Below are 230,686 nucleotides of genomic sequence, written 5' to 3' on the forward strand. Positions count from 1 at the left end.
CGCTCCGTTCCCGCGCGCCGGCTAGCGCGCGGTCGTGGTTGGTTCTGACGGCGCGGGCGAGCGCCACCGCGGCGCGCGCCGCCTGCGCCTCCGCCTGGAGCCGCGCGGCCTCCGCCGCTGCGGCCCGGCCGTCCGGCAGCGCGTCCAGCGCCGCGCGCGTCGCGGCGACCTCGCCCGCCGCCTCGGCCAGGTCGGCCTCGGCGCGGTCGGTGCGGCGGGCGATGTCGGCGCGCTGCGTCGCCAGTCGCTCGATCCGCGCGGCGACGCGGTCCTCGTCGCGTTGCGCGGTGCGCATGTCGGTTTCGCCCTGCGCCAGCAGCGCGCGCGCGCCCTGTGCCGCGGTACGCGCACGGGAAATCCGATCGTCGATCGCGGCGCGGCGCTGCGTGGCAACCTCCACCGCGGCCTCGGCGGCCGGGCGCTCCGCCTCCAGCGCGGCCAGCCGGTTGCGTCGTTCCAGCCGCTCCGCCGCCGCGGCGCCGCCGCCCTGCGTGGCATAGCCGTCCCACCGGCGCACCGCGCCCTCGCGCGTCACCAGCCGCTGGCCGGGCGCGAGCGGCTGGTCCGAATCGACCTCGACCAGGAAGATCTGCGCCAGCCGCCGCGCCAGTGCCGCGGGCGCGGCGACGCGGGCCGCCAGCGGAAGCGTGCCGACGGGAGCGGGCGGGTCGCCCGGCGCCGCGGCCGATCCGTGCCAGTCGGCGATCGAGGTCTCGAGCTCGTCGCCCAGCGCTGCCGCCAGCGCCCGCTCGAAGCCGGGATCGGCGCTGACCGCGTCGAGCAGCCGATCGCCCGCCTGCGCGGTGGCGCGGCGTAGCGCCGCGGCCTCGCCGTCCAGCGCCGCCAGCGCGGCGATGGCGGCGGCACGCGCGCTCTCGGCCGGGTCGCGGTCGGCGGCGGCTTCCGTCTCGCTCGCCTCCGCCCAGTCGAGTGCGGCGCGCGCCTTCGCCGCGGCGCCTCGCGCCGCCTCCTGCCGCGCCGCCGCCGCCTCGCGCTCCGCCTCCAGCGCTGCGGCGTCGTCCAGCGCGGCGAGCGCCTGCGCCGCCGCCGCCGCCTCGCGAAGCGCGCGGTCGCGGCGGGCGGCGGCGGCGGCGTGCGCGGCCTCGGCGACGCGGCGCTCAGCCGCCTCCGCGGCCTGCGCCGACAGCGCCTGCGACAGCGCGACTTCCATGTCGCGCGCGTGCCGCTCCGCCCCTGCCAGCGCCGCGTCGAGTGCGGGCACCTGCGCCGTCGCCGCGGCGATGTCGCGGTCGAGCGCGCGCGCTTCCTCGGCCAGCCGCGCGAGCGCGTCCGCGGCGTCCTGCGCCAGCGCATCCTCGCGCGCGCGATCCTCGGCCAGCCGGCGCGCGGTCGCCTCCATCTCCGTCAGCCGGCGCTGGAGGCCGTGGCGCTGCTCGCGCGTGCGGGTCAGCTGGTGGCCGGCGTCGGTCGCCGCGTCGCGGGCGGCGAGGGCGGCGGCGCGCGCGGTGGCGAGCTGCCCCGCGGCGGCGCGCTGCGCGGCCAGCGTGTCCGCCTCGGCTGCGCCGGCCGCCGCGACCGCCGCCTCCGCCGCGGCGGCCTCCGCCTTGGCCGCCTCCGCCGCCTGCGCCGCGTCGCGCCAGCGGGCGAAGATCATTCGCGCCTCCGCCACGCGGATCTGGTCGGACAGCGCGCGGTAGCGCTCGGCCTGCCGCGCCTGCCGCCGCAGCGCCGATGCGCGCTGTTCGGCGTCGGCCATCACCTCGTCCAGCCGCGCCAGATTCGCCTCCGTCGCGCGCAGCCGCGTCTCCGCCTCCTTGCGGCGGACGTGGAGGCCGGCGATCCCCGCCGCTTCCTCCAGCATCTGCCGTCGTTCGGCGGGTTTCGCCGCGATGACCGCGCCGATGCGGTTCTGCGAGACGAGTGCGGGGGAATGCGCGCCGGTGGCGGCGTCGGCGAACAGCAATTGCACGTCGCGCGCGCGCACGTCGCGGCCGTCGATGCGATAGGCGGAGCCCGCGCCGCGCTCGATCCGGCGGACGACCTCCACCTCCTGCGCCTCGGCATCCTCGGCCAGGATCGACACTTCGGCGAAATCGCGCGGGGGGCGTGTCGCGGTGCCGGCGAAGATCACGTCCTCCATGCCGGCGCCGCGCATCGACTTCGGGCTGTTCTCGCCCATTGTCCAGCGCAGCGCCTCCAGCAGGTTGGACTTGCCGCAGCCGTTGGGGCCGACGACGCCCGTCAGCCCCGCCTCGATGCGCAGGTCCGACGGGTCGACGAAGCTCTTGAACCCCGTCAGCCGGAGCCGCTTGATCCGCATCGCCCCCCGCCCGGCCGATGGGGGATCAGGCGCCGGCGTTCTTCAGCGCCTGCTCCACCTGCTGCCACGACACCGCGTCGAGCTTCTTGCCGTTCAGGAAGAAGCTGGGCGTGCCGGTGACGCCGGCCTTCGCGCCGTCGTCCATGTACTTCACCAGCGCGTCGATCGCCTTCTGGTCGGTCAGGCAGGCGCGCACCTGCGCCTCGGGCAGGCCGCGCTGCTTGGCGAAGTCGATGAAGCCCAGCTTCTCGGCCCAGGCGGTGAACTGCCGGCCGGGGGGCTGGTCCTGGATCGTCTGCTGGAACTGGCCGGCATCCTCCATCTTCGGCAGGACGGTCGGCTGCGCCGCGAACATCTCCTCCAGCATGGGGAAGAAGGGCTGGGTGCCGGCGCAGCGGCCGATCAGCGCGGGCGCGAAATCGGGTGCGCCGTGGACCAGGAACTCGCGGAACTCGTACGACACCTTGCCCGACTTCACGTAATTGTCGATCAGCGGGCGCATGCCGGCGTTGGCGAAGGCGCCGCACGTCGGGCACAGCCGCGATCCCCATTCCAGCAGCTTCAGCGGCGCGTCCGGATTGCCCATCACATAGCCGCCGCCCTCCGTCGTGCTGACGGTCTGCGACCAGTCCTGCCCGGCGGGCGCGGCCACGGCGGCGACCGAGTTGGCGGGCGCGGTCGGCGCCTCGTTCCCGCCCCCGCCGCAGCCGGCGAGCAGCACGAGGGGAAGGAGGGCGGCGGCGAGTGTCTTCACGATCATATCCTCACTTGGCGCCGGCGGCGCGGAGCATCGGCTGGAGCGCGGCCCAGTCGACATTCTCCACCAGCCGGCCGTTGATCTCGAACGCGGGCGTGCCGCGCACCTTGGACGTGGCGTTGGACACCGCCAGCGTCTTCGCGGCGAACACGTCCTTGGCGAAGCAGGCGTCGATCGCGGCGGCGTTGACCCCGGCTGCGCGGGCGATGTCGGTCAGCCCGGCGCCGTCCGCCACCGCGCGCAGCTTGGCCAGTTCGGGATAAAGCGCGAGACGGGAGGCGTTCGCCTGGTCCCAGTACATCGCACGTTGCAGCCACGCCTCCTGCTGCGCGAACAGCGCGTCGTGCACCGCGGGGAAGGCGGCGGGACCGGCACAGCGCGCGAGCGTGGCGGCGGCGAGATCGACGCGGTCGTGCACCTGGTTGCGCACCTCGATGCTGAGCGAGCCCGACCGAACCATCGCCTTCAGCGTCGCGCCGCCCTCGGAGAGGAAGTGCGCGCAATGCGGGCAGGTGTAGCTGAGGTACTCGACCAGCCGCACCTTCGCCGCGGGATTGCCGATCAGGTAGCTGCCCGACGCCACCGGCCGCGCGACCGCGGTCCACGGCCGCGCCGCGGGCTGGGAGGCGGCAGGAACGGCGAGCAGGAGCGCGAGAAGGGACAGGAGACGGATCATCGGACCTTCGGCAGGACGGGTGGCGGCGCGGGCGGGGCGGCGACGCCGGAGGCCAGCGCCTCCAGCACCGCCTTCAGTTCGGGATCGGCGATCGTCTTCAGGCTGCGGCCCAGATCCACCGGCGCGGGCGCCAGCGAGGGGGGCGCGCGACGCGGCGCGCGCGGCGTCACCTCGCCCTGGCGGATCGCCACCTTCGCCACCGCGGCATAGCCGAAGAAGCGGTTCACCCGCTCCATGATCTCCGGCGTCACGTGGCTCATCATCGCGGCGTGCGCGCCGCGCACGGTGAGCGACAGCGTGCCGCCCTCCTTCTTGCCCGCGGGAAAGCGGATCGATTCGGGTATACTGACCGCCGCCAGCCGCTCGCCGACGATCTCCGGCCAGCGCGTCACCACGGCGGACTGCACGAAACCGAAGCGCCGGAACGCCGCGCCGCCGACCGCCGGCAGGAGATCGGCGACCGCGCGCGAGCGATTCTGCCGCTCCGGCTCTTCCTTGGGGGCGCGCACGCGCTTGCTCATCGCCGCGCTCATGCCATAGCCGGGGCATGGACGCCAAGCGCCGGATCGCGCCTCTTCTGCTCGACTGGTACGATCGCCATCGCCGCGACCTGCCGTGGCGGGCGCGGCCGGGGGAAGCGCCGGACCCGTACCGCGTGTGGCTGTCCGAGGTGATGCTGCAGCAGACGACCGTCGCCACGGTCCGGCCGCGGTTCGAGGCGTGGGTGGCGCGCTGGCCCACCTTCGACGCGCTGGCCGCCGCGGACGAGGCGGACGTGATGGGGCAGTGGGCCGGGCTCGGCTATTACGCCCGCGCGCGCAACCTGTTGAAGGCCGCGCGGGTGATCGCGGCGGATCACGGCGGGCGGCTGCCCGATACGGAGGCCGTGCTGCGCGCGCTGCCCGGCTTCGGCGACTATACCGCCGCGGCGGTGGCGGCGATCGCGTTCGGCCGGCGCGCGGTGGTGGTCGACGCCAATGTGGAGCGCGTCGTGGCGCGGCTGTTCGCGACATCGGGCAAGGCCGCCATCCGCGCCGCCACCGGCGCGATCACGCCGGACGCGAGGGCCGGCGACTTCGCGCAGGCGATGATGGACCTCGGCTCGGCGATCTGCCGGCCCAGGCGCCCGCAATGCCTGCTCTGCCCGATCGCGAGCGGGTGCGAGGCGCGCGCGACCGGCGCGCCGGAGGCGTTCCCGGCGAAGAAGCCGAAGGCGGCGCGTCCGCACCGGTACGGCACGCTGTTCTGGCTGGAGCGCGGCGGCGAGGTGCTGCTGGTGAGACGGCCGGAGGAGGGTCTGCTGGGCGGAATGCGCGCGCTGCCCACCGGGCCCTGGGCAGACGCTCCGCCGGGGCTGGCGGGCGCGCCGGCGGCGGCCGACTGGCTGCTGCTGAACACACGGGTCGAGCACGGCTTCACCCATTTCACGATCGACCTTGCGCTCGCCGTCGCGCGCGATCATCACGCCGTGGACGTCGACGGGGGCGAGTGGTGGCCGGTGGCGCGGCTGGACGCGGCCGGGCTGCCCACCCTGTTCCTGAAGGCGGTCCGGATGATGAGGGAGAGAGCGGGATGAAGCGGTTGCTTGCCTTCGGTATCGCCGGCGCGCTGGTTGCGTCGCCCATGGCGGCGGGGATGGCGCAGCAGGCCGCGCCCGCTCCCCGGCCCGCGCCGGCCGCGGCCCAGCCGCTCGCCGCCACGCAGGCGCTGTTCGACGGCTATGTCGCGCAGAAGAAGATGCCGGGGATCGTCGGGGCCTTCGGCGTGGCCGACGCGCCGACCGTCTTCGTGTCCGCGGGCACGATCGCCGACGGCGGCGCGCGCGCCGATGCGAACTCGCTGTGGCGCGTCTACTCGATGACGAAGCCCGTCACCGGCATCGCCGCGATGCTGCTGGTGGAGGACGGGAAGATCGCGCTCGATGATCCGCTGTCCAAATACTTCCCCGCCTTCAAGACGATGCGCGTGCTCACGCAGCCCGACACGTCGCTCGACAGCGTGCCGGCGACGCGCGAGATCACGATCCGCCAGCTGCTGACGCACACCTCGGGCCTGGGCTACAACATCAGCGCAAAGGGGCCGCTGCTGCAGGAATACGAGCGGCTCGGCCTGCTGCCCGGGCAGGTGAACGTCGCGATGGAGGGGCCGGCCAGCCGCACGCGGCCGACTTCGCTGGCCGCCTTCGCCGAGGCGGTGGCGAAGGCGCCGCTGGTGAACCAGCCGGGCACGAAATGGCATTATTCGATCGGGCTCGACGTGATGGGCGCGGTGATCGAGAAGGCGAGCGGGATGCCGTTCGACGCCTTCGTGAAGGCGCGGATCCTCGATCCGCTGGGCATGACCTCCACCTTCTGGCAGGTGCCCGCCGCCGACGTCGGCCGGTTCGCGACCAACTACGCCATCGCGGGCGCGACGCGGGTGCCGCTCGATCCGGCCGCGACCTCGGTCTACCTGCGCAAGCCCGCCTTCCCCTACGGCGGGGCGGGCCTCGTCTCCTCCGCGCGCGACTACGACCGGTTCCTGCACATGCTGCAGAACCGCGGCGCGCTGGGGCAGGCGCGCTTGATGAGGCCGGAGACGGCGGCGCTGGCGATGTCGAACCTGCTTCCCGCGGGCGTGACGTTCAAACTGGACCAGCTGCCCGCCGCCCCGATGGGGTTCGGCGCGGGCGGCTTCGTGACGCTCACCGATTCGCCCGCGGCCGGACGCGGCACCTACGGCTGGGACGGGGCGGCGAACACCTTCGCCTTCGTCGATCCCAACCGCCGGGTGCGCGGCGTGGTGATGGTCAACTTCTTCCCGTACGGCGTCTATCCGCTGCGCGCGGAGGTCGCACAGGCGCTGGCCGCCGACGCGGCGCGGCTGCACGGGAAGTGACGGCGCCGGGCTTCACCGGCGGGCTGCTCGACCGCGCCGACCGGCTGCGCCACGACGAGGAGGCGCTGGCCGCGGCGATGGGCAATTGGCAGTCGCGACTGCTCCGGCTGCACGAGTTCGAGCCGGAAGTGACCGACGACGGCCGCCTCGGCTGGACGATGCTGACCGAGGCGCCCGACGAGGCCGAGTTCGTCCTGCTGGGCCTCGACGAGGGCAAGGCGCGGTTCGCCGCCTTCGTTCCCGGTGCCGCCGCACCGCCCGCGTTCCGGTCGCCCAACCTGTTCCGCGTGCTGGACCAGCTGCGCCCCGGCGAGGCCGCGACCTTCGCCACCGCGCGCGCGCTGCTCGACTGGCACGCGCGGCACGGCTTCTGCGCCAACTGCGGCACCGCCACGGCGATGTTCCGCGCCGGCTGGGGGCGCCGCTGCCCGTCGTGCCGAGCCGAGCATTTCCCGCGCGTCGACCCCGTCGTCATCATGATCGCCGAGCACGACGGGCGCGCGCTGCTCGGGCGCCAGCCGTCGTGGCCGGCGGGGCGCTATTCCGCGCTGGCGGGCTTCGTCGAGCCGGGGGAATCGATCGAGGAGGCGGTGGCGCGCGAGATCGGCGAGGAGGCGGGCGTGGCGGTCACGGACGTGCGCTACGTCGCTAGCCAGCCCTGGCCCTTCCCCTCGCAGCTGATGGTCGCCTGCGTCGCGACCGCCACGCACGACGCGATCACGCTGGACGAGCACGAGTTGGAGGACGCGATCTGGGTAACGCGCGACGATGTCCGCGCGGTGCTGGCCGGCGGCGACGGCCCGTTCATCGCGCCGCCGCCCTACGCCATCGCGCACACGCTGCTGACGTGGTGGGCGGAGCGACACTGAATCTTCTTCAGTGCTCGCGCCTGCGCGGGAGCACGGGTATGGAGGCGGCCGGAGCCTATTCCGCCACTTTCAACTGCTGCAGCATGAACGCCTGCCATTCCGCATTCTGGCGGTAGCGCTCGTACCGGCCCGACTTGCCGCCATGCCCGGCCTCCATGTTGACGCGGAAGACGAGCGGATTCTTGTCCGTCTTCATCTCGCGCAGGCGGGCGACCCACTTGGCCGGCTCGAAGTATTGCACCTGGCTGTCGAACAGCCCGGTGCCGACGTACATCGCCGGATAGCGCTTCGCCGCGACGTTGTCGTAGGGCGAGTAGCTGAGCATATAGTCGTAATAGGCCTTTTGTGCCGGGTTGCCCCATTCGTCATATTCGTTGGTGGTCAGCGGGATCGACGCGTCGAGCATGGTGGTGACCACATCGACGAACGGCACCTGCGCGACGATCAGCGCGTAATCCTGCGGCGCCATGTTCGCGACGCCGCCCATCAGCAGCCCGCCGGCGCTGCCGCCCATCGCCGCCACCCGGCCAGGCGCGGCGTACTTCTGCGCGACGAGATAACGGGTTACATCGACGAAATCGGTGAAGCTGTTCTTCTTCTTCAGCAGGTGGCCGTCGTCATACCATTGCCGGCCCATTTCCTGCCCGCCGCGGATGTGCGCGATGGCGTACACCATTCCGCGGTCCAGCAGCGGCAGCAGCCCCGCCTGGAACTGCGGGTCGCTGGAGACGCCGTAACTGCCATAGGCATATTGGAACAGCGGTGCGGTGCCGTCGCGCGCCACGTCCTTGCGATGGACCAGCGACACCGGCACCTTTGTCCCGTCGCGCGCGGTCGCCCACACCCGCTCGGTGACGTAATCCGCCTTGGTGTAGCCGGGCACCGGCGCGACCTTCAGCGTGCGGTGCTGGCCGGTCTGCGCGTTCACCTCGAACGTAGTGGTCGGCGTCACCAGCGAGGAATAGGTGTAGCGCACCCAGGGCGTGTTCGCTTCCTCGTTGGTCGACAGCGCCATGGTGAAGGCGGGCTCCTCGCCCGTCACCGGCACCCACTTGCCCTTGTCGGTCAGCAGGCGGATACGCTTGTTGCCGCCGCTGCGCTGCTCCACCGCGGTGAAGCCGGCGAAGGGCTGGAAGTTCTCGATGAAGGTCGTCGCGCTCGCCGGCACCAGGTCGCGCCACGCCGCGGGGCCGCGCGCCGCCTGCGCATCGGCGACGGTGACCAGCTTGTAGTTCGTCGCGCCGCCGCGGTTGGTGCGGATGATCCAGCGCCCGCCCATGTGGTCGGCATTGTAGCGGAACTCGCGCGCGCGAGGCGCCACGACGGCGAAGCGGGTGGGCTGGAGCGCAGGGGCGCAGCGCTGCTCGTCGCTGACGGTGCTCTGCGCGACGACGCAGACGTAGCGGCGGTCGCTGGTGCGCGCGACGCCGAGATAGAAGCTGTCGTCCTTCTCCTCGTAGACCAGCCGGTCGGCGGCGGCAGGGGTGCCGAGCACGTGCGCCTTCACCCGCTTCGACAGCAGCGTCACCGGGTCCTTTTCGACGTACAGGACCGTGCGGTTGTCGCCCGCCCAGACGATGTCGCCCTCCACGTTCCCGACCCGGTCGGCGAGGAGGCGGCCGGTGGAAAGGTCCTTCACCTTCAGCACGAACTGGCGCCGGCCGACCAGATCCTCGGTCCAGGCGACCAGGCGGTTGTCCGGGCTGACCGACCAATCGCCGATGGCGAAGAAATTGTGACCGTTCGCCATCCTCGGCTGGTCGAAGATCACCTGCTCGGGCGCGGTCTGCGTGCCCTTGCGGCGCACCACCACGGGGTAATCGGCGCCGGTCGCGAACCTGGTCTGGTACCAATAGCCGTTGTCGCGGTACGGAACGGTGCTGTCGTCCTGTTTCAGATGGCCCAGCGCCTCGTCGTACAGGCGCTTTTCCAGCGGCTGCAGCGGCTTCAGCACGGCGTCGGCATAGGCGTTCTCCGCCTTCAGATAGGCCAGCATGTCCGCGTTCTTACGCGTGTCGTCGCGCAGCCAGTAATAGGCGTCCTCGCGCGCGCCGTTGGGGCTGGTCACCTGGAACGGCCGCTTGGGCGCACGAGGCGCCTCCTGTGCGATGGCGGTGGTGGCCAGCAGCGCGACGAGGAACGTTCCAACCAGCTTCTTCATCATTTCCCCCTCCGTTCGTGGTGAGGAGGGGCTGAGCTCCGTCGACGCCCCGTCTCGAACCACCTGCCCTTCGGGACGCCGCTGCGCGGCCCCCGGGGGCGAACGGCCGCGAGCTTAGCCGCGTTTGCGCGCCTGGCGATAGGTGCCGAGCACGCGCACCCACTTCGAGTGGAAGCCCAGCTCCTCCAGCGCGCGGTCCAGCCCCGCGTCGCCGGGCTTCCCCTCCACGTCGGCGAAGAACTCGGTCGCGGCGAAGCTGCCGTTGCGCTGGTAGCTTTCCAGCTTGGTCATGTTGACGCCGTTGGTCGCGAAGCCGCCCATCGCCTTGTAGAGCGCGGCGGGCACGTTCCTCACCTCGAACGTCAGCGTCGTCATCCACGGGCCGTCGCCCGCCGCCGGCTTTCCGCCACGCGCCAGCACGACAAAGCGTGTCGTGTTGTGGTCCGCGTCGGCGATGTCGGTAGCCAGCAGGTGCAGGCCGTAGATCGCGGCGGCGCCCGGGGGGGCCAGCGCCGCGATCGCCGGGTCGCGCAGCTCCGCCACCATCGCCGCGGCGCCCGCGGTGTCGGGGTAGGCGACGGGGGCGATGCCGTGCGCCTTCAGCCAGTGGCGGCACTGGCCCAGCGCCTGCGGATGGCTCATCGCCCGGCGAACGGCCTCGCGCGGGCCGGTGGCCATCAGCGCGTGGCGGATGGCGAGGAAATGCTCGCCGGTGATGACGAGCCCCGATTCGGGCAACAGGAAATGGATGTCGGCGACGCGGCCGTGGAGCGAGTTCTCGATCGGGATAATCGCGCAATCGGCGCGGCCGTCCTTCACCGCGTCGATCGCGTCCTCGAAGCTGAAGCACGGGAGCGCCAGCGCGTCGGGAAACGCCTCGGTCACCGCGACGTGGCTGTTGGCGCCGGGCGCGCCCTGGAAGGCGACAGCGCGGGCGGGATCGGCGGCGGCGGCAGCGACCATGCGGTCGACGATCGGGCGGGCGGGGGCGGCGAAGTTCTCCATCGGCGCGCCCGCGGTTAGGCGAGTGCTTGCGGAGCCGGAAGCGCTTTTCTATGGACCATGCGACAAATCAGGGGCGGTTGCGCGACATGGACGATCGGAACAACACGATTGCTGGCTGGGTGCTGGCCGGCTGCGGTGCCGCGCTGGGGCTGTCGATCGTGGGCGGGATGCTCTTCCACGGCGAGGCGCCGGAGAAGCCGGGCTACGCGATCGAGGCGGCGGAGGAGGCCGGTGGCGGCGAGGCGGCGGCGGTGCCGATCGCGGCGCTGCTGCCCACCGCGGACGCGGCGAAGGGCGCCGAGGTGTTCAAGAAGTGCGCCGCCTGTCACACGATCAACCAGGGCGGGGCCAACGGCGTCGGCCCGAACCTGTACGGCACCATGGGCGAGGCGATCGCACAGGGGAAGGGCGGCTTCGCCTTCTCCGACGCGCTGAAGGCGGTGGGCGGCACCTGGACCTGGGACGCGATGAACGCCTGGCTGACCAGCCCGCGCAAGTTCGCCAACGGCACGAAGATGACCTTCGCCGGCCTCTCCAACCCGCAGGACCGCGCCAACGTGATCCTGTACCTGAACCAGCAGGGATCGAACCTGCCGCTGCCGCCGCCCCCCGCCGCCGGCGCGGCGCCCGGTGCGGACGCGGGCGGCAACGTGGCGGAGGCGACCGCCAACGTCGCCAGCGGATCGGATGCCAACACCGGCGACATCGGCAACCTGGGCACCCCCGCCAGCGGCGCGCCCTCGGTCGATCCCGCGGCGAAGGACGACAAGGCACTGGCCGTCACCCCGCCCGCCAAGCCGTAACCGACGGAAGGGGGCGGCATGGACGACGGCGCCCGCCATGCCACGCGTGAGCGGCTGAAGGCGATCGTCGGCGGATCGACGGGCAATCTGGTCGAATGGTACGACTGGTACGCCTACGCCGCCTTCACGCTCTATTTCGCGCCGCATTTCTTCCCCTCCGACGATCCGACCGCCCGACTGCTGGGCGCGGCGGCGGTGTTCGCCGTGGGGTTCTTCATGCGCCCGCTCGGCGCGTGGATCATGGGCGTCTATGCCGACCGCAAGGGGCGCAAGAGCGGGCTCGCGCTCTCCGTCACGCTGATGTGCGCGGGATCGCTGCTGATCGCCATCGCACCGACCTACGAGAGCGTGGGGCTGCTCGCGCCTGCGCTTCTCGTCCTCGCGCGGCTGATGCAGGGGCTGTCGGTCGGCGGCGAATACGGCGCCAGCGCGACCTATCTGTCGGAAATGGCCGGCCGGAACCGGCGCGGCTTCTTCTCCTCCTTCCAGTACGTCACGCTGATCGGCGGGCAGCTCGTCGCGATCGGCGTGCTGCTGGCGCTCCAGGCGTCGATGAGCGAGGCGGCGCTGGAGGCGTGGGGATGGCGCATCCCCTTCGCGATCGGCGCCGCGCTGGCGATCGTCGTCTTCTTTATCCGCCGGGGCCTGGCCGAGACGAAGAGCTTCGAGAACGCGCGGGCCGCCGACGCGCCGAAATCGGGCGCGCTGGCGCTGTTCCGCCACCACCCGCGCGAGGCGGCGGTGGTGATGCTGCTGACCGCGGGGGGCACGCTCGCCTTCTACGCCTACTCGATCTACATGCAGAAATTCCTGGTCAACACCGCCGGCTTCGGGCGCGAGGTGGCGTCGCGGATCAACGGCGCGACGCTGTTCGTCTTCATGCTGCTCCAGCCGATCGCGGGTGCGCTCAGCGATCGGATCGGCAGGAAGCCGCTGCTGATCGGCTTCGGCGTGCTGGGCGTCCTCTTCACCTATCCGCTGTTCGCCACGCTGGAGACGACGCGCGATCCGGTGACGGCGTTCCTGCTCGTGATGGGCGGGCTGGTGATCGTCACCGGCTACACGTCGATCAACGCGGTGGTGAAGGCGGAGCTGTTCCCGGCGCACATCCGGGCGCTGGGAGTCGCGCTGCCCTATGCGCTGGCCAACACGCTATTCGGCGGGACAGCGGAATATGTGGCGCTCAGCTTCAAGAAGGCGGGGTGGGAGCGCGGCTTCTACTGGTACGTGACGGCGATGATCGCCGTGTCGCTGGTCGTCTACCTGCGCATGCGCGACACCCGCGCCGACAGCCGCATCGTGGAGGATTGAGCCTCAGCCCGTCGCCGCGGGGTCGGCCAGCATCGCGCGGATGCGCGTCGCCAGCGCCTCCATCGCGAAGGGCTTGGTAATCATCTCCATGCCCGGTTCGAGGAAGCCGGAGGCCATGGCCGCATTCTCCGCATATCCCGTCATGAACAGGACGCGCAGCGCCGGGCGCAGTTCGCGCGCGGCGTCGGCGAGTTGCCGGCCGTTGAGGCCGGGCAGGCCGATGTCGGTGATGAGCAGGTCGATCCGCCGCGTCGATCGCAGCATCTCGAGCCCCGCCGGCCCGTCCGACGCCTCGATCGCGGAATAGCCCAGCTCGTGCAGCTCTTCGAGGATCAACCCGCGCACGACCGCCTCGTCCTCGACCACCAGCACCACCTCGCCTTCCTCGGCGAGGTGCGCCGGGCCGATCTGCGGCAGCGGCTCCTCCTCGTCCGCGGCGCCGCGGTGGCGCGGCAGGTACAGCTTCACCGTCGTGCCCTGGCCCGGCTCGCTGTAGATCTTCGCATAGCCCTCGGACTGCTGCGCGAAGCCGTAGATCATCGACAGGCCCAGTCCCGTCCCCTGGCCAATCGGCTTGGTGGTGAAGAACGGCTCGAACGCCTTGGCGATGGTGTCCGCGTCCATGCCGATGCCGGTGTCGCTGACGGCGATGCAGATATACTGGCCCGGCTTGATTCCCCGCTGCCGCGCGACATAGGCACGGTCGAGGTGCGCGTTGCACGTCTCGATCGTCAGCTTGCCGCCGTCCGGCATCGCGTCGCGCGCGTTGATGGCGAGGTTGAGGATCGCGCTTTCCAGCTGGTTGGGATCGCAGCGCGTGATCCACAACCCGCCCGCCAGCACCAGCTCCAGCTCGATCCGCTCGCCGATGGAGCGGCGGATCAGGTCCTCCATCGACGCGACCAGCGCGTTGCCGCGCACCGGCCGGGGATCGAGCGGCTGGCGGCGCGAGAAGGCGAGCAGGCGGTGCGTGAGCGCCGCGGCGCGGCTCGCCGCAGTGGAGGCGCCGGTGATGAAGCGGTCGAGATCGTCGACCCGCCCCTGCGCCACGCGCCGCTGGACGATCTCCAGGCTGCCGGTGATACCTTGCAGCAGGTTGTTGAAATCGTGCGCGATGCCGCCGGTCAGCTGGCCGACCGCCTCCATCTTCTGCGACTGGCGCAGCGCCGCCTCGGTCTCCGCCAGCGCGTCCGCGGCCTCGATCTCCGCGGTCACGTCGCGGCCGAAGCCGTAGAAGGTGTCGCTCTCCGGCACTGTCGTCCATTGCACGACGACGTGGTGGCCGTCCCGGGCGACCAGCGTGGTGCGATAGTCGAGCAGGGGCCGGCCGGAGCGCAGCGTGGCGACGCGGCCGCTCCACTGCTGCTCGTCGTCCAGCATGAAGTCGGTGGTGCGGCGGCCCAGCGTCTCCTCGCGCGTCCAGCCCAGCCGGCGCGTCCACGACGGGTTGATGTCGGTGATGTGGCCGCTGGTGTCCGTCACCACCTTCAGGACCGGCGACAGGTTCCAGATGCGGTCGCGGTCGCGCGCGATCCGCCGCTCCTCCGTGATGTCGCGGCCGACGGCGTGGACCCGCCCCGCCTCCGGCACCGCCGTCCAGGCGAGCAGGCGATAGTCGCCCGCGCGGGTGCGATAGCGGTTCTCGAACGCCAGGGTCGTCTCGCCCTGGTCGAGCCGGTCGAGCTCCGCGGCGGTGGCGGCGAGGTCGTCGGGGTGGAGGAACTCGATGAGGTTGCGGCCGACCATCTCGCTCTCGGCCCACCCCAGCATCCGCGTGGCGGACGGGTTCACCGCGGTGATCGTCCCCTCCGTCGTGCACACCAGCAGGAGATCGCGCGAAATGGTCCACAGCCGGTTGCGGTCGTCCTGCAGCCGGCGGCTGGCGAGCACCTTCTGCGTCGTCTCGATCACCACGGCGACCACGCCCAGCGGCGTGCCCCTTTCGTCGAAGGCGGGGGAATATTCGAGATCGGTCCACAGCACGCGCGGCGTGCCGTCGCGCACCAGCGTCAACTCCTGGTCCTGGTAGGACAGGGTGCCGCCCTCGCGGTACACCTTCTGCATGACGTTGGCGTTGAAGTCGGCGACCTCGTGCCAGCCCTCCAGCACGTTGGTGCCCAGGATCGACGGGTGCCGCCCGCCCGCGAAGGCGCGATAGGCGTCGTTGTAGATCATCACGCCGCTGTCCCCCCACAGCGTGACGATCGGCACGGGGGAGCGCAGGACGAAGGCCAGCATCGTCTTCATCGCGACCGGCCAGCCCTCGATGGGGCCGATCGCGGTGCGTGCCCAGTCGTGACGCGCGATCAGGTCGCCCAGCTCGCCGCCGCCCAGGAGAAAGGACGATCGGCCGGCGTCGCCCCTTCGCTCCAACTCAGTCACTGATGTCCACCCGCCCTTCGTTCCGGCCCGGTTCGCTACAAACGATCGGCCCGGCCGTAGAGGGCGGGCGAACGTCGCGCTACCGGCGACCATTCCCGTCCTTACCTATGTGAAGGATTTCATTCCCGAAGGGCGCCTTCCTTGATGCGGATCAGCGGGCCCAGGATGTAGGAGAGGATGGTCTGCCGCCCCGCCTTGATGTTGACCTCCGCGGTCATGCCCGGGATCACCGGCCTGCCCTCGCCGAAATGGGTCGAATCGGCCTTCAGCCGGACGCGATAGTAGCTCTCGCCCTTCGGATCCTGGATCACGTCGGCGGACACGTCGACCACCTTGCCGTCCAGCCCGCCGTAGATCGCCGAATCGTAGGCGGACACCTTGATCGTCGCCGGCAGGCCCGGCCACACGTCTCCGCGGTCGCGCGGGGCGACGCGCGCCTCCACCATCACCGTCTTGTCGATCGGCACGATCTCCGCGACCGGTTCGCCCGCGCGGATGACGCCGCCGACCGTCTGGAAGAACAGCTTGTTGACGATGCCGTCCATCGGCGCGCGAACCTCCTCGCGCGACTGCTTGTCGCTGTAGGCCGTCAGGTTCTCGTTCGCCTTGGCGAGCTCCAGCCGCAGCTTGGCGGCCTGTTCCTTCGTTTCCTCCATCGTGCGCGTCCATACTTCGCGCTGGCGGGCGGAGGATTCGCCGAGTTCCGCGTAGGTCGTCGGGATGGAGTTCTGCACGTCGTCCATCTTCGTGCGCAGCGACAGCAGCGCGGCGCGCTTGTCCAGCACCTCGCGCTCGGAGATCGCCTCCTCGGCATACGCCTTCTCCAGCTTGGCGAGCTGGCTCATCATCAGCGTCTCCTCGGCGCGCAGGTTGCGCAGCCGCGCGGCGGACGCGGCGATCTCCGCGCGATGGCCGCGGCCCTGCTCGGCCATGATGCTGGACGACTGGCCCATCTGCGCGCGGCGGGAATGGAACAGCGCCTCCTCCGATGCGGCGATGGCGGGGGCGAGCGTCGCCAGCGCCGCGGGCGCGCGAAAATCGCCGGCACCGGCGACCTCGGCGTCCATCCGCGCCAGCGCGATCTTCTTCGCTACCACGTCGGTCTGCGCGTTCTGCGCGTCCGCGGCGGTGAACTCGTTCGACAGCTGGAGCAGCACCTGCCCCTTTCGGACGCGCTGCCCCTCCTCGATCAGGATGCGCTTCACGATGCCACCTTCCAGGTGCTGGACGACCTGGTTCTGCACGGACGGGAGGACGCGGCCTTGCCCGCGCGTCACCTTGTCGACGGAGAAGAGCGCCGCCCAGCCGAGGAAGATCGCCAGCACCGCGCCGGTCACGATCAGGATGTTCGTCGGCCGGTCGGTGCGGATGCGCGCGCTCCATGGCGCGATGCCGCCGATCGGCGCGCTCGCGACGCCCGCGCGCCCGCCCAGCGCGGCGGCGAGCTCTCGCTCGTCCACGTTCTCGAACAGGCTGGCCCCGCCCATCCGGCGGATCAGGCGGTCGCGCATCGCGGCAAGGATCATCGTCACGTCCGTTCCATCGTTCGCGACGGCGTTTACCGATCATTATCCTTAAGAATGTTTAATCGGCACCGGACCAACCGACCGGAAGCCGACACGACATGGACAGCGGTGACAGCGTCAGGGGCATCAGCCTCGCCCAGCGGATCGCCGGGCGCATGGGCCGGCGCGCGGCGGCGAACGACGCCATCGCGGTGACGCCGCTGCCCGTCGTCGACGCGCTGGTGGCGCTGGCGGCGCTGTGCGGGCGCGAGAGCTCGGCGGAGATGCTGGTCGCGGCCCTGCCCGCCGCCGACGGCGCGCTGGACCCGCGACACGCCCCCTTCGCGCTCGCTCGCGCGGGGCTGGAGGCGAACTGGAGCGCGCGCCGCGCCGCCGCCGTGGCGATCGCCGACGTACCGCTGCTGGCGCCGCTGGCCCACGGCGGCTGCGTGGTGATCGAGGCGGTGGAGCCCGCGGGGGGCCTGCGCGTCCGCGACGCCGGCGGGACACGCAGCGTCGCCGCGCGCGACCTCGATCCGCTGCTGGCAGGCGAGATGCTGTCGTGCGGGCACGTCGATCCCGCCAATGGCGACGCCGCGGCGGAAGCGGGCGAACTGGCGCAGCGCAATCCGCGGCTGTGGCTGCTCGGCAGCTTCCTCGGCGAGCGACGCATGCTGGCGCAGCTGGTCATGGCGGCGGTGCTGCTGAACCTGTGCGCGCTCGCGATCCCGCTCTACATGCGCGCGATCTACGACCGCGTCGTGCCCAATCTGGCGATCGAGTCGCTGTGGGCGTTGTCCGCCGGGGTCGTGCTCGTCCTGCTGTTCGAATTCGGCTTCAAGCACGTGCGGCAGAGCTACGTCGACGCCGTCGGCGTGCGCGTGGGCCACGCGGTGCAGCACCGCGCGATGGCCAGCTTCCTGCGCGCCCGCAACGCGCGGACGCAGTCGTCGGGCGGGCTGATGACCGCGCTGCGCGACGTGGAGGGGCTGTCGCTGCTGGTGCCGCAGGCGGTAGTGACGTTCCTCGTCGACCTGCCCTTCTTCGCGCTCTACCTCGCGCTGATCGCGCTGATCGGCGGCTGGGCGGTGGCCGCTCCGGTCGTCGGCGCCGCGGCGCTGGCGATCGTCGGCATCGTCTGCAATTATGCGGTGAAGCTGTCGGGCCGACGCTCCTCGAAGCTGATGCAGGCGCGGCAGGACCTGGCCGTGGACGTCGCGGACGGCATCGCCACGATCAAGGCGAACCAGGCCGAGGGGCATTTCCTGCAGCGGTGGGACGTCGTCTCCGACCACCTGGCGATGAGCGGCAAGGCCACGCGCAAGTGGAACGAGCTGCCGGGCAGCATGGCCGGGCTGCTGGTGCAGATGGTGACGGTCCTCGTGATCGTGATCGGCGTCTTCCAGATCAAGGCTGGCGTCATGACCACCGGCGCTCTGGTGGCGGCGACGATGCTGACGGGGCGCGCGATGGTGCCCGTTTCCGCCGCGATCGGCCTCGCCAGCAAGGCGTACCAGAGCCTGGCGCAATTCGCCGGGCTGGCCGCGATCATCGCGCTGCCGGCGGAGCGTCAGGTGTCCGATCCCGCGGTGCGGCGCGCCCGCGTGCGCGGCGACTTCCGTCTGGCCGACGTGGGTGTCGTCCACCCCGGCGCGGCGGCGCCCAGCCTTTCCGGGATCACGCTGTCGATCGCCCCGGGGGAGAAGGTGGCGCTGATCGGCAAGTCGGGTTCGGGCAAGACGACGCTGCTGCACCTGCTGGCCGGCTTGGCCGAGGCGCAGTCGGGCCTGTTGACGATCGACGGCCATGCCGCCGCGCACTACGCCACGGCGCAGCTGCGTCGCGGCCTCGTCTACTCGGCGCAGGACGCCACGCTGTTCGACGCCACCATCTGGGAGAACATCCTGCTGGGCATGGACGAGCCGGACGAGGAGGTGGTGGAGGCCGCGATCCGCGCCTCCGGCCTCGACGGCTTCGTCAGCCGCACCGTGGAGGGCTATTGCCGCCGCGTCGGCCCGCGCGGCAGCCGCCTGTCGGGCGGCCAGCGCCAGTCGGTGCTGCTGGCGCGCGCGCTGGTGCGCGATCCGCAGGTGCTGCTGCTGGACGAGCCGACCGCGTCGATGGACGTGGGCAGCGAGCAGGCGGTGATCCGCGGCCTGCGCGAGGCGACGCGCGACCGCACGCTGATCGTCGCGACGCACCGGCTGGCGCTGCTCGACATGGTCGACCGCGTGATCTGGCTGGACGACGGCCGGGTGACGGCCGACCGCCCGCGCGACGAGGTGGTGGCGATGCTGAAGGCTCCCCGCGCGAAGGTGGCGTGATCCGCCGCAGCGCGCGGGAGGATCAGCGCGCCGTCACCGAGGCGATCACCTGGTCGCGCAGCGCCGGGTCGTCGAGATAGCGCGCATTCTCCAGCCGCACCTGCGCCGCCGCCTCGTCGTAGAGGAACGGCAGGATGCAGTGGCGCACCCCGGCCGTCACCGGCGTCGCCTCGTGCAGCAGCGAGCAGGAGAAGACCACCGCGCCCCCCGTCGGCGGACGATACGTGCGCCGGCCGAACTCGGGAAAGCGCAGGTCTCCGCCCTCGTGCGCGTCGGCGTCCAGGTTGATCGACACGGCGAAGCGGCGGTGCGCGGTGCCGCGCGTGGTATTGTCCTTGTGCGGGCGGAAATGTCCGCCGGTCGCACTGTCGTAGCGGCCGATCAGGTAGCGTTCCATGCGCGACACGCGGAACTGGAACGCGCGCTGGATCGCCGGCACCAGCCGCCGCATCACGCGGTGGCGCAACGCGGCGCGCAGCTCCTCGTCCTCGATCAGGCAGTCGCTGCGCCGCTTGTGGTGGTGATCGACCACCAGCACGGTGCGACCGGTCGCCGGATCGGTCTTCATGTAGCCGCTGTCCTCCGCCCCCTGCGACTCGCAATAGTCGATGAAGCGGCGGCACAGCGCCGGCTCCAGCAGGTGCGGCACGACCAGCACGGGGGCGAGGCCGTCCGCCGGCGCGGCGCCGAGCAGCGCGCGCATCGCGGCGTGGACGTCGGCCGCGTGGCGATCCGCGTCCTCCACCGGCAGGACCGCCACGACTCGCAGGCCGGGGTCGAGCAGGAACGTGGCGAGCCGCAGGTCGTCGCCGGTGCGGCAGCCGAAGGCGTCGGCCGCCGCGAACCCGTCGTCAGCCAGCGTGCGGACGCCCGGATAGCGGTCGGGCAGCGTGTCGAGGTCGGCAGGATCGGCGGTGACGACGAAATGGCTCGCGCGCTCGTCGTCGAACAGCCCGTCGTCCTCGCGCAGCGCGCGCACCATCGCGGCGACGCCGGGCACCGCCAGCCGTCCGATCAGCGTGACGGCGACGTGCCGCCCCGCCACGCTGTCGAAGGCGTAGGCGGGATTGCCGCGGGTGCGCGCCCTGAAGGGCGGGACGGGGTCGCCGGGACCAAGCACGTCAGTCACTTAGCAAAGCTGTCGAAGCGGCTCCATGGTTATCCGTCTCTTAACCATCGCTCGACTATCGCAGGCGCCGGGCACCGCAACTTGTGCGGCGCGAGAGGGGTGGAACGTGGCAGGCGGATCGGCCGAGGGCGAAGTCAATCACTGGCCGGCGTTCGTCGACGTGCTGACGACCGTCATCATGGTCGTCACCTTCCTGCTCGTCATCATGAGCGCGGCGGTGATGGTGCTGTCGCAGCGCGCGGTGGAGCGGTTCAAGGCGAATTACGACGCGCAGCACCAGAAGGTCGGCGAGGCGCCCAAGGTGCCCGCGGGCGCCACCGCCGCCGACGCGAATCGCCACGCGCGCCTGCGCTCGCCCGCCGATGCGCCGGACGGATCGTCGATCGCCGAACTGGGCGACGTGCTGAAGAGCGACACCGCGGTCGACGGGCAGGACCGGCTGTCGATCCGCACGCGCGAGACCCCGGAGACGCTGCGGCTGGCGGTAAAGGCGGACGAGCAGCCCGACGATACCAAGGGCGTGAAGGTGGAGACCGCGGACGTGCTGCTGCGGCTCGATTTCGATCCGATGGCGGTCAGGCTCGACGCCGACACCGAGGGCAAGGTGAAGACCTTCGTCGCGGGCAAGGCCGACGGCGGTGCCACCTACGAGATCTGGTCCAGCGCGCCCCAGAGCATGTCGGTGACCGAGGCGCAGCGCCTCGCCTTCTATCGCGCGGCCATGGTCCGCAACGTCCTGATCCGCGCGGGCATCGCCGGCGCGAAGATCAGGACGCAGGTCCGCGTGACCGATCCCACGTCGAAGGACGGGCACAACGTGCGCGTCGTCGTGAAGCCCTGAGCGAGCGAGAGCGCCCATGGAAAAGAAGATCCGTTCCGAACTGATGAAGATGACGGCCATCATGGTCGTCCTTCTCGGCCTGGGCGTCTACGCGCACGAATTCGTCATCGCCGGCATCCAGGCGAAGGCAGCGCTGAACCTGTCGATCTTCGCCACCTTCGGCCTCGCCGCGTGGCTGGCCTTCCGCCACGTGCTGAAGCTGAAGAACGAGGTGCTGGCGCTGAACGCGCTGAAGGTCGATTATGGCGTCCGCTCGCGTCGACCGCTCGATCCGTACAAGCAGCCCGCCATCGTCTTCCACGAGCCCGAGCTGCTCGGACAGGGCTATCGCATGATTACGGAGGAGCTGGGCAAGCAGGATTCGCTGCATCTCAGCAACTCCACGGTGCAGCTGCTGCTGCACGACGTCGACCAGCGCATCAACGATCGCAAGTCGACGATCATGTACTTCTCCGGCCTTATGGTGTTCCTCGGCCTGCTCGGCGCCTTCATGGGGCTGATGAAGACCGTGCACTCGGTCGGCGACCTGATCGGCAGCATGGACGTGTCGGGCGCGGGCGGATCGGACAGCTTCGGCAAGCTGATCGAGGGGATGAAGGGCCCGCTGAACGGCATGTCGGTGGGCTTCAGCTCGTCGCTGTTCGGCCTGATGACGTCGATGGTCCTGGGCGCGCTGGAGCGGTTCATGACCAGCGCGATGAAAACGCTGCGCAACGAATTCGAGCACTGGCTGTCGAACATCGCCGAGCTGGAGGGCGGCACCGAGCAGGCGGCCGCCAGCAGCAACAAGGTGGAGCTGGCCGGCGTCACCAAGGCGCTGGTGCAGGGGTCGAAGCAGCTGGACGAGATGCGCCGCGCGATCGAGAGCGACGCGCGCGCCGGCGACGAGACGCATCGCGCCGTCGCCAGCATGGCGACGCAGATCGAGGCGCTGGGCAGCCACGTCGGCAAGATGGCCGATCCGTCGCCGGTGCTGACGCCGCTGGTCACCACGGTCGCCGAGCTGGCGCACAGCCAGGCCGCGATCCTGACCCGCGTGGAGGCGATGTTCCGCACCGCGGAGCGCGATCGGCTGGCCATGGCGGCGATGATGGAGACGATGCTGGAGCAGGCCGGGCGGCAGCCGCCGGTCGACGCCGCGACGCTGCACGCGCAGCTGGAGCGGCTGATCGCGATGCAGGCGGAACTTGCGGAGCGCGGACCGAGCGTGGTGGGCGTGCCCGTGGAGACCGAGGCGCCTGCGCGCGGCTGGCGCGATCGTGCGGGAGCGCTGCTGCGCTGGCGGCGCGAGCGGGTGGAGGCGGCGCTGCGGCAGGATGTGCGCGCGCTGTCGACGCAGCAGGAGCAACTGGTTCAGGACGTGCGCGCCTCGTTCGAGGGCACCGTGGGCTGGCTCGCCGCGCAGCGCGAGACCGATCGCGCCCTGCTGCGCAAGCTGGCGGAGGAGCAGGCCAGCGCCGACGCGCGGCTGGGCCGGCTGATCGACCGGATCGAGGATCGCGATACCGCCACGTCCGGCGGCGCGCGCGCGGACCTCGACAAGCTGAGTCGCGAGCTGGGCGTGCCGGTCGAGGACCAGGCGCCCGCGCGACCGGAACCCGCCGCGCCCGCGTCGCGCGCCGCGGCTGGCGAATGAGAGGATTGCCAACATGAAGCTTCCCTCGATCTTCCCCTTCGCGCGCCGCCACCGGCGCGATTTCTCCCGCGCCAGCGCGCGGCACGCCTGCGCCATCGAGGGGTCGGTGATGATGATGGACCGGGTGGTCACCTTCCCCGGCCGCACCATCGACCTGTCGGCGGGCGGCGCGCTGTTCCGGCCGCGGCTCAGCTATCTGCTGTATCGCCGCGACGTGCCCGTGTGTCTGACGATCGGCAGCGAGGAAGTGTTCGGCCGCATCGTCGGCACGACGCCCAAGGGCTTCGGCATCCACTTCGACGAGCCGCTGGACGACGAGACGCTGGCGGCGATCCTGGCCGAGGCGGGCGCCGCCCCGGCTGCGGCGGCCTCGGCGGCCTGAGCGGAGCGGATCATGCGTCACGCGTTCTCCTCGCGCACCCTGGCAGGCGCGCTCGCCGGCTCGATGCTGACGGCCGCCGTGCCCGCGGGCGCGCTGCCCGTCGCCGCGCTGCTGCCCGCCGCGATGCCGGCGCTCCCCGCGCTGGCCGCGATCGTGCCCTCCGCGCTGCGCGCGCCGGCCCCTTCCGTCCTGCCGCGGCTCGGCGATCCCGACGCGCGTGCGCTCGACCGGGCGCAACCCGACGAGGTGACCTGGGCACGGATCAGCTTCGTCACGCCGGGCCGCCGGCCGACCTACGGCCCCGTGCTGCCCGCCGCCGAGGCGCTGCTGCCGGTGGAGGATCCCCATCGCATCACGTCCTTCGTGATGCCGGTGGCGCCGTCGCGCCCGCTGGTCCTGCCGGGCGCCGCGCTTGCCGTGAAGTCGACGGCGCAGGTTCCGGCGCCCGCGTCACCGCCCGCCCCGGCCGACCGGCCCGAGGATCTGCGCGCTGCCATCGTCGAGGCGCTGAAGAGCAATCCCGACATCCAGATCGCGCTCGCGCGGCAGGACGACGCGAAGTACGGCGTGGACGAGGCGGTGGCCGGCTACCTGCCGCACATGGACATCGCCGTTGCGATCGGGAACGAGTTCAACGATCCGCAGCTCGGCGCCGCCACCAACCTGCGCCGCGGCGAGGGGCTGCTGTCGGTGCGGCAGAACCTGTTCGACTTCGGCACCACGATCAACGACATCAAGCGCGCGCGCGCCAGCTATCGCGCGGCGCAATGGGGCACGCGCGAGAAGATCGAGGCGGTGTCCTACGACATCTCGACCGCGTACCTTTCCGTGCTGGAGCGGCAGAAGCTGCTGGCGCTGGGCGAGGAGGAGCTGGCCGCCGCGCAGAAGATCCTGAAGATGGTGACGACGCAGAACGAGCTGGGCCTTACCACGCCCGCCGACGTCAGCCGCGCCAAGGCGCGCAGCGAGAACGTGCAGGCGCAGATCCAGGATCGCCGCAGCGCCCTGGAGCAGGCACGCGAGAGCTATCGCCGGCTGACCGATCGGCTGCCGGCGCGCGCCGCGGACGTGCCGAGCGCCGCCGCGGCGCTGCCGCCCAGCGCCGACGCCGCGGTGGCGATGATCGCCGACCACAGCCCGCGCATGGCGCAGGCGGTGCAGGACCGCCGCTCGATCGAGCGGCAGCGCGCGAGCCAGACCGGCACCTTCTTTCCCAAGGTCGGCCTGCTGGCGCAGGCCAATTGGCGCGACGACGTGCAGGGCCGCACCGGCCAGAACCGCGACGCACGCGGCATGGTGACCGTCACCTATGGCTTCCTGAACGGCGGGGCGGACGTGGCGGTGCGCAACCGCCTGTCGGCGCGGCTGCGCGAGGCCGATTACGAGCTGGAGCGTCGCCGCCGCGAGGTGGAGCAGGACCTGCGGATCGACTTCAACGCGCTGGAGGCGGCGCGGGCGAAGACCGCCACGATCGACAGCGAGATCGCCTCGTCGCAGAAGGTGGTGCAGCTCTACACGCAGCAGTTCCGTGAGGGGAAGCGCACCGTCTTCGACCTGCTCGACAGCCAGCAGATCCTGTTCAACGCGCGCGCCAGCCAGGTGACGAACGGCACCGCGATGCAGCTCGCTGAGTTCCGCGTGCTGCAGAAGCTGGGCGGATTGTTCGACCTGCTCAGCCAGGGCGAGAAGCTGCCCAAGCTGGTGGTGCCGGCAAAGGACCAGCCGCGGCGGTAGAAGTCACTGCGTCCACGCGCCTTTCGTGGTAAACAATCCTTTACGACTTCGCGTGCATGATCCCCCGCAAAGGGGGACTGCCGCACATGGCGAAGTCGATGAAGCCTGGTAGGTCTGGTTCCGGCAAGACGCCGCTCGCGCCCAAGGCGGCGCTGGTGGCCGATCCGGCGGAAGTGACGGTCGGCAAGGCGTCGCTGGCGCTGCCGGCGGGCGTCTCCAAGGTCGTGCAGCTGGGCGCCGACGACAAGGCGCTGCTGCACATGCGCTACGCCCCGTTCAAGGTGGAGATCGTCGACATCGACGTCGTGCTCGTCTTCGAGGACGGCACGAAGATCGTCATTCCCGGCATGGCGCTGGCGGTGTTCTCCGGCCGCAAGGCGCAGTTCGTCTTCGACGACAAGCAGGTGGATGCCGAGGGCACCTTCTCGCAGGTGGGCGAGATCAAGGAGCAGCCGCTGCCGATGAAGCTGGCGCTGTCCTCCGCCGCGTCGGACACGCAGACCGACGCCAAGTCGCAGGGCGAGAAGCAGACCGACGCCGGATCGATCCAGCCGAAGGACGCACAGGCGCAGCAGCAGGCGGCGCAGGCGAAGGAGGAGAACCAGCACAAGTCCGACGGCGAGGCGCAGCGGCTGACGGAGAAGATCAGCAACACGCAGTCGTCCGCCAGTGCCCCATCGAACCCGCCGTCGGCGCGCGCGATCGAGCCGGCGCCCGACGATGCGATCGGCGCGGCGGGGATCGGCAAGCTGGTGCCTACGCTGAAGTTCCAGCTGTTCAACCAGGAAGGCGTGAAGACCGGCACGGAAGCCGGCGTCACGACGGTGAAGGGCGCGACGGGCGCGACCGGATCGTCCAAGGACGCCAGCTACGCCGCGCAGTCGGCGAAGGAGACCGTCACCGGCACCGATTCGTCGGAGACGATCTACGCCGACGATCCCAAGGCGGCGCCCCCGGGCGCGTCGCTGCGCGTGCTGCACGTCGAGGCGATGGTGCCGGCCAAGGGGCTGACGCTCACCTCCGTCCTGATCCCGTCGCTGCCCGACGGCTTCGCCATCGCCAACGCGACGCGCACCGACAAGGGGTGGCTGGTCGACATCGACCAGGGTTCGATCGCGAAGCTGACGCAGGTCGCCGACGCCACCGGCGTGATGAAGGCGGTGCCGGCGTCGCAGTCCGCGTTCGCGTTCGACCTGCAGCTGATCTACGCGGTGCCGGAAGTCGGCACGAAGGCCAATGCCAGCGGCTTCCAGGACGAGTTCTTCCTGCCGGTGCAGCTGGGCCTGTCGAGCGACGGCAAGAACAGCTCGAACAGCGTGGAGGTGTCGACCCACTTCGGCGTGAAGCTGGTGGCATCGCAGGCCGACATGACCGTGACCGATCCGGTCAGCGGCAATCCCGTCTACGTGCTGTTCTCCAACCCCCCGGGCAACGTCATCAACGCCGGCGGCGGCGACGACCGGATCGTCGCGGGGATCGGCGAGGACCAGATCGACGGCGGCACCGGCGCGGACTGGGTCAGCTACGAGCGGTCCAACGTCGCGGTGAAGGTGGACCTGGCCGCGGGCAAGGGCGAGGGCGGCTACGCCCACGGCGACACCTACGCCAATGTCGAGAACATCGCCGGTTCCGCACACGACGACGTGCTGAAGGGCAGCGACGGCGACAACGTGATCGACGGCGGCAAGGGCGCCGACGCGATCGACGGCGCCGGCGGAACCGACACGGTGGACTATTCGCGCGCGCTGGCCGGCGCGGCGGAAGGCAAGGACGGGATCGAGATCTTCCTCGACGGCACGGCGTCCAAGGGCGGCGAGGCGGAGGGGGATCACCTCGCCAACGTGGAGGTCGTGATCGCGACCGACCGCAACGACGTGCTGCACGGCGGCGCGGCGGCGGAGACGCTGAAGGGTGCGGCGGGCGACGACCGGCTGACGGGCAGCGCCGGTGCGGACCGGCTGGACGGCGGCGCGGGCTACGACGTGGCCGATTATTCCGCCTCCGCCGGCGGGATCACCGCCTATCTCGACGGGCGTGCAGGCGTCGGCGGGGATGCCGAGGGCGACACGCTGGTCGCGATCGAGGCGGTGGTCGGCTCCGCGCACGACGACGTGCTGGTCGGCGACGCAGGCGACAATCTGCTGACCGGCGGCGCCGGGGCGGACCGGATCGACGGCGGCGCGGGCGTCGACAGCGTCGATTTCTCCGCCAGCGCGGTGGGCGTGACCGTCTACCTCGACGGGCGCGCCGGCAGCGGCGGCGACGCCGAGGGCGACACCTATGCCGGCATCGAGAAGCTGACCGGATCGGCCCACGCCGACCGCCTGGTCGGCGGCGCGGCGGCCGAGGTGCTGGCCGGCGGCGCGGGCGACGACGTGATCGAGGGCGGGCTGGGTGCCGACACGATCGACGGCGGTGCGGGCTTCGACATCGCCAGCTACGACGGCGCGGCGGCGGGCGTGCGCGTGTCGCTGGACGGCGCCACGCTGGACGGCGCCGATGCGCTGGGCGACCGCTTCGTCGGTATCGAGGGGCTGGAGGGATCGCGCCACGACGACGTGCTGATCGGCACGGCGGGGGACGACGTGCTGCGCGGCAATGCCGGGAACGACGTGCTGCTGGGGCTGGGCGGCGCGGACCGGATCGACGGCGGCGCGGGCGTGGACGCGGTCGATTACTCGCTGTCGCGCTTCGGCGTGACGGTGCGGCTGGACGGTGGACTGTCCGAGGGCGGCGACGCCGACGGCGACCGGCTGACCAGCATCGAACACGCGATCGGCTCGGCGCTGGACGATCGCCTGATCGGCGGCACGGCGGACGACCGGCTGGAGGGCCGCGCCGGCGACGACGTGCTCCAGGGCGGCGCCGGGGCCGACGTGCTGCAGGGCGGCGAGGGAGAGGACACCGCCGATTATTCCACCTCCGCCAGCGGCGTGACGGTGGCGCTGGACGGCAGCACCGGGAGCGGCGGCGATGCGCAGGGCGACCAGCTGTCGGGCGTCGAGCGGCTGGTCGGATCGGCGCACGACGATCGCCTGGGCGGCAGCGCGGGCGACGACGTGCTGGCGGGCGGCGCGGGCGACGACCTGCTGACCGGCGGCGCGGGCGCGGACCTGTTGCACGGCGGCGAGGGCTTCGACACCGCGGACTATTCCGCCGCGGGCGGCAGCGTGACGGTGCGGCTGGACGGCAACGCCTCCGCCGGCGACGTCGCGGAGGGCGACCGGCTGACCGGCGTGGAGCGCGTGCTCGGCAGCCGCTACGCCGACGACCTGCGTGGCGACAGCGGCGACAACGTGCTGGAAGGCGGCGCGGGCGACGACCTGCTGCGCGGCGGGCTGGGCGCGGACCGGCTGCTGGGCGGCGCGGGATCGGACACGGCGAGCTACGGCGATTCGAGCGACGCGGTGACGGTGGACCTGGCGCGCGGCACCGGCGCGGGCGGCACCGCCGAGGGCGACGTGCTGGACGGCATCGAGGATGTCGCCGGCTCCAATTACGGCGACCGACTGCTCGGCGACGCGGCGGCCAACCGCCTGTCGGGCGGGGCTGGCGACGACGTGCTGGACGGCGGCGCGGGCGCGGACCTGCTGGACGGCGGCACCGGTTTCGACGTGGCCGACTACTCCCGCTCGGGCGAGCGCGTGGTCGTCTCGCTGGACGGCAGCGCGGGCATCGGGGGCGATGCCGCGGGCGACCGGCTGGTCGACATCGAGGGGCTGACGGGATCGGCGAACGACGACGTGCTGTCGGGCAACGAATTGGCCAACCGCCTGTCGGGCGGTGCGGGCGACGACGTGCTGCGCGGCGGGCTGGGCAGCGACGAGCTGGACGGCGGCGCGGGCTTCGACACTGCCGACTACTCACAGTCGGCATCGAACGTGGTGGTCGCCAACGACGGCTCGCTGGGCGCGGGCGGCGATGCGCAGGGCGACCGGCTGAGCGGGATCGAGCGGATCGTCGGCTCCGCCTTCGACGACCGGCTGACCGGCGGGGCCGGTGCCGACACGCTGGAGGGCGGCGCGGGCGACGACCTGCTGGCAGGCCGCGGCGGCGCCGACCTGCTGGTGGGCGGCGCGGGGGTCGACATCGCCGATTACTCGCAGAGCGCGGCCGGCGTGGACGCGACGCTGGACGGCGGCGCGAATACCGGCGGCGACGCCGCGGGCGATCGGTACGACGGGATCGAGGGGATCGCCGGCTCCGCCTTCGCCGACCGTCTGCGCGGCTCGGCCGAGGCCGACGTGCTCCAGGGCGGGGGCGGCGACGACCGGCTGGCCGGCATGGCGGGCGCGGACCGGCTGGAGGGCGGCGCGGGCTTCGACACCGCGGACTATGCCGCGTCGGACGCGGCGGTCTCGATCGACCTGGCCGCCGGGTCGGCGACGGGCGGGCATGCGCAGGGCGACACGCTGGCGGGGATCGAGGCGATCGTCGGGTCATCGTTCGGCGACCTGATCCGCGGCGGGGACGGCGACGAGGCGCTGTCGGGCGGCGCGGGCGACGACGTGCTGGCGGGGCGCGGCGGGGCCGATCTTCTCGACGGTGGCGCGGGCTTCGACACCGCCGACTATTCCGCCAGCAACGCCGGCATCCGCCTGACGCTGGACGGCAGCGTGGCGACGGGCGGCGACGCCGCGGGCGACCGCGTGCTGGGGGTCGAGCGCATCGTCGGCTCGGGCTACGGCGACGTCGTCGCCGGCGTCGCGGCGGACGAGGTGATCGAGGGCGGCGGCGGTGCCGACGTGCTGTCCGGTGCCGGGGGCGACGACCGGCTGGACGGCGGGATCGGCGACGACCGCATCGACGGCGGCAGCGGCGACGACACGATCGACGGCGGCGATGGCGACGATGTGCTGACCGGCGGGGCCGGGGCCGACGACATCCGCGGCGGGGCGGGCGTGGACGTGGCGGATTATGCCGCGTCGGCCGCGGGCGTGACGATCGCGCTGGACGGCAGCGCGGGCGTGGGCGGCGACGCGGCGGGCGACCGGTTGAGCGCGGTCGAGGGAATTCTCGGCTCCGCCTTCGCCGACCGGCTGACCGGCGGCGACGGTGACGACCGGCTGGAGGGCGCGGCGGGCGACGACGTTCTGGCCGGCGGACGCGGCAACGACCGGCTGGCCGGCGGCGACGGCGACGACGTGATCGAGGGCGGATCGGGCGCGGACGCGATCGACGGCGGGGCGGGCTTCGACACGGCGGACTATTCCGCCGCCACCGCGGGCGTGCAGGTGGCGCTGGACGGCGCGACGGGCCTCGGCAGCGACGCGACCGGCGACACGCTCGCCTCGATCGAGCGCGTGATCGGCAGCGGCCATGCCGACGTGCTGCGCGGCGCGGGCGCGGACGAGGACCTGATCGGCGGCGGCGGCGACGACGTGCTCCAGGGCCGCGGCGGCGCCGACCTGCTGGACGGCGGCGCGGGCGTGGACACGGCGGACTATTCCGCCTCCGCCGCCGCGGTCGACGTGGACCTGGCGGCGGGCACCGGCCGCGGCGGCGACGCCGAGGGCGACCGGCTGGTCGGGATCGAGAACCTGACCGGATCGTCGGGCGACGACGTGCTGCGCGGCACCGCCGCGGCGGACGTGCTGGACGGCGGCGCGGGCGACGACGTGCTGCAGGGACGCGGCGGGGCGGACACGCTGATCGGCGGCGCGGGCCGCGACACCGCTGACTATTCCGGCTCGGCCGCGGCCGTGTCGGTGGGCCTGGACGGCACGATCGGCGCCGGGGGCGACGCGCAGGGCGACGTGCTGTCCGGCATCGAGCGGCTGGTCGGCACCGCGTTCGACGACCGCCTGTCGGGCGGCGTGCTGGACGACGAGCTGGTCGGCGGCGCGGGCGACGATCTGCTGGCGGGTGGACTGGGCAACGATCGCCTGATCGGCGGCGACGGAGACGACCACCTGACGGGCGGCGCGGGCGCGGACCGGCTGGAGGGCGGCGCAGGCCGCGACACGGTGGATTATTCCGCCAGCACCGCCGGAATAGACCTCCGACTGGACGGCACGGTGGGCAGCGGCGGCGACGCGCAGGGCGACCAGCTGTCCGGCATCGAATCGGTGATCGGCTCCAGCTCGGACGATCGGCTCGTGGGTGATGCGGCGGACGAGACGCTGTCGGGCGGCGCGGGCGACGACGTTCTGGCGGGCGGCGCGGGGGCGGACCGCCTGCTGGGCGGCAGCGGTGACGACGTGTTGCAGGGCGGCGCGGGCGCGGACGTGCTGGAAGGCGGCAGCGGCATCGACACGGCGAGCTACGCCGATGCCGCCGCGGGCGTGGCGGTGTCGCTGGACGGCAGCGCGGGCACGGGCGGCGACGGCCTGGGCGACCGGTTGAGCGACATCGAGCGGCTGGTCGGTTCCGCGCACGACGATGTGCTGGGTGGCGGCACCGGCGCCGACGCGATCCTGGGCGGCGCGGGCGACGACCGCATCGTGGGCAGCATCGGCGCGGACGTGATCGACGGCGGCGCGGGCTTCGACATGGTCGATTACTCGCAGTCCGCGGGCGCGGTGCGCGTGGTGCTGGACGGTTCGCTGGGCATCGGCGGCGACGCGGCCGGGGACCAGCTGATCGCGATCGAGGGCGTGATCGGCTCGACGCTGGACGACGAGCTGACCGGCAGCGGAGCGCGCGAGCGGCTGGATGGCGGTGCGGGCAACGACCGGCTGGCGGGTGGCGGCGGCGACGACGATCTGCTCGGCGGCGCGGGCGACGACGTGCTGGACGGCGGCGCCGGGGCGGACCTGCTGGACGGCGGCGCCGGGATCGACACGGTCGATTATTCCAGCTCCACGTCGGGCGTGAACGTCTCCGTCGACGGCAGCATCTCCACCGGCGGCGCGGCCGAGGGCGACCGGCTGCTCCGGGTCGAGAACCTGATCGGCTCCTCGCACGACGACGTGCTGCGCGGCACCGCCGCGGCCGACACGCTGACGGGCGGCGCGGGCGACGACGTGCTGGCCGGGCGCGCGGGTGCGGACCTGATCGACGGCGGCATCGGCACCGACACCGCCGACTATTCGGACGCGGGCGCGGGCATCGCCGTGTCGCTGGCGACCGGTACGGGCACGCAGGGCGATGCGGCCGGCGACCGGCTGGTTTCGATCGAGCGCGTGACCGGCTCCGCCTTTGACGACGCGATCGACGGATCGGGGGCGGCCGACGTGCTGGACGGCGGCGCGGGCGACGACCGCATCGCGGGCGGCGCGGGCGACGATCGGCTCGACGGCGGCGACGGCGACGACACCATCGACGGCGGCACCGGCGCCGACGCGATCCTGGGCGGCGCGGGAACGGACACAGCCGATTACTCGCGGTCCGACAATGACGTGCGCGTCGACCTGTCCACCGGCACCGGCCGCGGCGGCTGGGCCGAGGGCGATACGCTGTCGGGCATCGAGCGCGTGGTCGGCTCGGCTTTCGGCGACCGGCTGACCGGCGGCGCGGCGGACGAGACGCTGGTCGGCGGCGCGGGCGACGACGTACTGGCGGGCGGCGTGGGCGCCGACGTGCTTGACGGCGGCGCGGGGATCGACGTCGCTGACTATTCCGGCGCGGGCGCGGGCGTGGCGCTGGACCTCGCCACCGGCGGCACGCTGGGCGACGCGGCGGGCGACAGCTTCGCCGGGATCGAGATCGTGCGCGGCTCCGCCTTCGCCGACGCGATCGCGGGCGGTGCGGGCGCGGACACGCTGGAGGGGCGCGACGGCGACGACCGGCTGACCGGCGGCGCGGGCGACGACCTGCTCGACGGCGGGATCGGCGACGACGTGCTGGCGGGCGGCGCGGGGGCGGACGTGCTGGCTGGGGGCGCCGGGCGCGACACGGTCGACTATTCGACCAGCGCGGGCGCGGTGACGGTGTCGCTCGACGGGCAGACCGCCGCGGGCGGCGACGCGCAGGGCGACGTCCTGTCCGGCATCGAGCGCGTGATCGGCTCGGCGCTGGACGACCGGTTGACCGGCGACGCGGGCGCCAACGAGCTGTCGGGCGGCGCGGGCGACGACCGGCTGTTCGGCGCGGGCGGCAGCGACACGCTGGACGGCGGCGCGGGCGACGACACGATCGAGGGCGGCGCGGGAGCGGACGCGATCCTGGGCGGCACGGGCTTCGACACGGCGGACTATTCCACCTCCGTCGGCGGCGTGGACGTGCGGCTGGACGGCGGGCTGAACACCGGCGGCGACGCCGAGGGCGACACGCTGTCGGGCGTGGAGCGGGTGATCGGATCGGGGCTGAACGACGTCCTGACCGGCGCGGCGAGCGACGACGTGCTGGTCGGCAACGGCGGCGACGACCTGCTGGTCGGCGGGCTGGGCGCCGACGTGCTGGACGGCGGCGCGGGGCAGGATACCGCCAGCTACGCCGCGGCGGCTTCGGGCGTGGCGGTGTCGCTGGACGGCGGCGCGGGGACCGGCGGCGAGGCGGCGGGTGACCGGCTGAGCGGGATCGAGACGCTGGTTGGCTCCGCGCACGCGGACGCGCTGGGCGGCGGCGCGGGAGCGGAGACGATCCGCGGCGGCGCGGGCGACGACGTGCTGCTGGGCAGCGCGGGCGGCGACCTGCTGGACGGCGGCGCGGGGCAGGACACGGTCAGCTACGCCGCGTCGGGCGCGGGCGTCACCGCCTATCTCGACGGGCGTGCGGGCAGCGGCGGAGACGCCGCGGGCGACGTGTTGGTCGATGTCGAGCGGCTGGTCGGGTCGGCGCACGCCGACGGGCTGACCGGCTCCACCGCGGCCGACCTGATCGAGGGCGGCGCGGGCGAGGACGTGATCGAGGGCGCAGGCGGCGACGACCAGCTGCTCGGCGGCGCGGGCGACGACGCCATCACCGGCGGTGCCGGCGCGGACGCGATCGACGGCGGTGCCGGCTTCGACACGGTCAGCTACGCCGATTCGTCGGCGGCGGTGCAGGTGGGGCTGGACGGCCTCGCCGGCACGGGCGGCACCGCGGCGGGCGACACGATCGTCAATGCCGAGCGGCTGATCGGCTCCGCCTTCGACGACCTGTTGCGCGGCAGCGCGGGGGCGGACGTGATCCGCGGCGCGGACGGGGACGACATTCTGCGCGGCGGCGCGGGCGCGGACGCGCTGGACGGCGGCGACGGGGTCGACACGGCGGATTATTCCACCTCCGCGCTGGGCGTCACGGTGGGGCTGGACGGCAGCACCGGCAGCGGCGGCGACGCGCAGGGCGACACGCTGACGGGCATCGAGCGGATCACCGGATCGGCGCAGGCCGACACGCTGTCGGGCGGCATCGACGGCGAGACGCTGGACGGCGGCGCGGGCGACGACGTGCTGAAGGGCAGCCTGGGCAGCGACCGGCTGGAAGGCGGCGCGGGCTTCGACACCGCCGATTATTCCGCGTCGGCGGCGGGCGTGACGGTGGCGCTGGACGGATCGTTCGGCTCCAGCGGGGACGCCTCGGGCGACCGGCTGACAGGAATCGAGCGGCTGCTCGGCTCTGCGCACGACGACGCGCTGTCGGGCGGCGGCGGCGGCGACGTGCTGGAGGGCGGCGCGGGCGCGGATCGCCTGACCGGCGCGGCGGGCGACGACGTGCTGCTGGGCGGCACCGGCGACGACGTGTTGGACGGCGGCGCGGGCGCGGACCGCTTCGACGGCGGCACGGGGATCGACACGGTCACCTTCGCGCTGTCGGGCGCGGCGGTGACGGTGGACCTGGGCAGCGGCACCGGCAGCGGCGGCGACGCGCAGGGCGACACCTTCGCCGGCATCGAGCACCTGATTGGATCCGACCACGCCGACCGGCTGACCGGCACGGCGGCGGACGAGCAGTTCGACGGCGGCCTGGGCGACGATACCCTCTCCGGCGGCGCGGGCGCGGACCTGATCGACGGCGGCGTCGGCGACGACGTGCTGGCGGGCGGTGCGGGTGCGGACGCGATCGACGGCGGCGCGGGATTCGACACCGCCGACTATTCGGCGAGCGCGGGCGCGATCGACGTCGTGCTCGATGGGTCGAGCGCGTCGGGCGGCGACGCGCAGGGCGACACGCTGGTGCGGATCGAGCGCGTGGTCGGCTCCGCGCACGACGACGTCATTACCGGCATCTCCGCCGGCGAGACGTTCGAGGGCGGGGCAGGCAACGACACGCTGATCGGCAACGGCGGCGGCGACACGCTGCGCGGCGGAGCGGGCGACGACCTGCTGCGCGGCGGCACCGGCGCGGACGTGCTGGACGGCGGCAGCGGCATCGACACCGCGGACTATAGCGGGTCCGACCTGGGCGTCACCGTGGGCCTGGACGGCCGTGTGGGCGCCGGCGGCGACGCGCAGGGCGACACGCTGACCGGGATCGAGCGCATCATCGGGTCGGGCAACGGCGACGTGCTGACCGGCGGTGCCGGCAACGACGCGCTGCTCGGCATGGCCGGCGACGACGAGCTGAGCGGCGGCGCGGGCGACGACCAGCTGGCGGGCGGGTCGGGCGACGACCTGCTGTCGGGCGGCGCGGGCGCCGACGTCATCGACGGCGGCACCGGCGCGGACCTCGTCACCTATGCCGCGTCGAGCGCGGGCGTCAGCGCGTACCTGGACGGCACGATCGGCAGCGGCGGCGACGCCGCGGGCGACACGATCGCCAACGTCGAGGCGCTCGAGGGCTCGGCCTTCGCCGACCGGCTGGGCGGGCGGGCGGGTGCCGAGACGCTGATGGGCGGCGCGGGCGACGACGTGCTGCTGGGCAGCGCCGGCGCGGACGCGCTGGACGGCGGCAGCGGCTTCGACACCGTTGACTACGGCGCCAGCGTGGCGGCGGTGACGGTCAACCTGGACGGTTCCGTGTCGATCGGCGGCGACGCCGCCGGCGACACGCTGACCGGGATCGAGCGCGCCATCGGCTCGGCCGGCAACGACGTGCTGAACGGTTCGGCGGGGGCGGACACGCTGGAGGGCGGCGCGGGCGACGACCTGCTGTCCGGCAACGCCGGCGCGGACACGCTGCGCGGCGGCGCAGGCGACGACGTGCTGGCGGGCGGCCTGGGCGCCGACGCGATGGACGGCGGCGCGGGCACCGACACGATCAGCTACGCCGCCTCGGCCGCGGCGGTGAACGCGGGCCTCGATGGCGGCGCGCAGACCGGCGGCGACGCCGCGGGCGACACGATCGCGAACGTCGAGCGGCTGATCGGCACCGATTTCGACGACACGCTGCGCGGCGGCGCGATGGCGGAGACGCTGGAGGGCGGCGACGGCGACGACGTGCTGACCGGGTCGGCCGGGGCGGATACCTTGCGCGGCGGCGGGGGCTTCGACAGCGTCGATTATTCCGCGTCGGCGCTGGGCGTGACGGTGGGGCTGAACGGCGTGGCGGGCAGCGGCGGCGACGCCGCGGGTGACGTGCTGACCGGGATCGAGCGGCTGGTCGGCTCCGCGCAAGCGGACCGGCTGACCGGATCGGCGGGCGACGACGTGCTGGTAGGCATGGCCGGTGACGACGTGCTGCTGGGCGGCATGGGCAGCGACCAGATCCAGGGCGGCGCGGGCGACGACACGATCGCGGGCGGCCTGGGATCGGACACGATCGATGGCGGCGCGGGCGTGGACACCGCCGACTACACCGCCTCCGTCGGTGCGGTGACGGTGAACCTCGACGGGCTCGCCTCCAGCGGCGGGGACGCCGACGGCGACCTGCTGAGCGGCATCGAGCGGGTGCTCGGCTCCGCGCAGGGCGACACGCTGCGCGGCGGTGCGGCGGACGAGGAACTGTTCGGCAACGACGGTGCCGACGTGCTGGTCGGCGGGATCGGCGCGGACCGGCTGCACGGCGGCGCGGGCCAGGACACCGCGGACTATTCGGCCGCCACGGCCGGCGTCGCCGTGGCGCTGGACGGCAGCGCGGGGACCGGCGGCGAGGCCACCGGCGACATGCTCGACACGATCGAGCGGCTGGTCGGCTCCGACTTCGCCGACACGCTGGGCGGTTCGGCGGGCGACGACACGATCCTGGGCGGCATCGGCAACGACGCGATCGACGGCGGTGCGGGCAACGACGCGCTGGCGGGCGGCGCGGGCGACGACACGATCACCGGCGGCGCGGGTGCCGACGCGATCGACGGCGGCGCGGGGATCGACACGGCGAGCTACGCCGGCGCGGGCGCGGCGGTGACCGTCTACCTCGACGGCACCAGCGGCAGCCGCGGCGACGCGCAGGGCGACGTGCTGACCTCGATCGAGCGGCTGGTCGGCTCCGCCTTCGACGATCGCCTGAACGGCGGCAACGGCAGCGAGACGCTGCTGGGCGGCGCGGGCAACGACACGATCCTGGGCGGCGGCGGCGACGACGCGCTGGCGGGCGAGGCGGGCGACGACACGATCGCGGGGGGCGTCGGCGCCGACGCGATCGACGGCGGCGCGGGCTACGACATCGCCAGCTACGCCACCTCGCTCTCCGGCGTGAACGTGCGGCTGGACGGCGTCGCCTCCACCGGCGGCGATGCCGAGGGCGACGTGCTGACCGGGATCGAGCACGTCATCGGGTCGAGCCAGGCCGACACCTTCGTCGGCTCGGCCGGGGCCGACCGGGTCGAGGCGGGCGCGGGCGACGACACGATCTTCGGCTCGGCCGGCGCGGACACGCTGGCCGGCGGCGGCGGGATCGACACCGTCGATTATTCCGCCGGCGCGGCGCCGGTCACCGTCCACATGGACGGCGCGGTCTCGTCGGGCGGCGAGGCGCAGGGCGACGTGCTGAGCGAGATCGAGCGCGTCATCGCCACGGGCGGCGACGACGTCGTCACCGGCACCGCCACCGCCGACACGATGCTGGGCCTGGCCGGCAACGACCGGCTGTCCGGCGGCGACGGCAACGACCAATTGTCCGGCGGCGACGGCGACGACGTGCTGGTCGGCGGGCTCGGCCAGGACGTGCTGGACGGCGGTGCGGGCATCGACACCGCCGACTATTCCGCCGCCGCCGCGGGCGTGGCGGTGCGGATGGACGGGGTGGCGAGTTCGGGCGGCGAGGCGCTGGGCGACGTGCTGACCGGCATCGAGCGCGTGGTCGGCTCCGCCTTCGCCGATACGCTGGCGGGCAGCGGCGGCACGGACCGGATCGAGGGCGGCGGCGGTGCCGACCGCATCGACGGCGGCGATGGCGGCGACGTGCTGGACGGTGGCGCGGGCGACGACACGATCGCGGGCGGCGCGGGCGACGACGCGATCGACGGCGGGGCAGGCATCGACACGGCGGACTATTCCGCATCCGCCTCGGGCGTGACGGCGTGGCTGGACGGCACCGCCGGCAGCGGCGGCGACGCGCAAGGCGACGTGCTGACCCGCGTGGAGGTGCTGCGCGGCTCCGCCCACGACGACGTGCTGCACGGCGCGGGCGGGGCGGAGACGCTGATCGGCGGGTCGGGCGACGACGTGCTGGTCGGCGCGGCGGGCGCGGACGTGCTGTCGGGCGGCGACGGCGTGGACACCGCGGACTATTCCACCAGCGCGGGCGCGGTGACGGTGAACCTGGCCGCGGGCAGCGGCAGCGCGGGCGACGCGGCCGGCGACACGCTGTCGGGTATCGAGCGCGTGGTCGGTTCGGCGCAGGGCGACCAGCTGACCGGATCGAATGCGGCGGACGTGCTGGTCGGCGGCGCGGGCGACGACCTGCTGGTCGGCGGGCTGGGCGGCGACGTGCTGGACGGCGGCGCGGGCATGGACACGGCCGACTATTCGGCCAGCACCGCGGGGGTCGCCGTCTTCACCAACGGCATCGACCTGGGCGTCGGCGGCAGCGCCGCGGGCGACACGCTGATCGGCGTGGAGCGGGTGATCGGATCGGCGTTCGCCGACAATCTGACCGGCGCGGCGGCGGCGGAGAGCTTCGCCGGCGGCATCGGCGACGACGTGATCGAGGGCGGCGGGGGCGCCGACGCGATCGACGGCGGCGCAGGCTTCGATACCGCCAGCTACGCGCACGCCGCGAGCGGTATCGTCGCCAGTCTGGCCACCGGCACGGGCACGCTCGGCGATGCCGCGGGGGACACCTTCACCGCGATCGAGCGGCTGCTCGGCTCCGACCACGCGGACACGCTGGCGGGCGGCGCGGGTGCCGAGACGCTGGACGGCGGCGCGGGCGACGACCTGCTGATCGCCAGCCTGGGCGCGGACACCCTGGTCGGCGGTGCGGGCTTCGACACGGTCGACTATGCCGCGGCCGCGTCGGCGATCGCGGTGGCGCTGGACGGATCGGCCAGCAGCGGCGACCTCGCGGCGGGCGACCGGCTGACCGGCGTGGAGGCGGTGATCGGCTCCGCTTACGCCGACACCGTGACCGGCAGCTTCGGCGACGAGACGCTGCTCGGCGGCGGCGGCGACGACGTGCTGTCGGGCGGCAGCGGCAGCGACACGCTGCTGGGCGAGGCCGGCGACGACACGCTGCGCGGCGACGCGGGTGCGGACGTGCTGGACGGCGGCGCCGGCGTCGATACGGTCAGCTACTCCAATTCCGGCGCGGGCGTGACCATCGACCTGGTCGCGGGCACCGCCACCGGCGGGGACGCGCAGGGCGACACCTTCGTGGCGGTGGAGCGGTTCCAGGGTTCGCGCCTGTCCGACCTGATGATCGGCGGCGCCGGCGACGACGTGTTCGACGGCTTCGACGGCGACGACACGCTGCGCGGCGGTGCCGGCGCGGACCGGCTATCCGGCGGGATCGGCGACGACGTGCTGGTCGGCGGCGCGGGGGCCGACGTGCTGGCGGGCGGCAGCGGAATCGACACCGCGGACTATGCCGATTCCGTGGGAGCCGTCTCCATCCGCACCGCGGGCACGTCCGCCGGCGGCGACGCGCAGGGCGACACGATGACGGGCATCGAGCGTGTCGTCGGATCGGCCTTCGCCGACACGTTCGAAGGGTCCGCCGCGGACGAGGAGTTCCTCGGCAACGCGGGCGACGACGGCTTCGTGGCGAGCGGCGGCGCGGACGTCTACCGCGGCGGCAACGGCGTCGACACGGTCGACTACTCCGCGTCCACGGGCTCGGGGATGCGCATCTACATGGACGGCAGCTTCGGCGTGGGCGGCGATGCCGCAGGCGACCGGCTGTTCGACGTGGAGATCGTGATCGGCTCCGCACAGGGCGACGAGATCACGACCAGCGGCACGGGTGCGACGATCCTGGCGGGCGGCGGCAACGACCTCCTGTTCGGCGGTGCCGGCGTGGACGTGCTCGACGGCGGGGCGGGGGACGATCGCATCGCCAGCGGCGCGGGCGCGGACCAGGTGATCGGCGGCGCGGGCATCGACACCGCGGACTATCGCAACTCCGACGCGGCCGTCACCATCGGCAACAACGGCGCGGCGGGCGCGGGCGGCTGGGCTGCGGGCGACATCCTGTCCGGCATCGAGCGGATCGAGGGATCGATCAACTACGGCGACACGCTGCGCGGCGGCACGCTGTCCTCCACCGAGCTGCTCGGCTGGGGCGGCGACGACACGATCGTCAGCGTCGGCCAGGCGGACGCGATCGACGGCGGCGCGGGCATCGACACGGTCGACTATTCCGCCAGCGGCGCCGGCGTCACCGTCCGGCTGGACGGTACCGCGTCGAGCGGCGGCGATGCGGCCGGCGACACGATCGTCGGCGTGGAGCGGGTAATCGGATCGGGCAGTGCCGACACGCTGATCGGCACCGCCGCGGTGGAGACGCTGCTGGGCGGCGCCGGCGACGACGTGCTGGCGGGCGGCGCGGGCGCCGACACGCTGGACGGTGGCGCGGGCTTCGACACGGCGGACTATTCGGCGTCCGCCGGCATCGCGGTGCGCATGGACGGCAGCACCACGGGCAGCTTCGGCGACGCGGCCGGCGACGTGCTGACCAGCATCGAGCGCGTGGTCGGTTCGTCGCAGAACGACATCATCACCGGGTCGGCCAACGCCGACACGATCGAGGGCGGCGCGGGCGACGACATCCTGCGGCCCGGCCTGGGCGCGGACACGCTGGACGGCGGTGCGGGCAACGACACGGTCGACTACAGCTCGTCCTCCTCCGGACTGACCGTCAACATCGGCAACGCCGCGCTGTCCACCGGGCTGGCGCAAGGCGACACGTACACGGCGATCGAGATCTGGCAGCTGTCCGGATTCGCCGACACGTTCGTCGGCGCCGCGGCGGGTGAGTGGGTGATGGCGGGCGCCGGGGACGACACGATCAACACCGGCGCGGGCGACGACCGGCTGGAGGGCGGCGCCGGTAACGATATCCTGATCGGCGGTACGGGCGCGGACCTGTTCGACGGCGGCACGGGCATCGACACGGTTGACTACAGCGCCAGCAGCGCGGGCGTGACGCTGGACCTGTTCAACGGCCTGTCGAATCTGGGCGGCGATGCGCAGGGCGACGTGTTCGTCGTCAACACGATCGAGAATGCGATCGGCTCGGCCCAAGCCGACGCGATCACCGGCTCGAACGCTGCCAACGTGCTGACCGGCGGCGCCGGAGACGACGTGCTGCAGGGCCGCGGCGGCGCGGATGTGCTGGACGGCGGTGCCGGACAGGACACGGCCAGCTACGCGAGTTCCTCGGCCGGCGTCACCGTCTCGCTCGCCACGGGCGTGGCGACGGGCGGCGACGCGGCGGGCGACACGTTCGTCGGCATCGAGCGGCTGGTCGGATCGGGCCTGAACGACACGCTGACCGGCGATGTCAACGCGAACATGATCTGGGGCGGCAACGGCGCGGACACGATCGCGGGGGGCGCCGGTGACGATTCGCTGTACGGCGAGGACGGGAACGACACGATCGAGGGCGGCGCTGGCGCCGACACGATGGACGGCGGCCTGGCCGTCAACACGCTGAGCTACGCCGGCGCCGCCGCGGCGGTGGCCGTGTCGCTGGCGAACGGGACGGGGACGCTCGGCGATGCGGCGGGCGATACCTTCTCCAACTTCAGCAACCTGCGCGGCTCCGCGCATGCCGACACGCTGACGGGCGACGCCGGGCAGAACACCATCGCCGGCAACGACGGCAACGACACTCTGGACGCGGGCGCGGGCAACGACACGCTGCAGGGCGGCAACGGCGACGACCTGCTGCTGGGCGGCACGGGCACCGACGTCAACGACGGCGGCGCCGGCATCGACACGGTCGACTATTCCGCCAGCGTCGGGGGCATCATCGTCGATCTGAACCTCAACTACGGCACCGGCTTCGACGCGCACGGCGACACCTTCGTCGCGATCGAGAACCTGGTCGGCAGCAATTTCGACGACACGCTGGTGGGAACGATCGGCGCCAACGTGCTGTCGGGCGGGGCGGGCAACGACGCCCTGCTGGGCTTGGATGGCAACGACACGATCAACGGCGGTGCGGGCGACGATCGCATCAGCGGCGGCGCCGGGGCGGACGCGCTGGACGGCGGCGCAGGATCGAACATCCTGTTCTTCGGTACCAGCGCCGGCTCGCCGTGGAATTCGACCAGCGCGGCGGTCTCGATCAACCTGGACGGCGTGACGCTGGGCGTCGGCGGCGATGCCGCGGGCGACACCTATCGCAACTTCACCACCATCTTCCTCACCGCCGGCAACGACAGCGCGGTGGGGACGGCCGCGAACGAGTGGTTCCGCGGCCTGGGCGGCGCCGATACGATCGACGGCGGCGGGGGCACGGACACCATCTCCTACGACGGCGGCGGCGCCGTGGTCGTCGGCCTCGACGGCACCGTCGGCGCGGGCGGCGAAGCGGCGGGGGACCGGCTGACCAACGTCGAGATCCTGGCGGCGACCGGGTTCGACGACGTGATCTGGGGCAATGCGCAGGCCAACGTCCTGTACGGCGGCGACGGCGCGGACACGATCCGCGGCGACGCGGGCGCGGACCGGCTGGACGGCGGCATTGGCCGCGACACGGCGGATTACAGCGCGTCCTCGGGCGGCGTCACCGTCAGCCTGGCGACGGGCAGCGGCTCGGGCGGGGACGCGGCGGGCGACACGCTCGTCTCGATCGAGAACCTGACCGGCAGCGCGCAGGCCGACACGCTGACCGGCGACGCGGGCGACAACGTGCTGGTCGGCAACGCCGGCAACGACCTGCTGGTCGGCGGCGCAGGCGCCGACACGCTGAACGGCGGCATCGGCATCGACGCCGCCGACTATACCGGATCGGCCGCGGCGGTGACGCTGTACCTCGACGGTCGCGCCTCCAGCGGCGGCGATGCGGAAGGCGACGTGCTGCTGTCGATCGAGATCGCGACCGGCTCCGCCGGGAACGACACGATCATCGGCTCCAATGCGGATGAGACGATCAACGGCGCCGGGGGCGACGACACGATCGACGGCGGCGTGGGCGCGGACACGATCAACGGCGGGGCCGGCGACGACATACTGACCGGCGGCGCCGGCGCGGACACCATCGACGGTGGTGCGGGCACCGATACGGCGAGCTACGCCACCGCCGGTGCCGGCGTGACCGTCTACACCGACGGCGTCACCCTGGGGTCCGGCGGCGAGGCGGCGGGCGACCGCCTCAGCAACATCGAGACGGTGATCGGCTCCGCCTACGCCGACACGCTGTACGGCACGGCGGGGACGCAGACGCTGCGCGGCGGCGACGGCGACGACGTGCTGGTAGGCGGCGCAGGCGCGGACGTGCTGGACGGCGGCATCGGCATCGACTCGGCCTCCTACGCTACCTCCTCGGCCGCCATCACCGCCAGCTTCGCCAGCGGGACGCTGGTGGTCAGCGGCGCCGACGCGAGCGGCGACACCTTCGTCTCCGTCGAGGGCGTGGTGGGAAGCGGGTACGCCGACACGCTGACCGGTGGCGCGGGGGCGGAGCGGCTGGACGGCGGCGGCGGCGACGACCTGGTGAACGGCAGCGCGGGCGCCGACACGCTGATCGGCGGCGCGGGCTACGACACGCTCTCCTACGCGGCCTCGGCCGCGGCGGTGACGGTGCGGCTCGACGGCAGCGCGGGCGTCGGCGGGGACGCGGCGGGCGACGTGCTGAGCGGGTTCGAGGCGATCGTCGGCTCGGGCGGCGCGGACTTCCTCTACGGCGCCAGTGCGGACGACAACCTGTCCGGCGGCGCGGGGGCGGACACGATCGACGGCGGTGCGGGCGCGGACACGATCGACGGCGGCGACGGCGACGACCTGCTGTCCGGCGGCGCTGGCGCGGACACGATCGCGGGCGGCAACGGCGTCGACACCATCACCTATGCCGCCTCCACCGCGGGCGTGACGGTGACGATCAACGGCGCCGCCAACGCGGGTGGCGACGCGCAGGGCGACAGCCTGTCGGGCATCGAGAACCTGATCGGGTCGAACCATGCCGACACGCTGACCGGGGACGGCGTCGCGAACGCCATCTTCGGCGGCACCGGCAACGATGCGATCGAGGGCGGCGGCGGGGCCGACGCGATCGACGGTGGCGGCGGCACGGATACGGTCAGTTACGCCGGATCCTCCGGTGCGGTCACCGTGTCGCTCGCCTCGGGAAGCGGCAGCGGCGGCGACGCCCAGGGCGACACGCTGACCAATGTCGAGAACGTCACCGGCTCCGCCAACGCGGACACGCTGACCGGCGACGGCGCGGCGAACGTGCTGAACGGCGCGGGCGGCGACGACCTGCTGGTCGGCGGCGGGGGGGCGGACACGCTGATCGGCGGCGCCGGCATCGACACGGCCAGCTACGCGGCCTCGTCGCTGGGCGTGACGGTGCGGCTGGACGGCAGCGCCGCCAGCGGCGGCGACGCCGCTGGCGATACGCTGACGCAGATCGAGAACCTGATCGGCTCCGCCCAGGCGGACGCGCTGTACGGCGACGGGCTGGCGAATGCCCTGTCCGCGGGCGCGGGCAACGACACGGTCGAGGGCGGCGGCGGGGCCGACGCGCTGGACGGCGGCGCGGGGACGGACACGGCCAGCTACGCCGGATCGTCGGCGGCGGTGGTCGTCTCGCTCGCCTCGGGCACGGGCAGCGGCGGCGACGCGCAGGGCGACACGCTGACGGGGTTCGAGAACCTGACCGGTTCCAACCATGACGACGTGCTGACCGGTGACGGGGGCGCCAACGTCATCGCCGGCGGCACGGGCAATGACACGATCGTCGGCGGGGCGGGCGCGGACACGATCGACGGCGGCGCGGGCACCGACACGGTCAGCTATGCCGCGTCCTCGCTGGGCGTGACGGTGACGCTGAACACCGCCGGCAACAGCGGCGGCGACGCGGCGGGCGACGTGCTGTCCAACCTCGAAAACCTGATCGGCTCGGCCATGGCGGACACGCTGACGGGCGACGGCGGCGCGAACCTGATCCAGGGCGGCGGCGGCGACGACACCATCGTCGGCGGCGCGGGCGCGGACACGCTGGACGGCGGCGCGGGCACCGATACGGTCAGCTACGCCGCGTCCTCAATGGGGGTGACGGTGACGCTGAACGCGGCGGGCAACACGGGCGGCGATGCCGCAGGCGACGCGCTGTCCAACTTCGAGAACCTGATCGGATCCGGCCAGGCGGATACACTGGCCGGTGACGGCGGCGCGAACGCGATCGACGGCGGCGCGGGCGACGACGTGCTCGCCGGGCTCGGCGGGGCGGACACGCTGACCGGCGGCGCGGGCCAGGACACGGCCAGCTATGCCGCGTCGTCGGCGGGTGTCACCGTGCGGCTGGACGGCGGCGCGAACAGCGGCGGCGACGCAGCGGGCGACGTGCTGAGCGGGATCGAGCACCTGATCGGCTCGGGTTCGGCCGACCTGCTGTTCGGCGACGGCGGCGCCAACCGGCTGGCGGGCGGCGGCGGCGACGACGTGCTGACCGGCGGCGCGGGCGCGGACACGCTGGACGGCGGCGCGGGCATCGACACCGCGAGCTACGCCACGGCGGCCGGCGGCGTGGTCGCCAGCCTGGCCGCGGGCGGTAGCGGCGGCGACGCGTCGGGCGACAGCTACACGGGGATCGAGAACCTGACCGGCAGCGACCATGCTGACACGCTGACCGGCAACGCGGGCGCCAACGTGCTGACCGGCGGCCTCGGCAACGACACGTTGCAGGGCGGGGCGGGCGCGGACGTGCTGGCGGGCGGCGGCGGCTACGACACGGCGAGCTACGCCGGCGCCTCCTCCGGCATCGCGCTGAACCTCGCCAGCGGCACGGGGTCGCTGGGCGACGCCAATGGCGACACGCTGTCAGGGATCGAGCACGTGCTGGGCAGCGGCTACGACGACGCCTTCGTTCTCGGCCTCGCCGGCGGGTTCAGCATCGACGGCGGCGCGGGTCGCGACAGCGTGGCGATCGCCGCCAATTCCGGCAGCGTCGACCGCACCGCGCTGGAAGGCGTGCTGACCCGCACGGAGGAGATCGACTTCACCGCCGCGGGCGTCGACGCGAACTTCACCGTGGACGCGGGCTTCGTCCAGTCGATCGCGGGCGCGGGCAACGCCTCTCACCTGACGCTGAAGGCGGGGGCGGGCGACAACATCGTCGTCGACACCACCAACGCCACGCACACCGGTGGCGAGTACGTCTTCTACAGCGACGCGTCGATGACGACGGAGGTGGCGCGCCTGTCGATCACCGGCTGACGCGCGCCCCTCCGCCTCAATACGTCAGCCGTGCGCCGGCGTAGAGGTAGCGTCCGCGCGAGGACACGGGGAAGTCGTAGCTGTCCTCGTCCGGCCGCTGATTGGAAAGGTTGATGACCCCGCCGTAGAGCGAGAACGCCTCCGCCACCTGCAGGGACGCCTGCAGGTCGTGCTGCCACAGCTCCTTGTAGCGCAGCAGCTCGGGTGCGGCGATGTCCGGATTGGCGTCGGTCGTGTTCTTCGGAAAGCGGCGGGTGCGGTCGAACCAGCGCAGGTTGTAGCTGACGGTCAGCGCGTCCTTCGTCCACGTCGGCGAGAAGACGAAGTTGAATTTCGGCCGCCCCTGCTGGTCGACCTGGTCCTCCACCTGCGCACCCGGCGTGGCGACGATGTCGAGCCGGTGGAGGTAGCCGCCGACGAAGCGCACGTCGAAGCTGCCCGCCGTCCCCGCGTCCACCCGCCAGCTGACGTTGACGTCGAGGCCCGCGGTGCTGAACTGCGCCACGTTCTGCGGCTGGACGGCGTAGCCGTTGATGTAGCCCGTGCCCTGCCGCCGCCGGATCGCGGCGCAGAAGGCGTTGTCGAGCGAGGGCTGGTCCACGCACAGGTTCGCGATCGTGGAGGCGTCGGCGACGTTGATCGCGTCCTTCAGCCGGATGTCGTACCAGTCCGCCGCGATCGACAGGCCGGGAATGAAGCCCGGACGCAGCACCGTGCCCGCGGTCCAGGTGCGCGCGGTCTCCTCCTTCAGCGCGCGGTTGCCGCTGCGCTGGCCGTTGATGAGGCTGGCGGCGTCGGGATTGTTGGCGCCGGTGAAGGTCGCCGGATTGCCGCCGAGCGAGGTGATGAGCGCGACGCAGTTCGCCGCGCGCGATGCGGTGCCGCTGTTGCGGTTCTCCAGATAGCAGGGATCGACGAAGAAGTTGGTGGCCGGACCCACCGGGGCGAACAGCTCCCCAATATTGGGCGCGCGCACCGCCTGGCTGTAGCTGCCGCGGAAGGTGAGATCGCGGACCGGCGCCCAAAGCGCGTTGAACTGGTACGCCTCCGTCTTGCCCACGGTGGAATAGTCGGACAGGCGGCCCGCCGCGCCGACGGACAGCAGGTGCGCGAAGGGCTGGTCCTTCAAGAGCGGCACGTTCAGCTCGCCGAACGCCTCGTACACGTCGAAGGCGCCGCGCGAAGGCGAGATGAGATATTCCGGATTGAACTTGTCGCCCTCGTCATACTGGTACCATTGCTTGCCCGTCAGGAATGCGTTGGGCGAGAAGCGGCTGGTTTCGCGCCGGTACTCGCCGCCCAGCGCGAACTGCACGGGGCCGCCCGGCAGATCGAACAGCGCGCCGAAGTCCCCGGTCAGCGACAGGTTCGCCACCGACTGCGTCAGCCGTGCGGCGCTGACGTTGTCGCCGTTGATGGTCCAGGCGAGCGCCGCGGGATCGTAGACGTTGCGGCCGAAGGTGTTGAGCGGCAGGCACCCGCTGCTCGCCCCCGGCGTGAAGCTGGTCGCGCCCGCGGCGGCGGCGGGCGTCAGGTTCGAGCGGCACGTCGGCCGCCCGGTGGCGGGATCGGTGACGACGTCCAGCGCGGCGAGGTAGCGGTCCTCCCACCGGCTGTTCAGCTTCTCGATCCTGACATCGGTCTGTCCGTAGGTATAGGACAGGTCGTAGCGCGCGTGATCGCTGATCTCCCCCGTCGCGCCCACCACGCCGCGCCACGTGCGCCGCCGGTTGCTCTCTCCCAGCCGCGGGAAGTCCAGGTTGTTGCGGTTGGACGCGATCGTCGCCTGGCCCGCCGCCAGCGCGGCGTCGCGGATGGTCTGCGGCAGGAACGGATTGTCGAGCGTGAACGTGCCCGGATAATTGCCGGAATAGCCGCCGAACGTGGTGGCGAGCGTCTGCACGAACTTGCCCTCGAAGCTGAGCGTCAGCGCGTCCGACACGTCGTAGTGGGTCAACAGGTTCGCCGCGTGCCGCTCGATCTTCGGCAGGAGGTCGCCGACATAGCCCGCCACGGGCGTCGCGTCGCCGCCGCTGGCGTAGTAGCTGACGGGGGTGCCGGGATCGTACAGGCGCCCGTTGCCCTGGTAGAGCACGCCGCCGATGTCGATCACGCCCTCGGGCGATCCGCCGGGATAGCGCAGGTCGCCCGCCAGCACCTGCTGGTAGGTGCCCGATCCCGGCCCGGCATAGGCGTCGTTGGGCACCAGATACTGCCGCCGCTCGCGCCGCAGGTAGTCGCGGTCGTCGTTCGCCAGCGGATCCTCGGCATTGTACTCGTAGTACAAGGTGACGTTGCCGCGTCCCCCGGCGAAGTTGCGCCCCGCCGCGATCGAGGCGAAGCGGTTGCCCGCGTCGCCCTGCTCGGAAATGCCGAACTGCGTGCGCGCCGTCACGCCGTCCAGGTCGCGGCGCAGGATGAAGTTGACCACGCCCGACACGCCATCGGCGCCGTAGACCGCCGAGGCGCCGCCGGTCAGCACGTCGACCCGCTCGATCAGGTCGGTGGGAATGGCGTTCACGTCCACCGCCGCGCTGTCGATCTGGCTGGCGACGTGGCGGCGGCCGTTGACCAGCACCAGCGTGCGCGACGGCCCGAGCCCGCGCAGGTCGAGCAGGTTGAGCCCCGCGGCGCCGAACAGCTGCCCGCCCGGCCGGTCCGACCCGGCGGACTGCGCGCTGTCGACCGAATTCGTCAGCGCCGGTACGCGCTGGAGGAAGGTGGTGACGTTCGTGTTGCCCGATTGCTGGATGTTCTCCGCATCCAGCGACACGATGGGGTTCGGCGCGGCAAAATCCGGCCGGGCGATGCGCGATCCCGTCACGACGATGGCGGTGTCGTCCGGCGCGGCAGTCGCCTCCGCCACGGGTGCGGGCTCGGTCGGCGTGGTCTGCGCGTGCGCGGTGGCGATGGCGAGCGGCATCGCCGCTCCGCTCAGCAGCAGGCGGCGCACCTTCTGGTTCTTCGGCATCTCTTCCCCTTCTTCCCGGTCCCGCCGTGTCCGTCGCCGCGCGGCGTGGCTTTTCTTTCGGTCGGTTCCGGCCGATGAAACGTCCGAGCATCAAATACGTTGCTGATCTGTAATAAGAAGCAGGGGGCGGAGATCGACCGGTGGAGCGGCTTTTCGGCGGTTGATCGGCGCGGCGTGCTGGCGGGAGCGGCGGCCACGATGATGGCCGGGTGCGGCGTGCGGCGCGATCCGTCTGCGCTGCGGCTGTGGGCGATGAGCTACGAGGGCGATTATTCGCCACACCTGATGCCCGCCTTCACCGCGCGCACGGGTATCCCGGTGGAGGTGCAGTCGCTGCCCTGGACGGCCGCGCATGAGAAACTGCTGACCGCCTTTGCCGGCGACGCGCTGCCCGACGTGATGATGTTGCCCAACGGCTGGGTCGGCGAGTTCGCGATGGCCGGTGCGATCGCGCCGGTGGCCGAACGCGAGGTGGCGGACCTGTTCCCCGGCACGGCCGACACGGTGCGCTGGCGCGGCACGCCCTATGCCGTGCCCTGGTCGGTGGCGCCGCAGGCGCAGTTCTTTCGCCGCGACCGGCTGGACGGGCCGCCGGCGGAGGACTGGGACGGCTGGCGCGCGATGGGGCTGCGGCTGAAGCGGCGCTTTCCGGACAGCTACGCCTTCCTGATCCTGTTGAACTGGTGGGACACGCTGTTCACCTTCGCCGGACAGGCCGGCGCCGCGCTGCTGCGCGAGCGCGACACGCGCGGCAATTTCGCCACGCCGGAATTCCGCGCCGCGCTCGACTTCTACGTCTCGCTGTTCCGTGACCGCCTGGCGCCGGCGGTGCTGTCGACCGAGGTGCAGGATCCGGTCGCCGCCTTCGCGCAAGGATGGTTCCTGGTCTATCCGAGCGGACCGTCGCTGCTGCTGGACTTCAAGCGCCGCGCGGCGGAGATTCCGGCGGCGCGATGGGGCGTCGCGCGGATGCCGGGGCCGACGGGGCCAGGCGCGGTGTCGGGCGTCAGTGGCGCATTGGCGGTGGCGCGCGGCACTCGCCGGCCGGAGGCGGCGCGCGCGCTGGTGCGGCACCTCACCTCCGCGCGCAGCGAACTGCGCTTCCAGCAGCTGATCGGCAACCTGCCCGCGCGCGCCAGCGCGTGGGCGGATGCGCAGATGGCCGCGCCCGTCCTTGCCCCCTTCGCCGCGCAGCTGCGCCAGCCCGCGCGCGATCCCGCGGTAGTGGAGTGGGAGCGGATCCGCATCGAGGTGCAGCTGATCGCCGAGCGCGTGGTGCGCGGGCTGCTGACGGTCGGCGTCGCGGTGCAGGAGATGGACCGGCGCGCCGACCTGATCCTCGCCAAGCGGCGCGCACTGGTGCAGGCGGGGCGGCTGGCGTGACGCGGGGCGAGCGCACCGCCTGGCTGTTCACCGCGCCGGTGCTGGCGATCATCCTGCTGGTCTTCGTGCTGCCGACGCTGGTGGCGCTTGGCCTCAGCGTCACCGACTACAGCATCTACGCGCTGGCCGACTGGTCGAACCTCGGCTTCGTCGGCCTGGGCAATTTCGCCGACCTGCTCGCGACGCCGCTGTTCTGGCGCGCGCTGGGCAACACCGCGCTGTTCGCCGCGCTGGGCGTGCCGATGGCGATCGGCGCCTCGCTCGCCGCGGCGCTGCTGCTCCACGACGCGACCGTTCGGTGGAAGCCGGCGTGGCGCGTGCTGCTGTTCGCGCCCTACGTCACCAGCGTGGTCGCCACCGCGGTGGTCTGGCGCTTCGTGCTGAACACGCGCTTCGGCCTCCTCAACTACGTGCTCGGCGGCTTGGGCATTGCGCCGGTCGACTGGCTGGGCGATCCGCGCGCGTCGATCCCGGCGATCCTGCTGTTCGTCACGTGGAAGATCTTTGGCTACAACATGATCGTGTTCACCGCCGCGCTGTCGGCGGTGCCGCAGGACCTGATGGAGGCGGCGCGGCTGGACGGGGCGGGGCGGTGGGCGCGCTTCCGCCACGTGACGCTGCCCGCGATCGGCCCCACGCTGCTGCTGGCCGCGGTGATGAGCGTGGCGGGTTTCCTGCAACTCTTCGCCGAACCCTATGTCATGACGATGGGCGGCCCGGCGCAGAGCACGGTCACCGTCCTCTACTTCATGTTCGACGAGGGGTTCCGCTGGTGGAACCTGGGTCAGGCAAGCGCGGTGGCCTTCGTGCTGTTCGTGCTGATCCTGGCCGTCACGATCGTGCAGACCCGCATTGGGAGGCGCTACGAATGGTTGTGAGGCCAGCCCGCGCCCTGGTGATGAACGCCGTCGCCGTGCTGCTGACGGTGGCCACGGTGGCGCCGCTGCTATGGATGGTGCTGGTCTCGTTCATGCCGCGCGGCGCCTCCAGCGCCTTTCCGCCGCCGCTGTGGCCGGTGCGCTGGACATGGGAGAATTATCACGAGTTGCTCGCGCGACGCGAGTATGACGGCGTCTTCTTCGACTATCGCATCGTGCCCGCGCTGCTGAACAGCCTGTTCGTGGCGGGTGTCTCCACGCTGCTCGGCCTGCTGCTGACGGTGCCGGCGGGCTACGCCTTCGCCAAGCTGCGCTTTCGCGGGCGCGAGCGGCTGCTCCAGCTGTTGATCGCATCGCTCGTCGTGCCGGGGCAGGTGGCGATGCTGCCCTTGTTCCTGATCTTCAAGGAACTGGGCCTCGTCAACAGCTACGCCGGCGTGATCCTGCCGAGCCTCGCCGGCATCTTCGCGATCCTGTTCGTGCGACAGGCGACGCTGTCCATTCCCGACGAGATGCTGGACGCCGCCCGGCTGGATGGGGCGAGCGAAGGGCGCATCTTCGTGTCGATCGTGCTGCCGCTGCTGGCGCCGGTCACGGTCACGCTGGCGCTCTTCATGTTCCTGGGCAGCTGGAACGACTTCCTGTGGCCGCTGATCGTGCTGGCGGACCAGCACCTCTACACGCTGCCCGTCGCCGTCGCGGCCATCAGCCGGGAACACGCCGCGGACGGCGAGCTGATGATGGCCGCCGCGGTGGTGACGACGATGCCGGTGCTGCTGCTCTTCCTCGCGCTCCAGCGCTATTACATGACGGGGCTGCTGGGCGGCAGCGTGAAGGGATAGGCGCGGCCGTCGGCGGCGAAGACATGCGCGTCGCCCGGCGCGACGCCGACGCGCAGCGTCTCGCCCAGCCGCCCCGTGCTGTCGCCCGGCAGCTGCGCCACCACGGCGCCGTCGCCGCGCCCGTTCAGGTGCGCGAAGGAGAGGGGCCCCAGTCGCTCGAACAATTCGATCCGCCCGGCCAGCGGGCCGTCGTCGGCGGGGGCGAGATGCTCCGGCCGGATGCCCAGCGTCACTGCCTGGCCCAGCGTGCCGTCGGGCAGGTGCGCGCCGGTCGCCACCTCCACCCCGTCCGACAGCCGGACCCGCGCCGCGCCGCCGGTGGCGACCACGGTGGCGGGCAGCAGGTTCATCGTCGGCGACCCGATCGCGCTCGCCACCGCCAGCGTGGCCGGTGCGCGATACAGGTCCATCGGCGTGCCGACCTGCTCGACATGGCCGGCGGACATCACGACGATGCGGTTGGCCAGCGTCATCGCCTCCAGCTGGTCGTGCGTGACGTAGATCATCGTCGCGCCGAGCTGCTGGTGCAGCCGCGCGAATTCGTGCCGCATCCTGACGCGCAAGGCGGCGTCCAGGTTCGACAGCGGCTCGTCCAGCAGCAGCACCTTGGGCTCGCGCACCACCGCGCGCGCGATCGACACGCGCTGCCGCTGCCCGCCGGACAGCGCGCGGGGGCGACGGTCGAGCAGGGCGTCAAGGTCGAGCGCGGCCGCCACCGCGCGCACCCGCGCGTCCACCTCCGCCTTGGGCCGGCGCGCCACGCGCAGCGGAAAGGCGATGTTCTCCGCCACGGTCAGGTGCGGGTAGAGTGCGTAGGACTGGAACACCATCGCCAGCTCGCGCTCCGCCGGGGGCGCGGCGGTGACGTCGCGGCCGTCGATCATCAGGCGGCCGGTGTCGGGCGTCTCCAGGCCGGCGATCAACCGCAGCAGCGTCGACTTGCCGCAGCCCGACGGGCCGACGATGACGACGAACTCACCCGCCTCGATCGACAGGTCGGTGGGGTGGAGGACGGTGGTGGCGCCGAAGCGCTTGCTGAGGCCCTGGATCTCGACGCTTGCCACGCGTCGACCATCGGCGCGAAATCAGGCCGTTGCAAGCCGCGATGCGGCCTCGCGCAAGGTCGCGCGGATCGCGGCGGGCACTGCGGGGCTGGTGCAGACATAGGTGGGGGAGGGGTGCGGCATCTCGCCGATCCACGCACCCGGCCGCGCCGCCGCCACGATCGGGCGAGCCTCCCGCGCGACTCGCCCCGCGAGGACGACCGCCCGCAGCTGCGGCAGATGCGAGAGGAAGCCGGGAAGCAGCGCCAGCCCCTCGGCGATCTCGCCCCGTCGCAGCGCGCGGTTGCGCGCGCCGGGGGCGTGGACGACCCACGGCACCGCGTTCCACAGGATCGTGTCGCCCCGCGCGATCCCGGCCTCGGCGAGGAAGCGGGAGAGGTTGCGCGCGGTGCCCGTGGCGTTGTCGCGCGACACGAGCCGCGGCCCGTCGCCGCCCGGTCCCGGCGTCTCCAGCAGGATCAGCAGCCGCGCGTCCGCGCCTCCGTCCGCCGGGTCGAAACCGGGCACGCGCCGCCCGCCCGCGGCGAGGTCGCGACGCCAGGCTTCAAGCCGCGTCGGTGCGGCGTCCGTCATCGTTCGCGGCGGCGGTGGCAAGGCCGCCCTCGCGTGCCAGCTGTGCGAACACGCCGCCCTGCGCCACCAGCTCGTCGAAGCCTCCCTGCTCGACGATGCGGCCCTGGTCGAGCACGATGATGCGGTCGGCGGCGCGGATGGTCGACAGGCGGTGCGCGATGACGAAGGTGGTGCGCCCGGCGCGCAGCCGGTCCAGGCTTTCCTGCAATCGCGCCTCGGTGGCGACGTCCAGCGCGCTGGTCGCCTCGTCCAGCAGCAGGATCGGTGCGTCCTTCAGCAACGCTCGTGCGATCGCGATCCGCTGCCGCTCGCCGCCCGACAGCCCCTGGCCGCGGTCGCCCACCGGCGTCGCGAAGCCGGCCGGCTTGCGCGCGACGAAATCGTAGGCGCCGGCCAGCTTCGCCGCGTCCTCGATCTCCTCCATGGTCGCGTCGGGATTGCCCATCGCGATGTTCTCCGCGATCGAACGGTTGAAGAGGCCCGCTTCCTGGAACACCACGCCGGTCGCCGCCCGCAGGGACGCGAGCGTGGCGGTGCGGATGTCCTGCCCGTCCACCAGGATGCGCCCCTTCTCCGGATCGTAGGCACGCTGGAACAGGCCGAGCGCGGTGGACTTGCCCGACCCCGTCGGTCCGACGATCGCCACCGTCTCGCCCGGCTGCACCTCGAACGACAGGTCGTGGACCGCGCCCGAGCCCTTGGGATAGCGGAAGGACACGTTCTCGAACGTCACCCGCCCCTCGCGCACCGCCAGCGGCACCGCGTCGGCGGCCTCGGCGACGTGGCTGCGCTGGTCCAGCACGTCGAAGAACTGCGCCAGCGCCGGGCCACGCTGCGCCGCGTCGACGACGAAGGCGGTGACCAGCTCCAGGCGCGCGATCAGCAGCGTGGCGAAGCCGACGAACGACACGACGTCGCCGATCGTCGCCTGCCCCTTCGACACCAGCGACGCGCCGAAGCCGAAGATCGCGACGATCGCGATCGAGGAGGCGCCGCGCGTCAGCACCGACGACAAGGCCCACCAGTTCAGCACCGGATATTGGGCATGGAGCAGGTCGTGCAGCGAGGTCTTCACCGTCCGCAGCTCGCCCGGGACCGCGAGGAAGCTCTGCAGCACGGAGACGTTGCCGATCAGGTCGCCCAGATTGCCGGAGATGTCGGTGAAGCGGTTCTCCACCTGTGCCTGGCCACTGGCGGTCTGCCGCATGACGACAAGGTTCACCGCGCTATAGGCCAGCATCAGCGCGACCAGCACCATCGCCAGTCGCCAGTTGGTCAGCATCGCGACCGGCAGCAGCGTCAGCACGATGGCGACGTTGGTGATCTGGTCGCGCAGCAGCGGCAGCCACAGGTTGAACAGCCCGTCGCACCCCGCGATCATGATCCGCATCAGCCGGCCCGATCGCGCCTCGGTGTGGAAGGCGGGGGGCAGGGCGAGCAGGTGCTCGACGAAGCTGGCCATCGCGGCGAGGCGGCGGCGGTGGGTCATGCGGTCGGCGCCCAGCGAGATGACCATGCTCGCGAGGAACACGCAGACGCTGAGCCCGCACCACAAGGCGATATAGCCGATCGGGTCCGCACCCGAGGTGAGGCCGTTCACCGCCTTGCCGAACAGCAGCGGCTCGCCCACCTGGAGCAGCGCGACCAGCGCACCCGCGCCGAGCAGCGCCGCGGCCTTGGATCGTTCCGGACGGAGCAGGTGGAGCGCGCGCGCGAAGGCGTGCAGGTGCGGCAAGCGGCGGGACACGGCAGTGGCCATGGCGTCTCTCGAGATATCAATGTTGTCATGAATGCCGCCGACACGCGTCGCCCGGGCGAGAACCGGATAGTCGCGGCATGGTTAACGAGGAACTACCGGCAGCCTCTTGGATGTCGAACGTGCGACGAACCGTTCATTATCATCGGCGAGGCGATGGAACTTTCCTAATCGAAGACGATCGTCTGCTGACCGTTCAGCAGGACGCGATGGTCGACGTGCCACTGCACGGCTCGGGCGAGCACCGCGCATTCCACCTCCTGACCCAGCGTGACGAGGTCGTCGGCCGAGCGCGCGTGGTTCACGCGGCGCACGTCCTGCTCGATGATCGGGCCTTCGTCGAGGTCGGTGGTGACGTAATGTGCCGTCGCGCCGATGATCTTCACGCCGCGGCGATGCGCCTGGTGATAGGGCTTCGCGCCCTTGAAGCTGGGCAGGAAGCTGTGGTGGATGTTGATGCACCGCCCTGCCAGCGCGGCGCACAGCGCCGGCGACAGGATCTGCATGTAGCGCGCGAGCACGACGAGGTCCGCCTGACCGTCCTCCACCAGCCGCAGGATCGCCGCTTCCTGCGTCGCTTTCGTCTCCGCCGTCACGGGCAGGTGGTGGAAGGGGAGGCCGTTCCACTCGACGAAGGAGCGCATGTCGTCATGGTTGGAGAGCACGCCGACGACGTCGACCGCGAGCTGGCCGTTGCGCCAGCGATGGAGGAGGTCGAACAGGCAGTGGCCGAACCGCGAGACGAGGATCAGCACGCGTGGCCGCCGCGCCGCGTCGTGCACCCGCGCCGTCATCGCGAACTCGCGTGCGACCGGCGCGAACGCCGCCTCCAGCGCGGCGGCGGTGATCGCCGCGTCCTCGGCGCGGAAGGCCAGGCGCATGAAGAAGCCGTCGCCCTCGTGGTGCTGGTGCGCCTCGGTAATCGAGCAGCGGTGCGTGGCGAGGAATCCCGCGGTCACCGCGACGATGCCGATGCGGTCGGGACAGGTGACGGTCAGGACGAAGCGGCGGTGCATGGCGGATCCTCGCGCGGCCTAAGGGCGCCGCCGGGCGTACCGCGCGCCGCGCGCGACAAACAGGGCCGCGATCCTGACCCAGTTGAATTACACCGCGGCACCGCATCGGCATGGTGACCGTCTGACAGCGAGAGAGGCAGCGAGATGCGCAACGACCGATCCCGGGGAGCACCGCTGGCATGGGGTCTCGCCGCCGCCGCCGCGGCGGCGACGATCGCCTGGTTCGCCTCGCGCGGGCGGCAGGAGGGGGTGGACGCCCGCACCCGCGATCGCCTGGCCCCACCGGCCGCGGCACCGCGGGTGCCCAGCGCCGCCGACATCCACGTGGCCTGACCGGCGATGCGCATCCATCACCTCAACTGCGGCACCTGCTGTCCCGCGGGCGGTCGCCTGTTCGACGGCACCAGCGACGCACCGCTGGCGCACCTCGTCTGCCACTGCCTGCTTGTGGAGACCAACCAGGGCCTCGTGCTGGTCGATACCGGTTACGGCACGCGCGAGGTCGATCACCCGCGACCGCGACTGTCCCCCTTCTTCCTCGGCCTCAACAACCCGCAGCTGCGCGCCGCGGAGACCGCCGTGGCGCAGGTGCGGCGGCTGGGCTTCGACCCGGCGGACGTGCGCCACATCGTCATCACGCACCTCGATTTCGACCACGCCGGCGGGCTGGAGGACTTCCCGCACGCGACGGTCCACTTGACGGCGCGGGAGAAGGAAGTGGCGGACGCCGGGCGGGGCGGCGCCTTCGTCGGCACGCGCCGCTACCGCCCGTGCCAGTGGGACGAGGTGGAGAACTGGCGGCTCTACCCGTTCGGCGGGGGCGAGCGCTGGTTCGGCTTCGACGCGGTGCGCGACCTGGAGGGGCTGCCGCCCGAGATCCTGCTGGTACCGCTCGCCGGGCACACCTGGGGCCACGCCGGCGTCGCGATCAAGGCGGCGGACGGCGGCTGGCTGCTCCACGCCGGCGACGCCTATTTCTATCGCGGAGAGGTGGGCGGCGAGGATTATTCCTGCCCGCCGGGCCTGCGCGGCTACCAGCGGCTGATGGAGGTGGACCGCAAGGCGCGGCTGGAGAACCAGCGCCGCCTGCGCGCGCTGTCGATCGACCATGGCGACCAGGTGCGCCTGTTCTGCGCGCACGACGTGGTGGAGTGGGAGCTGCTGGCGGGAGCGGCGTGAACGAACCGTTCGCGAAGAGCCTCAGATCTCCAGCGCGACGAAGATCGCGCCGGTGCGCTCCTTGTCCTGCGCCACGTCGAACGCCTCGTTGATCCGCTCCAGCGGGAAGCGGTGGGTGATGAGCGGCTGTGTCTGCAGCGTGCCGTCCGCGATCAGCGACAGCACCTGTCCCTGCTCGGGATAGATGTCGTGCAGCGCGAAGCTGGCGCTGGGCAGGATGCGGATCTCCGACATCTGTATGCGCTGCCATTCCAGCGGGATCGCGGTTTCGCCGGCGTCGAATCCGCCGACGATCACCACCGCGCCGCCGCGCCGCGCCATCCGCGTCGCCTGCGGCAGCGTGGTCGGCATCGCGTCGCCGCCGGCGCATTCGAACGCCACGTCGGCACCGCGCCCGCCGGTGAAGGCCGTCACCGCCGCGATCGGATCGTCGCGCGCCGCGTTCACGACCGCATCGGCACCGACCGCGCGCGCGACCTCCAGTGAATGGTCGACCGTGTCGGCGACGATCACCCGCGCGCCGCTCGCCTTCGCCAGCATCGCCTGTCCCAGCCCGATCGGCCCCGCGCCGATGATCGCCACATGGTCGCCGATCGACAGCTTCGACAGGTGCTGGGCGTGGAGGCAGACCGAGTAGGTGTCGATCAGCGCGGCGTCGTCGAAGCCGACATGGTCGGGCAGGCGGTAGAATTTGTGCTGCGGCCCGACGACGTACTCGGCATAGGCGCGCGAGACGCTCTGCGTGCGCGTGGGGTAAAGCTGGGGACAGCGGTTGTACTGGCGGGCGTGGCACCATTCGCAATGGCCGCAGCCCAGCACCGTCTCGATCACCACGCGGTCTCCCACCGCCACGCGGGTCACGTCCGGCCCTGTCTCCACCACCTCGCCCGCCAGTTCGTGCCCGACGACGTGGCAGGCGAGATGCGCGTCCGGCTTCTTCCAGTGGCGCAGGTCCGTGCCGCAGATGCCGGCGACGCGCACCCGCGCCCGTACCCAGTCGCGCGCGGGCAGTTCGGGCGGATCGATCTCCTCCACGCGGAAGCGGCCGTCCTCGGTCTTCAGCGCGGCGCGCATCTCATTCCTCCATCAGGAAGGCGGCGCCGGGCACGTCGATCATGACGGGCGCGCCGACCGGGCGCCCGTCCGCGCCGCGGCGGACTGCGGCCACCCCGCCGCCTTCCTCGTGCGCGACCAGCACGTGGTCGGCAAGCGGCAGCAGGAAGCGCGGCGAGCGCCCGCCGCTCGGCACGTGGCCGAGGGGCCGCGGCATGCCCTCGCCGTCCAGCGCGAAGGACGCGATGCTGTCGTGGCCCCGGTTGGTGACGTGGAGCAGCCGCGCGCCGGCGTCGATCGCGATGGCTCCGCCAAGGCTGTCCGCGTCCACGCCGTGCGGAAGCGTGGAGAGGATCGCCGCCGCCTCCAGCACCGGGCCGGCGACGCGCAGCACCGTCAGCGTCGAGGCGAGTTCGCTGACCAGATAGGCGAGCGGGAGCGCCGGGTGGAAGGCGAGATGGCGCGGTCCGCTGCCCGGCGGGGCGGCATAAACCGTGCGGGGCACGTCCGGTCCGGTGGCCGGGTGCGCCAGGATGCGATCGGTGCCGAGGTCGACGCACAGAAGGTCGTCGCCCCGGAAGCCCACCCAATGCGCGTGCGGGCCTTCCTGCCGCTCGGCATCGAGCCCGCGGCCACGGTTGCGCCACGTCTCGCCCGCGGTCGGCAGGCCGCGCTCGTCGAGCGGAAACAGCGTCACGCTACCCTCGGCGTAATTGGCCGCGGCCAGCCGCCGCTCGTCGGCGGACAGCGCCAGGTGGCAGGGCGCGGCACCGCTCTCCACCTCGGCCAGCCGCGCGCCGTCGCGATCGTAGGCGGCGACCGTCCCGGCCTCCTCGTCCACCAGATAGCGGTGGCCGAAGCGCGCGGAGGCGACGCCGAAGGAGGCGTTCGGCGCGCGCGCCACCGCGTCGCTCGCGCTCCAGCGACCGGTGCCCGGATCGTGTGCCAGCGGCACCAGCCCTGCGCCGCCCTTCGCCGCATAGGTGCCGACGAGGACGCGCGTCACGGCAGTTCCTGCAACCGCGGCTCCAGCCGCAGCGTCACCACGTCGACGCGGGGTGGACGCGAGAGGATGAAGTCGACCGCCTCGGCCACATCCTCCGCGCGCAGCATCCGCGCCTTCGCGATCTCCTCGCGCTGTTCGTCGTCGGACGCCTCCTGCATGTCGCTGCCGGTGGTGCCCGGCTCCACCAGGGCGACGCGCAGCCCGCGTTCCTCCACCTCCTTGCGCAGCGTCTCGGCAAAGCCTTGCAGGCCCGCCTTGGTGGCGGAATAGACGCTCTCGCCCGGTGCGTGGATCTCCGCGCTGATCGACCCGACGATCACGATCTGCCCGCCCTTGCCCAGTCGCGCCAGCGCCGCGCGGGTGGCGGCCATGGCGGCGACCAGGTTCACCTCGACCACGTAGCGCCAGTCGTCGTCCGCCATCTCGTCGATCGGCTCGGCGCCGAGGGCGGCGTTGGAGACGAGGGCGTCAACCCCGCCCAGCCGCACGTCGGCCTCCGCGAACAGGCGCTCCACGCCTTCGCGCGTGGCGAGGTCCGCGGCGATGCCGTGCACCTCGCCGGGAAGGTCCGCCATCGCGTCCAGTGCGTCCTTCAACGCATTCTCGTCCCGGCCGAGCGTCACGACGCGCGCGCCCTGCGACGCGAGCGAGCGGACGATCGCGCGACCGATCCCGGTGGTGCCGCCGGTGACGACGACGCGCTTTCCCTGCATCCTAGGCGCTCCAGGTCAGAATGAGGCGGCCGCTGGCGGGCACGCGGAAATCGATGCGGTCCTTGTCCGTCGCGTGCGGACGCAGCACGTCGCCGTTCGCCGACGTCAGCGTCACCTTCTGCGGCATCCGCCGGCGCTTCAGCCGGACGAGCGAGAGGTCCGCCTGGCACGTCTCCCCGCCGTCGAGCATGAGGGACAGGGCACGCTCCCCGGTGCGCTCGATCGTGCGCACGAACAGGTTGCAGAACAGGCGGAACGGCGCGCCTTCCACGGAATGGTGCGAGCGGCTGGCGAAGACGAGCGCCGCGCCGGAGCCGTAGATCTCCTGCCCCACCCGTCCGGCAGGTTCGCCGTTGCCGTAGAGGTCCTCGAGCGGGAAGGCGAGCTTGCGGTTGATGACGCCGCTCTGGTGCGGCGGGCCGGCGATCGCCTCGTCCGGCAGCGCGGACGGATAGTAGAACCAGGCGCGGTCGAGCGCGTATTTGCAATATTCGCCGATCAGCATGCGCGCGGCGGGTTCCAGATCAGGTCCGCTGTCGGCGAGATATGCCTCGAACGCAGTGAAGGCGTCGAAGCATTCGTAGATCGCCATGTACGGGGCGTCGTGCAGGCAGGTCGCGCCCAGGAACGTGCGGTAATGCTTCGCCAATCGCACGTCGGATTCCCAGATCATGCAATTGTGAAAGAAGCTGGCGAGATAGACGTAGCTCTGCGCCAGGTACGTGCCCTCGTTGGTGATGCGCCACAGCCGCATGCAGGCCGCCGCGCCCCAGGCGGTGAGGTTGGCCTGATATTCCAGGTTGAAGCGCATCCCCACCGCGGCATCGATCGCGGCGCGCGCCTCGTGCAGGAAGCGCTCCTCGTCGGTCAGCTGGTAGCATTGCAGCATCAGATAGGCGTAGATGCCGCCGACGTCCGTCTGCCCGAAGCGATCGTCGTTGCGCGCCCGCGTCTTCACCGTGAAGTCGCGGATGTCGTACATGATCGGCCAGCGGTACTTGAAATGGTGGGCCGCCTTGATGCCATAGTCGACCGACCGCATCAGCAGCGCGCGCGCGTCCGCGTCGCCGTCCAGCGCCAGCCGCGCGAGGTTCAGCATCGGATGGTAGAGATACCAGCTGTCGACCGCATCGGCGTCCTTGTCGTCGCCGACGTTGGGCAGGTATCGCCGCAGCGTCTTCAGCTTCTCGTCGTAGAAGCGCGGCAGGCCGCGCCGCAACTCGTCCTCCAGCGGCAGCGGCTCGCCGCGCCAGCGACCGTAATCGTGGATCGCCGCCAGGACCGACACCTGCACCATCACGTCGGGATATTCCCCGTCGGGATAGGGCATGACGTAGCGATGGCCGTAGTGGCGCACGCTGGCCTGCGGCGCGGTCTCGAGGTCGGTCAGCGTCCGCTCCGCCAGCCCCGCCCAGTCGCGATAGTCGGTGCGCGGCAGGCTGAGCGCCTTGTAGGCGATGCCGAGCAGTTGGAGGAACTGGCGCGACAGCTCCTGCTCGTCGTCGTCGGCCTCGTCGCGGAAGACGAGGATCGCGTCGGACAGCATCACCCGCTCGCCCGCCGCCAGCGGATTCGTCGGCGGGGTGCCGCTCTGCGGCGGGGTGGGCAGGAGGTAGCCGAGTTCCGGCCACTCGCCGCCGACCGCCCCGTCCGGCACCGTGTCGGTGGCGGCGTAATAGTCGTTCAGCGCACTCAGGTTCTGAAAGTACAGGACGCTGCCGAACGCGGGCTCGCGGAAGCGGAAATAGAGGAGCCCGCTGTTCACCCCGCGCTGTGCCGCCTCCACCTGCCCGGTGGCGCCGAGCGGGTCGTCGTTCGCGTCCAGCGGATACAGGTCGCGCGGGTGGAAGGGGACCAGCAGCGGCGCGCGCGGCGTCAGCCACACGCAGACTCGCAAGCGGTGCAGGTCGGCCTCGCTGGCGGCGATCGCCACCTCGTGCCGGCCGAGCGCGCTGTTCGCCTCCAGCCGCAGCGCCTCGCCCGGCTCCGAAGCCACGACGCGGACCGTCAACGTTCCCGCCGGGGCGTGGATCGCGCGCAGCGCCAGGCCGCCGTTGCCGGGGCGCCGGACGACGACGAGCACGGAGTCGCGGCCGCGGCATACCGTCACGGTCAGGTCGCCGAGGGTCAGGTCCGCCACGCGCTCGCCGTCGCGCAGGTCGTCGCGCACGGCGAGCGCATAGGCACTGGCGCCGGGGGCATCGCTGGCGGGCCGTTCCAGTACGGCGTGTTTCGACGGTGCCATCAGGTCCTTCCCGAACCGTCCGGCGCGTGCGCAAGGATCATCGCGCCGCCGCGATGCCCCCGATGCGGTCGGATGCGATCAGGCGCGATCACTTCGATCCGCCGCTCGATCCACCACCGCTGTTGCCGCCGCCTCCGCTCTTGCTGCCGCCCGAACGACCGCCGCTGCCCTTGCCGCCGGTCGATTTGCTGGACGTGCCCGATCCGGCGTCGCCGCCCTTGGACGTGATCGCCCCGGGATTGCCGCCCGCACCCTTCTGCGCCATTGCCTATTCCTCTTTTCACCAAGAAAAAGAGAAACTTGGCCGCTCAGACAGGGTTCCGGCGGCTAACCTGGATGATGCACTCTCCTACCAGCTGAGGCCGGCGCGGACATACAGGTAGCGCCCGTTGAAGCCGAACGGCGAGTAATAGGGAAAGCCGATAACGCCGGTCGAATTGTTCGCCGGCACCGTCGCGTCGGGATAGACGTCGAACAGGTTGCTGACGCCCAGCGCGATCTGCCCACCCGGCGTCGCCTGATAGCGCAGTTCCAGGTCGGTGATCGCGTGGCGCCCGCTGCGCACGTCGGCCGCGGGCGTGGTGCCCGGCTGGTTGGTGTCGCCGTAATAGGTGACGCGGGCGAGCGCGCCGACGCGGTCCAGCGACCAGTCGATCGTGCCCGACACCTTCTCGCCGGGCGTGCCCTGCTCGATCGTCAGCACGCGGCTGCGCGCGAACAGCGTCGGCGCGGGGTTCAGCGTCGCCGTGGACGTCGGTACGCTCGTCACGTCCACCGTGTTGACGTTGCCCGCCACGGTGAAGTCGAACGCGCCCGCACTCTCCGTGCGCCAGCGATAATGCGCCACCGCATCGATGCCCTTCGTCGTCGAGCGCACGCCGTTGATGAAGAAGCGCGCCGCGGTGACGCCGTAGGGCGACAGCAGCGCCGCCACCGATGGGCTGAACGAGGCGTTGATGTTCTCCGACAGGGCGATCTGGTCGCGCAGCTTGATGTAATAGCCGTCGATCGTCAGATCGAAGCCGCCGAAGCGGATGACGGTGCCCGCGGAGAAGTTGGTCGACTTCTCCGGTTCAAGCTGCAACCCGCCGAGCGCGGTGCCGAGCGGGCTGGTCGACGGTGTGGTGATCGTCAGGAAGGGCACGCCGTTCTGCACCACCGACGCGGTGGAGGTGAAGAACTGCTGCTGAAGCGACGGCGCGCGGAAGCCGGTCGACACCGTGCCGCGCAGCGCCAGCCAGTCGGTCAGGTCGAAGCGCAGCGACGCCTTGCCGTTGGCGGTCGATCCGAAGTCCGAGTAATCCTCGTACCGGCCGGCGAGGCCGAGGAGGATGGCGTCGGTCAGCTGCGCCTCGACGTCGACATAGGCGCTGCCGTTGCGCCGCGAGCGCTCCAGCTCGTTGGCGGTGCTGAGCCCGGGGAAGCCCTGGGCACCGGCCGAGATGCCCGACACGGGCTGCGACGCCGCCTCCCCGGCCTCGATCTTGTAGCCCTCGCGCCGCCCTTCCAGGCCGAAGGCGACGTTCAGCGAGCGGAACACGTCGAAGCGGCGCGACACGTCCAGCCCGGCGACCCACTGGTCGTAGGTGAGGCGCCCGGAGTAGAAGTCGGTCTGCGACGCATTGCCCGCGGCGAAATTCGCGCTCTCCAGCGTGCGGAACGTGGCGCGATTACGACCGTAGCTGAGGCTGAGGTCCACGTTCCACCCCGCCACGTCGCCGCGCACGCCGACCGCGGAATTGAGGTCGATCGACTTGGTGTTGATGACCGGCAGGAAGCCGTCGGGATACAGCGTGCCGACGTTGTAGCCCGCGGTGACGCCGGGAAGCCGCGGGAAGGCGGTCCCGCGGGTGTCGCGGTCCTGATAGCCGGCATAGCCGTACAGGCTCCAATCGTCGGTCAGCGATGTGCCGGCGTTGGCGAAGATCGTATATTGCTCGACCTGCGGATCGCCGAAGCGGCCGGTGATGCGCGTCGGCGTGACGCGCGGATCGAAATCGGCGCGGTTGGTCGGCTCGCGCTTCGTATATTCGCCCGACACGGTGAGGAAGCCGTCCGTGCCGAAGCCGATGCCCTGCCACGCCGACGCGGTGACCGTGTTCTCGCCGGTGCGGTGGCGGCTGCCGCGGGCGGTATCGATCTGCGTGTCGTAGAAGCCGTAGGTGACGGTCGCGCCGCCGCCCTCGCGCGCCTCGCGCAGCCGCAGGTTGACGACTCCCGCGATCGCGTCCGACCCATATTGCGCCGAGGCGCCGTCGCGCAGCACCTCGATCCGGTCCAGCGCGGTAACGGGGATGGTGTTGAGATCGACCGCGGAGGAGCCGCGCCCGACCGAGCCGTTGACGTTCAGCACCGCGGAGGCGTGGCCGCGGATGCCGTTGACCAGCACCAGCGTCTGATCGGGCGAGAGGCCGCGCAGCGTCGCCGGGCGCACCGCGTCGGTGGCGTCGGTGGCGGCGGCGCGCGGGAAGTCGATTGAGGGCGCGATCGCCTGCAGCGCGGCGGCGACCTCGGTCGTGCCCTGCCGCTGAAGGCTGGCGGCACTCAACACGTCGACGGGCGACGCGCTGTCGAGGCGCGTGCGCCCTTGCGCTCGGGTGCCCGTGACGACGATCGCGTCGCTCTCCTCCGCCGGGGCGGCGGCGTCGCCGGTCGGTGCGGCTTGCGCCTCGGTAGCGGGCTGCTCCTGCGCGCCGGCGGGGGCGGCCAGCGCCAGCAGCGAGGCGGAGAGGAGGAGTGCGGCGTGGTGGCGGGTCATGCGGAACGTTCCCTGCGAGTATCAGTGGCGCCGTCGAATTACGCGGGCCTTTCCCGTCGCTTATCGCGCCGTGACGATCGCGCTGCCGCAATCTGTGTTGCAGGCGGGCAAGCAAATCTACGCAATCCCTACTTGTTCGGAGGGGGATGGATGCTCATGCCTTCAGGATGACGCGTTCCTCTCTTCGCCTGCCCTCTTTCGGCATTCAGGTAGCGGTCGGCATGGCCGCCGGGCTGCTCCTCGGCCTCGCCGCGCAGCGGGTCGGCGGCGATGGCGGCGGATTGGCCGCGACGCTGCGCACGGTCGGTCAGCTGTTCGTCCAGTTGCTGAAGGCGCTGGTGCCGCCGCTGGTGTTCACCGCCATCGTGGGTTCGGTGGCGGCGCTGCGCGACCTTTCCAACGCCGCGCGGCTGGTGGGGCAGACGCTGCTGTGGTTCGCCGTCACGGCGCTGATCGCGGTGGCGATCGGCATCGCGCTGGGCGTCACCTTGCAACCCGGGCTGCACGCGGGAGTCGATGCCAGCGCCGCGACGGCCCCCTCGACGCGCGGGTCGTGGATCGACTTCCTGAAGGGGCTGGTGCCCGCCAACGTGCTGGGCATTGGCGCCACGACGACGCTGGCGGACGGCGCGGCGACGACGGCGGTGTCGTTCAACGTCCTGCAGATCATCGTCGCGGCGGTGGCGATCGGCGCGGCGGCGGTACGCGTGGGCGAGGCCGGGGCGGCTGCCCTCGCCTTCAACGCCTCCGCGCTCGCGATCTTCCGCCGGCTGCTGCGCTGGGTAATCGCGTTGACGCCGATCGGCTCGGCCGCGCTCGTCGGCGATGCGGTGGTGCGTTACGGCTGGCACACCCTGTCCTCGCTGGGCGCGTTCGCGGGCGCGGTGTACCTGGGCCTCGCGCTCGTGCTGCTGGTCGTCTACCCCGCGCTGCTCGCCGCCAACGGCCTGAGCCCCGCCGCCTTCTTCCGGCGCGCCTGGCCCGCGATCCAGCTCGGCTTCGTCTCGCGCTCGTCGGTCGGCACGCTGCCGCTGACGGAGGAGATCACCGAGCGCGCATTGGGCGTGCCGCGCAGCTATTCCGCCTTCGCCGTGCCGCTGGGCGCGACGACGAAGATGGACGGATGCGCCGCCATCTACCCGGCGGTGTCGGCGATCTTCGTCGCGCAGTTCTTCGGCGTGGCGCTGGCACCGTCCGACTATGCGCTGATCGTGATCGTTTCCGTGCTCGGCTCCGCGGCGACCGCGGGGCTGACCGGGGCGACGGTGATGCTGACGCTGACGCTTTCCACGCTCGGCCTGCCGCTGGAGGGCGCCGGGCTGCTGCTGGCGATCGATCCGATCCTCGACATGGGGCGCACCGCGGTGAACGTGGCGGGGCAGATGCTGGTGCCCGCCATCGTCGCCGAGCGGGAGGGTCTGATCGCGGGCTTTCCGGCGGAGGACGACGCGCGCGCCGTCCCCGCCTGAGGCGTCAGCTGCGCCCCAGCTCCTCCTTCAGCGCGTCGATCCGCTGCGACGCCTCGGCCTTGGTCAGCCCCTCGGGCGGGGGCTCCTTACCGGCTTCCTCGCTCAGCGTCGTCAGGTAGCTGGCCTGCGCGCCGGTGATCGGTTCATCGCCCGTCGTCCACGTCGACGGGTCCTTCTCCGCGTTGGAGCCGGGGTGCTCGTCAAGCTTGGGATTGTGCATGGTCTCGGTCATCGTCGTTCCCTCTATGTTCGTGAAAGAACGGCCGATCCGCCGCGCGGTTCCGCCCGTTGCGGGTTCATGCGAAGAGGGGCCATGAGTTCGCCCGCCCAAATCCTGGTCGACGCCGACGCCTGCCCGGTGAAGGAGGAGATCTATCGCGTCGCCTACCGCCGCGAGGTGCCGGTGACGATCGTCAGCAACGCCCACCTGCGCATCCCCGCGCACCCGCTGATCGCACGGGCGGTGGTCAGCGAGGGTTTCGACGCGGCGGACGACTGGATCGCGGAGCGCGCGGACGCGGCCGCCATCGTCGTCACCGCGGACATCCTGCTGGCCGAGCGCTGTCTGAAGGCGGGGGCGACGGTGATCGCGCCCAACGGCCGCCCGTTCACCACCGCCTCGATCGGCAACGCGGTCGCCGTGCGCGCGATCATGAGCGACCTGCGCGCCGGCGGCGACCAGATCGGCGGCGCGAAGCCGTTCGCGAAGGAGGACCGCTCGCGGTTCCTGTCCGCGCTGGACGAGGCGCTCGTGCGGCTGGCGCGACGATCCTAGTCAACCCGAAGTACGAAGCGGGACTTGCGCAGCATCGACGCGCCCTGGCGCCGGTAGAAGCGGGCGGCGTCCTCGTTCCAGTCCGGCGTCTGCCACTGCACTTCCGACAGGCTTCGCGCCGCCGCGTAAGCGCGTACGGCATACAGGAGCGCCGCGCCGATCCCGCTGCCGCGGCAGTCCTGCCGGACGAACAGGCAGTCGAGGTGGAGGAAGCGGCGACCCGTCCACGTCGAGAAATCCACCGTCGCCGTCGCGTAGCCGACCGGTCCGCCGCGCTGGGTGGCGATCCAGGCGGCGAGCCAGGACGGCTTCCGCTCGAAGGCGGATCGTAGCGCGGCGACGTCGATGCCCGCCTCTGCCCGCTCGAACGCGGCATGGCTGCGAATCAGCGGTAGCATCGCGTCCGCATCCTTCCGGCCCGCGCGCCGGACGCGGACGTCCGGTGCGCGGGCCACGCCCGCCTGCGCCGGCTCAGTCACCCGGCTGCCCGCGCTCCAGCGCGAACCCCTCGTCGATCCAGCCTGTCAGGCCACCGACCATGATCTTCACGGGCCGGGAGAGACGGGCCAGTCGCACCGCGCCACGTGCCGCACCGTTGCAGTGCGGCCCGGCGCAATAGGTCACGAAGATCGTCTCGTCGGGCCACCCCGCCAGCTTCGACGCGACGATCTTGCCATGGGGAAGATTGACCGCACCCGGCACGTGACCGGCGGCGAACAGATCGGGTCCGCGCACGTCCAGCAGAACGAAGCCGGGGTCGGGACGGGACAGCGCGTCGTGCACGTCCCAGCAATCCGTCTCGAAGCGGAAGCTGTCGGAGAAACGGGCCTCGGCCTCGCGGGCGGAGGCCGGGGGAACGGCGATCACGGCATTGGGCATGAAGCGTCTCCTGCTGACGCCGCCGTGTGGCCGACCGGCTGCGTAGCTGGCCATCGGCACGATTGCCCTTTATCGAAAGGATCGTGCCAAACCGCCCCGCCTCAGCCAATCGCCGCGTCGTCGCGCTGGTCTACGACGGGCTGTGCACGTTCGAGTTCGGGATCGCGGCGGAAGTGTTCGGCCTCGCGCGGCCGGAGATGGGCGAGGATTGGTATCGGTTCGCGGCGTGCGCGGAGAACCCCGGCCGGCTCGCGACCAATGCCGGTCTGTCGGTACAGGTGGAGCACGGCCTGGAAGCCTTGTCGACCGCCGGGACCATCGTCATCCCAGGCTGGCCGGGAAACGGCGCACCGCCGTCGGACCGCCTGCGCACGGCATTGCTCGCCGCGCACGCGGGGGGCGCGCGGCTGGTATCGATCTGTTCGGGCGCATTCCTGCTGGCGGCGACCGGATTGCTGGACGGCCGGCGTGCGACGACGCACTGGCGCTACGCCGATCGCCTAAGGGCGGCCTATCCGGCCGTCAGCGTCGATGCCGACAATTTATACGCGGGTGACGATCGCGTGTTCACCTCCGCCGGATCGGCCGCCGGGATCGATCTCCTGCTCCATCTGGTCCGGCTGGACTTCGGTGCGGAGGCGGCGAACAGCGTCGCGCGCCGCATGGTGGTCGCGGCGCATCGCAGCGGCGGTCAGGCGCAGTTCACCGCGCAGCCGGTGCTGGCGCGACCGGACAGTCCCCTCGCCGCGCTGCTCAGCCGGTTGCGGAGCGATCCGGCGCGACCGTGGACGATCGCGCAGATGGCGCGCTCCGCCGCCATGAGCGAGCGAACGCTGGCTCGACGCTTTCGCGACGACACGGGCGCGAGCCCGCTGGCGTGGCTGACGACGCAGCGGATCGCGCTGGCGCGCGAACTTCTCGAAACGACGAACCTGCCGGTGGAGCACGTCGCCGACCGGGCCGGGATAGGAAGCGCCGCCAATTTGCGGATCCACTTTCTCGCGAACGTCGGCATCCCGCCCGGCCTCTATCGCCAGCAGTTTCGCCGCACTGGCGCCGCCCTGCCGGCATCGTGACGGGGCAGGGTTTGTTACCCTATCCGCTCCCGCGCCACCTGTTCCAGCACGGTCAGCGGCATCGCGCCCAAAGTCAGGATGCGGTGGAACGCCTTGGGATCGTAAGCCGCGCCGGCCTTCGCCTTCGCCTCGTCGCGCAGCTTCGTCCAGACGGTGTGGCCGATCTTGTAGCTGCACGCCTGCCCCGGCCAGACGGTGTAGCGGTCGATCTCGCCCTGGCTGCGCCCGCGCGCGATGCCGGTGGTGGCGATGAGGTAATCGGTCGCCTGCTCCCGGCTCCAGCGCTTGGCGTGCATCCCCGAGTCGACCACCAGCCGCGTTGCGCGGAACAGCAGCGACTGGAGGTACCCGACCTGACCGAGCGGATCGCCGTCGTACATCCCCATCTCGTCCGCCAGCTGCTCGGAATAGAGCGCCCACCCTTCCGAATAGCCGGAGTAGAAGCCGCGGCGGCGGATCAGCGGAATGTCCTCGCTTTCCAGCGCGCTCATCACCTGGAGGTGGTGACCCGGCACGCCCTCGTGATAGCTCAAGGTCGCGAGGCCGAACTTGGGACGGTCGAACGTGTCGCGCAGGTTGATGAAGTAAATCGCCGGCCGCGTGCCGTCGAGCGAGGCGGACTGGTAATAGCCACCGGGCGAGCCCGCCTGGATCGCTTCGGGCACGCGGCGGACCTCGACCGGCGCGCGGGGCAGGATCGCGAACTGCTCGGGCAGGCGCTTCGTCATCGCCGCCACCTGCGCGCGCAATTGCTCCAGCAGCGCCTCGCGACCGGGATCGGTGTTCGGATAGAGCTGGTCGGGCCGCTTGTTCAGCGCCACCAGCCGCTCGCCGACCGTTCCCTGCGTCATGCCCTGCTTCTTCAGGATGCCGTCAATCCGGGCGCCGATCTCCGCCACCTGGTCGAGGCCCAGGCGGTGGATCTCCTCGCCGGTCAGCTCGGTGGTGGTCGCCGCGCTTGCCGCCGCGGCGTAATACGCGGCGCCATCGGGCAGGCGCCACACGCCGGCGTCGTGGGTCGCCTTCGCGCGCAGCTCCGTAACCAAGGCGCGCTGCCGGTCCAGCGCCGGGAAGACGCGCTCCGCCATCAGCCGCGCGGCGGCCTGCGCCTGCGCGGGCGGCAGGTTGGCGGCCTTCAGCTTGGCGGCGAGATCGGTGACGGGGCCGGTCGCGTCCGGCGCCTTGTCGCGCACCGCGGCCAGCTGCTTCAGCGTGGTGTCGAGAATATAGTCGGGCGCGAACACGCCCTTCGCCGCATCCTCCTTCTGCCGCACCGTTTCCGCGTCGATCGCCGCGGCGAACGCCTCCACCCGCGCGACATAGGCGTCTGCGTCCGCCGCCGTCTTCACGCGGTGCTGGTTCGCCAGGAAATCGGGCACGTCGCGATAGGCGCCGGTCAATTGCGTGAGGACGTAGGGAGTGTAGCGCCCGGCGTTCGAGCCATAGGCGAAGCGCTCGCCGGCGATTACGCGGTCCAGGCTGTAGCGCACGATATCGTAGTCGAGTCTCGCCGCATCGCCGAGCGCGTCGCGCGGGATCGCCGCCAGCGCGGCGAGCTCCCGCTTCGCCCGCGCGTAGTCGCGCGCTTCGCCGGCGCGGGAGGCGTCACCCAGCTTCGATCGCAGCGCCGCCCGCGCGCCGGTGTCGAGGCCCAGCGACGTCGCCTGTTCCGGGCTGTCGTCCAGCCGCGCGTAGAAGAAACGGTCGAGCAGCGCGCGCAGCTCCGCGTCGCGGCTGCCCGCGGCGGCGAGCGCGACGCGGGGGAGGGCGGCGGCGGTGCCGGCGAGGGCGGCGGAGGCGAGGAAGTGGCGGCGGCGCATGGAGGCTCCCGGTGATGATCTTGTTCAAAGACTGACGGGGGTTAGCGCGATTGTCGAGGCCGGCGAGGTCCTTGGGGCGGAACGGGGCGGCGCGGCATCCGTTCGCCACTACCCTTGCCCCGGAGTGATCGCCCCATGACGGCCCTTGCCGACCCCGCCGTTCGCGCGATCTCCTCCACGCGTCTGGCGACGCCCCCCGGCGTCGGCGAGATCGCCGCGCGGCTGGCCGAGGCGCTGGAGCGCGACGATATCCTGTTCGCAACGCTGGACGAGGCGCGCGCCATCGCCGTCGCGACCGCGCTGGAGCGGATGAGCGCGGCGGTGGTTGTCTTCTGCCCCGGCAGCGATGCGCTGCCCGGCGACGAGGCTCCCGCCTCCCCCGCCAACGTCGGCCAGCGTGTCGCCGCGCTGCGCCGCGTGCGGCTGGCGCTGGCCGGGGGGAAGTCGCGCCGGCGCGTCGCCTGCATCACCACGGGCGAGGCGCTGGCCCGGCGCTACGCCACGCCCGACGCGTTCGAGGCCGCGCCGCCGCGCGTGGCGGTGGGCGAGCCGGTGGTGCTGGCCGACCTGTTCGCGACGCTCGAAGAGGCGGGCTATGCCGTCGACGAGCGTGTCGACGAGCCGGGCGAAGTGGCGCTGCGCGGTCAGGTGCTGGACGTCTATCCCGCCGACGCCGCCGAGCCGCTGCGGATCGAGGAGGCGGACGGCCGCGTCGCCTCGCTGCGCCACTACGACCCGGGCACGCAGCGTACCACCGGGGAGCGCGACGCCCAGGAACTCGGACGCGTGTCCGAGCCGCCGGTGGACGCGGACGGCGGCGTCACGCTCGCCGCCCACTTGCCGGGCGCGCTGCTGGCGGTGGAGGCCGGGGCGGAGGACCGCCGCATCCGTTTTCTGGCGCTGGCGGCCGATGCGGCGAAGCGGCGGCCCGGCCGGGCGATCCGCGTCATCGCCGACGATGCCGCGTGGAAGGAGGCGACGAAGGATCGCGGCACGCTGTCGCTCGATGCCGTCGAAGCGCCGCCGCCCCGCTTCGTCGAAGGCAAGGCGCCGCTGCGTGCGCTGGCCAAGGCCGCCCGCGCGGCGTGGGCGGACGGCGAGCGCGTCGTCCTGATCGGCGGCGCGCGCGACCTGCGCTTCCTGCGCCCGCGCGTAGCCAAGGCACTGAAGGCGGAGGTGGCCGACGTCGCCGACTGGCGCGCGGTGCGAAAGGCGAAGCGCGGCAGCCTGCTGGCGCTGGAGGCACCGGTTGATCGCGGCTTCCGCTTGGAGGGCGTGCTGGCCGTGGCGGCGGGCGACCTGCTGGGCAGCCGCGCGGAGCGCGAGGAGGCACAGACCGGCGCGGCGGACACCGCGTTGTTCTCCTTCGGCGAGATCCGCGTCGGCGACGTGGTGGTGCACGAGGATCACGGCATCGGCATCGTCGCCGGGCTGGAGGCGATGCCGGGCGAGGAGGGCGGCGACGCGGTCGCGCTGACCTACGCGGACGAGGGCGTGCGGCTGGTGCCGGTGGCGGAGGCCGACCGGCTGTGGCGCTACGGCGCGGACGCGGACGCGGTGAAGCTCGACAAGCTGGACGGATCGACCTGGGCGAAGCGGCGCGGCGCGATCGACGTCGCGATCGCGGAGAGCGCGCGCGCGATGACCGCGCTGGCGGCGGAGCGCGCCGGGCGCACCGCGCCCGTGCTCGATCCCGATCCCGCCGCCTACGAGCGATTCGCCGCGGGCTTCCCCTTCGGCGAGACGCGCGACCAGGCGCGCGCCATCGCCGCGGTGCGCGCGGACCTCGCCTCGGGCGCGCCGATGGACCGGCTGGTGATCGGCGACGTCGGCTTCGGGAAGACCGAGGTGGCGCTGCGCGCCGCCGCGATCGCCGCACTGGCTGGAAAGCAGGTTGCCATCGCGGCCCCGACGACGGTGCTGGCGCGCCAGCACCTTGAGACGTTCGCGTCGCGGTTCGAGGAGGCGGGCGTCGCCGTCGCCGGCCTGTCGCGGTTGTCGAGCGCGGCGGAGAAGAAGCGCGTGAAGGCAGCGCTGGCGGACGGATCGGTGCAGGTGGTGATCGGCACCGGCGCGATCGCGGGCAAGGGCGTGTCGTACAAGGACCTGGCGCTCGTCATCGTCGACGAGGAGCAGCGCTTCGGCACGGCGGACAAGGAGCGGCTGCGCGGCCTGGGAGCGGGTCACGTCCTGACGCTGAGCGCCACACCGATCCCGCGGACACTGCAATCCGCGCTGGTCGGCATCCAGCAATTGTCCGTCATCGCGACCCCGCCCTCGCGGCGACAACCGATCCGCACCGCGGTGGGCGCGTTCGACAAGCAAACCGTGCGCAGCGCACTGCTGCGCGAGCGCAGCCGCGGCGGACAGAGCTTCGTCGTGGTGCCGCGGATCGAGGACATGGCGGCGATCGGCGCGATGCTGTCGACGCTGGTGCCCGAGCTGGAGGTGCTAGAAGCGCACGGCAAGATGCCCGCTGAGGAGATCGACGAGGCGATGGTGCGGTTCGGCCGCGGCGACGGCGACGTGCTGCTGGCGACGAACATCATCGAGGCGGGGCTGGACGTCCCGCGCGCCAACACGATGGTGATCTGGCGCGCGGACCGCTTCGGCCTCAGCCAGCTGCACCAGCTGCGCGGGCGCGTCGGGCGCGGGCACCGGCGCGGGCAGGTGCTGCTGCTGACCGAGGCGGAGAAGGAGATCGCACCGCGCACGCTGAAGCGGCTGCGCACGCTGGAGGCGTTCGATCGCCTGGGCGCCGGCTTCGCGATCAGCGCGCGCGACCTCGACATGCGCGGCGCCGGCGACCTGCTGGGCGAAGCGCAGGCCGGGCACATGAAGCTGATCGGCATCGACCTCTACCAGCACCTGCTGGAAGCTGCGCTACGCAGCGCGCGGGGCGAGACGGTGGAGCGTTGGACGCCCGAGTTGCACCTGGGGGTCGAGGGGCGCCTCCCCGAGGCGTGGCTGCCCGACGCGGAGTTGCGCATCACCTTCTACGCGCGGCTGGCCCGCGCCGAGGAGGCGGGAGAGATCGACGCGCTCGCCGCCGAGCTGGAAGATCGCTTCGGCGCGCTGCCGGCGGAGGCGGAGACGCTGCTCGCCATCGCGCGCGTGCGCAGCGCCGCGCGGGCGTGCGGTGTCGCACGTATCGACGCCGGCCCCGCCGCGATCGCGTTCACCCCGCGCAAGGACTTCGCCGGCGACGCGGATGCGGCCGGACTGGTGGAGAAAGGCGGAAGGCTGCTGCTGGCCGAGCGGATCGCCGATCCCGCCGAGCGGCTGGCGCGGGTGGAAGCCATGCTGGAGACGCTGACGGGGGACTGACGGAGCCGCCGGTGCTCCTGCGAAGGCAGGAGCCCAGAGCCACGAACGCCGCCGCCCGTGATCCCGTGCTCCTGCCTTCGCAGGAGCACGGCTATCGCGGATGGATTCAAGTCCTAACCCGTCGGCAGCGCCTTCAGCGCCCCCGACACCAGCGGCGCGACGCGGTCCGCGATCCGCTGCACGCCCTGCGCATTGGGATGCACCCCGTCGGGCAGCATCAGCGCGCGCCGGCCGATCACGCCGTCGAGGATGAACGGATAGAGCGGCGCGTCATGCTGCTTCGCCAGTGCGGGATAGATGGCGTTGAAGCGGCCGGCGAAGTCGGGTCCCAGATTGGGCGGCGCCATCATCCCGGTCAGCACGACCGGGATCTTCCGCTTCGCCAGCTCGTCCAGCATCGCGGTCAGGTTCGCGCGCGTCTCCGCCGGGGGCACCTGTCGCAGCACGTCATTGCCGCCGAGGCCGAGGAGGACGAGGTCCGGCGCGCGCTCCAGCCGGTCGAGCGTGTACGCCAGCCGCCGCCGCCCGCCCGCGGTGGTGTCGCCGGAGACGCCGGCGTTGACGATCGTGGCGTCGATCCCTTGCGCACGCAGTCGCGCCTGCACCGCGTCGGGCAGGCTCTCGCCGCGCTTCAGTCCGTAACCGGCGTAGAGGCTGTCGCCGAACGCCAGCACCAGCCGTTTCGGCCCGGCGACGGGCACGCTCGCCGCCGGTGTGGCGCCGGCGGCGTCGGCCGTGTTGGTGGCGGTGGGCGCCGCTTCCTGCGCCTGTCCGCACGCCGCCAGCGACAATGCCGCTTGGAGCAGCGCGCCATGCACCGCATATGGTCGGTATGACTTCGTCACTGATGCCCCTTTTCCGCTGATGTCCCAACCCGATATGGTCGTCGCCGCGCGCGATGTAAGGCTGACGCTCGGCGGGAAGGCGACGGGCGGCGAGAAGCCGGTCGAGATCCTGCGCGGCATCGACCTCTCCGTCGCGCGGGGCGAGAGCGTCGCACTGCTCGGCGCGTCGGGTTCGGGCAAGTCGTCGCTGATGGCGGTGCTGTCCGGCCTGGAGCGCGCGACCTCGGGCAGCGTCACCGTGCTGGGGCAGGATTTCGCCGCCATGGACGAGGACGCGCTGGCGCTGGCACGGCGCGGGCGGATCGGCATCGTGCTCCAGGCCTTCCACCTGCTGCCGACGATGACCGCGCGCGAGAACGTGGCGGTGCCGATGGAATTGCAGGGCACGGCGGACGCCTCCGCGCGCGCGGAGGCGGAACTGGCGGCGGTGGGCCTGGCGCATCGGCTCCACCACTATCCCGCGCAGATGTCCGGCGGGGAGCAGCAGCGCGTGGCGATCGCGCGCGCGCTGGCGCCGCGTCCCGCGCTGGTCTTCGCCGACGAGCCGACCGGCAATCTCGACGCCGCAACCGGTGCGGCCATCGTCGACCTGCTGTTCGCGCGCCGCGCCGCGGCGGACGCGAGCCTCGTGGTCATCACGCACGATCCCGCGCTCGCCCGCCGCTGCGACCGGGTGCTGGAGCTGGCGGACGGGCGGCTCGTCGCGTGAGCGAGTGGCGCCTTGCCTGGCGGCTCGCGCGACGTGAGCTGTCCTTGCGCTTCCGCGGCCTCCGGCTGCTGCTCGCCTGTCTGTTCCTGGGCGTCGGCGCGCTGGCGGCGATCGGCAGCCTGACCGGCGCGATTACCGGGGAGCTGGCGTCGCGCGGGCGCGTGCTGCTGGGCGGCGATGTCGAATTTTCGATCTCGCAGCGCCGGGCGGAGGCGGACGAGCGTGCGGCCATGCGGGCGGCCGGGCGGGTCTCCGAGACGGTGCGGATGCAGTCGATGGCGGTGACGGCGAGCGGGGCGACCGCGCCGGTTCAGCTGAAGGCGGTGGATGCCGCCTGGCCGCTCTACGGCCGGTTGACGCTGGCGGACGGCCGCACCGCCCGCGCGCCGGGCGCGGAAGAGGCGTGGATCGCGCCCGCGCTGCAGGAACGCCTCGACTTGCGCGTCGGCGATCCGCTGCGGCTCGGCACCGCGCGCTTCCGCGTCGGCGGCATCATCGCCGACGAGCCCGACCGGCTGGGTGAGGGCTTCACGCTCGGTCCGCCCGTCCTCGTCTCGTTGGCGGGACTGGAGCGGACCGGGCTGGTCCAGCCCGGCAGCCTGTACGACACCCGCTACCGCGTCGCGATCGGCGGGCGCGATCCCGACGCGGTGCTCGCCCGCTTCTCGCGCAGCTTCGCGGCGGCGGGGTGGGAGACGCGCACGCGCGACCGCGCCTCGCCGGGCGCCAGCCGCTTCATCGCGCGGATGGGCGAGTTCCTGACGCTGGTCGGCCTCGCCGCGCTGGTTATCGCGGGCATCGGTGTCGGCAACGGCGTGTCGTCCTATCTCGACCAGCGACGCGGCGGCATCGCGATGCTGAAGGTGCTGGGCGCCACATCGGCGCTCGTGACGAAGGTGTATTTGTTTCAGGTGCTGGCGGTGGCGGGGGTGGGCATCGCACTCGGCCTTGCCGCGGGCGTCGCGGCGCTGCCCGCCATTCTGGGCGCGGCGGGCCGCGTGCTGCCGGTGGCGCCGGGCTTCTCGCTCCAGCCGGTGCCGCTGGCGCTCGCCGCCGCCTATGGCCTCCTCATCGCGCTCGCCTTCTGCGCGCCCGCGCTGCTGGCGAGCGGGCGCGTGCCCGCCGCGGCGCTGCTGCGCGGCGCGCACGAGCGGCGGCACGGGGCGGGCCGCGCGGCGGCGGGGTGGATCGCGGCGGCGGCGGGGCTGGTCGTCGCGCTGACGCTGGCGTCGAGCGAGCGGCCGTGGTTCGCCGCCGGCTTCCTCGCCGCGGCGGCGGGGACGCTGGCGCTGCTGGTCGGCATCGGCCACGCGATGAAGACGCTGGTGGCGCGGCTGCCCCGCCCTCGCCGTCCGCTGCCGCGGCTGGCGGTGGCGGCGCTCCACCGGCCCGGCGCGGCGACGGTGGCGCTGACGGTGGCGCTGGGCCTCGGCCTCACGCTGTTCGTGCTGCTGGCGGCGATCCGCACCAGCCTGGACGCCAACATCGCGAAGAGCGTGCCCGCGCGCGCGCCAGCGCTGTTCGCGCTCGACCTGCCGCCCGACGGTGAGGCGGACTTCCGCCGCATCGTCGCGCGCGCGGCCCCGGAGGCGCAGGTCGCGACGGTGCCGCTGATGCGCGGCACGATCACGGGCTACGGCCGCACCCGCGTTTCCGACCTGAAGGATATACCCGAGGGCGCCTGGGCGCTCCGTGGGGAGCGCGGGCTCACGTTCGCCGCCGCGCTGCCGCCGGGCAGCACGCTGGCCGCGGGGCGGTGGTGGACCGCGGCGGAGGCGCGCCGGCCGCTGGTGTCGGTGGACGAGCGGCTGGCGCAGTCGCTGAACCTGAAGATCGGCGATCCGCTGACCGTCTCGGTGCTGGGGCTGGAGCGGACCGCACGCATCGCCTCGTTCCGGCGCATCGCCTGGGACACGCTGGGCTTCAACTTCGTGCTGGTGTTCTCGCCCGGCGCGCTGGTGGACGTGCCGCACAATCTGGCCGCCACGATCGAGATGCCGGCGGCGCGGGTCCCGGCGGTGACGCGAGCGCTGCTACCGCGCTTTCCCTCCACCTCGGTGATCGAGGTGGGCGGGGTGCTGGCACAGGTGCAGTTGATCGTCGGCCAGATGGCGACCGCCATCGCCGCGGCGGCGGGGGTGGCGGTGCTGGCAGGCGTCGCCGTGCTGATCGGCGCGATCGCCGCGGCGCGGGCGGCCCGCACCTACGACGCGGTGATCCTGAAGGTACTAGGCGCCACGCGGGCGCAGGTACTGGCGATCCAGGCGCTGGAATATCTGCTGCTGGCGCTGGTCGCCGGGGCGGTGGCGCTGCTGCTGGGCGGCGTCGGCGCGTGGTACGTGGTGACGCAGCTGTTCCGCTTCGATTGGCTGCCCGACTGGGGAGCGGTGCTGGCGACGCTGGCGATCGGCGCGGCGGTGACGATCGCCATCGGGCTGGCGGGCAATCTCCCCGTCCTGCGCGCGCGTCCGGCACGGGCGCTGCGCGAGCTGTAGCGGATTGTTCGCGCAGAGACGCGGAGGCGCAGAGACGTCGCGTCTGCCGCGAAGCGGCTCTCTTCAGTGCTCGAGTGATCGTCCGGTACGCTACCGCGCACGCGCCCTCCCTGCGCCTCCGCGTCTCTGCGCGAACGATTTACTTCAGCGCGGGGGCCAGCGGCCCTCCGCCGCCAGCGCCGCCAGCGCGCGCGGCGCCGGCGCAGGCTCGGGCCAGCCGAGCGCCGGCAATCGCGCCGCCAGCCGCGCCCGGGCGGCCGCCTCCGCCGGCGCGTCGGTGACCATCGGCGCCGCCAGCGAGGTGGCGAGGTTCGCCCCCGCCTGATCGATCGCATACGGGTCCGCGCCGCGATCCAGCAGCAGCTCGGCCAGTGCGAACTTCTCCATGTCGAGCGCGACGTGGAGCGGCGCGCGACCCAGCTGGTCGCGCACGTCCGGGTCGAGGCCGTGGTCGAGCAGCAGCCGTACGCCGCCTTCCGAACCGAGCGCGATCGCCGCGCGCACCGGCTCCAGCCGCGCGGCGGCGGGCGCGGGCGACGCGTCGCCCTCCGCCAGCAGCACGAAGGCGAGATCGGGCGAGCGCGCGTGGAGCGCCAGGATCAGCGGCGCGCCGTCCCCTGCGCCATCGGCGGCGACATCGTGCGACAGGAGTTCGCGCAGCAGCGTCGCATCGCCGGTGGCAACCGCGATCTCCGCCAGCGAGCGGCCGTCCGCGCTCACTCCCGCCAGTGCCGGGTCGCGCTCCAGCGCCAACCGCACCCGCGGCAGGTCCACGGCGAGCAGCGCGTCGATCAGGTCGCGCGCCGACCCGCCCAGCCCCGGCGCCGCGCGCAGGTCGCGCGCATCGGGCAGGTCGGCATCGTCGACGAAGGCGTGAAAGGCGATCCCGTCCATCCCGGCGCTCCCGCTGCAAGAAGCGCGCGGCATCGGTGCCGCGCCGCTTCCTGTCAAGCGACCGGCATCAGCGGCCGGTGCTGGCCAGCACCCAGTCCATCATGTGCCGGTTGATTGGCGCCATCGGCCCGTATTGCGACAGGAACCCCGCGCCTTCCGGTGCGATGCCGGGCAGGCGGTGGGTGGTGCCGAACGCGGTCGGCACCAGCGGCGACAGCGCCTCCTGCGCGCTCGTCAGGAACTCGCCGGGGACGCTGTAATTGGTGGCGGTGCCGGGCAGCACCCCGGCCTCGCGTGCCACCTCGCGCCCCTGCGCGCGGCTGATGAAGTGGAGGCCGGCGGCGTTGAAGGTCGTCGCCTCGCGCCCGGCCGCGTTCGCGGCGTGCGACGCCAGCCCCCCGCCCAGCGAGTGGCCGACGAACTCGACGGGGATCGACGCGTCGGTGCGGCTGATCGCGCGCCCGATCTCCAGCGCGCGGGCGTAATGGTTGCTTGGCAGGCCGACGCCCTGCAGGCCGTTCGACACCCAGTCGCCGGCCCGGCCGCCCGAGCCGCGGAAGGCGATGGTGTAGCTCTCAGCGCCGGGCGCGCCGCTGCGATAGACCTCGGCGTGGAAGGCGCCACGATCGAGCATCTGCGGCGTCAGGTTCAGCCGGCCGAGCTCCGCCGCGTCGGCGACGCGCGTGGTCCCCTCGGGCAGGGCGCCGCGGCCGTAGACGTGCTCCGCCATCTGCGCCTTGGCATGGAGCGGCGACGGCGGCACGTCGGGCACGATGGTCGGGCGACCGCTGGGAAGCGCGGGCGGAGCGATGTCGTTGGCGGCGCGAAGGCCCGGAGCGACGTCGTTCGCCGCCTGCCGGGTGATCGCGGGCGCGGCCTCCCGCACGCCCGCCGGCGCGGCTTCGCGCACGATGGATGAGACGAGCGCATTGCCGCCCTCGCGCGCGGCCAGCGAGGCGCCGCCGCGCGCGACTCCCTCGGTCGCGGCGTGGCCTCCCGCGGTCAGCAGGCCGCGCGCCGGCCCGCCGCCGACGGGCACGACATAGGTCGCGACCGCGCCGACATCCATGCCGATCTCCTCGGTCCGCCCCTCCGCGATGGCGGTGCCGTAGCGCTCGGCAGTGCGCCCGACGAAGCCGGTGGTCGCATCCCACGCGCCGGACAGATCGTCGCCCAGCTTGCCGGGATCGCGCGCCGCGGTCGCGACATAGGTGCCGGCCGACTGCGCCGCGCCGACGACGGTCTGCGTCAGTTCCTGCCGCGCCTCGGCGGAGACCTGCACCTCCGCCAGCGTGGTGCCGAGCTGGCCGACGGTGCCAACGAGGCCCACGCCCTCGCGCAGCACGCCGCCGGTGACGCCGACGGTGAAGCGCGTGCTGGCCTCCACGGTCGTGATCGCGCCGCGAAGTCCCTGCGATACGATGCCGTCGCCGGTGATGTGGCTGCGCGCCAGATCCGCGCCCTGGCCGATCGTCTGCCCGGTCCAGTTCACCGCGCTGGTGATGCCGTTCTTGCCCGCCTCGGTCGCGTCGCCGATGCCGTCGCGCACCGTGCTGGCCACCGACCGCACGTCGCCGCTGGTGATGGCGGAGCCGAGCCGGTCGAGGAAGCCCTGCGGTTCGACTTGCGGCGCGGGAGCGGGGGGGACGGCTGGGGCGGGTGCCGTCGCCGGCGGATTCCAGTTCGCGGCATAGGGCGCGGCGCCGGTCACGGGCGCGCGGAGTGGCACCGGGGGTGGTGGCGGCGGGGGCGGTGCGGCCTGGCGAACCGAATCGATCATCGTGGCGCGTCCTCGCGAGGAAATTCGTTTGCCTGTCCTCCCATAGTGGGGGGAGGCGAGCCATAATCGGATCGACTAGGCCGCCGGGCTGGCGCATGGTCCGCGGCGATGTTGTTCGCGCTCGCCGGGACCGGGGCCTACACGCCCGCGCGCCGTATCGCGGGGCGCCCCGTGGCCGACGAGGCGGAGACCACCAGCATGATGGCCGCCGCCGCCGCGCGCGCGGCGCTGGACGAGGCCGGGTGGCGCGCGGAGGAGGCGGACGTGCTGATCGGCGCGTCCAGCGTGATGGAGCAGCCGCTGCCGGGCACCGCGACGCTGATCCAGCGGCGGCTGGGCATCGGCGCCAGCGGGCGCGCGGCGTTCGACGTCAACGCCACGTGCCTGTCCGCGCTGGTGGCGCTGGACGTGGCGCTGCTGGGCATCGCCGGCGGGCGCTGGCGCCAGGTGCTGATCGCCGGCGCCGACCTGCCGCGCCGCGCGCTGGCGGCGGACGATGCGGCCGGTGCCGCGATCTTCGGCGACGGGGGCGCGGCGCTGGCGGTGGCGGCGGGCGGGCCGCACCGCCTGCTCGCCAGTCGGTTCGAGACGCACGGCGACCATGCGGACCTGTGCGCGATCGCGGCTGGGGGCACGCGGCTGGACCCGACGGATGCGGGCTTCCTCGCCGAAACGCGCTTCCGCATGGCGGGGCCGGCGCTGCACCGCGCGACGGCGCGGCTGTTCCCCGGCTTCCTCGCCCGGCTGCTCGAAGAGGCGGGGGTGGCGGCGGCGGCGATCGACGTGGTGGTGCCGCACCAGGCGAGCCGCGCGGCGATCGACCATCTCGCGCGCGTGCTGGGCGGCGAGCGCGTGCGGATCGTCGATCGCTTCGACGCGAACGGCAACCAGGTCGCCGCCAGCCTCCCGCTGGCGCTGCACGCCGCGCGGGTCGAGGGTCGGCTGGTGCCCGGCGCCACGGTGCTGCTGGTCGGTAGCGCGGCGGGGATCACGCTGGGCGGCATGGTGATCCGCTGGTGACTCGCGTCGCACTCGTCACCGGGGCGACCGGCGGGCTGGGGCGCACGCTGGTGCCCATGCTGCGCGCCGCGAGATGGCAGGTGCACGCGACCGGGCGGCGACCGCGCGGCGGGGAGGACATCGCCGCGCTGGACCTGACGCACGCGCTGCCGGACGGCCTTTGCCGGGGCGTCGACACGGTCTTCCACCTCGCCGCGCTGTCCGCGCCATGGGGCAGGCGCGCCGATTTCCACGCGATCAACGTCGACGCCGTCGCGCGGCTGGCGGCGGCGGCGCGGGTGGCGGGGTGCCGCCGCTTCGTCCACGTCTCCACGCCGTCGATCTACGCCGAGCCGCGCGACCGGTGGGCGATCGGGGAGGGCGACCCGCCGGCTCGGCGCTTCGCCAACGATTATGCGCGGACCAAATGGGCGGGGGAGCAGGCGGTGCGAGCGAGCGGGATGGCGGCGACCATCCTGCGGCCCAGCGCGATCGTCGGCCCCGACGACGCCGTGCTGCTGCCGCGGCTGCTGCGCGCGGTGCGCCGGGGACGGGTGCCGCTGCCCGCGGGCGGCCGCGCGCTGGTGGAGCTGACCGACGCGCGCGACGTCGCCGCCGCGCTGCTGCTCGCCGCCGACGCGCCGCCGACCGAGGCGAACCTGTCCGGCGGCGCGGCGATGCCGGTGCGGGCAATCGTGGCGCGGATCGCGGCACGGCTGGCATTGCCGGTGCGCCTGGTCGCGCTGCCGCGGCCGCTCGCGATGGCTGCGGCGACCGCGGCGGAGGCGTGGGGCCACGTCGCGGGGCGCGAGCCGGTGGTGACGCGCTACACCGCGACCGCGCTCGGCTGGTCGCGCACCTTCGACCTGTCGCACGCGCGGGCGGCGCTCGGCTGGCATCCCCGCATCGCGCCGGAAGCGGCGATCGACCACGCGCTGGAGCACCGATGCGCCGCGTGACGCTCACCCCCTTTCGCGTCGGCCACTGCCGCCATCCGCAGGCGATGACGATCCGCGGCGGGCGCTGGGCACCAGTTGAGTTCCCCGCGCTCGCCTTCCTGATCCGCCACCCGGCGGAAGGCGCGATCCTGTTCGACACCGGCTACGATCCCGCCTTCTTCGACGCGACCCGGCCGTTTCCGGAGCGGCTGTACCGCTGGACCACCCCGCCCACGCTGGCGCCGGGGGAGGCGCTGGCGGAGCAGCTGGCCGCGGCGGGGGTGGCGCCGGGCCAGGTGCGGCACCTGATCCTGTCGCATTTCCACGCCGACCACATGGCCGGTACGCACCGCTTTCCCGCGGCGACGATCCACGCCGCGCGGGCGGGCTGGCAGGCGATGGGGCGCGGTGGGCGCTTCGCCGCCGTGCGGCAGGGGATGCTGCGCGCACTGGCGCCGCCCGACTTCCTGTCGCGCGCGCGCTGGTTCGAGGATGCGCCAGCAGTGCCGCTGCCGCGCGACCTGGCGCCGTTCGAAGAGGGGCGGGACGTGATCGGCGACGGATCGCTGCTGGCGGTGCCGCTGCCGGGCCACTGCCCCGGTCACTGGGGTCTGGTGCTGGCGGAGGAGGGGGGCGCGTGGCGCTTCCTCGTCGCCGACGCCGCCTGGTCCAGCGCGGCGATCCGCACCGACACGCCGCCGCCGTGGCTGACGGCGCGCCTGCTGGGCGATGCGTCGGCGGGGCGCGCGACGCTCCGCGCGCTGCACCGGCTGCACCGCCGCAATCCCGACGTGTCGCTCACGCCGTCGCACTGCGCCGAGTGCGCGGCGGGCCTGTGAGCGGCACCGTCCTCGTCACCGGCGCGCGCGCACCGGTGGCGCTGGAGGTGGCGCGCTCGTTTCGCGCACTCGGCTGGCGCGTCCACCTCGCCGACTCGGTGCCCGCCACCGCCGCGTCCTGGGCGCGGCCGGCCTTCGCCGTCCACCGCCTGCCGCCGCCGCGGCACGCCTTCGCCGCGTTCCGCGATGCGCTGGCCCGGCTGATCGACTCCGCCGGCGCGACGCTGGTGGTGCCGACGTGCGAGGAGGTGTTCTATCTCGCGGCCGCGATGCCGGGGGACCCGCGGCTGGTCGCCCCACCGCTGGAGACGCTGCGCGCGCTGCATTCCAAGGCGCTGTTCGCCGAACTGGCGCGCGCGGCGGGCGTGGCGATGCCGACGACGCGGCGGATCGAGACGCCGGATGGGCTCGCCGCGCTGCCGCTCGACCGGATCGTGTTGAAACCCGACTATTCGCGCTTCGCCGCGGCGACGCTGGTGCGGCCGCGCGCGCGCGACCTGCGGCGGCTGCGGCCCTCGCGCGAGTATGCCTGGGTGGCGCAGGATTTCGTCGCCGGGGAGGAGCTGTGCCTGTGGAGCGCCACGCGCGAGGGGCGGATCGTCGCGCACGCGCTGTATCGCCCGGTCCTGCGCCACGGCCGTTCCGCCGCCTTCGCGTTCGAGGCGGTGGACTGGCCGCCGGCGGCCGCCATGGCGGCGCGGATCGCGGCGGCGACGCGGGCGACGGGGCATCTCTCCTTCGACCTGATCCGCACGCGCGAGGACGTGGCCGTGCCGATCGAGTGCAATCCGCGTGCGGTCAGCGGCGTTCACCTGTTCGACGGCGACGCGCTGGCGCGCGCGATCCTCGGGACGCCGCAGGCCTCGCCCGCGGCGGGCACGCGCCGGCACCTGTCGCCGGCGATGGCGCTGCTCGGCCTGCCCGCCGTGCTGGCGCAGGGGCGGGTGCGCGCGGCGGCGACCGCGTGGCGTGAGGGGCGCGACGCGATCGGGCGGCCGGGGGATCGCTGGCCGGCGGCGGGGGCGGTGGTGGACGCGGCGCGCTTCGCCGCGCTGGCGCTCACCCGCCGCCGCAGCCCGACGCGGCAGACCACCGCCGACATCGAGTGGAACGGCGAGCCGATCGGATGAGGCTGTTCGACCCCGCCGACCCGGCCGCGCCTTGGCCCGCGGTTTCCCCGGCGGAGCGCGCCTTTATCGCGGCGCTGGCGGCGGACACGCGGGCGCAGGTGGCCAATGTCGCCACGCGGGTGCGCGCGCTGGCGACGGACGCGGGCCAGGTGCTGCCGGTGACGATCGACGACGGCGCGCGCGGCGACAGCTACGTCGCGACGCCCACCGCCGCCTACGTCGACTACGCCCGACGCGAAATCGAGCTGGTCGGCGTGCCGGGCGGCGCGGCGCTGCGTGGGCTTGTGGGTGTCGCCGGCGCGGTGCTGCGCGCGGCGCGGATCGACCGGATCGTCAACGTCGACAACTGGCTCCTGTCGACCAATCTTCACGGCGGCTGGACCGGCGCGGACCTGCCCGCGATCCGGCGGCTGCTGGCGAACGCCTTTCCCGACCACCTGATCGCGATCCGCTCGGTCGACGCCTGGTCGTCGCCCGCGCTGGTCGCGGCGGCCCGGGCGGACGGGTGGGTGATGATGCCGTCGCGGCAGGTGTGGGTGGTCGACGACCTCGCCCGCGACTGGCGCCCGCGCAACCAGTTCGGCAACGACCGGCGGCTGCTGGCCCGGTCGGGCCTCGCCGTGGACGTTGCCCGAAGCGATGACTCAGGGCGGATCGCCGAGCTCTACCACCAGCTCTACGTCGGCAAGTACAGCGCGCTGAACCCCGTCTTCACCCCGCGCTTCGTCGCCGGCACCATGGAGAGCGGGCTGATCCGCTATCGCGTGGCGCGCGGGGCGGACGGGCGCGCGGTGGCGGTGGCGGGGCTGCTGGCGCGCGGCGGCGTCGCGACGCCGCCGGTGGTCGGTTACGACCGCAGCGTGCCGGTGGCGGCGGGACTGTACCGGATTGCCTGCTTCCTGTTCATGCAGGAGGCGATGGCGCGCGGGTGGCGGCTGCATGGCTCGGCGGGCGCGGCGCACTTCAAGAGGTTGCGCGGGGCCCGCGGGGTGATCGAATATTGGGCGATGTCGGTTGATCACCTCTCCGCGCCGCGCCGCGCCGCCATCCGCGGGTTCGCCGCGCTGCTGGAGCGCGCGATCGTGCCGATGATGCGGCGGTACGGCTGGTGAGCTGGCCCGCCGCCGTCGCCGCGGGCTGGTATCCGGTGGCCGTGGCCGCGCGGCTCGGCCGTCGGCCGCTGGCGCGGCGGCTGCTGGACGAGCCGCTGGTCGTCTTCGCCGGGGCGGGCGGGCCCGCGGTGCTGCGCGACCGCTGCCCGCACCGCGCCATGCCGCTGTCCGCCGGGCGGGTGGATGCCGGGCGGATCGTCTGTCCCTATCACGGCTGGGCGTTCGACGGCGCCGGCACGTGCCGCCACGTTCCCGGCAGCACCGGCGTGCCCGCCGTGCGCGCCGACGCGCTGCCGACGCGGGTCGCCGCGGGGCTGGTGTGGACGACACTATCCGACGCGCCGTTCCCGCGATTGCCGGCGGTGATGGAGGATGCGACGCTGGACCGCTTCTGGTGGACGCCGCGCGCGTCGGCGGCGCGCGTGCTGGACGCGGTGGAGAACCATCTCGACCCCGCGCATCCCCACCACGTCCACCCGTGGATCGTGCGCGCACCCCACCGGCGGCGGCGCACCCGCGTGCTGGTGACAATCGATGCGGCGGGGGCGGAGGCGACCTATGTCGAGGAGCGCCGCGCCGGTGGCCTCCTCTCGCGCCTGTTCGAGGGGTATCGCACCACCAGTACGGGGCGTCTGTTCCCGCCGACGATCGCCGACGTCCGCTTCGACGGACCGGACGGGTTGCGGTTGTCGATCGCCGTCGTCTTCGTGCCCGAGGCGACCGGCGTCACGCGCCCCTACGCCCATTTCGCGACGCCGCGCGGGCGTTGGCCGGCGGGGGTGAAGCGTGCGCTGCTGACGGCGTTCCACTATCCCATCCTGATGCAGGACCGCCGCGTGCTGGCACGGCAGGCGACACGCGCGGGACCCTACGCGACCGGGCCGCTCGACTTCCTCGGCCCCGCGATCTGGTCTCTCGCCCACGGCACGGCGCCGCCGCCGGACAGCTACGAGGCGGAGATCTGGTTGTGATCCCAGTCGCGGCGCACGCGGCGCAGCTTGGTGGCGTCGGTGGCGGGGATGCCGTGGGAGACGGTGACGGCGGCGTCCGCGCCCAGGCGCGTCAGGGCGACGCGCAGTCCCGCCCGAACCGCGGCGGCGTCGCATCCCGGCGGGATCGCCGCCGCCACCGCGGTCGGCCCGGTCTGCACGATGCGGAAGTCGTCGATTCGCGGGTCGGCGTCGAGCAGTGCGTTGCGCAGCACGTCCGGCGTCACCGTCGTCGCGCCGATCAGGAACAGGTCGTCGCGCCGCCCCTCCACCGCCGCTACGGCCTGCAAGGCCGAACCGCACGGGCAGGGTGAGGGGTCGAGCCGCAGCAGGTCGTTCATGCGATAGCGTGCCATCGCCTGCGCGCGGCGGGTGAAATCGGTGACGACCGGCTGCACCAGCGCACTCGCCGCCAGCGCCTCCCACTCGAACGCCACCACGTCCTCGGCCAGGTGGAGCGTGCCGTGCGCGCAGGACACGCCGAACAGTCCCTCCGTCGCCATGTAGATCTGCCGCACCGGCAGGCCGGTCGCGGCGCGGATCGCGGGAACGTCGACCGGGTCGAGCACCTCCGCCGCGGCGAAGGCGGTCGTCCCGCGCGCGACCAGCCCGCGCTCGGCAAGGTGGCGCAGCACCTTGGGCGGGGCGACGATGGTGTCGGGCGCGAAGGCGGCGAAGCGCGCCGCCCACGCGTCCACGCCTTCGGTGAGGTCGAACAAGCCCAGCCGCACCCGGCTGCCCCCGCCCGCCGCGCCGTAGAGGCGCGAGAAGCCTGGCAGCGCCAGCGCGACGCGGTGCCGCCGCCACAGCGCGTCGGGCAGCGCCTTGGCCAGCAGCGTGCCGAGCCACACGTAACGCTCGGCATCGCTGACGAGGAAATAGCCGCGGTTGCCGCTGGTGCCGGTGCTGTGGCCGATCGCATGGCCTTCCACGCGATCCTCGCCGCGGGCCAGCGCCGCGCGCACGGTGTCCAGCGCCACTCCCGCGCGGTTCATCGCCGCGAAGTTCGCCAGCATGGTCGCCTTGTCGACGATCGGCCAGGAGCCGACGCGCGCCGGGTCGATGCCTCGATAGAAGGGGATGTCGCGCGCCAGATACCACCCCAGTCGCGCCAGCCGTGCCGACTGGTGGCGCTCGATCGCCGCCCGGTCGCGCAGCCGCGCCATGCGCCAGCGCGCCCGGGCGTAAGCGCGCGCGGCGACGGCGAGGCCGATCATGCGGCTACAGCGGCTCCCGCCGGTCGACGCGGTACAGCATCTCCGCGCCGAAGGCGCGCACGGCGGCGCGCAGGTTGGTGTCCGAGTTGGGATCGCGCGCGATCGTTTCGACGGTGCGGAAGGCGGCGGGGCCGTAGCGCTTGCTGGCGAACAGCGGCGTCGCGGCCTCGGGCACGATCGCCTCCGCTCCCGGCCAGCGCGCGAGGCACGCCAGCCCGGTGACGGTGGCGCGCAGCTCGTCCGGCGCGATCTCGACGCGCTTCAGCGACGACGATCGGCGGAACTCGGCGGGATAGCTGCTCTCGAAGTCGGCGATGACCGCCGCCTGCGTGCCGGGGTCGGCGGAGGTGGGTGTGCGACACGTGGACGCCTGGCGCGCGGCGAAGCCCGGCTCGCCGTCGTCGCCCGCCACCGTGGCGGCGGGCATGGCGTCGATCAGCCGCATCTTGCCGTTCTCCCACGCGAAGCGCACGGGCGGGCCGCCGGCGGCGGTGGCGGGCATCGAGACGACGAAGCCGCCGCGGTTCATCGCCGCGCGCGCCTGGCCCGCGCAGGTGCCGAACGGCTCGCTCGCCGCGGGCGCGCCGCCCAGGCCGGTGGCGACGACGACGAAGCGCGACGGGCAAGGGCCGGCGGCGTCGCCGCGGACCAGATGGTAGGTCGCCCTGCCGGAGGGATAGCTGCCGACGATCGCCAGCCGATCGACCAGTTGCGCGCCGAACGGGCGCGAGATCACCGTCTTGCCGACGGACAGTGCCTGCTCGTTCCCGGCGGCGATGACGGCGATGCGGCGCTGCGCCGTTGCGGAAGGGGTCGCGACCACGATTGTGGCGAGCGTGGCGGCGAGCATGGCGCGGTACGGCATCATCATTCTCCCGGCGAAACGTTCCGTCGCCGGCATAGCGCCCCGGCCGCGGCGGGGTTCCCGAATGTCAGACGCCGAAGCTGGCCGCCGCCGCCTCCAGCCGGGCGACCACGCCGTCGATGCCCTCGCCAGCGGGGGCGGTAGCGGCGGCGTCGAGCGCGGCGGAGAGGCCCGCTACCTGCCGCTCGCCCGACGCGCCGGACAGGCCGGCGGCATGGACCATCGCGCCGCGCGTAACGCCCTCCAGCGCGCGCAGCAGATCGCCTTCCTGCGTCGGCGTGGCGCCAAAGCGTGCCGACAGATCGCCGGCGAGCTGCTGCAAGCCGTAGATGTCGCCACGCTGCGCCAGCAAATTGCGATCGGGCGCAGCGCCCTGCGCCTCTCCCGTCCGCGCGGTCCACGCCGCGCTGCCGGCGGCCTCCCCGCCCACGGCGCCGACCCAGCCGAGCACGCGATGGCCCAGATCGCCGATCGCCGCCGATGCGGCGGAGGCGGCGTTCGTCGTCGCGCCGCCGGCCAGCGGCGATGCCGGTGCGAGGGGGGACAGACGGTCGACCATGGTCATCGCGAAATCCTTCAACGGCGGGACGGAACGCCCGGCCTGGATGCTATATGCGGCGCGTCGCGCGCGCGTGCCATAATCGAAGCGACTAGGAGCGAAGCCGAGCCAATCGCGCCCTGGACCATGCGGCCGGGCGCGCTCCGCCGAGGCGGCGGAGCGGCCGAGCGTCGCGGCGGCGATCGCGATCCTTCGTACAGGTCCGCGACCGGACCCGATCAGCGGAAGCGTGCCAGCCCGTCGGGCGCCGCGACGAGGCGGTCGAGCGCGGTCACGGGGCGACGTTCGTTGCCCTGGGAGATCACCTCGCCGGCCTGGTCCTGCGCCGCCATCGCCTCGTCGGTCTTGCGATCCATCGGCGTGGCGATCGAGGCCTTGGCGACGCCGGCGACGTTGACGGTGAGAGACATGAGACGAATCCTTTCGCTGCCCTCTATTGGAAACCGGCGCTCGTCAGCTTCACCGTGCGAAGGTCGAGGCCGTAGATCGACTTGACCCCCTGCGCGACCGAATTGCGCGCCCGTCCGGCCAGCGAGCCGTCCTTCGCCATGGCGTTGGCGATGTTGGCGACGAAGGCGGACTGGATGACGTTGGCGTCGGAAAGCTCCTGCCGCGTCGCCGGTCCGGCGCGCATGAAATCCGGAAGCGTGGCGAAGGTCGCCGCGGTCTGGCGCCGCAGCCCCTGCACCTGCGCGCGACCGGGATCGTCCGAGCTGCCGTGGACGACGTTCCAGGCGAGCGCGAGGTACATCGCCGTGGTGTCGCCGACGTTGTTCGGATTGAGTCCGTAGCCGGCCATATAGCCGTTCATGTCGCGCATCACCTTGCCGCTCTGCAGCAGCTGGCGCAGCTTCGCCCCCTCCGCACGGTCCCGCTTCGACCATTCGGCGACGGCGCGATTGTAGACCTGGTTGCGGACGGCCGGATCGGGCCGGAACGTGAGGCTGGCGGTCACCCGCTGCGGGGTCGCGGCGAGTGCCGATCCGCGAGCGGACGGACGATGGAGACGCGTGCCGAAGTCGCGCTTGGCATATTCGCCGGCGCCGGCGACGCCCGACCATCCCGTCAACAGCGTCGGATCCAGCGCCATGACGACGTCCTGCGCCGCGGCGGGCGGCGCGACCATGGCGAGCGTGCCGATCAGGAATCTGGTCATGTTCTTCATTCGGGAAATGCGATCGATCTGCGTTGATCGTCCGTCAGCGCCGCGAGACCGACCTGCAGGGCCCTCCTTGGGTATCGCGATCGCGCGGCATCGCCGGCCCGCGACCGCCCGGCCTTGATCGACCTCAACGAAAGCGTGCGAGCCCGTCGGGACGGGCGAGCAGCCGTTCGACACCGCTCGGCTCGCTGCGCTTCAGGTCCTGCGACAGAGTCTCCGTCGCCTGATCCTGCGCGGCGAGCGCCTGGTCGGTCTCGCGCTCCGCCGGGGTCGCGATCGAGGCGCGGGCGATGCTGCCCGGCGTTGACGGTGAGGGACATGAGGTTTCTCCGTCTTCCTATCGGAGCCCGCTGTTCGTCAGATTCAGGCGCGACAGGTCCATCTGGTATGAACCCTTCACGCCGCGCACGACGGCGGAGCGCACGGTCGGTGCGAAGCTGGCGTCGCGCGCCGCATGGCCTCCCGCCGCGCTGGCGAAGGCGGCCTGGACGATATTGGCTTCCGCGATCTCCGCCTTGGTGGCGTTGCTCGCCCCGGCCATCGCGGGCATCCCGGCCATCACGCCGGCCACCTGCGCGCGCAGGCCCTTCATCTGCGCCGGCGTCGGATCGGCATTGCTGCCCCGCGAGGCCATCCACGCGGTGGCGAGGTACAGCCCGGTGGTGTCCGCGAGATTGTTCGGCGACATGCCATAGCGCGCCATATGCCGCGCGACGTCGCGCCGCATCGCCCCGCTCATCAGCAACTGGCGCACCTGCGCGGCATCCTTCGGGCTGGACTTCTCGATCTGCGCGATCGTCCTGCCGTAGACGCGGTTTCGCACCGCGGCGTCGGGTTGGTAAGCCAGCCGGGCGGCGGTGGCGGCGGGCGTCGCCGCAAGGGCGGATCGACGAGCGGACGACCGGCTCAATCGTGTCCCGAAGTCACGCTTGGCGTATTCGCCCGCGGCGGCGACGCCCGACCAGCCAGTCATCAACGTCGGATCCAGCGCCATGACCACGTCCTGCGCCGCGGCGGGCGGCGCGATCATCGTCAGCGCGCCGATCAGTAATCTGCCAAGTCTCGTCAACGCATGCTCCTGTTCGTCCGGCTTACCGCAAACCTGCGCTCGTCAAGTTCAGACGCGAAAGATCCATCTGGTAGCTGTCGCGCACGTTGGCGATCGTATTTCGGCGCACCACGGCCGCCAGCTTCGGATCGCGGGCGGCGCGGCCCGCAAACTCGCCGGCGAAGGTCGCGAAGATCACGTTCGCCTCGGCGATCTCCTGCTTCATGGCGTTGGTGGCGTTGCCGAACTGCGGCATCGATGCCCAGGTGCCCGCCACCTGCGCGCGCAACCCACGCATCTGCGCCGGCGTTGGATCGCCGGCATCGGCGCGTGTCGCCAGCCACGCGGTCGCGAGATAGAGCGCGGTCGTATCTGCGACGTTGTCGATCGACATGCCATAGCGCCGCATATATGAGGACACCTTCTGCCGCATCGCGCCGCTCTCGAAGACCTTCTTCAGGTAGGCGGCGTCCTGCGGATTGCTCTTGCGAATGTTCGCGAGCACGCGCTGGTGGACCTGCTGGCGCACCGCGGCGTCGGGACGGAAGGCCAGCGACGCGGCTGGCCGCGCGGGTGTCGCCGCCAGGGAGGATCGGCGGGCGGACGACCGGCTCAATCGCGTGCCGAAGTCCTGCTTGGCGTATTCGCCGGCGGCGGCCACGCCGGACCAGCCGGTCATCAACGTCGGATCCAGCGCCATGACGACGTCCTGCGCCGCGGCGGACGGCGCGAGCATCGCGAGCGTACCGATCAGAAACTTGGTGATGTTCTTCACTGAGCCCTCCCGGCGTATCATCAGATCAGACCGGAGCGGCGCCTCCGCTTCAACGGAAGCGCGCAAGCCCGTCGGGTCGGGCGAGCAGCCGATCGAGGCCCGCCTGCTGCGGCAGTTTCATCCCCTGCGATTGGGTTTCCGTGGCCTGGTCCTGCGCCGCCATCGCCTGGTCCGTGCGGCGGTCGGACGGGGTGCCGAGGCCGACATGCACATTGCCGGCCGCGATCGAGATCGACATCGGTTCTACTCCTCCTCAGCGCAGTCCCTGCGCGGTCAGGTCCAGCTGCGACAGGTCCATCTGATAGGCGTCGCGTACCGCCTTCACGACGGCGGCGCGCACCTTGGGCGCGTAGCTGGGGTCCTTTGCAGCATCGTTGGCGGCATTGCTGGTGAAGGCTGTCTGCACGATGTTCGCCTCCGCGATCTCCGCCTTGGTGGCGTTGCCCGCCTGCGCGATCGGGCCCATCGATGCCGCGACTTGCGCCCGCAGGCCGCGCATCTGTGCCGCACTGGGATTGCCCGCGCTTCCGCGCGACGCCAGCCACGCCGAGGCGAGATACAGCGCTGTCGTGTCGGCGACATCGTCGGCGGACATGCCGTAGCGACCCAGGAAGGCCGACACCTCGCGCCGGACCGCCCCGCTCGTCAGCTGTCTGCGCACCAGCGCGGCATCACCGGGACTGGACCGTTCGATCTGCGCGATCGCGCGACCGTAGACCTGCTGGCGCACCGCCGCGTCGGGTCGATAGCGCAGCGACGCGGCGGCCGCCGGCGTGCTCGCGAGGCCACTGGCTGTCGGCCGGACCGCGCGCGTGGCCAGTCGGCTGCCCAGCTGTCGCCGCGCCTGCTGTCCCGCAGCGCTCGTGCCGGCATAGCCGATCATGGTCGTTGGGCTGAGCGCCATCACCTGGGCACCGGCCGGTGCCGCACCGCACAGAGCGGCGACGAGAAGGATGAACCGGGTGCGCGTCATGCTCGATCTCCTTTGCTTCCCCTTTCCGCCGGCGAAATGCCGGGGTGGCCATGAAGCCGCCCTGAACCGCAGTCGACGGCCGGGGCATCGCCCCGACCGCCGGCCAACGAACCTGCGTCGCGAAGGTTCTCCCGCGGATCAGCCGCCCTTGCGCGCCGCCGTGGTCAGCGATTCACCCGCGGTCTTCAGCGCGTTCGAGGCCGCGTTCATGAACAGGCCGAATTCCTGAGACTTGGCGCTGAATTCCAGGCTGGCGCTGGGATCAGACTTGTCCGAGGACATGCGATCGGCGAGACCCTGCATCTGGTCGGCCAGCATGTCGGCCTTCTCGCCCAGCGCACGAGCCATGGCCATCAGCCAGCTGCCGCCACGACCACCCGCACGCGCCTCGCGCGCCTCGGGTCCACCGGCGATGTCGGACGCCATGCGCTGCAGATTGTCCTGGATGTCGCGGCTGAAGTCCGCCCGGTCGGTGAACGAACCGCCTGCCGCCTGCGCGAAGCCATCAGCGGCCTCCGACAGGTTGCTGATGCCGCCGAACACGTCGCCGCTGGCGAAAGCGAACTGACCCTGTGCCGCGTCGATCAGCGGCTGCGGCAGCCCGATCGCAGAGCCCAGCTGCTGGATCAGGTTCTGACCAAGCGCGGAGACGAGATTGCGCGACGCCAGGCTCATGATGCCGCCGAGCGGGGTGAGCTGGGCGATGCGCGAGATACCGCCGAGGCTGCCGATGTCCATGGGTAATCCTCCGTCCTGAGTTGCAATGCCGTCCCGGTCGCTTCCGGGTCGCCATCCTTAGACAACGTCGCGGCTCGTTGCGCACTCAGCGGAACGACTAGGGGGACTAGTCGATACGATTAGCCAGCCAACGTTGCGCCGCACGTCGGTCTGCCCAACGCTACGCCGGACAACCGGGGACGCGATATGCTGACCGGCATCGGCGACATGGCCGCGAAATCGATTGCTGATGAGCGTTGATCGCCAGGCTTATCGGTCGCACAGACAGGCCGTAGGGTCTGCCACTTTCCGTATCCGAAGGAGTATCGCGATGCGTTCGATGATCCGGATCATGACCGTGGGAATCGTTCTGGCCGCCAGCGTCCCGCACGCCGCCGCACAGGGCGTGTTCGACATGGGCGTCCTCACCAACACCGTGTCGATCCCGCGTGGCGCAAGCGCCCCCGCCCGCACCGCGCGCAGCGTCTATTCGCCGGGCGAGCGGGCGATCTCCGTGTTGCCGAACGCGTTCGGCCGGGGAGCGGCGCCGGCGGGGGCGGCGCGGCTGAGCTACAGTTCGACGCCAGCGCTGCGTCGCCAGGCGCTCGACGGCTATCTCGCGCGCGCCAGCCGGCAATATCCGGAAGCCGCCCGCGTGATGAGCGCGCAATTCGCGAAGCACGATTATGCGGCGGTGTATCGCAGCCTGATCGGCGGCACCGGCCTGCGCGACAACGACGCGGCGGACGCGGTCACCGCCTATACCGTGCTCGGTTGGCAGATCGCCAACGGCTATACCGACAATCTGCCGCCCGCACGCATCGTCGCCGCGCGCCGCCAGATCGCCGCCGCCCTCGCGGCCAATCCGCAGCTGTCCTCTCCCGCGACGCGCCCTGCGCTCGGCGAGGAGATGAAACTGCTGATGGTGACGCTTCATGCCGGGTGGCAGAGCGCGCAGCGCGAGGGCAATCTGTCGCGCTATGCCGACGGCGTCGCCCGCCTCTTCCGAACCCAGTCGGGCCGCGACCTCCGCTCGCTGACGCTCACCGACGCGGGGTTCAGTCGCAAGGGCTGACGGTCCCGGCCGGCGGATCGAGCGGGGCGGGCGCTCAATCCGCCGGATAGAACAGCAGCCCCGCCAGCGCGGCCAGTTCGCGCATCCCGTCCAGCTCCAGCTTGCGCGCCACGTTGGACAGGTGGACGCGCACGGTGTTGTCGGAGATCAGCAGCAGCGTCGCGATGTCGGCGTTGGAGCGGCCCCAGCCGAGGAAGCGGACGCAGGTCAGCTCCATCGGCGTCAGGCGCAACAGCGTCTCGCGATGCCGCCTGGGCACACGCGCCGCCTCCACCATATGCTCGCCCAGCGCAACGGGGGCGGCCGCGCCGGGAAGCGCGTCGGCCTTGCGCAGCAGCTCGGCGATGGCGGCGAGCCGGTCGTCCTCCGCCGCCGGGGTCATGTCGCGAGCCCCGTCAGAATGGCGCGGATCACCCCCGGACGCGCGGCGATGTCGCGCAGGATCGCGGCGACGTAGCTGCCGAGCAGCAGCAGGATGACGAAGGTGGCGGCGAACGCCTTGATCGACATCGACAGGGTGAACACGTTCAGCTGCTGCGCGAACCGGTTCATGAGGCCCAGGCCCGCGTCGATCAGGAACAGGACCGTCAGCACCGGCGCGGCGAACAGCGTGGCCAGCACCATCAGCCGCCCGAACTCCCCCTCGAACAGCGCCAGGCTGCTGCCGGTCAGCGCGGGCATGGGCGAGGCGACCGGCCAGATCGCGTAGCTTTCCATCAGCACGCGCAGCAGCAGCGACAGCCCGCCGCCCGCGACGAACACCACGCCCGCCAGCCGTCCCAGCAGCGCGCCGTTCAGCGACGTCTGGTGCCCGGACAGCGGATCCACCACCTGCGCCAGCGTCGCACCCACCTTCGTGTCGACGATGTTGCCCGCCGCCTCCAGCGCCCACAGCACCGAGCCGAAGAAGAAGCCGATGACGAGGCCGACGAACACCTCTTTCAGGATGATCGTCGCCCATTGGCCGGGGCCGAGCAGCGAGGGGTCCAGCGGCGGTTGCAGCGCAAGGCTGACGATGCCGAGCGAGACGAAGATCGAGTTGCGGACCAGCGCGGGTACCGTCTCGCTGGAGAACATGGGCAGCAGCAGGAACGTCGCCGCCACCCGCGCGGTGGCGACGCCCAGCAGCAGCAGCTGGTCGGCCCACCCGCCCACGCCTAGCGCCGGATCAAGGCGGGGAACTCGGTGAAGATGCGGTCGCTGAAACGGTAGAGCGATCCGCCGAGCAGCGCCGCGGTGACGAACAGCGTCAGCACGATGGCGAAGAACTTCACCGTATATTGCAGCGTCTGTTCCTGCACCTGCGTCGCCGCCTGGATCACCGCCACCACCAGTCCGGCGACCGCCGCGACGATGATCGGCGGGGCGGAGAGCACGAGGACGAGCCACAGCGCGTCGTTCGTCAGGCTGAGGAAATCGCCGTCCACGCGCGCCTCTAGACGTAGCTGAGGACGAGGCCGTGGGCGAGTTTCACCCAGCCGTCGACCAGCACGAAGAGGAGCAGCTTGAACGGCAGCGATATGGTGGTGGGCGACAGCATCATCATCCCCATCGCCAACAGGATGTTCGAGATGACGAGGTCGATGACGAGGAACGGCAGGAAGATGAGGAAGCCGACCTGAAAGGCGAGGCTCAGCTCGCGCACGACGAAGGCGGGGATGACGACGATGAAGTCGCGGTCGGTCATCTCCGCGGCGCGGTTGGGATCGCCGACGCGCTGCGCGGTCTTCAGGAAGAAGCCGCGCTCGGTGGGGGAGCTGTGCTTCAGGAGGAAGTTGCGCAGCGGCTCCTTGCCCGCGTCCACCGCGTTCAGCATGGAATTGGTCGACGACAGCGTGCCGCCGCCGCCTTGCGCCTCCACCACCTGCTGCACCGGATTCTGGGCGATGGCGGCCTGCATCTGCTGTCCCACCGGATACATGACGTACAGCGTCAGGACGAGCGACAGGCCGTTCAGCACGATGTTCGGCGGCACCTGCTGCAAGCCCAGCGCGTTGCGCAGCAGGCTGAGCACGACGACGATCTTCGTGAAACTGGTCACCATCACGGCGAAGAACGGCGCGATGGCGAGCGCGATGACGACGACGAGCGCGGAGCCCGGCGTAAAGGTCGACAGGTCCACCGGCTAGTCCTCGGCGCCGGGCACGTGCTCCAGCAGCACGCCGAAGCCCTCGCCCACCGCCACCAGCTCGCCGTCGCCGATGGTGGTGCCCCCGGCGGACACGCGGACGCGCAGCGTGCCCCCGCTCTGCGGCACGGGCAGGACGCTGCCCGGCGCCAGCCCGGCGATGTCGCGCGCCGACAACAGCCCGCCCTCGATCTCCACGATGGTGGGGAGGGTCATCGCTTCCCAGTCGGGCGGGGGGGCGCCGTTGGCCGGTATCTCCGAAGCGGGTGTCGGCACGATGTCTTCCTGCAACGTCATGCTTCCCTTCGATAGGTCCAGCCGACCCGCCAGCGGCGCGTCGCGTCCCGGGATGATGATACGGGCGCGTAACGCTCCAACGCCCAAAAGTAACAGGTCGCCGCGTCCGATCGACCGAATTCTTGTCCCGGCGATGGACGGACCGTCGATTTGCGCGGTCCAGCGCGCACGCAACGCGGACAGCAGCGCCGGTGCGGCGGCGGGGGCGGGGGAGGCGATCACCTCGCCCTCGCGCGGCAACGCCACCAGCAGGCGGTGGCGGATGGTGTGGCGCGAACAGCTGGCGTCGAGCCGCAGCAGGATGAAGTCGCGCGGGATCCCCGGCACCAGCGCGCTGGGCCTGAGGTCCGCGCCCAGCGCGCTCTCGATCGCGGCGATCAGCGGCTCGATGGTGGGAAGCAGGCGCGCGGCGATGGCGGGATCGGGCACGCCGTCGCCGGCGGACAGCCGCACCAGCTCGCCGTCGACCAGCAGCGGCGCCACGAACACCGACTGCCCGCCCGTGTCGAAACCGATCCAGGCGCCCGCGGCGCGCTGGTCGCGGGCGAAGGCGACGCGAGCGCCCAGCGTCAGCTCGCCCGAGGCGCGCGCGTTCAGCGCGGCGATCAGCCGGGTCTGGCGGTCGGCCTCGCCGGCGTCGATCGCGCGCAGCCGGTCGCGCAAGGGGGAGGGGCGCTGCGCCATCAGGACAGGGTCTCCACCGCCGGTTCGGCGACCGCCGCCGGGCCGCCCCAATTGCGCAGCAACGTCACGGATCCCGCGGCGACGCCGATCAGCATCAGCTCGCCTTCCGCCTCCACCAGCATCAGCCGCTCACGCTGGCCCACCGCCAGCGCGCGGACGAAGCGCAGCTGCCGGTCGGGCTCGCCCTCGCGCTTGCCCAAGCCCCGTTCCTGCCACTGGCGCAGGAAGCGCAGGCACACGTACGCGAGGCCGAGCACCACCGCGAGCGCGATCACCATGCCGATGAGGCCCGTCACCGCGGTGCCGATCGCCGAATCCATCTCAATGCGTCTCCAAACTGCGTTCGCCCAGGTCGTGGTGCTGCGGCGCCTCGCCCGCGCGCACCTTCTTCGCCCATAGGATGATCTGCGCGATCGCCTCGAACATGTCGCGCGGCACGATGTCCTCCACCGCCGCGTCCTCGTACAATTTGCGCGCCACCGCCACGTGGCGGACGATCGGCACGCCGGCCTCCTCCGCCGCCTCTCGCATCGCTTGCGCCAGCGGGCCCTCGCCCTTGGCGGCGACGACGGGAACGGGCGCGCTGTCCGAATCATAGTCGATCGCGATCGCGATGTGCGTCGGGTTCACGACCAGCACGTTGGCGCCGCGCGCCGCGCCGACCGCGTTCTGCGATGCCCATTCCTCGTGAAGCTGGCGCCGGTTGCCCTTCAGCATCGGATCGCCCTCGTTCTCCTTATGCTCCTGGCGGATGTCCCGCATGCTCATGCGCATCTTCTTCAGGTAGCTGTGCTTCTGCCAGGCGAGGTCGAGCACGGCGACGATCACGAACACGGCGAAGGTCCACAGCAGCGCCTGGCGCATCAGCGCGCCCGTGTACCCCAGCACCGAGGCGGCGGCGGCGCGGCCGTCGGTCTCCGCCGCGGGCTGCAGCAGCGGGCCGGTGCGCTCCACGATCTCGCCCAGCGAGCCGCGCAGCACCAGCCAGATCACGAACACGACCAGCGAGGCCTTGGCCAGCGTCTTCAGGAGCTCGATCACATTGTCCATGCTGAACATGCGCTTCAACCCTTCGACGGGGTTCAGCTTCTCGAAGCTGGGCTTCATCTTCTCCGTGGTGAAGACGCCGCCGCTCTGCAGGAACTCGGTGAGCACGCCGGTGACGGCGGCGGGGATCAGCGCGACCGCGCAGATCGCAAGAAACGCCCAGATGGCGCTCCAGCCCAGGCCCGCGGCGGCGACCGCGAACGGCTGGCCGGAATGGACCAGCAGGAAGCTCTGCTGGAACAGGTCGGCGATCCGCGCGCCGGCGTAGCTTGCGCCGAAGATGAAGATCACCAGCCACACGAACAGCGTTGCCGTGGCGGTGACGTCCTTGGACTTTGCGACGTCGCCCTTCTTGCGCGCGTCGGCCAGCCGCTTGGGTGTCGGCTTCTCCGTCTTGTCGCCGCCGTCGTTCTTCCCGGCCACGTCGCACTCCTGCCCATGTCCCCGCCGCGCGACAGATCACGTGGCGGGCGTTCGTGCCGGAGCATCTCGTCAATGCTGGCGCCTCGAAGGTGCCACACTTGCCAGACCGCAGGACCCTTGTTGCATCTCTGACGGGACAAAGTGTCTGCCCTATCGCGACGCGAGTCAATGGCGCGATACCGTCAGCAAAGTGTCATCGAACAGGCACATAGCGGGCGTGACACCGGCAGAATCGACGGCACTGCGCGGGGTTGCGGCAGATCAAACCTCGGACACGTTCCGCCATCATTCGACCACATTCCAAGACGGAACGTGAAGATAGCACGACGAGTTGAGTGATCGGGGCTAGGCATAGGTTAGCCGGTCGGGCATTCAGGAGGCGTCGAGCGCTCGTCACGCCGACCGCAGGACCCCGCTAGCCGTACGGCGTATCGCATCCGCGAGCCGCCGGGAAGGAGCAGTGGGATGAGGACAGCAACCGCCACGATCCGCACGCGCGCCACGCTGCGCGCCGGTGTGGTCGTCGGCCTGGCGATGGCCGCGGCGACCGCTGGCGTGCCGGCAGCCGCGATCGATTGCGGCACGACCGGTTTCGGCAGCCGCTTCAGCGAGGCCGCGCGGCTGTGCGGCACGCCCGCCGCTGCCGCCTCCACGCCGGCGTCGCGCCCGGCGCTGCCGGCTTCCACGCCCGTCTTCAATCCCGTAGCGGTGGCGGACCAGTCGTCGGTGACGGTCAGCATGCCCGGCTATCGCCGCCGCCTGGCCGCCGCGGTAAGGCAGGTCCGCCGTCGCGGCGGTGCCGCGGCGCCGGACGCGCTGGTGGTCGCCATCGGGCGCCAGTACCGCATCGATCCCCATCTCCTGGGCGCGATGGTGCAGACGGAGAGCGCGGGCGATCCGCGCGCGGTGTCGCACAAGGGCGCGCTGGGTTTGATGCAGGTGATGCCGGCGACGGCGCGCAGCATGGGCGTGCGCGATCCGCGCGCGCTGCTGAACAACCGTCCGCTCGCGCTCGCGACCGGCGCCAAGTACCTGAAGCATCTGCAGAGCAAGTTCGGCAACAACGTGCCCATGGTCGTCGCCGCCTACAACGCCGGCCCCGGCGCGGTGCAGAAGTATCGCGGCATCCCGCGCTACCGCGAGACGCAGGGCTACGTGCGCGACGTGATGGGCCGCTACGCCGCCGCGCGGGGTGTGTCGCAATGAGCGTCCAGAACTATCTCGCGACCAGCGGGCAGCCGGCGAAGCTGGGCTTCGCCGCGCGCTTCGCCGACGTCGCGCTCGCCGGCTTCGTCGTCACGATCATCGGCGCGATGATCCTGCCGCTGCCGATGGTGCTGATCGACCTGCTGGTGGCGGTGAACATCACCTTCGGCGTCATGCTGCTGCTGACGACGCTGTACGTGCGCGGACCGCTCGACTTCTCCAGCTTTCCCGCGATCCTGCTCGTCTCCACGCTGTTCCGCCTGGCGCTGTCGATCGCGACGACGCGCATGATCCTGACCGAGGGGCACGGCGGGCACATCATCCAGACGTTCGGGTCGATGGTGGCGGGCGGCAACATCGTCGTCGGGCTGGTCGTCTTCCTCATCATCACGATCGTGCAGTTCATCGTCATCGCCAAGGGCGCGGAGCGCGTGGCCGAAGTGGCGGCGCGGTTCAGCCTCGATTCGATGCCCGGCAAGCAGCTGTCGATCGACAGCGACCTGCGCTCCGGCCTGATCGACAAGGACGAGGCGCGCCGCCGCCGCCGGGTGCTGGAGCTGGAATCGAAGCTGCACGGCAGCCTGGACGGCGCGATGAAGTTCGTGAAGGGCGACGCGATCGCCTCCATCGTGATCGTCGTCGTCAACCTGATCGGCGGCCTCGCCATCGGCGTGATGCAGCAGGGGCTGGACCTCGGCGCGGCGACGCACAAATATTCGATCCTGACGATCGGCGAAGGTCTGGTCGCACAGATCCCCGCGCTGCTCGGCGCGATGGCCGCGGGCCTGATGGTGACGCGCGCCACCGACGAGGAGGATAGCAGCAACCTGGGGCAGACGATCCAGCGCCAGCTGTCGGGCAATCCCCGCGTGCTGATGGGCGTGGGCGCGGTCGCCTTCCTGATGGCACTGATCCCGGGCTTTCCGGTGGCCGTCTTCATCGGCCTGGGCTTCGGCGCGATGGGGACGGGGGCGATGCTGCACCCGCGGCTGCGCCCCATGCTGCTGCGTCGCGCCGGCCCGCTCACCGCGCTGGTGACGCGCGGGCGCGAGGCCGCGCCGCCGACCACGCTGATCGCCGAGCCCGCCGCGCCCAAGCCGGTCGTGCCGCTGCTGCTGGAGCTGTCCGGCGCGCGGCCGGGCCGGGCCGAGGGCGACGCGCTGGCGGCGGACCTCGCCGCCATGCTGGAGCGGCTGCAATATCGCTCCGGCGTGCCGCTGCCCAAGCTCGCGATCCACTTCATGGCGCCCGACGCGCGACCGGCGTGGCAGCTGCTCGCCTATGAACTGCCGGTCGGGCATGGCCTGCGCGAAGGGCAGGCGATCGACGCGCCCGCGCTGGTCGCCGCGGTGGAGGCGCTGCTGCGCCGCAACCTCGCGCGGTTCCTGGGCGTGCAGGAGGCGGTGGCGCTGCTCAATCGCATCGGCGACGATTATCCCGAAGTGGTGAAGGAGGCCGTCCGCGCGCTTCCCGCCGCGCGCATCGCCGACGTGATGCGCCGCCTGGCCGAGGAGGAAGTGCCGCTGCGCAACATGCGCGACGTGCTGGAGGGGCTGACCGACGCCGCGCAGAACGAGCGCGAGACGCCGCGCCTGGCGGACATGACGCGCATCGCGCTGAAGCGCTACCTGATCGACGTGGCCGCGCCGGACGGCGAGGTGCGCGCGCTGGTCGTCACGCCCGAGCTGGAGACGATGGTGCGCGAGGCGACGCGGATCGTCGACGGTGCCGAGCGGCTGGCGATCCCGCCCGACGTCGCGCAGAACCTGGTCGCGACAATCGCGAGCACCGCGCGGGAGACGCGCGCCAACGCGCTCGTCACCTCGTTCGAGGCACGCCGCGCGGTGCGCAAGCTGATCGAGCCGGACCTGTTCGACCTGCCGGTTCTCGCTTTTAACGAATTGTCGTCGATGACGCGGCTCGAGATGGTGGGCCAGATCGGCCTGCCCGCGGGTACGCTGGCGAACGACGAGGCCGAAGTCTCGTCGGTCGTCGCGGCGGAATGACACGGGGGAAGACTGCATGATCGCACATGGATTGACGATGGTGACGACCGGGACAGGCGTCGCGCTGACGCTGGCGGCGATGGTCAACGGCGGGATCGCGCCTGCCGGATCGGTGCCGCAGCACGTGCTGGCATCCCAGTCCGTGCCCGCGCCCAGGGCTGCCGCCGCCCAGGCGCCGGTCGCCGCGCCGACGCCGGGCGGCACGGCCAGCGCGCCGGGCGAGCTGACGCTGTCGCCGCGCGACCAGCCGATCACCGCCTTCCTGCGGGACCTGTTCGGCCGCGTCGGCCGTCCGGTGGTGCCCAGCGCCAACCTGACCGGCACCGTCAACGGCGTGTTCCGCGGATCGGTGAACAAGATCTTCTCCGACATCGCGCGTGCCTTCAACCTCGTCAGCTACGACGACGGCGCCGCGCTCTACGTCTATTCGGCGAGCGAGGTGGGCGTGCAGACGCTGAACGTCGGCGCCGCCAATGCGCAGCGCGTGGTGCGCCAGGTCGCGGCGCAGCGGCTGGCGGACCGGCGCAACTATGTCCGCGCCTCCGCCGACGGCACGCTGGTGGCCAGCGGCACGCCCCGCTTCCTGCAACAGGTGTCGCAATTCGCCGGTAGCGGCACGGCGGCGGGCGCCAACGTTCCGCGCGGCAGCCCGCTGGTGGGCGGCCTCGGCCCGGCCTTCGCGCCGCCGCCGGTGCAGCCGCTCGAGTTCCGCGTCTTCTACCTGAAGTACGCGCGCGCCGAGGATACGGTGAGCAACGCCGGCGGGCGCGAGCTGCGGCTGCCCGGCCTCGCCACCATCCTGCAGAACCTGGTGCTGGACCAGCGTCCCGGCGGCAGTGCGAGCTACGGCGCGACCACGCCGACGCTGGGCGCGCGGCTGGTGCGGCAGAGCCAGCCGCGGCTGAAGGGACTGGGGCTGGGCGGTGTGCTGCCCACCGGGACGCAGACGCCCGCCAACGGCCTGCCCGTCCCCGGCCTCTATCCGACGGACACCGGCGAGGTGCTGGGCTACGGCGGTTTCGGCGGCAGCGGCGACGTCGCCGCGCCGCTGACGTCGGACGTCGTGCGGATCGAGCCGAACCCCTATCTCAACGCCGTCATCGTGCGCGACGTGCCGGAACGGATGGCCGCCTACGACTCGCTGATCCGCGCGCTCGACGTCGAGCCGCAGGTGGTCGAGGTCGAGGCGACGATCATCGACATCAACACGGAGAAGCTGCGCCGTCTGGGCGTCAACTGGCGGTTCGAATCGGGCGGCTTCGGCTTCCTGTTCGGCGACGGCTCGTCCAACGACACGCTGCTGACGCGCAATTCGGTGCTGTCGCGCCGCAACAACGTGACGCAGATCACGCCGCAGGGGCAGGGCGGTAACATCTCCACCATCATCGGCAGCCAGCGCGAGTTCTTGGGCCGCATCAGCGCGCTGGAGACCAAGGGCGTGGCGCGGGTGGTCAGCCGTCCGCAGGTGATGACCCTGTCCAACGTGGAGGCGGTGTTCGACCGCACCCGCACTTTCTACGTCCGCGTCGCGGGCCGCGAGGAGGTGGACCTGTTCAACGTCACCGCGGGCACCATCCTGCGCGTCAATCCGCACGTCTTCCGCGACCAGGACCAGACGCGCATCCGCATGATCGTCAACATCGAGGACGGATCGATCAGCCAGGATTCGCTGGTGGAGGATATCCCCATCGTCGAGCGGTCGAGCGTGTCGACGCAAGGCATGGTGCTGGACGGCGAGAGCCTGCTGCTGGGCGGCATGACCGTCGATGCGGACGCCGACAGCGTCTACAAGATCCCGCTCTTGGGCGACATTCCGCTGCTGGGCAACCTGTTCAAGGTGCAGCAGCGCAACCGCGCGCGGACCGAGCGGCTGTTCCTGCTGACGCCGCGGCTCGTCTCGCTCGGCTCGCGCGTGGGGCCGACCACGGTCAGCTCGTCCGCGCGCATCATGCCGACCGCCCCCGTTCCTGCCACCCCGACCGGGAGTCCTCCGCGGTGACCGTCGCGCACCCCGTCCTGCGCGTCCTGAACGGCCGGCTGGCCGGCACGGAAAAGGCGCTGCCCGCCAGCGGCGCGGTGTCGATCGGGCACCAGTTCTGGCACGACGTGGTGGTGCGCGACCCCGCGACGAAGGGGATCGCGATCGACCTGGCGCTGAACGCCGAGGGCGCGGCGCAGGCGACGGTGCTGGAGGGGGAGGCGGAGCTGCTCGGCTCCACCGTGCCCGCGGGCGGCACCGCGATCGTGCCCCCTTACGTGCCGATCACGATCGGCGGCATCGCGATCGCCTGGGGCGACGCCGCCAGCGAGCGCTGGGGCGAGGCGACGGGGCTGGTCGCCGCCGTGCCCGCCCCGCCGCCGCTGCCGCCCAGCGCGCGCGACCACGCGCTCGCGTTTGCCGGCCGGGCGGGCGAGGGGGCGCAGCGCGTCCTGACCCGCTCGCGCCTGACCATCGCCGCCGCGGCGGTGGGGGTGATCGCGCTCGCCAGCGCCAGCGTGCCGATGGTGGACGCGTTGCACCTGCGCGGCTCGCCCGAGCAGCGGGTCGAGCGCGCGCTGTCGCAGGCGGGGCTGACCGGCCTCTCCGCGCATGAGGACGACACGACCGGCGCGATCACCGTCACCGGCGTGGTCGCCAACGATTCGCAGCGTGCGAAGGCGGTGGCGACGGTGCGCGACACCGGCATCGCGGGCAGCGTGGCGGTGCTGACCAGCGCCGACCTCGCACGCTCCGCCGCGGACGTGGCGCGGATGAACGGGTTGCAGGCGGTGGCGCGGCCGATCGGCCGCACCGCGGTGGAATTGCGCGTCACCCCGCTCCAGCCCGATCAGGAGCAGAAGCTGGTGCAGGCGGTGCGCGGCGATGTCCGCGCGCTGACCCGGCTGGCATTGCGAGACGATCTTCCCCCGGTGGAAACCGTTCCCCTGAAGACGGTGCAGGATGCGACGAAGAAGGTGTCGACCGTCGTCGGCGGCGACCCTGCGTTCATCCAGACCGTCGACGGCGCGAGATACTTTCCCGGCGCGGTGATGCCGAGCGGACATCGTTTGGTTGGCGTTCAGGGTAACAATGTCATCTTCGAGAAAAGCGGGCGCGAGACCCGTGTGGCGTTCTGAAATCAAAGCGAAGGAGTAAGGACGATGACGGACAACAGCATTTCCGGCGGCCTGGGCATGATCGCCGCCGCCCCGCTGACGGGCAATCGCATGCAGAAGGGTTCGGCGCCGGGCACCTGGTTCGAGGCGCTGGCCGATGCCTGGGGGCAGACGCTGGACGGCCAGGCCAACCGCATCGAGCAGATGTCCGACAGCGTCGGGCAGGGTGGCGACAATCCGTCGCAGATCACGAAGCTGACCGCCGAATCGATGCGCATGAGCTTCATGGCGCAGAGCTCGTCCAGCTCGATCGACAGCGTCGGCAAGGCGCTCGAGACGATGGCGCGCAAGGGCTAAAGAGGAGGTCGATCCATGTCGATCGAAGCCATTGCGGCGGCGTCTGCGGGTGCCGGCGGGGCGGGAATGCCCCCGCTCGAGACGGTTCAGGCGGGACCGAATGCGTCCATCGCCGACATCACCAGCTTCCAGTCGTCGATGACGTCGGCGGCGGGCGGGATGCCCAGCGTCGGCGGCGTTCCCAACGTGGGCGCGCCGGACGAGCTGGCACCGGCGCTCAAGTCGATGTTCACGCAACTGGAAAAGGTGAACGGCGAGGCCAAGAGCGTTGCCGAATACGCGAACCAGGCGTCGCTGAAGGGTGCGGACATGACCCCCGGCGAAGTCGTCAACCTGACGATGAAATGCCACGAGTTCATGTTCCACTGCCAGCTGACGTCGAACATCGCCAACCGCACGTCGGACGGCGTGCAGCAGCTGTTCCGGCAGCAATCGTGATGCGCGCAGGGGAGGACGCGATGGACTGGACGAAACGGCTGAAGCTGCTTCTCGCCGGGCTGGGTCTCGTCCTCCTCGCCGCGTGCGGCCGTGCCGAGCTCTACGGCAAGCTGAGCGAGGCGCAGGCCAACGAGATGATCGCGGTGCTGCAACGCTCCGGCATCGAGGCGGAGAAGCAGAGCGCGGGCGAGGCCGGCTGGACGCTGACCACCGCCAAGGGCGATTTCGGCAAGGCGGTGGAGATCCTGCAGTCGCAGGGCTACCCGCGGCAGGATTTCGCCACGCTGGGCACCGTGTTCAAGAAGGAAGGCTTCGTCTCGTCACCCACCGAGGAGCGGGCGCGGCTGAACTGGGGCCTGAGCCAGGAATTATCGCGCACGCTGACGCAGATCGACGGCGTGGTGCAGGCGCGCGTGCACCTCGCGCTGCCGGAAGACGCGCCGCTGGCGGAGACGAAGGCGCCGGCCTCCGCGTCGGTCTTCATCAAATATCGCCCCGGCACCGACATCAACGGACAGATCGGCAAGATCAAGGCGCTGGTCGTGAACTCGATCGAGGGCCTGAAGTACGAGAACGTGAGCGTCGAGACGTTCGCCGCGCAGCCGCCGCCCGTGGTGGTCGGCGCCGCCACCGCGCCCAGCGGGACGGGTGACGGTATGATCTTCGCCGCGGTGGTCGGCGCGCTGCTGCTAGGCGGTGCGCTCGCCTATCCTGGCGTGCGGCGCTGGCGGCTGCGGCGCCAGGCCGCAGCGCGTCGGGCCATCGTGCCGCAGGAGATTCAGCCGTGACTGCTGCGGCGGAGCGTGCCGCGCTGGCGCGGATCGGCGAGCATCTGGTGGCGCTGGCGGGCGAGCGCGGCGAGCGGCGCGCGCGCGCGCTGGTGGATCGCCGGCCCGCGCCCGCCGCCGCCACCTTCGCCGACCTCGCGCGCGCGCCCGACTGGCTTCAGCGGCCCCGGCCGGCGCTGCTGCGCCTGGCCACCGCCGCGGCGCTGGTGGCGATGGGGCCCGCGGTGGCGGCCTCGATCGACGGCGCGTGGCTGCGCGAACTGGCCGCACGCGCCGGTGACGAGGCGCTCGACCGCGCCATCGGGGTGGCGGGCCACGTGCCGGGCGGCGGCGTCGGCGGGGTCGCGGTGGACGGGATCGAGGCGCTGGGATTCGACCTGATGCGCGCGACCCTGCCGCCTGCGCTCCACCGCTATCTGCTGTGGGCACCATCGGCGGGCGTCGCGCACCCCGCCGACCTGTCGCGCTTCGCGATCGACGCGGTGGAGGGGGCGGCGTGAGCTTCGTGCTGATCCACGCCGACCGCGCGGCGACGCTGCTGCGCGACGACCCGATCGTCCCCGCGCGCGAGCTGCCCGCCTTCACCGCGGCGCGCGACCTGCTCGACGCGGTTGCCGCGCTGCGCGACGAGGCGGCGGGTGCGACCGAAGCGGCGAAGGAGGCGGCGCGCGCGGAGGGCTATGCCGCCGGCCATGCCGAGGGGCTGGCGGCGGGCGCCGCGGCGGTCCGCGAGGAATTGCTGCGGCTCGTCCAGGCGGACGCGGTGCGCGCGCAGGAGCAGCGCGGGGACCTCGCCCGGCTGGCGCTGGAGGTGGTGCGGCGCATCGCCGCCGATCTGGGCGCGGCGGACATGGTCGCGGCGATGGCCGACCGCGCCGCGGCCGGAGTGGCGCCCGACTTGGCGCCGACCGTCCGCGTTCATCCCGACGCGCTGGCCGCCACGCGCGCCCGCCTGGGCGAGCGGGTGGCGGTGGAGGCGGATGCCGCGCTCGCACCGACCGACTGCGTGATCGCCACCTCGCTGGGCGAGGTGCACGCCGGGCTGGAGACGCAGCTGGCCGCCCTCGCGCGCGCCTGGGGCCTGCCCGCGTGACGCGGCCGGGCGCCCCGTCGGTCGAGGATCTGGTCGCTCGGCTGGGCCGGTCCAGCACGGTCGAGCGGCGTGGCCGACTGGTGGAATTGCTCGGCACGACGATGAAGGTGACCGGCATCGCCGCGCGCATCGGCGAGACGTGCGAGATCGTCGTACCGGCGACGGGCGAGAGCGTGATGGCCGAGGTGGTCGGGATCGCCGGCCATGCGACCGTCCTGACCCCGCTGGGCGACGTGCGGGGCCTGTCCGCCGATGCGGAGGTGGTGGTGCGCCCGGGCGAGGACCGCGTGCCCTACGGCGAGGCGCTGCTCGGCCGCGTGCTCGACGGCCGCGGGCGGCCGATCGACGGCAAGGGCACGCTGCCTGCCGGCCTGCCGACCGTCCCGCTCCACGCCCCCGCGCCGGGGCCGATGGAGCGCGCGCTGATCGACAAGCCGCTGGAAACCGGCGTGCGCGCGATCGACGCGCTGCTGACGCTGGGCGAGGGCCAGCGCATGGGTGTCTTCGCCGCGGCGGGCGGCGGCAAGTCGACGCTGCTCGGTATGCTGGCGCGCTTCGCCAGGGCGGAGGTGATCGTCATCTCGCTGATCGGCGAGCGCGGGCGCGAGGTGCGCGAGTTCATCGAGGATTCGCTGGGCGCGGACGGGCTGGCGCGCTCGGTCATCGTCTGCGCCACCTCCGATCGCGCGGCAATGGAGCGCGTCCGCGCGGCGCACCACGCCACCGCCATCGCGGAGGGGTTTCGCAGCGAGGGGAAGAGCGTCCTGCTGCTGATGGACTCGGTCACGCGCTTCGCCCGTGCACTGCGCGAGATCGGCCTCGCCGCCGGCGAGCCGGCGGTGCGACGCGGCTTCCCCCCGTCGGTCTTCGCCGAACTGCCGCGGCTGTTCGAACGCGCGGGCACCGACGCGAAGGGCGCCATTACTGGCGTCTACACCGTGCTGCTGGAGGACGAGGACGGCGGCGATCCGGTAGGCGAGGAGGTGCGCTCCATCCTCGACGGCCATATCGTCCTCTCGCGAAAGCTTGGCGCAGCAGGGCATTATCCCGCGATCGACGTGCTCGGCAGCCTGTCGCGCCTGTTCCCGCGGCTGGCGCAGCCCGCCCATCGCGCCGCCGCGACGCAGGTGCGCGCGCTGATGGCGAAACACGCCGATATCGAATTCCTCGTGCAGGTGGGCGAGTATCGCGCCGGCGCCGATCCGGTCGCCGACCGCGCCATCGCCGCCCGGCCCGAGATCGAGGCGATGCTGCGGCAGGAGGCGACGCAGCCCGCCGCGATGGCCAATGCGCTGCTGATGCTGCGGAGCATCGGCGGATGAGCGCGCGCGACCAGGCGCGACAGGCGGCGCAGCTCGTCCGCCTGCGCGACGTGCGCGTGCGCGCCGCCGCGGCACGGCTGGCACAGGCGCGGGTCGCCACCGCCGCGGCGGAAGCCGAGCGGGCACAGGCGGACGGCGTCGCCGATCGTGCCGGCACCGCGCATCAGGCCGCGATCGCGGGCCTCGCCACCGATCCGGCGGAGGCCGAGCGGCTGCTGGCGGTGCTCGATCGCGCCCGCTTCGACCGCTCGATCGCGGCAGAGGCGCTTGCGGAGGCGCAGGGGGCGGAGCGGCGGTGCCGCGACGACGAGGACGAGCGCCGCCGCGCGATGATCCTGGCGCAGGCGCGTCACGACGCCCTGGCGGAGCGGCTGGGCACGATCCGCCGCCAGGCCGGCCGGATCGACGAGGAGCGCCAGGCGATGGATGCCGAGGACGTGAGGAGGTTCCGATGAGCGACGTGTCCGCACCGAGCCGCAGCAGCCAGCCGGTCCGCCGCGCCGCGCCACAGCCGACGCAGCGCGCCGACCCACCCGCGGAGGACGTGCGGGCGATGGGCGAGGCGTTCGCGCGCGCGCGCGGGTCGCTGCCGCAGGGGACTGCGCCGGCGCGGGGCGGCGGCAAGGGCGCGGCGATGCCCGCAAAGGGCGAGCGCGCGCCCGACGCCCCGGCGCTCGGACAATGGCAGGCCGCCGCGGAGGAGCGCGCCGCGCTCGACCGTCGCGACGGCGATCGCCACGCCGACCAGGGCTTCGGCGGCTTCGCGCAGAACGCGGCGCCGGTGCCGGTCGTCGTCGCCGCGCAGGCACCCGCGCCGCACGTCGACCCGTCGGGTTTCGCGCAGATGCTGGCCGACCTGTGGACACGCGAGAACGGCCGCGGCCCGCGCGAGGTGCGCGTCCGCTTCGGCGCGGCCACCTGGCCCGCCACCGGCGCGCGGCTGGTGCGCAGCGCGGACGGCCTGCTCGACGTGACGGTGGAGCAGGCGCCCGGCACCGCCGCGATGCCGCTGGCCGGGCTGGGTACGGCGCTGGCCGAGCGCGGGCTGGCGGTGGGGACCGTGGCGGCGGCGTCGGCCTGATCCAGCTATCCCGTCGCTTCTGCCCCGCGCCGGGCTCCACGGTGCCGCGAAGCTGTCGAGCCGAGGGTGTGCGGCACGGTGGATGCCGGGACGAGCCCGGCATGACGAAGATCTCCCTGGAACGTCACCGCCGCAGCGCGTCGAGCGCGATGCCGGCCAGGTTCTGCGCTCGACGCAGATAGCGCAGCCGCAGGTGCGCGCCGCCCAGCGCGTGGAATGTGTCGAGGTGCTCGCGATACGCGGGCGGGCATCGCACCTCTCCCCGTGCCTGCGCGATCACGGCGGCGGCATCGCCCAGCAGCACCGCGTCGGCGATTCGGCGCTCGCGCACCAGCCGCAGCGCGGCCAGCAGCGCCAGCCACTCCGCCTCCATGCTGGTGCCCGCGCCAAGATCGCACGCGACGATCGCCTCGCCGCGGATCACCACGGCCCACTCCATGCCTCCAGGCCTGCAGCCGCCGTCGAAGAAGACCTTCACGCCACCCGCCACTCGCCCGGCTCCAGCCCGCCCAGCGACCAGTCACCGATGCGGCGTCGCACCAGCCGCAGCGTCGGCAGCCCCACTGCCGCGGTCATGCGTCGGACCTGTCGGTTGCGCCCCTCCCTGATCGTCAGCTCGATCCAATGGTCGGGCACGCTCGCGCGGAAGCGCACCGGCGGGTCGCGCGGCCACAGCGCGGGCGGGTCGATGCGTCGCGCCTCCGCCGGCCGGGTCATGCCGTCCTTCAGCATCACGCCCGCGCGCAGCCGCGCCAGCGCGTCCTCGTCCGGTGTGCCTTCCACCTGGACGAGATAGGTCTTCGCCAGCTTGAAGCGCGGATCGGCGATGCGCGCCTGCAAGTGTCCGTCGTCGGTCAGCAGCAGCAGCCCCTCGCTGTCGCGATCCAGCCGCCCGGCCGGATAGATGCCGGGCAGGTCGATGAAGTCGGACAGCGTCGCCCGCGCCGCGTGGGTACCGCGATCGGTGAACTGGCTCAGCACGCCATAGGGCTTGTTGAAGAGGACGAGCTGCGACACGCCCGCGCTGCTCACGCAGCCATGCTCAGCGCCACCGCCTCGGCCACCTTGATCCCGTCCACCGCGGCGGAGAGGATGCCGCCGGCATAGCCAGCGCCCTCGCCCGCGGGGAACAGGCCGGCGGTGTTGACGCTCTGCATGTCCTCGCCGCGCGGGAAGCGGACGGGGGAGGAGGTACGCGTCTCCACCCCGGTCATCACCACGTCGGGATGGTCGTAGCCGCGAATTTGCCGCCCGAACGCGGGCAGCGCCTCGCGCATCGCGGCGACGACATAGTCGGGCAGGCACAGCGACAGGTCGGTCGGCGTCACACCGGGACGATAGGACGGCACGACCGACCCGAGCGCGGTGGAGGCGCGTCCCGCCATGAAGTCGCCCAGCCGCTGTGCCGGCGCCTTGTAGTTTGATCCACCGGCGACGAAGGCGCGCTCCTCCAGCTCGCGCTGGAGCGCGATGCCCGCCAGCGGGTCGCCGGGATAGTCGCGCGCGGGATCGATCGCGACGACGAAGCCGGAGTTCGCGTTACGCTCGTTGCGCGAATATTGGCTCATGCCGTTGGTGGCGACGCGCCCTTCCTCCGACGTGGCGGCGACCACGGTGCCGCCTGGGCACATGCAGAAGCTGTAGACCGTGCGCCCGTTCGAGCAATGGTGCGAGATGTGGTATTCCGCCGCACCCAAAATCGGATGGCCGGCGTCCTGGCCGAAGCGCGCCTGGTCGATCCACGATTGCGGATGTTCGATCCGCACGCCGATCGAGAAGGGCTTGGCCTCCGCCTGCACCCCCGCGGCGTGGAGCATCGCGAACGTGTCGCGCGCGCTGTGCCCCACCGCCATCACGACGCGGTCGGCCGCCAGCGTGCTGCCGTCGGACAGGTGCAGCCCGCGCAGGCGGCGCGCGCCCGCGCCGTCGGTGGCGACGTCCAGCCCCTCCACCCGCGTCTCGAAGCGATATTCGCCGCCCAGTTCCTCGATCTGCGCGCGCAGGCTCTCCACCATCGTGACGAGGCGGAAGGTGCCGATATGGGGGTGCGCCTCCGTCAGGATTTCCTCCGGCGCGCCCGCCTTCACGAACTCGGTCAGCACCTTGCGGTTGAGGTGCCGCGGGTCCTTGATCCGGCTGTAGAGCTTTCCGTCGGAGAAGGTGCCCGCCCCGCCCTCGCCGAACTGCACGTTCGATTCGGGGTTCAGGACGTGGCGGCGCCACAGGCCCCAGGTGTCCTTGGTCCGCTCGCGCACCACCTTGCCGCGTTCCAGCAGGATCGGGCGATAGCCCATCTGCGCCAGGATCAGCGTGGCGAACAGGCCGCACGGCCCGGCGCCGACCACCACCGGGCGCGGCGCGCCGGCGGGGGCGGTGGCCACCGGACGGTAGCGGGTGTCGGGTGTCGGGCCCACGTCGCGGTCCTTGCGGAAGCGCGCCAGTACCGCGCCCTCGTTCCGCACCGCCACGTCGAGCGAGTAGACCAGCGCGATGCTGGTGCGGTCGCGCGCGTCGTGGCCGCGGCGCGCGACGGTGAAGCGGATCAGCTCGCGCGGGGTGATGCGCAGCCGCCGGCACACCGCCGCCGCCAGCGCCTCGTCCGCATGGTGCAGCGGCAGCTTCAATTCGGTGATGCGGATCATCGCGCCGCTCTATCTTGCGTCGCGGCGATTGGCGATTCCGCGCCGATGGGGTAAGGCGCCGCGCCTGACGGCCCGTTCGGCCGGGACGACCCATTGGAAAATCTGAGGATCATGGCAGGATTCAAGCTACCCACGTTCAACGATCGCGCCGCCGCGGCACGCGCCGCCAAGGAAGCGGCGCTGGAGAAGCTGCGCAACAAGCCGGCGCTTGACCCGGCCGTCGTCGCCGAGCGCCAGGCCGCCGCCGCGGCGAAGGAAGCCGCCGCCGCGGAACGCCGCGCCGCCAAGCAGGCGGAGCTTCAGGCCGCCAAGGAAGCCAAGGCGGAAGCGAAGCGGCAGGAGGCCGAGCGCCGTGCCGCCGCCGAGGCCAAGGCGCAGAAGCCGAAGCTGACGGAGGCGGAGGCCAAGGCGCTGCGCGACGCCAAATACGCCGCGCGCAAGGCCCGCAAGCGTTGATCCCACGCGAGCCGATCGGTGTGGCGGAGGTCCCGGGCGGCCCGCCGCTCCGACTGGTTCGCCACGGTCGCGACTTCATCATCATGCTCGACCGCAACGAGCTGATGAGCAGCCGCATGAGCGGGTCCGAAGTGGCGCTGGGCACGATGACATGCGACCGGCTGGCCGGTCGCGCCGCGCCGCGGCTGCTGATCGGCGGTTACGGCATGGGCTTCACGCTGCGCGCCGTGCTTGCACGGCTGGGGCCGGAGGCGCGGGTGACGGTGGCGGAGCTGGTGCCGGGCGTGATCGAATGGGCGCGCGGGCCGCTGGCGGAGCTGACCGCGGGCTGCCTGGACGATCCGCGCACCCTGTTGCGGATCGAGGACGTCGCCGCCGCGATGGCCGCGGCGCCGGGCGGCTACGACGCGATCCTGCTGGACGTCGACAACGGGCCGGACGGAGTCACGCGCCCGGCCAACGACGGTCTCTATTCGGCCACGGGGCTGTCTCGCGCGCGCGCCGCGCTGCGTCCCGGCGGCATCCTGTCCGTCTGGTCCTCCGCGCCGGATGCCGCCTTCGCCCGCCGGCTGGGGCAGGCGGGCTTCGCCGTCGACGAGCAGCGCGTGCGCGCGCGGGAGAACGGCAAGGGGCCGCAGCACACGATCTGGTTCGCGACCCGCCGCTGACGCGCTGACGCGGCCCTGTTCGTGCTCCCGCGCAGGGGATGTGCGGCACTCCGCCCGGAGCGGCCCCGGCGACCAGGCGCCTGTCAGGAGCCGATCCTCTCAGGGCGCAGGTGCTGGAAGTCGTAGGAGAAGTCGGCCAGCGGCGACAGCGCCTTCAACTCCAGCCGCACCGGCCGGCCGCCTTCGATCACGAAGCCGACCACCGCATCCTCGCCAGCGCCCGGCGCGAAGCGCGTGCGGAAGCGGTCCGGCCCGAAGGGTTCCAGCACGCTCCTGAACACCGGCGTCCGCGTGAAGTCGATGGAGAGCCTTGCACCAGCCTCGCGCACGACGATGTCGCCGTACCAGGGATCGCGATAGCGGCCGGCATAGGTGGCGAGCGGCAGCGAGGGGCCGCCCGGCGGAACGGCGAAGTCACCGCCGCCCGCCAGTTCGCGCACCTCGCGCTCGTTCTGCTCGCGCTGGCGCTGCGCCGCCGCGAGCCAATCGAACGGCGGGGCGGCGAGCGCCAGGTCGAGCAGCGCGTTGCGCAGCTGCGTGCTGATGCCGTCCTCCACGTTGGTGAGGACGGCGACGCCGATCCCCTGTTCGGGCAGCAGCGCCGTTTGCGTCACTTGCCCGCTGAGGCCGCCCGAATGCGCGATCAACCGGTGCCCGCGATAGTCGCGCACGCCCCAGCCGAGCGCGTAGCCCGAGATCACGCTGCGCGTCGGATCGTCCGCGGTCGCGCCCGCGCCGGCGCCGGTGATGACCTGCGGCGTCCACATCTCGGTCGCGCTCTCCTCGCTCCACAGTCGCCGCCCGGCCGGGGTGACGCCGCGGGCGAGCTGCGTCTGCAACCACAGCGCGATCTCCGCCGCGCCGGCGTGGATCCCGCCGGCGGGGCTGCCCGCGATCGATTCGTCCGCGGCGACGACCGACAGCGCGCCGATACCGCGCGCGGGCGGACCCAGCCGGGCGTGACGCGCGACGACGTTGGCGGTGCGCAGCAGGCTGCGATCCGCCACCGCCGCGCGCATGCCGAGCGGGCGCAGCACGCGCTGGGTGATGTAATCCTCGTAATCCTGCCCGCTGACCCGCTCGATCAGCACGCCGGCGACCACGTACAGGATGTTGTCATAGGCGTAGCCGCTGCGGAACCCGCGCTCGAACGGCAGGTGGCGCAGCCCGCGCACGATGTCGGCGCGGGTGTGATCGGACAGCGGGAATTGCATCAGGTCGCCCGCGCCCAGCGGCAGGCCGCTGCGATGGCACAGCAGATCGCGCACCGTCATCGCCCGCGTGACCACGGGATCGCTGGTGGCGAAATCGGGCAGGTAGCGCACGACCGGCTCGTCCCAGCCGATCTTCCCGGCGTCCACCAGCATGGCCAGTCCGGCGGCGACGAACGCCTTGCTGTTCGAGGCGATGCCGAACAGCGTATCGCCATCCACCCGTGCCGCCTCGCCCAGCCGCCGCACGCCGTACCCGCGCGCCAGTGCAGGGGTGCCGAGCCGTACCAGCGCCACCGCCATGCCCGGCGTGTCGAAGGCGCGCATGAACTGCGCGACCAGCGCGTCGACGCGGTCGTCCTCGCGCATCCCCTGCGCCGTCGCGGCGCGCGTCGCCAGCAGCGCCGCCGCCGCTCCTCCCGCCAGCAACGCCTCGCGCCGCGAGTATCGAGCCTGTGCCATCCGCCGTTCCCCGCTTTCGCGGCGGACAGCATGGCGGGGACGCCGTGTCTTGCCAAGTTGCCGCCGCCCCTTTATATACCGGGCGTTATGGAAGTTGCCGCCGCTCCCACCGCCAAGGGTCGTCCCCGCGAGTTCTGCGTCGATCAGGCGCTGGCCGCGGCGCTCGGCGTGTTCTGGTCGAAGGGCTATGAAGGCGCCTCGATGGCCGATCTGACCGAGGCGATGGGCATCACCAAGCCCAGCCTCTACGCCGCGTTCGGCAACAAGGAATCGCTCTTCCACAAGGCGCTCGACCTCTACGAGGCGGAGAAGCTGGAATATACGCGCGAGGCGCTGAAGCAGCCGACCGCGCGGGGCGTGGCCGAGCATTTCATGCGCGGCGCGATCGACGCGCAGATGAGCAGCTGCGATCCCAAGGGGTGCCTGGGCGTCATCAGTGCCACCGCCTGCGGCGCGGAGGCCGAATCGATCAAGGCGGACGTGATCCAGCGGCGCGCGTCGTCGCAGGCCGCGCTGGTCGAGCGGTTCGAACAGGCCAAGCGCGACGGCGACCTGCCCGCGCACATCGATGTCGCGGGGCTGACCAGTTACCTCTACGCCATCCTGCAAGGCATGGCGGTGCAGGCCGGATCGGGCGCGACCCGCGCCGACCTGGAGCGCGTGGTCGAGACCAGCCTGATGATGTGGCCGAGCCGCTAGAAACTCGCGCTGGAAAGTCGTTGCGCAAAAATAATTACCGCTCGGTACAGAAAAGCGATTGACGCAGCGCAACCGGGTTTCTATACCATTCAGTATAGAAGAGAGGCCGGTCAGCGGCCTCCCGGCTCTCGAAGGGAGGGCATCACGTGCAACGTCTTTGCGACCCCCATCGTCCGTAATCGGGTGACCGCGGCCTAGGGCCGCCCATCCGTCAGCGTACCCGCCATCGGCCGCCCCGCCGCCGTCGCCCTGTCGCACGGCGAGGGGGGCGCCGCGTCCGCAAGCCCGCGCCGCCGGCCGGGTGCCGTCGCGATCCCTCGGGGGTCGGCGACCGCCCTGCCGCGCGCCCGCGAAGAAGGGAGAACAACAATGGCCTATGTCGATTTCAGCGACGACCTCCTGCTCGCACCCGCTCCGTCCACCGCGGCACCGCGCTCGTTCGAACCGTCCGTGGACAGCGAAGCGGACGCCCGGCTGAGCGCGCTGGAATGGTCCGTCGTCGCGCTCGCCCGGCGCGACCGCCTGTCCTCGCTCTCGCGGCCCGGCCGCATGTCGATCGCGCTGGGCAAGGTGTTCGGCACCCGCCGCCACGCGCCGCAGCTGGCCGACCAGCGGCTGGAAGCGCTGCGCCGCATGGCGGTGCTCACCTGGCACCGCGGCTTCGCCGTGCCCGCCAGCGAACTGCGCGCCTTCTTCTCCGCCGGCTTCTCCGCCGGCCAGTACGAGACGATGACTGCCAGCATCGTCACCGCCCGCCTGCGAAAGGGCCTGCCCGCATGAACATGATGACGAAGGTGGAGGCGGCGCCCGAGCAGGACGGCGCACGCGAGGCCCGCGCCGCGACGCCGTCGTGGTGGCGCAGGGCGGGCTGGGGCGCGCTGCCGGTGGTTGCGATCGCGGCGGTGTGGGGCGTGCTCGACCGCGAGGGTCCTGCCGTCGCCGCCATGCCGGTGCCGACGGTGCAGGTCGCGCAGCCGCTGGTGCGGCAGGTGAACGAGTGGGACGATTACGTCGGCCGGTTCGAGGCGAGCCGCTCGGTCGAGGTGCGCCCGCGCGTGGGCGGTGCCATCACCGCCGTGCACTTCACCGACGGCGCGATCGTGCGCCGCGGGCAGCTGCTCTTCACCATCGACCCGCGTCCCTATGCGGCCGCTCTGGCCGAGGCCCGTGCGAGCGTCGCCAGCGCCTCGAGCGACCTGGCGCTCGCGCGCGCGAACCTCGCCCGCGCCGGTCGTCTGGTGGCCGACGACGCGGTGTCGAAGAGCGACCTCGACCAGCTCGGCGCTCGCGTCCGCGCGGCGTCGGCTGGGCTGGCGGCGGCGCAGGCGCGGGTGCAGGCGCGCGCGCTGGACATGGAGTTCACCCGCGTCCGCGCGCCCATCGCCGGGCGCATCTCCGACCGGCGGATCGACGCGGGCAACCTCGTCACCGCGGGCGACACCAGCGGCACGCTGCTGACGACGATCAACGCGCTCGACCCGATCTATTTCGCGTTCGACGCGTCGGAAGGCCTGTTCCTGAAGTCCAAGCGCGCCGGCGCCGAGGGGACCGAGGTGCAGGTACGGTTGCAGGACGAGGCGGGCTATGCGCGCACCGGGCGGCTCGATTTCACGGACAACGGGCTAGACCCGCGATCGGGCACGGTGCGCGGGCGCGCGGTGCTCGACAATCCGGACCTGTTCCTGACGCCGGGCATGTTCGGCAACATGCGGCTGGCCAGCGGCCAGGCGGCGACCGCGCTGCTGGTGCCCGACGCCGCGGTGCAGACCGACCAGGCGAGGAAGACCGTGCTGACCGTCGCGCGCGACGGGACGGTGGTGCCCAGGCCCGTGGTGCTCGGCCCCGTGGTGGACGGCCTGCGCATCGTCCGCTCCGGCCTGACCCGTGCAGACCGCGTGGTCGTCAGCGGCACGCAGATGGCGATGCCCGGCGCCAAGGTACAGGTGCAGCCCGGCCGCATCACCCCGTCCCGCGCGGCCGCGCCGCCCACCGCGGTGGCCACCGCCGGCGAGGCGACCTTCGCGCGGTAGTTTCCAGGTCGCCCTCACCCTTCCGCGGCTTCGCCGCTCCCTCCCTCTCCCGGCGGGAGAGGGAAGGGGCCCACCTGGCGAAGCCGGGCGGGAAGGGTGAGGGCGACCGGCTCGGACCGTCGTTATTCCCCCCACCATCGCCCAAGCGGGCGAGGAGGCACCCATGCGCCTGTCGCGCTTCTTCATCACGCGCCCGATCTTCGCCGCGGTGATCGCCGTGGTCATCACGATCGTCGGCGGGCTCGCCTATCTCGGCCTGCCGGTCTCGCAATATCCCAACATCGTCCCGCCCACCGTCACCGTCGCCGCCACCTATCCCGGCGCGTCGGCGGAGACGGTGGCGGAGACCGTCGCCGCGCCGATCGAGCAGGAGATCAACGGCGTGGACGGCATGATCTACCAGTCGTCGCAGTCGACCGGCGACGGACGGCTGACGATCACCGTCACGTTCAAGCCGGGTACCGACCTCGATGCCGCGCAGGTGCTGGTGCAGAATCGCGTCGCCATCGCCACGCCGCGGCTGCCGCAGGAGGTGCAGCGGCTGGGCATCGTCACGAAGAAGACCTCGCCCGACTTCCTGATGGTCGTGAACCTGGTCTCTCCCGACCGCTCGCTCGATACGCAATATCTCTCCAACTACGCGCTCACGCAGGTGAAGGACCGGCTGGCGCGGATCGAGGGCGTGGGCGACGTCCAGCTGTTCGGCGCGCGCGATTACGCGATGCGCGTGTGGATCGATCCCGGCCGCGCCGCCGCGCTGGGGCTGACGGCTGGCGACATCGTCGCCGCGCTGCGCGCGCAGAACGTGCAGGTGGCCGCCGGCACGCTCGGCCAGCCGCCATATAATCAGGGCAACGCCTTCCAGCTGAACGTCGAGACGCAGGGCCGCCTCACCGAGCCGCAGCAGTTCGCGAACATCGTCATCCGCTCCGACGCGGACGGGCGGCAGGTGCGCGTGTCCGACGTGGCGCGGGTGGAGCTGGGCGCCGCCGACTATTCGACCAACACCTATCTGTCGGGCGAGCCGACCGTGCTGCTCGGCGTGTTCCAGCGCCCCGGTTCCAATGCGCTCGCCGCGTCGGAGGCGATCGAGCAGGAGATGAAGACGCTGGAGAAGACGTTCCCCAAGGGGCTCGCCTATCGCGTCATCTACAATCCCACGGAGTTCATCGCGCAGTCGATCGACGAGGTGATGAAGACGCTGATCGAGGCGATCGTCCTCGTCGTCCTCGTCATCATCGTCTTCCTGCAACGCTGGCGCGCCGCCATTATCCCGGTGGTCGCGATCCCCGTCTCGCTGATCGGCACGTTCGCCGTGCTGCTGATGGTGGGCTACTCGCTCAACAACCTGTCGCTGTTCGGCCTGGTCCTCGCCATCGGCATCGTCGTCGACGACGCGATCGTCGTGGTCGAGAACGTCGAGCGCAACCTGTCCCGCGGCCTGTCGCCGTTGCAGGCCGCCTTCACCTCGATGGACGAGGTGTCGGCCGCGCTGGTGGCGATCGTCGCGGTGCTGTGCGCCGTGTTCATCCCGACCCTTTTCATGAACGGCATCTCCGGCGCCTTCTACCAGCAGTTCGCGGCGACCATCTCCACCGCCACGGTCATCTCGCTGGTCGTGTCGCTGACGCTGTCGCCCGCGCTCGCCGCGCTGCTGCTGAAGGATCACGTCCACGACGAGGCCGGCGGCAACGTCGCGATGCGCCGGCTGCGCGCCGCGGGCGAGGCGTTCAACCGCGGGTTCGAGCGGATGAGCGCGGGCTATGCCGCGCTGACGCGCCGGCTGGTCGCACGCCCGAAGAGCATGATGGCGACGTATGCCGTGCTGATCGCCGCCACCGGCGGTCTGCTCTATTCGACGCCGACGGGCTTCATCCCGCAGCAGGACCAGGGATATTTCCTGACCGTCATCCAGCTACCGCCCGGCTCCTCGGTTGAGCGCACCGACGCGGTCATGCGCAAGGTCGCGCAGCGCATCCTGCCGCTGGACGGCGTAAAGGGCGCGGTGATGCTGGCCGGGTTCGACGGCCCGTCGCAGACGCTCGCGCCCAATGCCGCGGCGGCGTACATCCCGCTGAAGGATTTCGAGGATCGCAAGGGCGTCCACGTCACCGACGTGATGGCCGCCGCGCAGAAGGCGACCGCCGACATCACCGAGGCGCGGCTGATGATCGTGCCGCCTCCCGTCATCCAGGGCATCGGCGCGGCTGGCGGCTTCCGCATGATGGTGCAGGACAAGGGCGGCCACGGCTATCAGGCGCTGGGCCGCGAGGCGCAGGCGCTGATCGCGAAGGCGAACGCCGCCCCCGGCCTCGCCGGCGCCTACACCTTCTTCGACACCGCCACGCCGCGCGTCTTCGCCGACATCGACCGGCGCAAGGCGGACCTGCTGGGCGTCCCGCCGGAGCGGGTGTTCGAGGCGCTGAACGTGTATCTCGGCTCCGCCTTCGTGAACGACTTCAACCTGCTGGGCCGCACCTATCGCGTGACGGCGCAGGCCGACGCACCGTTCCGCGCGACCGAGGCGGACATCGCCAACCTGAAGACGCGGTCGAACGCGGGCGGCATGGTGCCGATCGGGTCGGTCGCCACGTTCGAGGACCGCACCGGGCCGTATCGCGTCGTGCGCTACAACATGTTCCCCGCGGTAGAGGTGGACGGCAACACCGCGCCGGGCTTCTCGTCGGGCCAGTCGCTGGTGACGATGCAGCGGCTGGCGGCGGAGACGCTGCCGACCGGCTACGGCACGGAATGGACCGACATCGCCTTCCAGCAGCAGCTGGCCGGCAACACCGCCGCCATCGTCTTCGCCCTGGCCGTGGTCTTCGTCTTCCTGGTCCTCGCCGCGCAGTACGAAAGCCTGCTGCTGCCGTTGTCGATCATCATGATCGTGCCGATGTGCCTCTTCGCCGCGATGATCGGCGTGAACCTGCGCGGCATGGACAACAACGTGCTGACGCAGATCGGCCTCGTCGTGCTGATCGCTCTGGCGGCGAAGAACGCGATCCTGGTGGTCGAGTTCGCGCGCCAGGCGGAGGCGGAGGACGGGCTGTCGCCGGTGGAGGCGGCGGTGCGCGCGGCGCAGGACCGGCTGCGGCCGATCCTGATGACCAGCTTCGCCTTCGTGCTGGGCGCGGTGCCGCTGCTGATGGCGAGCGGCGCGGGGGCGGAGCTGCGGCAGGCGCTGGGCACGGCGGTGTTCTTCGGCATGCTGGGCGTCACCGGCTTCGGCCTGATCTTCACCCCGACCTTCTACGTCGTCTGCCGCGCGGCTGCGCTGCGGCTCGGCCGGCGGCGCGTCGCCGCCGCCGATCCCGCCCTCCAGCCCGCCGAATAAGGAGCGTGTGACATGATGCGCCTTCTCCTCGCTGCCTCTTCCGCGCTGGCGCTCGCCGCCTGCGCCGCGGGGCCCGACTATGCCCGCCCGGCGACCCCCGCCGCCGCGGCCGGGCCATTCCTCTCCACCGGCGCCGCGACGTCCGCCACCGCCACCGACAACGACCGCTGGTGGCAGCTCTATCGCGACCCGGTGCTGGACGGACTGATCGCCGACGCGCTGGCGGCGAACACCGACGTGCGCGGCGCGGTGGCGCGGCTGGAACGCGCGCGCGCCGGTCTGCGCGAAGTGGCGGGCGACCGCCAGCCGCAGGCGACGGCCGGCGCCAGCGCCACCTACGGCCGGCTCTCCGCAATCCAGCGCCCGCCCGGCCTGCCGCGCGAGAACTGGACGGTCGATACCGGTATCGACGTCGCCTACGAAGTCGACCTGTTCGGCCGCGTCCGCCGCAACGTGGAGGCCGCGCGCGGCGACGTCGGCGCGGCGGCGGCCGACGCGGAGGCGGTGCGCGTGGCGGTGGTGGCGGAGACGACGCGCGCCTATGCCGATGCGGCGTCCGCGGCGGAGCGGCTGGCGGTGGCGACGCGCATCGTCGAGCTGCTCGACCGGTCGCTTCGCGTCACGAGCCGTCGCGCCGACGTGGGGCTGACCACGCCGCTCGACACCGCGCGCATCGCCACGCTGCGCGAGCAGCGGCAGGCCGACGTGCCCGCGCTGGCGGCGGAGCGGCAGGCCGCGCTGTTCCGCCTGGCGACGCTGACGGGGCGCACGCCGGCCGAGCTGCCGCCGGTCGCGGCGGCGCGCGGCACCGCGCTGCGGCTCGATCGGCCGATCCCGGTCGGCGACGGCGCCGCGTTGCTGGCGCGCCGCCCGGACGTGCACGCCGCCGAGCGGCGGCTGGCGGCGGCGACGGCGCGGATCGGCGTGGCGACGGCGGACCTCTATCCCCGGATCAGCCTGGGCGGCTCGGTCGGCTCGACCGGCACGGGCCTCGGCGATCTGTTCGGCGCGGGGCCGCTCAACTGGCTGCTCGGCCCGCTGGTCAACTGGACGCTGAACCCCACCAAGGCGCGCGCGCGGATCGACGCGGCGGAGGCGGACACGCGCGGCGCGCTGGCCAGCTTCGACGGCGTGGTGCTGCAGGCGCTCGAGGAGACGGAGACCGCGCTCTCCAACTACGCCCGGGCAGTGGAGCGGCGCGGCGCGTTGCAGGCGGCGCGCGACCGGGCCGAGGTGGTCGCGCGGATCACGCGCGCGCAGCAGCGCGAGGGGCAGATCGACAGCCTGGCGCAGCTGGATGCGGAGCGGACCTTCGCCGACACGCAGGCCGCGCTGGCGCTGGCCGACGCGCAGATCGCGCGCGCGCAGATCGACGTCTTCCGTGCGCTCGGCGGCAGCTGGACCGCGGCGTGAACGCCGCGCGACTTGCTGCTACAACCCGGCCGTGCCGTCGCTCGCTGATCGCCTCCCGCTCGCCGTTCCGCTGATCCAGGCGCCGATGGCGGGCGTCTCCACTCCCGCGCTCGCCGCCGCGGTGTGCGAGGCGGGGGCGCTCGGATCGATCGCGCTGGGCGCCACCGACGCCGGCGGGGGGCGGGCGATGATCGCGCAGCTGCGCGCCCGCACCGCGCGGCCGTTCAACGTCAACCTGTTCGTCCACGCCGCGCCCGTGACCGATGCCGCGCGAGAGGCGGCGTGGCTCGCGTGGCTCGCGCCCCTCTTCGCACGCTACGGCGTCGCGCCGCCCGCCGCGCTTCACGCGCCCTATGTCCGCTTCGACGACGATCCGGCGATGCTGGCGCTGCTGATCGAGACCGCGCCAGCGGTCGCCAGCTTCCACTTCGGCCTGCCCTCCGCCGCGGCTGTCGCGGCGCTCAAGGCGCGCGGCGTCCTGCTCCTCGCCACGGCGACCAGCGTGACCGAGGGCGAAGCAGCGGTCGCAGCGGGGATCGACGTCGTCGTCGCGCAGGGGATCGAGGCGGGCGGGCATCGCGGCCTGTTCGATCCCGCCGCACCCGACGATGCGCTGGGTACGCTGGCACTGACGCGGCTGCTGGTCCGCCGCTTGCCCGTGCCCGTGGTGGCGGCGGGCGGGATCATGGACGGGGCCGGCATTGCCGCGGCGCTGGCACTGGGCGCGGCGGCGGCGCAGCTCGGCACGGCGTTCGTCGCCTGTCCGGAAAGTGCGGCGGGGGACGCGTATCGCGCCGCGCTCGCGGGGCCCGGTGCGGCGCACACGGTGATGACCTCGCTCGTCTCCGGCCGTCCGGCGCGTTCGCTGCCGACGCGCTTCACCGCGCTCGCGGACGCGCCGATGCCGCCCGCTTATCCGATCGCCTATGCCGCGGGAAAGGCGCTCCACGCCGCGGCGTCCGCGACGGGGGAGCCGGGGTATGGCGCGCAATGGGCGGGGCAGGGCGCCCCGCTCGCCCGCGCGATGCCGGCGGCGGCGCTGGTCCGCATGCTGGCCGCCGAACTGGCGTCCTGCTCGTTGGCCTAGTCACCTCAGCGCCGCGGGGCCGCCACGCTGGTCGAGAACGGCCGCTTGTCAGCGGCGGTGCCGAGCGTCCGGTTGGGCGTCGCCTGCATCGTGAAGCGCAGCTCGCCGCCCGCGGCGATCTCCTCGTGCCGCAGGTACAGCCGGTCGAGCGCGCGCCCGTTCAGCGTCACCCGTCCGACGTAGCGGTTCCGCTCCGACAATCCGTCCGCCGCCACGACGAACCGCTGACCGTCGCGCAGCGTCAGCGCGGCGCGGCGAACGAAGGGGCGGCCGATGACATATTCGTTCGATCCCGGCGCGACCGGGTAGAAACCCAGCGCAGTGAACACCAGCCAGGCGGACATCTGACCCAAATCGTCGTTGCCCGACAGCCCGTCGGGCGTGGCGCGATACTGGCTGGCGACGATCTGTGCCAATCGCTCCTGCGTGCGCCACGGCTGGCCGGCGTGGACGTAGAGATAGGCGACATGATGGCTCGGCTCGTTGCCGTGAATGTATTGGCCGATCAGCCCGGCGATGTCCTCCGCGTGGCTGTAGTCGAGCTTCGAATTGTCGTAATCGAACATCGCGTCCAGCTTCGCCACCGCCGCCGCGTCGCCGCCGAGCTGCGCGAACATCGCGGCCTGGTCGTGCGGCACGAACCAGGAATATTGCCAGGCATTCCCCTCGGTATAGTCGCTGCCGTAATTGATCGCCGTAGGATCGAACGGTTCGCGGAAGCTGCCGTCGGCGCGGCGCGCGCGCAGGAAGCCGGTCTTCGCATCGAAGCTGTTGCGCCAGTTGCCGGCACGCCGGTCGAACCGCCGCGCCACCGCATCGTCACCCAGAGCGTGGGCCATGCGCGCGATCGTCCAGTCGTCATAGGCGTATTCGACCGTCTTCGACGCCGCCTCCGGCTCGCGGTCGATCGGCACGTAGCCGAGCGTCCGATACTCGCCGATCCCGCCATAGTCGGGATAGTCGGCGCTGGCGACCATCGCGTCCAGCGCCTCCCGCGCGTCGAAGCCGCGCACGCCCTTCAGCCACGCGTCGGCGATGACGGGAACGGCGTGATAGCCGATCATCGTCCACGTCTCGCGCCCGTGGAACTGCCACACCGGCAGGATGCCGAAGGGGCTGTCGCGCCGGCTGGCGAGCAGCGAGCGCACGAAGTCGGCGTTGCGCCGCTCCGGCTGGACCAGCAGCAGCAGCGGGTGCTCGGCGCGAAACGTATCCCAGAGCGAGAAAGTGGAGTGGAAGGTGAAGCCGTCGGCACGGTGCACCTGATCGTCGGTTCCACGGTACCGCCCGTCGGCGTCGGAGAAGACCGAGGGGGCGATCATCGAATGGTACAATGCGGTCGCGACCATCCGGCGCATCGGCACCGGCGCCTCCACGTCGAGCACGCCCAGGGCGCGTTCCCACGCCGCACGGGTTTCGCGCGCCACCGCGTCGAAGTCGCCCGGCTCGCTGGCAAGGTTCGCGACGGCGGCATCCTCGTCCACGCTGGAGATCGCGACCTTCAGCTCCAGCGGGCGTGACAGCCGGCCGAAATCGAGCCGCGCCACCAGCGCGCGGCCCTGCAATTGCGCGACGTCGGCCTTGCCGCGGCCGGGGCCCTGAAAGCCCTTGTACGGGACCGCCGCCTCGCGGTTCTCGAACGCATGGCCGGCGAGCGGCGCATCGGCGCGGATCGCGAAGAACAATTTGCGCGCGGGCGCCCAGCCGCGCGTCTCCCGCGCGCCGGTGATCGTGCCGTCGGCGCGGACGCGGAGCGAGGACCACAGGATCTTGCCGGGATAGTCGTAGAGCGAGCTGCGCAGGTCGAGCACGACGTGCGCCGCCTTTCCGGCGGGAAAACGGTAGCGATGGACGCCGACGCGCGTGCCCGCGGTCAGCTCGGCGCGCACGCCCGTGTCGGCGAGCGTCACCGCGTAATAGCCCGGCCGTGCCGTCTCCGCGGCGTGCGAGAAGCGCGAGCGATAGCCCGCGCCGGGTTCGGCCGGGTCGCCCGGTTCCAGCGGCACCGTGTCGCCCGCCACGGGCATCAGCAGGAAGTCGCCCAGGTCCGAGTGACCCGCGCCGGAGAAATGCGTCTGCGAGAAGCCCTGGATCGTCGGATCGTCGTGGCGATAGCCCGCGGCGTGGCCGTAGCATGCGCGGATCTGGCAGCGCGTGTCGGTGTCGGGGCTGACCTGCACCATGCCGAACGGGGCGACCGCGCCGGGAAAGGTGTGCCCCTCGCCCCCGGTGCCGATGAACGGGTCGACATCGTCGTACGGCCCGCGCGCCCCGGCGGGGGTGGTAGCGAGGGTCAGGAGGAGAGCGGCGGCGGCACGGCGGGCGAGAGGCATGGTCACGTTACAGCACGGCGAGGCGGCCGCTCCAAGTCCGAGCACTCCAGCTCGGCTGATCCATGTTAGGGCAGCTTTCCTGTCGTTTAACCGGGGCAAAAAGACGGTGAGCCGAACGGCAGCGTATATTTACAATTCGGCAATCGAGGGCGCATTGCGCGGAAGGGGACGGCCTTGCAGGTCGTGGGAAAAACGGGGGCGATAACAACGGCGTGCGCTGAAATGCGTGCCGATCAGGGAGATCGTCTATGCTCACTCGTCCGTCCACCGCATGGCGCCGCGACGCCGCGGTCACCGCGCTCGCCGTCGCGCTCGCGGCCACGGCCGCGCCGGCCGGCGCGCAGGTCGCCGCACCCGCGCCGCAGCAGCCCGCCACGCCGGTGGAGCAGAGCCCGGTCGAGCCGGTGCCCGCCCCGGCTGACGCCCCCGCCGCCGATGCCGCCGGACCCGACATCGTCGTCACGGGATCGATCCTGCGCACCACCGACCGCGCCACGCCCTCCCCCGTCACCACGGTGAGCGCGGAGGCGCTGGACCAGCGCGGCGTGTCGACGGTGCAGGAGGGGATCCAGCAGCTGACGTCGAACAACGGCCCGGCGCTGACCAATTCCTTCACCGCCAACGGCGCCTTCGCCGGCGGTGCGTCGGCGGTGTCGCTGCGCGGCCTCAGCACCAATTCGACCCTGGTCCTGTTCGACGGGCTGCGCGCCGCTTACTATCCGCTGTCGGACGACGGCACGCGCAACTTCGTCGACCTGAACACCATTCCGGACGAGATCGTCGACCGGATCGAGGTGCTGCGCGACGGCGCCTCGTCCAGCTACGGCGCGGACGCGATCGCGGGCGTCGTCAACATCATCACCAAGCGGCAGTATACCGGCATCGGCGGTCGCGCCGAGGCCGGCATCAGCGACCGCGGCGACGCCTCCAACTACCGCCTCAGCCTGATCGCGGGCACCGGCGACTTGGACGAGAACGGCTACAACGCCTATGTCAGCGGCTTCTACATTCGCAGCGAAGCGCTGCGGAACCGCGACCGGCCGTACCCGTACAGCTCGTCGGACCAGCGCGGCATCTGCTTCGAGGGGAATTGCGGCCCGAACAACGTCGTCAACGGGCTGGACGGGGACGGCGGCTACACCTTCTCCGAAGTCATCGCGAACACCGGCGGCACGCTCTACGTGCGCCCCTATGATGCCGCGAACACGACGGCGCTGGACCGCTACCGGCAGCTGAACCCGTCGCTCGGCTGCACGCGCGGCGCGGGCTACAACCTCAATCCGGCGGACATCGGCCGCACCGACGAGGACGGCAACCTCGTCAACGCCGCCGCGCCGCTGTCCGTCTGCCAGGACGACCTCGTCTACAACGACGGCATCATCGCGCCGCAGATCGAGCGGTTCGGCGGCTCGGCGCGCTTCACCGCCACCGTGGGCGAGAATGCCGAGGCCTATGCGCTGGTCAATTTCCAGCAGAGCAGCGTCAGCTACTCGGGCGGGCTGGGCATCATCCGCGCCAGCGCCAACGCGGGCATCGATTTCCCGCGCTTCTCCACCGGCGCGACCGGCGGGGCGTTCGCGCCGGGATCGTTCCAGCTGACGCTGCCGGTCTACGTCTGCGCCACCGGCGTGGGCGCCGCCAACGGCATCGACACGGGCTGCAACGCGGCGAACGGCACGCTCAACCCCAACAATCCCTTCGCCGGCGACAACCAGGTCGCGCGCATCATCGGCCGCCTGCCCAATTTGCAGCAGTTCAACGCGACGCGCAGCCGCGTCTATCGCGCCGCGATCGGGATCAAGGGCAATGTCGCCGATACCTGGGACTATGCCTTCGACGCCACCGCGATGCACACCGACCTGCAGCGCACCACGCGCGGCTACGTGCGGATCGACAACTTGCTGACCGCCATCGCGCGGGGCACCTACAACTTCCTCGATCCCTTCGCGAACACCGCCGACCAGAACGCCTTCATCGCGCCGGACAACCGGACCAACGCCGAATCGGATCTCGCCCAGGCGCAGCTGACGGTCGGCCGCTCGCTCGCCGACCTGCCGGGCGGGCCGCTCCAGCTCGGCCTCGGCCTTGCCTATCGCTACGAGGCGATCAACGCGCCCAGCGGCAATCCCGACACCAACGGGCCGACCGACCGCTACTTCGTCCTCAACGCTTTCGGCGTGGAGGGCAGCCGCTCGGTCTATTCCGCGTTCGGCGAGCTGAATGCGCCGATCGTCGACCAGTTCACGCTCAACGCCTCCGCGCGCTACGACAAGTACAGCAGCGGGCAGGACGCCTTCTCGCCCAAGGTGGGCGCGAAGTTCACGCCGATCCGCCAGCTGGCGATCCGCGGCACCTACTCGCGCGGGTTCCGCATTCCCAGCTTCGGCGAGGCGAACGCGCTGCCGACGACCGGGTTCGTCGCGGCCTCCCCAACGACCTACTCGAACGAATTCCTGGCGCAGTACGGCTGCAACCAGGACAATTTCTCCACCGCCTGTCCGTCATACATCCGCCAGTCGTCGGTGGGCCTGACGACGCTCGCCTCGCCGGACCTGGAGCCGGAGAAGTCGCGCAGCTTCACCGCGGGCATCATCCTGGAGCCGATCCCGCAGCTGACCTTCACCGCCGACTATTTCAACATCAAGAAGACCAACGCGATCGCCTCCGCACAATCGTCGATCGCGATCGCGGCCTACAATGCGGGGCAGGCGATCCCGGACGGCTTCAACGTCATCGTCGACGCGCCCGATCCGGCCTTCCCCACCGCGCGCCCGCGCATCGCCTTTGTCGAATCCGGCTTCATCAACGCCAACACGATCAAGTCGGAGGGTCTCGATTTCTCCGCCACCGGCAATTTCGACCTGGGCGAGGGCATCCGCTTCACCTCCGCGGCGCAGGCCAGCCTGATCCTCGAGCTGTCGACCACCTTCCCCGACGGGACGAAGGAGAAGTATCAGGGGACGATCGGCAACTACAATCTGACCGCCGGGTCGGGCACGCCGCGCTGGCGCGGCAGCTGGCAGAACACGCTGGAGGTCGACGCCTTCACGCTGAGCGCCACCGCGCAATATTTCGACGGCTACAACCTGTCCGCCGAGGACCAGGGCGGCCAGCGCGGCGATTGCGGGCTGAACCCGGGCTACGTGCCGTGCGACGTGGACAGCTACATCACGCTGGACCTAACGGGCAGCGTGAAGATCAACGATCGCGCGACCTTCTACGTCAACGTGCTGAACGTGCTGGACGATCTGCCGCCGATCGACCCGGTCACCTATGGCGCGAACCTGTACAACCCGGTGCAGGGCGGCGTCGGCATCTACGGTCGGATGGTGCGCGCGGGGTTCAAGGTCGGTCTCTGACCCTTTCCGACCTGGCTGCGAGCGGGAACTGGGGGCGTCGTCCGGCGCCCCCTTTTTCGTGCGCGCGGTTCGGCTAGAAGGCGGGACAAAGGGAGGATTTCTCGATGACGCCATTCCGTACCGCGACCGCGGTCGCGCTGTGCCTGCTCGCCGCCGATCTGCGCGCGCAGGTCGCCCCGCCCGCCGAACAGAAGCCGGTGGAGGAGACGCAGGCGCCGGAGGATCGCGCGACCGCCGCGGACCGGCCAGCCGACGCGCCGCTGCCGCCGCCCGTCCCTTCCGCCACGCCGGCCGTGCCCGCCGCGGCCACGACACCCGCGAAGCCGGCCAAGTGGGACGTCAACGCGCCGCGCGGCCTGTCGCTGCGCGAGGTGCGGATCGACGTGGACGAGGGCAGCTGGATGAACGTGGACGTGTCGCCCGACGGGCGCACGATCGCCTTCGACCTGCTGGGCGACATCTACACGATGCCGATCGCGGGCGGCACGCCGACGCGCGTCGCGCAAGGACTGGCGTTCGAGCACCAGCCGCGCTTCTCGCCCGACGGGCGCCGCATCGCTTTCACCTCCGACCGGGGCGGCGGCGACAACATCTGGGTGATGAACGTCGACGGCAGCGACAAGCGACAGGTGACGAAGGAGGACTTCCGTCTGCTGAACCAGGCGACGTGGAGCCCCGACGGCCGCTTCATCGCCGCGAAGAAGCATTTCACCACCGGACGCAGCCTCGGCACCGGCGAGATCTGGTTGTACCACGTCAGCGGCGGCGACGGCGTGCAGCTGGTGAAGCGCGCCAGCGAGCAGCTGCAGAAGGAGCTGGGCGAGCCCGTCTACGCCGCGGACGGGAAGAGCATCTTCTACACCCGCAACGTGACGCCCGGTCCGGTCTTCGAATATGCGCAGAACTCGCGGACCGACCTGTTCGACATCGAGCGCTACGACATCGCCACTGGCGAGGTGGAGACGGCCGTCAGCGGCGTCGGCGGCTCGGTGCGGCCCACGCCCTCTCGCGACGGCAAGCGCATCGCCTTCGTCCGGCGGGAGGGCAACAAGACCAAGCTGTGGCTGAAGGATCTCGACACCGGCGTCGAGCGCATCGTCTACGACGATCTCGACCGCGACGTGCAGGAGACGTGGGCGGTCACCGGCGTCTATCCCAACATGGCCTGGACGGCGGACGACCGCGCGATCGTGTTCTGGGCCGGCGGCAAGCTGCGCCGCGTCGCCGCGGACGGGACCGGCGCGGCGGTGATCCCGTTCCGCGTCACCGACACGCGTGTCGTCGCGGAGGCGACGCATCCGGCGGTGGAGGTCTCCCCCGATCGCGTGGTGACGAAGATGCCCCGCTGGGCCAGCGTCTCGCCGGACGGGCGGCACGTGGTGTTCGAGACGCTGGGCCGGCTCTACGTGAAGCCGGTCGCCGGCGGCGCGGCGCGGCGGCTGACGCGCGGCGACGAGATGGAATTGTGGCCCAGCTGGTCGCGCGACGGGCGGCAGGTCGTGTTCGTCGGCTGGACCGACGCGGGCCTGGGCACGATCCGCACCGTGGCGGCGGGGGGCGGCGCGGCGAAGGCGGTGACGAGCGTGCCGGGCCTCTATCGTCGGCCGCGCTTCTCGCCCGACGGCCGGACGATCGTCTTCGAACAGGGGCAGGGCGGCACGCTGACCGCGGCGCGGGGCAACCTGGGCAGCGGCGTCTACCGCGTCGCGGCGACCGGCGGCGCGCCGGAGCGGGTGGCGAAGGACGCCGCAGGCCCGCAGTTCGGTGCCGCCTCCGATCGGATCTTCATGACGAGGAACGAGAAGGACAAGCGTCAGCTGGTCAGCACCGACCTGAACGGGCGGGACCAGCGCGTGCACGCCAGCGGCACGCTGGTGAACGAATACCAGGTCGCGCCGCGGGGCGACTACGTCGCCTTCCGGCAGAATTACGAGGCATTCGTCATGCCGCTGCTGCCGGGGACGCAGGCGGTGGACGTGGACAAGAAGGGCGGTCCGCTGCCCGTCACCAAGGTGAGCGTGGAGGGGGCGGACTTCATCAACTGGTCCGATGACGGGCGGCGGGTGCACTGGAGCCTGGGGCCGACGCTGTACTCCGCCGACACCGCCGCACTGTTCGCCGCTGCGCCGCAGGCGGAGGGCGCGCCCAGGTTCGCCGGGCCGAAGACGGGTGTGTCGTTGTCGATGGAGGTGCCCGCGGCGCGGCCGACCGGCATCGTCGCGCTGACGGGCGCGCGCGTGGTGACCATGGCGGCGGCGGACGGCGGCATCGTCGACGACGCCACCGTGCTGATCCGCGGCGACCGCATCGTCGCGGTCGGTCCGCGCGGATCGGTGGCGGTGCCCGCGGGCGCGGTGACGGTGGAGGTGGCCGGCAAGACGATCGTCCCCGGCTTCGTCGACGCGCACGCGCACGGGCCGCAGGGGGACGACGAGCTGATACCGGAGCAGAACTGGGACGCGATGGCGAACCTGGCCTTCGGCACGACCACCGTCCACGACCCGTCCTCGCGCTCGGCAGAGATCTTCCCGGCGGCGGAGATGCAGCGCGCCGGCATGCGGCTCCAGCCGCGCACCTTCTCCACCGGCGAGATCATCTACGGCGCGAAGGCGCCCGAGGTGTACGCGGAGATCAACAGCTACGAGGACGCGCTGGCCGACGTGCGCCGGCTGAAGGCGCAGGGCGCGCATTCGGTAAAGAACTACAACCAGCCGCGGCGCGAGCAGCGGCAGATGGTGGTGGCCGCCGCGCAGGCGGAGGGGATGCACGTCGTCCCCGAGGGCGGGTCGCTGTTCACGCAGGACGTCAGCCTGGTGCAGGACGGCAATTCCACCGTCGAACACAACGTGCCGCTGGAGCGCTTCTACGGCGACCTGGTGCAGCTGTGGACGCAGACGAAGGTCAATTACACGCCGACGCTGGTCGTCACCTACGGCGGGCCGGCGGGCGATCCGTACTGGCGCGCGCACACCGACGTGTGGAGGCACCCGCTCTTGACGCGCCACGCGCCGCCCGCCGCGCTCGCCGCGCAGAACGCCCGACGGGAGATCGCGCCGGAGGAGGATTACGTCGACGACGAGAGCGCGCGCGAGGCGAAGAAGCTGGCCGACAAGGGCGTGCAGGTGTCGATCGGCGCGCACGGGCAGCAGGCGGGGCTGGGCGCGCACTGGGAGATGTGGAGCTTCGTGCGCGGCGGCTGGTCGCCGCTGGAGGCGCTGCGCGCCGCCACGATCGCGCCGGCCACCTCGCTCGGCTATGCCAAGGACATCGGTAGCATCGAGGCGGGGAAGCTCGCCGACCTCGTCGTGCTCGACGCCGATCCGACCGTCGACATCCGCAACACGGAGAAGGTGTCGCGCGTGATGCTGGGCGGGCGGCTGTACGACGCCGCCACGCTGAACGAGATGGCGACCGGCACCTCCAGGCGCCAGCCTTATTGGTGGGAAGGCGCGGCGGGCGGCAAGGGCGCGGGGGTGCGGCTGACGACCGGCCACGGCCACGGCGACTGGGCCAAGGACTGACGCGTCCTGCGCGACGGGGATGGCGTCAGTCGATCATCGGCGCCATCCCCGGCTCGGCCTTCGCCATGGCGCGAACGTAGCCGGGGCGCTGCGCGATGCGGCGCAGATAGGCCTGCGTCGCGGGCATGTCGGACAGCGGCCCGCCGCCGAACGCGCGCGAGGTGGTGAGCGAATAGACCATCATGAAATCGGCCAGCGTCAGCCGGTCGCCGCCGAAGAAGGGCGCCGCCGCCAGCCGCCGCTCGACCAGGTCGCGGCTGCGCGCGACGCGATCGTCGACGAACGGCACCGCGCCCGCGCCCGCCAGCTTCAGCACCATCGCCAGCATCCGGCTCGCCATGAAGGTGCCGTTCGACCAGTGAAACCAGAACAGCTGCTCGGCGAAGTCCGCGTCGGCGGGGTCGGGCGAGAAGCGTCCGCCGCCGTGGCGCCGGTCGATATAGTCGAGGATCGCGCCGCTCTCGCCGAGCACCAGCGGGCCGTCGCTGACGACGGGCGCGATCCCCATCGGGTGCAGCGCCTTGTAGTCGTCGGGCGCCAGCCGGTTGTCGGCGCGGCGATCGTAGCGGACGAGCGAATAGTCGAGCTCCAGCTCCTCGCAGAGCCACACGACGCGCTCCGATTGCGAGAGGCCGAGGTGGTGGACGGTCAGCATGAGTGCGGCTCCTGCAAGCGGGATCTCACTCGCCGACCCGGTAGGTGAGGTCGGCGCGACCGCCCGCGGGGATCGTGACGGTCCAGGTGGCCACGCCGTCCACCGCCGCCAGCGCGGGATCGGCGCTGTCGATCTTCTGCCCGGCGGCGCCGATCGGCACGTCGAGCGTGACGGGCGCGCGGGTCGCGTTGGTGGCGGTGAGGACCGCCTCTCGCCCCGGCAGCACGCGCTGACCCACCGTCACCTGCGCGCTGATGCCCGCGTCGATGCGCACCGTTTCCCCCTCCGTACGATCGGCGAGGGTGCCGAGGCCGAGCAGCAGCCGGTCGTCGCCCCGCGCGGCATAGACCGCGGTGCTGCCGGACGGGAGCGGGATGCCGAGCCCGTTCTCCCGGCGGTTGCGCAACTGGAGCACGATCGCGGTCGGCGAAGGCTCCAGCGGCTGGCCGGGGAAGACCGCGCGGCGATGGCGCCGCTCGAACGGGACGGCGGCCTGCGCCAGCAGCGCCACCTGCTTCTGCCCGCGCGGCGCGACGGTGACGCGCTCGGGCACGCGATACAGCTTCAGGTCGCCCAGGTCCTCGGGCGGCGGCGGAGGAGGAGGCGGCGGGGGCGCGGGTGCCATGACCGGGGAGGGGACGACCATCATCCGCGCCGCGGTGACGACGATCTCCGCCGCCGGCTCGAACGTCTCCGCGCGCAGGTCCGACGTGGTGGTGCCGAGGGGGAAGCAGGTCAGCGACAGCGTGCCGGCGTCGGGCGCGCCACGCGGCACGAAGACGCGGTTCAACCGGCCCGCCACCGCCGCCACCTCGGCGTCGCGGAATGCCTCGCCGTTGCCGTTCGCCAGCGTCAGCCACGCGAAGAGGTCCAGCGTGCGCCCGCCGGGCGCCACCGTCGCGACGTAGCTGGCGCGCCAGTCGAACTTGCCGGCAAGGTAGCTCAGCCGCACGGTGACGGTCCGCGCGGCCGGGCTGACCGTCTCGACGCTGAGCACGGGCTTGGCCGACAGGTCGGCGGGCACGCCGGCGTAACCCAGCCGCTCCGGCAGGCCGGAACAGCGCAGCGCCTCGATCCCCGCCGTCGTGCGCAGGACGACGCCCGGGCGCGGGCCGGCGACCAGCGTCGCCTGCTCGCTGGTGCGGCGCCCGGTCGCGCGGTCCGTGCGGGTCAGCGTCACCTGCCGGCCAAGTGTTCCGTCGACCAGCGAGGCAGGGGAGAGGAGACGCGCGTCGCGGTTCTTCTCCACCACTCCGCCGGGCAGGCCGTCGATCACCGCGCTGACCGGCACGATCCCCTCCGCCACGCCTTCGAAGCGAAGCGTGGCGCGCCCGCGCGGCAGGCGGACGCGGCGCACCTCCGTCACCAGCGCGAAGCCGTCCAGCGACCGCAGGTCGATCGCGCCGCGGCCCCATGCGGCGCGATAGACGGTCAGCGCCACTCGCTGCGGCGCGGACGAGGAGACCGTTTGCTCGCGCGGTGCCGCCGCCGCGGGCGTCGCGACGATCGTGAAGGCCAGCGCCAGCGCCGCGCGCATCAGTAGCGCGTGTCGAACGTGGCGGTGACGATCGCCTCTCCGTTGGCCGGTACCGCCACCTGCCACACCGCGGTGCCGGCATCGCGGCGCTCGCTCCGGCGGCTCTCCTCCACCACGCGCGTGTCGGCCCAGTCGAGCCCCGCCTGCGCCAGTTCCACCGTCGCCGGGCGCGACCGCGCGTTCGTGAGGCGGTAGCGCATCTGCGTGCGCCAGCGATCGCCGCCGAGCCGCGTGCGCGCAACCGTGACGGGCTGCACCTTCACGTCGAAGGCGTCGCCGGTCGGCAGCGCGATGCTGCTGCCCTGCGGGGTGTGGCCGATGCGGTTCTCCCCGGTGAACTGCGGCTGCCCGCGCGCGTCGCGGACGTAGACGCGCACGGTGCCGGCGGGCAGCGCGTCGCCCAGCCCGGCGGCGCCCGAATTGGCGAAGCGCAGCACGCTCTGCGCCGAACGCGCCTCGTTCGCGCTGCCGAGCCACGAATTCTCGAAGCGATAGCCCGACGAGGCGGCCACGCCCTTGGCGTCGAGGAAGCTGACCTGCTTGGTCTGCTTGTCGGCGATAGTCGTGCGCTCGGCCAGGGGATAGAGGTAGAAGTCGCCGAGCTGTTCCCGCTCCGCGGTCTGCGTGCCCGGTTGCACCCGCGTGGGGCGGCGCGGGGGCGGCATGAAGTCGGCGCGGTTGCCGTCGTCGCCGCCCGCCTCGCCCGCGACCAGCAACGTGCGCGCATTGGTGAAGGTGGTGCCGCTGGAATTGCGCAGCGTCACCCATCCCTGCACGTCGATGGTGCCCGCCTTCTCGTCGAACAGCGCGACATAGTCCGCGCTCCAGCCCAGCCCACGGCTGAGATAGGACAGGCGCGCCGGCCGCGCGCCGCCGCGCGTGCTGGCGAGCGTGACCGACAGCGTGGGCCGCGCGCGCAGCGATTGAGGGACGCGGTCGAACACCGCGCGCACCGGCAGGCCGTCGTCGCGCAGCACCTCGATCCGGCCGCCGATGTCGAGCACCACGCCGCCGTTCACCGCCAGCACCCGCGCCCGCTCGCGCGTTTCCGCGCCCGTGGCGGGGTTGGTGCGCACCAGCGTGATCGTCTCGCCCACCGCCTTCTCCATCAGGCTCGACGGGCTGAGCAGGTCGAAGTCGAAGTTCTGCTCCACGATGGCGGCGTCGGGCACGGCCAGGCTGACCGTCTCCGGCCGGATCTGCGCGCTGACGTCTGGGAAGCTCTGCGTCGTGCGGCCGTTCGCCAGGTCGAGCTGGCGCACGTCCTGCACCAGCGCGATATTGTCGTTGTAGATCGTGACGGACACGTCGCCCTGCGCGCTTCCCGCCGCGGATGCCGGCACGTCCGCCCGCCCGTCGCGCTGCTGCCTGTCGGACTGTGCTGCCGCCACGCCGGTTCCGGCCAGTACGGCCAGCAGCGTCAGTCCCGTCACTCGCGTCGGCATCCTCGCGCCTCCCCCGTTCGTCGTGCCCGACCATGCGGTGTCGGGCGGGGCGAGGCAATGCGGATCAGTCGATCGGCACGGCCACGCCGCCTTGGCCCGGTCGAGCGCGAGGAAGCTGGGACGCTCGCCACCGCCTCGTTCGCCGCGATCGCGCCCACGGCGCGGCGTGGCGGGCTGATCCGCTTCCCTCCGCCGTCACGGCAGCGCCACGGTGGAGAGGCCGAGCCAGGCCGCCATCCGCTCCAGCTCTGCGCGCAGGCGCGGCATCGTCTCCGCCGGCGCGCCGGGCTCGATCGTGATGCGGCGGGCGAGGAGCGTGCCGCTCCGGCGATCCGCCTTCAGGTCCACGCGCGCGACCAGCGCCTCGTCCATCAGGAACGGCAGCACGTAATAGCCGTGGGTGCGCCGCTCCTGCGGCACGTAGATCTCGATGCGGTAGCGCAGGCCGAACAGCCGCTCGGTCCGCCCCCGCTCGAAAATCAGCGGATCGAACGGGGCGAGCAGCGCGTCACCGGGCACGCGCCGGGGCAGCCGCGCGTCGCGGTGCAGCCACGCGCGCGGCGACCACCCCTCCACGCGGACCGGCAGCAGCGTGCCCGCCTCCTCCAGCGCGGCGATGGCGTGATCCGCCTCCGCCGGCTTCAGCCGGTAATAGTCGCGCAGGTCCGCCGCGGTGGCGACGCCCAGCGCGCGGGCGCTGCGATCGATCAGCGCGCGCTGCGCCTCGCCCGGCGTGGGCGTCGGCAGCGCCATCACCGCGGCGGGCAGCACGCGCTCGGTCAGGTCGTAGGCGCGCGCGAACGTGCCGCGGCGCGTGGCGGTGGTGATGCGGCCGGACCAGAACAGCCACTCCAGCGCGTGCTTGGCCTCGCTCCACTGCCACCAGCCGCCACGACCGGCACCGTTCTCGAAATCGGCGGCGGTCAATGGCCCCTCGGCGGCGATGCGGGCCAGCACCGCCTCCGCCTCGGCGCGCCGCTCGGTCGCGAAGCGGCGCAGCGTGGCGTAGCCGATCTCGCCGCGCGCGGCTCTGTCCATCCGCCAGCGCAGCAGCGGGTGGAGGTCGAGCGGAAGCAGCGACGCCTCGTGCGCCCAATATTCGAACAATCGCCGTGCGCGCAGCGGCCCCCAGGCGTCACGCTCCAGCAGCGCGCGGTCGTAGCCGCCGAGGCGCGAGAAGAGCGGGAGGTAATGCGCTCGGGCCAGCACGTTGACGCTGTCGATCTGCAGCAGGCCGAGCCGGGCGACGGTTCGTCGCACGGCCGCCGCGCCGGGCGAGCGGGGCGCGCGCGCGCCGAAGCCCTGCGCCGCCAGCGCGATGCGCCGGGCCTGTGCCAGCGACAGCGACGGCATCAGGCGCGACGATCGATCGACATGGCGGCTCCCGCCTCGGACCCGGGCCGGTATAGGGACGCTAGTCGTGCCGCGCCAGGAAAAGGGCGGCGCTGCCCAGCAGCAGAGTCATGAGGAGCAGCAGCAGCGGGACGATGAACGTCGACATCGCGGCACCTCCGCAGGGTCTCGATCCGAAGGGAAGGCGTGTCGCCGGCGCGCGCCGGCGACACGAACGGTGCCGGCGGTCAGGCCGGCCGGGTGGCGATCCGCACTCCGCGGCGGCGCATCGCCCCGCCGACCGCGCCGAAGCCGAGGATCATCAGCGCCCAGGTCGCCGGCTCGGGCACCGCGGTCAGTGCCGACACGCGGAAATTGCCCGAATAATCGTTCCCGTCGCCGCCCGGCGTCGCCACCGTCTGGCTCACCGCATCGCCCAGCGTGCGGCGGAACGAGAATTCCTCCAGCGTGTAGGTGAGGCCGCCGAGCGTGTACGAGCTGCCGCCGATGAAGGTGTTCGTCGTCGGCGTGTACGTGCCCGACAGCGTGTTGCCGCTGCCGAAGGTGAGCAGGATGTTGTAGAACGGGTCGGAATCGCCGTTCGTGCCCGGCGTCCAGCCGTCGCCGGCCAGCAGGAAGCGGTTCTGGCCGTTGCTGGTCGCGAAGGACAGCGGCTCGTCGCCGGGATTGAGGAAGTCGCCGAGACCCGGCGTCTGCAGGAACAGCGCGTAGAAGCCGTCGACCGTGGTATTCCACACCGTGCCGCTCGGGCCGGTGACGGCGGCACTCGTCAGCACGTCGGCGGCGTTGGCCGCGGGGGCGGACAGCGCGGCGGCGGCGGCCAGCGCGCCGGCAACCGTGAACCTGGACCTCGACATCATCGATCTTCTCCCTTGTTGCGTTGGTCCCCGCCCCTGCCGCGTTCAAGAGCAGCTTCGCCAAACCGTCAACAAGCCGTTAAGAACGTTACGAATTTGTATATCGCGGCAGCGGTCCGGGCAGCACGCACGCGGTTGCGCCGGAAAGGGCGGCCGCCCCTCCCGACGCGATCCACGGACCCGCGATGCGGGATCGGTCAGCGCTCGCCGTTGTCCTTCACGCCGACAACGGGAACGTCGATCTTCTCCTTCTCCGTCTTCACCTTCGGCACGTCGACGCTGGTCTCCTTCGTCCCCACGACGACCTCCTTGGAATCGAGGTCGACCTTGGGCAGCGCGCCGCCCTTCGCGCTGACGTCGACGTCGGGCAGCGCGCCCTCCTTCACGTCCGCGCTCCAGAATCCGGTGGCGAACAGGATGGCCGCGATCACGGCCAGCACCGCCGCGATGATGGCGATCGTCCGCCCGGGTCCGCCCCGCCGAACGACGACGCGGTCGCCGTCGCGGGTTCGATAATCGGTCATTTCCCACTCTCCCCTGTGATCGCGGGCTCGGACCCGCCTCGTTGACGCGCGCCCGGCGTCGCCCTCGCTGGGGACGCCCAGGCGCGAGCGACCTACACCGTCGCCTGAGGTCGCAGACGCGCGTGCCGCGCGCGCCGTTCCCGGCGGGCCGAAGGTTGCACATTTGTATCCAAGCAGGTCGCCATGGCTGTCCTATGCACCCGCGATGGGAAGCGGACCGGGAAAGCGACGGGCACGCGCGGCGACGCGCATCGCCGTGACCAGCGCCGGGGTGCTGCTCTCCTCGATCGTCCTGCTGGGCGGGCTGGCGGTGGCGATCGCCTACGCGGCGATGAGCCACGCGCTCGACCGGCGGATCGAAGCGGCGGCGGCGGGGCTGCACCGCGCCGGCGAGACCGGCGGGCGCGCGGCCATGGTCGCCGCGATCCGCGCGCACGACGCCGGCACCGCCAGCGGTGTCGACCTGTCGCTCGTGGCGGCGGACGGGCGGCTGCTGGCCGGATCGCGCGCGCTGGGCGCGTCGCGCCCCGGCTGGCGCGACCTGTCGCTGCACGATCCGATCGAGGGGACGGACCCGGTGCGCGTGCTGACGCTGGCTGCCGCGAACGGCGACCGGATCGCCGTGGCAGGCAATCGCCGCCCGCTGATGATGGCGCAGGCGGCGATCGGCTGGCTGTTCCTCGCCTCGATCGTGATGATCGCGCTCTTGTGCGCGGTGACCGGCTGGCTGCTGGCACGCTACCTCGACCGGCGCCTGTCGCCGATCGCCGCCACCGCGGCGGCGGTGCGCGACGGCGACCTGGCGCAGCGCGTGCCGGTGGGTCCGCGCGGCGACGAGTTCGACGCCGCCGCCGCCGCGCTGAACCTGATGCTGGACCAGGTCGCGGCGCTGATGGCGAACCTGCGCCAGGTCAGCGGCGACCTGGCGCACGACCTGCGCACCCCGCTGACGCGGCTGCGGACCCGGCTGGAAGGTGTGCGCGACGACGCGGAGGCGCGTGCCGCCATCCCCTGGGCGATCGCGCAGATCGACGACGTGGTGCGCCTGTTCGAGGCAATCCTGCGCATCGCCGAGATCGACGGCGTGCGCCGCCACCATGCGGAGACGGTCGAGCTGGAGGCGCTGGCGCTGGACGTTGTCCATGCCATCTCCCCCGCCTTCGCCGAGGCGGGCATCGACCTGCGGTTGCGTACCGATCACGACGCCGTCGTGGCGGGCGACCGCGCGCAGATCGCGGCGGCGCTGGTGAACCTGCTGGAGAACGTGTTGCAGCACGCCGGCGCGGGGACCAGCGCGACGGTGACGGTGCGCGACCGCGGCGACGCCGTGGTGCTGCGCGTGGCGGACACCGGGCCAGGCGTGCCGGTGGCGGAGCGCGAGCGCATCTTCGACCGCTTCGTGCGGCTGGACCGCGCGCGCGCCACGCCCGGCCACGGGCTGGGGCTCAGCCTCGTCCGCTCGATCGCGCAGGGGCATGGCGCGACGCTGTCCGCAGGGTCTGCGGGCGTGGGGGCGGCGCCGGGCCTGGCCGTCACGATCGTCTTCCCTGCGGCGTGACATGGCTAATACCCGCTGAACGGCAGGTTCAGTCTTCATTCGCCAGCGCCGCGCTAGGTCGCTCGGAACCGGGCGTTTTTCCGGTGCTTGTGGAAGAGGACGTGATGCTTCAGATCGCAGAGCCGGAGGCGGCGGAGGCGGCGGACGGGGGCGGCGACGCCGCGGCGATCCGCGTTCTGGTGGTCGAGGACGATCGGGTGATCGCCGGGGAGATCGCGGAGTTCCTCGGCGACCGCGGCATGGCGGTGACCCGCGTCGCCGACGGCGCGGCGGCGTTGGCGCAGGCCGGTCAGGCCGCGTGGGACGCGATCGTGCTGGACCGGATGCTGCCCGGGATCGACGGCATGGAGGTGCTGCGCCGCCTGCGCGCGGTGGACGTCGCGACGCCGGTGCTGGTGCTGACCGCGCGCGGCAGCGTGGGCGAGCGGATCGCCGGGCTGGAGGCGGGGGCGGACGATTACATGGTCAAGCCGTTCTCGCTCGCCGAACTGGACGCTCGGGTGCGCGCGCTGGTCCGCGGGCGCACGCTGGCGCGCGATCCCGCCGTGTTCCGCGTCGGCGGGCTGACGATCGACGCCGCGCGCCACACCGCCAGCTGCTGCACCCGCACCGTGCCGCTGCAACCACGCGAGACGCGCTTCCTGATCGAGCTGGCGCGCCAGCCGGGAACGATCGTGTCCAAGCAGGTGCTGCTGGAGCGCGTGTGGAACTACCATTTCGATCCGCGCACGAAGATCGTGGAGACGCACGTCAGCCGGCTGCGCGCGAAGCTGACCACGCTGGGCCTCGCCAACCCGATCGTCAGCGTCCGCAACGTCGGCTATCGGCTGGGCGGGGAGTGCGGCTGAGGCGGAGAGCTCCCGCGCGCTCGCCGCATCGACGTCCTTGTTGCCGACGGACGCAGTGCCTAAGCGCGCGGCATGACACGACATCCGGCACCCGCAGGAATGCACCCGCATGAATTCGTCGCCTTCGTTGCGGCGGTGATGGCGGTGAACGCGCTGGGCGTCGACCTGATGCTACCCGCCCTGTCCGATATCGGGCGTGAGCTGTCGGTGGCGCAGGCGAACCATCGCCAGTGGGTCATCACCGTCTACATGCTCGGCTTCGGCGCGGGGCAGCTGGTCTACGGGCCGCTGGCGGACCGCTACGGCCGGCGCCCGGTGCTGCTCGCCACTCTGGCGGGCTTCGTCGGCGCCAGCGTGTTCGCCGCGGGATCGGCGACCTTCGCGGCGCTGCTCGGCGCGCGTCTGCTGCAGGGGCTGATGTCCGCGTCCACCCGCGTGCTGGCGGTGGCGATCGTGCGCGACGGATCGTCGGGCCGGCAGATGGCGCGCACGATGTCGATCGCGCAGATGATCTTCTTCATCGTGCCGATCATGGCGCCCACGGTGGGACAGGGGCTGCTCGCCTTCGGACCGTGGCGATTCATCTTCTACGCGCTGGGCGCCTTCGCGGCGGCGATCCTCGCCTGGACGGCGCTGCGCCTGCCGGAGACGCTGCCGGCGGAGCGGCGGACGCCCATCTCGCTCAGCGCGCTGCGCGGCAGCTACCGGCTGGTGCTGACCAACCGGTTCTCGATCGGCTATGCCGTGGCGGCGTCGCTGACCTTCGGGGGCATCATCGCCTTCGTGTCCTCGGCGCAGCAGATCTTCGTCGACGAGTTCGGCGCCGGCGACCGCTTCACGCTGCTGTTCGCGATCTGCGCCGGGGCGATGGGGCTGGCCTCCTTCGCCAACAGCCGGCTGGTCGAGCGGCTGGGCACGCGGCTGATCTCGCAGGCGGCGGTGCTGGCGCTGGTCGCGCTGTCGGTCGTCCACGTCGCGGTCATCCTGCTCGATGCGGAGACGCTGGTCAGCTACATCGCCTTCCAGGCCCTCAGCATGACGTGCATCGGGCTGTGCGGCTCCAATTTCGGCGCGATGGCGATGGAACCGGTCGGGCGGATTGCCGGCACGGCGTCGTCGGTGCAGGGCTTCGTCACCAGCATCGGCGCGGTGCTGGTCGGCTCCGCCATCGGGCAGTCCTACGCCGGCACCACGCTGCCGCTGGCGGTCGGCTATCTGTGCATCGGGGTGGCCGTGCTGGGGCTGGTGCTGGTGATCGAGCAGGGACAGCTGTTCCGCGCGCGCATGACGCTGCGGTGAACCGAACGCCGCCGAGGGTGTAAGTTGCTGACGAACAGGCGTATCGTTGCGCGATGCCGCCGTTTCCCCTGCACCGCTTCAGCGAGTTCTCCGCGCTGACGTTGCGCCAGCGCGAGGTGCTGGCGTCGCTGACGCGGTCGCCGCGCCGCTATCCGCGCCGCACGGTCCTGCGGCAGGAAGGGGCGACCGCCTCGCACGTCTGGCTCCTCCATGCCGGCTGGGTCGGCTCCTCCATCGACCTGCCGAGCGCCAAGCGGCAGCTGGTGAAGGTCCACCTGCCCGGCGACGTCCTGGGGTCGACGAGCATGTGCCTCGCCGCGGCGGGAGATACGCTGGCCGCGCTGTCCGACGTGGTGGCCAGCATGGTGCCCTTCGACACGCTGGGGCAATTGTTCGCCGACGATCCGCGGATGGCGGCGTCGTTCCTGCTGAGCGTGCAGAAGGAGCGCGTGGCGCTGATGCACAAGCTGGCGGAGATCGGCCGCACCTCCGCCTACGAGCGGGTCGCGGGGCTGATGCTGGACCTTCTGACGCGCGGTCGGGCCGCGGGGGTGGTGGACGGCAACGCGATCGACGCTCCGCTGACGCAGGAGCAGATCGCCGACCTGCTCGGCCTCACCAACGTCCACGTCAATCGCATGCTGCGCAAGCTGAACGACGACGGCCTCGTCTCCGGCACCCACGGCCGCTACGTCATCGCCGACGAGGCGGGGCTGGCCGCGTCGGTGCCGTTCCATCCCACCTTCGCGCACGAGCCCGCGTGGCTGCCGGAAGCCGCCGACGCGTGACCCGCGTCCGCGCGACGGCTTATCCACAGTCTTTTTTTACATGGATCAACCCCGCCGTGACAGTCGCGGGCCGGCGTGGCAACCGCGCCGGCATGTTCGGTCAGATCAGCAACGGCGAGTCGGCGGCTGCCCTGGTGGCGGCGCATGGGCAGGGGGCGCGGCAGAAGGTGGTCGACCAGATCGTCATCGCGATCCGCGCGCACGACCTGCCCGCGGCAAAGCGCTGGGAGGAGGTGGGCCGCGTGGTCGACCAGCGGCTGGAGGCGCGCGGCTGACGCGGTTTACGCGCTAAGCGGTTTGACTTAACTCCTTGCCAACGAGACGGGATGGAAGGGGTTGAGGATGCAGTTCGACGCGGTCGTGGCGGGACGCAGGAGCATTCGCGGGTACAAGCCCGATCCCGTGCCGCGTGCACTCATCGAGGAGATCCTGGCGCTGGCGATGCGGGCGCCCTCGTCGATGAACACGCAGCCGTGGAACTTCACCGTGGTCACGGGCGAGCCGCTGGACCGCATCCGCCAGGGCAACAGCGAGCGGATGATCGCGGGCGTGCCGCAATCGCGCGAGTTCCGCACCGGAACCGCCTTCGACGGATCGCACCGCGAGCGGCAGGTGGACGTGGCCAAGCAATTGTTCGGCGCGATGGGGATCGAGCGCGACGATGCGGCGCGGCGGCAGGATTGGGTGATGCGTGGCTTCCGCCAGTTCGACGCGCCCGTATGCATCATCGTCACCTACGACCGCGTACTCGACGGCAGCGACGACACCCCGTTCGACTGTGGCGCGGTGACGAACGCGCTGGTCACCGCCGCGTGGTCGCGGGGGTTGGGCACCGTCATCAACAGCCAGGGCATCATGCAGTCGCCCGTGGTGCGCGAGCATGCCGGCATCGCCGAGGACCAGATCATCCTGAAGAGCATCGCGCTCGGCTGGCCTGACGACGACTTCCCCGCCAACGCCGTCGTGTCCCGCCGCAAGACGGTGGACGAGGCGGCCCGCTTCGTCGGCTTCGACTGAGCTTGCGACCATGAAAAAGGCCGGCGCTCCTTCGCGAGGAGCGCCGGCCTTCGCCGTCACGCGGGGATCATCCGATCAGAAGCGTCCGCGCAGCGTGACGCCGTAGGTGCGCGGTTCGGCGAGGAAGTTCGAGAAGATCTGCCTCCCGCCCGGATATTGCGGGTCTTGGAACGCGGCGGAGACGGCGCCTTCCTGGAACGGCGAGTTGAAGGCGACCTGCGCATAGTCCTGGTTGAAGACGTTCTGCGCCCAGAATTCCACCGCCCAGCGCTGATCCGGGCCGCGGATGCCGACGCGGGCGTTCACCAGCGCGAAGCCGTCCTGCGCCTTCTGCGGGAACAGGTCGGAGCCGGTGTTGTAGTCGCCGCTGAGACGCGAATCGACGTAGAACAGGGCGGAGAGTCCGCTGCTGCCCAGGTCCGGCGTCCACGCCGCCGACGTCGTGACGACGATCTCCGGCGCCAGCGACAGCTGCTGTCCCGGCAGCTTGCCCAGCGCCTGGTTCAGCGGCGCGCCGCTCGCGTCGCCGACCAGCTGGTCGCGGAACTTGGTGTCGGCGTAGGTGAGGCCCGCGGTGAAGCGGAAGTCGCGGATCGGCACCAGCGTCGCCTCCAGCTCGACGCCCTGTGACCGCACGCCGTGGCCCACGTCGCCGTTGGGGCATTGGCCGCTCGCGACCGCACCCGCGTTGAAATTGGGTGCCGCGGCGAACTTGTTCTGGTCGCGGTCGCCGCCGTTCAGGCTGGACGAGCAGCCGTTCACGTTCTCAACGATGAAGACCGTGCCGTCGAAGGTATTCAGCTGGAAGTTGCTGAAGTCCTGACGGAACGCCGCCACGGACAGGCTGAACGGACCGGTCGCGTATTTGGCGCCGATCTCGAACGCGTTCACCGTCTCGGCGTCGAACTGCAGGTTGCCGACCAGCGCCTGCGCGCCCGCCTGCGCGCTGCCGCCGCCGAAGCTGGCGAAGCTGAGCGTCGGGGCCTTCAGCGCGGACCGGTCGAAGTTGAAGCCGCCCGCCTTGTAGCCGCGCGAGTAGCTGCCGTAGACGAGCAGGTCGTCGATCGGCTTCCACGAGGCGACCGCGGTGCCGGTGAACTCGTCCTCGCTGCGCGTGTCGCTGATGCCGACGCCGTTCAGCTCCAAGGTCGAATTGCCCTGGCACGACAGGCCGATCAGGCCGCCGGCCAGTGCGGCGAGGCCGGGGTTGGTCAGGAACGGCGTCAGCCGCTGCTGGTTGGCGACGCAGGCTGCGTTGTCGTTGCCGAACGTGGCGGAGAAGCGCTTGCGCTCGTTGGTGTAGCGCAGGCCCAGCGTCAGGTCGATCGTGTCCGTCACGTGGATGATGTTGTGCGTGAACGCGGCGAAGCTGCGGCTGTTCTGATTGTAGCGATCGATCGTCGAGCCGCGATCGCTGATCGATTCCAGCGTGTCGAACGCGGCGAGGACGGTGCCGCCCGCCGCACCGAACGGCGAAGGCACGCCGGGGACGAGGCCCGCGATGACCGCACGGCCGGTCGGGCTGATGCAGCCCGGCGTCGTCGGCGAGTAGAGCGTGGCGAGGCTGCCGGAGACGACGCGGCACGCGGCGAAGCGGCCGTACTGGCTGCCGAAGCGCAGGTTGCTCTTACCCCGGAACTTCTCGTCCATGTAGAAGCCGCCGACCAGCCAGTCGAGCTTGTCGTCGAAGGCGGTGCCGTTCAGCCGCAGTTCCTGCGTGAAGGTTCGGAACTGACGGCGGTTGTTGCCGTCGTCGGCGTTGTACAGGATGTCGACCGTGCCGTAGTCGACGTCGCCGGCCTGCGTGTTATAGTAATCGCGGTAGGCGGTGATCGACGTCAGCTTCACGCCCCCGAAGTCCCAGTCGAGCTGGCCCGAGACGCCCCAGTCCTGCATGTCGCCGCCGTAGCTGCGGCCCGGCGTGACGGAGATGTCTCGGCTGTACTTCTGGTTGAAGGCGCCGAGGTCCTGGCCCAGGTCACGCAGCACGTTGATGATGTTGTTGCCGCCGGCCAGACCCGTGGCGAGCGGGGTCGCCGGGTTGTTCAGGTTGCCGATCGCCTCGTTCATCGAGCTGCTGACATAGGTCGCGGCGCAGCACGACTCGTCGCGCTTCGTATAGTCGCCGATCAGGCGGAAGCTGATGTCGTCGGTCGGCTCGAACAGCAGCTGCGCGCGGCCGAAGAAGCGGTCGCGGTCGTTCACCGTCGTGTCGTTGACGCGGTCGTTGTAGAAGCCGTCGCGCTTCACGTAGACGCCGTCCAGGCGGAAGGCGACGTTCTCCGTGATCGGGCCGGTGACACCCGCGGCGAGGCGCCAGAAGTCGTAATTGCCGTACGTCACCTCGCCGTTGGCGCCAAAGGTGAACGCGGGCTTCTTGCTGACGATGGAGAGGAGACCGGCGGAGGAGTTGCGGCCGCCCAGCGTGCCCTGCGGGCCGCGCAGCACCTCGACGCGGTCGATCTCGCCCAGTTCGTTGAGGCCGATGCCCGCGCGCGAACGGTAGACGCCGTCGATGAGGACCACCACGGAGCTTTCCAGGCCGGGATTGTCGCCGACCGTACCGATGCCGCGGATGCGCGGTGAGCCGTTGGCCTCGGATCCGGTGGACGTCACCAGCAGCGACGGCGCGACCTGGTTCAGCTGACGGATGTCGTTGGCGCCGGAATTCTGCAGCGTCTCCGCGCTGACCGCGGAGATGGCGACCGGCACGTCGGCCAGCACCTGGGCGCGGCCCTGCGCGGTGACGACGATGTCGGAGGACGCCGCGGCGTCGGCGTCGTCGGTCTGTCCGTCCACGGCGGCCTGGTCGGTGGCGCTCGCGGGAGACGGCGCGGTGGGGGCGGCGGTGTTCTGCGCGGCGGCGGCGGTGGAAAGCGCCATGGCCGCAAGCCCGCTTGCAGCCAGGAGCAACGTCTTCCTCATCCTAACTCTCCCTGTGGTCGACGCATGATGGGCGCCATACCTGCCGTTCGACTAGGCCAGGAAAACTGCGAAAGGCAAGCCGTCACAAAACGAATTATTTCCGTGTGGCAACCGTACCACGGGTTCGATTGCCGAGTGGCGGGAGAAGGAGGGCCACCGAATGGAGGCGGCGGGGCCGCTTCGCGCGGCCGACGCCGGCTTCGCGCCTATCCCGTTGCGATTACGACCTTTATGCGACTTGTGCTTCGCCCGTCCGCCTTTCACTAAGACGATCTCGGTTCGGGAATCGATGGTCAGAGGACGAACGTGGCGGCGGTGATCTTGATCGTGGAGGACCAGCCGCTGCACGCGAAGCTGTTTCGCGACATCCTGCAGCTCGGCGGCTTCGACGCGATCACCGCGGCCAGCGGCCGGGAGGCGACCCGCGTGGCGGCCGGCGCGCGGCCCGACCTGATCCTGCTCGACGTGCTGCTGCCCGACGTGGACGGGCGGGACGTGATCGCGACGCTGAAGCGCGGGGCGGCGACGCGCGGGATCGGCGTGCTGGCGATCTCCGCCAGTCCCGACCGCGAGGTGATGGACGATTGCCTGGCAGCGGGGGCGGAGGCGTTCCTGCCCAAGCCGGTGCGGATGGCCGACCTGCTGGCCGGGGTGAGGACGATGCTCGATGCGCGGGGCTGATCGCGCGGACGAGCGGTGGGCGGAAGGAGGACGAAGGCAAGGTATGCGCACGCAGGAAAGGGCGGCGGGGGATGGGGCGGCCAGGATCCTGGTCGTGGAGGACGAAGCGCTGGTCCGCACCATGGTGTGCGAGATGCTGACCGACGCGGGCTACGACGTGCAGGAGGCGCAGAGCGGCGACGAGGCGGATGCGCTGATGTCCGCCGGCCTGCGCATCGACCTGCTGCTGACCGACATCCGCATGCCGGGCACGCTGGACGGCGGCGACCTGATCCGCCGCGCCACCGGTCGCTGCCCGGCGCTGAAGACCGTGGCGATGTCGGGCTATGCCGGCGCCAAATACCTGTGCGAGAACGTGGCGGACCGGTTCATCGCCAAGCCGTTCACCAGCAGCGTGTTGCAGCGCGAGATCGCCGGCGTGTTGCGCGCCGGCGCCGGGTAGCGGCTTGGATGATGGCAGGGGTGACGAAGCGCGAACCGACGCCGGCCTTCAGCGCGGCCGTGACAGTTTCTCCGCCCGTTCGATCAATCGCCACAGATCCGCGCTGGCGGGTGAATCGCCCAGCTCGCGCGCGGTGCGCTTGGCTTTCGCCAGTTCCTCGCGGAACTCCTTCGTCATCGTCATTCTTCGTCTCCGGTTGCCCCCGGATGAGTGGTGAATCCTAGGTAAGATTCGTTAACGAACGGTAAACGACGGAAAGGCGGGCGCCCCGTGCGAGGGGCGCCCGCGGCCGATCACGCCTTTTTCGCGGTGAGATGCGCGCTCAGGTGCTTGTTCATCTCGAACATGCTGACCGACTTCTTCCCGAAGATCTTCTGCAGCTTGTCGTCGCCGTTGATCTGGCGACGGTCCTTGGCGTCCTGAAGGTCGTGCTTCTTGATGTATTCCCACACCTTGCTGACGACCTCGCTGCGCGGCAGGTCGTTCTTGCCGACGATCTCTGCCAGGTCGGCGGACGGGGTCACCGGGGCGGTGATGCCGCCTCGGGCGCCGCCGGCGGGCTTGCCGGTCTTCGCCACCTTCTTCTCCGCGGCCTTGGTCTCGTCCTTGCCGCGCTTCTCTGCCGTCCGTGCCATGACTGGTCCCCTTTTCGCTAGGTGGCTTCGCTAAGTGTCCGGGCCGTAACGAACCTCTGTCCGTCCGGCTCCCGCCAAGGCTGCGGCGGCGACGATTTCACGTCAAGCCGTCACCGCTCGCGGATGGCCACCAATTTCGTGACGCGCGCGCCGGTGCTATCCGCGCTGCCGCTGAGATCGACGACGACGGAGCGGTCCTCGTCCAGCACGAAGCGGTAGCGGTGGCCGGTGCCGGGCAGCGCGGGCGCGCGCGCGGCCTTGCCGAAACGCCGCGCCACCGCCTCCAGCGTCAGCGCGATGCCCGCGGCCGGCACCAGCGTCAGCGTGTCGGGACTAACGCTCGCCCGGTCGGTCGCCAGCGTGGCGGCCGAGCCGGTGTCAGCCAGGCCGGCGATGCGGAAGGGGTAGCTGCCGGCCTTCGCGAAGGTCTCGTCGACGCTTGCCTGCCGGGCACGCAGCGCGGGCAGCGCCTCCCCCGTCGACAGGAAGTCGCTCGCCAGCGTCAGCAACGCCGCGCCGCGCCGGTCCTCCGCCGCCTCCGCCCATCCCGTCATCGCACCCACCATCGCCGCCGCCGTGACGATCAGCCGTACCACAGGTTGAGGATCATGCCACCGACCCGCCATGCGTCCGCCTCCTCCGGCAAGCGGCGATAGGCCGCATATTCCGCGTCGGTCACCGTCGTGCCGTCGTTCAGCGCGCCCAGCGTCGCGTTGCGATGCGCGGCGCCCGCGCCGTAGACGCTCTCGTACATCGCATTGGCGAAGCGGCCGCGCGCGGTGTCGAGGTCGATCCCGCCCGCCTCCCGCGCGGCGCGGATCACCCCGCGCGGCATGCCGAGGTCGGCGGCGGGGCGGCCCGCGGCGATGTGGATGCGCGCCATGTCGAACCACTGCTCGGCGTGGCGCCCCTCGTGATAGACGGTGTCGGCGACGTCGAGCAGCTCCTCCGACGTGACGCCGTCCTTCGACAGCACGGCGGAGCTGACCTCGATCGTGTGCGTGCCGAAATCGTAGACGCCGCCGCCGCCGGATCCGCTGACGACCAGGTTGACGGGCGGCACGCCGCGCGCGGCCAGCCGCTCGTTGATGGCGTCCTCCAGCTTCTGCAATCGCTCGGACGGGTCCAGCGCGTTCCACTGATGCTCCAGCGCCTTCACGTCGGCGACATAGGCGCTGGCCGCCGCCTTGGTGCCGAGGCCGTAGGAGGCGGCGGGCACCAGCGCGATCTGCGATCCCGGCGGCGGCAGGCGGCCGCCGGCGAGGCCGTTGGCCTCGACGATCTGGTCGCGGGGGATGCCGTAGGTGCGCGACAGCGAGCGCAGCGTGTCGCCTTCCTGCACCGTCACCACCTGGCGGTTCAGCGGCACGCGGATCGTGTCCCCCGCGCGCAGGTCGAAGATCGACGGATTGCCCTTGTTCAGCAGGATCAGCTGGCCCGTGGTGGTGCCGTAGCGCTCGGCGAGGTCGGACAGCGAGGTGACGTCGCGGATCGTGGCGCGGGTCGTCGGAATGTCCCCGCCCTTGCGCCCCACGGTCGCGACCGCGACGCGGAGCGTGTCGAGGAAGCCGTAACCGTCGCCTTCCCCCTCCGTTGCGCGGGTGCGGCCGCCGCCATTGGGCGGGGCCAGGCGCGGCGCGGCCAGCGGCAGGTCGTTGCGGATCATGACACGCTCCTCGACGGGGGTGCCAAGACTAGTCGTCCACGCCGCAGCCGGGAATAATCGGATCGACTATGCCGCGGGCACCTCTACCGCCGTCTCCCCGATGCGCGGCAGGATCAGGTGGATCAGCAGCAGTGCGATCAGATAGGCGCTGCTCGCCCAGAGCAGGACCGGCCAGTACGACCCGATCGTCTCCAGCACGTGGCCGACGTACTTGGCCATGATCATGCCGCCGATCGCACCCGCCGCGCCGCCGATCCCCATCACCGAGGCCACCGACGTGCGCGGCACGCTATCCGACACGATGGCGTAGAGGTTCGACGACCAGCCCTGGTGCGCCGCGGCGGCGAGGCCGAGGATGGCGACGGCCAGCCACAGGCTGGGCGTGCTGGCGGCGGTGAAGACGGGAACGACGCACAAGGCGCAGACCAGCAGCGCGATCTTGCGCGCGGCGTTGACGCTGCGCCCGCGCTTCATCAGCGCGGAGGACAGCCAGCCGCCGCCGATGCTGCCCGCGTCGGCGAGGAGGTAGATCGCGATCAGCGGCGGACCGAACGTCTTGAGGTCGAGGCCGTATTGCTTGGCGAGCAGGTCGGGAAGCCAGAACAGGAAGAGGTACCACACCGGATCGGTCAGGAACTTCGCGATCGCGAAGGCCCAGGTCGGCCGCTGCCCGAACAGCGCGCGCCACGGCACACGCGTGGTCGGCTCCGGCGCCGCGTCCTCCTCGATATAGGCGCGCTCGGAGGGCGACACGCGCGCGTGGTCGGCGGGGGTGCGATAGAAGCCGAGCCACGCGGCGAGCCAGATGAAGCCGAGCAGCCCGGTGACGATGAATGCCGCCTCCCAGCCGAAATAGATCGTCAGCAGCGGCACGACGATCGGCGTCGCCAGCGCGCCGACGTTGGCGCCCGCGTTCAGGATGCCGGCGGCGAGCGCGCGCTCGTGCCGCGGGAACCATTCGGCGACGGACTTGATCGCGGCGGGGAAATTGGCCGATTCGCCCAGTCCCAGGAGGAAGCGCGCACCGGAGAAGCCGAACGGCGTGCGCACGAAGGCGTGGAGCATCGCCGCGAAGCTCCACAGCGCGATCGCCGCGGCATAGCCGAGGCGCGAGCCGAGCCGGTCGATGACGGGACCGCAGGCGAGCAGGCCGATGGCGTAGGCGGCCTGGAACCAGAAGACGATGTTGGCATAGTCGCCCTCGCTCCAGCCCAGGTCCGCCTGCAACGTCGGCTTGAGGATGCCGATGATCTGCCGGTCGATGTAGTTGATCGTCGTCGCGAAGAAGAGCAGCGCACAGATCACCCAGCGCACGTTGCTCGCGGGGCGGATGCGGGCGGGCGCCGTGTCCGTGTCGTTCAGCGTCGCCATGTCGCGTTCCCTCTCTCTCAGGCCAGCGCGTGCGCGATGCCGCGTTCCAGCCCGCGCAGTTCGGCCAGCCCGCGCATCCGACCCAGCAGCGAATAGCCCGGGTTGGTCCGCTTGGTCAGGTCGTCCATCATCTGGTGGCCGTGGTCGGGCCGCATCGGAATGGACCGGCCCTCCGCCCGTTGCAGGCGGTGAAGCGCGGTGACGACATCGGCCATGCCGGCATGGCCCTCCAGGTGCGGTGCCTCGTGGAAGGAACCGTCCGCCTCGTGCGCGACGGAGCGCAGGTGGACGAAGCCGATGCGGGGGCCCAGTCGCTCGACGATGCCGGGCAGGTCGTTGTCGCGTCGCGCGCCGAAGGAGCCGGTGCAGAAGCACAGCCCGTTCGACGGGTTGGGCACGCGCGCGAACAGCGCGGCGACGTCGGCCTCCGTGCTGACGACGCGGGGCAGGCCGAAGATGGGGAAGGGCGGGTCGTCGGGATGGACCACCAGCCGCACGCCGACCTCGTCGGCGACGGGGCAGACCGCGTCGAGGAAGGCGGCGTGGTTCTCGCGCAGGCGGTCCGCGCCGGTGTCGGCATAGCCGTGGATCGCGCGCAGGAACTCGGCCGAGGTGAAGCTCTCCTCGCTGCCCGGCAGGCCGGCGATGATGGTGCGCTCCAGCCGGTGGCGCGCATCCTCGTCCATCGCGGCGAAGCGGCGCTCTGCCGCGCTACACAGGGCCTCGTCGTAGTCGTCGGCGGCGCCGGGGCGGCGGAGGATGAACAGGTCGTAGGCGGCGAGGGCGACAGGCTCGAACCGCAGCGCCAGCGCGCCGTCGGGCATGGCGAAGGCGAGATCGGTGCGCGTCCAGTCGAGCAGCGGCATGAAATTGTACGTCACCACGCCGACACCGCCGGCGGCCAGGTTGCGCAGGCTCTCGCGATAGGCGTCGAGGTGCCGCTCGTGCCCCGGTGCGCGCAGCTTGATCTCCTCGTGGACGGGCAGGCTCTCCACCACCGTCCAGCCCAGCCCGGCGCGCTCGATCTCCGCGCGGCGCGCGGCGATGGCGGCGGCGGTCCACACCGCGCCGTTGGGAAGCTCGTGCAGCGCGGTGACCACCTCGGTCGCGCCGGCCTGGCGAATGTCGCGCAGCGACACGGGGTCGCGCGGACCGAACCAGCGCATCGTCTGCGTCATCAACATGATGCCGGCACCCTCACCCCTTGTCGTCCCCGTCAGGTCGGTCGCCGGCAGGAGCCAGCGAGATGCCGGTGCGGGAGCGATCCGCTAAGAAGCCTACACACTGGTCAGGCCACACGCAAGGAGATGCCTTACAGATGATGGAGGTCGTTCCGCTAAGTTCGATATGAAAGGGTGCGACTACGCCGGCAGGCGCGTCGCCTTCGCCGATGCGGTCAGCACCAGTTCCGCCGCCAGCAGCGCCTGCTCCTGGTCCTGCGCCACGGACGAGCGCTCGACGATGTCGGTGATGAATTGCGGGCCGAACGGCAGCGGCACGTTGGAGCAGTCGAGATAGCGCGTGCCCTTGCGATCGGCGAGGAACAGGTGGTTGCCGCCCTTGCGCCCCTCGATGTCGACGTACTTGCGCAGCTCGATGTAGCCCTCGGTCCCCAGGATGAAGAGCCGGCCGTCGCCCCAGGTGGGCAGGCCGTCGGGCGTGAACCAGTCGACGCGGACATAGCCCGCGCCGCCGTTGCCCTGCACCATCATGTCGCCGAAATCCTCGAACCGCGGATGCTGCGGATTGGCGACGTTGCCGACCTGCGCCGCCAGCACGGTCGCGCGGGTCGAGCCGGTGAGATAGAGGAACTGGTCCGCCTGGTGGCTGCCCACGTCCGTCAGGATGCCGCCGTTCTGCGCCGGATCCCAGAACCATGCCGGCCGATTGGGCGCGTTCAGGCGGTGCGGCGCCAGGTTGATCGTCTGGATGACCTTGCCGATCGCACCGTCGTGGACCAGCTGACCCGCCATCACCGCGGCGGGTACCTCCAGCCGTTCGGAATACATGATGCCGAACTTGCGGCCCGTCGCCTTGATCGCGGCGCGCACCTCGGCGAGCTGCTTCAGCGTGACGATCGCGGCCTTGTCGCTCAGGTAATCCTTGCCCGCGCGCATCACCTTGATGCCCAGTGGTGCGCGCTTCGCCGGAATGGCGGCGCTGCACACCAGCTTGATCTGCCGATCCTCGACGATCTCGTCCTCGCTGCGCGCGAGGCGGACGCCGGAATAGCGCTTCTGAAAGGCGGCGACCTGCTTCGGATCGGCCGCGTAGAACGCGGTCAGCACGCCGCCGCCGCGGATCATCGCGTCGGTGATGCCATAGATGTGATTGTGGTCGAGCCCGATCACGCCGAACGGCACGCGATATTTTGCATCCGGGGCGGGGCGGGCGGGCGCACCCTCGGTCGGCGCGTCGCCGCGCGTCGTCGATTGGGCGATCGCGTCGGCGGCGAGGCCGGAGAAGCCGGCGGCGAGGCCGAGGCCGATCAGGTCGCGGCGGGTGGTGTTCGTCATCGTCAGCCCTCTCGAACGGCGACCAGATCGGTCGGCCAGGTCATCGCCTCGCCCTTGTCCATCGCCGCCTCGCCCAGCAGCGAGGCGACGCTGGCGTGATAGGCCTGCGCGAGAAGGCCGGGCAGCGGGCGCCCGGCGCGCACGGCCTCGCCGAACCCCTCGAACTGCAGCATCGTCTCGTCATATTCGCCCCAGCCGAGCGACTCTCCGGGCGTGGTGACGGGCAGCTCGGGAAACCAGGTCGCGCCGCCGATCGGCACGGTGCGCTTCGACCCCTTCCTGATGTCCTGCTGCATCCGCTGGAGCGCCAGCTGCTTGGGCGGCACTTCCTGGTAGATGCGGCCCAGCTCCGGCTCGATCGTGCCGGTGCTGCCCTGGATCTGCTCCTCGCAGCCGTAGCGCGCGTTGTTGAGGAGCGAGGTGTAGATCACCTTCCGCCCGCCGCTATATTCGTAGACGAGTGCGACATGGTCGTAGACCTCGCGCCCGTCCTTCCAGAAACAGATGCTGCCCGATCCGATCACCTTCGTCGGCACCGCGTCGAGGAACCAGTTTCCGACCTGCAACTGGTGCGTCGCCAGCTCGGTCATCAGCCCGGCGGACGCCTCGCGATAGAGGCGCCAGTTGATCTGGCGGTCGGTGGCGTCGGCGGGGACCTTCCGCCGCCAGCTGTTATTTCGGTGCCAGCTGGCGCGCACCTGCGTGATCGTGCCGATCTCCCCCGCCTTGGCGCGCTTCAGCGCGTTCAGGTAGGTGGGATGGAACATGCGCTGGTGCCCGATCTGCAGGATCTTGCCGGCCTTGCGCGCGTCGGTGACCATCGCGCCGCAATCCTTGATCGTGCGCGCCATCGCCTTCTCGCACCACACGTGCAGCCCGGCGTCGAGCCCCGCCTTGGCATGGGCGGCGTGCAGGTTCAGCGGGGTGGCGATGACGATCGCGTCGAGACCGCGCGCGTCCAGCATCGCGCGATGATCGGCGAAGGCGGGGACGGACGCGCCCGCGATCGCGCGCGCCTTGTCGAGGTTGCCGGCATACGTGTCGCAGATCGCGGCGACGGTGCAGTTGCGCGATTTCTGGATGTTGCGGATCAGCGCGCGTCCACGGTCGCCGGTGCCGATCACGCCCAGCCGCACGCGCGGACCGGCGGCGGGGGCGGCGGCGGCGCCCTGCGCGGCGGCGGAGGCCCAGGGGGCGGCGGCGGCGACGCCCGCGCCTGCGGTCGCGGCCAGCACGCGGTCGAGGAACGACCGGCGCGACAGATCGAAATGGTCCTTGGTCATGCGACGCGACTTTCCTGATGGGCGAGGTCGAAGCGGAAGCGGGTGTCGCGCCGGTCGCGCAGCAACCGCGCGGCACGCGCCGGATCGGCGACGACCAGCGCGGTGCTGAGCGCCTCCGCCGCGGCGCCGCTTTCGGCGATGGCGACCGCGCAGGCGGGCGGGGCGATGGCCGCCGGCTCGCCGGGACGCAGCAGCGCCGCGCGCTCGGGTGCGTCGGTGCCGACACCCACGGTGGCGGAAATCGAGAGCGACTGGTCGCGCAGCTCGATCTCCAGCAGCGTGGCGTCGGCGTCGATCGGATGCGGGATCGCGAAGGGCCAGCCCCCGCCGAGCGGATGCGGCCCGAACGCCAGGATCGAGCTCTCGCCCGCGCTGAGCAGCGCGCTGGTGACGCCCGCGTCACGCAGCACCGCTCCTGCGCGGTCGAGCGCCAGCCCCTTGCCGAGCCCGCCGAAATCGAGCGCGAGCGGCCGCGACGCCGCGACGGTGCCGCCCGCCCGGTCGAACCGGACCATCGTCCAGTTGCCGCCGGTGCGCCGGTCCGCCGCGACGTCGAACAGGCCGAAGGTGGCGACGTGCGCCGCCGCCGCGGCGTCCAGCGCGTCGAGCAGGATCGCGTCCGTCACCGCCGCCTCGCGCCCGGCAAGCAGCGCCTCGTTCAGCGCGACCAGCGGGGAGGGGCGGTGGATCGTCAGTGCGTCGTCCACCGCCTCCACCGCGCGACGCGCGTCCGCCAGCGCGGCGGGCGTCGCGCCGTCGAAGGCGTGCAGCTCCACCCGCGTCCCCATCGCGGCGAACCGCTCGATCCGCGCCCGCGTCACTCCGGTCAGGCCTTCAGTTCCCAGCCCGGCTGATAGTCCACCGACCAATATCTCATCGCCTCGGCATTGTCGGTTCGCCCCGTCGCCGGATCGATCGTCAGCGCCGCCTTGGCGCGATAGGCCATGTTGCCGAGGTGGCACAGGTTGGTGCTGATGTTCCCCTCCGCGATCGGCGAGTTGAGTGCCGCCGCCTGGCCGCGGATGACGTCGACCATGTTCTGCGCGTGATACACGTCGAGCTTGCCGATGCCGACGGTGCCGGTGGTCTCGCTCTCCTCCACGGACTTCACCGCGCGCAGCAGCTTCCCTTGCAGATCGTACAGCTCGAACCCGTTGCGATCGACCACGGCCGATCCCTTCGTGCCGAGCAGAAGCACGCCGCGCCCGCGGCCGTAGCGGGCGATGCCGTTGCCGCTCTGCCCCTCCCACGTGATCTTCCGATCGCCCTCGTAGGCGAGCGTCAGGTCCATCGTGTCGTACATCTCCCAATCGTCGTCGTTGAAGAACTGCCGCGATCCGCGCGCCTCCACCTGCTTTGGATAGGTGAGCCCCATCAGCCAGCGCGCGACGTCGATCTCGTGCATGCCGTTGTTGCAGATCTCGCCCGTGCCGTACTGCCACACCCAATGCCAATTGTAGGGTACCAGGTTGGACCGGTAGGGCGCGCGCGGGCGCGGCCCCTGCCACAGGTCCCAGTCGAGCGTGGCGGGGGGCGGCACCTGCTGGCCGTGGCCGATCGGGCGGCGTGCGTTGGCGTACCAGGTCTGCGCTTCGTACACGTGGCCCAGCTCGCCCGCCTTCACGAGCTCCAGCAGCTGCCGCGTTTCCGGGCTGGAGCGCTGCTGGTTGCCGATCTGCAACTGGCGCCCGGTGCGCTTCTGCACCGCGATCATCGCCTCGCCTTCCGCCGGCGCGATGCCGACCGGCTTCTCGCAATAGACGTGGTGGCCCGCGTCCATCGCGTCGGTCGAGATCTTCACGTGGCTGAAATCGGGCGTGGCGACGGTGACGACGTCGACCGCCTTGTTGCCCAAAAGGCGGCGATAGTCGCGCACCTGCTTCACCTTGGGATTGCCGCGCGCGGCGAACTCGTCGGCGCGCTTGGCCAGCACCGCGCTCTCGCAATCGACGAAATGCGTGATGACGGTGTTCGGCACCTTGGCGAAGGCGGCCATGTGCGCCTGTCCGCGGCCGTTCACGCCCACCACGGCGACGCGGACGCGATCGTTCGCCCCCTTGATCTGCGCGTAGCTCTTCGCGCTCATGGCGGTGGTCAGCGCGGCGGCGCCGGCGCCCTTCATGACCGTGCGACGGTCCATCATCGTGCTTCACTCCCCTTCAGCGTGCGCAGCTTGATCGAGCGGAAATCGACGCGGTCGCCGTGGTCCTGCAGCAGGATCGGGCTGGACGGCCACTCGCCGAACCCTTGCTCCGCGGCGAACTTGCTCTGCGCCACCGCGGCGCGGAAGGCGGGCGAGCCGCGCTCGTACTCGACCATCTTGAACCCGTTCAGCCAGTGTTCGACGTGGTTGCCGCGCACGACGATCACGGCACGGTTCCACTCGCCCGGCGGGTTGATCCGCTTGCCCGGGCTCTTCGGATCGAGGAGGTTGGCCGGCGCGATCAGGTCGTAGAGTGCCGCGAGCGTGCGGTTGCCGTCGCGCCCCATCTTGGCATCGGGATGGCGCGCGTCGTCCAGCAGCTGGTATTCCAATCCTTTGCCCGATCCGTCCGGTGCGACGCGGTACTTGATCCCGCTGTTCGCGCCCTCGGTCAGGCGGAAATCCACGGACAGTTCGTAGTCGCGATAGGGCGACGCGGTCACGATGTCGCCGCCGCCGCCCGTGACCGACAGGACGCCGTCCGCGATCGACCAGCCCTTCGCGGGAAAGGCGCCGCCCTTCGCCGCGCGCCAGCCCGCGTTGCTCCTGCCGTCGAACAGCAGCTTCCAGCCCGCGCGCTGTTCGGCGGGACCCAGGCGATTCGCGAGCCAGCCGGCCTGCGGCAGCTGGGTCTCGGCGAGGGCGTAGCGCTGCGGCCGGTCGGTGATGACGCGCACGTTGCGGAACCGCACTTCGGGATGGCGCGCCGCCACTTCGTCCGGCACGGCGTGGACCTGGAAGGCGATGAAGCCGCTCGCGTCCGTGTCGTCGACGATGTCGGTCGCGGGCACGCCGTTGATCCAGGTGCGGATGCGGTTGCCGATCGCCTCGATGCGGTAGCGATTCCAGTCGCCCGAGCGGAAGGTGCGGCGCGCCGCGTCGTTGCGGCCGAGCGAGTAGAGCCATTGGCGCCGCTGCTCGTCGTACATGCCGCCGCTCCAGCCGCGCGGGCTGGGGTCGATCTCCGCCTGGTAGCCGTGGACCACGCCGTTGCGATAGTCCGCCCGGCTCTGCCCGCGCACCATCACGCCGGAGTTCAGAGTCGGGTCTGTCTTCGCCTCGAACTCCATAATATAGTCGCCGAAGCGCACGTCGGAGACGAGCCAGCTGTTCGCCTTGCCCGGCATCGCGCGGCCGACCAGCTCCCCGTTCTCCACGGTATAGGTGGCCTCGCCGCCGGTCGGGCGCCACCCGGCGAGCCCCGCCTTCGGCGTCAGGTCGCGCCAGGGGGCGGCGGTCGCCTGCTGCGCGTTCGCTCCCGCGCCGTGCGGCGAGGGCACCGCGCCCGTCGCGAGCAGCAGCGCGCCGATCGACAAGGTGGAAGCCCAAGGTGTCGCCATCGCATCCCTCCGCAGGATCGCATGCCGATACTCTGGTCGGCACGTCATTCAGTATTGCTGGCCTAATCTTTGGTCCGACCACATGCAAGGGGTTGTCAGGCATTTATCATAGCCGCGGGCTTGACGTGGCGGACCGGACGGAAAATGCATAAGGAGCGGCGGTGCGCGCGAGGAACGGGAACGAGATGTCGGAGCAGGGCGGCGGCAAGCTGTATCGCAGGATCGTGCAGGCCATCGTCGCCGATATCGGCGCGGGCCTGTTCCCGATCGGGTCGCGCCTGCCGGCCGAGCGCGACCTGACCGAGCGATTCGGCGTCAGCCGCCCGACCATCCGAGAGGCGATGATCGCGCTGGAGATGCAGGGGCTGGTCGAGGCGCGCAAGGGATCGGGGGTGTTCGTGCTCTCCTCCTCCAGCGCGACGGTGGACGACGAACTGGATATCGGCGCCTTCGAGATCACCGAGGCGCGGCGGCTGATCGAGGGCGAGGTGGCGGCGGTGGCGGCGACCGAGATCGACGAGGCGCAGCTGGCGCACCTTCGTACCGTCCTTGCGGAAATGGCGCAGGACAACGACGCGGCGGCCGAGGAGGCGGACCGCCGCTTCCACATCGCGATCGCGGAGGCGACCGGCAATGCGGTGCTGATCGGCGCGGTGACCGACGCGTGGGACATGCGCTTCCGCTCGCCGCTGGCCAGGCAGGTCCTGTCCAAGGCTGGCAGCCTGGGCACTGCCGACCGCATGGAGGAGCACGGCCGGATCCTGCGCGCGCTGGAAGCGCGCGACCCGGCGGCGGCGCGCGCGGCGATGCGCGACCATCTCACGCGCGTGATCGATCACCTGCTCCATGTCGACGAGGCGGAAGCAGTGGAGCGGGTCCGTGCGGAGACCGCGCAACGCCGTCGCGCCTTCGCCCGGCGAGCCGTCTAACGGTAATCGACAGACCAGCCAGGCTTAATGGCCTGACCATATTGTCATATAGCTTTTGCGGTGTTAGGCCAGGGGCATAACAACCGCCAGCCACCAACGGTCTGGCACTTCCGCGCCCCGGCGCGGGCGAGCGAGGGAGAGGGGCATGAAGCCGACCGCAACGATGAAGCGACGACTGCTGGTGACGACGAGCGTCGCCGGGATCCTGATGGTCGCCGGCGCACCCGCCGCGAGCGGCCAGACCGCGGCCCCGGCCCCGGCCACCGACCAGACGGGCGCTCCCGCCGACGTGCCGCAACCCCGCACCGAAACGTCGCAGGAAGCGGACATCGTCGTCACCGGCTTCCGCGCCTCGCTGAACAGCGCGCTGAACGTGAAGCGCAACGAGACCGCGGCGGTCGACAGCATCGTGGCCGAGGACATCGGCAAGTTCCCCGATTCGAACCTTGCCGAATCGATGCAGCGCGTTCCCGGCGTCGCGCTGTCGCGCGGCGACGGCGGCGAGGGGCGGCAGGTGTCGGTCCGCGGTCTGGGCGCGCAATTCACCCGCGTGCGCATCAACGGCATGGAAGGCGTCAGCCAGGTGTCGAGCACCGACATCCGCGGCGGGACGAACACGGGGCGGTCGTTCGACTTCGTCACCTTTCCGACCGAGATCTTCTCCAGCCTGTCCGTGCGCAAGACGACGTCGGCGGACGTGGAGGAAGGCTCGCTGGGCGCCACCATCGACCTGCGCGCGCCCAAGCCGTTCGACCAGAAGAAGGACTTCGTCTTCTCCGGCACCGCGCGCGGCATCTACAACGACATCGCCAAGGACATCGACCCTCGCCTGTCCGCGCTGGTGTCCAAGAAGTTCGGCGACACCTTCGGCATTCTCGGCACGATCGCCTATTCGCGGCGGAATATCGAGGAATATGCCTATTCCGCCGTCGACGTGGTGCCGACCTATATCTACGGTCAGGAAGCACCCGCGAACGTGCCGCGCGTCGCCACCGATCCGCTGATCGGCAGTGGCCCCAACCGCTCGCTCATCCTGCCGTTCTGCACTCCCGTCGGCTATGTCTACCGCGGCGTCGCGATCAACTCGTCCGGCCCGGGATCGGACGCGAACAATTGCAGCACCAACAACCCGCGCACCGGGACGATCGCCGCCTACGACTATATCATGAGCCGGACCGGCGCGAACGGGCGCCCGGGCGGCGGCGTGTTCCTGCCGCGCCTGCCGCGCCCGGTGAAGAGCGTGCAGGACCAGGATCGCCTCGCCGGCACGCTGACGGTGCAGTGGCAGCCGACGTCGGACACCGACATCTCGATCGACGGTCTCTACTCGCGCTTCAAGGTCGACCGGCTCGACGTCTATTTCGACGCGCGCTCGTTCGGCCGCGCGCTGTCGAACAACGGCCAGCCGCTCACCTCGGTGCGCGAGATCGCGGTCGACGACAACGGCTCGCTCATCAACGGCACGTTCGACGGCGTCGACCTGCGGTCGGAGATGCAGGAGGAGAAGTTCACCTCCGAGTTCAAGCAGTTCAACTTCAACTTCGACCATCGCTTCTCCGACGCGGTGCGCGTGTTCGGTCTGGCCGGCGTCAACGAATCGGTTCTCGACGTCGACCGCCTGCAGGTCGCGATCGATTCGAACGACACGCGCAACTGGACGATCGATTTCCGCGACAATCCCGACATTCCGACGATCGGCTACGGCATCGACACGACCAACCCGGCATTGTTCCAGTATGGCCCGCCGCTGGGGGCGGAGCAGCGCGGACAGCTGTCGAACTTCATCCGCCGCAACAGGATCCTCAGCAAGACCTTCGAACTGAACGGCGAGTGGGAGCCGGCCGAGGGCTTCACCGTGCAGCTGGGCGGGCAGTACCGCACCAACAAATACACCGCGCGCGAGCGGCAGCTGACCAACACCGCGCCGCTGGCGCTGCCCGCGGGCGTGTCGGTCAGCGACTTCACCTTCGTCACGACGGGCGTCGGCAAGAACCTGAACGGGCAGTTGCAGGATTTCGTCGCCGTCGATCCGGACAAGTTCCGCGACGCGGTGGGGTTCGAGAACTACACCTACTGCAACATCGAGTGCGCGCGCGGCACGATCGGTGGCGTCAAGGAGACGTACAAGTCCGGCTACCTGATGTTCAAGTTCAACACCGAGGACACGCTGCCGCTGGCGATCCGCGGCGACGCGGGCGTGCGGTACGTCAACACCGACCTCGATACCTACGGCCCGATCAGCCGGCCCAATCCCGCGGGTTCGCCGTTCTCGACCGGGTTCGAGATCAGCAACGTCAGCCGTTCCTACGACGACTGGCTGCCGTCGCTGAACCTGGCCATCGACCTGCGACCGGACCTGATCGCGCGCATCGCCGCATCGCGCGTGATGTCGCGTCCCTCCTACGGCCAGCTGATCCCGGCCGGATCGGCGAACCTGGTGATCCAGACCGCCAGCTTCAGCAACCCGTTCCTCGATCCGATCCGCGCCAACACGTTCGACGCCGGGCTCGAATGGTATTTCGCGCCGGGCTCGCTGCTGTCCGTCTCCTACTTCCACAAGAACATCGAGACGTTCATCCAGACGACCAGCACGCTGGTGCCGTTCAACCAGATCGGGCTGCCGCTGTCGCTGCTGGCGAACGCGCCGGGCGGCGCGCTGGGCCCCAACGACCTGTTCACCGTCCAGCGCAGCAACAACACGCCGGGGGGCGACCTGAACGGCGTGGAGGTGAACGTGCAGCTGCCGTTCCGCTTCCTGCCGGGGTTCCTCAGCAACTTCGGCGCGCTCGGCAACTTCACGCGCGTGCGCTCGAACATCAACTACATCATCAGCCCCACGCTGTCCGTCACGAAGCCGCTGGTCGGCCTGTCGCCGGAAACGGCCAGCGGCACGCTCTACTACGAGGACTCCCGCTTCAGCATCCGCTCGACGGTGAACTATCGCGGCGCGTTCCTCACCGCGGTGCCGCCGGGGTCGCAGGATGCGGACGCCAGCATCAACTCCAGCTCGATCTTCGTCGACGCGTCGGCCTCGTACAACATCAACGAGAACATCAAGCTGATCGCCGAAGTGTCGAACATCACCAACGAGACCAATCGCCTGACCGTCGACACCGTGCGGCAGGACCCGCTCTACACGGCCTATTTCGGCCGAACCTACGCGCTTGCGGTCAACTTCCAGTTCTGACCCGCCTTCCCCAACTGCGGCCGCCGGCACCCCCTGCCGGCGGCCTCTTTTTTTGCCGGCGTGACGCGCGCGGGTGCGACGGCTATCCCGTCCGGCATGACGGTCCTCTCATTTGTTGTGCGCGTCCTGCTCGCCGCCGCGGCGCTGCTGCCCGGCGCCGCGTTCGCCTGTTCCGCGGGCGCGGGCGTGGCGATGCACCTGCCGGCGTCGCGCCCCGCCCGCGCGGCGCTGGTGCTGGTCCTCCACGGCAGCACCAGTCGCGGGGAGGAGGCGCTGCACGACAGCGGCCTCGTCGCCACCGCCGACCGCCACGGCTTCGTGCTGGTGGCGCCGGACGCGGGACTGCGGGCGGGCCGCGGCTTTGCCTGGAACATCCCCGGCGTGCCGACCGTCACCGGCGCGCTGCCGGGCAAGGGCGACCGCGACGACGTCGCCTACCTGCTGACGCTGGTCGACCGGCTGGTCGCCGAGCGCTGCGTCGATCCCGCGCGCGTCTATGTCACCGGGCTGTCGGGCGGGGGACGCATGGCGTCGCTGATGGGGTGCGTCGCGGCGAAGCGGATCGCGGCCATCGCGCCGGTGGTCGGCCTGCGTGCCGGCCGCCCGCGCCGCGACGATCCCGTCGCGCCCGATCCGGCGACCTGCCGCCCGGCCAGGCCGGTGCCCGTCATGGCGTTCGCCGGCGACGCCGACACGACGAACCCGATCGCGGGTGGCGGCGCGCCCTATTGGCGATATTCGATGGACGCGGCGCTGCGCCGCTGGGCGGCGCTGGACGGCTGCGCCGCGCCGGCGCCGACGCGCTGGATCTCCGCCACGGTGTACGAGCAGCGCTACGTTGCCTGCCGCGCCGGCGCCGAGGTGGTCGCGCGGGTGACGGTGGGCGGCGGCCACTCTTTCGCGGTGGCGGACAATGAGGCGATGTGGCGGTTCCTGTCCCGCCACGCGCTGCGGTGATTCGCGGCAGCGATCGCGCCGGGGCGTCGTCCGACCTGGTGCGCACGGGATGAGCGAGGATCGGGGCGATCGTGCTCCACGGCGGCCGCGCGGCCGGTTCGCCCGCTGGTGGACGATGTACGCGGTCGGCGGGGTCGATCACGACGCCGTGCTGCGACAGATCGCGGAGGATTCCGGATGGTCCGGCCGCTACGCCTTCCTGATCGTCGTGTCCGCGGCGATCTCGCTGCTGGGGCTGCTGATGCCCTCGGTCGCGGTGCTGATCGGCGCGATGCTGCTGTCGCCGCTGATGATGCCGATCATCGGCCTGGGTTTCGCCATCGCCACCTTCGACACGCGGGAAATCCGGCGCGCGGCGGTGGCGCTGCTCGCCGGTGCGGCCATCGCCATCGCGCTGTCGGTGGTCTTCGTCGCGCTGTCGCCGATCCAGACGATCACCAGCGAGATCGCCGGGCGCACGCGGCCGACGCTGTTCGATCTGCTGGTGGCGCTGCTCTCCGCCGTGGCCGGCGCCTACGCCCTGATCCGCGGGCGCGGCGGCACGGTGGTGGGCGTGGCGATCGCGATCGCGCTGATGCCGCCGCTGGCGGTGGTGGGGTTCGGCATCGCCACGTGGAACGGGACCGTCTTCTCCGGTGCGCTGCTGCTGTTCGCGACCAACGCGATCACAATCGCGCTGACCGCGGCGCTGGTGGCGCGGGTCTACGGCTTCGGCGGTCACCTGTCGCGGCAGCACACCGGCTGGCAGCTGGTGCTGTTCGTGGTGGCGCTGGGCGTGCTGTCGGTGCCGCTGGGCGCGGGCCTGCGGCAGATCGCGTTCGAGGCGCTGGCGCAGCGCCAGGTGCGCGACGCGATCCGCGACCATTTCCCCGACTCCTCCCGGCTCGGCCAGCTGGACATCGACCATGCCGCCGATCCGGTGCGCGTGCGTGCCGTGGTGCTGACGCCGGAGCTGCGCCCCGGCGCCGACCGGGCGCTGGCGGCGGAGCTCGCGCGGCGGCTGCGGCGCCCGGTGGACCTGCACGTCGACCAGCTGCGCGCGACGCTCGACGACGGCGGCGTGGAGGCGGCGCAGATCGCGCGCGCGGGCGGCGCCGCGGCGCGGCAGGAGGCGGACGACCGACGCCGCGCCATCGCCGACGTGGCGCTGGTCGCGGGCGTCGATCCCGCCGCGATCCGCGTCGACGCCGAGGCGCATCGCCTGACGGCGACCGCGGCGACGCTGCCGGGACTGCCGCTATCGGGCTATCGCGCGCTGGAGGAACGCGCGCGGGCGGCGGCGGCGGGTTGGGACGTGGCGCTAGCACCGCCGGCGGACGTGGCGCTGCCGGCGGTGCCGGTCGTCGCCGGCGTGATCGACGACGCGGCGCTGGGCACCGCCGCCTGGGCCGCGGCGCGATCGTCGCGCGCGATCGTGGTGGCGGGGGGCAGCGCGGCGCAGCGTCGCGCGGTCGCGGACGGCATCGTCCGGCGCGGCGGTGCCGCCAGCGCGGGCGCGGCGGGCGGGGCGCTGCGGCTTGAATGGGAAGCGGGCGCCGGCGAGACTTGACGGCGCGCGCCACGCGTCGGACACCTAGGCCATAACAGGGGTCCGCGGAGTTTCGGCGATGGTTCACCACGACCCGGGCGCGGGAAAGCGCCTGGACGGCTGGAAATCCATCGCCGCCTATTTCAATCGCGACCGCACGACCGTGATGCGCTGGGCCCGCGAGCGCGGCTTGCCGATCCGGCGCATGCCCGGCGGCAAGCAGGGATCGGTGTTCGCGCTGGAGCACGAGCTGGCGGCGTGGGCGCTTCGCCAGGACGACATCGCCGCACCCGAGGTGTCCCCGGGAGAGGAAGCGCAGCCCGCTTCCCCGGTGCCGCGTCGAGATCGCCGGATCGGTATCCTGATCGCGGCGACGGCGCTGCTGCTCGCTGTGCTGGGCGGTGGGGCGTGGTGGTGGACGCGGCCGGCCGCTCCGCGACCGCTGGCGATGCCGGCCGATCCCGCGGTGGCGCGCGACTATGTCGCCGCACGCGACGCATGGGCACGGCGGACGCCCGCCGACCTCGACCGCGCGATCCGGCTGTACGACGGCGTGATCCGGCGCGCGCCGGGCTTCGCACCCGCCCGTGCCGGGCTGGCGGAGGCGTGGCTGATCCTGCGCGAATATGGCGAGGCGGACGAGGCGACCGCCTATCGCAATGCGCGGCGGCAGGTCGCGGCGGCCTTCCGCCTCGACGCGGATCTGCCAAGCGCGCACCGCGCGATGGGCTTCATCGACTATTGGTGGGACGGCAAGCCGGCGAGCGCCACGGCGCATTTCCGGCGCGCGCTGGCGCTCGACGATCGCGACGCGCAAACGCATTTCTGGTTCGCCAACATGTTGGCCGACCTGGGCCAGGACGCGGCGGCGCAGGCGGAATACGACAAGGCACGGCTGCTGGATCCCGGATCGCGCGTGATCGAGGTGGAGCAGGCGTGCTCGCACTGGCAGGCCGGGCGCGATGCGCTGGCGCTGCAGCAGCTGACCGCACTGGCGCGCCGCGCGCCCGAGGATGCGACGATCCGCAATTGCCTGGCGTGGGTGCACATCTCGCGCGGGGACATCGTCGGCTTCACCCGCGCGCTGTCCGAGCGGGCGCGGTTGCGGCGCGAGCCGCGGCTGCTGCGCCTGGCCGCGCGGATGGAGGAGGCAGTACGGCGCGACCCGGCCGGTGCGGTTCGCGTGCTGGTGGCGGAAGGGCGGCGCGAAATCGCCGCGGGCGAGCGCAAGCTGCGGGAAACGCCCGCCTTCTACGCCTCCGCCATGGGCGATCGCGCGACGCTGGTCCAATTGTTGACGGAGGCGAGCGACCTGGGCGAGCGCTGGCCCTCCGTTCCCGTCACCCACCGAATCGCCGCCCGCTGGCGCGGCGACGCGCAGGTGCAGCGGCTGTTGCGCCGGGTCGCCGTGCCCCGCGCCTGACCCCTCGCGGACAACGTGCGGCAGCGCAATGCCGCGCTTTGCAACAATTTGCGACATCCCCCCGGCGCCCCCGCTTCGCGACAATGCGGGCGGGCGCAACGATCGGCACGGTCGGATCGGCGCCCGCGCGTGAGGGGGGTGGCAACGATGGCGATGGCGGGTCCTAGGCAAGCGCGCGACGGCGGCGCCGTCCGCCCCCTGCCGCCCCCAAGTGCGGCGACGGGCGTGGCGACGGGCACGTCCCTCTTCACGACGGATGCGCTGGCCCTGGTGTCCCACGCGACGCGCGGGCCCGGGTTCCAGGGCGCGGGCGCGGCGTCCGACTGGTGGCTGCCGGGGCCGGCGCGGCTGTGCCTGACATTGGGTGAGGGGACGGCGGCGGTGCAGTTGCGCAAGCGGCGCTTCGGTCCCATCCCGCGGCTCGCCATCATCGGGCCGACCGACCGCGCTCACCGGATCGAGACCGAGAACGCGCGCGTCGTCAGCTTCGCCATCACGCCGCTGGGCTGGTCGCGGCTGCTGCGCCGGCCCGCCTCACTGTACCGCAACCTCGTCCTGCCGCTCGGCGATCTGGCGCGACCCGCGGTGGCACTGGCGCTGGCGGATGCGCTGGCCGGCACCGAACCGGTCGGCAGCACCGCGCTGGACGACCTGCTGACCCCACTCGCGCCGCCGCATCGCGACGATGCGCTGATTCTGCAACTGGCGCGGCTGGTGGACGATCCCACCACGCACCAGGTGCGCGACATGCACGTTCGCCTCGGCATCTCCGAGGCGCGGCTGCGCTCGCTGGCGCTGCGGCATTTCGGATCGCCGACCAAGATCCTGCTTCGTCACGCGCGCTTCCTGCGCTCGCTGGCGCGGGTCGACTATACGCCCGGCCGCAATTCCTACGCCGACATCGATCCGACCTACCACGACGTGTCGCACTTCCTGCGCGATGCCGACTACTTCCTCGGCACCACCCCGCGCCGCTTCCGGTTGCTATCGTCGCAGCACTGACGCCAGCGACATCAAGCGGTTGCGGCGCGCCGGACCGGCTGGCAGGTTCGCGGCCATGGTTCTCCTGCGTCCGGTGTCCGCCCTCGCCCTGCTGCTGCCGCTGCTCGCCGCGCGGGGGGACGTGACGCCGCACAATCCGATCGTCTCGGGATGGTACGCCGATCCCGAGATCCGGCGCTTCGCCGGCCGCTACTGGATCTATCCGACGACGTCGCAGGCACCCGCCGACGCGCCTGCGCCGACGCTGAACGCGCGGCAGCGCGCCATGCGTGCGCGCGCCGGCATCCGCCCGGCGTTCCTGACGCAGACCTATCTCGACGCCTTCTCCTCCACCGACCTGGTGCACTGGACGAAGCATCGCCGCATCCTGGATACCCGCGGCGTCGCCTGGGCGGCCTATGCGATTTGGGCGCCGTCGGCGATCCGCGCCAATGGGCGCTACTACCTCTTCTTCGGCGCGAACGACGTGCACGAGGGCGAGGTCGGCGGGATCGGTGTCGCCGTGGCCGACCGGCCGGAGGGGCCGTTTCGCGACCTGATCGGCAGGCCGCTGATCGGCGGCATCCACAACGGCGCGCAGCCGATCGACCAGTTCGCCTATCGCGACGACGACGGGCGGCTCTACCTCTATTACGGCGGCTGGGGACACCTGAACGTGGTGCGTCTGGCGCCCGACCTCACGCGCCTGCTGCCGCATGATGACGGCACCATGTTCAAGGAGATCACCCCGCCCGGCTACGTCGAGGGATCGTTCGTCGTGAAGCGGCGCGGGACCTATTACCTGATGTGGTCGGAGGGCGGCTGGACCGGGCCGGACTATCGCGTCGCCTATGCCACCGGGCCGAGCGCGTTGGGTCCGTTCACGAAGCGCGGCACGATCCTGGCGCAGGACGATCGCGTGGCGCGCGGGGCGGGGCACCATTCGGTGATCGCGGAGCCGGGCAGCGACCGCTGGTGGATCGCCTATCACCGCCGTCCGCTGGCGGAGACGAAGGGCGACCATCGCGTGCTGGCGATCGATCGGCTGCATTTCGACGCGGACGGGTCGATCCGACCCGTGGTGATGACCGGCCGCTGAGCTACCGCGCCGGCGCGCTCATCGAGAAGGGAGCGGCCTCCGGTGCCGAGGCCCAGCGCGACGGTTTCGGCCCCATGACGAAGCGCAGCGTGCCGCCGCGCTGGAGCGCCTCGCGCGTCAGATAGGCCTTGTCGTGCGCACGCCCGTCCAGCGTCACCGACTGGACGTAGACGTTACCCGGCGCGTTGTTCTCCGCCTCGATCGTCAGCGTGCGGCCGTTCGGCATCGCCATCCGCACCCGGCGGAACAGCGGGCTGCCGATCGCATATTCGCCGGTCGCCGGCGTGACGGGATAGAAGCCGAGCGCGGAGAAGACGTACCAGGCGCTGGTCTGTCCGTTGTCCTCGTCCCCGGGATAGCCATCGGGCGCGGCCGAGTAGAGCCGGCGCATCACATCGCGCACGTGGAACTGCGTCTTCCACGGCGCGCCGGCCCAGTCGTAGAGATAGATCATGTGCTGGATCGGCTGGTTGCCGTGGGCGTACTGGCCCATGTCGACGATCTGCATCTCGCGGATCTCGTGGATCGTCTGGCCGTAATAGCTGTCGTCGAACAGCGGCGGCGTGGTGAAGATCGCGTCGAGCCGCCGCACGAAGGCATCGCGGCCGCCCATCAGGTCGATCAGCCCCTGCACGTCCTGCATCACCGACCAGCTGTAGTGCAGCGCGTTGCCCTCGGTGAAGGCGTCGCCCCATTTCAGCGGGTTGAACGGCGTCTGCCAGCTGCCGTCGGCGTTGCGCCCGCGCATCCAGCCGGTCTGCGCGTCGTACAGCTTGCGATAGTTCTGCGCCTGTGCCGCGTATTTCGCCGCGTCCTGCGTCTTGCCGAGCGCGGCGGCGAGGCGGGAAAGCGAGAAATCGGCGGTGGCATATTCCAGCGTCCGCGCCGCGCTCTCGTCGATGCCGACGCCGTAGGGGACGTAGCCCAGGCGATTGTAAAGCTCGACGCCTTCGCGCCCGACCGCCGCGATCGTCTTGCCCTTCGCGTCGCGCGGACGGCCCTCGGACGTGGTCGCGTTCTTGACCATCGCCTCGTACAGCGTCTCCACGTCGAAGCCGCGCACGCCGTTCACATAGGCGTCGGCGATGATGTTCGCCGAGTTCGAGCCGATCATCACGTCGCGGTAGCCGGGGCTCGCCCACTCGGGCAGCCAGCCGCCCTCGCGATAGGTGTTCGCCAGACCCTGCATGATCTCCCCGTCCCGCGCGGGATCGGTCAGCGCGAAGAACGGGAAGACGGCGCGCCACGTGTCCCAGAAGCCGTTGTCGGTGAACAGCGGACCATCGTGCACCTTGCCGTCATAGGGGCTGTAGTGGACCTGCCGCCCGCGCCCGTCGATCTCGTGGAACATGCGCGGGAACAGCAGCATGCGGTAGAGCGCGGAATAGAAGGTGCGGCGCGCGTCGAGGTCGGGATCGTCCACCTCCACCCGCGCGAAGCGCCGCTCCCACGCCGCCTTCGCCTTCGTCCGCGTCGCGTCGAAGCTGTCGCCGCCCACCTCGCGCCGCAGGTTCAGCTCGGCCTGTTCCAGGCTGATGAAGGACGAGGCGGCCTTCACGACCACCTGATCCCCCTTCTTCGTGCGGAAGCTGACCACCGCGCCGACGTGCCCGCCCTCCGCGGTGCGGCGGTCGCGCAGCTGGCCGTTCTCGTCCCACGTGCGCGTGACGGTGAACGGCCGGTCGAATTCCAGCACGAACCAGCTGCGGAAGTTGCCCGGCACGCCGCCCGAGTTGTTGCGCACATAGCCGGTGATCCGCCGCCGCGCGGGATCGACCGCGACCATCGATCCCTCGTCATAGGCGTCGAGCAGGATGTGCGCGTCGTCGCTTTCGGGAAAGGTGAAGCGGAATTGCGCGGCGCGCTCCGTCGGCGTCACCTCGGCGGTGACGTCGTAGTCGGCGAGATAGACCTTGTAGGAATAGGGACGCGCTACCTCCGCCTTGTGGCTGAACCAGCTGGCGCGCTCCTGCTGCTTCAGCCGGACCGGGCCCGTCATCGCCATCAGCTCGAACGCGGCATAGTCGTTCATCCAGGGGCTGGCCTGGTGCGTCTGCTTGATCCCGCTGATCTTCGTCGCGTCGTAGGTATAGCCCCAGCCGTTGCCCATCTTCCCCGTCACCGGCGTGTAGAAGTTCATGCCGAACGGCACGGCGACGGCGGGGTAGGTGTTGCCGTACGACAGTTCGTAGCTTGAATCGGTGCCCATCAGCGGGTTGGCGAGATCGACGGAGGAGATTTCCTGCGCGGCGGCGGGGGCGGCGAGCGCCAGCAGCGACGCCAGGATCCTCTTCACCGCCATGCTCCTTCTCCCGTCCGATCATCACCTTAGCCGCCGGTGCGGCAAAGGCCATGGCGATTGGCCATTCGTGCCGTCACCGGCTAGGAAATGCGGCATGAGGAACAGGCAGGTCCGGCTGATCGCCGCCGTGGCGCCCGTGGCGCTACTCACCGCGGCGGCGCGCGATGCGGAGACGCGCACGGTGGGCGCATGGGCGGTGACGACCAGCGCGGACGGCGACGGCTGTTTTCTGTCGCGCGACTACGACCGGCCGGGCGCGACGACGCTGCTGCTGGGGCTCGACCGCGCGGGCCGCAACCATGTGTCCGTGCTGAACCGCAACTGGTCGATCAAGCCCAAGGACCGGCTGGCGCTGACGTTCCGGCTGTCGCGCGGCGGCTACGTCGACCAGGCGTCGGTGGGCATGGCATCGGACGGGAAGCGCGGCTTCGTCACGGCGTTCGAGACGCGCTTCCCGCGCTATTTCGCGGCGTCGACGGCGCTGGCGATCTTCCGCGGCACCGTGCCGGTCGAGCGGTTGCCGCTGGACGGCAGCGGCGCGGCGGTGGCGGCGTTGCGGCAGTGCGTCGCCGCGCTGGGCGACGCGCCGGCGCGACCGAAGGAACACGGCGCGCGCATCCCCAAGGATCCGTTCGCGAAGAACGCGGACCGCGAATCAAGGGATTAGCGAATCCCATCGCCGCCCGCGGCAGCACGATCGCGCGCCTCCGCTGGACGGAAGCCAGGCACGGCCCGCCGGAATCCGGATTGTGGGAACGCGGCGGCGTCGGCTTGGTTGTTGCAGTTGGTTAACGACTGGAAGACCTGCCATGTATCCTTTTGCGTCCAAGCTCGCCCCCGCGGCGATCCTCCTCGTCGGTGGCGTCGCCCTGTCGGGTTGCGCCACCAAGTCCTACGTGCGCGAGCAGATCGCCCCCGTGAGCCAGCGCGTCGACACGCTGGAAGCGCGGCTGCAGGAGACCGACACCACCGCCAAGTCCGCGCTGGCGGCGGCACAGGCGGCGGCCGGGCAGGCGCAGGGCAACGGCCAGCGGCTCGACCAGCTGAACGGCCGGGTGGACGGCGTCGAGCAGCGGCTCCAGGCGCAGGAGTCGCGCCCCAAGCGCCCGCGCCACTGATCGCCGCCCCCTTCCTCCCACGTCGATCGGCCGCTTCCGTCCGGAAGCGGCCTTTCCCCGTTCCGGCTCTCGCTGATCGATGACCCTGCTGCTGCGGGCGCTGGCCTGCCTCTGTCTCTCTGTCCCGGTCGCCTCCGCGCAGACACTGCCGGTCGATCCGTCGGTGTTCGATCCGGCCGCCCCCTCCGACGGGGCGACACGCGTTGCCGACTGGGTGGCAGGATCGAAGGACAACCACGCCCTGCCCTATGCGATCATCGACAAGGCGAGCGCGTCGCTGCACCTGTTCGACGGGAAGGGGCGGTCGCTGGCGCGGGTGCCCGTGCTGATCGGGATCGCACCGGGCGACGAGGCCAGCCCCGGCGTCGGCAGCAAGAAGCTGGCGGAAATCGGCCCGGCGGAGAAGACAACCCCGGCGGGCCGCTTCCTCGCCAAGTTCGGCCTCGCCGTGGGCAAGGAGCGCATTCTCTGGGTGGATTACGCCACGTCGGTGGCGATCCATCCGATCCCCGGTGACGCGGCCAAGGTGGAGCGGCGGCGCGAGCGGATGCTGTCGCCGACGCCCGACGACAATCGCATCACCTTCGGCTGCATCAACGTGCCGCGCGCCTTCTACGCGAAGGTGCTGCGTCCGGCGTTCCAGCGCCGCGGCGGCTACGTCTACATCCTGCCCGACGAGAAGCCGCTGGAGGATGTCTTCCCCCGCATCCGGATGCAGCCGCCGGCCTGATCGCCGCTATGCCGGCCCTGCCGGGTCGCGTACCCGCGCGTGGCTCCCCCGTAAGGAATCGTTGCGCCTCCCGCCGGGAGATTGACCCGACACCGCCGACCCGACAGGTCGTCGCTACTGCGAGTCAATCTTAAGAAGAGCGGGGAGCTCAGCCACCTATGGGAAAATGCAACACGCCGCGCTTCGCGCGGTGCTGCTCGGTCGCGTCCGTGCTCGTCGCCTTGTCCGCTCCTGCGGCATACGCGCAGCGTGCGGACACGACCGCCACCGACGAGCCGGGCGACGTCGTCGTCACGGCCGCGGGCTACGCCCAGCGCATCGTCGACGCGCCCGCCAGCATCAGCGTGATCGACCGGGCCGAGCTGGAGCAGAAGCGGTTCGGCAGCCTCGCGGAGGCGTTGCAGGACGTGCAGGGCGTCGATGTCGGCGTCGAGGCGGGGAAGACCGGCGGGCTCACCATCTCCATGCGCGGGATGCCGAGCGACTATACGCTGGTGCTGATCGACGGCCGCCGCCAGAACGCGCCGGGCGGCGTGACGCCCAACGGCTTCGGCGAGACCTCCACCAGCTTCGTGCCGCCCTATGCGGCGATCGACCGAATCGAGGTGGTGCGCGGACCGATGTCGACGCTCTACGGATCGGACGCGATGGGCGGCGTCGTCAACGTCATCACCCGGAAGGTGGGCGAGGCGTGGGTCGGCACCGCGCAGGGCGAGAGCACGATCCAGGGCGACGAGCGCTTCGGCAACATCCAGTCGGTCAACGGCTTCGCGCAGGGGCCGCTGGTGCGCGGTCTCGCGGGGCTGACGCTGCGCGGAAGCCTGCTCCATCGCGAGGGGTCGGACATCGACATCCCCGGCGATCCGGCGCTGACGCTGGGGCGCAACCCGGTGGAATCGGATATCGCCAGTTATGGCGGGCGTCTGACGCTGACGCCGCACGCCGACCACGACCTGTGGCTGGAGTACGACCGCAACGAGCAGCGCTACGACAACGGCGCAGGGCAGCTCGGCACGCTGGGATCGGGCGGCTACTTGCCGGAACAGCGCTTCAACCGCAGCAACTACGTCCTCGCGCACAGCTGGCGCACCGCGCTCGGCACGCTGGACACCACGCTGACGCGCAACGAGACGGAGACGATCGGGCGGCTGATCCCCAACGGCACGCCCGGCGCGACGCCGGGCAGCCCGCGGACGCTGGAGGCGCGCAACGACATCGCCGACACGCGCTTCGCCGGACGCGCGGGGCCGGTCGCCTACACCGTGGGCGGGCAATATTGGCGCGCGCGGATGATCGAGGGCGTCGCGCCGGAGCCGTTCCGCTTCACGCAATGGGCGGGCTTCGCCGAGGCGACGTTGACGATCGCCGGGGCGCTGAACCTGACCGGCGGCGCACGCTACGACGACCATTCCACCTTCGGCGGCAAATGGTCGCCGCGGGCTTATGCGGTGTGGAACGCGACCGACCGGCTGACGCTGAAGGGCGGCGCCAGCCGCGGGTTCAAGACGCCGCGGGTGGAACAGATCGCCAGCGGCATCATCGGCTTCGGCGGGCAGGGGCGCATCCCGCTGCTCGGCACGCCCAGCCTGACGCCGGAGACGAGCACCAGCTACGAGGCGGCGGTCTATTGGGACGGGGGCGGCGCCTTCAGCGGCAACGTGACGCTGTTCAACAACGATTTCACCGACAAGATCGCGACCGGGCCGGGCATTCCCAACTGCCGCTTCGTCGGCGCGCCGGACCGTCCCGACTGCCTGGACGTCGGGCCGTTCCCCACGGTCGATCTGTTCGGCCAGTCGATCAACATCGACAAGGCGCGCACGCGGGGCGCGGAGGTGGCGGCGCGGCTGCGGCTGACCCGCGGCGTGACGCTGGGCGCGAACTACACCTACACGGACAGCGAGCAGCTGAGCGGGCCGGAGGAGGGATCGCCGCTGATCGGAACGCCCGAGCACATGGCCAACGCCAATCTGCGCTGGACGGTCGATGCGCGCGCCAGCGTGTGGATGCGCGGCGAGATCCGGTCGAGCCGGTGGCGCGGCGCGGGCGCGGTGCAGAACGCGCTGGGCGACTTTCGCGGATACGAGGTGTTCCACCTGGGCGGATCGTATCAGGTGACGCCCGCCTTCCGGCTGGCGGCGACCGTCTACAACCTGTTCGACGAGGATTACGCCCTCTACCTGCCCTATGCGAGTGGCACGACGACCGCGTTCGCGCCCGCCTATTCGATCAACCAGGAAGGGCGGCGGGTGCTGCTGTCCGTCAACGTCGACTTCTGACCTCAACCCCCGCGGCGGGTTTCAGGTCCAGCCAGTCGGTCGCGGGCAGGCCGTAGAGCATGTCGAAGAATTCCAGCTGCAGCCGGGCGGCGCGATAGTCGTTGCTGTTCCACAGCATCACGATGCCGCTCTGCTGCTGCGGATCGAACAGCACGAGCGAGCCGTAGCCGTCCACCGACCCGCGATGCCCCACCAGGGTGTGCCCGGCATAGTGGAAGACGCGCCAGCCCAGGCCGTAGGAGGCGTCGGTCAGCGCGCGATCCATCGGGCCGCGGCGGCCGTGCGGGGGCGTGCGCACGCGCGCGCGGTGCATCGCGTCCAGCATCGCCGGGGTGAGCACGGTGGGTGCCAGCCCCATCTGCGCCTGCATCCACCGGGCAAGGTCGCCGATCGACGAATTGACGCCCCCCGCGGCGGGAATGCGATAGTAGCTGTCGTTGACGGCCACCGGCTGCCGTCCGTGATGCGGGCGGGCCCAGCTGAGCGCGCCTTCCAGTCCGGTCCGGCCGACGCTGGCGTGCGTCATGCCCAGCGGCCGGAACAGCCGCGATTGCGCCGCCGCGGCATAGGGGATGCCGGTGGCGCGCTCGACGATCTCCGTCGCGGCGTCGTAGGCGATGTTCTGATAGGCGTAGCAGGTGCCCGGCGCGCAATAGGTCGGCAGCGTGCCGAGCAGGGAGCGCAGCGCGCGCGGATCCTCACCCGCCTCCAGCCGCTCGTCCCACGCGTTGCGGACGACGCCGACGCGGTGCGACAGCACGTCGGCGACGGTGACGCGGCTGCTGTCGCCGGGCAGCGTCAGCGTGGTGTGCATGGCGGACAGGGGCGCGGCGAGCGACAGCTTGCCTTCCGCGGCCAGGCCGGTGACGAGCGCGCTCGCGACGCCCTTCGAGACCGAGGCCCAGCGGAACACCGTGTCCGGCGTCACCCGCTCGCCCGAGCCCGCCACGGTTTCGCCGAACCCCTTGATGTAGCGGACCGCGCCGTGCTCCACGGTGGCGACCGCCAGCCCGACCATGCCGGGCTGGCGCATGACCAGGTCGATCCGCTCTTCCAGCCGCGCGTAGTTCACCTTGGAAGGCGGGCCGCGCCACGCCTGCGCGGGCGGCAACAGCTGCGCCGCCGCGACCGGATCGCCGGCTCGACCGCGCGTGGCGATGGCGGCGATGGCGATGCCCGCCGCCACGACGATCAGGCCGAGAACCGTCGCGAGAAGTCGAGCACGCCGCATCCCGACCTCCTTCCCCGCGCGAGGCGCCTTTGTCCAGAACGATCGCCGCAATCGCACGATCGACCTTGCTAATGATAGTGGATCGCATTAGCAGGAAATGCCGCGTCGGCCGTTCCGGCGGGATCGCGGTGAAGGTGGCGATATCCCGATGACGATCTACACATATCTCGACACTCGATGCTCGACGCTTGCCGATCGCCAGCTCGCGCTGCCGGGCGCGATGCGCGGCTGGGTGGCGGCGGCGGCGGGCGATGTCGCGATGCATCTGGCCTGCGGCGTGGACGTGGAGCGCGACCGGTGAACAAGCACGCGATCCTCCCTTCACTGGTGGCCGACCACCCCGGCTTCCACACCGCCACCGTCAAGTGGGTGCGTCACTGGAACGATCGCCTGTTCAGCTTCGCCGTGCATCGCCCCGCCAGCTTCCGCTTCCGCTCCGGCGAGTTCGTGATGATCGGCCTGCCCGGCGCGGTTGGCGGAAAGCCGGTGATGCGCGCCTACTCGATCGCGAGCCCCGCCTATGCCGACGAGCTGGAATTCCTGTCGATCAAGGTGCCCGGCGGCCCGCTGACGCAGCGGTTGCAGGCGATTCGCGTGGACGACCAGCTGTATCTCGGCCGCAAGCCCACGGGCACGCTGGTGTGCGACGCGCTGCTCGGCGGGCGGCGGCTGTGGCTGCTCGGAACGGGCACCGGACTCGCCCCGTTCCTCAGCCTGGTTCGCGACGCGGAAGTGTACGAGCGGTTCAGCCAAGTCGTGCTGGTCCACGGCGTGCGTCGGGTGAGCGACCTCGCCTGGCGCGAAGAGCTGACCGCGCAGCTGGCGGGCGATCCGCTGGTGGGCGACCAGGCGCTGCTGCAATTCCACTATCTGCCGGCGGTGACGCGCGAGCCGTTCCACACCGCCGGGCGCCTCACCGATCTGATTGCCGACGGTCGGCTGTTCGGCCCGCCCGTCGCTGGGCCGCGCGGGTTCGACGCGGAGCTCGACCGGGTCATGCTGTGCGGATCGATGGCGATGATGCGCGACGTGGTGCCGCTGCTGGAAGCCGCGGGGCTGGACGAGGGATCGAACGCGGCACCGGGCCGCTACGTGATCGAACGCGCCTTCGTCGGCTGATCGCGGACGCGGGCTGGCTTCCGGCCGATGCGGTCGTTATCCGCACCGCGGTGAGGATCGCGATCATCGATACCAGCACCACGCGTGCCGCCATCATTTCCGACGGGCTGCGCGAGGCTGGCCTCGCCGACCTGGTGGTGATCGACCCGGCGGGCCCGCTGGTGGCGCAGATCGAGGCGTGCGCCCCGCACGTGGTGCTCATCAACCTGGAGAATCCCAGCCGCGACCTGCTGGAGGATTTCTTCGCCATGTCGCGCGCGCTGGCGCGGCCGATTGCCATGTTCGTCGATCAGTCGGACGCGGAGGCGACGATGGCGGCGGTCGACGCGGGTGTCTCCGCCTATGTCGTCGACGGACTGGCGAAGCAGCGGATCAAGCCGGTGCTGGACCTCGCCGTGCGGCGCTTCCAGGCGTTCTCGCGGTTGCAGGAGGAACTGGCGCAGGCGAAATCGGCGCTGGCGGACCGGCAGACGATCGATCGCGCCAAGGCGATCCTGATGAAGCGGCGCGGGCTGGACGAACCCGCCGCCTACGCGCTGCTGCGCAGCCACGCGATGACGTCGAACCGCCGCATCGCGGAGGTGGCGGACGCCATCGTCACCAGCGACGCGCTGATGGGGAACCTGCCGTGAACGACCGCCTGTTCCGCATCGGGTTCCTGCCGCTGGTCGATGCCGCGCTGCCGATCCTGGCGCGGGAGATGGGGTTCGCCGAGGCGCAGGGGATCGAGATCGCGTTGGTCCGCGACGTCACCTGGGCGACGGTGCGCGATCGCCTGCTTTACGGCCATACCGACGCCGCGCACCTGGTCGCGCCGCTGGCAATCGCGACGACGCTGGGGCGGGACCGTGCCGCGGTGCCGATGGCGGTGCCGTTCGTGCTGGGGCTGAACGGCAATGCCGTCACCTTCTCGACCGCGCTGGGCGAGGCGTGCGGGCTGGGCGACCGGCTGGGCGATCCCGCCGCGATCGGCGCCGCGCTGCGGCGCGTCGCGACGGAGCGGCGGGCGCAGGGGCGGCGGCTGCGCTTCGGCGTGGTGCATCGTCATTCCAGCCACAATTACATGCTCCGCTACTGGCTGGCGGCGGTGGGGATCCGGCCCGACGAGGACGTGGAGATCGTCGTCACCAGTCCGCCCTTCGCCGCCGACGCGCTGGCGGCGGGGGAAGTGGACGGCATCTGCGTCGGCGAGCCGTGGAACGCGGTGGCGGTGGACCGCGGCGTCGGGCGCATCGCGCTCGCCACCGCGCAGATCTGGCGCCGGGGCGTGGAGAAGGTGCTGGCGATGCGCGCGCAGACCGCCGACGCCCGCGGCGACGCGACGCTGCGGCTGATCCGCGCGCTGCACGCCGCCGCGGCGCAGTTCGTGCAGCCGGATACGGTGGAGCGGTGCGCCGCGATTCTGGCCCGTCCTGCCTATCTCGACGCGCCCGCGGAGACGATCCTGCGCGCGATCACCGATCGCATCCGGCTGGTGCCCGGCGGCGAGCCGGTGACGTACGCCGATTTCATGTTCCAGTATCGCGAGGCGGCGAACTTCCCGTGGCGCAGCCAGGCGGCGTGGCTCTACTCGCAGATGGTGCGGTGGGAAGGCCGCGCCGTCGACCCGGCGGAGGCGGCGGCCGCGACGGGCACCTTCCGCCCCGACCTCTATCGCGCCGCGCTGGCGGGATCGGGCGCGCCGCTGCCCGGGGCGAGTTCCAAGCTGGAAGGCGCGCTGAGCGGGCCGACCGGGGCGGGGTCGACGCAGGGACGGCTGGTGCTGGGCAGCGACCGCTTCTTCGACGGCCGCTCGTTCGATCCCGACGATATCGCCGGCTACCTGGCCGCGCTGCCGTAGGCGCGCGCGATGCAGCTTTCGCATGCTGCGATTGCGAAAAACACACTTGCGCATCCGCGGCGACTGACGCAGCTTCACCCACGTCCGGCGACGATGCCGGGCACGAGATAGCAGCGGAATCGCCTCCAGCGCCGGGGGCGGCATCGCTGACGGATCGGGCAAGGCGCCCGGTTCGACACGGCAACGAAGCCGCCGGGACGCACCCCTTGAAGGGTCGCCGTCCCGGCGGCTTTTTCTTTGGCTTCGGCCCGGGGGCAGCGATGGCGACGGCGTATTGGAAGGACGCGGAACAGGCGACGAAGGGGAGCTTCTGGTCGAGCGGGCACACGCCCACGCTGATCGCGGCGTTCCTGTATTTCGACCTGGCGTTCATGGTGTGGGTGATCCTGGGCCCGCTGGCACCGGAGATCGCCAAGACGCTGGCGCTGACGCCCGCGCAGAAGGGGCTGATGGTGGCGCTGCCGACGCTGGCTGGCGCGGGGCTGCGCGTCGTCAACGGCCTGCTGGTCGATCGTATCGGGCCGAAGCGGTCGGGCGCGATCAGTCAGCTGATCGTGATCGCCGGGCTGTTCCTTGCCTGGGCGATGGGCGTCACCAGCTTCGCCGGCACGCTGGCGCTGGGCCTGGTGCTCGGCTTCGCCGGCGCCAGCTTCGCGATAGCGCTGCCGCTCGCCAGCCGCTGGTATCCGCCCGAGCACCAGGGCAAGGCGATGGGACTCGCCGGGATGGGCAATTCGGGCACCGTCCTCGCCGCGCTGTTCGCCCCCGCGCTGGCGAGGATGTTCGGATGGAACGCGGTTCTGGGGCTCGCCTGCATCCCGTTGGCGGTCGTGTTCGTCGTCTACATGGCGCTGGCGAAGGACCCGCCCGGCGCACCGGCGCCCAAGCGCCTGGCGGCATACCTCTCCCCGCTGAAGCAGGCGGACGCGTGGTGGCTGATGGGCTTCTACGCGGTCACCTTCGGCGGCTTCGTCGGCCTCGCCGCCAGCCTGCCGATCTACTTCACCGATCGCTTCGCGCTGTCGACGGTGGAGGCGGGCTACGCCACCGCGGCCTGCGTGTTCGCGGGATCGCTGGTGCGGCCGATGGGCGGCGCGCTGGCGGACCGGATCGGCGGCGCGAGCGCCTTGACGATGGTGTTCGCCGCCGCCGCGGCGGCGCTGGCCGGGGTTGCCATGGCGGACAGCGTGGTCGCGGCGCTCGCCTGCTTCGTCCTCGCCATGCTGGCGCTGGGCACCGGCAACGGCGCGGTGTTCCAGCTGGTGCCGCAGCGCTTTGCCGCGGAGATCGGCGTCATGACTGGGCTAGTCGGCATGGCGGGGGGCGTGGGCGGCTTCTATCTCGCCTCCTCGCTCGGCCTCGCCAAGCAGTGGACCGGCAGCTTCGCGCCCGGTTTCCTGATCTTCGCCGCGCTGGCGCTGGTGGCGCTCGCGGGCCTGGCGCTAGTCAAGCGTGGATGGCGCGCACGCTGGGGTGCCGCCGACGGGGTCCGGATCTGATCATCATGCGCACGACGCTCGCCTTCCTCTCCTGCCTTCTCGCCACACCCGCCGCGGCGCAGACGCTCGCCCCGCTGGTCGACGTCCGCCTGCGCCACGAACATGCGCGGCAGGCCGGGCTCGCCGATCCCACCTCGGATGCGGTGACGGCGCGGGTGCGGGCGGGCGTGCAGGCGACGCAGGGACGCTGGTCCGCGCTGGCGGAGGCGCAGGGCAATCTCGCGATCGTCGCAGACTATTACGAGGGGCTGCACGGCGCCGCGGTGCGCCCGCTGATCGCCGACCCGCAATCGATCGGCCTCTACCGCGCGCAGCTGCAATATCGCGCGCCGGGACTGACCGTGACGGCGGGGCGGCAGCGCATCGCGCTGGACGACGAGCGCTTCGTCGGCACCGCCGCGATCCGCAACAACGGGCAGACCTTCGACGCGGTGCGCGCCGAGCTGTCGCCGGCGGCGGGCGTGAAGGCGGACGTCACCTACGCCTGGAACGTGCGCACGGTGTGGGGGATCGATGGCACCGGCGTCCGGCAGGGGGCGATCGGCGGTGACAACGTGCTGGCGAACCTCTCCGTCGCCTCGCCCCTCGGCACGCTGACCGGCTTCGCCTATCTGATCGACCAGGACGTGGCGGCGGTGCAGGGCTATCGCCTGTCCTCGCAGACCTATGGCGTGCGGCTGGCGGGATCGCGCCGGATCGGTCGCGCCGCGGTGGCGTGGCAGGCGAGCCACGCGCGCCAGTCCGACTGGCACCGCAATCCCAACGACTATCGCGCCGCTTACTGGCTGGCGGACATGGCCGTCGACCTCGCCGGGCCGCGCGTGGGCGGCGGTTACGAGGTGTTGGGCGCCGACGACGGCCGTACGCTCACCAGCTTCCAGACCCCGCTCGCCGCCGTCTTCAAGTTCAACGGCTGGGCGGAGAAGTTCACGCCCAAGCCCGCCGATGGCCTGCGCGACCTCTACGCCAGCGCCGGGTGGGCCTGGAAACAGGTGGGCGCGTGGAAGGCCGTCAGCGTGCAGGCGATCTGGCACCGGTTCGAGAGCGACCGGCTGGTGCGCCACTACGGCGACGAGATCGACCTGCTGGCCAGCGCGCGGCTGGGCCGCACCACCGCCAGCGTCCGCTTTGCCGATTACGCCGCGGACAATCTCGCCACCGACACCCGCAAGCTTTGGCTCCAACTGGACTGGACCCTTTGATGAAGCACGAACCCGTCCGCGCGTCCGAGGGGGACACGCGAGAGCATTTGATCGTCGTGGGCAACGGCATGGCCGGATGCCGCGCGGTGGAGGAACTGCTGGCGCGCGACCCCGCGCGCTACCGCGTCACCATCTTCGGTGCCGAGCCGCTGGTGAACTACAACCGCATCATGCTGTCGCCGGTGCTGGCGGGCGAGAAGACGTTCGACGACATCATCATCAACGGCGCGGACTGGTACGACGACAACGGCATCGCGCTGGTCAGCGGCGACCCGGTGGTCGCGATCGACCGGGCCGCGCGCACCGTCACCGCACGCAGCGGCGTCACCATGGCCTATGACCGCCTGCTGATCGCGACGGGCAGCGACCCCTTCATCATCCCGGTGCCGGGACGGGACCTGCCCGGCGTCATCGGCTTCCGCGACATGAAGGACGTGGAGCATATGCTGGCCGCGGCGGAACGGGGTGGCAGCGCGGTGGTGATCGGCGGCGGGCTGCTGGGGCTGGAGGCCGCGCACGGCCTCAGCCTGCGCGGCATGACGGTGACGGTGCTGCACATCATGCCGACGCTGATGGAGCGCCAGCTGGACGAGGCCGCCGGCTGGCTGCTCAAGACCGCGCTGGAGGCCCGCGGACAGACGATCCTGACCGGCGCCGATACTGCCGCGATCGTGGGCGACGGCAGGGTGGAGGCGGTGCGGCTGAAGGACGGGACCGAGATCCCGGCCGACCTGGTCGTGATGGCGGTCGGAATCCGTCCGTCAGTGGCGCTGGCGCGCGAGGCCGGGCTGGACGTGGGGCGCGGGATCAGGGTGGACGACCATATGGTCACGTCCGACCCCGCGATCCTTTCCGTGGGCGAGTGCGTGGAGCATGACGGGCAGGTCTACGGCCTGGTCGCGCCGTTGTGGGACATGTGCCGGGCGCTGGCCGACGGGCTGGTCGGCACGCCCGGCGGCTATCGCCCCGCGCCCACGTCGACGAAGCTGAAGGTCGCCGGGCTGGACGTGTTCTCCGCCGGCGACTTCTCCGGCGGGGACGGCGCGGAGGACATCGTGCTGCGCGACGCCGCGCGCGGCATCTACAAGCGCGTGGTGGTGAGGGACGACCGCATCGTCGGCGCGGTGCTGTACGGCGACATCGCGGACGGCAACTGGTACTTCGACCTGCTGAAGAAGGGCGAGAGCGTCGCCGACATCAGGGACGCGCTGATCTTCGGCCAGGCGTTCGCCGCGGGGGGCGCCCCCGCGGACCCTAGGGCGGCCGTTGCGGCGCTTTCCGACGATGCGGAAATCTGCGGCTGCAACGGCGTCAGCAAGGGCGGGGTCCTCGCCTGCATCGACGGCGGCGCGCACAGCCTCGACGCCGTGCGATCGGGCTGCAAGGCGTCGGCGAGCTGCGGCTCGTGCACCGGCATCGTCGAGAGCCTCCTCGCCCTCCGCCTCGGCGGCGAGGTGGAAGCGGGGCCGAAGACGATGTGCCGATGCACCACCTTCGGCCACGACGACGTCCGCCGCGAGATCGTGGCGCAGGGGATGCGTTCCATTCCCGAGGTGATGCAGAGGCTGCACTGGTCCACGCCCGACGGCTGCTCCTCGTGCCGCCCTGCGCTCAACTATTACCTGCTCTGCGCCTTGCCGGGCGAGTATGCGGACGACCAGCAGAGCCGCTTCGTCAACGAGCGGCTTCACGCCAACATCCAGAAGGATGGCACCTATTCGGTCGTCCCGCGGATGTGGGGCGGCATCACCAGTCCGCGGGAGCTGCGCGCGATCGCCGACGTCGTGGAGAAGTACGACGCGCCGATGGTGAAGGTGACGGGCGGGCAGCGACTCGACATCTTCGGCATTCGCAAGGAGGACCTGCCCGCGGTGTGGCGCGACCTGAACGCCGCCGGGATGGTCAGCGGCCACGCCTATGGCAAGGCGCTGCGCACGGTGAAGACCTGCGTCGGCAGCGAGTGGTGCCGCTTCGGCACGCAGGATTCGACCGGGCTGGGCGTGAAGATCGAGCGCGCGACCTGGGGCAGCTGGATGCCGCACAAGTTCAAGATCGCGGTCAGCGGCTGTCCGCGCAACTGCGCGGAGGCGACGATCAAGGACTTCGGCATCGTCTGCGTCGATTCGGGCTACGAGCTCCATGTCGGCGGCAACGGCGGGATCAAGGTGCGCGCCACCGACCTCCTGTGCAAGGTGGCGACCGAGGCGGAGGCGATGGAGATGTGCGCCGCCTTCATCCAGCTTTATCGCGAGGAGGCGCGCTACCTGGAGCGGACGGCGCCGTGGATCGAGCGCGTCGGCCTCGCCTATGTCCAGTCGCGGCTGCTGCCCGACGACATCGCGCGCGCGGAGCTGGCGGCACGCTTCTTCTTCTCGCAACGCTTCTCGCAGGACGACCCCTGGGCGGCCCGCGCCGGCGGGGCGGAGCGCGAGCATCACGCGCCGATGGCGCGGTTCCGGCCGGTGGAGGTGGTGGCATGAACGGCGAGTGGCTGGATATCGGCTGGGTGGAGGAGATCCCGCTGCGCGGCAGCCGGACCGTGCAGGTGACGGGCGGCGACGACATCGCGCTGTTCCGCACCGGCGATGGCCAGGTGTTCGCGCTGCTCGACCGCTGCCCGCACAAGCACGGGCGGCTGTCGCAGGGCATCGTCCACGGCGGCGCGGTGGCGTGCCCGCTGCACAACTGGCGCATCTCGCTGGCGACCGGCGAGGCACTGGGCGAGGATCGCGGCTGCACGCCGACGGTGCCGGTGAAGGTGACGGGCGGCCGCGTGCTGATCTGCCGGGCGTCGACGCTGAGCGCGGCGGCGTGATGCGCTCCGTCGTCGGGGAGGATCGGCGATGATCCGCACCACCTGCGCCTATTGCGGCGTCGGTTGCGGGATCGTCGCCACGCCGACCGGCGAGCGGGCGGCAACGATCGCGGGCGATCGCGACCATCCCGCCAACCGCGGCGGATTGTGCTCCAAGGGGACGCACCTGGGCGAGACCATCGGCCTCGAGGGGCGGCTGCTCCACCCGATGATCGGGCGGAAGCGCGCGTCGTGGGACAAGGCGCTGGACCTCGTCGCCCACCGCTTCCGCGACGCGGTGGCGCAATACGGGCCGGACAGCGTCGCCTTCTACGTCTCCGGCCAGTTGCTGACCGAGGACTATTACGTCGTCAACAAGCTGATGAAGGGCTTCATCGGCTCGGCCAACATCGACACCAATTCGCGACTGTGCATGTCGAGCGCGGTGGCCGGACATATCCGCGCCTTCGGCGAGGACGTGGTGCCCGCGTCCTACGACGACCTCGACGCGGCGGACCTGATCGTGCTGGTCGGATCGAACACCGCGTGGTGCCACCCGATCGTGTACCAGCGCATCCGGGCGCGCTGCGATGCGGGGGCGAAGCTGGTCGTGATCGATCCGCGGCGCACGGAGACGGCGGAGGGGGCGGACCTGCACCTCGCCATCCGCCCCGGCAGCGACGTGGCGCTGATGAACGGGCTGCTCGCCTGGTGCCGCGCCGCGGGGGCGCTCGACACCGCGTTCCTCGACGACAGCGTGGCGGTGCCCGACGGGTTCTTCGCGGCACTGGAGGACGGCGGCGACCTGTGGTCCACCGCGCGCGCCTGCGACGTGCCGGCGGCGGACCTCCGGCGCTTCTACGAATGGTTCGCCGCCACCCCGCGGACGGTGACGATGTTCAGCCAGGGCATCAACCAGTCGCTCGCCGGCACCGATCAGGTCAACGCCATCCTGAACCTGCACCTCGCCACCGGGCGGATCGGCAAGCCGGGCGCCGCGCCCTTCTCGATCACCGGGCAGCCCAATGCGATGGGCGGCCGCGAGGTCGGAGGGCTGGCGACGACGCTGGCGGCGCACCGCGGCTTCGACGCAGCGGACCGCGCGGCGGTGCAGCGCTTCTGGTCGTCGCCCACGATCGCGTCGAAGCCGGGGCTGAAGGCGGTGGACCTGTTCCGCGCGGTGGGCGAGGGGCGGATCAAGGCGTTGTTCGTGATGGCGACCAACCCCGCGGTGTCGATGCCCGATGCGGCGCGGGTGCGCGAGGCGCTGGCGACCTGTCCCTTCGTCGTGGTGTCCGACGTGATGGCGGATACCGACACCGGCGCCTTCGCGCACGTCCGCCTGCCCGCCGCCGCCTGGGGCGAGAAGGACGGCACGGTCACCAATTCGGAGCGGACGGTCAGCCGCCAGCGCGCGTTCCTGCCGCTGCCGGGCGAGGCGAAGCCGGACTGGTGGATCGTGGCGCAGGTGGCGCGGCGGATGGGCTGGCGATCCGCCTTCGCCTACGATCGCCCGGCGGATATCTGGCGAGAGCACGTGCGACTGTCGAACTACGGCAATGACGGCCGCCGGCTGTTCGCGCTGCCGGGGCAAGGCGGCGGCGGCAACGCGGGGTACGACGATCTGGCGCCGTTCCGCTGGGGTGGGCGGCCGTTCGCCGACGGACGCTTCCCGACGCCGGACGGGCGCGCGCGGCTGGTGCCCGTCGCGCAGAAGCGGGCCGCGGCGGCGCTGCCCGCCTGGCCGATGACGCTGAACACCGGGCGCTATCGCGACCATTGGCACAGCATGACGCGCACCGGCCTGTCGCCGCGGCTGGCGCGGCACCGCGCCGAGCCGCTGGTGTCGATCCACCCGGCGGACGCGGCCCGGCTGGCGGTGGAGGACGGCGGGCTGGCGCGCGTATCGACCCCGGCGGGCGAGAGCGTCTATCGCGTCGCGGTGGACGAGGGGCAGCGGCCCGGCGAGCTGTTCGTGCCGATCCACTGGACCGATGCCAATGCGAGCGGCGGGCGCACCGGGCTGCTGCCGCGGCCGCTCGTCGATCCGGTGTCGGGCCAGCCTGGCTTCAAGGCGACACCCGCGGCGATCGCGCCGGTGGCGACCGGTTGGCGCGGCTTCGCGCTGTTCGCCGGCGAGCCGCCGCGCCGGCCCGACTGCCTGTGGTGGACCCGCGTCGCGGTGCCCGCGGGCAGCCTGCTGGAGCTGGCGGGGGAGGGGGACGGCGCCGTGCTGGATGCGCTGCTGCCGGCCGGGCGGCGGATCGAGGCGGCGGATCGCGCGCGCGGCACCCGGCGCGTGGCGGTGCTGGCGGACGGCCGGCTGCTCGCCGCCGTGTTCGTGACGCGAACGGGGGAGCTGCCCGCGCGCGACTGGCTGATCGCGCAGCTGGCGCAGGCGCAGGCCGCGCCCACCCTGCTGGCCGGGCGTGCGCCGGGGATCGCGGTGGAGCGCGGCGCGATCGTGTGCAGCTGCTTCGACCTCGGCCTGCGCACCATCGTCGCCGCGATCAGGACGCAGGGGCTGGCCGACGTCGCCGCAGTCGGCGCGGCGATCGGCGCGGGCACCAATTGCGGATCATGCCGCCCGGCGCTGGCGCGCCTGCTTCGCGAGGAGAACAGCCATGTCGCCTGACGATTTCCCCGCCGGCAGCGTGTGGCTGGTCGGCGCCGGGCCGGGCGATCCGGAGCTGCTGACGCGCAAGGCCGCGCGGCTGATCGCCGCGGCGGAGGTGGTGATCCACGACGCGCTGGTCGGCGCCGGCGTGCTCGCGCTGATCCCGGACGGGGCCGAGCGCATCGATGTCGGCAAGCGCGCGGGCCGCCATTCGAAGGACCAGCCCACGATCGACGCGCTGATCGTCGCGGCGGCGCGGGCCGGGCGGCGGGTGGTGCGGTTGAAGGGCGGTGATCCCGCGATCTTCGGCCGGACGGCGGAGGAGGTCGCGGCGTGCCGGGCGGCCCGCGTGCCCGTACGGATCTGCCCCGGCATCACCGCCGCCAGCGCCGCGGCGGCCAGCGCGGGCGCGTCGATGACGCTGCGCGATGCGGCGCGGCAGCTGACCTTCGTCACCGCGCACGCGCGTACCGGGGCGACGCTCGCCCTCGACTGGCGCGCGCTGGCGGCCCCGGGCACGACGCTCGCCGTCTACATGGGCCGGTCCGCCGCCGCGACGGTGATGCGTAACCTGATCGACGCCGGCCGCGCGCCAGAGACGCCGGTGTTGGTGGTCGTCAACGCCTCGCTGCCGCACGAGCGCGTGGTGCACGGGCGGCTGAGTGCCCTCGCCTTCCTGACGGAGACGATCGGCGAGCGCGATCCGACGCTGCTGCTGGTGGGCGAGGCGGTGGCGCCATACGGCGGCGACCTGGGCGACGACGCGGGCGGCGAGGCGACGGTATCTCGGCAAGTGGCGACGCGCTGACCGGCGGGCGGCGGCCGGCCGTGGCGACTTTCCGTCCCTGTGCCGCCGCCCTCCGCCGCGCCACCCTGCGTGCGCGACGACGGGGACCCCGCCGCCGTTGCGATGGATAGGGACGTGCGCGCAGCCATTTTTCCGGCGATCGGGGCTGGTGACGCCCAGGTGTTCGGATGCACGGGATCGAGGTGGCGATCGACCCGGCCGAGCGCTCGCTCTTCGACGACTGGGCGGGGTGCAGGACGCCTTCGACGCGCTGGCCGCCGGGTCGGCGAGAGTGGTTGTGCCTGAGCGGCGGACCGTAAGCGGACCGACGAATTCTGCCTATTGGCGGCGGATGGCGATCGGCTGCTATGATCCGATCGGAAAAGAGGAGGCGAGGATGGCGTTCGAGGGCGAGTACGCGATGCTGATCGGCGGCGAGCGGGTGCGCGGCGGCGCGACGCTGGACGTGGTGAACCCCGCGACCGAGCAGGTGATCGCGCAGGTGCCGGACTGCACCCGCGAGGAGCTGGATCGCGCGGTCGCGGCGGCGCGCGACGCCTTTCCCGCGTGGAGCGCGATGCCGATCGAGGAGCGGCGCCGGCTGTTGAACGCACTGGGCGATGCCGTGCTGGCTCACGTCGATCCGCTGAAGCGGCTGCTGACGAGCGAGCAGGGGAAGCCCCACGCGGAGGCGGAGGGCGAGGTGATCGGTGCCGGCTACTGGCTGAAGGGCGCGGCCAGCCTGGACCTGCCCGTGGTCGTCAACGAGGATTCGGCCGAGCGCTACAGCGAAACGCGGCGGGTGCCGCTGGGCGTGGTCGGCGCGATCGCGCCGTGGAACTTCCCGCTGGTGCTGGCCATGTTCAAGGTCGGCCCCGCGCTGCTGGCGGGCAACACGATGGTGCTCAAGCCCTCGCCCTTCACTCCGCTGTCCACGCTGCGCTTCGCCGAGTTGGCGGACGGCATCCTGCCGCCGGGCGTGCTGAACGTGGTGACCGGCGGCGACGCGCTGGGCCCGTGGATGACGAGCCATCCCGGCTTCGCGAAGATCAGCTTCACCGGCTCCACCGCCACCGGGCGGCGGGTGATGGAATCGGCCGCGCCGACGCTGAAGCGGGTGACGCTGGAGCTGGGCGGCAACGACGCCGCGATCGTGATGCCCGACGTCGACGTCACCGCGGTGGCCGAACAGCTGTTCTGGGCGGCCTTCCGCAACAACGGCCAGATCTGCATCGCGACCAAGCGCATGTACGTCCACCGCGACGTCTACGAACCGCTGAAGCAGGCGCTGGTCGCCTATGCGAAGACGGTCAAGGTGGGCGACGGGTCCGAACAGGGCACGCAGATCGGCCCGATCCAGAACAAGCCGCAGTACGACCGCGTGCTGGAGCTGATCCAGGACGCCAGGGACAAGGGCTACACCTTCCTCGTCGGCGGCGAGCGGGCGGACGTGCCCGGCTATTTCGTGCCCGTCACCATCATCGACAATCCGCCGGAGGACAGCCGCATCGTGCAGGAGGAGCAGTTCGGCCCCGTCCTGCCGCTGATCGCGTTCGACGATTTCGACGACGTGGTCGCGCGCGCCAATGCCACCGACTATGGCCTTGGCGGCTCGGTCTGGGGAGAGGACGAGGATGCGGCGTTCGCGCTGGCCCAGCGGATCGCGAGCGGGACGGTGTGGGTGAACGAGACACAGCACCTGTCGCCCGTCGCGGCGTTCGGCGGCATGAAGCAGTCGGGCGTCGGCGTGGAGGGCGGTGTGGACGGGCTGCTGGAATATACCGCCGCGCAGACGATCGTGCGGCGTCGCAAGGCGGCCGCCTGAACGATCGGCCGCCGGGCGTTTGACGCGGGCGCGGCGGGGCGTATCAGCGGCGGCATGACGCCGTTCGATCTGACCCGCCGCGACGCCCTCGCCAGCCTGACCCTGGCCGGAGCGGCCGCCGCTCTCCCCGCGGGCGCAGCTCCCGCGCCCGCCTCCGCCCCCACCTCAGCCTCCACGATGCTCGATGCGCTGGCGTGGCGGTTGCTCGAGCTCGACCCGCCCACCGCCACCCGGCTGGGCGTGGACACGGGCGCGCACGCGGACCTGCGCGCGCGGCTGGAGGATCGGTCCGAGGCGGGCGTGGCGCGGACGCGGGCGTTCCTGACGCGGTCGATCGCGGCGCTGGACCGCGTGCCGCGCGCCGGACTGGACGCCGCCACGACGACCAGCCTGGCGGTGACGCGCAGCGCGTTCGACACCGCGCGGGAGGGCATGGCGCTGCCCTATGGCGTGGCCACGATCGGCGGCTGGCGCAACACGCCCTACGCCGTCGTGCAGAACGTCGGCGCCTGGCTGGACGTGCCGCAGATGCTGGACGGGGACCAGCCGGTGGCGACCGCGGCCGATGCGCGCGCGTATCTCGCGAGGCTGCGCGCGACGCCGCGGCAGCTGGACGACGAGACCGCGCGGATCCGTGCCGCGCGCGGACGCGGGCTGGTGCCTCCCGCCTTCCTGCTGGACAAGACGATCGCCAGCATGGCGCGGACGATCCCGACCGCAGATCGCATCGACGGCCCGTTCGTCGGTCCGCTGGCGCGCAAGGGCGCGGCGCTCGGTGGCGACTGGCCGGCGCGGGCGGCGGCGGTCGCGCGGCGGGAGATCGTGCCCGCGCTGGAGCGGCAGCTGGCGGAGCTGAAGGCGCAGCGCGCGGTGGCGACTGCGGCGCCCGGCATGGGCGTGCGGCCCGACGGCGAGCGCTGGTACGCCTGGGGCCTGCGCGCGGGCACGACGACGCGGCGCACCCCCGCGGAGATCCACGCGCTCGGCCGCGCGCAACTGGTCGAGCTGCACGCGCGGATGGAGCCGATCCTGCGCGGCTTCGGCCTGACGCAGGGTAGCATCGCCGAGCGCGCCATCGCGCTGCAGAAGCGGCCCGAGATCGGCTTTCCTGACGGTGACGAGGGTCGGCGGCAGATCGTCGCCTACATGCAGGGGAAGATCGATGCGCTGCGCCCGCGCCTGCCGCGCGCGTTCCGCCGGCTGGTGAAGGGCAATCTCGAGATCAGGCGCATGCCGCTGGCGCAGGAGGCGGGCGCCCCCGCCGCCTATGGCGGGCCGGGGTCGCTCGACGGATCGGTGCCGGGCAAGGTGTGGGTGAACCTGGGCGATCCCTCCATCCACAACCGCGTGACCATTCCCGACCTGGTCTTCCACGAAGGCATTCCCGGCCACGTCTGGCAGGGCGAATATGCGCAGGAGATGCCGCTGATCCGCTCGATCCTGGCGTTCAATCCCTATTCGGAGGGCTGGGCGCTCTACGCCGAGCAGCTGGCGGACGAGCTGGGCATGTACGACGACGATCCGGCGGGGCGGCTGGGCTACCTGATGGGATTCTGCTGGCGCGCGGCGCGGCTGGTGATCGACACGGGGCTGCACGCCATGGGCTGGACGCGCGAGCGCGCGCTGGCGGAGTTCGTCGCGGCCACGGGGCTGCCGCTCTCCAACGCGGAGAGCGAGGTGGACCGCTACTGTTCCTGGCCGGGGCAGGCGTGCGGCTACAAGCTGGGGCAGATCGAGATCACCGCGCAGCGCGCGCGCGCCGAGCGGGAGCTGGGCAAGGCCTACGACCTGCGCGATTTCGACCAGGCCGTGCTGGAAGGCGGCAACGTGCCGCTCGACGTGCTGGCGGGCAACGTCGACCGCTACATCGCCGCGGCGCGGGGCTGAGATGGCGGATCGCAGCTGGGGCGTCGGCGCCGTGCCGACGCGGTTCGTCGAGGGCGAGACCGCCACCACCCGGCTTGATGCCCGTGCCGCCGCGCGACGGGCGTCCGCCACCGCGCGAGAAGAGGAACGCCGGGCGCGTCGCGACGCGGACAGGCAGCTGAGCGAGAGCGACCCGCATCGCGCCGCGGCGCAGCGCCGTCGGGGATCGGGCCGCAAGGACATCGTCCGCGTGCAGCGCGACACCAGCGGCTACGCCACCGTGGCGGACCATGATCGCCTGCGCGCGCTCGCGGCGCGCGGCGCCTCCGCCGAGGCGCTGGCGGCGGCGTTCGGCATGAGCACCGAACGGGTGGCCGAAATCGTGGCGGACGCGGACTGAGGCGACCTCACGCCGCCAGCGCCAGCTCCGGCGTGCCCAGGCCGAAATGGCCGGGATCGTAACGGTGCGGCGGCGTGCGGCTCGCGTCGGTGGCGCGCGCGTAGCGATCCATCCGTGCGACCACGGCCGCGGTGAGCGGCAGGCGCAGCATGGCGTAGACCCGCGCCATCTCCCGCCGCCAGTCGCGCGACATCGCGGCATAGTCGACATCCACGGCGGGCGCCCGTGCCTCCCCGCGCGCTGCGGCCAGGCGCCGCTCGCGCAGCGCCACCTTGCGCCGCCACTCCCGCCCGATCCACAGCGGATCGACCGCGTCCGACTGAAGCGACATCTGGTTGCAGACCAGCGAGGCGGAGGAGGCGATCACCGCGTCGCGGTCGCGGTGCACGCACACCAGCCGGGCATCGGGAAAGGCACGCAGCAGCGCGGGCAGATCCTGGCTGAACTGCGGCACCTTCATGATGAGCGGCCGGTCCCCGCGATCGCCGCGCAGCCAGGCGAGCGTCTGCAGCAGCCGGCGGAACTCGGCGTAGACGGCGGTCGCCTCGTCCGCTTCGACGGCGGCGGTATAGCCCGGCACGCGCCATTGCGCCTCGAACGCCGATCCGAAGAGCAGCAGGTTGTGCAGCCCGATTTCCTCGTCGGGCGCGTGCCAGGCGGTCGGGTGGATCGCGTGGAAGTGCGGGTTCAGCCAGCGCGCGGCAGCCAGCGCCGCCCACCCCTTCAGCTTGCGCTCGTCCGGCCAGCCCGGCGTGCTGCGCGCGGGCAGCGGATTCCAGCTCTCGAAGAAGCGCGTGAAGGTGAGGCGCGGGTCGCAGGCGAGCATCCGCTGCATCCGCGTGGTGCCCGAGCGCATCTGGCCGACGACGACGACCGGCGCGGGAAGCGGCTGCTCCGCGATCGACGGGTGGCGCCGCCACAGCGCGTGCGCGCGAAAGCGGGCGGCCAGCGCGGACACCAGCTGCCCGTGCGCCACCGTGCGGCCCAGCGCGGTCAGTTGCGCCGTGTGTTCGAGATCCTCGGCCAGGCGGTCGAGCCGCCGCCGCCAGCCGATCGCGTCCGCGTCCGGCATCGCGTCCGCGCGCGCCGCCGCCTTGCGCACCAGCGCGGCAGGATCGAGCGAGGGGCGGTCCGCCCAGCCGCGCCGCCACGCGCGATCGAGCATCGCATTGGCGAGGCGAATGCGTGGCGAAGGGGGGAAGGGATGCATCTCCGGCGAACGCGCCACCGCGCCCCCGGTGCCATCGACCGCATCGTTCCGGTCCGCTTTTCAACGCGTTGTCGCGCTGGGCCGGGAATGGTGCTTGCGACGCCGGGCGCTTTGCGGCGTAATCGCGTCGGGCGAACCGCGTCACCGCGGCGTGGGCGCACCGCGATCGGGAGAGGACGGATGGGCGAGGCGGCCTATGACATCGTCGTGCGCGGCGGCACGATCGTCGACGGGACGGGCGGCGTTCCGTTCGAGGGCGACGTCGCCCTCGCCGGCGGCGCGATCGTCCGCGTCGGTGCGGTGGCCGGGCGCGGGCGGGAGGAAATCGACGCACGCGGGCGGCTGGTGACCCCCGGCTTCGTCGACGTCCACACCCATTACGACGGGCAGGCGACCTGGGACGAGCGGATGCAGCCCTCGTCCTGGCACGGCGTGACGACGGTGGTGCAAGGCAATTGCGGCGTCGGCTTCGCGCCGTGCCGTCCCGCCGACCGCGACCGGCTGGTCTATCTGATGGAGGGGGTGGAGGACCTGCCCTATCCGGTGCTGACCGCGGGGCTGCCGTGGGATTGGGAGAGCTTTCCGCAGTATCTCGACAGCCTGTCGCGGCGGCGCTTCGACCTCGACATCGCGACGCAGGTGCCGCACGCCGCGCTGCGCGTCCACGTGATGGGCGCGCGCGGCGTGGCGCGGGAGCCCGCCACCGCGCAGGATATCGCGCGAATGGCGATGCTGGCGCGCGAGGCGGTGGAGGCCGGCGCGCTCGGCTTCTCCACCAGCCGTACGCTCAACCACCGCACCAAGGCAGGCGAGCCGACGCCGACGCTGACCGCGGCGGAGGACGAGCTGACCGGCATCGCCATGGGGCTGGCGGCGGCGAACGGCGGGCGCGGAGCCGGCGTGCTGCAGTTCGTCAGCGACTTCCATCCCGATCCCGTGGCCGAGTTCGCGATGTTCCGCCGCATCGTCGAGCGGTCCGGCCGGCCGCTGTCGTTCAGCCTGGCGCAGAGCCACCAGGCGCCGGAATCGTACCGGCTGCTGCTGCGCGCGCTGGAGGCGGCGGTGGACGCGGGCCTGCCGATGAAGGCGCAGGTGGCGCCACGCGCGGTGGGCGTTCTGTTCGGCCTCGATCTGACGCTCAACCCCTTCAGTGGCCATGACAGCTATCGCGCCGTCGCGGCGCTGCCGTTGGCCGAGCGGGTGCGGGCGATGCGCGATCCCGCTTTCCGCGCGCGGCTGCTGGCAGAGGCGCCGGACGCGGGCGGGCCGTTCGGTCAGGCCGGGTTGGCGAACTGGGCCGGAATGTACCCGTTCGGCCGCGAGGCGCCGGACTATGAACCCGCCGCGGACCGCACCGTCGCCGCCATTGCCGCCGCGGAAGGCCGCGCCCCGCGCGAGGTGGCGCTGGACCACCTGTTGTCGGACGACGGCGGGGGCATCCTCTACCTTCCGTTCCTCGGCTATGCCGACGGCTCGCTCGACGCGGCGTACGAGATGCTGACGCATCGCGACACGGTGCCCGGCCTGTCCGACGGCGGCGCACACGTCGGCATGATCTGCGACGGTAGCTTCCCCACGTCGCTGCTGACGCACTGGACGCGCGACCGCACCCGCGGGCCGCGGCTGCGGGTCGAGGAGGTGGTGAAGCGGCAGGCGGCGGACACCGCCGCGCTGGTCGGCCTCCTAGACCGGGGCCGCATCGCGGAGGGGATGCGCGCCGACCTGAACGTCATCGACTACGACCGGCTGACGCTGATGGCGCCTGAGATCGTCCACGACCTGCCCGCGGGCGGCAAGCGGCTGATGCAGCGCGCGACCGGCTACGTCGCGACGATCGTCGCGGGTGCGATCACCTATCGCGACGGCGAGCCCACCGGCGCGCTGCCCGGCCGCCTGCTGCGCGGCGCGCGTTCGGCCCCGGCGGCGCGGCGGGAGGCGGCATGATGCTGGAACTGTTGCTGATCGCGGCGGCAGCGCCGGCGACGCCCGCGCGGATGGAGCATCTCGCGATCCAGGCCGCCGACCTCGATCGCAGCGCGACCTTCTATCGCCAGGCGTTCGGCCTGCGCGCGATCCCCACGCCGCTGAAGAATCGCCGCTGGCTAGACCTGGGCGGCGGCGTGGCGCTGCATATCCTGGACGGGCGGCAAGCACCCAAGCCTTCGAACCGCAACGAGCATCTCGCGATCCACGTCGACGACCTCGCCACCGTGACGGCGTGGCTGGACCGGCACGGCCTCGTGTGGACGAACCTGGCGGGCACGGCGCGTACGATGCAGACGCGGTTTGACGGCGTGCGGCAGATCTACGTGCAGGATCCCGACGGCTACTGGCTGGAGGTGAGCGACGCGCGGGGTGTGGCCGCACCGTAACGTTTCACGTCCGGCGTGGATCGAAGCGGCGCGCGCTGCGCTAACCCACGTCAACCCCGCGAGGAAGGTCATCGATGCGCGCCGCCGACGTCTTCACCACCCTGCCGATCGAACTGAAGCCCGATCCCGCGCGGACGGTGATCCGCCCGTTCGACTTCGCCTATCCCGCCGCCTTCGCCGACGGGCGGCCGACCCGTCGGCAGGAGGTGACCAGGCGGCTGATGGCGCTGGACCCGGCGATGCGCGAGCGGATGCTGGGCCTGCTGCACGATGCCATGCACCAGCGGCACCGCAACGTGGACGAGGTGTTCCTGCGCCGCTTCGACGAGGTGAAGGGCGACATCGGCGTCGACGTGCCCGCGGCGTGCGACCGCCTGCTGCTCGGCGCCTATTTCAGCCAGGAATATGCGTTCGAGAGCGCCGCCTTGTTCAATCCGTCGATCGTGTCGATCGTCGACCAGGACCCGAACGACGACAGCATCGCCTTCCTCCTGTCGCTGCGCGGGGTGGGCGAGGGGCATATCTCGTCGGTGACGTTCCGGTCGGGCACGTGGGACGGCGCGGACGGGCTGACGATCGATCCCGTCAGCCCGCAGGGCGTACCGCCGCGGATCGAGCAGGACGACGATGCCGGCTGGGTGCGGCTGCGCAACGACGACAGCCAGGACATCTCGGAGACGGTGATCTTCCCCACCCTGCCCAGCCAGCGGCAGGGGGTGGAGGACCTGCGGCTGGTCCACTTCACCGACGACGACGGGACCGAGAGCGTCATCGGCACCTACACCGCGTTCGACGGCCGCGACGCGCGCGCAGAACTGATGCGCGGCATCGACGTGCGCACCTACGAGATGCGGCCGCTGACCGGCGAGATGGCGGCATACAAGGGCATGGCGCTGTTCCCGCGGCGCATCGACGGCAAGTTCGTGATGCTGGGGCGCCAGGACAACGAGAACATCTGGCTGCTGCGGTCCGACGACCTGCACCGGTGGGACACGGGCGAGATCATCATGGGGCCGAAATACCCGTGGGAGTTCGTGCAGATGGGCAATTGCGGGTCGCCGATCGAGATCGACGAGGGCTGGCTGGTCTTCACCCACGGCGTCGGGCTGGTGCGCGGCTATTGTGTCGGTGCCTGCCTGCTGGACAAGGACGATCCGTCGAAGGTGCTGGCGCGCACGCCCTCGCCGCTGCTGTTCCCCAGCGGGGAGCAGCGCGGCGGCTACGTGCCCAACGTGACGTACAGCTGCGGCGCGCTGCTGCACAAACGGCGCATCCTGCTGCCCTATGCCATCGCCGACGAATATTCCGCCTTCGCGGTGGGGAGCGTCGACGACCTGCTGAGCGTGATGGAATAGCCGCGCCGGTTGCCGCGCTATCTGGACAGGTCGGTGAACAGCGACGTGTAATAGGCGATGCCGGGCGCGATGTTGTCGACCGGGGTGCGCTCGTTCAGGCCGTGGCTAAAGTCGTCCGCCTCCTTGATGAAGGTCGGGCTGGCGCCGTAGCTGGGCACGTTATGATACCGGAACCACATGCTGTCGCTCGCGCCCGCCGACATGCTGGGAAAGACCGGCACGCCGGGACGCGTCTTCGCGAGCGCCCTCGTCACCGCGGCGACGAAGTCGCGACGCATCGGCGACGCGTCGTTGGGCACCGATCCCTCGGTCACGTCCCGGAACGCCACGGCGGGCTCGTTCCCCACCCGCTTCAGCTCCGCCATCACCGCCGCGGGCTTCACGCCGGGGAAGATGCGGCAGTTGACGTTGGCGGTCGCGCGCTGCGGCAGCGCGTTGAGCGCGTGCCCGCCCGACACCATCGTCGGCACGCAGGTGGTGCCGATCTGCCCGACATAGGCGGGATTGGCGGCGAGGACCGCGACCGCCTGTTCGTCCTTCGGATCGGCGGCGAAGGCGCGCATCGCCGCGGCGAGCTCGCCGGTCTGCTGCTTCGCCGCCTCGGTGAAGAAGGTGCGCGTCAGGTCGGACACCTGGGGCGTGAAGCGGTAGGCGCCGATCCGCTCCACCGCGCGCGACAGCTGCACGATGGCGTTGTCGGGACGCGGCGCGGAACTGTGGCCGCCGGGGTTGGTGACGGCCAGCTCGAAGTCGGCATAGGTCTTCTCCGCGCCGTTCCAGGTGAAGAACTGCGGCTTCCCGTCCTCGGCATAGCGCCCGCCGCCGCCATCGATGTTGAGCACCAGCTCGGCGTTCTTCAGCTGCTCCGCGATGGCCGCGCTGGTCTTCATGCGCGTCTCCTCGTCGCCGGAGAAGGCGAGCACGATGTCACGCCGCGGGCGATAGCCGTCGCGCTTCATCTTCAGCAGCGCGGCGGTCGCGATGGCGGCGTCCAGCTTCATGTCGGTCGCGCCGCGGCCGTAGAGATAGCCGTTCTCCACCACCGGGGTGAAGGGGTCGCGCTGCCAGTCGGAGGGTCGCGCCTCCACCACGTCGAGGTGGCCGGAGATGACGAGCGGCTTGGCCTTCGGATCGCTGCCGCGCCAGCGCGCCACGAGATAGGCGGTGTCGTCCATCGGCGTCACCGCGATGTCCGCCGCGGGGATGCCGCCCGCGACGAGGACGGAGCGGACGTAATCGGCCAGCTGCGGCATCTGGTTGCCCGGCCCCGCAACGCTGCGGAAGGCGATGGCGCGCTTCGCCATGTCGAGCGCCTGCGCCTCCGCCGCCCGATCGCCCTGTGCCTGCGCCGGGGTGGCGAGCGCGGCGAGGAAGAGGAGAACGGAGGCTCTGGTGGCTGGCATGGCGGCGGTCTCGCGGCGGTGTGATGGCGAGACTAGGAGACGTGGCGGCGAACGCAAGCCGCGCGCGCTAACGCCACACGACCGTGCGCGCGCCGGCGGGCGGCAGGACGAAGCGGAAGCGCGCCGCCTTCTCGCCCACCGTCACCGTCGCGTCGCGCGCGCCGTCGTTGTAGACGAGCAGCACCTTGCCCCCGTCCGCGTTGCGGAAGGCGACGGCGGGCAGCGCGGCGGGGGAGGTCGCCTCGATCCGCGTCGCGCCGGGCCGCACGAAGCGGCTGAGATGGCCCAGCGCGTAATATTCCAGTTCGCGTGCCACCGTCCCCTTCGCCGGATCGATCGTCACCACGCCGCGGCAATTGCCGCAGCCGCCCTTGTGCGGTCCGCCCGACGGGTCGAGCGCCAGGTTCCACAGCAGCACGCCGCGCGCCCAATGCCTCGTCGCGCCGATCATCAGGCCGCGCACCATGTCGCCGAATCCGGTCTTCCACCCCGGCCGCCACCCGCCACCGGAACATTCGGTGAAGTACACGTTCTTCGCCGGATGGCGCTCTCGCACGCGGGACTGCGCTGTCACCTCACCCCCGTAGCAATGCCAGGCGACCCCCTCCACGTACGCGGAGGCGGCCGCGTCGGCGAGCACCGCCTCGGGCTGCTGCGGCTGGTCCCAATTGTGGTCCCATTCCAGCACCCGCGTCGGCAATCCCGCCTGCACCAGCGCGGGTCCGAGGTGCCGGCCGACGAAGCGCGCGCGCCCCGCGGGCGCCCATTTCATGCCGGGGTAGCTGTCGGGCGAGAAGTCGGGCTCGTTCTGTATCGTGACGTAGCGTATCGGCACGCCTTCCGCGCTATACGCCTGAAGATAGCGCACGAAGTAGCGGGCGTAGGCGTCGTAGGCGTCGTCGCGCAGCGTGCCGCCGATCATCGCGTCGCCCGTCTTCATCCAGCCCGGCGGGCTCCACGGGCTGGCCATCACCAGCAGCCGCGGATTGACGCGCAGCGCCGCCTGCACGGTGGGCAGCACGTCCGCCCGGTTGGGCGCGATAGAGAAGCGCGACAGCGCGTCGTCGCGCTGGCCGGCGGGCATGTCGTCGAAGCTGTAATGCGTGGGCGAGAAGTCGGACGCGCCGATCGTCAGCCGGGTGAAATCGAGACCGAGACCGCCGTTCGCGCGGCCGAACAGCTCGGCGATCAGCGCGTCGCGGCGGGCGGGGGGCAGGCGCCGGATCAGGATCGCCGAGGCATCGGTGATCGACGCACCGAAGCCGACCATCGTCTGGTAGCGACGCCCCGGATCGACGGTGATCGTGGCCGCGGTACCCGCGGGCACGCGCGCGACCGGGGCGGGGCGAAGCCGCTGCTTGCCGTCGCCGGTGGTCTGCCAGCTGCGCGGCGCGGGCGCCGCGGCGGTTGTCGCCAGCGCGGCGAGCAGCAGCGCGGCGATGCGCCTCACGGCCGCACCGTCGCGGCGACGAGCGTGGCGGTGCCGGACAGGCTCGCGTCCCCGGCGAAGCGCCCGACCGTCACCGGATAGCGCCCCGCCGCCACGCGCCAGCGCCGCGCGGCGGGCTCGTAATCGGCGATGAAGCGCGGATCGACCGTCACCGTCACGCGGCGCGTCTCGCCGGGTGCCAGCGTCACCCGCTCGAACCCGACCAACCGCTGCGTCGGCGCGGCCCGGCGCCCGGCGAGCGCGTAGACCTGCGGCGTGTCCGCGCCGGCAAGACGCCCCGTGTTCGTCACGTCGAAGCTGACGCGCAGCTGCTTGCCGCCCTCCACGCGCAGACCGCCGTAGCGGAAGCTGGTGTAGGACAGGCCATGGCCGAACGGGAACAGCGGCTTCACGCCGTCGCGCAGGAACCAGCGATAGCCGACCGCCGCCCCCTCCGCATAGGGCACGACCGGTGACAGGTCGCGCTCGACCATGCCGTAGGTGCCGCCGCCGGCGCGTGCCGCATCCGCCGCCTTCATCGCGGCGAGGCCGGGGATGACGGCGCGCGGTGCCTGCTTCTCGTCCGCGGGAAAGGTCATCGGCAGGCGGCCCGACGGGTTCGTCGCGCCGAACAGCAGATTGGCGATCGCCTCGCCGCCGCGCTGGCCGGGATACCACGCCTGCAGCACCGCGGGAACCTTCGCCAGCCACGGCATCAGCACCGGGCCGCCCGTTTCCAGCACCACCACGGTGCGGCGGTTGGCGGCCGCCACCGCGTCGATCGTCGCGTCCTGCGCGTCGGGCAGCGCCAGCGTCTCGATGTCCTGCGCCTCGGTACGCCACTGCCAGGCGAAGACGATGGCGAGGTCCGCCTCGCGCGCCGCCTTCGCCGCGGCGGCCGGGTCGCGCCCGTCGACGTAGGTGACGCGTGCCTGCGGCGCCATCGCGCGGATCGCGGTGAGCGGGGAGGAGGCGTGCCAGGTGACCCGCGCGAACGAGGCCGCCGCGCCTTCCTTCAGCGGGATCTCCACCGGCGCGCCGCCGACCGAGCGCACCTGGCTCGATCCGCCGCCGGACAGGACGCCGACGTCGGCGTGCGCGCCGATCAGGACGATGCGCTTGGCCGTCCGCGCCAGCGGCAGCACGCCGCCCTCGTTCTTCAGCAGCACGCTGCCCTTCTCCGCCGCCTCCTGCGCCACGCGGGCGTGGGCGGCATAGTCGATCGGCTGCGCGCTGGTCGGCACCGGACGGTCGATCAGCCCGGTGGAGACGACGCCGTAGAGGATGCGGCGGTTCATGTCGGCCAGCCGCGCGGCGCTGACCGCCCCCGTCGTGACCGCGTCGGCCAGCGGCTTGCCGAAGAACATCGCCTTGTCCAGCTCGCGGCCGGACTGCTGGTCGAGCCCGGCGTTGACGGCCTTGACCGTCGAATGCACCGCGCCCCAGTCGCTCATCACGAAGCCCTTGTACGCCCAGTCCTGCTTCAGCACGCGGTTCAGCAGGAAGTCGTTCTCGCACGCCCAGTCGCCGTCCAGCTTGTTGTAGGCGCACATCACCGATCCCGGTTTCCCGCGCTCGATCGCGACCTGGAAGGCGAGCAGGTCGCTCTCGCGCAGGTCCGCCTCGCCGATGCGCGCGTCCATCGTCGTGCGCAGCGTCTCCTGCGGATTGAGGACGAAGTGCTTCACCGTCGAGATGATGTTGTTCGACTGCACGCCGCGGATCGATTCGCCCGCCATGATGCCGGACAGCAGGGGATCCTCGCCGAGATATTCGAACGTCCGCCCGCCCCAGGGATCGCGCGTCAGGTTGACGCCGCCCGCCAGCAGCACGTTGAAGGTCTTCGCCCGCGCCTCCGCCCCGATCATCGCGCCGCTGCGGTAGGCGAGGTCGGGATCGAAGCTGGCGGCGAGCGACAGGCTGGCGGGAAGCGCGGTGGCGACGTCGCCCTTGCGCTGCTCGATCTGGTTGGCGACTCCCAGGCTCGCGTCGCTCTCCCGCAGCGTCGGGATGCCCAGGCGCGGCACGCCGGGGACGTAGCCGGCGGACGGGATCATGTCCGCAGGCCGGTCCTTGCTCATCGGCGGGAAGTAGCCGTGGATGTAGCGCAGCTGCTCCTCGCGCGTCATCCGCTCGGCCAGGGCCGCGGCGCGCGTCTCGGCGTCCTGTGCCTGCACCTGCACGGCGGCCGGCAGCACCAGCGTCATCAGCACCGCCCGCGTCTTCGCCTTCATTCGATCCTCCCGTCGCGCTGATTTGGAAGCGCTTCCAATCGGATGGACCGAGCGGCCGGTCCTGTCAACGGGACGGCGCGCCTACCGAGTGCCGTTCGACGATGGAGAAGGGGAGGTATTCGTGCGCGGGCAGCGTACCCGCGGCCTTGCCGGTGCGCGCGGCGGCGATGATGCGCATTGCGCGGCTCGCCATCTCCTGGATCGGCTGGTGCACGGTGGTGAGCGGCGGCCAGACGAGCGCGGACACGGGCGTGTCGTCGAAGCTGGCGATCGACAGGTCGCGCGGCACGTCCAGCCCGTCGCGATGCGCGGCGAACAGCGCGCCCACCGCGGTGTCGTCGTTGGCGCACACCACCGCGGTCGGCGGGTTCGCGCCGGCGATCAGCCCCGGCAGCAGCTCGACGCCCGCGCGAAAGGTGAAATTGCCGCGCACCGCCAGCAGCGCGTCGGCGTCCAGCCCCGCCTCGTCCAGCGCGCGGCGCGTGCCACGGAAGCGCTGCTCCGCCGACAGATGCTCCGCCAGCCCCTGGATGAAGCCGAAGCGGCGATGCCCGCGGTCGAGCAGGTGGCGGGCGAGCGCGTAGCCCGCCGCCTCGTCGTCCATGCCCACCGCCGCACCCGCCGAGGCGGGATCGCCGGGCGAGATGCGGACCGTCGTGGCGTCGCGCTCCACCAGCGCGGACGACAGGTCGGTCCAGTCGGAGAAAGGCGGCGTCAGGATGACGCCGCAGCAGCGGCTGTCGTCGACCAGGTGGAGGATGCGGCGCACCACGTCGCCGCCGCCCTGCGCCAGCGTGTGCGTGACCAGCTCGAACCCGGTCTGCGCGCTGACGCGCAGCGCGCCGATCTCCAGCGCGGACTGGTAGTAGGAATTGGGCTCGTTCTCCGTGTCCGACGCGCAGATCAGCAGCACGGTGCGGTTGGCGCCGCCGGCCAGGAAGCGCGCCTGGAGGTTCACCTGATAGCCCAGTGCCTCCACCGCCTCCGCCACGCGCGCGCGCATCCGGTCGCTGACGTTCGGTCCGTCGTTCAGCACGCGCGACACGGTGGCGCGCGCCACGCCGGAGAGGCGCGCGACATCGTCGATGGTGGGCTTGCGCGCCGTCATGCCGCGCCCTGTGCCGGGTGGATCGCGTGGCGGCAAGCGGGCGCGCTCACGAGGCGGACAGGAAGCTGGCGATCGTCAGCCGCCCGGTCGCCGCGTCGGCCGGCAGCGGGCGGGCGTTGTCGATCGCGGCGCAATGGAGCAGCGCGCTGGGATAGATCACCGCGCGGTTGAAGCGCGCGGGCACCTCGCCGACCGGCTCGAACAGCGGGGTCGCACCGGCGATGTAGCCCGCAGGCGGTTCTCCGTGGGTGCGCAGGTCCGCGGCGAGCGCGTCGAGGTACGCGCGATGGCGGTGCGCGTCGACGGTTTCGAACCCGGTGGTGCGATGGCGGAAGAAGCGCGTGCCGCCCCAGTCCTGCCGTGCGAGATAATGCACCACCGCCAGCTTTCCCGGCGCGACGTCGTCGACGTGCGGCAGCCGCTGCGCCAGCGACAGCGCGGCGGGCGGCGTGACGGTCAGGGAGAAGAGCATCCGGTCGATCGCCAGCCGGTCGGCGAAGCCGAAGACGCGCTTCGCCGCCGCGGCGAGCAGCGGCGCGACCGCGTCGCGATAGCCGGGCCCCACCGGCGCGCGCACGCCGGGATAGTGGCTGCCGGGCGGCCCGAGCGTCGCCGCCACGCCCTCGCGCACCAGCGCCTCGCCATCGGGAGCAAAGTCGTCGACGATCACCACGGGCACGCGCTCGCATCCCACGCGCTCGACATGGATGCGCGGCGCCGTCACGCCGGGTTGACAGCCGCGCGGCGATTGCCGAGCCACACGCGATGGAAGCGCTTCCCGAACATGGCGGCACCGACGCGGCCGGCTTCGCGCGGATTCGTGCCGCGGCGGAACCGGCCGTGCTGCGCGGGCTGGTCGCCGACTGGCCGGTCGTGGCGGCGGGGCGCGGGGAAGGCGTCTGCGGCTACCTTGCCACGCTGGCGGGTGAGGTGCCCGTGCCGGTCGTGCGCGCCGCGCCGGGGGCCGAAGGCCGGCTTCACTATGACCCCGACCTTCGCGGCCCCAACTTCCTGAGAGCGCCCGCCACGCTGCGCGCCTTCCTCGCCGAACTGGAACGCGGCGGTGCGGACACGCTGGCGGTGCAGGGCCTGGACATGCGCGAGGCGCTGCCCGGCTTCGCCGCGGCGCACGCGATGCCGGTGCTGCCCGCAACCGTCGCACCGCGCGCGTGGATCGGCACGGCGGCGGTGGTGGCGACGCACAGCGATCCCCTGGAGAACCTGGCCTGCGTCGCGGCGGGCCATCGCCGCTTCACGCTGTTCCCGCCCGAGGCGGTCGGCGACCTCTACATGGGGCCGTTCCACGTCACGCCGGCGGGGACGCCCGTCAGCATGGTGCACCTGACCGCGCCCGACCTCGCGCGCTATCCGCGCTTCTCCCGCGCGCTGGAGCGGGCGCGGCAGGCGGAGCTGGCGCCGGGCGACGCGATCTACATTCCCTATGGCTGGTATCACCATGTCGAGGCGCTGGACCGCGTCAACATGCTGGTGAACTATTGGTGGGATCCGGCGCGGCGCGACCTGGGCTCGCCGTGGGATGCGCTGATGCACGGCATGATGACGCTGCGGCACCTGCCCGCCGACCAGCGCCGCGCGTGGCGGGCGATGTTCGACCATTACGTCTTCCTCGCCGACGGCGACCCGGGCGAACACCTGCCTGCCGACGCGCGCGGCATCCTGGCGGCGGGCTCGCCCGAGGATATCGCGCGGATGCGTCACGGCCTCATCGCCGCGCTGCAACGGGGGGCGAAGCCGGCATAGCGGGCGCGGCGCAGGTCTTCGCGACGAACGCCTCGTGGGAGGGCATCAGCGCCACGCATTTGGCGATCACCTGCTCGGTATCGGCGAGGTAGCGGTCGACCTCCGTGCGCGGCGTCACCGCGACCAGGGGATCGGGCGCGGCCGGCAGCAGGCCCTGACCGATCATCACCTGGATCCAGCTCTCCTCCGCGAACAGCTCGTCGTCCTCTCTGAAAACGCGACCGTTGGCGGCGAACAGCGCCATCTTGTGCGCGAGCGTATCCGGCACGTCCATGTCGCGCACGTGGCGCCAGAACGGCGTGTCGCCGCGCTCCGTCGCCTTGTAGTGGAGGATGATGAAGTCGCGGATGCGCTCGTACTCGAAGTCGCTCTGCCGGTTGAACTCGGCGATGTTGGCGGGATCGAAGCGCGCATCCGGCATCAGGCGCACCAGCCGCAGGATCGCCGACTGGATCAGGTGAAGCCCGGTCGATTCCAGCGGTTCCAGGAACCCGCCGGACAGGCCGATCGCGACGCAATTCTTCACCCAGGCCGCGCGCCGCCGCCCCGGCACGAAGCGCAGGTGCCGGGGCTCGCCCGCCACCGGCGCGTCGAGATGGGCGAGCAGCATCGCCTCCGCCGTGTCCGCCTCCATCCAGCGGCTGGCATAGACGTGGCCGTTGCCGGTGCGGTGCTGCAGCGGGATGCGCCACTGCCATCCCGCGGGCCGCGCGGTGGAGCGGGTGTAGGGCGTGAAATCGGCCGAGCGCGCGCTCGGCACCGCGACGGCGCGGTCGCACGGCAGCCAGTGCGACCATTCCTCGTAGCCCGCGTGCAGCGCCTGTTCGATCAGCAGCCCGCGGAAGCCCGAGCAGTCGACGAACAGGTCCGCTTCCAGCACCCCGCCGTCGTCCAGCGTGACCGAGCGGATGAAGCCCGACCCCGCATCCTGCGCGACGTGGACGATCCGCCCCTCACGCCGTTCCACCCCGCGCGCGCGCGCCTGTTCGGCGAGATAGGCGGCGTAGAGGCCGGCGTCGAAGTGGAAGGCGTAGGCGATCTGCCCGATCGGACTGTCCGGCATGTCGGCGCGCGGGCGCATGAAGCGGTTGGCCGGCGCGGCGAGCGTGTTGATCGAGAAAAGGTCGAGCGGCCCGACCCGCCCCTCGCGATGCGCAGCCAGCCAGTAATGGTGGCACCGCAGCCATTCCAGGTCGCGCCCGATGACGCCGAAGCCGTGGACGTAGCTGCTGCCGATCCGCGACCAGTCGTTGAACTGGATGCCCAGCTTGAAGCTGCCCTGCGTGCGGCGCAGGAACTCGTCTTCATCGAGGCCGAGAAGCTCGTTGAACTTCTTGATCGCCGGGATGGTCGCCTCGCCGACGCCGACGGTGCCGATCTCGTCCGATTCGACCAGCGTGATCGCGTAGCGACCCTTGAACAGCTTCGACAGGAGGGCGGCCGTCATCCAGCCGGCCGACCCCCCGCCCGCGATCAGGATGCGTCGAAGCTCGCCCATCCCGCGCACCCTACGCCGCGGCGATCAGAAGCGGTAGTTGACGCCGAGCAGGAACTGTCGCCCGTACTTCTCGTAGGTCTCGAGCAGCGCGCCCCCATCCGACGTCTGCGTGCCACCGCCGTCGAGGCCGAGGCGGGTGCGATAGGGCGAGTTGGTGAGGTTGTTCACCTGGAACAGCACGCCCAGCCCCTCGAGCGCGCCCGACTGGAAGGTGTAGCCGAGCTGCGCGTCCACCTGCTTGTCCGCCAGGATCTCCGTGAATCCGCGGGTCGCGAACAGCTGCACCACCTCGCCCTTGAAGCCGGAGCGGTAGCGCTGGCTGATGCGCGCCTGGAAGCCGTCGCGCTCGTAATAGCCGGTGACGTTGTAGACCGTGCCGGACAGGCCGGGGATGCGGACCGCCTGCGTCGGATCGGGATTGGACGTGGGGTTCAGGTTCGATTCGGTCAGCGACAGGCTGCCCTGCACGCCCAGCCCGTCGAGGAACGAGGTGACGGTGCCGAAGTTGAACGCGCCGCTGAACTCCAGCCCCTTCACCGTGCCGCCGTTGCCGTTGGCGGGCAGCGTGATCTGTCCGATGTTGCTGATGACGACGCCGGGCGGGATCGCCGACGCGGTGGTCGGCAGCGGGATGCCGCTGAAATCGAACGTGCCCGACTGCTGGTAGATGTACGTCTTGATGTCCTTGTAGAAGCCCGCGATCGCCACGTAGGTCGTCGGGTTGACGTACCATTCGTAGCTGGCGTCCAGCGCGTTGGCGCGCCACGGCTTCAGCTTCGCGTTGCCGCCCGACGCCGACCACGGGTTCACGACCGTGCCCGGAGAACAGGTCTGGCCGGAGCAGACCAGGGAGTTGAACCCGGGCGACACGTTCGCGCGCAGGTCGTCCATGCGCGGGCGCGCCATCGTCTTCGACGCGGCGAAGCGCAGCCGGTGCCCGCCGCCCATGTCGAGGATCAGGTTCAGGCTGGGCAGCACGTCGGTATAGTCGGCACCGTCGCGGATGCGCTGCGGCACGATCGGCTGGCCGGGCTCCAGCCCGTTGATGACGACGCCGGTCGAGCGCTGCGTCTGGTTGACCACCTGCACGCCGACGTTGCCGCGCAGCCGCCACCAGTCGATCCCCGCCTTCACGTGCCAGGTGATGACGTCCTCGGTGATCTGCCAGTTCTTGTCGTAGTAATTGGCGTCGCGGATCGGCGTGATGTCGTAATAGCGGTCGAGCAGCTTGGACGGATCGAACGCCAGCGTCGGGCCGAAGCCGGAGAAGCCGAGGTCCGGCGACCGCTCGATGAACGCCGCGTCGACCAGCACCTGCTGCCGCCCGTTCTTCAGGAACAGGTCGTTGTCGTCGACGGTCTTCTCCTTCGTGCGGTGGGTCCAGTTCACGCCCGCGTCGAAGTCGCTGAAGAAGCCCTCCACCTCATGGTTGAGGCGCAGGTCCATGGCGTACACCTTCTCCTCCACCTCGGGAAAGCGGATGGCGCCGTCATGGCCCCACCCGCCCCAGGGTGCGCGATCGCCGAGCGATACGCGCGCCGCATCGGCGTAGTTCAACCCCTCGTCATAGGTCGGGAAGCCGTCGGCGGGCGTGGTGAAGCCGATGTTGTCCAGCGTGCGGCCGACGCCAGGGGTGTCGGGCGTCACCCCGCCGGTGCCCAGGCCGTAGCCCGCGTAGGTCTCCATGATCTGCTCGCGCCGGTTGTTCATCGAATAGGACAGGTCGGCGAAGAACTTCGTCCGGTCGTCCAGCGCGAATTCGTTGTTCAGCCCGGCGGAGAACAGCTCGTCCCGCCGCTTGTTGTTGTCGTTGCGGATGATCGGCACCGCCCCGTTCGCCGTACCCGAGATCGCGACCGAGGAGCCGCCGCGATCCTCCGTCGCGACGTCGGTGAAGGTCAGTCCGTCGGCGAAGGGATTGGAGAACCACTGCGCGCCGCGCGTGATCTCGTTCTGCTTGAACTTCGAGTAATAGACGTCGAGCGTGGAGTGGACCACGTCGCTCGGCTGCCATTCGAGGATGCCGATGAAGGCGTCGCGTACGTTGGAGCGCGACGTGACGAAAATCTCCTGCCCGTTGATGAGCAGCGATCCGTCCGCGCTGTCGGGACGCACGATGTTGATCGGCGCGCCGTTGGCGTCGGTCTGGTCGCCGAACGCCTCGTAGCCATAGGCCTTGTAGTGGCGATTGCCCGACGGCGAGTCGATCCGCGCGTAGCCGAGCGCGATGCCCAGCGTGCCGCCGGCGAACTGGTCGATGTAGCTGGCGCTGACGCGATAGCCCGCATTGCGCACGTCGTCGTTCAGCTTGCCGCCTTCGGTCTTCTCGCCGCGCGCGTTGAACGCGAAGGCGCGCTTGCCGAAGGTGAGCGGGCGGACGGTGCGCAGGTCCGCGGTGCCCGACAGGCCCATGCCGGCGATCTGCGCGTCGGGCGTCTTGTAGATGACGACGCTGGAGAGCAGCTCGGCCGGATACTGGTCGAATTCCACCGCGCGGTTGTCGCCCGAACTCGCCTGCTGGCGGCCGTTGAGCAGCGTGGTCGTGAAATCGGGGGCGAGGCCGCGGATCGAGATCACCTGTGCGCGGCCGGCCACGCGCTGCGCGGCGAGGCCGGGGAGGCGGGCGATCGATTCGGCGATCGACACGTCGGGCAGCTTGCCGATGTCCTCGGCGGAGATCGCCTCGACGATGGAGGTCTCGTCGCGCTTCAGACTGATCGAATCGGCGATGGCGCGGCGGATGCCGGTGACGACCAGATCCTCGCCCTGCTCGCCCGCGCCGTCCTCGCGCTGGGCGACCGGGGTGGAGGGGGTGGCCGTCTGCTCAGTCGCGCTGCCCGGCGAGCCGGGCACCGGCGCCGCAGCCTCCTGCGCGGTCGCGGGCAGCGCCAGCGCGGTCGACGCCATCAAGGCGGACAACAGCGTCGCGACCCCGCGCATCTCGTTTCCGGCCATGTTTTTCCTCCCCCGTAACGGCCGGTTTCCGCCGGCGCCTTGTCCCTGAACGCTCAATTGGGAGCGCTTCCAATCGAGTAGCACAAACTTACGCGGGCGCAATGGATTTCCGATCCTTCGCCCGCGCCAGCAGGTTGCTGCCAATTTGGTCGGACGAACAAAAAACTGGAAAGGGTCGGGAAAACGTGGTCCATTCGCGGCACCGGGAACACGCCGGGACCAGCGAGGGGAGGGCGTCATGGCGAGTGCGATGGCCGTGGGGGGCGAGTGGGCGGTGCCGGGGGACAAGGCCGCGTTCGACCGCGCGATCGTCGATTCCGCCAACTACGCGCAGGAGGCGCGCTATCACGCCATTATGACGACGCTGCGACGCGACGCGCCGCTGTACCGCTGCGAACCCGCCGGCTTCCGCCCGTTCCGCGTGGTCAGCCGCCACGCCGACATCAGGCGGGTGGAGCTGGATCACCGCACCTTCGTCAACTACCCGCGCATGAACCTGCAGCCGCTGGAGATGGAGGAGCGGGTGATGGCGGCGACCGGCGGGCGCCGCTACACCGCGCGTCACCTCGTCGTGATGGATCATCCGGACCATCACCATTATCGCAGCCTGACGCAGCGCTGGTTCACGGCCAAGCAGCTGCGCCCGCTCGAGGATCGCATCCGCGAGCTGGCGCGCGAGGCGGTGGACGACATGGCGGCGCGCGACGGCGCCTGCGACTTCGTCCACGACGTCGCGCTATGGTTCCCGCTGCGCGTGATCCTGATGACGCTGGGGCTGGGGCGCGAGGACGAGAAGTTCCTGATGAAGATCACCCAGGAGATCTTCGGCCCCGACGATCCCGACAGCCGCCGCTCGGCCGATCCGAACGCGCGGTTCGAGACCATCGCGGAGTTCAGCCGCTGGTGCGACGCGTTGACCGCGGCGCGCCGCGACGCACCGGGCGACGATGTCGCGACGGTGATCGCGAACGCCGCCGCGCCCGACGGCGGCCCGATCGCGAGCGTCGATGCCATGGCCTATTACCTCATCATCGCGACCGCCGGGCACGACACCACCAGCTCCTCCGCGTCCGCCGGCCTGCTGGAACTGATCCGTCATCCCGCGGAGCTGCGGAAGCTGCGCGCCGATCCGGCGCTGCTACCCAACGCGGTGGACGAGATCGTGCGCTGGTCCAGCCCGGTGAAGCACTTCTTCCGTACCGCCGCATCCGACACGGAGGTGGCAGGCGAGCCGGTCGCCGCGGGCGAGCATCTGATGATGGCCTATCCCTCCGCCAATCGCGACGAGGCGGTGTTCGACGATCCGTTCGCCTTCCGCGTCGATCGCCGCAACGCGCGCGAGCACCTGGCCTTCGGCTACGGCCCGCACCTGTGCCTGGGGCAGCACCTCGCCAAGCTGGAGCTGCGCATCCTGTTCGAGGAGTTGCTGGCCCGGTTCGATCGCTTCGAACTGGCCGGCGAGCCGGCGTGGACGCAGTCGAGCTTCGTTTCCGGCATGAAGCGGCTGCCGATCCGCTACGCTTGATCTTGGTTGCTTGACCAACGTTGCCCCGTCGCGAGAATGGCCGCCATGTCGAGAAACGCTGCCACTCCGGCAAAGCCCGCCACCAGCCGCCGTGGCCGGCGCGAGGGGGCCGGTTCGACGTCGGCGACGACGATCATCAAGGCGACCGCCGCTCTGATGCGCGAGCGGGACACGCTCGACATCTCCTTCGTCGAGATCGGCCAGCGCGCCGGCCTGCCGCCCGGACTGATCGGCTATTATTTCGGCAACAAGGAAGGGTTGCTGTTCGCGGTGCTGGAGCGCGACGTGAAGGACGCGCTCGGCCAGCTGGACGCGCTGGCCGCGTCGGACTGGAACCCGGTCGACAAGATGCGGCTGCACCTGCGCGGGATCGTCCGCGCCTATTGGAAGACGCCGTATTTCAACCGGCTGCTTCAGGCGATGACACGCGATGCCGCGCCCGAGCGGGTGGAGCGGATCGCCGCGGAATTCATCCGGCCGATGACGAGCGCGCAGGGCGCGATCATCGACGAGGGCGTCGCCGCGGGGCTGTTCCGCCCGGTGGACAAGATGCTGTTCTACTTCTCAGTGGTGGGCGCCGCGGACGAACTGCACTCCTCGCGCTTCATCGCGTCCGCCGTGTACGGCGTCGACGGCGTGGACGCGGAGCTGCACCGCGATCACGCCGCGCATGTCGCCGACGTGTTCCTTCGCACCCTGCTGATCGATCCGGCCAAGGCCGCCACCTAGCCGCTTGCTTCCGACCCAACCTGTGTTAGGTTGGCTACGCAACCAAAAAAATGGTGCGGCATCGGGAGGGGCAGGATGAAGCAACGGGGATGCGCCGGGTTGATGGTCTCGGCAGCCGCCATGGTCGTCTCGCAAACGGCGATGGCGCAAACGGCGACGTCCGATGCCGCCACGGCGTCGCAGGACGGCGGCACGCGCGGAGCGATCGTCGACCAGCCCGCCGACGACGGCACGATCCAGGACATCGTCGTCACCGCGCAGCGGCGCGAGGCCAATTTGCAGGACGTGCCGGTGGCCGTCACCGCCGCGGACAGCGCGGCGCTGGCGGAGGCGCGGGTCGACAACATCGTCAACGTGTCCGCGATCACCCCCTCGGTCACCTTTCGCGTGACGAACAACGCGGTGTCGTCCAGCTCCATCCAGATCCGCGGTATCGGCACGTCGGGCAACAGCCGCTCGTTCGAGGGTGCGGTCGGCGTCTTCATCGACGGCGTGTACCGCACCCGGTCGGGACAGGCGTTGCAGACCTTCCTCGACGTCGATTCGCTGCAGATCCTGCGCGGACCACAGGGCACGCTGTTCGGCAAGAACACGACGGCGGGCGCAGTGCTCATCACCTCGGTCGCGCCGTCGTTCGATCGGGTGACCGGCAACGTGCAGGTCGATTACGGCAATTACGACACGCTGATCGCCAAGGCCGCGATCTCCGCGCCGATCAACGAGAAGGTCGCGATCCGCGCGGCCGGCCTCTACCGCCGCAACGACGGGTTCTACCGCGATCCGAACAGCGGCCGCGACTATAACGACGACGAGACCTATGCCGGCAAGGTGCAGCTGCGGCTGGCGGCGGGCGAGGACATCGACGTGCGCCTGATCGGCGACTTCGCGCGCTCCGACGGCCGATGCTGCTACGGCACCGCGGACATTCCCGCCGCCGGCCCGACGCAGGCGATCGTCGACGCACTGATCCGCCAGCGCGGGCTGCAGCCGCCCAGCCGGGACAAGGACCGCTACGAGGCGGTGCTCTCGCGCGACGGCAATCAGCGCGTCTCCGACTATGGCGCGACGCTGCTGGTCGACTGGGACATCGGCGAGAACCGCCTGTCCTCGATCACCGGGCTGCGCCGCTACCGTTTCTCGCAGATCGGCGTGGACGCCGATTTCTCGGGCGCGGACATCTTCGCGCTGGACGAGACCTTCCGCAGCAACTTCTTCAGCCAGGAACTGACCTTCACCGGCGAGTTCGAGGGCGCGGTGAAGGCGAACTACGTCTTCGGCGGCTTCTTCTCCGACGAGACGATCCGCGCGACCCGGCGACTGTTCTTCGGCACGCAGGCGCAGCCCTATTTCGACATCCTGCTCGGCGCGCGCGGCCTGCCCGCCGGGACCGCGCAGGCGCCCGCCGGCCAGTTCGACGACGAGCGGATGCGCGCGGGTGGCACGTCCTACGCCGCCTTCATCAACTGGGACGTGAAGCTGTCCGACGCCTTCAGCGTCATCGCCGGCATCCGCTACACGCGCGAGGAGAAGTACGGCAGCTTCCGCAACGCCTTCTTCACGTCGCTGCCGCGCACGCCGTTCCGGCTGCTGGGCGCCGCGCCGGGGCCGGCGTACGATGCGCAGAACGATCGCAACGCGCTGTCGGGCACGGCGGGCGTGCAGTTCCGCCCGGCCGACACGGCCATGCTCTACGCGACGTACAACCGCGGCTTCAAGGCGGGCGGCGTCAACATCGACCAGAACGCTGCCGGCGGCCGCGCCAACAACCCGGCCGAGGTGCCCGGCGGCGTGCCGCGCGACCCGCGGTTCGCGCCGGAAACGGTCGACAGTTTCGAGGTGGGCGCGAAGCTGGACCTGTTCGACCGGCGCGCGCGCCTGAACCTCGCCGCCTTCCACTCCGACATCCGCAACCTGCAGGTCGCGCAGTTCCTGGGCGTGCAGTTCGCCATCTTCAACGCCCAGCGCGCGAAGGTGACAGGCGTGGAGGGCGAGGGCACGCTGCGGATCGGCGATGCGCTGACGCTCAACGCCTCGGGCACGTGGTTGCCGGAGGCGAGCTACGGCGTCGATCCGCTGCTGGGCGCCCCGCTGTCCGGCCGCCGCTTCGCCGCGACGCCCAAGTTCCAGGGGAATGCCGGCGTCAATCTCGAGAAGCCGTTCAACTACGATTACTCGCTCGTCGGCCGCGTCCAGGTGCAGTATGTCGGCCCACACTTCACCACCACGGTCAGCAACGCGACGCAGGACGAATATGCGCTGCTGAACCTCAACATCGGCGTGCAGGCGGCGGCGGGATGGCGGGTGGAACTCTATGCCACCAACCTGTTCGACGAGATCATCTACTCGCGCCACTTCCTGACGCCGCTGCAGACCGGCGACCAGAACGTCTATCTCGGTCCGCCGCGGCAGTACGGCCTGTCGGTGCGGCACAACTTCTGATCGATGGAAGGAGCGCGCGCATGACCGATCATCTCGCCGGCAAGACCATCGTCGTCACCGGGGGGGGCGGCGGCTTCGGCCGCCTGGTGTCGCAGAAGGCCGCGGCGCGCGGAGCGCTGGTCACCTGCGGCGACGTCGACGCGGCGGCGGCGCAGGCCACGGCGGACCTGATCGCCGCGGCGGGCGGACGCGCGCAGGCGCTGGGCGCGGACGTGACCCGGCCCGATCAGGTCGCCGCGCTGGTGCGCGCCAGCGTCGACCGGCACGGCGGCATCGACGTGATGGTCAACAACGCCGGCATCATGCCGCTCGGCTTCTTCGCCGACCACGAGAAGGGGCACGCGGCGTGGCTGCGCTGCATCGACATCAACGTGAAGGGCGTGCTGAACGGCATGGTCGCCGCGTACGATCCGATGATGGCGGCGGGGCGCGGGCAGATCGTCAACATCTCGTCGATCTACGGCAACTTCCCGGTGATCGGCGCCGCGGCTTATGGCGCCAGCAAGGCGGCGGTGAACTTCCTGTCCGAATCCTTCCGCATCGAGACGCGCGGGCGGATCAAGGTGACGACGGTGAAGCCCACCGGGGTGCCCGCCACCGGACTGAGCGGGTCGATCGTCAACCGCGCGGCGGTGGTCGGCATCCTGGGCCACAACATGGCCGCCTATGGCGAGATGGCGGCGATGATGGCGGATGGGTCGCTGCCGCCCGAGCGGCTGGACGCCGCGCGGATGGACTATCAGTCGCTCGCGCCCGACCACATCGCCGATGCCGTGATCCACGCGATCGACCAGCCGTGGGGCGTCTCGATCGCCGAGGTGACGGTGCGCGCGGCCGGAGATCATTTCATCCTGTAGGGCGGCAGCCGGCTCTAAACGTAACGACATCGCCTTACCCAACGGGACCCCAAGATCGACCTGGCTAGCGCGCCACCGTGCGAACGTCGGCCTCCGACCAGCCGCCGCCCATCGCCTGGTAGAGCGCGACGAGGCTGGCGAGACCGTCGGTGCGCGCCTGCACCAGCGACAGCTCGGCGTTCAGCAGGCTGCGCTGCGCGTCCAGCTGCTCGATATAGGCGGAATAGCCCGCGCGATAGCGGTTGGAGGCGTTCTGCAACGCGCCGCGGGCGGCGGCGGTCTGGTCGGCGAGGGCAGCGGCCTGCTCGCCGGTGCGGCGCACCGCCGCCAGCGCATCGTCCACCTCCCTGAATGCCTGAAGCGCGGCGCGGCGATAGGCGAAGGCGGCCTGGTCGCGCCGCGCCGTCGCCGCCCGCTCCTGCGCGCGCAGCCGCCCGCCGTCGAAGATCGGCGCGAGGATGCTGGCGCCCAGCGAGAAGACGCCGACCGGATCGGACAGCGCGGTGGACAGCACCAGCCCGGCCGATCCGGTGAGCGCCAGGTTGGGCAGCATCGCCGCCCGCTGGCTGTCGAGCGACCAGTCGGCGGCGACCAGCGTCTGCTCGGCCTGGAACAGGTCGGGACGGCGGCGCAGCAGGTCGGCGGGCAGGCCGTCGGGCACCGGCGGCGCCAGCAGCCGGTCGAGCGGCAGCCCGCGCGGGATCGTGCCGGGTGCATCGCCGGTCAGCTGCGACAGCGCATTCTCCAGCCGGCTGATCGCCAGCTGCGCCGCGGGAACCAGCTGCGCCGTGGCGCTGTATTCGGCCTGCGCCTGGCGATATTCCAGCCGCGAGGAATAGCCGCTCTCGAACCGGCGGCGCGCAATCCGCTGCGCGTCCGCCCGCGCCGCCAGCGTGGCGCGCGCGATCGCCAGCCGCTGGTCGAGCGCGCGCAGCGTGATGTAGCCGGTCGCCACGCTGGCCGCCGTGGCCAGGCGGACAGTATCGCGCGCGCCCTCGCTGGCGAGCAGCTGCGCCCGCGCCGCGGCACCGGCGAGGCGCAGCCGGCCGAACAGGTCCAGGTCGTAGCTCGCCGTCACCCCGGGCTGCGCGCCGACCGCGCGGCTGGGCGTGCCGAAGGGGCTGAGCGTCTGTCCCTGCGTTTCCGGTACGGTGCCGCCGACCTGCGGCAGCAGCTGTGCGCGCGCGAGCGCCTCGGCGGCGCGCGCCTCCTCCACCCGCGCCGCGGCGATCTGGAGATCGACGTTGCCGGCCAGCGCGCGCTCGATCAGCGCGATCAGCGCGGGATCGCCGAACGCCCGCCACCAGTCGACGCGGACCGGGCCGCCGGCGGGCAATGCGGTGCGCCACGCGGGCGGCGGCACCACCGCCGACGACGCGGGTGCCGCGGCGCGGGGGCCGGGCAAGGTGCATCCCGCCAGCGCGCCGGCGAGCGCGGGCGGGGCGGCGAGGAGCAGCGGGGCGAGCCGCCTCATCGCGAAGCCGTATCGACGCGCGCCTGCACCGACATGCCGGGGCGCAGCCGGGCAGCGAGCGGCTGCCCCGCGTCGATGCGCAGGCGCACCGCGATGCGCTGCGGCACCTTGGTGAAATTGCCCGTCGCGTTGTCCGACTTGAGCACCGCGAACTCGCTGCCCGCCGCGGGGGAGATGCGCTCCACCCGCGCGGTGAGCCGGGCGTTATCCAGCCCGTCCACGGTGAAGCTGGCACGCTGCCCGACCGCGATGCGCGCGGTCTGCGCCTCCTTGTAATTGGCGATGATCCACACGTCCGCGGGGACGAGGAACATCAGCTGCGATCCCGCCGTCACATACTGGCCGACGCGCACGCCCACCTCGCTCAGCCGCCCCGCCTCCGGCGCGCGAACGACGGTGTTGGCAAGGTCGATCTGCGCCAGCCGCAGCGCTGCCCGGGCGCCGGAGACGCCCGCCTGCTGGCCGCCGCGCCCCACCTCCACCGTGCGGATGTCCTGGCGCGCGATCTCCCGCGCCGCGGTCGCCTGCGCGACGCCCGCCTGCGCCTGGCGCAGCGCGGCTAGCGTCTGGTCGCGCTCGCGCAGCGAGACGGATCCGTCGGACACGAGGTCGTTGACGCGGTTCATGTCGGCGCGCGCGCGCATCAGCTGCGCCTGCGCATTCTGCACCGCCGCGTCCTGCGCCTGCAGGCTGGCGGCGCGACTGGCGGCCTGCTGGCGGCTGTTGGCCAGCGTCGCCTGCTGCGCCGCCACCGCAGCCTCCGCCTGGCCGACGCGCTGGGCGTAGGTGCGCCGGTCGATCTGCACCAGCGGCTGGCCCGCGCGCACCGGCTCGAAATCGCGCACCGCCACCGCGGTGACGTAACCGGACACCTGCGGCGCCACCACCGTCACGCGCCCGCGGACATAGGCGTTGTCGGTCGACTGATAGGCGCTGGTGAACGGCCAGATGCGCCACGCCGCCAGCACCGCGGCGACGCCCGCCACCGCCAGCAGCGCGACGACCAGCCCCGCCGACAGCGACAGCCGCGGCGGCGACCAGCCGGACCCGGCGGGCGGCGCGGCGGGCGCGGCCGCCGTGTCCTCGGCGATCTTCTCCTCCGTGGCGGGGGTGGCGGAAACGGGGGACGTCGCGTCGCTCATGATCGGCTCTCTCGCCGCTCGCGCAGGCGGCGGCGTGTCAGAAGGAAGGCGAGATAGGCGAAGGTCAACCCGCTGAGCAGCGCGATCAGCCGGAAGACGTCGTTGTAGGCGAGGATGTTGGCCTCCCGCGTGGCGGCCTGCGACAGCAGCGCGCCGCCTTCCGCGCGTGCCAGCGCCGGATCGCCGACGACGCGGCCGACCCCGGCCGATCCCGCCGCCAGCCGCGCCTGCACCAGCGGATTGGTCGGCTCGATCGTCTCGACCAGCGCCGCGCTGTTCGCCTTCTCGCGCACCACCTGATAGGTGCCGAGCAGCGCCGAACCGCCCAGCCCGCCGATCGAGTTGACGATGCCGAACAGCGCGATGAAGCTGATGATGTGGCCGGTTCCCGCCGCTAGCGCGCGCGTCATGCCGAACAGCAGCGCGGGGCCGAGGAAGAAGGCGGCGGAGAAGGCGATCAGCGCCTGCGTGACGTACAATTGCGGCGCGCGCGTCAGGCTGGTCGCGTGCGAATCGACGAAGGACGCGATCGCGACGAGCCCGATGGCGAGCATGATCGGATGGGTCAGCCGCGCGGGATCGATCGTGATCGCGCTCAGCGCCACGCCGGCCACGGTGGCGGCGAAGACGATCAGGAAGAAGACGATCAGCTGGTCGTTGGTCTGCCCCAGCACGGTCAGCAGCCCGACCGCGCCATAGGTCTGTTCGGACAGGACGATGCGCGCCATGATCGTGACGATGGCGAAGCGCACGATGTCCGCGCTCGCCAGCCAGCGGGTGTTGAGCAGCGGATTGGCGCGGCGATGCTCGATCGCCAGCGCGGCCACCAGCATGGGGATCGCCGCCAGCAGCGCCCAGCCGATCCACGGCGCCTGCGTCCACCACACGATGCGGCCCAGGCCCAGCACCGCCGCGAACAGCGCCATCGCCCCGGCGAACAGCGGAAAGGTGACGAAGTCCAGCTTCTCGAACGCGCGGATCCGCACCGTGGGCGGCAGGCGGAAGGCGAGCACGGCGGCGAGGCTGAGCGTCGCCAGGCCGAGCTCGAACAGGTAGAGCGTGCGCCACTGGCTCATCGCCAGCAGCTCGGGCGAGAACAGCCGGGCCAGCGGCGTCGCGCATTGCGGGATGCCGATGCCCACCACCACCGCACGCAGCCGCCACTCCGCCGGAAAGGCTTGCATCAGGTAATAGAGCGCCAGGCTGGAGAGCGGGGCGCCGGCCATGCCGCTGGCCGCGCGCACGAGGATGGCGGAGCCGAAGTCGCGCACGAACAGGTGGGCGAAGGTGAAGGCGACGTAGAGGACGAGGAAGATGATCGCGAAGGGACGCAGGCCGAACTGCTGCCGGAACTTGATGAGCAGCAGGTTGATGCTGACGTTCGTCATCACGTAGACGGTCGGCAGCCACGCGACCTGCGCCGGGTCGAGGCCCAATGAGCCGCCCAGCGTCGCCGTGTTGGCGGCGACCAGCGCGTTGCCGAACCCGCCCGTCAGTCCGACGAGGATCGCGACCAGCGCGTAGGCGATGCGCCGGTGGCCCGGATGCGCGGGCGAGCCGGGCGAGCCGGGCATCGTCGGCAGCTCATGCGGCGCGAACGCCCACTGCTCCTCGGCGAGGAAATCTCTGAGTCGCCGAACGAGCGCCATGGGGGTCCTTACGACCGTGACGCGCGTCGGTCACCAAGGTGCGTCATGCGCGGCCGGCGTGCCGACCCGCCGCTACCGGTACGCGGCCGGCGTCATCCGCCCGGTGGCGCGCAGCAGCCCCGCCTGCGCCACCAGCACGTCCGACCGCGCGCGGGCGACGTCCAGCTGGGCGGCGCGGAAGCTCTGGTCCGCGATCAGGATGTCGATGGTGGAGCGCAGGCCGAAGCCGTATTCGGCGCGCACGCCCTTCAGCGCGAGGTCCGCCGCCTTCAGCCCCTCGATCCCGGCGGCGAGGCGCGTGTTCGCCGCGGTCAGCGCGGCCCAGGCGGAGTCCGCGCCGCGCACCGCCTCCCGCGCGGCGGCGTCCACGGCGAAGCGATCGGCGCGCCAGTTGGCCTGCGCCTGCCGCACCCGCGCCGCCACCAGTCCGCCGGTCAGCAGCGGCACGCGCAGCGTCACCCCGGCATTGCCTTCGAAGGCGAAGCCGCGCCAACCGCCATCGGCGGAGCGGATGCCGCGGCCGTAGCCGCCGGTCAGGTCCAGCGCGGGGGCACCGTCCGCGCGCGCCAGGTCGATCCGCGCCGCGGATGCGTCCAGCACGCGGCGGTTGGCGAGCAGCAGCGGGCTCGCCTCCTCCGCCGCGGCGCGGGCGTCGGCCAGCGTGCGTGGCAGGACGGGCGCGGTGTCGCCCTCGCTGGCCAGCGTGCCGGCGTCGCGCCCGACGATCGCCCGATAGGCGGCCTGCGCGGTCGCCAGCGCGCCCTCGGCATCGGCCAGGTTGGCGACGATGCTGGCGCGCTGCGCCTCCAGCTGCGCGACGTCGGTCAGCGTCGACTGGCCGAGGCCGAAGCGCGACCGCGATTCCTCCACCTGCCGGTCGAGCCGCGCGATGCCGACGTGCGCCACGTCCACTGCCTGCTGGCTGAACAGCAGGCCGGCGTAGACCGCCACCACCTGCTCCAGCACCGCCGCCTCGGTGTCGCGCAGGCCCTGCGCGCCGGCCGCTACGTCGGCGGTGGCGGCGCGCACCGCCGCGGGCACGCGGCCCCCGGTGAAGATCGGCAGCGCCGCGTTCACCCCGGCGGTCGCCGCACGACCGTAACCGAGGTCGTCGTAGCGCGCGTCGCCGGTGGCGGCGGCGGTCAGCCGGCCCGCGGCGCGCGCCTGTTCCGGCGTCTGCGCCAGCGCCTCCTGCCGGGCGCGGGCCGCGGCGAGCGCGGGATTGCCCGCCCACGCCTGCGCCAGCGCGTCGCGCAGCGTCTCCGCCCGCGCCGGCGCAGCGAGCGTGAGCGCCACCGCCAGCCACCGTGCCGGCCTAGTCATGGCGCAGCGCCCAGGCCGGGGCGGCGCGGCTCGCGCGCAGCGACTGGCCCAGCACGGTCAACACCGCGATCACGATGGCGAGCAGGCTGGCGCCGACGAAGTAGAGCGGCGACAGCGCGATCCGGTCGCCGAACCCCGCCAGCCAGGTGCGCATCGCGACGAAGGCGAGCGGCCAGGCGACCAGGTTCGCGATCAGCACCGGGCGCAGGAACTGGCCGACCAGCAGCTTCACGATGTCGGCGGAGGACGCGCCCAGCGTCTTCCTGATGCCGATCTCCTTCACCCGCCGCGCGGTGTTGAAGGACGCCAGACCCCACAAGCCGACGCAGCCGATCAGCACCGCCAGTCCCGCCCCGATCGCGAACAGGCGCGTGGCGCGGTCGTCGGCGGCGTAGAATTGCGCGAGCCGCTGGTCGGCGGTCTCCGCTTCGAACGGCACCTGCGGTACCAGCCGGCGCCAGATGTCGCGAACGCCGTCGATCACCGCGCGGGCATCGCCGAGGTGGCGCACCGTGGCGATCGTCGTTCCCGCCTTTTCCGCCTCGCGATAGTACAGGTAATAGGTCGGTGCCGAGGGGTCGCGCGGCGAGCCGAAGCGCAGGTCGTCGACGACGCCGATGATGGTGCGGGGGCGGTTGCCGCCCACCGTCTTCCCGATCGCGTCCTGCGGCGTGCGGAAGCCGAGCACCGCCAGCGCGGTGCGGTTGACGACGATCTTCAGCCCGTCCGCGCTCTTGCGCGGCTGCGCGTCGTCGTCGCGGCGCGCATCGTCGAACAGGCGCCCCGCGATCAGTCGCGCCCCATAGGTGTCGAAGAAGCGCGGGCCGGTGACGATCCAGCGCAGCGACGGGCCGTCGCCCGCCACGCCGGGCAGCGGGACGTTGTCGCTGTTCTTCTCGCCGCTCTCTCCGACGACGTCGTTGGCCAGGGCGACGTCGGTCACGCCGGGCAGCCGCCGGATCGCCTCGGTGACGGCGCGCCGCCGCTCCGGCGTGACGAGCGTGTCGCGCATCGACAGCACGGTGACGAGCCCGTCGCGTGCGTAGCCGAGGTCGGTCTGCCGGACGTGGCGCGTCTGCGCGAGCAGCACCACCGTGCCGATCGTGAAGGCGATGGCCAGGCCGAACTGGAACACCACCAGTGCCTCGCGCACCCGCGCGCCGGCGCGCCCGCCACCGGGCGAGCGGGCGGAGGCGAGCACCGCGGCCGCAGGATAGCGCGAGAGAAGCAGCGCCGGGTAGAAGCCCGCCGCCACACCCACGACCGCGACCAGCAGCGCCAGCGCGGGCACCACCACCGCGTAGGGGATCGCCAGCGCCAGTCCGCCCGCCGCATTGACCAGCGGCAGGCCCAGCTCGGCGAGGATCAGCCCGGCCAGCGCGGCGGTCGCGACGGTCAGCACCGCCTCGCCGACGAATTGCCGCATCAGCGCCGCGCGGCTGGCGCCCAGCACCTTGCGCATCGCCACCTCGCGCGCGCGCAGCCCGGCCCGCGCCGTGGCGAGGTTCACGTAGTTGACGATCGCGATCAGCAGGGTGAGCAGACCGACGAGTCCCAGCGTCGTCACCGTGATCTTGCGGCTGGCGCTCGCGCTTCCCTCGGGTTCGAGATGGAGGCGGTCGAGCGCCAGCAGGTCGATATTGATGATCTTCGTCGCGTCCTTGCCCATGTCGGCGAAGGCGCGCCGCTTCACGAATGCCGGCATCTTCTGTTCGAAGGCGCGGGCCGCCTGCGCGCTGTCGAACCGCAGGTAGGTCGACAGCGACGTGCTGCCCCAGTGGAACCAGTTTTCCTGCGGTGGCGTCGACGGGATGCGCGTGAGCACCGTCATCTTCAGGTCGGTGTTGCGCGGCAGATCGGCGAATACGCCGGTGACGCGATAGGTGACGGGAGCGTCCACCGCGACCGTCAGCGTCTGGCCGACGGGATCGGTGGAGCCGAAATACTTGCGTGCCGCCGTCTCGCTGATGACCGCGCCGGTCGGATCGGCGAGCGCGGTGGCCTTGTCCCCGCGAACCATCGGCAGGTCGAACACGCGGAAGAAGTCGGCATCGACCTGAACCCCGTCCTCCTTGTTGGCCACCCCGCCGCGGATCACGATGCCGCCGGGCCGGATGCGCGTGCCGACCAACCCGGGAAAGTCCTGCTTCATCTGCTCCAGCAGGCCGCCCATCGTATAGGGATAGGCGCCGTTGAACGGGCTGCCCTCCAGCGACCAGATCGTCCGGACGGCGTAGATGCCCTCGGACTTGGGCAGCCACTTCTCGAAGCTGGTCTCGAAGCGGACGTAGAGGCCGAGGACGAGGAACACGGCGATGCCGACGGCCAGCCCGCCGATATTGAACGCCGCGTACAGGCGGTGGCGGGTCAGCGCGCGGTAGAAGGAGACCAGGGCGGAAGCGTTCATCGTCGGGCTCCCGTCAGATCGCGCGCGCGGCGCTGGCGACGATGCGGCCGTCGAGCATGTCGATGCGGCGCTTGGCCATGTCGGCGTGGCTGGGCGAGTGGGTGACCATCACGATCGTCGTGCCCGCGTCGTTCAGGCCGGAGAGGATGTTCATCACCTGCTCGCCGTTGGCGAGGTCCAGGTTGCCGGTCGGCTCGTCCGCCAGGATCAGCTGCGGATCGCCGACGATGGCGCGCGCGATCGCCGCGCGCTGCTGCTGGCCGCCGGAGAGCTGGTGCGGAAAGTGGCGCGCCCGGTGCGCGATGCCGACCTTGTCCATCGCCGCCGCCACCCGCGCGCGCCGGTCCCCGGCATCACTGCGATAGGCGAGGCCGAGCGCGACATTCTCCTCGATGGTCAGCTCGTCGATCAGGTTGAAGCTCTGGAACACGAAGCCCAGGGTCGTGCCGCGGAAGCGCGCCAGCGCGGTTTCGTCCAGCACCGCCAGGTCGCGGTCGCCGAACAGGTAGCGGCCCGCCGTGGGCCGGTCGACCGTGCCCAGCGTGTTGAGCAGGGTCGACTTGCCGCAGCCCGACGGTCCCATGATGGCGAGGAACTCGCCGCGCTCGACGTGCAGGTCGATGTCGGCCAGCGCGGTCGTCTCCACCTCGTCGGAGACGTAGCGGCGCTGGATGCCTTCCATGCGGATCATCGTGTTCGAACCCCTACCGGATGTTGAGGATGTCGCCCTTCACGGACGAGGTGTTGCTGGTGACGATGCGCTCGCCGGGATTGAGGCCGGACAGGATCTCCACCTGCTCGGGATTGCGGCGCCCGGTCTTCACCGCGCGGCGACGGGCGTGGGTGCCGTCCGCGTCGAGGACGAAGGCGCTGGCGCCCCCGCCCGCCTCCAGCCAGCCGCCGACGGGGGCGACGACCGCCCGGCTCGCCGCGCCCAGCGTGATGCGCAGGTCCAGCGTCTGTCCGCGGTTGAGCCCCGCAGGCGCGGCGCGGTCGAAGGTCAGCTCCGCGCGGAAGCGGCCTTCCTTGACCGCGGGCAGCACCTTGGACACCGTCAGCATCGCGCCGTCCGCGGTGCGCGCCTTCTGCCCCACGACGACGCGGCCGAGAAAATATTCGTCCACGTCCGCTTCCAGCTTCCACGATCCCTCGCTGTCGACCTGGCCGGCGGGATCACCGGGCTTCAGCGCCTGGCCCGGCTGAAGCGTGAAGTTGGTGAGCCGCCCGCCCGCCGGCGCGCGGATCGTCAGCGTGGAGAGGCCCGCGCGCACCGCGGCGAGATTCCCCGACAGCCGCGACTGCGTCTCCGCCAGCCGCGCCGACTGCGTGGCGGTGATCCGTGCCTCCGTCGCGCGCCCGCTGCGCAGCTGCGACAGTCGCCGTGCCTGATAGGCGGCTTCCTCCTCGAAGCTCTTCACCCCGGCGTCGGACAGGAAGCCCTTGTCGTGCAGCTGCTGGCGGATGACGAGGTCCCGCCGCGCCTTGATGAGGTCGTATTCCGCCTGCGCCACCTGTGCCGCGCGGTCGAGCCGGTTGCGCTCGATCCCCATGCCCTCGCTGGCGACGCCGCCCAGCTGGCTGGCGATCTGCGCCTCGCGCGTCAGCACGTCCAGCTTCAGCGTGGGATTGGCGAGCACGGCGAGCGGCTGGCCTTCCGCCACGATGGCGCCGTCCTGCGCCAGCAGCCGCTCCACCTGCCCGCCGGACAGCACGCCGACCAGCGTCGTCAGCCGCGGTGCCACCGTCGCGCGCAGCGGCAGATAGTCGTCGAACGCGGCGCGCGCGACGGTGCCGATCTCCACGTCCTCGGCGGCAATGTCGGTCGATCCCGCGGACGGCAGCACCCGCCACAGCGCGACCGCGGCGACCAGCAACACGACCGCGATCAACAGGCCACGCCGCCGCCACCACGGCGGCGCGGCGCGCGCGACCGGCCGGTCCATGCCCGCGCCGGGAGAGGTGCTTGCGCCCATGCTGTGTTCGGTCATCATGCGGCCAGTGTCGCCGACGCCGGACGAAAAACCTAAACGACGATGAACAAAGACTTTTCACCCGATGACGCGAGCGGCGTCCGTCCACCACCGGACGCACCGTCCACCAATGGACGGCCGCGGGGCGTGTCAAGCGCGCTGTCGATCCTGCTGATCGACGACAATCGCCACGTCGCCGAATCGCTGGCGCTGGCGGTGCGGCTCGCCGGACATCGGCTGGATCACGCCGACGGACCGGAGGCGGCGCTGTCGCTGCTGGCGGCGCGGCGCTTCGACGCGGTCCTGCTGGACCTGAACTACGCCGCCGGTCGCACCGACGGGGCCGAGGGGCTGGCGCTGCTGGCGCGACTGCTCGCCGACGATCCCGCCGCGCGCGTCGTCGTCATCACCGCGCACAGCGGCATCCGCGTCGCGGTGGCCGCGATGCGCGCGGGCGCGCGCGACTTCGTGATGAAGCCGTGGCGCAACGCGGATTTGTTGGCGACCGTGGAGGCGGCAGCGCGCCGGCCGTTGGCCGAGCCGGCAGCGCCGTCGCCGCCGCTGGCGGAGCCGCCGGTCCGGCTGATCGGCGAGAGCGCGGCGATGGCGCGGGTGCGCGAGCTGGTCCGCCGCATCGGTCCGACGATGGCCGGCGTGGTCGTCACCGGCGCGCCGGGCACGGGACGCGGGCTGGTCGCCGCGGCCGTCCACGCCGCCTCCGCGCGCGGCGACACGCCGATGACGATCGTCGACGCGCGCGACGCGCTGGCGCTCGACCGGATGGGCGCGGCGCACGGCACGCTGCTGCTGCGCCACGCCGACCGGCTGGGCGACGTGGAGCAGGAGCGGCTGCGCTACCGCTTGCCCGACGATGCGCGCTGCATCGCCGTCGCCGATGACGCCGCGGCGATCGTACCCGCGCTGGCGCGGCGCATCGCGACGATCGAGATCGCGGTGCCGCGCCTTTCCGAGCGGGAGGGGGACGCGCTGCTGCTCGCGCGCCACTTCGTTCGCCTCGCCGCCGCGCGCCACGCGCGGCCCGCCCCGCGGCTGACCGCGGCGGCCGAGGCGGCCGTGCTGGCGGCCCGCTGGCCCGACGAGGTGCGCGGCCTGGCCACCGCGGTGGAGCGCGCGGTGCTGCTGGGCGACGGCGAGTGGATCGACGCCGCGGATCTGCGGCCCGCCGCGCCGGCGCTGTCTCCCGCGGCGGAGCCTGCGTCCCGCTTCGACCTGGACGAGAACGAGCGCGCCGTGATCGAGGCGGCGCTTCGCGAGCATCGCCACAACGTCACCCACGCCGCGACCGCGCTGGGGCTGAGCCGCGGCGCGCTGTACCGCCGCATGGCGCGCCATGGCCTCTGAGGCGCGGCGCGCCGCCGCGACGCTGGCGTCGGGACTGGCGCTGACGGTGGGCGGCGGACTGTTCGTGCTGGCGTGGCACGCGGGGCTGTACGCGTCGGCGGCGGGCGCGCTGCTGGTGGTGCTGTGGATCGCGGGGGCGAGCGGCTGGGCCGTGCTCCACCGCCCGCGGGCCGGAGGAGCGGCGCCGGCCGAGGCGCTGGACCCGCTGTCGATGCGCTTGCTGCTCGACCAGGTGCCGGTCCCGCTCGTCCACCTGGAGGCGGGCGGTGCGCGCGCGCTGAATCGCGCGGCGCGCGCGCTGTTCGCCGCCGACGAGCGGATCGTGCCGGTGCCGCCTGCGCTGGCGGATCGCGCCGCGCGGCGGCTGCATCACGAGGGGCGCGGCTGGCGCATCGACGCGGTGGAGGGGCGCGCCGGCGACCGCCTGATCGCGCTGGTCGACGTGGAGGCGGAGGAGCGCGCCGCACAGGATCGTGCCGCCGACGAGATGATCGACATCCTCGG

The 230,686-nt window shown here is 71.9% G+C and carries 177 protein-coding genes (1 of these 177 cut by a window edge); 93 read left to right on the plus strand and 84 right to left on the minus strand.

The features are described from left to right. The 4 genes from HBH26_RS07240 to HBH26_RS07255 form a co-directional block, all read right to left on the minus strand. On the minus strand, positions 1-2,281 hold a 2,281-nt coding region (locus tag HBH26_RS07240; RefSeq protein ID WP_168133967.1), incomplete at its 3' end, for an AAA family ATPase. A gap of 25 nt (positions 2,282-2,306) precedes the next feature. Beyond that, the gene (locus HBH26_RS07245; RefSeq protein ID WP_209308418.1) at positions 2,307-3,041 is read right to left on the minus strand and encodes a DsbA family protein; all 735 of its coding nucleotides are present in this window, start codon (positions 3,039-3,041) and stop codon (positions 2,307-2,309) included. A 4-nt stretch (positions 3,042-3,045) separates the two neighbouring features. Continuing rightward, on the minus strand, positions 3,046-3,714 hold the full coding sequence (locus tag HBH26_RS07250; RefSeq protein WP_168133969.1) for a thioredoxin domain-containing protein: 669 nt from the start codon (positions 3,712-3,714) through the stop codon (positions 3,046-3,048). Beyond that, positions 3,711-4,247 carry a DUF721 domain-containing protein gene (locus HBH26_RS07255; RefSeq protein WP_168133970.1) on the minus strand — a complete coding sequence of 179 codons (537 nt, stop codon included), beginning with the start codon at positions 4,245-4,247 and terminating at the stop codon, positions 3,711-3,713. The genes HBH26_RS07250 and HBH26_RS07255 overlap by 4 nt, the downstream gene beginning before the upstream one ends. Positions 4,248-4,261: 14 nt before the next feature. Between HBH26_RS07255 and HBH26_RS07260 the strand changes: the two genes are divergently transcribed. From HBH26_RS07260 to nudC, 3 genes are read left to right on the plus strand one after another with little or no spacing between them, the layout of a single operon-like run. Then, positions 4,262-5,290 carry an A/G-specific adenine glycosylase gene (locus HBH26_RS07260; protein WP_168133971.1) on the plus strand — a complete coding sequence of 343 codons (1,029 nt, stop codon included), beginning with the start codon at positions 4,262-4,264 and terminating at the stop codon, positions 5,288-5,290. Next, entirely contained in the window at positions 5,287-6,591 is a 1,305-nt protein-coding gene (locus HBH26_RS07265) for a serine hydrolase domain-containing protein (RefSeq protein ID WP_168133972.1), read from the plus strand. Before HBH26_RS07260 ends, HBH26_RS07265 begins: the two co-directional genes overlap by 4 nt. Continuing rightward, the gene (nudC, locus tag HBH26_RS07270) at positions 6,588-7,460 is read left to right on the plus strand and encodes an NAD(+) diphosphatase (protein ID WP_168133973.1); all 873 of its coding nucleotides are present in this window, start codon (positions 6,588-6,590) and stop codon (positions 7,458-7,460) included. Before HBH26_RS07265 ends, nudC begins: the two co-directional genes overlap by 4 nt. A gap of 55 nt (positions 7,461-7,515) precedes the next feature. Here nudC and HBH26_RS07275 read toward each other — a convergent pair whose 3' ends face one another. Together HBH26_RS07275 and HBH26_RS07280 are read right to left on the minus strand one after the other, a co-directional pair. Then, positions 7,516-9,624, minus strand: coding sequence for a S9 family peptidase (locus HBH26_RS07275; RefSeq protein WP_168133974.1), 2,109 nt, complete (start codon positions 9,622-9,624; stop codon positions 7,516-7,518). Between the two features lie 111 nt (positions 9,625-9,735). Next, positions 9,736-10,626, minus strand: coding sequence for a prephenate dehydratase (locus HBH26_RS07280; protein WP_168133975.1), 891 nt, complete (start codon positions 10,624-10,626; stop codon positions 9,736-9,738). Between the two features lie 86 nt (positions 10,627-10,712). Between HBH26_RS07280 and HBH26_RS07285 the strand changes: the two genes are divergently transcribed. Together HBH26_RS07285 and HBH26_RS07290 are read left to right on the plus strand one after the other, a co-directional pair. Then, positions 10,713-11,429, plus strand: coding sequence for a c-type cytochrome (locus HBH26_RS07285; RefSeq protein WP_168134248.1), 717 nt, complete (start codon positions 10,713-10,715; stop codon positions 11,427-11,429). 18 nt (positions 11,430-11,447) lie between these two features. Beyond that, positions 11,448-12,740 carry an MFS transporter gene (locus tag HBH26_RS07290; RefSeq protein ID WP_168133976.1) on the plus strand — a complete coding sequence of 431 codons (1,293 nt, stop codon included), beginning with the start codon at positions 11,448-11,450 and terminating at the stop codon, positions 12,738-12,740. Positions 12,741-12,743: 3 nt separating this feature from the next. Here the strand turns inward: HBH26_RS07290 and HBH26_RS07295 are convergent, their stop codons facing one another. Both HBH26_RS07295 and HBH26_RS07300 read right to left on the minus strand, forming a co-directional pair. Next, positions 12,744-15,122: a hybrid sensor histidine kinase/response regulator gene (locus HBH26_RS07295; protein ID WP_338057291.1), complete on the minus strand. Its 2,379-nt coding sequence runs from the start codon at positions 15,120-15,122 to the stop codon at positions 12,744-12,746. A 119-nt stretch (positions 15,123-15,241) separates the two neighbouring features. Next, on the minus strand, positions 15,242-16,648 hold the full coding sequence (locus tag HBH26_RS07300) for an HlyD family type I secretion periplasmic adaptor subunit (RefSeq protein WP_239024658.1): 1,407 nt from the start codon (positions 16,646-16,648) through the stop codon (positions 15,242-15,244). 98 nt (positions 16,649-16,746) lie between these two features. On the opposite strand from HBH26_RS07300, the gene HBH26_RS07305 reads away from it, so the two are divergent. After that, positions 16,747-18,951: an ATP-binding cassette domain-containing protein gene (locus HBH26_RS07305; RefSeq protein ID WP_168133979.1), complete on the plus strand. Its 2,205-nt coding sequence runs from the start codon at positions 16,747-16,749 to the stop codon at positions 18,949-18,951. Between the two features lie 22 nt (positions 18,952-18,973). Here HBH26_RS07305 and HBH26_RS21155 read toward each other — a convergent pair whose 3' ends face one another. Beyond that, positions 18,974-20,080, minus strand: coding sequence for a 2OG-Fe(II) oxygenase (locus HBH26_RS21155; RefSeq protein WP_338057292.1), 1,107 nt, complete (start codon positions 20,078-20,080; stop codon positions 18,974-18,976). A 106-nt stretch (positions 20,081-20,186) separates the two neighbouring features. On the opposite strand from HBH26_RS21155, the gene HBH26_RS07315 reads away from it, so the two are divergent. From HBH26_RS07315 to HBH26_RS20410, 5 genes are all read left to right on the plus strand, one after another. After that, positions 20,187-20,921: a hypothetical protein gene (locus tag HBH26_RS07315; RefSeq protein ID WP_168133980.1), complete on the plus strand. Its 735-nt coding sequence runs from the start codon at positions 20,187-20,189 to the stop codon at positions 20,919-20,921. Between the two features lie 16 nt (positions 20,922-20,937). After that, positions 20,938-22,557, plus strand: coding sequence for a hypothetical protein (locus HBH26_RS07320; RefSeq protein WP_168133981.1), 1,620 nt, complete (start codon positions 20,938-20,940; stop codon positions 22,555-22,557). A gap of 13 nt (positions 22,558-22,570) precedes the next feature. Then, positions 22,571-22,939: a PilZ domain-containing protein gene (locus HBH26_RS07325; protein WP_168133982.1), complete on the plus strand. Its 369-nt coding sequence runs from the start codon at positions 22,571-22,573 to the stop codon at positions 22,937-22,939. 12 nt (positions 22,940-22,951) lie between these two features. Beyond that, positions 22,952-24,673, plus strand: coding sequence for a TolC family outer membrane protein (locus tag HBH26_RS07330; RefSeq protein WP_168133983.1), 1,722 nt, complete (start codon positions 22,952-22,954; stop codon positions 24,671-24,673). Positions 24,674-24,759: 86 nt separating this feature from the next. Next, positions 24,760-46,236: a hypothetical protein gene (locus HBH26_RS20410; protein ID WP_209308419.1), complete on the plus strand. Its 21,477-nt coding sequence runs from the start codon at positions 24,760-24,762 to the stop codon at positions 46,234-46,236. 16 nt (positions 46,237-46,252) lie between these two features. Here HBH26_RS20410 and HBH26_RS07535 read toward each other — a convergent pair whose 3' ends face one another. Next, positions 46,253-49,207, minus strand: a complete 2,955-nt coding sequence (locus HBH26_RS07535; RefSeq protein WP_168133984.1) for a TonB-dependent receptor plug domain-containing protein — start codon at positions 49,205-49,207, stop codon at positions 46,253-46,255. Between the two features lie 99 nt (positions 49,208-49,306). Between HBH26_RS07535 and HBH26_RS07540 the strand changes: the two genes are divergently transcribed. Genes HBH26_RS07540 through HBH26_RS07550 form a run of 3 tightly spaced genes read left to right on the plus strand, consistent with a single transcriptional unit; the run spans position 49,307 to position 52,310 of the window. Then, positions 49,307-50,590 (plus strand): extracellular solute-binding protein, encoded by a 1,284-nt coding sequence (locus HBH26_RS07540; protein WP_168133985.1) that lies wholly within the window; start codon positions 49,307-49,309, stop codon positions 50,588-50,590. Beyond that, positions 50,587-51,468, plus strand: coding sequence for an ABC transporter permease subunit (locus tag HBH26_RS07545; RefSeq protein ID WP_168133986.1), 882 nt, complete (start codon positions 50,587-50,589; stop codon positions 51,466-51,468). The genes HBH26_RS07540 and HBH26_RS07545 overlap by 4 nt, the downstream gene beginning before the upstream one ends. Positions 51,469-51,488: 20 nt before the next feature. Continuing rightward, the gene (locus HBH26_RS07550; protein ID WP_239024645.1) at positions 51,489-52,310 is read left to right on the plus strand and encodes a carbohydrate ABC transporter permease; all 822 of its coding nucleotides are present in this window, start codon (positions 51,489-51,491) and stop codon (positions 52,308-52,310) included. Here the strand turns inward: HBH26_RS07550 and HBH26_RS07555 are convergent. The 4 genes from HBH26_RS07555 to purU all read right to left on the minus strand — a co-directional run bounded on the left by HBH26_RS07555 (position 52,271) and on the right by purU (position 56,719). After that, complete coding sequence (locus HBH26_RS07555) at positions 52,271-53,374, minus strand: ATP-binding cassette domain-containing protein (RefSeq protein WP_168133988.1); 1,104 nt, start codon at positions 53,372-53,374, stop codon at positions 52,271-52,273. The two genes, HBH26_RS07550 and HBH26_RS07555, sit on opposite strands and share 40 nt — an antisense overlap. Positions 53,375-53,395: 21 nt before the next feature. Continuing rightward, positions 53,396-53,947, minus strand: a complete 552-nt coding sequence (locus HBH26_RS07560) for a uracil-DNA glycosylase (protein ID WP_168133989.1) — start codon at positions 53,945-53,947, stop codon at positions 53,396-53,398. Continuing rightward, positions 53,919-55,706 (minus strand): glucan ABC transporter ATP-binding protein/ permease, encoded by a 1,788-nt coding sequence (locus HBH26_RS07565; RefSeq protein ID WP_168133990.1) that lies wholly within the window; start codon positions 55,704-55,706, stop codon positions 53,919-53,921. The genes HBH26_RS07560 and HBH26_RS07565 overlap by 29 nt, the downstream gene beginning before the upstream one ends. Before the next feature lie 164 nt (positions 55,707-55,870). After that, the gene (purU, locus tag HBH26_RS07570; protein WP_168133991.1) at positions 55,871-56,719 is read right to left on the minus strand and encodes a formyltetrahydrofolate deformylase; all 849 of its coding nucleotides are present in this window, start codon (positions 56,717-56,719) and stop codon (positions 55,871-55,873) included. A gap of 144 nt (positions 56,720-56,863) precedes the next feature. Between purU and HBH26_RS07575 the strand changes: the two genes are divergently transcribed. After that, the gene (locus HBH26_RS07575) at positions 56,864-57,052 is read left to right on the plus strand and encodes a hypothetical protein (protein WP_168133992.1); all 189 of its coding nucleotides are present in this window, start codon (positions 56,864-56,866) and stop codon (positions 57,050-57,052) included. Positions 57,053-57,058: 6 nt separating this feature from the next. Beyond that, on the plus strand, positions 57,059-57,898 hold the full coding sequence (locus tag HBH26_RS07580; RefSeq protein WP_168133993.1) for an MBL fold metallo-hydrolase: 840 nt from the start codon (positions 57,059-57,061) through the stop codon (positions 57,896-57,898). A gap of 21 nt (positions 57,899-57,919) precedes the next feature. Here the strand turns inward: HBH26_RS07580 and HBH26_RS07585 are convergent, their stop codons facing one another. The 6 genes from HBH26_RS07585 to HBH26_RS07610 all read right to left on the minus strand — a co-directional run bounded on the left by HBH26_RS07585 (position 57,920) and on the right by HBH26_RS07610 (position 65,673). Continuing rightward, positions 57,920-58,972, minus strand: a complete 1,053-nt coding sequence (locus HBH26_RS07585) for a zinc-dependent alcohol dehydrogenase (RefSeq protein WP_168133994.1) — start codon at positions 58,970-58,972, stop codon at positions 57,920-57,922. Between the two features lies 1 nt (position 58,973). Continuing rightward, positions 58,974-59,957, minus strand: a complete 984-nt coding sequence (locus HBH26_RS07590; protein WP_168133995.1) for a beta-propeller fold lactonase family protein — start codon at positions 59,955-59,957, stop codon at positions 58,974-58,976. Continuing rightward, positions 59,954-60,670 carry an SDR family oxidoreductase gene (locus HBH26_RS07595; protein ID WP_168133996.1) on the minus strand — a complete coding sequence of 239 codons (717 nt, stop codon included), beginning with the start codon at positions 60,668-60,670 and terminating at the stop codon, positions 59,954-59,956. The genes HBH26_RS07590 and HBH26_RS07595 overlap by 4 nt, the downstream gene beginning before the upstream one ends. A gap of 1 nt (position 60,671) precedes the next feature. Further along, positions 60,672-62,915 carry a hypothetical protein gene (locus HBH26_RS07600; protein WP_239024646.1) on the minus strand — a complete coding sequence of 748 codons (2,244 nt, stop codon included), beginning with the start codon at positions 62,913-62,915 and terminating at the stop codon, positions 60,672-60,674. An 88-nt stretch (positions 62,916-63,003) separates the two neighbouring features. Then, a complete protein-coding gene (locus tag HBH26_RS07605) occupies positions 63,004-63,180 on the minus strand; it encodes a hypothetical protein (RefSeq protein WP_168133997.1) in 177 nt (58 codons plus the stop codon). Between the two features lie 84 nt (positions 63,181-63,264). Continuing rightward, on the minus strand, positions 63,265-65,673 hold the full coding sequence (locus HBH26_RS07610; RefSeq protein WP_168133998.1) for a TonB-dependent receptor plug domain-containing protein: 2,409 nt from the start codon (positions 65,671-65,673) through the stop codon (positions 63,265-63,267). A 167-nt stretch (positions 65,674-65,840) separates the two neighbouring features. On the opposite strand from HBH26_RS07610, the gene HBH26_RS07615 reads away from it, so the two are divergent. After that, entirely contained in the window at positions 65,841-67,142 is a 1,302-nt protein-coding gene (locus HBH26_RS07615; protein WP_168133999.1) for a dicarboxylate/amino acid:cation symporter, read from the plus strand. A 4-nt stretch (positions 67,143-67,146) separates the two neighbouring features. On the opposite strand, the gene HBH26_RS07620 is transcribed toward HBH26_RS07615, so the two are convergent. After that, entirely contained in the window at positions 67,147-67,374 is a 228-nt protein-coding gene (locus HBH26_RS07620) for a DUF3072 domain-containing protein (protein WP_168134000.1), read from the minus strand. An 81-nt stretch (positions 67,375-67,455) separates the two neighbouring features. Between HBH26_RS07620 and HBH26_RS07625 the strand changes: the two genes are divergently transcribed. Next, the gene (locus tag HBH26_RS07625; RefSeq protein WP_168134001.1) at positions 67,456-67,917 is read left to right on the plus strand and encodes a YaiI/YqxD family protein; all 462 of its coding nucleotides are present in this window, start codon (positions 67,456-67,458) and stop codon (positions 67,915-67,917) included. Here HBH26_RS07625 and HBH26_RS07630 read toward each other — a convergent pair. Together HBH26_RS07630 and HBH26_RS07635 are read right to left on the minus strand one after the other, a co-directional pair. Next, complete coding sequence (locus tag HBH26_RS07630) at positions 67,914-68,315, minus strand: GNAT family N-acetyltransferase (RefSeq protein ID WP_168134002.1); 402 nt, start codon at positions 68,313-68,315, stop codon at positions 67,914-67,916. The two genes, HBH26_RS07625 and HBH26_RS07630, sit on opposite strands and share 4 nt — an antisense overlap. A 73-nt stretch (positions 68,316-68,388) precedes the next feature. Then, entirely contained in the window at positions 68,389-68,796 is a 408-nt protein-coding gene (locus HBH26_RS07635) for a rhodanese-like domain-containing protein (protein WP_168134003.1), read from the minus strand. 83 nt (positions 68,797-68,879) lie between these two features. On the opposite strand from HBH26_RS07635, the gene ftrA reads away from it, so the two are divergent. Further along, on the plus strand, positions 68,880-69,872 hold the full coding sequence (gene ftrA / locus HBH26_RS07640) for a transcriptional regulator FtrA (protein WP_338057294.1): 993 nt from the start codon (positions 68,880-68,882) through the stop codon (positions 69,870-69,872). Between the two features lie 14 nt (positions 69,873-69,886). Here ftrA and HBH26_RS07645 read toward each other — a convergent pair whose 3' ends face one another. After that, positions 69,887-71,692 carry a DUF885 domain-containing protein gene (locus tag HBH26_RS07645; RefSeq protein WP_168134004.1) on the minus strand — a complete coding sequence of 602 codons (1,806 nt, stop codon included), beginning with the start codon at positions 71,690-71,692 and terminating at the stop codon, positions 69,887-69,889. Between the two features lie 135 nt (positions 71,693-71,827). Here HBH26_RS07645 and HBH26_RS07650 point away from each other — a divergent pair, with 135 nt between their 5' ends. Continuing rightward, complete coding sequence (locus tag HBH26_RS07650) at positions 71,828-75,019, plus strand: helicase-related protein (protein ID WP_168134005.1); 3,192 nt, start codon at positions 71,828-71,830, stop codon at positions 75,017-75,019. Between the two features lie 113 nt (positions 75,020-75,132). Here the strand turns inward: HBH26_RS07650 and HBH26_RS07655 are convergent, their stop codons facing one another. Further along, entirely contained in the window at positions 75,133-75,864 is a 732-nt protein-coding gene (locus tag HBH26_RS07655; protein WP_338057295.1) for an arylesterase, read from the minus strand. Positions 75,865-75,883: 19 nt separating this feature from the next. Between HBH26_RS07655 and HBH26_RS07660 the strand changes: the two genes are divergently transcribed. Then, entirely contained in the window at positions 75,884-76,573 is a 690-nt protein-coding gene (locus HBH26_RS07660; RefSeq protein ID WP_168134007.1) for an ABC transporter ATP-binding protein, read from the plus strand. Further along, a complete protein-coding gene (locus HBH26_RS07665; protein WP_168134008.1) occupies positions 76,570-79,068 on the plus strand; it encodes an FtsX-like permease family protein in 2,499 nt (832 codons plus the stop codon). Before HBH26_RS07660 ends, HBH26_RS07665 begins: the two co-directional genes overlap by 4 nt. A 144-nt stretch (positions 79,069-79,212) precedes the next feature. Here HBH26_RS07665 and HBH26_RS07670 read toward each other — a convergent pair whose 3' ends face one another. Next, positions 79,213-79,962 carry an ankyrin repeat domain-containing protein gene (locus HBH26_RS07670; RefSeq protein WP_168134009.1) on the minus strand — a complete coding sequence of 250 codons (750 nt, stop codon included), beginning with the start codon at positions 79,960-79,962 and terminating at the stop codon, positions 79,213-79,215. Positions 79,963-80,029: 67 nt separating this feature from the next. Further along, the gene (locus HBH26_RS07675) at positions 80,030-81,742 is read right to left on the minus strand and encodes a Tle-like phospholipase domain-containing protein (protein ID WP_168134010.1); all 1,713 of its coding nucleotides are present in this window, start codon (positions 81,740-81,742) and stop codon (positions 80,030-80,032) included. Between the two features lie 108 nt (positions 81,743-81,850). Here HBH26_RS07675 and HBH26_RS07680 point away from each other — a divergent pair, with 108 nt between their 5' ends. The 6 genes from HBH26_RS07680 to HBH26_RS07705 are packed head-to-tail and all read left to right on the plus strand — an operon-like array spanning position 81,851 to position 87,731. Continuing rightward, the gene (locus HBH26_RS07680) at positions 81,851-82,762 is read left to right on the plus strand and encodes a 3-oxoacyl-[acyl-carrier-protein] synthase III C-terminal domain-containing protein (protein WP_168134011.1); all 912 of its coding nucleotides are present in this window, start codon (positions 81,851-81,853) and stop codon (positions 82,760-82,762) included. After that, positions 82,759-83,700, plus strand: a complete 942-nt coding sequence (locus tag HBH26_RS07685; RefSeq protein ID WP_168134012.1) for an NAD-dependent epimerase/dehydratase family protein — start codon at positions 82,759-82,761, stop codon at positions 83,698-83,700. Before HBH26_RS07680 ends, HBH26_RS07685 begins: the two co-directional genes overlap by 4 nt. Further along, entirely contained in the window at positions 83,688-84,518 is an 831-nt protein-coding gene (locus tag HBH26_RS07690; protein ID WP_168134013.1) for an MBL fold metallo-hydrolase, read from the plus strand. The genes HBH26_RS07685 and HBH26_RS07690 overlap by 13 nt, the downstream gene beginning before the upstream one ends. Then, entirely contained in the window at positions 84,515-85,648 is a 1,134-nt protein-coding gene (locus HBH26_RS07695; protein ID WP_168134014.1) for an ATP-grasp domain-containing protein, read from the plus strand. The genes HBH26_RS07690 and HBH26_RS07695 overlap by 4 nt, the downstream gene beginning before the upstream one ends. Continuing rightward, on the plus strand, positions 85,645-86,760 hold the full coding sequence (locus HBH26_RS07700) for a GNAT family N-acetyltransferase (RefSeq protein ID WP_168134015.1): 1,116 nt from the start codon (positions 85,645-85,647) through the stop codon (positions 86,758-86,760). The genes HBH26_RS07695 and HBH26_RS07700 overlap by 4 nt, the downstream gene beginning before the upstream one ends. Further along, on the plus strand, positions 86,757-87,731 hold the full coding sequence (locus HBH26_RS07705) for a Rieske 2Fe-2S domain-containing protein (RefSeq protein ID WP_209308421.1): 975 nt from the start codon (positions 86,757-86,759) through the stop codon (positions 87,729-87,731). Before HBH26_RS07700 ends, HBH26_RS07705 begins: the two co-directional genes overlap by 4 nt. On the opposite strand, the gene HBH26_RS07710 is transcribed toward HBH26_RS07705, so the two are convergent. The 10 genes from HBH26_RS07710 to HBH26_RS07755 all read right to left on the minus strand — a co-directional run bounded on the left by HBH26_RS07710 (position 87,707) and on the right by HBH26_RS07755 (position 95,086). Beyond that, positions 87,707-88,966, minus strand: a complete 1,260-nt coding sequence (locus HBH26_RS07710; RefSeq protein WP_168134016.1) for a CoF synthetase — start codon at positions 88,964-88,966, stop codon at positions 87,707-87,709. The genes HBH26_RS07705 and HBH26_RS07710 overlap by 25 nt on opposite strands. Positions 88,967-88,970: 4 nt before the next feature. After that, the gene (locus HBH26_RS07715) at positions 88,971-89,837 is read right to left on the minus strand and encodes a hypothetical protein (protein ID WP_168134017.1); all 867 of its coding nucleotides are present in this window, start codon (positions 89,835-89,837) and stop codon (positions 88,971-88,973) included. A 61-nt stretch (positions 89,838-89,898) separates the two neighbouring features. Continuing rightward, a complete protein-coding gene (locus HBH26_RS07720; RefSeq protein WP_168134018.1) occupies positions 89,899-90,396 on the minus strand; it encodes a hypothetical protein in 498 nt (165 codons plus the stop codon). Positions 90,397-90,608: 212 nt separating this feature from the next. Further along, complete coding sequence (locus HBH26_RS07725) at positions 90,609-90,800, minus strand: hypothetical protein (RefSeq protein WP_168134019.1); 192 nt, start codon at positions 90,798-90,800, stop codon at positions 90,609-90,611. Between the two features lie 23 nt (positions 90,801-90,823). Continuing rightward, on the minus strand, positions 90,824-91,546 hold the full coding sequence (locus HBH26_RS07730; RefSeq protein ID WP_168134020.1) for a DUF6683 family protein: 723 nt from the start codon (positions 91,544-91,546) through the stop codon (positions 90,824-90,826). Between the two features lie 343 nt (positions 91,547-91,889). After that, positions 91,890-92,621 (minus strand): DUF6683 family protein, encoded by a 732-nt coding sequence (locus HBH26_RS07735; protein ID WP_168134021.1) that lies wholly within the window; start codon positions 92,619-92,621, stop codon positions 91,890-91,892. Positions 92,622-92,643: 22 nt separating this feature from the next. Beyond that, the gene (locus HBH26_RS07740; protein ID WP_168134022.1) at positions 92,644-93,375 is read right to left on the minus strand and encodes a DUF6683 family protein; all 732 of its coding nucleotides are present in this window, start codon (positions 93,373-93,375) and stop codon (positions 92,644-92,646) included. A 49-nt stretch (positions 93,376-93,424) separates the two neighbouring features. Beyond that, complete coding sequence (locus HBH26_RS07745; RefSeq protein ID WP_168134023.1) at positions 93,425-93,613, minus strand: hypothetical protein; 189 nt, start codon at positions 93,611-93,613, stop codon at positions 93,425-93,427. Positions 93,614-93,628: 15 nt separating this feature from the next. Next, the gene (locus tag HBH26_RS07750) at positions 93,629-94,348 is read right to left on the minus strand and encodes a hypothetical protein (protein ID WP_168134024.1); all 720 of its coding nucleotides are present in this window, start codon (positions 94,346-94,348) and stop codon (positions 93,629-93,631) included. A gap of 138 nt (positions 94,349-94,486) precedes the next feature. After that, positions 94,487-95,086, minus strand: coding sequence for a hypothetical protein (locus HBH26_RS07755; RefSeq protein ID WP_168134025.1), 600 nt, complete (start codon positions 95,084-95,086; stop codon positions 94,487-94,489). Positions 95,087-95,396: 310 nt separating this feature from the next. Here HBH26_RS07755 and HBH26_RS07760 point away from each other — a divergent pair, with 310 nt between their 5' ends. Then, complete coding sequence (locus HBH26_RS07760; protein WP_168134026.1) at positions 95,397-96,140, plus strand: hypothetical protein; 744 nt, start codon at positions 95,397-95,399, stop codon at positions 96,138-96,140. Positions 96,141-96,174: 34 nt separating this feature from the next. On the opposite strand, the gene HBH26_RS07765 is transcribed toward HBH26_RS07760, so the two are convergent. The 7 genes from HBH26_RS07765 to sctU are packed head-to-tail and all read right to left on the minus strand — an operon-like array spanning position 96,175 to position 100,719. After that, positions 96,175-96,522, minus strand: coding sequence for a LuxR C-terminal-related transcriptional regulator (locus tag HBH26_RS07765; RefSeq protein ID WP_168134027.1), 348 nt, complete (start codon positions 96,520-96,522; stop codon positions 96,175-96,177). After that, a complete protein-coding gene (gene sctT, locus HBH26_RS07770) occupies positions 96,519-97,295 on the minus strand; it encodes a type III secretion system export apparatus subunit SctT (protein WP_168134028.1) in 777 nt (258 codons plus the stop codon). Before sctT ends, HBH26_RS07765 begins: the two co-directional genes overlap by 4 nt. A 2-nt stretch (positions 97,296-97,297) precedes the next feature. Beyond that, on the minus strand, positions 97,298-97,567 hold the full coding sequence (sctS, locus tag HBH26_RS07775) for a type III secretion system export apparatus subunit SctS (RefSeq protein ID WP_168134029.1): 270 nt from the start codon (positions 97,565-97,567) through the stop codon (positions 97,298-97,300). Between the two features lie 8 nt (positions 97,568-97,575). Beyond that, positions 97,576-98,262 (minus strand): type III secretion system export apparatus subunit SctR, encoded by a 687-nt coding sequence (gene sctR / locus HBH26_RS07780; protein WP_168134030.1) that lies wholly within the window; start codon positions 98,260-98,262, stop codon positions 97,576-97,578. A 3-nt stretch (positions 98,263-98,265) separates the two neighbouring features. Beyond that, a complete protein-coding gene (locus tag HBH26_RS07785; protein ID WP_168134031.1) occupies positions 98,266-99,249 on the minus strand; it encodes a FliM/FliN family flagellar motor switch protein in 984 nt (327 codons plus the stop codon). Next, positions 99,249-99,569: a FliO/MopB family protein gene (locus HBH26_RS07790; protein WP_168134032.1), complete on the minus strand. Its 321-nt coding sequence runs from the start codon at positions 99,567-99,569 to the stop codon at positions 99,249-99,251. Before HBH26_RS07790 ends, HBH26_RS07785 begins: the two co-directional genes overlap by 1 nt. A 1-nt stretch (position 99,570) precedes the next feature. Beyond that, the gene (gene sctU, locus HBH26_RS07795) at positions 99,571-100,719 is read right to left on the minus strand and encodes a type III secretion system export apparatus subunit SctU (protein WP_168134033.1); all 1,149 of its coding nucleotides are present in this window, start codon (positions 100,717-100,719) and stop codon (positions 99,571-99,573) included. 465 nt (positions 100,720-101,184) lie between these two features. On the opposite strand from sctU, the gene HBH26_RS07800 reads away from it, so the two are divergent. From HBH26_RS07800 to HBH26_RS07855, 12 genes are read left to right on the plus strand one after another with little or no spacing between them, the layout of a single operon-like run. Beyond that, complete coding sequence (locus HBH26_RS07800) at positions 101,185-101,925, plus strand: lytic transglycosylase domain-containing protein (protein WP_168134034.1); 741 nt, start codon at positions 101,185-101,187, stop codon at positions 101,923-101,925. Further along, the gene (locus HBH26_RS07805) at positions 101,922-103,931 is read left to right on the plus strand and encodes a flagellar biosynthesis protein FlhA (RefSeq protein WP_168134035.1); all 2,010 of its coding nucleotides are present in this window, start codon (positions 101,922-101,924) and stop codon (positions 103,929-103,931) included. The genes HBH26_RS07800 and HBH26_RS07805 overlap by 4 nt, the downstream gene beginning before the upstream one ends. A 16-nt stretch (positions 103,932-103,947) precedes the next feature. Next, positions 103,948-105,930: a type III secretion system outer membrane ring subunit SctC gene (gene sctC / locus HBH26_RS07810; RefSeq protein WP_168134036.1), complete on the plus strand. Its 1,983-nt coding sequence runs from the start codon at positions 103,948-103,950 to the stop codon at positions 105,928-105,930. After that, positions 105,927-107,048, plus strand: a complete 1,122-nt coding sequence (locus HBH26_RS07815; RefSeq protein WP_168134037.1) for a hypothetical protein — start codon at positions 105,927-105,929, stop codon at positions 107,046-107,048. Before sctC ends, HBH26_RS07815 begins: the two co-directional genes overlap by 4 nt. 24 nt (positions 107,049-107,072) lie before the next feature. Continuing rightward, a complete protein-coding gene (locus tag HBH26_RS07820) occupies positions 107,073-107,384 on the plus strand; it encodes a hypothetical protein (RefSeq protein ID WP_168134038.1) in 312 nt (103 codons plus the stop codon). A 15-nt stretch (positions 107,385-107,399) separates the two neighbouring features. After that, positions 107,400-107,822 carry a hypothetical protein gene (locus HBH26_RS07825; protein WP_209308422.1) on the plus strand — a complete coding sequence of 141 codons (423 nt, stop codon included), beginning with the start codon at positions 107,400-107,402 and terminating at the stop codon, positions 107,820-107,822. Positions 107,823-107,842: 20 nt separating this feature from the next. Then, entirely contained in the window at positions 107,843-108,610 is a 768-nt protein-coding gene (gene sctJ, locus HBH26_RS07830) for a type III secretion system inner membrane ring lipoprotein SctJ (RefSeq protein ID WP_168134039.1), read from the plus strand. Next, on the plus strand, positions 108,607-109,110 hold the full coding sequence (locus tag HBH26_RS07835; RefSeq protein WP_168134040.1) for a hypothetical protein: 504 nt from the start codon (positions 108,607-108,609) through the stop codon (positions 109,108-109,110). The genes sctJ and HBH26_RS07835 overlap by 4 nt, the downstream gene beginning before the upstream one ends. Further along, positions 109,107-109,703, plus strand: coding sequence for a FliH/SctL family protein (locus HBH26_RS21160; RefSeq protein ID WP_168134041.1), 597 nt, complete (start codon positions 109,107-109,109; stop codon positions 109,701-109,703). The genes HBH26_RS07835 and HBH26_RS21160 overlap by 4 nt, the downstream gene beginning before the upstream one ends. Then, positions 109,700-111,025 carry a FliI/YscN family ATPase gene (locus HBH26_RS07845; protein WP_338057297.1) on the plus strand — a complete coding sequence of 442 codons (1,326 nt, stop codon included), beginning with the start codon at positions 109,700-109,702 and terminating at the stop codon, positions 111,023-111,025. Before HBH26_RS21160 ends, HBH26_RS07845 begins: the two co-directional genes overlap by 4 nt. Continuing rightward, positions 111,022-111,480 (plus strand): hypothetical protein, encoded by a 459-nt coding sequence (locus HBH26_RS07850; protein ID WP_168134042.1) that lies wholly within the window; start codon positions 111,022-111,024, stop codon positions 111,478-111,480. Before HBH26_RS07845 ends, HBH26_RS07850 begins: the two co-directional genes overlap by 4 nt. Continuing rightward, the gene (locus tag HBH26_RS07855; protein ID WP_168134043.1) at positions 111,477-112,106 is read left to right on the plus strand and encodes a hypothetical protein; all 630 of its coding nucleotides are present in this window, start codon (positions 111,477-111,479) and stop codon (positions 112,104-112,106) included. The genes HBH26_RS07850 and HBH26_RS07855 overlap by 4 nt, the downstream gene beginning before the upstream one ends. 124 nt (positions 112,107-112,230) lie before the next feature. Here the strand turns inward: HBH26_RS07855 and HBH26_RS07860 are convergent, their stop codons facing one another. The 3 genes from HBH26_RS07860 to HBH26_RS07870 are packed head-to-tail and all read right to left on the minus strand — an operon-like array spanning position 112,231 to position 114,748. After that, positions 112,231-112,545 (minus strand): reverse transcriptase-like protein, encoded by a 315-nt coding sequence (locus tag HBH26_RS07860; RefSeq protein WP_209308423.1) that lies wholly within the window; start codon positions 112,543-112,545, stop codon positions 112,231-112,233. A gap of 35 nt (positions 112,546-112,580) precedes the next feature. Further along, positions 112,581-113,123, minus strand: a complete 543-nt coding sequence (locus tag HBH26_RS07865; RefSeq protein WP_168134255.1) for a pseudouridine synthase — start codon at positions 113,121-113,123, stop codon at positions 112,581-112,583. An 11-nt stretch (positions 113,124-113,134) separates the two neighbouring features. Next, positions 113,135-114,748, minus strand: a complete 1,614-nt coding sequence (locus tag HBH26_RS07870; protein WP_168134045.1) for an NAD(P)/FAD-dependent oxidoreductase — start codon at positions 114,746-114,748, stop codon at positions 113,135-113,137. Between the two features lie 111 nt (positions 114,749-114,859). Between HBH26_RS07870 and HBH26_RS07875 the strand changes: the two genes are divergently transcribed. Together HBH26_RS07875 and HBH26_RS07880 are read left to right on the plus strand one after the other, a co-directional pair. After that, complete coding sequence (locus HBH26_RS07875; RefSeq protein WP_168134046.1) at positions 114,860-115,204, plus strand: DUF6481 family protein; 345 nt, start codon at positions 114,860-114,862, stop codon at positions 115,202-115,204. After that, entirely contained in the window at positions 115,201-115,872 is a 672-nt protein-coding gene (locus HBH26_RS07880; RefSeq protein WP_168134047.1) for a spermidine synthase, read from the plus strand. The genes HBH26_RS07875 and HBH26_RS07880 overlap by 4 nt, the downstream gene beginning before the upstream one ends. Before the next feature lie 83 nt (positions 115,873-115,955). On the opposite strand, the gene HBH26_RS07885 is transcribed toward HBH26_RS07880, so the two are convergent. Beyond that, positions 115,956-117,545, minus strand: coding sequence for a serine hydrolase (locus HBH26_RS07885; protein ID WP_168134048.1), 1,590 nt, complete (start codon positions 117,543-117,545; stop codon positions 115,956-115,958). An 87-nt stretch (positions 117,546-117,632) separates the two neighbouring features. Between HBH26_RS07885 and HBH26_RS07890 the strand changes: the two genes are divergently transcribed. The 6 genes from HBH26_RS07890 to HBH26_RS07915 all read left to right on the plus strand — a co-directional run bounded on the left by HBH26_RS07890 (position 117,633) and on the right by HBH26_RS07915 (position 126,111). Further along, on the plus strand, positions 117,633-118,244 hold the full coding sequence (locus tag HBH26_RS07890) for a TetR/AcrR family transcriptional regulator (protein ID WP_168134049.1): 612 nt from the start codon (positions 117,633-117,635) through the stop codon (positions 118,242-118,244). 369 nt (positions 118,245-118,613) lie between these two features. Next, positions 118,614-119,024 (plus strand): hypothetical protein, encoded by a 411-nt coding sequence (locus HBH26_RS07895; RefSeq protein ID WP_168134050.1) that lies wholly within the window; start codon positions 118,614-118,616, stop codon positions 119,022-119,024. Further along, entirely contained in the window at positions 119,021-120,274 is a 1,254-nt protein-coding gene (locus HBH26_RS07900; RefSeq protein WP_168134051.1) for an efflux RND transporter periplasmic adaptor subunit, read from the plus strand. The genes HBH26_RS07895 and HBH26_RS07900 overlap by 4 nt, the downstream gene beginning before the upstream one ends. 163 nt (positions 120,275-120,437) lie before the next feature. After that, positions 120,438-123,611: an efflux RND transporter permease subunit gene (locus tag HBH26_RS07905; protein ID WP_168134052.1), complete on the plus strand. Its 3,174-nt coding sequence runs from the start codon at positions 120,438-120,440 to the stop codon at positions 123,609-123,611. A gap of 12 nt (positions 123,612-123,623) precedes the next feature. Then, positions 123,624-125,024, plus strand: coding sequence for an efflux transporter outer membrane subunit (locus HBH26_RS07910; protein ID WP_168134053.1), 1,401 nt, complete (start codon positions 123,624-123,626; stop codon positions 125,022-125,024). Positions 125,025-125,055: 31 nt separating this feature from the next. Beyond that, positions 125,056-126,111 carry an NAD(P)H-dependent flavin oxidoreductase gene (locus HBH26_RS07915; protein WP_338057298.1) on the plus strand — a complete coding sequence of 352 codons (1,056 nt, stop codon included), beginning with the start codon at positions 125,056-125,058 and terminating at the stop codon, positions 126,109-126,111. 5 nt (positions 126,112-126,116) lie between these two features. Here HBH26_RS07915 and HBH26_RS07920 read toward each other — a convergent pair whose 3' ends face one another. Then, positions 126,117-128,444 carry a GH92 family glycosyl hydrolase gene (locus tag HBH26_RS07920; protein WP_168134256.1) on the minus strand — a complete coding sequence of 776 codons (2,328 nt, stop codon included), beginning with the start codon at positions 128,442-128,444 and terminating at the stop codon, positions 126,117-126,119. A gap of 248 nt (positions 128,445-128,692) precedes the next feature. Here HBH26_RS07920 and HBH26_RS07925 point away from each other — a divergent pair, with 248 nt between their 5' ends. Together HBH26_RS07925 and HBH26_RS07930 are read left to right on the plus strand one after the other, a co-directional pair. Further along, positions 128,693-131,803, plus strand: a complete 3,111-nt coding sequence (locus tag HBH26_RS07925; RefSeq protein ID WP_168134055.1) for a TonB-dependent receptor domain-containing protein — start codon at positions 128,693-128,695, stop codon at positions 131,801-131,803. A gap of 104 nt (positions 131,804-131,907) precedes the next feature. Continuing rightward, a complete protein-coding gene (locus HBH26_RS07930; protein ID WP_168134056.1) occupies positions 131,908-135,324 on the plus strand; it encodes an amidohydrolase family protein in 3,417 nt (1,138 codons plus the stop codon). Positions 135,325-135,349: 25 nt separating this feature from the next. Here the strand turns inward: HBH26_RS07930 and HBH26_RS07935 are convergent, their stop codons facing one another. The 6 genes from HBH26_RS07935 to HBH26_RS07960 all read right to left on the minus strand — a co-directional run bounded on the left by HBH26_RS07935 (position 135,350) and on the right by HBH26_RS07960 (position 141,695). Further along, a complete protein-coding gene (locus tag HBH26_RS07935; protein WP_168134057.1) occupies positions 135,350-135,979 on the minus strand; it encodes a glutathione S-transferase family protein in 630 nt (209 codons plus the stop codon). A 25-nt stretch (positions 135,980-136,004) separates the two neighbouring features. Continuing rightward, positions 136,005-137,516 carry a DUF4139 domain-containing protein gene (locus HBH26_RS07940; RefSeq protein WP_168134058.1) on the minus strand — a complete coding sequence of 504 codons (1,512 nt, stop codon included), beginning with the start codon at positions 137,514-137,516 and terminating at the stop codon, positions 136,005-136,007. Beyond that, positions 137,516-138,961 carry a DUF4139 domain-containing protein gene (locus HBH26_RS07945; protein ID WP_209308424.1) on the minus strand — a complete coding sequence of 482 codons (1,446 nt, stop codon included), beginning with the start codon at positions 138,959-138,961 and terminating at the stop codon, positions 137,516-137,518. The genes HBH26_RS07940 and HBH26_RS07945 overlap by 1 nt, the downstream gene beginning before the upstream one ends. A 195-nt stretch (positions 138,962-139,156) precedes the next feature. After that, positions 139,157-140,314: a winged helix-turn-helix domain-containing protein gene (locus tag HBH26_RS07950; protein WP_168134059.1), complete on the minus strand. Its 1,158-nt coding sequence runs from the start codon at positions 140,312-140,314 to the stop codon at positions 139,157-139,159. Positions 140,315-140,541: 227 nt separating this feature from the next. Beyond that, complete coding sequence (locus HBH26_RS20650; RefSeq protein WP_239024647.1) at positions 140,542-141,174, minus strand: PEPxxWA-CTERM sorting domain-containing protein; 633 nt, start codon at positions 141,172-141,174, stop codon at positions 140,542-140,544. 194 nt (positions 141,175-141,368) lie between these two features. Beyond that, positions 141,369-141,695, minus strand: coding sequence for a hypothetical protein (locus tag HBH26_RS07960; RefSeq protein WP_168134060.1), 327 nt, complete (start codon positions 141,693-141,695; stop codon positions 141,369-141,371). A gap of 205 nt (positions 141,696-141,900) precedes the next feature. Between HBH26_RS07960 and HBH26_RS07965 the strand changes: the two genes are divergently transcribed. From HBH26_RS07965 to HBH26_RS07990, 6 genes are all read left to right on the plus strand, one after another. Then, positions 141,901-143,253, plus strand: coding sequence for a sensor histidine kinase (locus HBH26_RS07965; protein WP_168134061.1), 1,353 nt, complete (start codon positions 141,901-141,903; stop codon positions 143,251-143,253). A 104-nt stretch (positions 143,254-143,357) separates the two neighbouring features. Beyond that, positions 143,358-144,101, plus strand: coding sequence for a response regulator transcription factor (locus tag HBH26_RS07970; RefSeq protein ID WP_168134062.1), 744 nt, complete (start codon positions 143,358-143,360; stop codon positions 144,099-144,101). Positions 144,102-144,200: 99 nt separating this feature from the next. Next, the gene (locus HBH26_RS07975) at positions 144,201-145,400 is read left to right on the plus strand and encodes a multidrug effflux MFS transporter (protein WP_168134063.1); all 1,200 of its coding nucleotides are present in this window, start codon (positions 144,201-144,203) and stop codon (positions 145,398-145,400) included. Positions 145,401-145,453: 53 nt separating this feature from the next. Then, the gene (locus HBH26_RS07980; RefSeq protein WP_168134064.1) at positions 145,454-146,188 is read left to right on the plus strand and encodes a Crp/Fnr family transcriptional regulator; all 735 of its coding nucleotides are present in this window, start codon (positions 145,454-145,456) and stop codon (positions 146,186-146,188) included. Positions 146,189-146,244: 56 nt separating this feature from the next. Further along, a complete protein-coding gene (locus HBH26_RS07985) occupies positions 146,245-146,463 on the plus strand; it encodes a hypothetical protein (protein ID WP_168134065.1) in 219 nt (72 codons plus the stop codon). Positions 146,464-146,530: 67 nt separating this feature from the next. Further along, positions 146,531-147,205, plus strand: coding sequence for a nitroreductase (locus HBH26_RS07990; RefSeq protein ID WP_168134066.1), 675 nt, complete (start codon positions 146,531-146,533; stop codon positions 147,203-147,205). 75 nt (positions 147,206-147,280) lie between these two features. On the opposite strand, the gene HBH26_RS07995 is transcribed toward HBH26_RS07990, so the two are convergent. Then, positions 147,281-150,130, minus strand: a complete 2,850-nt coding sequence (locus HBH26_RS07995) for a TonB-dependent receptor (RefSeq protein WP_168134067.1) — start codon at positions 150,128-150,130, stop codon at positions 147,281-147,283. Positions 150,131-150,436: 306 nt separating this feature from the next. Between HBH26_RS07995 and HBH26_RS08000 the strand changes: the two genes are divergently transcribed. Then, positions 150,437-150,811, plus strand: a complete 375-nt coding sequence (locus tag HBH26_RS08000; protein WP_168134068.1) for a response regulator — start codon at positions 150,437-150,439, stop codon at positions 150,809-150,811. Between the two features lie 94 nt (positions 150,812-150,905). Then, the gene (locus HBH26_RS08005; RefSeq protein WP_168134069.1) at positions 150,906-151,253 is read left to right on the plus strand and encodes a response regulator; all 348 of its coding nucleotides are present in this window, start codon (positions 150,906-150,908) and stop codon (positions 151,251-151,253) included. 48 nt (positions 151,254-151,301) lie between these two features. Here the strand turns inward: HBH26_RS08005 and HBH26_RS21025 are convergent, their stop codons facing one another. The 11 genes from HBH26_RS21025 to HBH26_RS08055 all read right to left on the minus strand — a co-directional run bounded on the left by HBH26_RS21025 (position 151,302) and on the right by HBH26_RS08055 (position 162,267). Further along, positions 151,302-151,436 carry a hypothetical protein gene (locus tag HBH26_RS21025; RefSeq protein ID WP_275402949.1) on the minus strand — a complete coding sequence of 45 codons (135 nt, stop codon included), beginning with the start codon at positions 151,434-151,436 and terminating at the stop codon, positions 151,302-151,304. A 110-nt stretch (positions 151,437-151,546) separates the two neighbouring features. Continuing rightward, a complete protein-coding gene (locus HBH26_RS20655) occupies positions 151,547-151,888 on the minus strand; it encodes an SWIB/MDM2 domain-containing protein (RefSeq protein WP_209308425.1) in 342 nt (113 codons plus the stop codon). Between the two features lie 110 nt (positions 151,889-151,998). After that, positions 151,999-152,484 (minus strand): hypothetical protein, encoded by a 486-nt coding sequence (locus tag HBH26_RS08015; protein WP_168134070.1) that lies wholly within the window; start codon positions 152,482-152,484, stop codon positions 151,999-152,001. Beyond that, positions 152,472-153,554 carry a LysM peptidoglycan-binding domain-containing protein gene (locus HBH26_RS08020; RefSeq protein ID WP_168134071.1) on the minus strand — a complete coding sequence of 361 codons (1,083 nt, stop codon included), beginning with the start codon at positions 153,552-153,554 and terminating at the stop codon, positions 152,472-152,474. The genes HBH26_RS08015 and HBH26_RS08020 overlap by 13 nt, the downstream gene beginning before the upstream one ends. Positions 153,555-153,620: 66 nt before the next feature. Then, complete coding sequence (locus HBH26_RS08025; RefSeq protein WP_168134072.1) at positions 153,621-154,925, minus strand: MFS transporter; 1,305 nt, start codon at positions 154,923-154,925, stop codon at positions 153,621-153,623. A 17-nt stretch (positions 154,926-154,942) separates the two neighbouring features. Further along, on the minus strand, positions 154,943-156,109 hold the full coding sequence (gene uxuA / locus HBH26_RS08030; protein WP_209308426.1) for a mannonate dehydratase: 1,167 nt from the start codon (positions 156,107-156,109) through the stop codon (positions 154,943-154,945). Between the two features lie 177 nt (positions 156,110-156,286). Next, the gene (locus tag HBH26_RS08035) at positions 156,287-157,441 is read right to left on the minus strand and encodes a Gfo/Idh/MocA family protein (protein ID WP_168134073.1); all 1,155 of its coding nucleotides are present in this window, start codon (positions 157,439-157,441) and stop codon (positions 156,287-156,289) included. 2 nt (positions 157,442-157,443) lie between these two features. Next, a complete protein-coding gene (locus HBH26_RS08040; RefSeq protein ID WP_168134074.1) occupies positions 157,444-158,724 on the minus strand; it encodes a Gfo/Idh/MocA family protein in 1,281 nt (426 codons plus the stop codon). Continuing rightward, on the minus strand, positions 158,721-159,545 hold the full coding sequence (locus tag HBH26_RS08045) for an FAD:protein FMN transferase (RefSeq protein WP_168134075.1): 825 nt from the start codon (positions 159,543-159,545) through the stop codon (positions 158,721-158,723). Before HBH26_RS08045 ends, HBH26_RS08040 begins: the two co-directional genes overlap by 4 nt. Positions 159,546-159,550: 5 nt before the next feature. Then, positions 159,551-160,867 (minus strand): Gfo/Idh/MocA family protein, encoded by a 1,317-nt coding sequence (locus HBH26_RS08050; RefSeq protein WP_168134076.1) that lies wholly within the window; start codon positions 160,865-160,867, stop codon positions 159,551-159,553. Then, positions 160,864-162,267: a 3-keto-disaccharide hydrolase gene (locus HBH26_RS08055; protein ID WP_168134077.1), complete on the minus strand. Its 1,404-nt coding sequence runs from the start codon at positions 162,265-162,267 to the stop codon at positions 160,864-160,866. The genes HBH26_RS08050 and HBH26_RS08055 overlap by 4 nt, the downstream gene beginning before the upstream one ends. Before the next feature lie 161 nt (positions 162,268-162,428). On the opposite strand from HBH26_RS08055, the gene HBH26_RS08060 reads away from it, so the two are divergent. From HBH26_RS08060 to HBH26_RS08090, 7 genes are all read left to right on the plus strand, one after another. After that, positions 162,429-163,196: a FadR/GntR family transcriptional regulator gene (locus tag HBH26_RS08060; RefSeq protein ID WP_338057299.1), complete on the plus strand. Its 768-nt coding sequence runs from the start codon at positions 162,429-162,431 to the stop codon at positions 163,194-163,196. A gap of 145 nt (positions 163,197-163,341) precedes the next feature. After that, positions 163,342-166,383 carry a TonB-dependent receptor gene (locus HBH26_RS08065; protein ID WP_168134078.1) on the plus strand — a complete coding sequence of 1,014 codons (3,042 nt, stop codon included), beginning with the start codon at positions 163,342-163,344 and terminating at the stop codon, positions 166,381-166,383. 96 nt (positions 166,384-166,479) lie between these two features. Further along, the gene (locus HBH26_RS08070) at positions 166,480-167,340 is read left to right on the plus strand and encodes a CE1 family esterase (protein ID WP_168134079.1); all 861 of its coding nucleotides are present in this window, start codon (positions 166,480-166,482) and stop codon (positions 167,338-167,340) included. 49 nt (positions 167,341-167,389) lie between these two features. After that, positions 167,390-168,889, plus strand: coding sequence for a DUF389 domain-containing protein (locus HBH26_RS08075; RefSeq protein ID WP_239024648.1), 1,500 nt, complete (start codon positions 167,390-167,392; stop codon positions 168,887-168,889). Positions 168,890-168,947: 58 nt separating this feature from the next. After that, positions 168,948-170,291, plus strand: a complete 1,344-nt coding sequence (locus HBH26_RS08080) for a tetratricopeptide repeat protein (RefSeq protein ID WP_168134080.1) — start codon at positions 168,948-168,950, stop codon at positions 170,289-170,291. A 225-nt stretch (positions 170,292-170,516) separates the two neighbouring features. After that, positions 170,517-171,293, plus strand: coding sequence for a helix-turn-helix domain-containing protein (locus HBH26_RS08085; RefSeq protein ID WP_168134081.1), 777 nt, complete (start codon positions 170,517-170,519; stop codon positions 171,291-171,293). 55 nt (positions 171,294-171,348) lie between these two features. Then, positions 171,349-172,371 (plus strand): glycoside hydrolase family 43 protein, encoded by a 1,023-nt coding sequence (locus tag HBH26_RS08090; RefSeq protein WP_168134082.1) that lies wholly within the window; start codon positions 171,349-171,351, stop codon positions 172,369-172,371. Between the two features lies 1 nt (position 172,372). Here the strand turns inward: HBH26_RS08090 and HBH26_RS08095 are convergent, their stop codons facing one another. Next, the gene (locus tag HBH26_RS08095) at positions 172,373-174,667 is read right to left on the minus strand and encodes a GH92 family glycosyl hydrolase (RefSeq protein WP_420824982.1); all 2,295 of its coding nucleotides are present in this window, start codon (positions 174,665-174,667) and stop codon (positions 172,373-172,375) included. Positions 174,668-174,767: 100 nt separating this feature from the next. Here HBH26_RS08095 and HBH26_RS08100 point away from each other — a divergent pair, with 100 nt between their 5' ends. The 4 genes from HBH26_RS08100 to HBH26_RS08115 all read left to right on the plus strand — a co-directional run bounded on the left by HBH26_RS08100 (position 174,768) and on the right by HBH26_RS08115 (position 178,800). Beyond that, entirely contained in the window at positions 174,768-175,340 is a 573-nt protein-coding gene (locus HBH26_RS08100) for a hypothetical protein (RefSeq protein ID WP_168134084.1), read from the plus strand. A gap of 142 nt (positions 175,341-175,482) precedes the next feature. Beyond that, positions 175,483-175,791, plus strand: coding sequence for a hypothetical protein (locus HBH26_RS08105; protein ID WP_168134085.1), 309 nt, complete (start codon positions 175,483-175,485; stop codon positions 175,789-175,791). Positions 175,792-175,870: 79 nt separating this feature from the next. Then, the gene (locus HBH26_RS08110; RefSeq protein WP_168134086.1) at positions 175,871-176,521 is read left to right on the plus strand and encodes a hypothetical protein; all 651 of its coding nucleotides are present in this window, start codon (positions 175,871-175,873) and stop codon (positions 176,519-176,521) included. A gap of 158 nt (positions 176,522-176,679) precedes the next feature. After that, positions 176,680-178,800 (plus strand): TonB-dependent receptor domain-containing protein, encoded by a 2,121-nt coding sequence (locus HBH26_RS08115; protein ID WP_168134087.1) that lies wholly within the window; start codon positions 176,680-176,682, stop codon positions 178,798-178,800. Here the strand turns inward: HBH26_RS08115 and HBH26_RS08120 are convergent. Next, entirely contained in the window at positions 178,784-180,031 is a 1,248-nt protein-coding gene (locus HBH26_RS08120) for a serine hydrolase domain-containing protein (protein ID WP_168134088.1), read from the minus strand. The two genes, HBH26_RS08115 and HBH26_RS08120, sit on opposite strands and share 17 nt — an antisense overlap. A 148-nt stretch (positions 180,032-180,179) precedes the next feature. On the opposite strand from HBH26_RS08120, the gene HBH26_RS20660 reads away from it, so the two are divergent. The 13 genes from HBH26_RS20660 (at position 180,180) to HBH26_RS08180 (ending at position 195,980) form a co-directional block, all read left to right on the plus strand. Further along, positions 180,180-180,332 (plus strand): hypothetical protein, encoded by a 153-nt coding sequence (locus HBH26_RS20660; protein ID WP_239024649.1) that lies wholly within the window; start codon positions 180,180-180,182, stop codon positions 180,330-180,332. Positions 180,333-180,343: 11 nt separating this feature from the next. Further along, positions 180,344-181,150 carry a ferredoxin--NADP reductase gene (locus tag HBH26_RS08125; protein WP_338057305.1) on the plus strand — a complete coding sequence of 269 codons (807 nt, stop codon included), beginning with the start codon at positions 180,344-180,346 and terminating at the stop codon, positions 181,148-181,150. Between the two features lie 50 nt (positions 181,151-181,200). Next, positions 181,201-181,782, plus strand: coding sequence for an ANTAR domain-containing protein (locus HBH26_RS08130; RefSeq protein WP_168134090.1), 582 nt, complete (start codon positions 181,201-181,203; stop codon positions 181,780-181,782). Beyond that, positions 181,779-182,990 (plus strand): ABC transporter substrate-binding protein, encoded by a 1,212-nt coding sequence (locus tag HBH26_RS08135; protein ID WP_168134091.1) that lies wholly within the window; start codon positions 181,779-181,781, stop codon positions 182,988-182,990. The genes HBH26_RS08130 and HBH26_RS08135 overlap by 4 nt, the downstream gene beginning before the upstream one ends. A gap of 260 nt (positions 182,991-183,250) precedes the next feature. Next, positions 183,251-184,489: a nitrate/nitrite transporter gene (locus HBH26_RS08140; RefSeq protein WP_168134092.1), complete on the plus strand. Its 1,239-nt coding sequence runs from the start codon at positions 183,251-183,253 to the stop codon at positions 184,487-184,489. Positions 184,490-184,494: 5 nt separating this feature from the next. Beyond that, positions 184,495-185,691 carry an alginate export family protein gene (locus HBH26_RS08145; protein ID WP_168134093.1) on the plus strand — a complete coding sequence of 399 codons (1,197 nt, stop codon included), beginning with the start codon at positions 184,495-184,497 and terminating at the stop codon, positions 185,689-185,691. Next, positions 185,691-188,171 (plus strand): nitrite reductase large subunit NirB, encoded by a 2,481-nt coding sequence (gene nirB, locus HBH26_RS08150; protein WP_168134094.1) that lies wholly within the window; start codon positions 185,691-185,693, stop codon positions 188,169-188,171. The genes HBH26_RS08145 and nirB overlap by 1 nt, the downstream gene beginning before the upstream one ends. Further along, positions 188,168-188,506 carry a nitrite reductase small subunit NirD gene (gene nirD / locus HBH26_RS08155; RefSeq protein WP_168134095.1) on the plus strand — a complete coding sequence of 113 codons (339 nt, stop codon included), beginning with the start codon at positions 188,168-188,170 and terminating at the stop codon, positions 188,504-188,506. The genes nirB and nirD overlap by 4 nt, the downstream gene beginning before the upstream one ends. A 28-nt stretch (positions 188,507-188,534) precedes the next feature. Further along, on the plus strand, positions 188,535-191,120 hold the full coding sequence (locus HBH26_RS08160; protein ID WP_168134096.1) for a nitrate reductase: 2,586 nt from the start codon (positions 188,535-188,537) through the stop codon (positions 191,118-191,120). Then, the gene (gene cobA / locus HBH26_RS08165; RefSeq protein WP_168134097.1) at positions 191,110-191,910 is read left to right on the plus strand and encodes a uroporphyrinogen-III C-methyltransferase; all 801 of its coding nucleotides are present in this window, start codon (positions 191,110-191,112) and stop codon (positions 191,908-191,910) included. Before HBH26_RS08160 ends, cobA begins: the two co-directional genes overlap by 11 nt. Before the next feature lie 376 nt (positions 191,911-192,286). Then, positions 192,287-193,714 carry an aldehyde dehydrogenase family protein gene (locus HBH26_RS08170; RefSeq protein ID WP_168134098.1) on the plus strand — a complete coding sequence of 476 codons (1,428 nt, stop codon included), beginning with the start codon at positions 192,287-192,289 and terminating at the stop codon, positions 193,712-193,714. Between the two features lie 54 nt (positions 193,715-193,768). Then, the gene (locus HBH26_RS08175; protein WP_168134099.1) at positions 193,769-195,601 is read left to right on the plus strand and encodes a DUF885 domain-containing protein; all 1,833 of its coding nucleotides are present in this window, start codon (positions 193,769-193,771) and stop codon (positions 195,599-195,601) included. A 1-nt stretch (position 195,602) separates the two neighbouring features. After that, positions 195,603-195,980, plus strand: coding sequence for a hypothetical protein (locus tag HBH26_RS08180; protein ID WP_168134100.1), 378 nt, complete (start codon positions 195,603-195,605; stop codon positions 195,978-195,980). Positions 195,981-195,987: 7 nt separating this feature from the next. On the opposite strand, the gene HBH26_RS08185 is transcribed toward HBH26_RS08180, so the two are convergent. Beyond that, positions 195,988-197,208 carry a sulfotransferase gene (locus HBH26_RS08185; RefSeq protein WP_168134101.1) on the minus strand — a complete coding sequence of 407 codons (1,221 nt, stop codon included), beginning with the start codon at positions 197,206-197,208 and terminating at the stop codon, positions 195,988-195,990. A 162-nt stretch (positions 197,209-197,370) separates the two neighbouring features. On the opposite strand from HBH26_RS08185, the gene HBH26_RS08190 reads away from it, so the two are divergent. The 3 genes from HBH26_RS08190 to HBH26_RS08200 all read left to right on the plus strand — a co-directional run bounded on the left by HBH26_RS08190 (position 197,371) and on the right by HBH26_RS08200 (position 200,917). Continuing rightward, positions 197,371-199,134 carry an N-acyl-D-amino-acid deacylase family protein gene (locus tag HBH26_RS08190; protein WP_168134102.1) on the plus strand — a complete coding sequence of 588 codons (1,764 nt, stop codon included), beginning with the start codon at positions 197,371-197,373 and terminating at the stop codon, positions 199,132-199,134. Further along, positions 199,131-199,562, plus strand: coding sequence for a VOC family protein (locus tag HBH26_RS08195; RefSeq protein WP_168134103.1), 432 nt, complete (start codon positions 199,131-199,133; stop codon positions 199,560-199,562). Before HBH26_RS08190 ends, HBH26_RS08195 begins: the two co-directional genes overlap by 4 nt. Positions 199,563-199,636: 74 nt before the next feature. After that, positions 199,637-200,917 (plus strand): glycoside hydrolase family 130 protein, encoded by a 1,281-nt coding sequence (locus tag HBH26_RS08200; protein WP_168134104.1) that lies wholly within the window; start codon positions 199,637-199,639, stop codon positions 200,915-200,917. A 17-nt stretch (positions 200,918-200,934) separates the two neighbouring features. On the opposite strand, the gene HBH26_RS08205 is transcribed toward HBH26_RS08200, so the two are convergent. The 5 genes from HBH26_RS08205 to HBH26_RS08225 form a co-directional block, all read right to left on the minus strand. Further along, positions 200,935-202,320 (minus strand): M20/M25/M40 family metallo-hydrolase, encoded by a 1,386-nt coding sequence (locus HBH26_RS08205; RefSeq protein ID WP_168134105.1) that lies wholly within the window; start codon positions 202,318-202,320, stop codon positions 200,935-200,937. A gap of 67 nt (positions 202,321-202,387) precedes the next feature. Next, positions 202,388-203,770: a glycoside hydrolase family 30 protein gene (locus HBH26_RS08210; protein ID WP_209308427.1), complete on the minus strand. Its 1,383-nt coding sequence runs from the start codon at positions 203,768-203,770 to the stop codon at positions 202,388-202,390. Continuing rightward, complete coding sequence (locus HBH26_RS08215; protein WP_168134106.1) at positions 203,767-205,983, minus strand: beta-glucosidase; 2,217 nt, start codon at positions 205,981-205,983, stop codon at positions 203,767-203,769. The genes HBH26_RS08210 and HBH26_RS08215 overlap by 4 nt, the downstream gene beginning before the upstream one ends. 64 nt (positions 205,984-206,047) lie before the next feature. After that, complete coding sequence (locus tag HBH26_RS08220; protein ID WP_168134107.1) at positions 206,048-207,091, minus strand: LacI family DNA-binding transcriptional regulator; 1,044 nt, start codon at positions 207,089-207,091, stop codon at positions 206,048-206,050. Positions 207,092-207,137: 46 nt separating this feature from the next. Beyond that, complete coding sequence (locus HBH26_RS08225; RefSeq protein ID WP_168134108.1) at positions 207,138-207,815, minus strand: DUF6445 family protein; 678 nt, start codon at positions 207,813-207,815, stop codon at positions 207,138-207,140. 41 nt (positions 207,816-207,856) lie between these two features. Here HBH26_RS08225 and HBH26_RS08230 point away from each other — a divergent pair, with 41 nt between their 5' ends. Continuing rightward, a complete protein-coding gene (locus HBH26_RS08230) occupies positions 207,857-208,852 on the plus strand; it encodes a cupin-like domain-containing protein (protein WP_168134109.1) in 996 nt (331 codons plus the stop codon). Here HBH26_RS08230 and HBH26_RS08235 read toward each other — a convergent pair. Continuing rightward, positions 208,815-210,350: a tryptophan halogenase family protein gene (locus tag HBH26_RS08235; protein WP_168134110.1), complete on the minus strand. Its 1,536-nt coding sequence runs from the start codon at positions 210,348-210,350 to the stop codon at positions 208,815-208,817. The genes HBH26_RS08230 and HBH26_RS08235 overlap by 38 nt on opposite strands. Positions 210,351-210,374: 24 nt before the next feature. Next, positions 210,375-213,305, minus strand: coding sequence for a TonB-dependent receptor (locus tag HBH26_RS08240; RefSeq protein WP_209308428.1), 2,931 nt, complete (start codon positions 213,303-213,305; stop codon positions 210,375-210,377). A gap of 238 nt (positions 213,306-213,543) precedes the next feature. Between HBH26_RS08240 and HBH26_RS08245 the strand changes: the two genes are divergently transcribed. The 4 genes from HBH26_RS08245 (at position 213,544) to HBH26_RS08260 (ending at position 218,855) form a co-directional block, all read left to right on the plus strand. Continuing rightward, complete coding sequence (locus HBH26_RS08245) at positions 213,544-214,830, plus strand: cytochrome P450 (RefSeq protein ID WP_168134111.1); 1,287 nt, start codon at positions 213,544-213,546, stop codon at positions 214,828-214,830. Positions 214,831-214,875: 45 nt separating this feature from the next. Then, entirely contained in the window at positions 214,876-215,559 is a 684-nt protein-coding gene (locus HBH26_RS08250) for a TetR family transcriptional regulator (RefSeq protein WP_168134112.1), read from the plus strand. 75 nt (positions 215,560-215,634) lie between these two features. Next, positions 215,635-217,998, plus strand: coding sequence for a TonB-dependent receptor (locus tag HBH26_RS08255; RefSeq protein ID WP_168134113.1), 2,364 nt, complete (start codon positions 215,635-215,637; stop codon positions 217,996-217,998). Between the two features lie 20 nt (positions 217,999-218,018). Then, positions 218,019-218,855, plus strand: a complete 837-nt coding sequence (locus HBH26_RS08260) for an SDR family oxidoreductase (RefSeq protein WP_168134114.1) — start codon at positions 218,019-218,021, stop codon at positions 218,853-218,855. Positions 218,856-218,919: 64 nt separating this feature from the next. On the opposite strand, the gene HBH26_RS08265 is transcribed toward HBH26_RS08260, so the two are convergent. The 7 genes from HBH26_RS08265 to HBH26_RS08295 form a co-directional block, all read right to left on the minus strand. Beyond that, entirely contained in the window at positions 218,920-220,329 is a 1,410-nt protein-coding gene (locus HBH26_RS08265) for an efflux transporter outer membrane subunit (protein ID WP_168134115.1), read from the minus strand. Next, positions 220,326-221,471, minus strand: coding sequence for an HlyD family secretion protein (locus HBH26_RS08270; RefSeq protein WP_168134116.1), 1,146 nt, complete (start codon positions 221,469-221,471; stop codon positions 220,326-220,328). The genes HBH26_RS08265 and HBH26_RS08270 overlap by 4 nt, the downstream gene beginning before the upstream one ends. Beyond that, a complete protein-coding gene (locus tag HBH26_RS08275) occupies positions 221,468-223,120 on the minus strand; it encodes an MFS transporter (protein WP_168134117.1) in 1,653 nt (550 codons plus the stop codon). The genes HBH26_RS08270 and HBH26_RS08275 overlap by 4 nt, the downstream gene beginning before the upstream one ends. Before the next feature lie 72 nt (positions 223,121-223,192). Next, the gene (locus HBH26_RS08280) at positions 223,193-224,443 is read right to left on the minus strand and encodes a TolC family protein (RefSeq protein ID WP_168134118.1); all 1,251 of its coding nucleotides are present in this window, start codon (positions 224,441-224,443) and stop codon (positions 223,193-223,195) included. After that, complete coding sequence (locus tag HBH26_RS08285) at positions 224,436-226,850, minus strand: ABC transporter permease (protein ID WP_168134119.1); 2,415 nt, start codon at positions 226,848-226,850, stop codon at positions 224,436-224,438. Before HBH26_RS08285 ends, HBH26_RS08280 begins: the two co-directional genes overlap by 8 nt. A gap of 13 nt (positions 226,851-226,863) precedes the next feature. After that, a complete protein-coding gene (locus tag HBH26_RS08290) occupies positions 226,864-227,541 on the minus strand; it encodes an ABC transporter ATP-binding protein (RefSeq protein ID WP_168134120.1) in 678 nt (225 codons plus the stop codon). Positions 227,542-227,554: 13 nt separating this feature from the next. After that, positions 227,555-228,841, minus strand: a complete 1,287-nt coding sequence (locus tag HBH26_RS08295) for an efflux RND transporter periplasmic adaptor subunit (protein ID WP_239024650.1) — start codon at positions 228,839-228,841, stop codon at positions 227,555-227,557. 126 nt (positions 228,842-228,967) lie between these two features. On the opposite strand from HBH26_RS08295, the gene HBH26_RS08300 reads away from it, so the two are divergent. Together HBH26_RS08300 and HBH26_RS08305 are read left to right on the plus strand one after the other, a co-directional pair. Beyond that, on the plus strand, positions 228,968-230,182 hold the full coding sequence (locus HBH26_RS08300; protein WP_168134121.1) for a response regulator: 1,215 nt from the start codon (positions 228,968-228,970) through the stop codon (positions 230,180-230,182). Continuing rightward, a protein-coding gene (locus HBH26_RS08305) for a sensor histidine kinase (RefSeq protein ID WP_168134122.1) crosses the window boundary here: on the plus strand, positions 230,172-230,686 show its 5' end (the start). It continues 604 nt past the right edge of the window; the window shows 515 of its 1,119 coding nt (coding positions 1-515); the start codon lies at positions 230,172-230,174; its stop codon lies off the right edge, out of view. The genes HBH26_RS08300 and HBH26_RS08305 overlap by 11 nt, the downstream gene beginning before the upstream one ends.

Source organism: Sphingomonas corticis, from assembly GCF_012035195.1.
Classification (GTDB): Bacteria; Pseudomonadota; Alphaproteobacteria; order Sphingomonadales; family Sphingomonadaceae; genus Sphingomonas; species Sphingomonas corticis.

Coding starts and splice junctions, on each gene's coding strand:
- HBH26_RS07960 (WP_168134060.1), bottom strand. CDS start 141,695: ATGACCGATTATCGAACCCGCGACGGCGACCGCGTCGTCGTTCGGCGG.
- HBH26_RS07605 (WP_168133997.1), bottom strand. CDS start 63,180: ATGGCGCAGAAGGGTGCGGGCGGCAATCCCGGGGCGATCACGTCCAAG.
- HBH26_RS07790 (WP_168134032.1), bottom strand. CDS start 99,569: ATGGATTCGGCGATCGGCACCGCGGTGACGGGCCTCATCGGCATGGTG.
- HBH26_RS07715 (WP_168134017.1), bottom strand. CDS start 89,837: ATGATGATGCCGTACCGCGCCATGCTCGCCGCCACGCTCGCCACAATC.
- HBH26_RS07630 (WP_168134002.1), bottom strand. CDS start 68,315: ATGCTACCGCTGATTCGCAGCCATGCCGCGTTCGAGCGGGCAGAGGCG.
- HBH26_RS07595 (WP_168133996.1), bottom strand. CDS start 60,670: ATGCAGGGAAAGCGCGTCGTCGTCACCGGCGGCACCACCGGGATCGGT.
- cobA (WP_168134097.1), top strand. CDS start 191,110: ATGTCGCCTGACGATTTCCCCGCCGGCAGCGTGTGGCTGGTCGGCGCC.
- nirB (WP_168134094.1), top strand. CDS start 185,691: ATGAAGCACGAACCCGTCCGCGCGTCCGAGGGGGACACGCGAGAGCAT.
- HBH26_RS07995 (WP_168134067.1), bottom strand. CDS start 150,130: ATGAGGAAGACGTTGCTCCTGGCTGCAAGCGGGCTTGCGGCCATGGCG.
- HBH26_RS08065 (WP_168134078.1), top strand. CDS start 163,342: ATGAAGCCGACCGCAACGATGAAGCGACGACTGCTGGTGACGACGAGC.
- HBH26_RS07620 (WP_168134000.1), bottom strand. CDS start 67,374: ATGACCGAGACCATGCACAATCCCAAGCTTGACGAGCACCCCGGCTCC.
- HBH26_RS07800 (WP_168134034.1), top strand. CDS start 101,185: ATGAGGACAGCAACCGCCACGATCCGCACGCGCGCCACGCTGCGCGCC.
- sctJ (WP_168134039.1), top strand. CDS start 107,843: ATGGACTGGACGAAACGGCTGAAGCTGCTTCTCGCCGGGCTGGGTCTC.
- HBH26_RS07710 (WP_168134016.1), bottom strand. CDS start 88,966: ATGATCGGCCTCGCCGTCGCCGCGCGCGCTTACGCCCGGGCGCGCTGG.
- HBH26_RS08275 (WP_168134117.1), bottom strand. CDS start 223,120: ATGGCGCTCGTTCGGCGACTCAGAGATTTCCTCGCCGAGGAGCAGTGG.
- HBH26_RS07675 (WP_168134010.1), bottom strand. CDS start 81,742: ATGATCGATTCGGTTCGCCAGGCCGCACCGCCCCCGCCGCCACCACCC.
- HBH26_RS07745 (WP_168134023.1), bottom strand. CDS start 93,613: ATGTCGATCTCGATCGCGGCCGGCAATGTGCATGTCGGCCTCGGCACC.
- HBH26_RS07785 (WP_168134031.1), bottom strand. CDS start 99,249: ATGGCGCAGCGCCCCTCCCCCTTGCGCGACCGGCTGCGCGCGATCGAC.
- purU (WP_168133991.1), bottom strand. CDS start 56,719: ATGCACCGCCGCTTCGTCCTGACCGTCACCTGTCCCGACCGCATCGGC.
- HBH26_RS08255 (WP_168134113.1), top strand. CDS start 215,635: ATGAAGCAACGGGGATGCGCCGGGTTGATGGTCTCGGCAGCCGCCATG.
- HBH26_RS21025 (WP_275402949.1), bottom strand. CDS start 151,436: ATGACGATGACGAAGGAGTTCCGCGAGGAACTGGCGAAAGCCAAGCGC.
- HBH26_RS07290 (WP_168133976.1), top strand. CDS start 11,448: ATGGACGACGGCGCCCGCCATGCCACGCGTGAGCGGCTGAAGGCGATC.
- HBH26_RS08200 (WP_168134104.1), top strand. CDS start 199,637: ATGCGCGCCGCCGACGTCTTCACCACCCTGCCGATCGAACTGAAGCCC.
- HBH26_RS07975 (WP_168134063.1), top strand. CDS start 144,201: ATGCACCCGCATGAATTCGTCGCCTTCGTTGCGGCGGTGATGGCGGTG.
- HBH26_RS08160 (WP_168134096.1), top strand. CDS start 188,535: ATGATCCGCACCACCTGCGCCTATTGCGGCGTCGGTTGCGGGATCGTC.
- HBH26_RS07635 (WP_168134003.1), bottom strand. CDS start 68,796: ATGCCCAATGCCGTGATCGCCGTTCCCCCGGCCTCCGCCCGCGAGGCC.
- HBH26_RS07965 (WP_168134061.1), top strand. CDS start 141,901: ATGGGAAGCGGACCGGGAAAGCGACGGGCACGCGCGGCGACGCGCATC.
- HBH26_RS07930 (WP_168134056.1), top strand. CDS start 131,908: ATGACGCCATTCCGTACCGCGACCGCGGTCGCGCTGTGCCTGCTCGCC.
- HBH26_RS07730 (WP_168134020.1), bottom strand. CDS start 91,546: ATGACCAGATTCCTGATCGGCACGCTCGCCATGGTCGCGCCGCCCGCC.
- HBH26_RS07535 (WP_168133984.1), bottom strand. CDS start 49,207: ATGCCGAAGAACCAGAAGGTGCGCCGCCTGCTGCTGAGCGGAGCGGCG.
- HBH26_RS20660 (WP_239024649.1), top strand. CDS start 180,180: ATGACGATCTACACATATCTCGACACTCGATGCTCGACGCTTGCCGAT.
- HBH26_RS08070 (WP_168134079.1), top strand. CDS start 166,480: ATGACGGTCCTCTCATTTGTTGTGCGCGTCCTGCTCGCCGCCGCGGCG.
- HBH26_RS07285 (WP_168134248.1), top strand. CDS start 10,713: ATGGACGATCGGAACAACACGATTGCTGGCTGGGTGCTGGCCGGCTGC.
- HBH26_RS08040 (WP_168134074.1), bottom strand. CDS start 158,724: ATGACCAAGGACCATTTCGATCTGTCGCGCCGGTCGTTCCTCGACCGC.
- HBH26_RS08090 (WP_168134082.1), top strand. CDS start 171,349: ATGGTTCTCCTGCGTCCGGTGTCCGCCCTCGCCCTGCTGCTGCCGCTG.
- HBH26_RS08265 (WP_168134115.1), bottom strand. CDS start 220,329: ATGAGGCGGCTCGCCCCGCTGCTCCTCGCCGCCCCGCCCGCGCTCGCC.
- HBH26_RS07580 (WP_168133993.1), top strand. CDS start 57,059: ATGCGCATCCATCACCTCAACTGCGGCACCTGCTGTCCCGCGGGCGGT.
- HBH26_RS07585 (WP_168133994.1), bottom strand. CDS start 58,972: ATGCGCGCCGCGCTGAAGACCGAGGACGGCCGCTTCCGCGTGGAGGAG.
- HBH26_RS07645 (WP_168134004.1), bottom strand. CDS start 71,692: ATGCGCCGCCGCCACTTCCTCGCCTCCGCCGCCCTCGCCGGCACCGCC.
- HBH26_RS07250 (WP_168133969.1), bottom strand. CDS start 3,714: ATGATCCGTCTCCTGTCCCTTCTCGCGCTCCTGCTCGCCGTTCCTGCC.
- HBH26_RS07720 (WP_168134018.1), bottom strand. CDS start 90,396: ATGACCATGGTCGACCGTCTGTCCCCCCTCGCACCGGCATCGCCGCTG.
- HBH26_RS08285 (WP_168134119.1), bottom strand. CDS start 226,850: ATGAACGCTTCCGCCCTGGTCTCCTTCTACCGCGCGCTGACCCGCCAC.
- HBH26_RS08220 (WP_168134107.1), bottom strand. CDS start 207,091: ATGACGGCGCGCAAGCCCACCATCGACGATGTCGCGCGCCTCTCCGGC.
- HBH26_RS07245 (WP_209308418.1), bottom strand. CDS start 3,041: ATGATCGTGAAGACACTCGCCGCCGCCCTCCTTCCCCTCGTGCTGCTC.
- HBH26_RS07320 (WP_168133981.1), top strand. CDS start 20,938: ATGGAAAAGAAGATCCGTTCCGAACTGATGAAGATGACGGCCATCATG.
- HBH26_RS20655 (WP_209308425.1), bottom strand. CDS start 151,888: ATGGCACGGACGGCAGAGAAGCGCGGCAAGGACGAGACCAAGGCCGCG.
- HBH26_RS20650 (WP_239024647.1), bottom strand. CDS start 141,174: ATGATGTCGAGGTCCAGGTTCACGGTTGCCGGCGCGCTGGCCGCCGCC.
- HBH26_RS07625 (WP_168134001.1), top strand. CDS start 67,456: ATGAGTTCGCCCGCCCAAATCCTGGTCGACGCCGACGCCTGCCCGGTG.
- HBH26_RS07255 (WP_168133970.1), bottom strand. CDS start 4,247: ATGAGCGCGGCGATGAGCAAGCGCGTGCGCGCCCCCAAGGAAGAGCCG.
- HBH26_RS07565 (WP_168133990.1), bottom strand. CDS start 55,706: ATGGCCACTGCCGTGTCCCGCCGCTTGCCGCACCTGCACGCCTTCGCG.
- HBH26_RS08180 (WP_168134100.1), top strand. CDS start 195,603: ATGGCGGATCGCAGCTGGGGCGTCGGCGCCGTGCCGACGCGGTTCGTC.
- HBH26_RS08055 (WP_168134077.1), bottom strand. CDS start 162,267: ATGGCGACACCTTGGGCTTCCACCTTGTCGATCGGCGCGCTGCTGCTC.
- HBH26_RS07700 (WP_168134015.1), top strand. CDS start 85,645: ATGAGGCTGTTCGACCCCGCCGACCCGGCCGCGCCTTGGCCCGCGGTT.
- HBH26_RS08230 (WP_168134109.1), top strand. CDS start 207,857: ATGGAAGCGCTTCCCGAACATGGCGGCACCGACGCGGCCGGCTTCGCG.
- HBH26_RS07940 (WP_168134058.1), bottom strand. CDS start 137,516: ATGCGCGCGGCGCTGGCGCTGGCCTTCACGATCGTCGCGACGCCCGCG.
- HBH26_RS07875 (WP_168134046.1), top strand. CDS start 114,860: ATGGCAGGATTCAAGCTACCCACGTTCAACGATCGCGCCGCCGCGGCA.
- HBH26_RS07750 (WP_168134024.1), bottom strand. CDS start 94,348: ATGACGCGCACCCGGTTCATCCTTCTCGTCGCCGCTCTGTGCGGTGCG.
- HBH26_RS07275 (WP_168133974.1), bottom strand. CDS start 9,624: ATGATGAAGAAGCTGGTTGGAACGTTCCTCGTCGCGCTGCTGGCCACC.
- HBH26_RS08105 (WP_168134085.1), top strand. CDS start 175,483: ATGTATCCTTTTGCGTCCAAGCTCGCCCCCGCGGCGATCCTCCTCGTC.
- HBH26_RS08175 (WP_168134099.1), top strand. CDS start 193,769: ATGACGCCGTTCGATCTGACCCGCCGCGACGCCCTCGCCAGCCTGACC.
- HBH26_RS07805 (WP_168134035.1), top strand. CDS start 101,922: ATGAGCGTCCAGAACTATCTCGCGACCAGCGGGCAGCCGGCGAAGCTG.
- HBH26_RS07820 (WP_168134038.1), top strand. CDS start 107,073: ATGACGGACAACAGCATTTCCGGCGGCCTGGGCATGATCGCCGCCGCC.
- HBH26_RS07280 (WP_168133975.1), bottom strand. CDS start 10,626: ATGGAGAACTTCGCCGCCCCCGCCCGCCCGATCGTCGACCGCATGGTC.
- HBH26_RS08280 (WP_168134118.1), bottom strand. CDS start 224,443: ATGACTAGGCCGGCACGGTGGCTGGCGGTGGCGCTCACGCTCGCTGCG.
- HBH26_RS07325 (WP_168133982.1), top strand. CDS start 22,571: ATGAAGCTTCCCTCGATCTTCCCCTTCGCGCGCCGCCACCGGCGCGAT.
- HBH26_RS08145 (WP_168134093.1), top strand. CDS start 184,495: ATGCGCACGACGCTCGCCTTCCTCTCCTGCCTTCTCGCCACACCCGCC.
- HBH26_RS08245 (WP_168134111.1), top strand. CDS start 213,544: ATGGCGAGTGCGATGGCCGTGGGGGGCGAGTGGGCGGTGCCGGGGGAC.
- HBH26_RS08195 (WP_168134103.1), top strand. CDS start 199,131: ATGATGCTGGAACTGTTGCTGATCGCGGCGGCAGCGCCGGCGACGCCC.
- HBH26_RS08050 (WP_168134076.1), bottom strand. CDS start 160,867: ATGATGGACCGTCGCACGGTCATGAAGGGCGCCGGCGCCGCCGCGCTG.
- HBH26_RS07760 (WP_168134026.1), top strand. CDS start 95,397: ATGCGTTCGATGATCCGGATCATGACCGTGGGAATCGTTCTGGCCGCC.
- HBH26_RS08205 (WP_168134105.1), bottom strand. CDS start 202,320: ATGCCAGCCACCAGAGCCTCCGTTCTCCTCTTCCTCGCCGCGCTCGCC.
- HBH26_RS08100 (WP_168134084.1), top strand. CDS start 174,768: ATGAGGAACAGGCAGGTCCGGCTGATCGCCGCCGTGGCGCCCGTGGCG.
- HBH26_RS07755 (WP_168134025.1), bottom strand. CDS start 95,086: ATGGACATCGGCAGCCTCGGCGGTATCTCGCGCATCGCCCAGCTCACC.
- HBH26_RS07725 (WP_168134019.1), bottom strand. CDS start 90,800: ATGTCTCTCACCGTCAACGTCGCCGGCGTCGCCAAGGCCTCGATCGCC.
- HBH26_RS08025 (WP_168134072.1), bottom strand. CDS start 154,925: ATGGCGACGCTGAACGACACGGACACGGCGCCCGCCCGCATCCGCCCC.
- HBH26_RS07950 (WP_168134059.1), bottom strand. CDS start 140,314: ATGCCGTCGCTGTCGCTGGCACAGGCCCGGCGCATCGCGCTGGCGGCG.
- HBH26_RS07550 (WP_239024645.1), top strand. CDS start 51,489: ATGAACGCCGTCGCCGTGCTGCTGACGGTGGCCACGGTGGCGCCGCTG.
- HBH26_RS07990 (WP_168134066.1), top strand. CDS start 146,531: ATGCAGTTCGACGCGGTCGTGGCGGGACGCAGGAGCATTCGCGGGTAC.
- HBH26_RS07910 (WP_168134053.1), top strand. CDS start 123,624: ATGATGCGCCTTCTCCTCGCTGCCTCTTCCGCGCTGGCGCTCGCCGCC.
- HBH26_RS07870 (WP_168134045.1), bottom strand. CDS start 114,748: ATGATCCGCATCACCGAATTGAAGCTGCCGCTGCACCATGCGGACGAG.
- HBH26_RS08110 (WP_168134086.1), top strand. CDS start 175,871: ATGACCCTGCTGCTGCGGGCGCTGGCCTGCCTCTGTCTCTCTGTCCCG.
- HBH26_RS07670 (WP_168134009.1), bottom strand. CDS start 79,962: ATGGACGGGATCGCCTTTCACGCCTTCGTCGACGATGCCGACCTGCCC.
- HBH26_RS07330 (WP_168133983.1), top strand. CDS start 22,952: ATGCGTCACGCGTTCTCCTCGCGCACCCTGGCAGGCGCGCTCGCCGGC.
- HBH26_RS07265 (WP_168133972.1), top strand. CDS start 5,287: ATGAAGCGGTTGCTTGCCTTCGGTATCGCCGGCGCGCTGGTTGCGTCG.
- HBH26_RS07260 (WP_168133971.1), top strand. CDS start 4,262: ATGGACGCCAAGCGCCGGATCGCGCCTCTTCTGCTCGACTGGTACGAT.
- HBH26_RS07935 (WP_168134057.1), bottom strand. CDS start 135,979: ATGCTGACCGTCCACCACCTCGGCCTCTCGCAATCGGAGCGCGTCGTG.
- HBH26_RS07825 (WP_209308422.1), top strand. CDS start 107,400: ATGTCGATCGAAGCCATTGCGGCGGCGTCTGCGGGTGCCGGCGGGGCG.
- HBH26_RS07980 (WP_168134064.1), top strand. CDS start 145,454: ATGCCGCCGTTTCCCCTGCACCGCTTCAGCGAGTTCTCCGCGCTGACG.
- HBH26_RS07300 (WP_239024658.1), bottom strand. CDS start 16,648: ATGATCCTTGCCGCGATGCGCGACCGCCTGATCCGCCGGATGGGCGGG.
- HBH26_RS08035 (WP_168134073.1), bottom strand. CDS start 157,441: ATGACGAACACCACCCGCCGCGACCTGATCGGCCTCGGCCTCGCCGCC.
- HBH26_RS08170 (WP_168134098.1), top strand. CDS start 192,287: ATGGCGTTCGAGGGCGAGTACGCGATGCTGATCGGCGGCGAGCGGGTG.
- HBH26_RS08270 (WP_168134116.1), bottom strand. CDS start 221,471: ATGAGCGACGCGACGTCCCCCGTTTCCGCCACCCCCGCCACGGAGGAG.
- HBH26_RS07855 (WP_168134043.1), top strand. CDS start 111,477: ATGAGCGACGTGTCCGCACCGAGCCGCAGCAGCCAGCCGGTCCGCCGC.
- HBH26_RS08235 (WP_168134110.1), bottom strand. CDS start 210,350: ATGGGCGAGCTTCGACGCATCCTGATCGCGGGCGGGGGGTCGGCCGGC.
- HBH26_RS08120 (WP_168134088.1), bottom strand. CDS start 180,031: ATGCGGCGTGCTCGACTTCTCGCGACGGTTCTCGGCCTGATCGTCGTG.
- uxuA (WP_209308426.1), bottom strand. CDS start 156,109: ATGTTGATGACGCAGACGATGCGCTGGTTCGGTCCGCGCGACCCCGTG.
- HBH26_RS08075 (WP_239024648.1), top strand. CDS start 167,390: ATGAGCGAGGATCGGGGCGATCGTGCTCCACGGCGGCCGCGCGGCCGG.
- HBH26_RS07560 (WP_168133989.1), bottom strand. CDS start 53,947: ATGACGGACGCCGCACCGACGCGGCTTGAAGCCTGGCGTCGCGACCTC.
- HBH26_RS08020 (WP_168134071.1), bottom strand. CDS start 153,554: ATGATCCGCAACGACCTGCCGCTGGCCGCGCCGCGCCTGGCCCCGCCC.
- HBH26_RS07920 (WP_168134256.1), bottom strand. CDS start 128,444: ATGCCTCTCGCCCGCCGTGCCGCCGCCGCTCTCCTCCTGACCCTCGCT.
- HBH26_RS08190 (WP_168134102.1), top strand. CDS start 197,371: ATGGGCGAGGCGGCCTATGACATCGTCGTGCGCGGCGGCACGATCGTC.
- HBH26_RS07600 (WP_239024646.1), bottom strand. CDS start 62,915: ATGGCACCGTCGAAACACGCCGTACTGGAACGGCCCGCCAGCGATGCC.
- HBH26_RS08290 (WP_168134120.1), bottom strand. CDS start 227,541: ATGATCCGCATGGAAGGCATCCAGCGCCGCTACGTCTCCGACGAGGTG.
- HBH26_RS07945 (WP_209308424.1), bottom strand. CDS start 138,961: ATGCCGACGCGAGTGACGGGACTGACGCTGCTGGCCGTACTGGCCGGA.
- HBH26_RS20410 (WP_209308419.1), top strand. CDS start 24,760: ATGGCGAAGTCGATGAAGCCTGGTAGGTCTGGTTCCGGCAAGACGCCG.
- HBH26_RS07885 (WP_168134048.1), bottom strand. CDS start 117,545: ATGGCACAGGCTCGATACTCGCGGCGCGAGGCGTTGCTGGCGGGAGGA.
- HBH26_RS07615 (WP_168133999.1), top strand. CDS start 65,841: ATGACGCGTTCCTCTCTTCGCCTGCCCTCTTTCGGCATTCAGGTAGCG.
- HBH26_RS07660 (WP_168134007.1), top strand. CDS start 75,884: ATGTCCCAACCCGATATGGTCGTCGCCGCGCGCGATGTAAGGCTGACG.
- HBH26_RS07680 (WP_168134011.1), top strand. CDS start 81,851: ATGTTGTTCGCGCTCGCCGGGACCGGGGCCTACACGCCCGCGCGCCGT.
- HBH26_RS07925 (WP_168134055.1), top strand. CDS start 128,693: ATGCTCACTCGTCCGTCCACCGCATGGCGCCGCGACGCCGCGGTCACC.
- HBH26_RS07765 (WP_168134027.1), bottom strand. CDS start 96,522: ATGACCCCGGCGGCGGAGGACGACCGGCTCGCCGCCATCGCCGAGCTG.
- HBH26_RS08140 (WP_168134092.1), top strand. CDS start 183,251: ATGGCGACGGCGTATTGGAAGGACGCGGAACAGGCGACGAAGGGGAGC.
- HBH26_RS08250 (WP_168134112.1), top strand. CDS start 214,876: ATGTCGAGAAACGCTGCCACTCCGGCAAAGCCCGCCACCAGCCGCCGT.
- HBH26_RS08080 (WP_168134080.1), top strand. CDS start 168,948: ATGGTTCACCACGACCCGGGCGCGGGAAAGCGCCTGGACGGCTGGAAA.
- HBH26_RS08295 (WP_239024650.1), bottom strand. CDS start 228,841: ATGATGACCGAACACAGCATGGGCGCAAGCACCTCTCCCGGCGCGGGC.
- HBH26_RS07900 (WP_168134051.1), top strand. CDS start 119,021: ATGAACATGATGACGAAGGTGGAGGCGGCGCCCGAGCAGGACGGCGCA.
- HBH26_RS08115 (WP_168134087.1), top strand. CDS start 176,680: ATGGGAAAATGCAACACGCCGCGCTTCGCGCGGTGCTGCTCGGTCGCG.
- HBH26_RS08215 (WP_168134106.1), bottom strand. CDS start 205,983: ATGAAGGCGAAGACGCGGGCGGTGCTGATGACGCTGGTGCTGCCGGCC.
- HBH26_RS07575 (WP_168133992.1), top strand. CDS start 56,864: ATGCGCAACGACCGATCCCGGGGAGCACCGCTGGCATGGGGTCTCGCC.
- HBH26_RS07690 (WP_168134013.1), top strand. CDS start 83,688: ATGCGCCGCGTGACGCTCACCCCCTTTCGCGTCGGCCACTGCCGCCAT.
- HBH26_RS08260 (WP_168134114.1), top strand. CDS start 218,019: ATGACCGATCATCTCGCCGGCAAGACCATCGTCGTCACCGGGGGGGGC.
- nirD (WP_168134095.1), top strand. CDS start 188,168: ATGAACGGCGAGTGGCTGGATATCGGCTGGGTGGAGGAGATCCCGCTG.
- sctC (WP_168134036.1), top strand. CDS start 103,948: ATGATCGCACATGGATTGACGATGGTGACGACCGGGACAGGCGTCGCG.
- HBH26_RS07895 (WP_168134050.1), top strand. CDS start 118,614: ATGGCCTATGTCGATTTCAGCGACGACCTCCTGCTCGCACCCGCTCCG.
- HBH26_RS07905 (WP_168134052.1), top strand. CDS start 120,438: ATGCGCCTGTCGCGCTTCTTCATCACGCGCCCGATCTTCGCCGCGGTG.
- HBH26_RS07860 (WP_209308423.1), bottom strand. CDS start 112,545: ATGGAGTGGGCCGTGGTGATCCGCGGCGAGGCGATCGTCGCGTGCGAT.
- HBH26_RS07850 (WP_168134042.1), top strand. CDS start 111,022: ATGAGCGCGCGCGACCAGGCGCGACAGGCGGCGCAGCTCGTCCGCCTG.
- HBH26_RS07305 (WP_168133979.1), top strand. CDS start 16,747: ATGGACAGCGGTGACAGCGTCAGGGGCATCAGCCTCGCCCAGCGGATC.
- HBH26_RS07650 (WP_168134005.1), top strand. CDS start 71,828: ATGACGGCCCTTGCCGACCCCGCCGTTCGCGCGATCTCCTCCACGCGT.
- HBH26_RS07610 (WP_168133998.1), bottom strand. CDS start 65,673: ATGACCCGCCACCACGCCGCACTCCTCCTCTCCGCCTCGCTGCTGGCG.
- HBH26_RS07970 (WP_168134062.1), top strand. CDS start 143,358: ATGCTTCAGATCGCAGAGCCGGAGGCGGCGGAGGCGGCGGACGGGGGC.
- HBH26_RS07890 (WP_168134049.1), top strand. CDS start 117,633: ATGGAAGTTGCCGCCGCTCCCACCGCCAAGGGTCGTCCCCGCGAGTTC.
- HBH26_RS08240 (WP_209308428.1), bottom strand. CDS start 213,305: ATGGCCGGAAACGAGATGCGCGGGGTCGCGACGCTGTTGTCCGCCTTG.